General features: G+C 56.1%; 209 protein-coding genes, 1 tRNA gene, 3 pseudogenes and 2 riboswitches (1 of these 215 cut by a window edge). Of the genes and pseudogenes, 91 read left to right on the top strand and 122 right to left on the bottom strand.

Annotated elements, in window-relative coordinates:
- Both AC1Z3F_RS09665 and AC1Z3F_RS09670 read left to right on the top strand, forming a co-directional pair.
- Positions 1-124, top strand: the end of a protein-coding gene (locus tag AC1Z3F_RS09665) for a GNAT family N-acetyltransferase (RefSeq protein ID WP_131088901.1). It extends 533 nt beyond the left edge of the window; 124 of the gene's 657 nt are visible here — the last part of the coding sequence; its start codon lies off the left edge, out of view; its stop codon occupies positions 122-124.
- A gap of 100 nt (positions 125-224) precedes the next feature.
- Positions 225-2,555: a DEAD/DEAH box helicase gene (locus tag AC1Z3F_RS09670; protein WP_483565617.1), complete on the top strand. Its 2,331-nt coding sequence runs from the start codon at positions 225-227 to the stop codon at positions 2,553-2,555.
- Between the two features lie 27 nt (positions 2,556-2,582).
- On the opposite strand, the gene AC1Z3F_RS09675 is transcribed toward AC1Z3F_RS09670, so the two are convergent.
- From AC1Z3F_RS09675 to AC1Z3F_RS09705, 7 genes are all read right to left on the bottom strand, one after another.
- The gene (locus AC1Z3F_RS09675) at positions 2,583-2,963 is read right to left on the bottom strand and encodes an Rv3654c family TadE-like protein (RefSeq protein WP_131088903.1); all 381 of its coding nucleotides are present in this window, start codon (positions 2,961-2,963) and stop codon (positions 2,583-2,585) included.
- Entirely contained in the window at positions 2,960-3,307 is a 348-nt protein-coding gene (locus AC1Z3F_RS09680) for a TadE family type IV pilus minor pilin (RefSeq protein WP_131088904.1), read from the bottom strand. Before AC1Z3F_RS09680 ends, AC1Z3F_RS09675 begins: the two co-directional genes overlap by 4 nt.
- A 3-nt stretch (positions 3,308-3,310) precedes the next feature.
- Positions 3,311-3,493 (bottom strand): DUF4244 domain-containing protein, encoded by a 183-nt coding sequence (locus tag AC1Z3F_RS09685; protein WP_131088905.1) that lies wholly within the window; start codon positions 3,491-3,493, stop codon positions 3,311-3,313.
- Positions 3,494-3,634: 141 nt separating this feature from the next.
- A complete protein-coding gene (locus AC1Z3F_RS09690) occupies positions 3,635-4,171 on the bottom strand; it encodes a type II secretion system F family protein (RefSeq protein ID WP_483565618.1) in 537 nt (178 codons plus the stop codon).
- Complete coding sequence (locus AC1Z3F_RS09695) at positions 4,168-4,713, bottom strand: type II secretion system F family protein (RefSeq protein WP_483565619.1); 546 nt, start codon at positions 4,711-4,713, stop codon at positions 4,168-4,170. Before AC1Z3F_RS09695 ends, AC1Z3F_RS09690 begins: the two co-directional genes overlap by 4 nt.
- Positions 4,714-4,841: 128 nt before the next feature.
- Positions 4,842-6,092: a TadA family conjugal transfer-associated ATPase gene (locus tag AC1Z3F_RS09700; RefSeq protein ID WP_483565620.1), complete on the bottom strand. Its 1,251-nt coding sequence runs from the start codon at positions 6,090-6,092 to the stop codon at positions 4,842-4,844.
- A complete protein-coding gene (locus AC1Z3F_RS09705; RefSeq protein ID WP_483565621.1) occupies positions 6,089-7,210 on the bottom strand; it encodes a CpaE-like family protein in 1,122 nt (373 codons plus the stop codon). Before AC1Z3F_RS09705 ends, AC1Z3F_RS09700 begins: the two co-directional genes overlap by 4 nt.
- An 87-nt stretch (positions 7,211-7,297) precedes the next feature.
- Between AC1Z3F_RS09705 and AC1Z3F_RS09710 the strand changes: the two genes are divergently transcribed.
- A complete protein-coding gene (locus AC1Z3F_RS09710) occupies positions 7,298-8,947 on the top strand; it encodes a bifunctional 3'-5' exonuclease/DNA polymerase (RefSeq protein WP_483565622.1) in 1,650 nt (549 codons plus the stop codon).
- Between the two features lie 11 nt (positions 8,948-8,958).
- Here AC1Z3F_RS09710 and AC1Z3F_RS09715 read toward each other — a convergent pair whose 3' ends face one another.
- Together AC1Z3F_RS09715 and nth are read right to left on the bottom strand one after the other, a co-directional pair.
- Positions 8,959-9,636, bottom strand: coding sequence for an NUDIX hydrolase (locus AC1Z3F_RS09715; RefSeq protein ID WP_483565623.1), 678 nt, complete (start codon positions 9,634-9,636; stop codon positions 8,959-8,961).
- The gene (gene nth / locus AC1Z3F_RS09720; RefSeq protein WP_131088912.1) at positions 9,633-10,427 is read right to left on the bottom strand and encodes an endonuclease III; all 795 of its coding nucleotides are present in this window, start codon (positions 10,425-10,427) and stop codon (positions 9,633-9,635) included. Before nth ends, AC1Z3F_RS09715 begins: the two co-directional genes overlap by 4 nt.
- A gap of 175 nt (positions 10,428-10,602) precedes the next feature.
- Between nth and acs the strand changes: the two genes are divergently transcribed.
- Both acs and aroQ read left to right on the top strand, forming a co-directional pair.
- Positions 10,603-12,606: an acetate--CoA ligase gene (gene acs / locus AC1Z3F_RS09725; protein WP_483565624.1), complete on the top strand. Its 2,004-nt coding sequence runs from the start codon at positions 10,603-10,605 to the stop codon at positions 12,604-12,606.
- A 125-nt stretch (positions 12,607-12,731) separates the two neighbouring features.
- A complete protein-coding gene (aroQ, locus tag AC1Z3F_RS09730) occupies positions 12,732-13,184 on the top strand; it encodes a type II 3-dehydroquinate dehydratase (RefSeq protein ID WP_262199528.1) in 453 nt (150 codons plus the stop codon).
- Positions 13,185-13,190: 6 nt separating this feature from the next.
- Here the strand turns inward: aroQ and AC1Z3F_RS09735 are convergent, their stop codons facing one another.
- A complete protein-coding gene (locus AC1Z3F_RS09735) occupies positions 13,191-14,381 on the bottom strand; it encodes a MarP family serine protease (protein ID WP_262199527.1) in 1,191 nt (396 codons plus the stop codon).
- A 204-nt stretch (positions 14,382-14,585) separates the two neighbouring features.
- Here AC1Z3F_RS09735 and AC1Z3F_RS09740 point away from each other — a divergent pair, with 204 nt between their 5' ends.
- Positions 14,586-15,263, top strand: coding sequence for a Crp/Fnr family transcriptional regulator (locus AC1Z3F_RS09740; RefSeq protein ID WP_131088916.1), 678 nt, complete (start codon positions 14,586-14,588; stop codon positions 15,261-15,263).
- Positions 15,264-15,329: 66 nt separating this feature from the next.
- Here AC1Z3F_RS09740 and AC1Z3F_RS09745 read toward each other — a convergent pair whose 3' ends face one another.
- From AC1Z3F_RS09745 to sp36, 3 genes are all read right to left on the bottom strand, one after another.
- Positions 15,330-16,244, bottom strand: a complete 915-nt coding sequence (locus AC1Z3F_RS09745) for an NUDIX hydrolase (protein WP_444614649.1) — start codon at positions 16,242-16,244, stop codon at positions 15,330-15,332.
- A 61-nt stretch (positions 16,245-16,305) separates the two neighbouring features.
- On the bottom strand, positions 16,306-16,782 hold the full coding sequence (locus AC1Z3F_RS09750) for a RidA family protein (RefSeq protein ID WP_131088917.1): 477 nt from the start codon (positions 16,780-16,782) through the stop codon (positions 16,306-16,308).
- Between the two features lie 32 nt (positions 16,783-16,814).
- Positions 16,815-16,970 carry a Sp36 family protein gene (gene sp36 / locus AC1Z3F_RS09755; protein ID WP_165477294.1) on the bottom strand — a complete coding sequence of 52 codons (156 nt, stop codon included), beginning with the start codon at positions 16,968-16,970 and terminating at the stop codon, positions 16,815-16,817.
- A gap of 37 nt (positions 16,971-17,007) precedes the next feature.
- Here sp36 and AC1Z3F_RS09760 point away from each other — a divergent pair, with 37 nt between their 5' ends.
- From AC1Z3F_RS09760 to AC1Z3F_RS09775, 4 genes are all read left to right on the top strand, one after another.
- Positions 17,008-19,569, top strand: coding sequence for a transglycosylase domain-containing protein (locus tag AC1Z3F_RS09760; protein WP_483565625.1), 2,562 nt, complete (start codon positions 17,008-17,010; stop codon positions 19,567-19,569).
- A 133-nt stretch (positions 19,570-19,702) separates the two neighbouring features.
- A complete protein-coding gene (locus AC1Z3F_RS09765; protein WP_483565626.1) occupies positions 19,703-20,656 on the top strand; it encodes a metallophosphoesterase in 954 nt (317 codons plus the stop codon).
- A gap of 175 nt (positions 20,657-20,831) precedes the next feature.
- Positions 20,832-22,655: an ABC transporter ATP-binding protein gene (locus tag AC1Z3F_RS09770; RefSeq protein WP_483565627.1), complete on the top strand. Its 1,824-nt coding sequence runs from the start codon at positions 20,832-20,834 to the stop codon at positions 22,653-22,655.
- A complete protein-coding gene (locus AC1Z3F_RS09775; protein WP_131088920.1) occupies positions 22,652-24,460 on the top strand; it encodes an ABC transporter ATP-binding protein in 1,809 nt (602 codons plus the stop codon). The genes AC1Z3F_RS09770 and AC1Z3F_RS09775 overlap by 4 nt, the downstream gene beginning before the upstream one ends.
- An 84-nt stretch (positions 24,461-24,544) precedes the next feature.
- On the opposite strand, the gene AC1Z3F_RS09780 is transcribed toward AC1Z3F_RS09775, so the two are convergent.
- Together AC1Z3F_RS09780 and purD are read right to left on the bottom strand one after the other, a co-directional pair.
- Positions 24,545-25,450, bottom strand: a complete 906-nt coding sequence (locus AC1Z3F_RS09780; protein ID WP_131088921.1) for a phosphoribosylaminoimidazolesuccinocarboxamide synthase — start codon at positions 25,448-25,450, stop codon at positions 24,545-24,547.
- A gap of 14 nt (positions 25,451-25,464) precedes the next feature.
- Positions 25,465-26,751, bottom strand: a complete 1,287-nt coding sequence (gene purD, locus AC1Z3F_RS09785; protein ID WP_131088922.1) for a phosphoribosylamine--glycine ligase — start codon at positions 26,749-26,751, stop codon at positions 25,465-25,467.
- Positions 26,752-26,898: 147 nt separating this feature from the next.
- Here purD and AC1Z3F_RS09790 point away from each other — a divergent pair, with 147 nt between their 5' ends.
- The 5 genes from AC1Z3F_RS09790 (at position 26,899) to purM (ending at position 31,503) form a co-directional block, all read left to right on the top strand.
- Positions 26,899-27,861, top strand: coding sequence for an asparaginase (locus tag AC1Z3F_RS09790; protein ID WP_483565628.1), 963 nt, complete (start codon positions 26,899-26,901; stop codon positions 27,859-27,861).
- Between the two features lie 79 nt (positions 27,862-27,940).
- Positions 27,941-28,321, top strand: a complete 381-nt coding sequence (locus tag AC1Z3F_RS09795; protein WP_131088924.1) for a sterol carrier family protein — start codon at positions 27,941-27,943, stop codon at positions 28,319-28,321.
- Positions 28,322-28,325: 4 nt separating this feature from the next.
- On the top strand, positions 28,326-28,652 hold the full coding sequence (locus tag AC1Z3F_RS09800) for a hypothetical protein (RefSeq protein ID WP_131088925.1): 327 nt from the start codon (positions 28,326-28,328) through the stop codon (positions 28,650-28,652).
- A gap of 107 nt (positions 28,653-28,759) precedes the next feature.
- Positions 28,760-30,283, top strand: a complete 1,524-nt coding sequence (purF, locus tag AC1Z3F_RS09805) for an amidophosphoribosyltransferase (protein ID WP_131088926.1) — start codon at positions 28,760-28,762, stop codon at positions 30,281-30,283.
- Positions 30,284-30,363: 80 nt separating this feature from the next.
- The gene (gene purM, locus AC1Z3F_RS09810; RefSeq protein WP_131088927.1) at positions 30,364-31,503 is read left to right on the top strand and encodes a phosphoribosylformylglycinamidine cyclo-ligase; all 1,140 of its coding nucleotides are present in this window, start codon (positions 30,364-30,366) and stop codon (positions 31,501-31,503) included.
- An 81-nt stretch (positions 31,504-31,584) separates the two neighbouring features.
- Here the strand turns inward: purM and AC1Z3F_RS09815 are convergent, their stop codons facing one another.
- Both AC1Z3F_RS09815 and AC1Z3F_RS09820 read right to left on the bottom strand, forming a co-directional pair.
- Positions 31,585-32,475, bottom strand: a complete 891-nt coding sequence (locus tag AC1Z3F_RS09815; RefSeq protein ID WP_131089816.1) for a Sir2 family NAD-dependent protein deacetylase — start codon at positions 32,473-32,475, stop codon at positions 31,585-31,587.
- Between the two features lie 190 nt (positions 32,476-32,665).
- Positions 32,666-32,884: a DUF3073 domain-containing protein gene (locus AC1Z3F_RS09820; RefSeq protein WP_131088928.1), complete on the bottom strand. Its 219-nt coding sequence runs from the start codon at positions 32,882-32,884 to the stop codon at positions 32,666-32,668.
- A 224-nt stretch (positions 32,885-33,108) separates the two neighbouring features.
- Here AC1Z3F_RS09820 and AC1Z3F_RS09825 point away from each other — a divergent pair, with 224 nt between their 5' ends.
- Entirely contained in the window at positions 33,109-33,765 is a 657-nt protein-coding gene (locus AC1Z3F_RS09825; RefSeq protein WP_131088929.1) for a septum formation family protein, read from the top strand.
- An 88-nt stretch (positions 33,766-33,853) separates the two neighbouring features.
- Here AC1Z3F_RS09825 and clpB read toward each other — a convergent pair whose 3' ends face one another.
- A complete protein-coding gene (gene clpB, locus AC1Z3F_RS09830; protein WP_131088930.1) occupies positions 33,854-36,442 on the bottom strand; it encodes an ATP-dependent chaperone ClpB in 2,589 nt (862 codons plus the stop codon).
- Between the two features lie 114 nt (positions 36,443-36,556).
- Here clpB and AC1Z3F_RS09835 point away from each other — a divergent pair, with 114 nt between their 5' ends.
- The 3 genes from AC1Z3F_RS09835 (at position 36,557) to AC1Z3F_RS09845 (ending at position 38,996) form a co-directional block, all read left to right on the top strand.
- Positions 36,557-37,051: a DinB family protein gene (locus AC1Z3F_RS09835; RefSeq protein WP_483565629.1), complete on the top strand. Its 495-nt coding sequence runs from the start codon at positions 36,557-36,559 to the stop codon at positions 37,049-37,051.
- Between the two features lie 30 nt (positions 37,052-37,081).
- Positions 37,082-37,549 carry a GNAT family N-acetyltransferase gene (locus tag AC1Z3F_RS09840; protein ID WP_131088932.1) on the top strand — a complete coding sequence of 156 codons (468 nt, stop codon included), beginning with the start codon at positions 37,082-37,084 and terminating at the stop codon, positions 37,547-37,549.
- Positions 37,550-37,811: 262 nt separating this feature from the next.
- Positions 37,812-38,996 carry a TerC family protein gene (locus tag AC1Z3F_RS09845; protein WP_131088933.1) on the top strand — a complete coding sequence of 395 codons (1,185 nt, stop codon included), beginning with the start codon at positions 37,812-37,814 and terminating at the stop codon, positions 38,994-38,996.
- A 71-nt stretch (positions 38,997-39,067) separates the two neighbouring features.
- Here the strand turns inward: AC1Z3F_RS09845 and AC1Z3F_RS09850 are convergent, their stop codons facing one another.
- Positions 39,068-39,478: a YccF domain-containing protein gene (locus AC1Z3F_RS09850; protein WP_131088934.1), complete on the bottom strand. Its 411-nt coding sequence runs from the start codon at positions 39,476-39,478 to the stop codon at positions 39,068-39,070.
- A 125-nt stretch (positions 39,479-39,603) separates the two neighbouring features.
- Here AC1Z3F_RS09850 and trmB point away from each other — a divergent pair, with 125 nt between their 5' ends.
- Entirely contained in the window at positions 39,604-40,461 is an 858-nt protein-coding gene (trmB, locus tag AC1Z3F_RS09855; RefSeq protein ID WP_131088935.1) for a tRNA (guanosine(46)-N7)-methyltransferase TrmB, read from the top strand.
- Between the two features lie 51 nt (positions 40,462-40,512).
- Positions 40,513-41,139, top strand: a complete 627-nt coding sequence (locus AC1Z3F_RS09860) for a GNAT family N-acetyltransferase (protein WP_131088936.1) — start codon at positions 40,513-40,515, stop codon at positions 41,137-41,139.
- Here AC1Z3F_RS09860 and AC1Z3F_RS09865 read toward each other — a convergent pair.
- The 7 genes from AC1Z3F_RS09865 to AC1Z3F_RS09895 form a co-directional block, all read right to left on the bottom strand.
- Positions 41,136-41,564, bottom strand: a complete 429-nt coding sequence (locus AC1Z3F_RS09865; protein ID WP_131088937.1) for a heat shock protein transcriptional repressor HspR — start codon at positions 41,562-41,564, stop codon at positions 41,136-41,138. The two genes, AC1Z3F_RS09860 and AC1Z3F_RS09865, sit on opposite strands and share 4 nt — an antisense overlap.
- 119 nt (positions 41,565-41,683) lie before the next feature.
- Entirely contained in the window at positions 41,684-42,661 is a 978-nt protein-coding gene (locus tag AC1Z3F_RS09870; RefSeq protein ID WP_131088938.1) for a DnaJ C-terminal domain-containing protein, read from the bottom strand.
- 85 nt (positions 42,662-42,746) lie between these two features.
- Positions 42,747-43,328 (bottom strand): nucleotide exchange factor GrpE, encoded by a 582-nt coding sequence (locus AC1Z3F_RS09875; RefSeq protein ID WP_131088939.1) that lies wholly within the window; start codon positions 43,326-43,328, stop codon positions 42,747-42,749.
- Between the two features lie 13 nt (positions 43,329-43,341).
- The gene (gene dnaK, locus AC1Z3F_RS09880) at positions 43,342-45,195 is read right to left on the bottom strand and encodes a molecular chaperone DnaK (protein ID WP_131088940.1); all 1,854 of its coding nucleotides are present in this window, start codon (positions 45,193-45,195) and stop codon (positions 43,342-43,344) included.
- 556 nt (positions 45,196-45,751) lie between these two features.
- Complete coding sequence (pulA, locus tag AC1Z3F_RS09885; RefSeq protein WP_242632476.1) at positions 45,752-48,871, bottom strand: pullulanase-type alpha-1,6-glucosidase; 3,120 nt, start codon at positions 48,869-48,871, stop codon at positions 45,752-45,754.
- A 298-nt stretch (positions 48,872-49,169) separates the two neighbouring features.
- Complete coding sequence (locus tag AC1Z3F_RS09890; protein ID WP_131088942.1) at positions 49,170-50,705, bottom strand: DEAD/DEAH box helicase; 1,536 nt, start codon at positions 50,703-50,705, stop codon at positions 49,170-49,172.
- A 288-nt stretch (positions 50,706-50,993) separates the two neighbouring features.
- Positions 50,994-53,045: an MMPL family transporter gene (locus AC1Z3F_RS09895; RefSeq protein WP_483565630.1), complete on the bottom strand. Its 2,052-nt coding sequence runs from the start codon at positions 53,043-53,045 to the stop codon at positions 50,994-50,996.
- Positions 53,046-53,262: 217 nt separating this feature from the next.
- Here AC1Z3F_RS09895 and AC1Z3F_RS09900 point away from each other — a divergent pair, with 217 nt between their 5' ends.
- The 4 genes from AC1Z3F_RS09900 (at position 53,263) to AC1Z3F_RS09915 (ending at position 56,997) form a co-directional block, all read left to right on the top strand.
- Positions 53,263-53,775 (top strand): MarR family winged helix-turn-helix transcriptional regulator, encoded by a 513-nt coding sequence (locus AC1Z3F_RS09900; protein WP_022874311.1) that lies wholly within the window; start codon positions 53,263-53,265, stop codon positions 53,773-53,775.
- Positions 53,772-54,395, top strand: a complete 624-nt coding sequence (locus tag AC1Z3F_RS09905) for a LysE family transporter (protein ID WP_022874312.1) — start codon at positions 53,772-53,774, stop codon at positions 54,393-54,395. The genes AC1Z3F_RS09900 and AC1Z3F_RS09905 overlap by 4 nt, the downstream gene beginning before the upstream one ends.
- A 90-nt stretch (positions 54,396-54,485) precedes the next feature.
- Positions 54,486-54,995 carry a low molecular weight protein-tyrosine-phosphatase gene (locus AC1Z3F_RS09910; RefSeq protein WP_060702393.1) on the top strand — a complete coding sequence of 170 codons (510 nt, stop codon included), beginning with the start codon at positions 54,486-54,488 and terminating at the stop codon, positions 54,993-54,995.
- A complete protein-coding gene (locus tag AC1Z3F_RS09915) occupies positions 54,982-56,997 on the top strand; it encodes a chorismate-binding protein (RefSeq protein ID WP_131088944.1) in 2,016 nt (671 codons plus the stop codon). The genes AC1Z3F_RS09910 and AC1Z3F_RS09915 overlap by 14 nt, the downstream gene beginning before the upstream one ends.
- Here AC1Z3F_RS09915 and cls read toward each other — a convergent pair.
- Positions 56,984-58,456 carry a cardiolipin synthase gene (gene cls, locus AC1Z3F_RS09920; RefSeq protein ID WP_262199503.1) on the bottom strand — a complete coding sequence of 491 codons (1,473 nt, stop codon included), beginning with the start codon at positions 58,454-58,456 and terminating at the stop codon, positions 56,984-56,986. The genes AC1Z3F_RS09915 and cls overlap by 14 nt on opposite strands.
- Positions 58,457-58,648: 192 nt before the next feature.
- Between cls and AC1Z3F_RS09925 the strand changes: the two genes are divergently transcribed.
- Positions 58,649-59,524 (top strand): aminodeoxychorismate lyase, encoded by an 876-nt coding sequence (locus AC1Z3F_RS09925; RefSeq protein WP_483565631.1) that lies wholly within the window; start codon positions 58,649-58,651, stop codon positions 59,522-59,524.
- Here the strand turns inward: AC1Z3F_RS09925 and AC1Z3F_RS09930 are convergent.
- Together AC1Z3F_RS09930 and AC1Z3F_RS09935 are read right to left on the bottom strand one after the other, a co-directional pair.
- Positions 59,521-61,848 (bottom strand): ATP-binding cassette domain-containing protein, encoded by a 2,328-nt coding sequence (locus AC1Z3F_RS09930; RefSeq protein WP_131088946.1) that lies wholly within the window; start codon positions 61,846-61,848, stop codon positions 59,521-59,523. The genes AC1Z3F_RS09925 and AC1Z3F_RS09930 overlap by 4 nt on opposite strands.
- On the bottom strand, positions 61,845-62,465 hold the full coding sequence (locus AC1Z3F_RS09935) for an ECF transporter S component (protein WP_131088947.1): 621 nt from the start codon (positions 62,463-62,465) through the stop codon (positions 61,845-61,847). The genes AC1Z3F_RS09930 and AC1Z3F_RS09935 overlap by 4 nt, the downstream gene beginning before the upstream one ends.
- Positions 62,466-62,530: 65 nt before the next feature.
- Positions 62,531-62,655, bottom strand: a riboswitch (TPP riboswitch).
- A gap of 74 nt (positions 62,656-62,729) precedes the next feature.
- Between AC1Z3F_RS09935 and AC1Z3F_RS09940 the strand changes: the two genes are divergently transcribed.
- Entirely contained in the window at positions 62,730-62,981 is a 252-nt protein-coding gene (locus tag AC1Z3F_RS09940; RefSeq protein WP_131088948.1) for a DUF4235 domain-containing protein, read from the top strand.
- Positions 62,982-63,069: 88 nt separating this feature from the next.
- Here AC1Z3F_RS09940 and mnhG read toward each other — a convergent pair whose 3' ends face one another.
- Genes mnhG through AC1Z3F_RS09970 form a run of 6 tightly spaced genes read right to left on the bottom strand, consistent with a single transcriptional unit; the run spans position 63,070 to position 69,392 of the window.
- Positions 63,070-63,471 (bottom strand): monovalent cation/H(+) antiporter subunit G, encoded by a 402-nt coding sequence (mnhG, locus tag AC1Z3F_RS09945; RefSeq protein ID WP_131088949.1) that lies wholly within the window; start codon positions 63,469-63,471, stop codon positions 63,070-63,072.
- Entirely contained in the window at positions 63,471-63,737 is a 267-nt protein-coding gene (locus AC1Z3F_RS09950; RefSeq protein WP_131088950.1) for an MrpF/PhaF family protein, read from the bottom strand. Before AC1Z3F_RS09950 ends, mnhG begins: the two co-directional genes overlap by 1 nt.
- Positions 63,734-64,366: a Na+/H+ antiporter subunit E gene (locus AC1Z3F_RS09955; protein WP_131088951.1), complete on the bottom strand. Its 633-nt coding sequence runs from the start codon at positions 64,364-64,366 to the stop codon at positions 63,734-63,736. Before AC1Z3F_RS09955 ends, AC1Z3F_RS09950 begins: the two co-directional genes overlap by 4 nt.
- Positions 64,367-64,378: 12 nt before the next feature.
- Positions 64,379-65,980 (bottom strand): Na+/H+ antiporter subunit D, encoded by a 1,602-nt coding sequence (locus AC1Z3F_RS09960; RefSeq protein ID WP_131088952.1) that lies wholly within the window; start codon positions 65,978-65,980, stop codon positions 64,379-64,381.
- Positions 65,977-66,426, bottom strand: coding sequence for a Na(+)/H(+) antiporter subunit C (locus AC1Z3F_RS09965; RefSeq protein ID WP_131088953.1), 450 nt, complete (start codon positions 66,424-66,426; stop codon positions 65,977-65,979). Before AC1Z3F_RS09965 ends, AC1Z3F_RS09960 begins: the two co-directional genes overlap by 4 nt.
- Positions 66,423-69,392, bottom strand: a complete 2,970-nt coding sequence (locus AC1Z3F_RS09970; protein ID WP_131088954.1) for a Na+/H+ antiporter subunit A — start codon at positions 69,390-69,392, stop codon at positions 66,423-66,425. Before AC1Z3F_RS09970 ends, AC1Z3F_RS09965 begins: the two co-directional genes overlap by 4 nt.
- A 225-nt stretch (positions 69,393-69,617) precedes the next feature.
- Here AC1Z3F_RS09970 and AC1Z3F_RS09975 point away from each other — a divergent pair, with 225 nt between their 5' ends.
- Complete coding sequence (locus tag AC1Z3F_RS09975; RefSeq protein WP_131088955.1) at positions 69,618-70,940, top strand: MFS transporter; 1,323 nt, start codon at positions 69,618-69,620, stop codon at positions 70,938-70,940.
- A 62-nt stretch (positions 70,941-71,002) separates the two neighbouring features.
- On the opposite strand, the gene dcd is transcribed toward AC1Z3F_RS09975, so the two are convergent.
- The gene (dcd, locus tag AC1Z3F_RS09980; protein ID WP_131088956.1) at positions 71,003-71,584 is read right to left on the bottom strand and encodes a dCTP deaminase; all 582 of its coding nucleotides are present in this window, start codon (positions 71,582-71,584) and stop codon (positions 71,003-71,005) included.
- A 195-nt stretch (positions 71,585-71,779) separates the two neighbouring features.
- Here dcd and AC1Z3F_RS09985 point away from each other — a divergent pair, with 195 nt between their 5' ends.
- Positions 71,780-72,649 (top strand): M15 family metallopeptidase, encoded by an 870-nt coding sequence (locus tag AC1Z3F_RS09985; RefSeq protein WP_483565632.1) that lies wholly within the window; start codon positions 71,780-71,782, stop codon positions 72,647-72,649.
- 23 nt (positions 72,650-72,672) lie between these two features.
- On the opposite strand, the gene AC1Z3F_RS09990 is transcribed toward AC1Z3F_RS09985, so the two are convergent.
- Together AC1Z3F_RS09990 and AC1Z3F_RS09995 are read right to left on the bottom strand one after the other, a co-directional pair.
- A complete protein-coding gene (locus AC1Z3F_RS09990) occupies positions 72,673-73,014 on the bottom strand; it encodes a hypothetical protein (protein WP_131088958.1) in 342 nt (113 codons plus the stop codon).
- Positions 73,015-73,197: 183 nt separating this feature from the next.
- On the bottom strand, positions 73,198-74,904 hold the full coding sequence (locus AC1Z3F_RS09995; protein WP_131088959.1) for a fumarate hydratase: 1,707 nt from the start codon (positions 74,902-74,904) through the stop codon (positions 73,198-73,200).
- Positions 74,905-75,015: 111 nt separating this feature from the next.
- Between AC1Z3F_RS09995 and AC1Z3F_RS10000 the strand changes: the two genes are divergently transcribed.
- The 8 genes from AC1Z3F_RS10000 to AC1Z3F_RS10035 all read left to right on the top strand — a co-directional run bounded on the left by AC1Z3F_RS10000 (position 75,016) and on the right by AC1Z3F_RS10035 (position 81,729).
- Entirely contained in the window at positions 75,016-75,507 is a 492-nt protein-coding gene (locus AC1Z3F_RS10000; RefSeq protein WP_131088960.1) for an SseB family protein, read from the top strand.
- A 96-nt stretch (positions 75,508-75,603) separates the two neighbouring features.
- A tRNA-Gly gene (locus AC1Z3F_RS10005) sits at positions 75,604-75,674 on the top strand.
- Positions 75,675-75,744: 70 nt separating this feature from the next.
- Complete coding sequence (locus AC1Z3F_RS10010) at positions 75,745-76,674, top strand: AEC family transporter (RefSeq protein WP_483566953.1); 930 nt, start codon at positions 75,745-75,747, stop codon at positions 76,672-76,674.
- Positions 76,675-76,762: 88 nt separating this feature from the next.
- Positions 76,763-77,578 (top strand): amino acid ABC transporter substrate-binding protein, encoded by an 816-nt coding sequence (locus AC1Z3F_RS10015; RefSeq protein WP_131088961.1) that lies wholly within the window; start codon positions 76,763-76,765, stop codon positions 77,576-77,578.
- 82 nt (positions 77,579-77,660) lie between these two features.
- A complete protein-coding gene (locus AC1Z3F_RS10020) occupies positions 77,661-78,326 on the top strand; it encodes an amino acid ABC transporter permease (protein ID WP_131088962.1) in 666 nt (221 codons plus the stop codon).
- A complete protein-coding gene (locus AC1Z3F_RS10025; RefSeq protein ID WP_131088963.1) occupies positions 78,313-79,080 on the top strand; it encodes an amino acid ABC transporter ATP-binding protein in 768 nt (255 codons plus the stop codon). Before AC1Z3F_RS10020 ends, AC1Z3F_RS10025 begins: the two co-directional genes overlap by 14 nt.
- An 18-nt stretch (positions 79,081-79,098) precedes the next feature.
- Positions 79,099-80,643 (top strand): helicase HerA-like domain-containing protein, encoded by a 1,545-nt coding sequence (locus AC1Z3F_RS10030; protein WP_483565633.1) that lies wholly within the window; start codon positions 79,099-79,101, stop codon positions 80,641-80,643.
- A 63-nt stretch (positions 80,644-80,706) separates the two neighbouring features.
- A complete protein-coding gene (locus tag AC1Z3F_RS10035; RefSeq protein ID WP_131088965.1) occupies positions 80,707-81,729 on the top strand; it encodes a hypothetical protein in 1,023 nt (340 codons plus the stop codon).
- Between the two features lie 7 nt (positions 81,730-81,736).
- Here the strand turns inward: AC1Z3F_RS10035 and AC1Z3F_RS10040 are convergent, their stop codons facing one another.
- The 16 genes from AC1Z3F_RS10040 to AC1Z3F_RS10115 all read right to left on the bottom strand — a co-directional run bounded on the left by AC1Z3F_RS10040 (position 81,737) and on the right by AC1Z3F_RS10115 (position 98,894).
- Entirely contained in the window at positions 81,737-82,975 is a 1,239-nt protein-coding gene (locus tag AC1Z3F_RS10040) for an MFS transporter (RefSeq protein WP_483565634.1), read from the bottom strand.
- Between the two features lie 146 nt (positions 82,976-83,121).
- Positions 83,122-85,029, bottom strand: coding sequence for an NHL domain-containing thioredoxin family protein (locus AC1Z3F_RS10045; RefSeq protein WP_483565635.1), 1,908 nt, complete (start codon positions 85,027-85,029; stop codon positions 83,122-83,124).
- Between the two features lie 139 nt (positions 85,030-85,168).
- On the bottom strand, positions 85,169-85,939 hold the full coding sequence (locus AC1Z3F_RS10050) for a hypothetical protein (protein ID WP_444614054.1): 771 nt from the start codon (positions 85,937-85,939) through the stop codon (positions 85,169-85,171).
- Complete coding sequence (locus AC1Z3F_RS10055) at positions 85,932-87,986, bottom strand: bifunctional copper resistance protein CopD/cytochrome c oxidase assembly protein (RefSeq protein WP_483565636.1); 2,055 nt, start codon at positions 87,984-87,986, stop codon at positions 85,932-85,934. Before AC1Z3F_RS10055 ends, AC1Z3F_RS10050 begins: the two co-directional genes overlap by 8 nt.
- Positions 87,987-88,180: 194 nt before the next feature.
- A complete protein-coding gene (locus AC1Z3F_RS10060) occupies positions 88,181-88,780 on the bottom strand; it encodes a copper resistance CopC family protein (protein WP_131088969.1) in 600 nt (199 codons plus the stop codon).
- 43 nt (positions 88,781-88,823) lie between these two features.
- Entirely contained in the window at positions 88,824-89,453 is a 630-nt protein-coding gene (locus tag AC1Z3F_RS10065) for a hypothetical protein (RefSeq protein WP_483565637.1), read from the bottom strand.
- A 131-nt stretch (positions 89,454-89,584) separates the two neighbouring features.
- Positions 89,585-89,869 carry an HU family DNA-binding protein gene (locus AC1Z3F_RS10070; protein WP_028268375.1) on the bottom strand — a complete coding sequence of 95 codons (285 nt, stop codon included), beginning with the start codon at positions 89,867-89,869 and terminating at the stop codon, positions 89,585-89,587.
- A 272-nt stretch (positions 89,870-90,141) separates the two neighbouring features.
- Positions 90,142-90,426, bottom strand: coding sequence for an HU family DNA-binding protein (locus AC1Z3F_RS10075; RefSeq protein WP_061954273.1), 285 nt, complete (start codon positions 90,424-90,426; stop codon positions 90,142-90,144).
- A gap of 173 nt (positions 90,427-90,599) precedes the next feature.
- Positions 90,600-91,595, bottom strand: coding sequence for an SDR family NAD(P)-dependent oxidoreductase (locus tag AC1Z3F_RS10080; RefSeq protein ID WP_131088971.1), 996 nt, complete (start codon positions 91,593-91,595; stop codon positions 90,600-90,602).
- Positions 91,596-91,617: 22 nt separating this feature from the next.
- Positions 91,618-92,589, bottom strand: coding sequence for an ABC transporter substrate-binding protein (locus AC1Z3F_RS10085; RefSeq protein WP_483565638.1), 972 nt, complete (start codon positions 92,587-92,589; stop codon positions 91,618-91,620).
- Complete coding sequence (locus AC1Z3F_RS10090) at positions 92,586-93,914, bottom strand: LLM class flavin-dependent oxidoreductase (protein WP_131088973.1); 1,329 nt, start codon at positions 93,912-93,914, stop codon at positions 92,586-92,588. The genes AC1Z3F_RS10085 and AC1Z3F_RS10090 overlap by 4 nt, the downstream gene beginning before the upstream one ends.
- Entirely contained in the window at positions 93,911-94,942 is a 1,032-nt protein-coding gene (locus tag AC1Z3F_RS10095; protein ID WP_483565639.1) for an LLM class flavin-dependent oxidoreductase, read from the bottom strand. The genes AC1Z3F_RS10090 and AC1Z3F_RS10095 overlap by 4 nt, the downstream gene beginning before the upstream one ends.
- Complete coding sequence (locus tag AC1Z3F_RS10100) at positions 94,939-96,024, bottom strand: LLM class flavin-dependent oxidoreductase (protein ID WP_483565640.1); 1,086 nt, start codon at positions 96,022-96,024, stop codon at positions 94,939-94,941. Before AC1Z3F_RS10100 ends, AC1Z3F_RS10095 begins: the two co-directional genes overlap by 4 nt.
- Positions 96,024-96,989, bottom strand: coding sequence for an ABC transporter substrate-binding protein (locus AC1Z3F_RS10105; protein ID WP_483565641.1), 966 nt, complete (start codon positions 96,987-96,989; stop codon positions 96,024-96,026). Before AC1Z3F_RS10105 ends, AC1Z3F_RS10100 begins: the two co-directional genes overlap by 1 nt.
- Positions 96,990-97,014: 25 nt before the next feature.
- Entirely contained in the window at positions 97,015-97,821 is an 807-nt protein-coding gene (locus AC1Z3F_RS10110) for an amino acid ABC transporter ATP-binding protein (RefSeq protein WP_131088977.1), read from the bottom strand.
- Positions 97,818-98,894 carry an amino acid ABC transporter permease gene (locus AC1Z3F_RS10115; RefSeq protein WP_483565642.1) on the bottom strand — a complete coding sequence of 359 codons (1,077 nt, stop codon included), beginning with the start codon at positions 98,892-98,894 and terminating at the stop codon, positions 97,818-97,820. Before AC1Z3F_RS10115 ends, AC1Z3F_RS10110 begins: the two co-directional genes overlap by 4 nt.
- Before the next feature lie 290 nt (positions 98,895-99,184).
- Between AC1Z3F_RS10115 and AC1Z3F_RS10120 the strand changes: the two genes are divergently transcribed.
- Genes AC1Z3F_RS10120 through AC1Z3F_RS10130 form a run of 3 tightly spaced genes read left to right on the top strand, consistent with a single transcriptional unit; the run spans position 99,185 to position 102,234 of the window.
- On the top strand, positions 99,185-101,107 hold the full coding sequence (locus AC1Z3F_RS10120) for an FAD/NAD(P)-binding protein (RefSeq protein ID WP_131088979.1): 1,923 nt from the start codon (positions 99,185-99,187) through the stop codon (positions 101,105-101,107).
- 9 nt (positions 101,108-101,116) lie between these two features.
- Positions 101,117-101,644 (top strand): GNAT family N-acetyltransferase, encoded by a 528-nt coding sequence (locus tag AC1Z3F_RS10125; protein WP_131088980.1) that lies wholly within the window; start codon positions 101,117-101,119, stop codon positions 101,642-101,644.
- A complete protein-coding gene (locus AC1Z3F_RS10130) occupies positions 101,641-102,234 on the top strand; it encodes a DnaJ family domain-containing protein (protein WP_131088981.1) in 594 nt (197 codons plus the stop codon). The genes AC1Z3F_RS10125 and AC1Z3F_RS10130 overlap by 4 nt, the downstream gene beginning before the upstream one ends.
- 79 nt (positions 102,235-102,313) lie before the next feature.
- Here the strand turns inward: AC1Z3F_RS10130 and rpsN are convergent, their stop codons facing one another.
- From rpsN to AC1Z3F_RS10170, 8 genes are all read right to left on the bottom strand, one after another.
- A complete protein-coding gene (gene rpsN, locus AC1Z3F_RS10135; protein WP_131088982.1) occupies positions 102,314-102,619 on the bottom strand; it encodes a 30S ribosomal protein S14 in 306 nt (101 codons plus the stop codon).
- Between the two features lie 3 nt (positions 102,620-102,622).
- Positions 102,623-102,793 (bottom strand): 50S ribosomal protein L33, encoded by a 171-nt coding sequence (gene rpmG, locus AC1Z3F_RS10140; RefSeq protein WP_022874359.1) that lies wholly within the window; start codon positions 102,791-102,793, stop codon positions 102,623-102,625.
- 1 nt (position 102,794) lies between these two features.
- The gene (gene rpmB / locus AC1Z3F_RS10145; RefSeq protein WP_060702424.1) at positions 102,795-103,031 is read right to left on the bottom strand and encodes a 50S ribosomal protein L28; all 237 of its coding nucleotides are present in this window, start codon (positions 103,029-103,031) and stop codon (positions 102,795-102,797) included.
- Positions 103,032-103,363: 332 nt separating this feature from the next.
- Positions 103,364-103,864: a MarR family winged helix-turn-helix transcriptional regulator gene (locus AC1Z3F_RS10150; RefSeq protein WP_131088983.1), complete on the bottom strand. Its 501-nt coding sequence runs from the start codon at positions 103,862-103,864 to the stop codon at positions 103,364-103,366.
- Between the two features lie 150 nt (positions 103,865-104,014).
- Positions 104,015-104,812, bottom strand: a complete 798-nt coding sequence (locus AC1Z3F_RS10155; RefSeq protein WP_131088984.1) for an ABC transporter permease — start codon at positions 104,810-104,812, stop codon at positions 104,015-104,017.
- A gap of 1 nt (position 104,813) precedes the next feature.
- Complete coding sequence (locus AC1Z3F_RS10160) at positions 104,814-105,716, bottom strand: ABC transporter permease (protein ID WP_131088985.1); 903 nt, start codon at positions 105,714-105,716, stop codon at positions 104,814-104,816.
- Positions 105,713-106,846, bottom strand: a complete 1,134-nt coding sequence (locus tag AC1Z3F_RS10165) for an ABC transporter ATP-binding protein (protein ID WP_131088986.1) — start codon at positions 106,844-106,846, stop codon at positions 105,713-105,715. Before AC1Z3F_RS10165 ends, AC1Z3F_RS10160 begins: the two co-directional genes overlap by 4 nt.
- 60 nt (positions 106,847-106,906) lie before the next feature.
- Positions 106,907-108,133 (bottom strand): ABC transporter substrate-binding protein, encoded by a 1,227-nt coding sequence (locus AC1Z3F_RS10170; RefSeq protein ID WP_131088987.1) that lies wholly within the window; start codon positions 108,131-108,133, stop codon positions 106,907-106,909.
- A 217-nt stretch (positions 108,134-108,350) separates the two neighbouring features.
- Here AC1Z3F_RS10170 and AC1Z3F_RS10175 point away from each other — a divergent pair, with 217 nt between their 5' ends.
- The 3 genes from AC1Z3F_RS10175 (at position 108,351) to AC1Z3F_RS10185 (ending at position 111,421) form a co-directional block, all read left to right on the top strand.
- On the top strand, positions 108,351-108,818 hold the full coding sequence (locus AC1Z3F_RS10175; protein ID WP_131088988.1) for an Lrp/AsnC family transcriptional regulator: 468 nt from the start codon (positions 108,351-108,353) through the stop codon (positions 108,816-108,818).
- The gene (locus AC1Z3F_RS10180) at positions 108,815-110,194 is read left to right on the top strand and encodes an aspartate aminotransferase family protein (protein WP_483565643.1); all 1,380 of its coding nucleotides are present in this window, start codon (positions 108,815-108,817) and stop codon (positions 110,192-110,194) included. Before AC1Z3F_RS10175 ends, AC1Z3F_RS10180 begins: the two co-directional genes overlap by 4 nt.
- A gap of 168 nt (positions 110,195-110,362) precedes the next feature.
- Positions 110,363-111,421 (top strand): ImmA/IrrE family metallo-endopeptidase, encoded by a 1,059-nt coding sequence (locus AC1Z3F_RS10185; protein WP_483565644.1) that lies wholly within the window; start codon positions 110,363-110,365, stop codon positions 111,419-111,421.
- Positions 111,422-111,486: 65 nt separating this feature from the next.
- Here the strand turns inward: AC1Z3F_RS10185 and AC1Z3F_RS10190 are convergent, their stop codons facing one another.
- On the bottom strand, positions 111,487-113,175 hold the full coding sequence (locus AC1Z3F_RS10190) for an HNH endonuclease signature motif containing protein (RefSeq protein WP_483565645.1): 1,689 nt from the start codon (positions 113,173-113,175) through the stop codon (positions 111,487-111,489).
- A gap of 61 nt (positions 113,176-113,236) precedes the next feature.
- On the bottom strand, positions 113,237-114,763 hold the full coding sequence (locus tag AC1Z3F_RS10195) for a PucR family transcriptional regulator (protein WP_483565646.1): 1,527 nt from the start codon (positions 114,761-114,763) through the stop codon (positions 113,237-113,239).
- A gap of 82 nt (positions 114,764-114,845) precedes the next feature.
- Here AC1Z3F_RS10195 and AC1Z3F_RS10200 point away from each other — a divergent pair, with 82 nt between their 5' ends.
- From AC1Z3F_RS10200 to AC1Z3F_RS10215, 4 genes are all read left to right on the top strand, one after another.
- Positions 114,846-116,342, top strand: a complete 1,497-nt coding sequence (locus tag AC1Z3F_RS10200; protein ID WP_483565647.1) for a CoA-acylating methylmalonate-semialdehyde dehydrogenase — start codon at positions 114,846-114,848, stop codon at positions 116,340-116,342.
- A gap of 7 nt (positions 116,343-116,349) precedes the next feature.
- On the top strand, positions 116,350-117,723 hold the full coding sequence (locus AC1Z3F_RS10205; protein WP_262199458.1) for an aspartate aminotransferase family protein: 1,374 nt from the start codon (positions 116,350-116,352) through the stop codon (positions 117,721-117,723).
- A gap of 96 nt (positions 117,724-117,819) precedes the next feature.
- On the top strand, positions 117,820-118,287 hold the full coding sequence (locus AC1Z3F_RS10210; RefSeq protein WP_131088995.1) for a hypothetical protein: 468 nt from the start codon (positions 117,820-117,822) through the stop codon (positions 118,285-118,287).
- Between the two features lie 64 nt (positions 118,288-118,351).
- The gene (locus tag AC1Z3F_RS10215) at positions 118,352-118,828 is read left to right on the top strand and encodes an HtaA domain-containing protein (protein ID WP_131088996.1); all 477 of its coding nucleotides are present in this window, start codon (positions 118,352-118,354) and stop codon (positions 118,826-118,828) included.
- Positions 118,829-118,937: 109 nt separating this feature from the next.
- On the opposite strand, the gene AC1Z3F_RS10220 is transcribed toward AC1Z3F_RS10215, so the two are convergent.
- Positions 118,938-119,750: a shikimate 5-dehydrogenase gene (locus AC1Z3F_RS10220; protein WP_131088997.1), complete on the bottom strand. Its 813-nt coding sequence runs from the start codon at positions 119,748-119,750 to the stop codon at positions 118,938-118,940.
- Between the two features lie 140 nt (positions 119,751-119,890).
- Between AC1Z3F_RS10220 and arr the strand changes: the two are divergent.
- The 3 genes and pseudogenes from arr (at position 119,891) to AC1Z3F_RS10235 (ending at position 123,619) form a co-directional block, all read left to right on the top strand.
- Positions 119,891-120,301 (top strand): annotated as a pseudogene (arr, locus tag AC1Z3F_RS10225) (NAD(+)--rifampin ADP-ribosyltransferase).
- 310 nt (positions 120,302-120,611) lie between these two features.
- Positions 120,612-122,057 carry an NAD(P)/FAD-dependent oxidoreductase gene (locus AC1Z3F_RS10230; RefSeq protein WP_131088998.1) on the top strand — a complete coding sequence of 482 codons (1,446 nt, stop codon included), beginning with the start codon at positions 120,612-120,614 and terminating at the stop codon, positions 122,055-122,057.
- A 71-nt stretch (positions 122,058-122,128) separates the two neighbouring features.
- On the top strand, positions 122,129-123,619 hold the full coding sequence (locus AC1Z3F_RS10235) for a gamma-aminobutyraldehyde dehydrogenase (RefSeq protein ID WP_483565648.1): 1,491 nt from the start codon (positions 122,129-122,131) through the stop codon (positions 123,617-123,619).
- A gap of 7 nt (positions 123,620-123,626) precedes the next feature.
- Here the strand turns inward: AC1Z3F_RS10235 and AC1Z3F_RS10240 are convergent, their stop codons facing one another.
- The 3 genes from AC1Z3F_RS10240 to AC1Z3F_RS10250 form a co-directional block, all read right to left on the bottom strand.
- Positions 123,627-124,745, bottom strand: a complete 1,119-nt coding sequence (locus tag AC1Z3F_RS10240) for a CDP-glycerol glycerophosphotransferase family protein (RefSeq protein ID WP_131089000.1) — start codon at positions 124,743-124,745, stop codon at positions 123,627-123,629.
- Positions 124,746-124,765: 20 nt separating this feature from the next.
- Positions 124,766-125,743, bottom strand: coding sequence for a metal ABC transporter solute-binding protein, Zn/Mn family (locus AC1Z3F_RS10245; protein ID WP_131089001.1), 978 nt, complete (start codon positions 125,741-125,743; stop codon positions 124,766-124,768).
- 69 nt (positions 125,744-125,812) lie between these two features.
- Positions 125,813-127,063 (bottom strand): YibE/F family protein, encoded by a 1,251-nt coding sequence (locus AC1Z3F_RS10250; RefSeq protein ID WP_131089002.1) that lies wholly within the window; start codon positions 127,061-127,063, stop codon positions 125,813-125,815.
- Between the two features lie 135 nt (positions 127,064-127,198).
- Between AC1Z3F_RS10250 and AC1Z3F_RS10255 the strand changes: the two genes are divergently transcribed.
- On the top strand, positions 127,199-128,443 hold the full coding sequence (locus AC1Z3F_RS10255; protein WP_131089003.1) for a CPBP family intramembrane glutamic endopeptidase: 1,245 nt from the start codon (positions 127,199-127,201) through the stop codon (positions 128,441-128,443).
- A 117-nt stretch (positions 128,444-128,560) separates the two neighbouring features.
- Here AC1Z3F_RS10255 and AC1Z3F_RS10260 read toward each other — a convergent pair whose 3' ends face one another.
- From AC1Z3F_RS10260 to AC1Z3F_RS10300, 9 genes are all read right to left on the bottom strand, one after another.
- Positions 128,561-129,691 carry a baeRF2 domain-containing protein gene (locus AC1Z3F_RS10260; RefSeq protein WP_483565649.1) on the bottom strand — a complete coding sequence of 377 codons (1,131 nt, stop codon included), beginning with the start codon at positions 129,689-129,691 and terminating at the stop codon, positions 128,561-128,563.
- A 139-nt stretch (positions 129,692-129,830) separates the two neighbouring features.
- On the bottom strand, positions 129,831-130,940 hold the full coding sequence (locus tag AC1Z3F_RS10265; protein ID WP_131089004.1) for an NADH:flavin oxidoreductase/NADH oxidase: 1,110 nt from the start codon (positions 130,938-130,940) through the stop codon (positions 129,831-129,833).
- Between the two features lie 401 nt (positions 130,941-131,341).
- A complete protein-coding gene (locus tag AC1Z3F_RS10270; RefSeq protein WP_131089005.1) occupies positions 131,342-132,751 on the bottom strand; it encodes an L-serine ammonia-lyase in 1,410 nt (469 codons plus the stop codon).
- Between the two features lie 187 nt (positions 132,752-132,938).
- Positions 132,939-134,261 (bottom strand): serine hydroxymethyltransferase, encoded by a 1,323-nt coding sequence (gene glyA, locus AC1Z3F_RS10275; RefSeq protein ID WP_262199454.1) that lies wholly within the window; start codon positions 134,259-134,261, stop codon positions 132,939-132,941.
- Positions 134,261-134,641 carry a glycine cleavage system protein GcvH gene (gene gcvH, locus AC1Z3F_RS10280; protein WP_483565650.1) on the bottom strand — a complete coding sequence of 127 codons (381 nt, stop codon included), beginning with the start codon at positions 134,639-134,641 and terminating at the stop codon, positions 134,261-134,263. Before gcvH ends, glyA begins: the two co-directional genes overlap by 1 nt.
- Positions 134,642-134,701: 60 nt before the next feature.
- Complete coding sequence (gene gcvT / locus AC1Z3F_RS10285; protein ID WP_131089008.1) at positions 134,702-135,829, bottom strand: glycine cleavage system aminomethyltransferase GcvT; 1,128 nt, start codon at positions 135,827-135,829, stop codon at positions 134,702-134,704.
- A gap of 12 nt (positions 135,830-135,841) precedes the next feature.
- The gene (gcvP, locus tag AC1Z3F_RS10290) at positions 135,842-138,688 is read right to left on the bottom strand and encodes an aminomethyl-transferring glycine dehydrogenase (protein ID WP_483565651.1); all 2,847 of its coding nucleotides are present in this window, start codon (positions 138,686-138,688) and stop codon (positions 135,842-135,844) included.
- Positions 138,689-138,852: 164 nt separating this feature from the next.
- Positions 138,853-138,950, bottom strand: a riboswitch (glycine riboswitch).
- Between the two features lie 101 nt (positions 138,951-139,051).
- Positions 139,052-139,840: an SGNH/GDSL hydrolase family protein gene (locus AC1Z3F_RS10295; protein ID WP_315973786.1), complete on the bottom strand. Its 789-nt coding sequence runs from the start codon at positions 139,838-139,840 to the stop codon at positions 139,052-139,054.
- Positions 139,841-139,904: 64 nt separating this feature from the next.
- Positions 139,905-141,065: a serine hydrolase domain-containing protein gene (locus tag AC1Z3F_RS10300; protein WP_131089009.1), complete on the bottom strand. Its 1,161-nt coding sequence runs from the start codon at positions 141,063-141,065 to the stop codon at positions 139,905-139,907.
- A 263-nt stretch (positions 141,066-141,328) separates the two neighbouring features.
- On the opposite strand from AC1Z3F_RS10300, the gene AC1Z3F_RS10305 reads away from it, so the two are divergent.
- Positions 141,329-142,780 (top strand): APC family permease, encoded by a 1,452-nt coding sequence (locus AC1Z3F_RS10305; protein WP_131089010.1) that lies wholly within the window; start codon positions 141,329-141,331, stop codon positions 142,778-142,780.
- An 83-nt stretch (positions 142,781-142,863) separates the two neighbouring features.
- Here AC1Z3F_RS10305 and AC1Z3F_RS10310 read toward each other — a convergent pair whose 3' ends face one another.
- Together AC1Z3F_RS10310 and AC1Z3F_RS10315 are read right to left on the bottom strand one after the other, a co-directional pair.
- Positions 142,864-143,805: an RNase H family protein gene (locus tag AC1Z3F_RS10310; RefSeq protein WP_131089011.1), complete on the bottom strand. Its 942-nt coding sequence runs from the start codon at positions 143,803-143,805 to the stop codon at positions 142,864-142,866.
- A 191-nt stretch (positions 143,806-143,996) separates the two neighbouring features.
- A complete protein-coding gene (locus AC1Z3F_RS10315) occupies positions 143,997-145,106 on the bottom strand; it encodes a glutathione S-transferase C-terminal domain-containing protein (protein WP_483565652.1) in 1,110 nt (369 codons plus the stop codon).
- 228 nt (positions 145,107-145,334) lie between these two features.
- On the opposite strand from AC1Z3F_RS10315, the gene AC1Z3F_RS10320 reads away from it, so the two are divergent.
- Positions 145,335-145,820, top strand: coding sequence for a MarR family winged helix-turn-helix transcriptional regulator (locus AC1Z3F_RS10320; RefSeq protein WP_131089013.1), 486 nt, complete (start codon positions 145,335-145,337; stop codon positions 145,818-145,820).
- On the opposite strand, the gene AC1Z3F_RS10325 is transcribed toward AC1Z3F_RS10320, so the two are convergent.
- Entirely contained in the window at positions 145,817-147,661 is a 1,845-nt protein-coding gene (locus tag AC1Z3F_RS10325) for an ABC transporter ATP-binding protein (RefSeq protein ID WP_483565653.1), read from the bottom strand. The genes AC1Z3F_RS10320 and AC1Z3F_RS10325 overlap by 4 nt on opposite strands.
- A gap of 103 nt (positions 147,662-147,764) precedes the next feature.
- Between AC1Z3F_RS10325 and AC1Z3F_RS10330 the strand changes: the two genes are divergently transcribed.
- On the top strand, positions 147,765-148,238 hold the full coding sequence (locus AC1Z3F_RS10330; RefSeq protein ID WP_131089015.1) for a MarR family winged helix-turn-helix transcriptional regulator: 474 nt from the start codon (positions 147,765-147,767) through the stop codon (positions 148,236-148,238).
- A gap of 90 nt (positions 148,239-148,328) precedes the next feature.
- Here the strand turns inward: AC1Z3F_RS10330 and AC1Z3F_RS10335 are convergent, their stop codons facing one another.
- Genes AC1Z3F_RS10335 through AC1Z3F_RS10345 form a run of 3 tightly spaced genes read right to left on the bottom strand, consistent with a single transcriptional unit; the run spans position 148,329 to position 152,344 of the window.
- Complete coding sequence (locus tag AC1Z3F_RS10335; protein ID WP_483565654.1) at positions 148,329-150,233, bottom strand: SIP domain-containing protein; 1,905 nt, start codon at positions 150,231-150,233, stop codon at positions 148,329-148,331.
- A 3-nt stretch (positions 150,234-150,236) separates the two neighbouring features.
- Positions 150,237-151,298, bottom strand: coding sequence for a FecCD family ABC transporter permease (locus tag AC1Z3F_RS10340; RefSeq protein ID WP_262199445.1), 1,062 nt, complete (start codon positions 151,296-151,298; stop codon positions 150,237-150,239).
- Complete coding sequence (locus AC1Z3F_RS10345; RefSeq protein ID WP_483565655.1) at positions 151,295-152,344, bottom strand: FecCD family ABC transporter permease; 1,050 nt, start codon at positions 152,342-152,344, stop codon at positions 151,295-151,297. The genes AC1Z3F_RS10340 and AC1Z3F_RS10345 overlap by 4 nt, the downstream gene beginning before the upstream one ends.
- A 20-nt stretch (positions 152,345-152,364) precedes the next feature.
- On the opposite strand from AC1Z3F_RS10345, the gene AC1Z3F_RS10350 reads away from it, so the two are divergent.
- Positions 152,365-153,165: an MBL fold metallo-hydrolase gene (locus AC1Z3F_RS10350; protein ID WP_131089019.1), complete on the top strand. Its 801-nt coding sequence runs from the start codon at positions 152,365-152,367 to the stop codon at positions 153,163-153,165.
- A gap of 3 nt (positions 153,166-153,168) precedes the next feature.
- On the opposite strand, the gene AC1Z3F_RS10355 is transcribed toward AC1Z3F_RS10350, so the two are convergent.
- From AC1Z3F_RS10355 to AC1Z3F_RS10370, 4 genes are all read right to left on the bottom strand, one after another.
- The gene (locus tag AC1Z3F_RS10355) at positions 153,169-153,849 is read right to left on the bottom strand and encodes an ABC transporter substrate-binding protein (RefSeq protein WP_483565656.1); all 681 of its coding nucleotides are present in this window, start codon (positions 153,847-153,849) and stop codon (positions 153,169-153,171) included.
- Positions 153,755-154,228 (bottom strand): hypothetical protein, encoded by a 474-nt coding sequence (locus tag AC1Z3F_RS10360; RefSeq protein WP_483565657.1) that lies wholly within the window; start codon positions 154,226-154,228, stop codon positions 153,755-153,757. Before AC1Z3F_RS10360 ends, AC1Z3F_RS10355 begins: the two co-directional genes overlap by 95 nt.
- A gap of 192 nt (positions 154,229-154,420) precedes the next feature.
- Positions 154,421-155,746 carry an ABC transporter permease family protein gene (locus AC1Z3F_RS10365; protein ID WP_165477295.1) on the bottom strand — a complete coding sequence of 442 codons (1,326 nt, stop codon included), beginning with the start codon at positions 155,744-155,746 and terminating at the stop codon, positions 154,421-154,423.
- Positions 155,743-156,483, bottom strand: coding sequence for an ABC transporter ATP-binding protein (locus tag AC1Z3F_RS10370; protein ID WP_165477296.1), 741 nt, complete (start codon positions 156,481-156,483; stop codon positions 155,743-155,745). The genes AC1Z3F_RS10365 and AC1Z3F_RS10370 overlap by 4 nt, the downstream gene beginning before the upstream one ends.
- A gap of 129 nt (positions 156,484-156,612) precedes the next feature.
- Between AC1Z3F_RS10370 and AC1Z3F_RS10375 the strand changes: the two genes are divergently transcribed.
- On the top strand, positions 156,613-156,873 hold the full coding sequence (locus AC1Z3F_RS10375) for a thioredoxin (protein ID WP_131089022.1): 261 nt from the start codon (positions 156,613-156,615) through the stop codon (positions 156,871-156,873).
- Positions 156,874-156,946: 73 nt separating this feature from the next.
- Positions 156,947-157,582 carry a YqaJ viral recombinase family protein gene (locus tag AC1Z3F_RS10380; RefSeq protein WP_483565658.1) on the top strand — a complete coding sequence of 212 codons (636 nt, stop codon included), beginning with the start codon at positions 156,947-156,949 and terminating at the stop codon, positions 157,580-157,582.
- Positions 157,583-157,661: 79 nt separating this feature from the next.
- Here the strand turns inward: AC1Z3F_RS10380 and AC1Z3F_RS10385 are convergent, their stop codons facing one another.
- Positions 157,662-158,756 carry a mechanosensitive ion channel family protein gene (locus tag AC1Z3F_RS10385; protein ID WP_131089023.1) on the bottom strand — a complete coding sequence of 365 codons (1,095 nt, stop codon included), beginning with the start codon at positions 158,754-158,756 and terminating at the stop codon, positions 157,662-157,664.
- 228 nt (positions 158,757-158,984) lie between these two features.
- On the opposite strand from AC1Z3F_RS10385, the gene AC1Z3F_RS10390 reads away from it, so the two are divergent.
- Positions 158,985-159,983, top strand: coding sequence for a PhzF family phenazine biosynthesis protein (locus AC1Z3F_RS10390; protein ID WP_242632483.1), 999 nt, complete (start codon positions 158,985-158,987; stop codon positions 159,981-159,983).
- Positions 159,984-160,043: 60 nt separating this feature from the next.
- Complete coding sequence (locus tag AC1Z3F_RS10395; RefSeq protein WP_131089025.1) at positions 160,044-161,489, top strand: DHA2 family efflux MFS transporter permease subunit; 1,446 nt, start codon at positions 160,044-160,046, stop codon at positions 161,487-161,489.
- Positions 161,490-161,575: 86 nt separating this feature from the next.
- Here the strand turns inward: AC1Z3F_RS10395 and AC1Z3F_RS10400 are convergent, their stop codons facing one another.
- Positions 161,576-161,755, bottom strand: coding sequence for a CsbD family protein (locus AC1Z3F_RS10400; protein WP_131089026.1), 180 nt, complete (start codon positions 161,753-161,755; stop codon positions 161,576-161,578).
- 103 nt (positions 161,756-161,858) lie between these two features.
- Positions 161,859-162,290: a DoxX family membrane protein gene (locus tag AC1Z3F_RS10405; protein ID WP_131089027.1), complete on the bottom strand. Its 432-nt coding sequence runs from the start codon at positions 162,288-162,290 to the stop codon at positions 161,859-161,861.
- Between the two features lie 160 nt (positions 162,291-162,450).
- Here AC1Z3F_RS10405 and AC1Z3F_RS10410 point away from each other — a divergent pair, with 160 nt between their 5' ends.
- Both AC1Z3F_RS10410 and AC1Z3F_RS10415 read left to right on the top strand, forming a co-directional pair.
- Positions 162,451-163,137: a TetR/AcrR family transcriptional regulator gene (locus AC1Z3F_RS10410; RefSeq protein ID WP_131089028.1), complete on the top strand. Its 687-nt coding sequence runs from the start codon at positions 162,451-162,453 to the stop codon at positions 163,135-163,137.
- 102 nt (positions 163,138-163,239) lie between these two features.
- Positions 163,240-164,472: an acyl-CoA dehydrogenase family protein gene (locus AC1Z3F_RS10415; RefSeq protein WP_131089029.1), complete on the top strand. Its 1,233-nt coding sequence runs from the start codon at positions 163,240-163,242 to the stop codon at positions 164,470-164,472.
- A gap of 74 nt (positions 164,473-164,546) precedes the next feature.
- Here the strand turns inward: AC1Z3F_RS10415 and hrpB are convergent, their stop codons facing one another.
- Both hrpB and AC1Z3F_RS10425 read right to left on the bottom strand, forming a co-directional pair.
- The gene (gene hrpB, locus AC1Z3F_RS10420) at positions 164,547-167,114 is read right to left on the bottom strand and encodes an ATP-dependent helicase HrpB (RefSeq protein WP_131089030.1); all 2,568 of its coding nucleotides are present in this window, start codon (positions 167,112-167,114) and stop codon (positions 164,547-164,549) included.
- Complete coding sequence (locus AC1Z3F_RS10425) at positions 167,111-167,896, bottom strand: alpha/beta fold hydrolase (RefSeq protein WP_131089823.1); 786 nt, start codon at positions 167,894-167,896, stop codon at positions 167,111-167,113. Before AC1Z3F_RS10425 ends, hrpB begins: the two co-directional genes overlap by 4 nt.
- A 161-nt stretch (positions 167,897-168,057) precedes the next feature.
- Between AC1Z3F_RS10425 and AC1Z3F_RS10430 the strand changes: the two genes are divergently transcribed.
- From AC1Z3F_RS10430 to AC1Z3F_RS10440, 3 genes are all read left to right on the top strand, one after another.
- A complete protein-coding gene (locus AC1Z3F_RS10430; RefSeq protein ID WP_165477297.1) occupies positions 168,058-168,195 on the top strand; it encodes a hypothetical protein in 138 nt (45 codons plus the stop codon).
- 319 nt (positions 168,196-168,514) lie between these two features.
- Positions 168,515-169,576 (top strand): L-glyceraldehyde 3-phosphate reductase, encoded by a 1,062-nt coding sequence (gene mgrA, locus AC1Z3F_RS10435; protein ID WP_242632485.1) that lies wholly within the window; start codon positions 168,515-168,517, stop codon positions 169,574-169,576.
- A 270-nt stretch (positions 169,577-169,846) separates the two neighbouring features.
- Entirely contained in the window at positions 169,847-171,229 is a 1,383-nt protein-coding gene (locus AC1Z3F_RS10440) for an NAD-dependent succinate-semialdehyde dehydrogenase (protein ID WP_262199436.1), read from the top strand.
- Between the two features lie 371 nt (positions 171,230-171,600).
- Here AC1Z3F_RS10440 and AC1Z3F_RS10445 read toward each other — a convergent pair whose 3' ends face one another.
- The 7 genes and pseudogenes from AC1Z3F_RS10445 to AC1Z3F_RS10475 form a co-directional block, all read right to left on the bottom strand.
- Positions 171,601-171,786 carry an IS3 family transposase gene (locus AC1Z3F_RS10445; protein ID WP_131089032.1) on the bottom strand — a complete coding sequence of 62 codons (186 nt, stop codon included), beginning with the start codon at positions 171,784-171,786 and terminating at the stop codon, positions 171,601-171,603.
- Positions 171,761-172,151 (bottom strand): annotated as a pseudogene (locus AC1Z3F_RS10450) (integrase core domain-containing protein); the annotation flags it as partial. The pseudogene AC1Z3F_RS10450 and the gene AC1Z3F_RS10445, both read right to left, overlap by 26 nt.
- Positions 172,152-172,336: 185 nt before the next feature.
- On the bottom strand, positions 172,337-173,302 hold the full coding sequence (locus AC1Z3F_RS10455) for an ISAs1 family transposase (protein ID WP_483566954.1): 966 nt from the start codon (positions 173,300-173,302) through the stop codon (positions 172,337-172,339).
- A complete protein-coding gene (locus AC1Z3F_RS10460) occupies positions 173,190-173,504 on the bottom strand; it encodes a transposase family protein (protein ID WP_483565659.1) in 315 nt (104 codons plus the stop codon). Before AC1Z3F_RS10460 ends, AC1Z3F_RS10455 begins: the two co-directional genes overlap by 113 nt.
- A gap of 263 nt (positions 173,505-173,767) precedes the next feature.
- Positions 173,768-174,385, bottom strand: a complete 618-nt coding sequence (locus AC1Z3F_RS10465; protein WP_483565660.1) for an SH3 domain-containing protein — start codon at positions 174,383-174,385, stop codon at positions 173,768-173,770.
- Between the two features lie 200 nt (positions 174,386-174,585).
- On the bottom strand, positions 174,586-175,086 hold the full coding sequence (locus tag AC1Z3F_RS10470; RefSeq protein WP_131089036.1) for a ferritin: 501 nt from the start codon (positions 175,084-175,086) through the stop codon (positions 174,586-174,588).
- Between the two features lie 145 nt (positions 175,087-175,231).
- Complete coding sequence (locus AC1Z3F_RS10475; protein ID WP_483565661.1) at positions 175,232-177,652, bottom strand: Tex family protein; 2,421 nt, start codon at positions 177,650-177,652, stop codon at positions 175,232-175,234.
- A 93-nt stretch (positions 177,653-177,745) separates the two neighbouring features.
- Between AC1Z3F_RS10475 and AC1Z3F_RS10480 the strand changes: the two genes are divergently transcribed.
- Together AC1Z3F_RS10480 and AC1Z3F_RS10485 are read left to right on the top strand one after the other, a co-directional pair.
- Positions 177,746-178,102, top strand: coding sequence for a hypothetical protein (locus tag AC1Z3F_RS10480; protein ID WP_131089038.1), 357 nt, complete (start codon positions 177,746-177,748; stop codon positions 178,100-178,102).
- Between the two features lie 37 nt (positions 178,103-178,139).
- Positions 178,140-178,541 (top strand): RNA-binding S4 domain-containing protein, encoded by a 402-nt coding sequence (locus AC1Z3F_RS10485; RefSeq protein WP_131089039.1) that lies wholly within the window; start codon positions 178,140-178,142, stop codon positions 178,539-178,541.
- 21 nt (positions 178,542-178,562) lie between these two features.
- Here the strand turns inward: AC1Z3F_RS10485 and AC1Z3F_RS10490 are convergent, their stop codons facing one another.
- Complete coding sequence (locus AC1Z3F_RS10490) at positions 178,563-180,512, bottom strand: S9 family peptidase (RefSeq protein ID WP_483565662.1); 1,950 nt, start codon at positions 180,510-180,512, stop codon at positions 178,563-178,565.
- A 73-nt stretch (positions 180,513-180,585) separates the two neighbouring features.
- On the opposite strand from AC1Z3F_RS10490, the gene AC1Z3F_RS10495 reads away from it, so the two are divergent.
- Positions 180,586-181,125: a DUF1697 domain-containing protein gene (locus AC1Z3F_RS10495; protein WP_131089041.1), complete on the top strand. Its 540-nt coding sequence runs from the start codon at positions 180,586-180,588 to the stop codon at positions 181,123-181,125.
- A 62-nt stretch (positions 181,126-181,187) separates the two neighbouring features.
- On the top strand, positions 181,188-181,847 hold the full coding sequence (locus AC1Z3F_RS10500) for a trimeric intracellular cation channel family protein (protein ID WP_131089042.1): 660 nt from the start codon (positions 181,188-181,190) through the stop codon (positions 181,845-181,847).
- A gap of 31 nt (positions 181,848-181,878) precedes the next feature.
- Here AC1Z3F_RS10500 and AC1Z3F_RS10505 read toward each other — a convergent pair whose 3' ends face one another.
- The gene (locus AC1Z3F_RS10505) at positions 181,879-183,135 is read right to left on the bottom strand and encodes an MFS transporter (protein ID WP_444614127.1); all 1,257 of its coding nucleotides are present in this window, start codon (positions 183,133-183,135) and stop codon (positions 181,879-181,881) included.
- A 14-nt stretch (positions 183,136-183,149) separates the two neighbouring features.
- On the bottom strand, positions 183,150-183,707 hold the full coding sequence (locus tag AC1Z3F_RS10510) for a TetR/AcrR family transcriptional regulator (RefSeq protein ID WP_131089044.1): 558 nt from the start codon (positions 183,705-183,707) through the stop codon (positions 183,150-183,152).
- Between the two features lie 128 nt (positions 183,708-183,835).
- Here AC1Z3F_RS10510 and AC1Z3F_RS10515 point away from each other — a divergent pair, with 128 nt between their 5' ends.
- From AC1Z3F_RS10515 to AC1Z3F_RS10525, 3 genes are all read left to right on the top strand, one after another.
- A complete protein-coding gene (locus tag AC1Z3F_RS10515; RefSeq protein ID WP_483565663.1) occupies positions 183,836-185,353 on the top strand; it encodes an MFS transporter in 1,518 nt (505 codons plus the stop codon).
- A gap of 294 nt (positions 185,354-185,647) precedes the next feature.
- A complete protein-coding gene (locus AC1Z3F_RS10520) occupies positions 185,648-185,851 on the top strand; it encodes a cold-shock protein (RefSeq protein WP_013349999.1) in 204 nt (67 codons plus the stop codon).
- A gap of 127 nt (positions 185,852-185,978) precedes the next feature.
- On the top strand, positions 185,979-186,971 hold the full coding sequence (locus AC1Z3F_RS10525; protein ID WP_131089046.1) for an LLM class flavin-dependent oxidoreductase: 993 nt from the start codon (positions 185,979-185,981) through the stop codon (positions 186,969-186,971).
- 80 nt (positions 186,972-187,051) lie between these two features.
- On the opposite strand, the gene AC1Z3F_RS10530 is transcribed toward AC1Z3F_RS10525, so the two are convergent.
- Entirely contained in the window at positions 187,052-188,290 is a 1,239-nt protein-coding gene (locus tag AC1Z3F_RS10530; protein ID WP_483565664.1) for an MFS transporter, read from the bottom strand.
- 211 nt (positions 188,291-188,501) lie between these two features.
- On the opposite strand from AC1Z3F_RS10530, the gene AC1Z3F_RS10535 reads away from it, so the two are divergent.
- The 4 genes from AC1Z3F_RS10535 (at position 188,502) to AC1Z3F_RS10550 (ending at position 191,525) form a co-directional block, all read left to right on the top strand.
- Positions 188,502-189,008 (top strand): Lrp/AsnC family transcriptional regulator, encoded by a 507-nt coding sequence (locus AC1Z3F_RS10535; RefSeq protein WP_483565665.1) that lies wholly within the window; start codon positions 188,502-188,504, stop codon positions 189,006-189,008.
- Between the two features lie 147 nt (positions 189,009-189,155).
- A complete protein-coding gene (locus AC1Z3F_RS10540) occupies positions 189,156-189,419 on the top strand; it encodes a hypothetical protein (protein WP_131089048.1) in 264 nt (87 codons plus the stop codon).
- A 46-nt stretch (positions 189,420-189,465) separates the two neighbouring features.
- Positions 189,466-190,371, top strand: a complete 906-nt coding sequence (locus AC1Z3F_RS10545; protein ID WP_131089049.1) for a LysR family transcriptional regulator — start codon at positions 189,466-189,468, stop codon at positions 190,369-190,371.
- Positions 190,372-190,460: 89 nt separating this feature from the next.
- On the top strand, positions 190,461-191,525 hold the full coding sequence (locus AC1Z3F_RS10550; protein ID WP_262199425.1) for an enoyl-CoA hydratase/isomerase family protein: 1,065 nt from the start codon (positions 190,461-190,463) through the stop codon (positions 191,523-191,525).
- Here the strand turns inward: AC1Z3F_RS10550 and AC1Z3F_RS10555 are convergent.
- From AC1Z3F_RS10555 to AC1Z3F_RS10565, 3 genes are read right to left on the bottom strand one after another with little or no spacing between them, the layout of a single operon-like run.
- Positions 191,522-193,288 carry an FMN-binding glutamate synthase family protein gene (locus AC1Z3F_RS10555; protein ID WP_131089051.1) on the bottom strand — a complete coding sequence of 589 codons (1,767 nt, stop codon included), beginning with the start codon at positions 193,286-193,288 and terminating at the stop codon, positions 191,522-191,524. The genes AC1Z3F_RS10550 and AC1Z3F_RS10555 overlap by 4 nt on opposite strands.
- Positions 193,289-193,327: 39 nt before the next feature.
- Positions 193,328-195,088: an amino acid ABC transporter ATP-binding/permease protein gene (locus AC1Z3F_RS10560; RefSeq protein WP_483565666.1), complete on the bottom strand. Its 1,761-nt coding sequence runs from the start codon at positions 195,086-195,088 to the stop codon at positions 193,328-193,330.
- Positions 195,085-196,827 carry an ABC transporter ATP-binding protein/permease gene (locus AC1Z3F_RS10565; protein WP_483565667.1) on the bottom strand — a complete coding sequence of 581 codons (1,743 nt, stop codon included), beginning with the start codon at positions 196,825-196,827 and terminating at the stop codon, positions 195,085-195,087. The genes AC1Z3F_RS10560 and AC1Z3F_RS10565 overlap by 4 nt, the downstream gene beginning before the upstream one ends.
- Positions 196,828-196,915: 88 nt before the next feature.
- On the opposite strand from AC1Z3F_RS10565, the gene AC1Z3F_RS10570 reads away from it, so the two are divergent.
- Together AC1Z3F_RS10570 and AC1Z3F_RS10575 are read left to right on the top strand one after the other, a co-directional pair.
- Entirely contained in the window at positions 196,916-197,902 is a 987-nt protein-coding gene (locus AC1Z3F_RS10570; RefSeq protein ID WP_483565668.1) for an acyl-CoA thioesterase, read from the top strand.
- A complete protein-coding gene (locus AC1Z3F_RS10575; RefSeq protein WP_131089055.1) occupies positions 197,899-198,510 on the top strand; it encodes a phosphoribosylanthranilate isomerase in 612 nt (203 codons plus the stop codon). The genes AC1Z3F_RS10570 and AC1Z3F_RS10575 overlap by 4 nt, the downstream gene beginning before the upstream one ends.
- A gap of 3 nt (positions 198,511-198,513) precedes the next feature.
- Here the strand turns inward: AC1Z3F_RS10575 and AC1Z3F_RS10580 are convergent, their stop codons facing one another.
- Positions 198,514-199,065: an acyl-CoA thioesterase gene (locus tag AC1Z3F_RS10580; protein ID WP_131089056.1), complete on the bottom strand. Its 552-nt coding sequence runs from the start codon at positions 199,063-199,065 to the stop codon at positions 198,514-198,516.
- 137 nt (positions 199,066-199,202) lie between these two features.
- Here AC1Z3F_RS10580 and AC1Z3F_RS10585 point away from each other — a divergent pair, with 137 nt between their 5' ends.
- Positions 199,203-199,802 carry a hypothetical protein gene (locus AC1Z3F_RS10585; protein WP_131089057.1) on the top strand — a complete coding sequence of 200 codons (600 nt, stop codon included), beginning with the start codon at positions 199,203-199,205 and terminating at the stop codon, positions 199,800-199,802.
- A gap of 68 nt (positions 199,803-199,870) precedes the next feature.
- On the opposite strand, the gene AC1Z3F_RS10590 is transcribed toward AC1Z3F_RS10585, so the two are convergent.
- Positions 199,871-203,389 (bottom strand): bifunctional proline dehydrogenase/L-glutamate gamma-semialdehyde dehydrogenase, encoded by a 3,519-nt coding sequence (locus tag AC1Z3F_RS10590; protein WP_483565669.1) that lies wholly within the window; start codon positions 203,387-203,389, stop codon positions 199,871-199,873.
- 237 nt (positions 203,390-203,626) lie between these two features.
- Here AC1Z3F_RS10590 and AC1Z3F_RS10595 point away from each other — a divergent pair, with 237 nt between their 5' ends.
- From AC1Z3F_RS10595 to AC1Z3F_RS10605, 3 genes are all read left to right on the top strand, one after another.
- Entirely contained in the window at positions 203,627-204,589 is a 963-nt protein-coding gene (locus AC1Z3F_RS10595) for a LysR substrate-binding domain-containing protein (protein ID WP_483565670.1), read from the top strand.
- A gap of 134 nt (positions 204,590-204,723) precedes the next feature.
- Positions 204,724-206,229 (top strand): sodium/proline symporter PutP, encoded by a 1,506-nt coding sequence (gene putP, locus AC1Z3F_RS10600; protein ID WP_483565671.1) that lies wholly within the window; start codon positions 204,724-204,726, stop codon positions 206,227-206,229.
- A gap of 163 nt (positions 206,230-206,392) precedes the next feature.
- Positions 206,393-207,796, top strand: coding sequence for an NAD-dependent epimerase/dehydratase family protein (locus tag AC1Z3F_RS10605; RefSeq protein ID WP_483565672.1), 1,404 nt, complete (start codon positions 206,393-206,395; stop codon positions 207,794-207,796).
- A 140-nt stretch (positions 207,797-207,936) separates the two neighbouring features.
- Here AC1Z3F_RS10605 and AC1Z3F_RS10610 read toward each other — a convergent pair whose 3' ends face one another.
- Positions 207,937-208,386 carry an Lrp/AsnC family transcriptional regulator gene (locus AC1Z3F_RS10610; RefSeq protein WP_483565673.1) on the bottom strand — a complete coding sequence of 150 codons (450 nt, stop codon included), beginning with the start codon at positions 208,384-208,386 and terminating at the stop codon, positions 207,937-207,939.
- A 330-nt stretch (positions 208,387-208,716) separates the two neighbouring features.
- Positions 208,717-208,902: an AsnC family protein gene (locus AC1Z3F_RS10615; RefSeq protein ID WP_483565674.1), complete on the bottom strand. Its 186-nt coding sequence runs from the start codon at positions 208,900-208,902 to the stop codon at positions 208,717-208,719.
- Positions 208,903-209,143: 241 nt separating this feature from the next.
- On the opposite strand from AC1Z3F_RS10615, the pseudogene AC1Z3F_RS10620 reads away from it, so the two are divergent.
- From AC1Z3F_RS10620 to AC1Z3F_RS10630, 3 genes and pseudogenes are all read left to right on the top strand, one after another.
- Positions 209,144-209,891 (top strand): annotated as a pseudogene (locus tag AC1Z3F_RS10620) (DUF5058 family protein).
- A gap of 9 nt (positions 209,892-209,900) precedes the next feature.
- Positions 209,901-210,620: a hypothetical protein gene (locus AC1Z3F_RS10625; RefSeq protein ID WP_483565675.1), complete on the top strand. Its 720-nt coding sequence runs from the start codon at positions 209,901-209,903 to the stop codon at positions 210,618-210,620.
- Positions 210,621-210,632: 12 nt separating this feature from the next.
- Positions 210,633-211,841 (top strand): amidohydrolase, encoded by a 1,209-nt coding sequence (locus tag AC1Z3F_RS10630; protein WP_483565676.1) that lies wholly within the window; start codon positions 210,633-210,635, stop codon positions 211,839-211,841.
- Here AC1Z3F_RS10630 and AC1Z3F_RS10635 read toward each other — a convergent pair.
- The 5 genes from AC1Z3F_RS10635 to mmsB all read right to left on the bottom strand — a co-directional run bounded on the left by AC1Z3F_RS10635 (position 211,838) and on the right by mmsB (position 216,643).
- Positions 211,838-212,653: an HAD family hydrolase gene (locus tag AC1Z3F_RS10635; RefSeq protein ID WP_483565677.1), complete on the bottom strand. Its 816-nt coding sequence runs from the start codon at positions 212,651-212,653 to the stop codon at positions 211,838-211,840. The two genes, AC1Z3F_RS10630 and AC1Z3F_RS10635, sit on opposite strands and share 4 nt — an antisense overlap.
- 7 nt (positions 212,654-212,660) lie before the next feature.
- Complete coding sequence (gene ppgK, locus AC1Z3F_RS10640) at positions 212,661-213,470, bottom strand: polyphosphate--glucose phosphotransferase (RefSeq protein ID WP_131089065.1); 810 nt, start codon at positions 213,468-213,470, stop codon at positions 212,661-212,663.
- A 68-nt stretch (positions 213,471-213,538) separates the two neighbouring features.
- Entirely contained in the window at positions 213,539-214,603 is a 1,065-nt protein-coding gene (locus tag AC1Z3F_RS10645) for an ROK family transcriptional regulator (RefSeq protein WP_131089066.1), read from the bottom strand.
- A gap of 16 nt (positions 214,604-214,619) precedes the next feature.
- Positions 214,620-215,717: an alcohol dehydrogenase catalytic domain-containing protein gene (locus AC1Z3F_RS10650; RefSeq protein WP_483565678.1), complete on the bottom strand. Its 1,098-nt coding sequence runs from the start codon at positions 215,715-215,717 to the stop codon at positions 214,620-214,622.
- A 2-nt stretch (positions 215,718-215,719) separates the two neighbouring features.
- The gene (mmsB, locus tag AC1Z3F_RS10655; RefSeq protein WP_131089068.1) at positions 215,720-216,643 is read right to left on the bottom strand and encodes a 3-hydroxyisobutyrate dehydrogenase; all 924 of its coding nucleotides are present in this window, start codon (positions 216,641-216,643) and stop codon (positions 215,720-215,722) included.
- Between the two features lie 139 nt (positions 216,644-216,782).
- Between mmsB and AC1Z3F_RS10660 the strand changes: the two genes are divergently transcribed.
- Positions 216,783-217,706 (top strand): LysR family transcriptional regulator, encoded by a 924-nt coding sequence (locus AC1Z3F_RS10660; RefSeq protein WP_131089069.1) that lies wholly within the window; start codon positions 216,783-216,785, stop codon positions 217,704-217,706.
- Here AC1Z3F_RS10660 and AC1Z3F_RS10665 read toward each other — a convergent pair.
- Positions 217,672-218,220, bottom strand: coding sequence for a P-loop NTPase family protein (locus AC1Z3F_RS10665; RefSeq protein ID WP_483565679.1), 549 nt, complete (start codon positions 218,218-218,220; stop codon positions 217,672-217,674). The genes AC1Z3F_RS10660 and AC1Z3F_RS10665 overlap by 35 nt on opposite strands.
- A 152-nt stretch (positions 218,221-218,372) precedes the next feature.
- On the bottom strand, positions 218,373-219,752 hold the full coding sequence (locus AC1Z3F_RS10670) for an MFS transporter (protein ID WP_278184784.1): 1,380 nt from the start codon (positions 219,750-219,752) through the stop codon (positions 218,373-218,375).
- Between the two features lie 166 nt (positions 219,753-219,918).
- On the opposite strand from AC1Z3F_RS10670, the gene AC1Z3F_RS10675 reads away from it, so the two are divergent.
- A complete protein-coding gene (locus tag AC1Z3F_RS10675; protein WP_315973780.1) occupies positions 219,919-220,248 on the top strand; it encodes a CHY zinc finger protein in 330 nt (109 codons plus the stop codon).
- Here the strand turns inward: AC1Z3F_RS10675 and AC1Z3F_RS10680 are convergent.
- The 4 genes from AC1Z3F_RS10680 to AC1Z3F_RS10695 all read right to left on the bottom strand — a co-directional run bounded on the left by AC1Z3F_RS10680 (position 220,245) and on the right by AC1Z3F_RS10695 (position 224,064).
- A complete protein-coding gene (locus AC1Z3F_RS10680; protein WP_131089071.1) occupies positions 220,245-220,685 on the bottom strand; it encodes a universal stress protein in 441 nt (146 codons plus the stop codon). The genes AC1Z3F_RS10675 and AC1Z3F_RS10680 overlap by 4 nt on opposite strands.
- A 48-nt stretch (positions 220,686-220,733) precedes the next feature.
- On the bottom strand, positions 220,734-221,939 hold the full coding sequence (locus tag AC1Z3F_RS10685) for an NAD(P)/FAD-dependent oxidoreductase (RefSeq protein ID WP_483565680.1): 1,206 nt from the start codon (positions 221,937-221,939) through the stop codon (positions 220,734-220,736).
- A gap of 81 nt (positions 221,940-222,020) precedes the next feature.
- On the bottom strand, positions 222,021-223,430 hold the full coding sequence (gene lpdA, locus AC1Z3F_RS10690) for a dihydrolipoyl dehydrogenase (RefSeq protein WP_483565681.1): 1,410 nt from the start codon (positions 223,428-223,430) through the stop codon (positions 222,021-222,023).
- A complete protein-coding gene (locus tag AC1Z3F_RS10695) occupies positions 223,414-224,064 on the bottom strand; it encodes a TetR/AcrR family transcriptional regulator (RefSeq protein ID WP_483565682.1) in 651 nt (216 codons plus the stop codon). The genes lpdA and AC1Z3F_RS10695 overlap by 17 nt, the downstream gene beginning before the upstream one ends.
- 114 nt (positions 224,065-224,178) lie before the next feature.
- Between AC1Z3F_RS10695 and AC1Z3F_RS10700 the strand changes: the two genes are divergently transcribed.
- Genes AC1Z3F_RS10700 through AC1Z3F_RS10715 form a run of 4 tightly spaced genes read left to right on the top strand, consistent with a single transcriptional unit; the run spans position 224,179 to position 227,831 of the window.
- On the top strand, positions 224,179-225,048 hold the full coding sequence (locus AC1Z3F_RS10700) for an alpha/beta fold hydrolase (RefSeq protein WP_483565683.1): 870 nt from the start codon (positions 224,179-224,181) through the stop codon (positions 225,046-225,048).
- Between the two features lie 52 nt (positions 225,049-225,100).
- Positions 225,101-226,096, top strand: a complete 996-nt coding sequence (locus AC1Z3F_RS10705) for an NADP-dependent oxidoreductase (protein WP_483565684.1) — start codon at positions 225,101-225,103, stop codon at positions 226,094-226,096.
- Between the two features lie 46 nt (positions 226,097-226,142).
- Positions 226,143-226,997, top strand: coding sequence for an alpha/beta fold hydrolase (locus AC1Z3F_RS10710; RefSeq protein WP_483565685.1), 855 nt, complete (start codon positions 226,143-226,145; stop codon positions 226,995-226,997).
- 39 nt (positions 226,998-227,036) lie between these two features.
- Positions 227,037-227,831, top strand: coding sequence for a strictosidine synthase (locus tag AC1Z3F_RS10715; RefSeq protein ID WP_262199414.1), 795 nt, complete (start codon positions 227,037-227,039; stop codon positions 227,829-227,831).
- Positions 227,832-227,925: 94 nt separating this feature from the next.
- Here AC1Z3F_RS10715 and AC1Z3F_RS10720 read toward each other — a convergent pair whose 3' ends face one another.
- Complete coding sequence (locus AC1Z3F_RS10720) at positions 227,926-228,528, bottom strand: TetR/AcrR family transcriptional regulator (RefSeq protein ID WP_262199413.1); 603 nt, start codon at positions 228,526-228,528, stop codon at positions 227,926-227,928.
- 166 nt (positions 228,529-228,694) lie between these two features.
- Between AC1Z3F_RS10720 and AC1Z3F_RS10725 the strand changes: the two genes are divergently transcribed.
- Complete coding sequence (locus AC1Z3F_RS10725; RefSeq protein WP_262199412.1) at positions 228,695-229,771, top strand: alkene reductase; 1,077 nt, start codon at positions 228,695-228,697, stop codon at positions 229,769-229,771.
- Positions 229,772-229,800 lie beyond the last annotated feature (29 nt).

A 229,800-nucleotide genomic window follows, 5' to 3' on the forward strand; every position in this document is an offset into this window, starting at 1 on the left:
GGCCTCTTTGGCTCAGGAACACGACGTGGACGAAGGCCTGCTCATTGCTTCGGTTGACGGCCAGCAGCTTTACGCTTCACTGGGCTGGACTTCCCTAGGCAAAGTTGTCATGTTCAAAGCCTGAACTATCTAGTATTTTTCTTTCGCCGTATCCGACGCATCAAAGTGTTGGGTACGGCGATAGTCTTTAACTTCAGCAATTTTTGGTTCCGAAAGGCGTCCACGTGAAGTCAGTGCGTTCCCTGCTGGATCCGTATGACCGGACTAATGATCCGGATGCGGTTCTTCATCGTCGTTCAAGGCCAGCCAAAGATGAAGTGACCAGCGACTGGCCGCAATGGCTCAGCACTGAACTGATCGAAACTTTCCAAGGCTTAGGCATTCAAAAGCCGTGGTTGCACCAAGCGCAAGCTGCCAACCTCATCCATGAGGGGCAGCACACCATCGTGTCGACCGGCACCGCCTCGGGTAAGTCGATGGCCTACCTGATGCCAAGTTTGGACGTGCTGTTCAAGGCGCGAGACAGCGGATTTAATGATGCTGATTCTGCCGCTTCTATCCTCTACATTTGCCCTACCAAAGCCTTGGCGGCTGATCAGCTCTCCGCGGTTCAAGCTTTGGATGTTCCCGGTGTCCGCGCAGCTCCCTACGACGGCGATACTGATCAGGCCACCCGCGCTTGGGTTCGCCAGCATGCCAATTTTGTTTTCACCAATCCTGATATGTTGCACCGCGGGATCATGCCCAACCATCCAGCGTGGTCACGGTTCTTCAAGCGTCTGCGCTACATCGTGATCGATGAAGCCCATTCCTACCGCGGCGTCTTCGGAGCCCATGTAGCTAACCTGTTACGCCGTTTGCGTCGAATCTGTGAGCACTACGGAAGCACACCGGTGTTCATCGGTGCCTCGGCAACAAGCTCCGATCCAGAAGAATCTTTTGGGCGGCTCATCGGGGCACCCGCCAAGGCGGTAGTCCATGATTTTTCGTCCAGTGGCGAACTAGTCATCGGCTTGTGGGAACCTCCGTTGACCGAGCATAAGGGTGAAAACGGTGCCCCGGTTCGCAGAACTGCCATTGCTGAGAGCGCGTCAATCCTCACCGACTTGATGGCAGATCACGTACGCACCATCGTTTTCATCAAGTCTCGACGTGGCGCCGAAACCATAGCAACACTGACACGTAAACACCTTGAACGCTTCGCACCAGAGCTCTCGGTTCGTTTGGCTGCCTATCGTTCGGGCTATCTACCGACGGAACGTAGAGAAGTTGAGCGGCAGTTACGAAGTGGAGAGCTTCTGGGAGTCACCTCAACTTCGGCCTTGGAGCTCGGCATCGATATCGCAGGTCTTGATGCGGTCGTCGTTGCCGGATGGCCAGGTACCAGAGCATCGTTCTTCCAGCAGATTGGTCGAGCGGGCCGCTCGGGTCAAGATGCCTTGGCTATTTTTGTTGCCGCCGAAGATCCGTTGGATACCTATCTTGCTCATCATCCGGAAGCCATCTTTGATTTGGGTGTCGAAGCTGCAGTTTTTGATCCACACAATAAGTACGTACTGAGCGGACACTTGTGTGCTGCCGCCCAAGAATCCCCGTTGCGTCCCGAAGAGCTGGAACTTTTCGGCCCGAAGACTGAAGAACTTCTCGAATCTTTAGTTCAGCGAGGCTACTTGCGGCGCCGACCTGCCGGCTGGTTCTGGACCCACCCGCAGCATGCGGCCGCGATGTTCTCTATTCGCGCTGACGGTGGCGGGCCGGTGGACATTATTGATGCTGAAACTGGCGCACTTTTGGGAACCATGGATTCTCCTCAGACGCACTATCAGGCGCACCCCGGTGCCATCTATGTGCATCAAGGTGCCAGCTACCATGTGGAAGAACTCGATGAACAAAATCATGTTGTTGTCGTTAGCAGAGTAAACCCGGATTACTACACCACGGCGAGAGACCTCACTACGGTTGCCATCGATTCTGAAGAACGTAAAAGTAGCCATCGTGAGCTGAACATTTACTTTGGTGAAGTCACCGTGACCACCCAGGTCGTTTCATTCCAAAGAAAGTCCGTGGCATCTAATGAAGTTCTTTCAGAAGAACCTCTGGAGCTTGAAGCCCGTGATCTGAATACCAAGTCAATCTGGTTCACGTTGACCGAGCAACGACTGCTGCGCGCTGGTCTAACCGTGGATCAATTTCCCGGTGCACTTCACGCCGCAGAACACGCCATGATCGGTTTGTTGCCACTGGTGGCCACCAGTGATCGCTGGGATATTGGCGGAGTTTCTACTGCCCTGCATATGGACACCGGTGAACCGACTATCTTTGTTTATGATGCTCAGCCTGGCGGGGCAGGATTTGCCGAGCGCGGATTTGAACGGTTCACCGATTGGGTTCGAGCTACCAGAGAAGCTATTGATGCTTGCGAATGCCAATATGGTTGCCCGAGCTGCGTCCAATCCCCCAAGTGCGGCAATCGCAATAACCCTTTGGACAAGGCCGGAGCCATCTTGCTGCTCAGCGCCGTCTTGGACGATGTCGAGCCTCGACACCACCGCTAGTACCCGGCTCATGTCTCTCCCCTCTGCTTAGGGCTGATCCAGTGGTGGTGCTCCGGCGCGGGCCGTGGCTTTCGCCGCATAGATTTCGAAGCCCATAATTTGGGAAGCGATGGGGACTTTGGCAGTGACCATCACGGTTTGCCCGTCGGCTTCAACCAGGCACGATTCCAACTGGGCCTTGTTAGCGTTTGCCAGTTCTCCTGCAACGCCACAAGGATCTCCCGGGCGCAGTCCTCGCGCCGTATCGGCCCCGGCCAAGGCAGCTAGATCAGCGGCCGAGGCAGCAGTCATTGCCGCGTGGACGGCGGCTACCCAAGTCAGTAGCGCCCCAGTCAGGAGCAAGGCAATGATCACCAATGCCGTGGTCACTACAGCGCCGCTGCCTTGCTCATCTCGAATGTTTATCATTGGCTACTTCTTTCAACGGCAACACTTGCTTGGCCATGAATCTGCATGCTGCCAACGATGGGGATTTGCACCGATTTGCTGACCGTCACCTTCGACAATCCACCGCCACTAGATATGGTGAATCTGGCCTGATTTCCAGCCAACCTGACTCCGCTGGCTCTTGCTGTTGATCCATCTTCGCCGCGGGCCAATTCCCTAGCCATGGCCCCGGCTGCCTGTTGAACTTGAATTTGTTGGATCCCAAGGACTCCTAAACACAGCAAGAGCGAGAGCATCAACACAACCGCCGGAAGCAGCACCGCAAATTCTGCGGTGCTGCTTCCTGATTCATCGCTGAGTTTCATGGCCTACAGCGACAGGGCTTTGCTGATCAGACCCATCAGCATTCCACGTACATCGCCGCTGGATAGAATGCTGATCAGCAAGCCGGCGAATGCCACAGCGGCCAGGGTGACCATAGCAAACTCGGCGGTTGTGGAACCCTGCTCGTCCTTCAGCTGGTCCATGATTTCGCGGAACTGTCCGTTCATTGTTTTCACCTTTCTCAGTGTTAGTTGTTGGCGGCTTTGTCGCTGCCAACGGTGTATCTTCACTCTCAGCTAGTCGGTAAAGTTCTTGAGCTAGTTGCAAACGATCTGGGTATAACTCTTATGAACATCTCGTCAGGCAATCTAGAGGCTGGGAAACAGCGCGATGATCAGAGGCACAACGCCCAACGCAATGAAAGCGGGCAAGGCACAGGCACCCAGGGGCAGAACAAGTTTCGTCGCGAACTGTGCTCCGAGACGTGCCACCTTTTGCGAGTGTTCTCGACGTTGAAGGGCGGCAGTATTACGCAGCAGATTAGCTGCCGGAGCACCGGTCGTATGGGCGAAGAGCAGTGCTTTGCGCAGTGGCGCAAGCCATTGGGGTGCGGCTTCCCATGCCTTATCCCACGCGAGATTCATTTCCAGACACCGAGCGACGCTTCGCAAAACGGTGCACTGCTCTATATTGCTGCCAAGCAAGTCCAAGATCTCCGTAATAGGCATGCCTGCATCCAGCAGGCTGGCGCTCAAATCAAGGACTAATTCGATGGGCTGCTGGGCGTCACGACGCTTGGATGGCCCTTCTGTTGGTATCAATCGAGCAGACATTCGCGCAGTAATCCCGGTGCCGAGGCTAAGAAGTCCGGCGAGCGCTACGGATAACAAGATGAGTGTGTTCATGACAGTGCCTGCGCTGAGGTTGAGTGCAGGAGTCGTTGACACCAGAATCTATTCAAAACCCAGAGCCCTACGCCGACGGCTACGCTCAACTGGGCTGCCCATGAGGAAGTGATTGTTCCGATCACGTCGATGCCTACGAGTAACCCGAAGCCGAACCCAACCAAGGGAAGCCAAGTGAGTAACTTGGTGGTGGCTTTCGGTCCGGCCATCGCTGCATCAAAGGATTGCTGAGCTACCAACGCTGATTCCAGATCCTCGGCTAGCCGTTCAAGGACTTCGGCCAAACTAGCGCCGCTGCGTTCAGAAATTTTCAGGCACCAATGCAATCGTTGAACCGCCGGATGCCCACTTCGGCTGAGCGATACGGATTCGTTGCCGGGCTGCTTGTTCAACCGATGAGTTGCCTGCAAGCCCTTCAACGCTTGGGCAATATTGCCTGTGTTTTCTTCAACTTCAAGCAGGGCCTCCAACGCTGGATAGAAACCCACGCCGCTTCGAAGCAGTGCCGAGAGTTCTCGAATAACGCGCGCGTCTTCGCTCAAGGCCAGATTCTTTTGATGGGCCCCTTGGCTGCTTTTCTTCCATCTTCTCCAGAATTGAGCGGGCTGATGATGCTCACTTTGATGTGCGGGAATCCCTAGGGCCAGCGCCATGGCGCAACAGATAAGGATCAGCATGGCCGTTGCCCTACAGCCATGGACTGATTCAAGTCCGCGCAGATCTTGAACATGAGCTTAGCTCCGAACTTTTTCTCCAGCACCGCCCGAGCCTTTTCTGGCATGGGGTCGGTGCTGTGCAGATCAATCAGGGTGTGCATGAACATGCGTCCTGACTCATCGGTTTCTAGAGTTCCTAGTGCCACTGGTCCACGGCGTCCGTGCTCTCCTCGGCTGAGATGGATGATCAGGTCCAATGCACTGGACGCTTGAAGTGAGGTTGCCTGAACGCTCCACCCAGCCAGGGCTCCCAGTGCTGCCAAGCGGGCAGGAACCGACTCTGGATTATTTGCGTGCAGGGTGCCAGCGGCTCCTTGATGTCCGGTATTCATTGCTGCGAGGAAGTCTCTGATTTCTTCGCCGCGGCACTCCCCTACGATCAATCTGTCTGGACGCATTCGCAGTGCTTGGATGACCAGATCTTTGAGTTCTACCAGTCCGGCCGATTCCACGTTGGCTGCCCTAGTTTGTAGGGAGACTGCGTGGGGATGATTCACCTGCAGCTCTTGAGAGTCCTCAACTATGATTAGGCGTTGTTGTGCTCCTACCTCGGCCAGCATTGCCTGAAGCAAGGTGGTCTTTCCGCTACCTGTTCCTCCGGTGACCAAGAAGTTCATTTGTTGGGTGGCGATGGCACGCAAGAGCGGATCCCAGAAGCCCAGAGAATGTTGCAGCACTTCGGTCAGCCCCAGCTGTGTGCTGTGTTTTACACGGATTGAAATCAGCGGTCCCGCGGCAGCGATAGGTGGAAGCACTGCATGAACGCGATAGTTTTTCAGGCTCATGTCCATAAACGGACTGGCCGAATCTAGTCTCCGCCCAGCCAAGGTAGCTAAGTGAACTGCAAGCTCACGGACTTGTTCAGCTGAAGAGAAGCTAAAATCGGTGAGCTCTAAGCCTCGTGGGGAATCCGTCCATACCTGGCCTTGTCCGTCTACTAAAACGTCGGTGACATCCGGGATGCGCGCGAATGGTTCAAGAATCGACAGTCCGGCAACTTCGTGTTGCAGAATTTCCAAAGACTGCGCTGCACCTTGTGCACCCAAGGCTGCTCCCGAATCATGAACTGCACCGGCCAACGCGATGGCATCAAGTTGTCCACCGGAGAGCAGCGCCCTTTCGCGTACTGATTCAAGGATTTTTGCATCCAACACATGGCCGGTGGCCACCATGATGCCGTCTTTGCTGTGGCGTCCTGAACTCATGAGCGTTGCTCCTGAACTTGTGGGATCAAGCAAAAATCCGCTAGTCCTTGTCGCAAGGTGCGGGATTTGAAGCAATCAAGTAGTTCCCCGCGCCCAGTGGCTTTGATGATCCTGCTATTGAGGGGGAACGATCCGAGTATCTGCGCGTGATCTTCTGTAGATCTGCGCAAACGCGACTCACCGCACAGCACCGTTTCCCCCGTTTTGGGAATGGTGGTGTTGTTGGCAGCAAACACGTGGCGGTCTAGAAATTGGTTGATGATCTCTTGCTGAGGATGAACCGCCCGGCCGGTATCTAGCACCACAAAGTCGAACCCTTGGCGCGCTGCGGCGAGAAGTCTGATGAGTAGTTGTTCTTCCAATACTTCGTGTTCATTAGCCTGTGACCAGGTGAGTACCGAAGTCTCGCGTAGTTTTGGCAGCGTCTCTGCAAGCTGGTGGGCAGCGAGTGCTCCGCCGGACTTCACCAATTCTTCCCACCCAACCCCTACTGGCGCTCTGGTGGTAATACATGGCCACAGGCTTTGTGAATGTGGGTCTAAATCAATCAAAACGCTACGTAATCCGCTCAGTGTTCCAGCGTGAGCCAATAACATGGCCAGCGTGGTTGTTCCCAGTCCCCCAGCTGTGGCGGAAACAGCCAAGGTGTGGCCGTGACCGGCGCGCATGGCCCACAAGCCTAGATACTCTCCGAGCCATTGACCGGCCGAGGGCAACAGCGCAACGCGGGCTTTGGGAATGCGGCTTGCTAGCGCCCACAGATGGGATGCATCAGGTTCTAGCCCCACCAAAACATCAACCGGATAATTCTGGTGGCCGGCAACTATCGCCATATCACTACCCCAGAGCACCGGGCCCGCGATCCCCAGAGATAGCGATGCAGGTTCCGTACATTGAATGATGCGCACGGCCGCACCGACGGCGATGGCCGCACAGATCTCAATAATTTTCGGATCGTTGCTCACGATGGTGCACACCGGTTCGTTGCCCCTATTGATGTCAGGCAGCTGGCTGGGTTCAGGGGCAGGTGTTCCCACCGGGTTATCAAGCTGGGTGATCACAAAGCGATCAGTTCGTTGAGACTGGGGTCCCACTGTGGTGTCAGTTAGCCATTTCATGCTTCGAGCGTGGCATCAGGCAAAGAAGTACGTACAAGCCCCGGAGCCAACTGGGGATATCTGATGCTGGCACGGCACAATGGAGCTATGAGTGCCATCGCCTTTATTGCTTCCGATCCTGAAGGCTACGCCCTGATTGAAATCCGTGAGTCCGAAACCGGAGTCTCACTCAAGCCAACCACCGCGGTCACTCGTGAAGACTTTGTCAGCGTTATTGCTACTACCGAGGCCGAGCTTCAACCGCGCTGGGCCATGCTGCGCACCGATCCGTGGATGACACCTTTGGTGGCCGCCGGGGTGTATCTGGCTAAGGCGTACATCCTTTCCTTGGCGCAGCGCATCATGCACCGCACTCCCCTAGCTTCTGAAGTTATCCCCGATTTTGATCTTGAACGTCCGCCTTCTTCCTCCGACCGCTTTAATCAGGACGCGCTCTTTGCCGCTCCTTCCTCCGGTGAGTCTTTGGAAGATCTCATCGCGCTCTACACCCAGCAACGCCAAGCGATGCCAGCTGATCCTAGTGCCCGACGACGCCTTGAACTACTAGTTCACGCTGAGTCGGTGGGTGCGCTGATTGCCTGCGAGATGGAAGCAGCAGGGCTTTCATGGGATGAGTCCGAACACCGTGCACTATTGCGTGAACAGTTAGGCGAACGGGTCCCCGACTATTCGCGCCCGCCAAAGCTCGCGGCCAAGGCTCAGGAGTTGGCTTCTGCCCTGAACACCCCGGAGCTCAATCCTGACTCCCCGCAAGAACTCTTGCGCGCATTGCACAAGGCTGGATTTGCGGTGCGTTCGGTGCGGGCTTGGGAACTTGAGCAGATCAATCACCCGTTGATGAGCCAGGTTTTGGAATACAAAAGACTGGCTCGACTCGCCAGCAGCCATGGGGACGCGTGGCTGGATCAGTGGGTGAAAAACTCTCGCTTCCATCCACATTATGTTCTTGGCACTGTGGCTTCGGGGCGCTGGGCTGCTTCAGGTGGCGGAGCTTTGCAGCTTCCCCACGCTATCCGCCAGGTCGTTCGAACCACTGCGGGCCGGACCTTTGTGGTGGCTGATGGCCGGCAACTGGAACCACGTATTTTGGCGGCGATCTCCAACGATCAACAGTTGCAAAAGGCTGGGCAGCAAGATGACCTGTACCAATGGTTGCTTGATGCCAAGTTGGTCTCCACCCGCCAAGAAGCCAAATTGGGGATGCTCTCGGTCATTTATGGTGGCGGCGGCGGTGCTTCGGGCACCGTGGGTGCGGCGTTGACCCGCAGTTTTCCTACCGCCATGAAATTTGTTGAGCAGGCTGCCCAAGCCGGCGAACAGGGCCAAGGTGTGCGCAGCTTCTTGGGCCGTGGTTGCCCACCGGCCGATAATGCGTGGATGCGGGCGCAACGAGATACCGCTGATGAGGGTTCACAACGTGCAGCCGACGCAGCTGCTCGCTCCCGGGGCCGATTTACCCGAAACTTCGTAGTGCAAGCCACCGCGGCCGAATGGGCGCTGGTGTGGATGGGTCATGCCCGTCATCTGATCCACACCGCCGGCTGGGATTCAGTGTGCAAACAAGTATTTTTTGTTCACGATGAGATCGTTTTTGAATGCCCGATTGAAATGGCTGATCAGCTGCAGGAGTTGGTCCGGCACGCTGCGATGCTCGCAGGGCGTACCCTGTTCGGAGCTGCTTCACCATACTTCCCGGTCAGCGTGGCCATTAATGCCAACTACGGGGAAGCCAAATAAAGGTTGAGCCGCTAGTTCATTTGTAGTTCGCGCCGGGTATCCCAGTTTTTGGTCCAGCCCAGGTCTGTGAACAGTCGGTCCAAGACGATAGCGGTGAAGCCCCAGATGATCCGTTCACCAAACTGGAAGGCCGGTGAGCTGAATTTCTGTCCTCCGCGCTGAACCACGCCAGTCAGCCGATTTTTTGGATCCAGTAATTCGGCGACCGGTGCACGGAAAACACCAGCGCTCTCGCCAGGATCTACTGCGTGAACTTTGGACTCGGCATGCCACCAACCGATCACCGGCGTGACTAAGAAGTTTGAGACCGGCAGTTCGGTCTCTGCAAGGTTTCCCAACACTTCAATGCCGCTAGTATCTACCCCTGTCTCTTCCCACGCTTCGCGTAAAGCTGCATCAGTGGCGCCCGAATCTTCAGGATCAATGCCACCGCCTGGGAAGGCAATCTGTCCAGCATGTTTGCGTAAGGTGGTGGCCCGCTCAACAAAAAGCAGATCCAGATCCCTAGCGCTCGTGTTCTGCGCTAAAGAACCATCACCGGTGGCGCCAAAAAGAATTAGCACCGCTGCTTTGCGGGCAGGCCCGGCGCCAAGATCAAGTTCAATCCATTCCTTGGGCAGCTTCTGGGCCGCACCAACCTTGGCTTGAATCTTGGCAATAACCTGCTTCAGTTCACTACGTGCGCTCATGCGTCCAATCCATATCCTTGCTCCCGCAGCTGCCGGCGAGTGGCGCCTGCCTGCATCTTTGCCAGCAGGTCTTCGCGCCCCGGTGCGAGCTCATACTTAAGCAACTGTTTAGCCTTGGCGGGTATTTCCTCGCCGATTCCATACGAGGGGCACAAGGACGCCACCGGGCATACTCCGCAGGCGGGTTTGCGAGCGTGACAGATGCGCCGACCGTGGAAAACTACGCGGTGGCTGAGCATGGTCCAGTCCCGCTTTTCGAAGAGTGCTCCTACCGCTTGTTCCAGCTTGACTGGATCGGTTTCGTCACTCCACCCAAAGCGGTTGGCCAAACGACCAAAGTGGGTATCAACGGTAATTCCAGGCACGCCAAAGGCATTGCCTAGCACCACGTTGGCGGTCTTACGTCCGACTCCGGGAAGCTTGATGAGTTCTTCGAGCTTGGGTGGAACCTGTCCGCTGTGGCGCTCGACCAGTGCCGCGGAAAGCCCCAGTAAGGAATCGGTTTTTGCCCGGAAGAACCCGGTGGACCTAATCAGCGCTTCGATCTCGCTTCGCTCCGCTTGGCTCATTGCCAGCGCATCCGGGAAACGTGCAAAGAGCGCCGGGGTGATCGCGTTGACCCGCACGTCGGTGGTTTGCGCTGAGAGCACCGTCGCCACCAACAACTCGAAGGGGTTTTCAAAGTCGAGTTCCGGGACCGCATAGGGATAGGTCTGCGCCAGCACCCGATTAATTTTGCGCGCTCGACGCTTGAGCCCCAGTTCAGTTTCCAATTTTGGTTTTTTCGCCACGGATAGATCGTGTCATGTGCGGGCCGTGTTTTCACTGTGGGACACCGTGGTTAGTTGCTGTTCATCGCTGTGAGCTGACCGTTGAGCGCAGAAATCACACTCTTTCTCCCTGTTCGAGAACACAATTCTCCTCCAAAGCCTTATAAGGATGTAACTTTGATCACAGAGAATATTTATGTTTACACGGAAGGAAACGAAGCCCGTGAGCGATTCAAAAACCCTAGACAACCTGTCACACGAAGACCGTGCCTTTGCTCCGAGCAAAGAGTTCAGTGACCAAGCCGTAGCCACCTCGGCCAGCTATGAGGCGGCCAACGCTGACCGCCTGCAATATTGGGCTGATCAGGCGCGCAAGGTACTTACCTGGGACACCGATTTCACGCAGACCTTGGACTGGAGTGAAGCACCGGTTTCCAAGTGGTTTGTCGGGGGCAAGCTCAACGCGGCATACAACGCACTGGACCGTCACGTCGAAAACGGTCTGGGCGATCGTGTGGCCATCTACTTTGAAGGCGAACCGGGCGACACCCGCACCTACACCTACGCCCAGCTGACCGAAGAGGTCAAAAAGGCTGCCAACGCATTTGAATCCTTGGGTGTTGCCAAGGGTGACCGTGTTGCCGTGTACCTGCCGATGATCCCTGAAGCGGTCATCACCATGCTCGCCTGCGCACGCATCGGCGCAATCCACTCAGTGGTCTTCGGTGGATTCTCCGCCGACGCGCTACGCAGCCGCATCGATGACGCGGACGCAAAATTGGTTGTCACCGCCGACGGCACCTGGCGCCGTGGCAAGCCTTCCCCACTGAAGCCTGCCGTGGACGGTGCACTGACTGCTCCGGGCCACACCGTGCAGAACGTCTTGGTCGTTAAGCGCAACGGCGAACCAGTGGAGTTTGGCCCACTGGATAAGTGGTGGCACGAAGTTGTCGACGAGGCCTCCACCGAGCACGCCGCGGTGCCACACGATTCCGAGCACCCACTGTTTGTGCTTTACACCTCGGGCACCACCGGCAAGCCAAAGGGCATCGTGCACACCACGGGCGGATTCCTCACCCAGGGTGCGGTCACTCACCGCGATACCTTCGACCTGCATCCAGAAACTGACGTGTACTGGTGCACCGCGGACATTGGCTGGATCACCGGTCACTCCTATGTCACCTATGCGCCGCTGATCAATGGTGCCACCCAGCTGATGTATGAAGGCACCCCGGACACTCCGCACCAGGGTCGCTGGTGGGAACTGGTGGAAAAGTATGGGGTCTCCATTCTTTACACCGCGCCAACCGCTATCCGTACCTTCATGAAGTGGGGTCGTTCCATTCCCGATGGATTTGATCTGTCTTCGCTGCGGGTGCTGGGCTCGGTTGGTGAACCAATCAACCCAGAAGCTTGGATGTGGTACCGCGAGGTCATCGGCACCAACAACGGCAAAAACGGTGAACTCAAAGAAAACCCAACGCCGATCGTGGACACCTGGTGGCAGACCGAAACCGGCGCCCACATGATCGCTCCCCTGCCCGGCGTCACCAATACCAAGCCAGGTTCGGCTCAAGTAGCGGTGCCAGGTATCAGCATTGATGTAGTTGATGAAGCCGGTGAATCGGTCGGCGATGGCGAGGGTGGCTTCTTGGTCATCCGCGAACCGTGGCCATCGATGCTGCGTGGCATCTGGGGCGACATGGACCGCTACAAGGAGACCTACTGGTCCCGCTTCGAGAACATGTACTTTGCCGGCGACGGCGCTAAGAAGGATGAAGACGGTGACATCTGGTTGCTCGGCCGCGTGGATGACGTGATGAACGTGTCCGGACATCGCCTGTCCACCACCGAGATCGAGTCTTCCTTGGTTGCCCACCCATATGTGGCTGAGGCAGCTGTTGTTGGCGCTAAGGATGACACAACCGGTGAAGCTGTAGTTGCCTTTGTCATCTTGCAAACCGAGCCTGCTGAAGGTGAAGACGTTGTGGCTACCTTGCGCAACCACGTTGGTAAGGACATTGGACCGATCGCCAAGCCGAAGCACGTGTTGGTGGTTCCTGAACTACCTAAGACACGTTCAGGCAAGATCATGCGCCGTCTGCTCAAGGACGTGGCCGAAGGTCGTGAAGTTGGCGATGCAACAACTCTCTCGGATTCCACCGTCATGAGTCAGATCGCCCAGTCCATGGGTAAGTAATCCAGAAATATTTCGACGCCACCGCCGTGGAGAACAACAACATTGTTCTCCACGGCGGTGGCGTTTTCTCGTTCATCAATAAAGGTTGGGCAACGAATGCGTGAGGATGTAATAGATTTGAGTCCATGACTGACAACGCATCGCGCACCATCTTGCTACTCAACGGACCAAACCTGAACTTGCTCGGTACTCGCGAACCCAAGATTTACGGACACGACACCTTGGCTGACGTTGAACAGCTGGCCCGCGACACCGCGGCGGCCCACGGATATGAATTGCGCACCTTGCAGTCCAACCATGAGGGTGTACTCATCGATGCGATCCACGAAGCACGCAGCACTGCCGCCGGTATCGTCATGAATCCTGGCGCCTTCACCCACACCTCGGTAGCCATTGCCGACGCACTCAGCGGTGTGGAGCTTCCAACCATCGAGGTGCACATTTCCAACGTGCATCAGCGTGAGGCATTCCGCCACAACTCTTACATCTCACCGGTAGCAAGCTCGATCATTGTGGGAGCCGGCGTTAATGGTTACAAGCTGGCCGTTGAGCAACTGGTGCACCTCCTGAGCAAGTAAACAAGGCTAGTTGGCGATGCAGTCCCCGGTGCTCACTGAGGTTCGATTCGAGCCGCCAAGCTCCATCGCGTTTTCCATTTCGTCCAGACTCAGTGCGAAGCCGACCTGATCATCGCTGCGTGACTTAGCGAAGATCAGGCCAACGGCTTCGCCTTCTTCGTCTAGCAGAGGTCCGCCAGAATTACCCTGAGCTACTTGGGCGCTGAGCTGGTAGACAGAGATTCGTCCTGGATCTTCACCGTATATATTCGCGATAGACACGTTGGCTCGGGAAGCGATGACGGCACTGCGGATTTGCTGCGGACCACCGGCTGGGTAGCCGATGAAGGCTGCGGCGTCGCCGCGAGTGAGCTCATCAGGTGCCAAGTCGATGGCCGGGGTCTGTAAACCTTCGACATAAAGCAAAGCAATATCGGTCTCAGGATCAAAGTAAACGACGTTTCCGCGGTGAACTTCATTACGACCGGTTTCTACTGTTGCTGAGCCCAAGCCTGCGACCACGTGAGCATTTGTCATGACCATTTCTGGTGCCACGACAAACCCGGAGCCGGTTAGGTTCACACCACATTGAACTGCGGTGCCCGAGACTTTGGCAGCTGATTCGGAAGCGGCGCGCTGCAAGTCAGTGGCCTGCCAATTGTGGTCCACCGGCTGATCAACCTGCGGTGCAAACGGATCCAGGAAGGCCGGCAAGGTTTCAGCGATCACTTTAGAACGTGCGCTGGAAATTGCTGAGTTCACAAACTGCGGAGTCGCCGAGCGGATAGCGGTAATCATCCCTGACTTACCAATCTCCATGGATAACTGCGGAATGCCCATGCTGGAGGTGGAAAACGCCAGACCACCAATGATCGTGGCGCTAATGACCACGGAAAGCACACCGCCGGCAAAGCGATCAGCTGAACGCAAAAAATCGACATTCATCCAGTGCCGAATGCGTGTGGCGATAACCCTGCCTAGAGCTTGGCCAAGGATGATCAGCACCGCTGCGGTGGCGACCATCAGCCCAACACGCCACCACGGATTAGTGGCAAAGGTTGAAACCAAGGGGATGGCAAAGAACGCGGCAACACCTCCAAGAATGAGGCCCACCATGTCACCGACGGTTAGAAGAAAACCTCGGCGGAGTCCGATGATGAAAAAGATCAGTAAAACTGCACAGATGACTATGTCGAGCCAGCTGAAAATTCCGAGCACCAAGACTCCAATGCGTTCATTTACTTTGTATTAACCCAAGGTACCCTTAGAAGCTGATGGATTTCTGCGAGCATATCCGCGAGTTTTGACCTGATGAGCGTGACGTTCAACATTTTCTTGGTAAAACCACGTGTGGAAACTGTCACATTGTTACTGAATACGGCACAATGAAGTAAGCGCCTACTACTGTTGACAGGAGATTTAATGGATATCGAGGTACTGCGTCGCGCGCCACTGTTTGCGTCGCTTGGTGATGAAGTATTTACCGCGTTGACCGAAGAATTGACCGAGGTTGATCTGTCTCGCGGTGCATCGGTGTTCCGTGAAGGCGATCAAGGCGACCGTCTGTACTTCATCGTTTCGGGCAAGATTAAGCTGGGTCGCACCTCTTCGGATGGTCGCGAAAACCTGATTGCTGTTCTTGGCCCAGGCGAACTGTTTGGCGAAATGGCCCTATTCGATCCACACCCACGCAACGCTACGGCGACTGCTGTGTCGGAAACCCGACTTGCAGGTCTAAGCCACGAGAACATGCGCAAGGCGATCCTGAACTCCCCTGAGGTCTCGATCCAATTGCTGCAGGCTCTGGCTGCTCGCTTGCGTCGCACCAACGAGTCCCTAGCGGACCTAGTCTTCTCCGACGTTCCTGGCCGTGTTGCCAAGGCTCTGTTGGATTTGGCTGATCGCTTCGGACGCCCAGCAACTGACGGCATCCTGGTAGCTCACGAGCTAACCCAGGAAGAGCTCGCTCAGCTGGTTGGCGCATCGCGTGAAACCGTAAACAAGGCATTGGCTGAATTTGTACAGCGCGGCTGGCTCCGCCTAGAAGCACGCGCTGTCGTGATTCTAGACATCCAGCGTCTGCGTCAGCGTTCACGCTAAACGCACTTAGTACAAAGGCCGAATATCCGTCATGGATATTCGGCCTTTGTGTTTAACTCTAGTTCTTTAGTGACCGGCCAGAGCCTGCCAAGGTCGCGATGACTCAGCGCTCATTGAGCCGAGCACTTCCAGATAGTGGATTCCATCGCGCACCAGCAAGTCTGGGTGTTTTAGGTCCAGGGCCCTGGACCGCGAAAGGTAGGCCACAACTCCGTTGGCATCCGACATGGCCTCAAGGATCAGCTCCACTGCGGGGTAACTAATCTGCGAAAGATTGAGCCCTACGGTGTTGGGCTGGCCTACAAGGTCTCCCAACGCGGCGCTCTCGCGGCCGGCGAGAACTTGTTTGGCAACATTCCAGCGGGCCCATTTTCCTTTGCCACGAAGCAACGTCGGTTCTTGGCGAGTGGGAACGGTAGCCGCGAAGTACCAGGTATCAAATCTGCGCAGCGCAAAGTTTGGGCTGAGCCAGTGCGAGACCGGGCGCAACAAATCGGTGCGTAGTCCCAGTCCGCGACGGCGAAGAAATTCATCAAAGGATAAGTCCTGAACCGCAATGGCTTCCCGAGCGCTCATCCAGTCATCAGGGTCGGTCATCTCGACAATGGACTGTTCATCGGTGCCGGCTAGTAAGATGCCGGTCTCTTCGAACAGCTCACGGATGGCACAGACAATATAGGCCTGCACTAATTGCTGATCCAGCACGTCCATGCGCTTGGACCACTGAGAAAGACTTGGGCCGAACCATTGGTAGGTTGCTCGGTCACTGGCCTCGTGGCTACCGCCAGGAAAGGCTACGTTGCCCAACGGTGAGCCGCCTGGCCGATAGGTCAGGTAAGTTTCCACACCGTTCGCGCAATCGTGCACCAGCGCAACAGAGGATGCGCGGCGCGGACTTCGAGGTGTGCGAGAGCCGAAGGCAAACCAATTTTCGGCAGTAGGGATCTGGTGCGGAGGCACATCAAAGATTCGGCGCACCATGCCGCTGCGCGGGCCACAAGGAAAAGCCCTTGAAGTCCGCGCAGCTGGCGACTGAAATGAACTACTCAAATTCAGCGATGACCTCAACCTCGACTGGCGCATCCAGCGGCAGTACGGCGACACCAACGGCCGAACGTGAATGCAGGCCGGCATCTCCCAGGACCGCACCGAAGAATTCGGAGGCTCCGTTGATGACGCCAGGCTGTCCGGTGAACGAAGGATCTGACGACACGAAGCCGACAACCTTCACGATTCGTTTAATGCGATCTAGGTCACCGATCTCAGCCTTGATGGCAGCCAAAGCGTTCAGCGCAGCTACCTGCGCCTGGGCCTTCGCTTCTTCAGCTGAAACTTCCGCCCCAACCTTTCCAACAACTGAGAGTTCACCATTAATCAGTGGAAGCTGACCCGAGGTGTACACGTAGTTGCCGGTAGTTACTGCCGGCAGGTACGCGGCAACTGGTTTCGCTACGCCTGGCAGCGTGTGGCCGAGTTCAGCTAGGCGTGCTTCGACACGCGAAGAAGTGGCTTCTTGCATGGGCTTTGTCTCCTTTAGGAAGTGTTAATTTATTATTCTTTTTCGCGCTTCAGGTAGGCGACTGGCGAGGAGCCGTTGGGACCTGGAACAACAGTTACCAGCTCCCAGCCATCGTCTCCCCACTGGTCCAAAATCTGCTTCGTAGCGTGGATCAAGAGTGGCAAAGTAGCGTATTCCCATTTAGTCATACTGGATACGTTATCGCGTCCTTGTAAACTAATAGGTATGGCAGCCAAGAAGTCCCCCTTTTTTGATACCGCCACCACGTTAGGGAAAGTCGTTGCGTTCTTCGGAATCAGCGCCCTGTGTGGTGTGCTCGCAGCAGGTATGCTCGTACCCGTAGCAGCTATCGCGAAAACCGGTTTGACCACCGGTAACAGCGTCATCAGTGCACTTCCAAGCACCTTTGAGAAGCTCCCAATTTCGGAGCCTTCAAAGATCTTGGACGCGGACGGAAAGACCATTGCGTCCTTCTATCAGCAGAACCGCGAACCGGTGAAACTTGATGACATCTCCACACACATGCAGAAGGCAATCGTGTCGGTGGAAGATGAGCGCTTCTACGAGCACAAGGGTGTCGACCCTCGCGGTATCGCCCGCGCGGTGATCGGCAACCTTACCTCATCGTCCCGTTCCGGTGCTTCCACGCTCACCCAGCAGTATGTAAACAACCTGCTGGTGAACAATCAGGAGCTCACCGGCTCGGAAGAGTCGACCATTTCTGGTCAGAAGGATTACGCCGCGAAGATCCGCGAGCTGAAGTATGCGGTAGCTATTGAAAAGGAAATGTCTAAAGACGAAATCCTTGAAGGCTACCTGAACTTGGTGCTCTTCTCGGGTCGCGAGTACGGCATCCAGGCCGCAGCGCACCGTTTCTACTCGGTTGATGCCAAGGACCTAAACGTTCAGCAGTCAGCCATGCTTGCCGGCATGGTTCAGCTGCCCAACGTTTACAACCCAATCAACAACCCTGAGCGTTCGCTTGACCGCCGTAACAAGGTACTGGGCAACATGTACCGCACCGGCGTCATCACCGAAAAAGAGTACAACGAGGCTGTGAAGTCTGATCTCGAACTCAAGCCAAGTGTTTCCCCTTCGGGTTGCTCCTCGGCCAAGGACAACGCTTACTTCTGTGACTATGTCACCAACCTGATCTTGAGCGATGAAGCTTACGGTAAGACCAAGGAAGACCGTGAAGGTCTGCTCTACCGTGGTGGCTTGACCATCAAGACCACGCTGAACAGCAAGCTGAACGAAAAGGCTGCCAACGACGCTCGCGAGGCGATCGATCCGAACGCCAAGTCCAACAAGGACATTCACTCTTCAGTAGTTTCGGTCCAGCCTGGCACCGGCAACATTCTGACCATGGCTCAGAACACCGAGTACGGTCCAGAGAAGGAAGATACCGGCTCGAGCACGTACTACAACTTCGCAGTTGAGCGCTCCAAGGGTGGTGCCGGTGGTTTCCAGGGTGGTTCCACCATGAAGCCTTACACCACCTTGGGTTGGCTCACTGAGGGTAACCGCATGAACGACACCATCAATGCAAAGAAGCAGGTCTTCCAACCTGGCACGAAGTTCCGCGCTTCCTGCCTGCCTGGCAGCACCGCTACCGTGGGCACCAAGTGGGAGCCAAAGAACGCTTCAAAGGGCTTCTACCGCCCGATGAGCGTTGATACCGGCTTGTACTGGTCCATTAACACTGCGACCGTTCAGGAAGCCTACCGAACCGACTTGTGCACCATCGCTGACTACACCAAGCGCCTTGGCGTCTTGGATCAGGATGCTGATAATGGTCAGCCAGGTCCAATCAGCCCAGCTAACCCATCGTTCATCATTGGTTCAGCCAACATCACCCCACTGTCGCAGGCAGCAGCATTTGCTACCTTCGCCAACAAGGGCGAGTACTGCAAGCCACGCGCCATCACCGGCGTGACCGATTCAGCTGACAACGAGTACAAGGTCGCTGGCGAATCTTGCTCACAAGAGGTTGATCCAACCTATGTTGCCGATCTTGATAAGACTCTGAAGAAGATCGCTACCAAGCGTGTTTCTAAGGGTGTTGTCGAGGGACCAATCGCTGGTAAGACCGGTACTAACAACTACGCCACCTCGACCTGGTTTGTTGGTTTCACCACCGGCATCTCGACCGCTACGTGGGTAGGCCGTCTGGACGGCAAGGCTGCCACTGAGCAGAATTCGCTGCACGGCGCAATCATCAATGATAAGCAAGCACCTGAAATGGTTGACTCCTCCACCTACGCTGCACCGTTGTGGGTCGATTTCATGAAGGATGCAGTCCTTCAGTACGAGCGCAAGGGCTTTGGTAAGCCGGGCAAACGTCCAGCACCTGTAATCCCTTCCACTCCGGAAAGCGCAAAAACCGAAGGCGAGAAGCAGGACGCTGCTGCAGCGGCTGCCGCTGCTAGGGCTCGGGCTGCCGCCGAAGCACAGAAGCGAGCTGCTGCCCAGCAACGAGCAGAAGCTGAAGCTCGACAGCGTGCCGCTGATGCTAAGGAAGCTGCCGAGGATCGGGCCGAAGCTAAGAAGGATGCTGCAGCCAAGAAGAAGGCAGACGAGGCTAAGAAGAAAGCCGACGACGCCAAGAAGAAGGCTGAAGCTAAGAAGGACGCTGCCGAGGCTAAGGCAAAGGCTGAAGCTGCCAAGAAGAAGGCAGCCGCCGAAGCTAAGAAGAAGGCAGCAGCCGAAGCTAAGAAGAAGGCTGAAGAGGCAAGGAAGAAGGCGGCACAGTCGTCTAAACCTAAGCCGCCGAAGTCCACTGATTAGTCCGAATAATAGCTAGCTGCCAAGCAAAGGCCGCGTTCAACTTTGGTTGAACGCGGCCTTTCGGTTTAGATTGGCAATAGCGGACTTCATGAGAAGTAGCCCCCGGGCATGAAAGGACGATGGCAGAAAAGTCATGGTTGAACACAATACATTTGGCGCCACGCTGCGCCACGCAGCGGGTACAACAGCTTTGGCGGCCGGTGGAGCGTTGGCTCTCGGCACCGCCTTGATTGGCTACGGCATGCTGGAGACCCAGAAGTTTGGACTACGCCGTGAGACCCTGAATGTTCTGCCTAGAGGTGCTGCCGACATCAAGGTCCTGCACCTGTCCGACATTCACATGGTTCCGGGCCAAGAGACCAAAATTCAGTGGATCCGTGAACTCGCCGACCTGAAGCCAGACTTTGTGGTGAATACCGGCGATAACCTCAGCCACCGCAAGGGTGTTCCATCTTTGCTCAAGGCATTGGAACCGCTGATGGCGTTCCCGGGAGCCTTTGTTCCTGGCTCCAATTGCTACTACGCGCCCAAGCTGAAGAATCCTTTTAAATACTTCTCCAGCTCCGAGGGCTCCCCTAACCCGTCACCAAAGGACCAGCTGCCTTTTGAAGAAATGCACCGCGCATTTGGTGCAGCCGGTTGGAGCAACATGTCCAACCGCTCCCACTCGACGGTATTGAACGGACTGCGTCTGGATCTGACCGGGGTTGATGATCCGCACATCAACCGGGACCACTTCGCCGGATGGACCCGTGGCTCATCCACGAGCGACCAGGCTCCGCACGTGCGTATCGCACTGACTCACGCCCCATACCAGCGAGTCTTAGATCAGTTCACCGAAGCAAAGGCAGACGTTATTTTCGCTGGGCATACACACGGTGGCCAAGTCTGCATCCCTGGCTACGGCGCTTTGGTCTCAAACTGCGATCTGCCAACCTGGCGAGCTCGCGGCCTGAGCGACTGGGAGTACGCAGGCAACACGGTTCCGCTAAATGTCTCGGCCGGTTTGGGCACCTCACGCTTCGCCCCGATCCGCTTTGCTTGCCCACCTGAAGCAATTCTCGTGACGTTGAAGGCACGTAGCTAAACACTAAATATTGTTCTTGAGGTCCCGGTATTTTCGCCCTAGCTGGCGAAGTCCCGGGATCTCCTCATTTCCGATGTGAAGCGTTTCTTTCTCAAATTCAGAAATTGATTGAATTCTCCCAACCAGTGACTGTAAGCTGAAGCTCTGTCGAATTTCTGGATGAATACGGGGTACCGTGGCGCAAGCACAAAAGGTCGAGACCAAAGATCCAGTTCCGCTCTCGGCAACGTTGAAGAGATTGTACCCGTTTGTTAAGCCGATTCTTCCTCGGCTTTTCTGCGGATTCCTTTGTGCGCTCGGTGCCGGAATTGTTGCCCTAGCCATCCCTCAGGTGTTGGCGTGGCTGGTGAACTCTGTTTTTCACCGTGATGGTGCCACCTCCGAAGTCTGGATTTCCGTTGCCATCATTGCCGCCCTCGGATTTGTTGAAGCGCTACTGATTTTCCTGCGCCGCCAGTTTGTGCTCAATCCCGCCGCCGGGCTTGAAACCCAGATGCGCATTCGTTTCTACAAGCACCTTCAACGGCTGCCTGTTGCCTTCCACGAGCGCTGGGGCTCCGGCCAGCTACTCTCCCGCTCCATGTCGGATCTGTCGCTGTTGCGCCGTTGGCTGGCCTTCGGCGCAATGATGCTGGTCGTTGAGACCGTCACTGTGATCACCGGACTCATTCTGATGTTCACTCACTCGTGGATCTTGGGGTTGCTGTACTTGCTTGGCTCTATTCCCATTGCCATCAAGGCTTACCGCTTCCGCAATGAATACCGTGCGGCCAGCCGGCTCAGTCAGGACCAAGCCGGAGACCTTGCCACCGCCGTGGAAGAATCGGTGCACGGTATTCGTGTCATCAAGGCTTTTGGACGCGGTCCACACATCTACGAAGGATTTAATACTCAAGCCAAATCCCTCCAAGAAACCGAAATTGCCAAAGCTAAGACCTTGGCTAGTTTCTTGCTTACTGTGGTCGCGGTGCCAGAAACCATCTTGGGCATTGGCCTGTTCATTGGTATCGCTCAAGTCGCCAATGGAACGCTCAGTGTCGGCGCGCTGGTTGCCTACTTCGCCATCGCCGCAGTGATCGCTGGCCCGGTAGAAGGCATGGGAATGCTCTTGGGCATGACCTTGAGTACCAAGACTGCACTGGACCGGCATTTTGAGGTCATGGACTCGACCAATGACATTGTCTCTGTGGCCAACCCAACCGTCCCTGAAACGCGAGACGGAAGCGTGCAGCTACGTCACGTTCGTTTTGCCTACCCAGATGTAGCCGGAACACGCCGCCCGATCCTTGCCGACATTGATCTAGACATTCGTCCTGGCGAAACGATGGCCTTGGTGGGAATCACCGGTTCAGGCAAATCCACCTTATTGAACTTGATCCCCCGTCTGCACGATGCAACGGCCGGGGAAGTGCTCATCCATGGACAGAACGTCAAGGACTGGGAATTAGATCAGCTACGCACCGAAATTGCCGTGGCTTTTGAAGACACCACATTGTTCTCAAACACCATTCGAGAGAACGTCCTGCTCGGTGCCCCAGAACAACTAAACGAAGAACAACGCGAAGCACTGCTGAGCGAAGCACTAGACGTAGCCCAAGCGCACTTCACCTATGACCTGCCTGTCGGCGTAGATACTCTCATCGGTGAAGAGGGGCTTTCGCTCTCCGGCGGCCAGCGTCAGCGCATCGCGCTAGCACGTGCCATTGCGGCCCGTCCGAGCGTACTGGTCCTTGATGATCCGCTGTCCGCTTTGGATGTGAAGACAGAAGAACTGGTGACCGAGAAACTTCGAGAAGTTCTCGCCGGAACCACCACGCTCATCGTGGCTCACCGACCATCAACGGTGATGCTCGCAGACCGAGTGGCGTTGCTGCGCGATGGACGAATCGACGCGGTGGGCAGTCACACCCACCTGCTGAGCACCAATGAACACTACAGATTTGTCATTGCCAGTTTGGATGATGAAGAACAATCAGCAATTGAGGGAGCCTCCCGATGAGCCAGACACAAGGCGTCGCCAACGAGGACGCCATCAAACTCAACGCTGCTGATCGTAAGGTAGTACGCCAGCGGTCCTTCCGATTGCTCGGGGCACTGGCTTTGCCGCAGAAAAAGCTTTTTATCCTCACCGTAGTTTTGGTGTTGCTCTCCAATGCAGCACGCGTTCTGCTGCCGGTAATCATTGCCTTTGCTATCGACTGGACGCTACCTCAAGTACGTGAGGGCAACTGGTCAGCCTTGGGCCTTACCGGCGCCGGCTACATTATCTGCGCGATCCTCAGTGGCTTTTTGCTTTCTTGGTACATCAACTCTGCAGCAAAAATTTCGCAGGCTATGCTCTTGGATCTGCGACAGCAAGTGTTCCGTCATACCCAGCGCCTGAGCCTTGAGTTTCACGAGAACTACACCTCCGGTCGCATCATCTCCCGACAGACTTCAGACTTGGAAACTCTGCGAGAGCTGCTTGATCAGGGAGTCTCCGAGCTGGCTTCCTCCTGCGTCTTTGTTATCTTCACGCTGATTTCGATTTTCTTCCTCGACTGGCGCAGTGGATTAGTAGTCTGTGTTGCCGCGATTCCAGTGACCATCTTGTTCTTCTGGTACCAGCGCCGCTCTGAAGTTCTGTACCGCGAATCCCGCGTCGTTTCAGCCAAGGTGATTTCCACCTTTGTCGAAACGATGACCGGCATTCGCGCTGTGAAAGCTTTCCGCCGAGAACGGGCCAACGACGAGAACTACCAAGAAATTGCGGAAAAGTACCGGGATAATTCGGTCCGCTCCTTCAACCTGTTTGGTGTTTTGCAGCCCGGACTGGTGCTCATTGGCAACCTCACTGTGGCCGCTCTCTTAGCCTACGGTGGATTCCGAATCATCTCAGGGACCATGGCCGTCGGTGCCATGGTGGCGATCCTCTTGGCCTCAAAACGGCTCTTTCAGCCTGTAGAACAGATTGCGATGTTCTACTCGTCTCTGCAGTCAGCAACAGCGGCGTTGGAGAAGGTCTCGGGTCTGCTTGAAGAAGAACCAACGGTGCGTGAACCTGCGCAGCCTCAGTCCATCACCACAGTGGCCGGAGATCTTCAGTTCAAGGACGCGGTATTTGGTTATGGCAATGGACCGATCATCATGGACAAATTTGATCTGCACATCCCTGCCGGTCAAACGGTCGCTGTGGTGGGTCAGACCGGTGCAGGAAAATCGACGTTGGCCAAGCTCATCGCCCGCTTCTATGATCTTCGCTCCGGAACGTTGGCACTGGATTCGGTTCCGATCAATGAACTGTCCAACAAAGAGTTACGTCAGCACGTAGTGATGGTGACTCAGGAAGCGTTCCTCTTCTCGGGATCCGTTGCCGAGAACATTGCCCTGGGACGCCCTGGCGCGTCCCTTGAAGATATTGAGTCGGCGGCCCGCGCAGTTGGAGCTCACGAGTTCATCATGGATCTGCCCGAAGGTTATGACACCGACGTGAACAAACGCGGCGGCCGTGTCTCCGCTGGCCAGCGCCAGCTGATCTCCTTTGCACGAGCGTTCTTGGCAGATCCTGCAGTGTTGATACTTGATGAAGCCACCAGCTCCTTGGATATTCCTTCAGAGCGAGCTGTACAGCGCGGATTGCAGACGTTGCTGGGTAACCGTACGGCGCTGATCATTGCGCACCGGCTCTCCACTGTGCAGATCGCTGACCGGGTGTTGGTAGTTCACGATGGAAAGATCACCGAGGACGGTACACCACAGGAGCTCATTGCCAGTCAGGGACGTTTCGCCGCCTTACACAAGGCATGGAAAGACTCATTGGTCTAAGGTCCGCCGACCGACGAATAAACCCCTGCCGGCCCGGAATATCATTCCGGATCGACAGGGGTTTTATCGTGGAGTGCAACTAGCCTAGGCGCTGAACCTTAGGCCAGTTAGACGCTCATAGGCTTCAATGTACCGAGCGCGAGTCTTCTCAATAATCTCTTCTGGGAGCTGTGGTGGCTCCTGGTCAGAGTTCTTGTCCCAACCCGATGCGTCGCTGGTCAGCCAGTCGCGGACAAACTGCTTATCAAAGCTCGGCTGCGCCTGACCTGGCTGATAGGCCTCTGCGTCCCAGAAGCGTGATGAATCCGGGGTGAGCACCTCATCACCCAAAGTAACTTCACCGGTAGCTGCGTCAGCCCCAAACTCAACCTTGGTGTCAGCCAAGATGATGCCACGGCCACGGGCGATCTGTTCGGCCTGTTCGTACAACGCAACAGTCTTCTCACGCAGTGCCTCAGCCACGTCGTTGCCAACGCGCTCAACGGTCTGCTCGTAAGTGATGTTCTCGTCGTGCTCCCCCACCTCAGCTTTAGCCGATGGAGTGAACAGTGCAGGGGTCAAACGTGAACCGTCAACCAAGCCATCAGGCAATGGCAGGCTGCATACGGTCTTGGAGACCTTGTACTCAGCTAGCCCTGAACCGGTGAGGTAACCGCGAGCGATGCACTCGATCGGGTACATTTCCAGCTTCTTGCAGACCATGGCTCGTCCGGCCACAGCTTCTGGAACATCGGTGGAGATCACGTGGTTGGCGAAGTCGCTGAGCTGTTCAAACCACCAAAGGCTTAGCTGAGTCAGCACTTTGCCCTTGTCTGGGATCTCGCTGGAAAGTACAAAATCGTAGGCGCTGATGCGGTCCGAAGCAACGACCAGCACGCGGTCGGTGTCCTCGAAGCTCACACCGGCTGGCACGTACAAGTCGCGTACCTTGCCCGAGTAGAAATGGTCCCAACCTTCAAGGTCAAGAACTTCGGTCTTCAATCCTGCCATAACTGCCTAGTCCCTTACTTGCTTTGCTTCGCTACGACGATTTCGCCGCGTTCGGCCTTCAATGCAATGTCGGTGCGTGACTGGGCACCGTTCCAGCTGATCTGTGCAACGCCTGCGTAGGCAGCCTTGCGAGCAGCGCTCAGGTCATCGCCTAGACCAACCACTGCCAGCACACGTCCGCCAGCAACAATGACATTGCCTTGGGCATCCGCGGAGGTTCCGGCATGCATCACATGCACGTTTTCCAGTGCGTTGGCAGCGTCAAGGCCGGAAATTACCGCACCCTTCACCGGGGTGTCAGGGTAATTCTCTGCCGCGATAACTACGTCTACTGCGGTCTTGGACGACCAGTTCAACTGCTCATCATCATCAAGCTGACCCTTGGCGGCGGCCAACAAAATGCCACCAAGTGGAGTCTTGAGGCGTGCAAGCACCGCCTGAGTTTCAGGGTCACCAAAACGAGCATTAAATTCAATGACTCGAATACCACGCTTGGTCAGCGCCAAACCGCAGTAGAGCACACCGGTAAAGGCAGTGCCACGCTTTTCCATCTCACGCAGAGTTGGGTAAGCGACTCGGTCCATAACCTCGTTGACGAAGTTCTCTGGAAGCCACTCAAGTGGTGAGTAGGCACCCATGCCACCGGTATTTGGGCCTTCGTCATTATCGAAGATGCGCTTAAAATCTTGGGCTGGCGACAGTGGAACGGCATGCTTGCCATCGCAAATAACAAAAAGTGAAACTTCTGGGCCATCAAGGAATTCTTCAATGACTACAGTGCCGCCGGCTGCGAAGCAGGCTTCAGCGTGCTCAAGGGCCTCATCACGGTCAGAGGTGACAACAACACCCTTGCCTGCGGCTAGTCCATCATCCTTGACCACGTAAGGTGCGCCGAAGTCATCTAATGCGTTGGCGGCTTCCTCACGGTTGGTCGCCACATGAGCCATCGCGGTTGGAACTTCAGCCGCGGCCATCACGTTCTTGGCGAATGCTTTGGAAGCCTCCAGCTGGGCTGCGGCTTTGGTTGGGCCGAAGACCGGGATTCCCGCCTCAATGAGTGCGTCGGAAACGCCTGCTGCCAATGGCGCTTCGGGTCCAACAACGACCAGATCGCTAGCTAGCTCGCGGGCCAGCGCCAACACTGATGCTGGATCTTGTGCATCGATCTGATGGGTGGTGACGTCCTGTGCGATACCGGCATTACCGGGTGCACAATGAACTTCTTTGACGTAGGGGTCTGCACTGAGTGCTCGGACAATTGCATGCTCGCGGCCACCTGGGCCAATAACCAGTACCTTCACCCCGCCGAGTTTACCGGAGAAGTTGGGAGCTGATGCTGTCTATGACTTCCCCAGATCCTCTGAATTTGGACGCAGGATCACCCTGCTGCACGCCGTTGAGCATTGGTGCGCACAGTTCGCGAATAAACTGGGCAGATGGATGGATCAGTGGATATTTCCGATTGTGCGCAGCTGGTGCAGGTGCGACGTAATGGCGCGGTGGAATCTAGACACTACGGTGTAGCCGTGGTGCTCGGAGAAAACGGATCCTCATTGCTGGCTCTCGGTAACCCAGAGGCGCTGATCTTTCCGCGATCTGCACTCAAGCCCTTCCAAGCAATCGCTTCCTTGCGCTGCGGTGCACAACTAACTGAGGAACAGGTAGCTCTGACCTGCGCTAGCCACGTGGGCAGCTTTGCGCATCAGCAGCTTGCCTTACAGATTTTGGAATCAGCTGGACTGAGTACCGATGATTTGCAGTGCCCCGAAGCGTGGCCCGTAGATTCAGCGACTCGCACGCAGATGACCATTGAGCATCTGCCCAAGTCGCGCTTGACGTTCAACTGTTCGGGAAAACATGCAGGGTTCCTGAATGCAGCCAAGTCCCTAGGCGCTGACACCGACACGTACTTGGATCCGGCCCATCCTGTGCAGCAAACAGCTCACCGTGTCTTTGAAGAGTTCTGCGGCCCGGTGGCACGCACCGGCGTAGATGGCTGCGGCGCCCCAGCAGTGCAAATGTCCCTGCTCAGTCTGGCCCGCGGTTTCCATCACTTGCTCGCTACTTCAGATCCAGATGCTCAACGAGCCGTTACTGCCATGCTCCACCATCCCTGGGCGGTGAGGGGCGAAGGACAAGCAAATACCGAAGTCATCAAACACGCTGGTGTCATCGCTAAGTTAGGTGCCGAAGGAGTGCTGGCCATGACCGCTCCCAACGGGGTCACCGTGGCGATAAAAATGCTTGATGGCTCTTCGCGAGGAACCGATCTGTTGGCTCTGTCATTACTGCACAAGTTCTCGGCCATCGATGAAAATAGCTATCGCAAATTGCACCAGCAACTTCAGCCGCCGGCCACCACAGTTGGTGCCCAAGCAGCTGATCTACAGTTAGCTGGGACCGATTTTTAGTGATCAACTTCCACCCGGGACGACTCCCCCGGCAAATATGACAGTTTTACGTCATCGAAACAAAGAGATGAGATAGGTCATGGCAATCAAGCGTCGCGTTGATGAAACCGCTGGACGCTCGGCAGTGCGCGAGTGGGCTCAAACCGAGCCAGGACAAGCAAAAATATCCCGTCCTGTCCTCGCTATGGCGGTTCGCTACCTGCTGGAAGAATTAGCCTCTCGTGCCGAGGGAAATTCCGTTGAAGTACGCGTACCACCCTTCGGTGTGACTCAGTGCATAGCAGGGCCCAGGCACACCCGTGGAACACCGCCCAATGTAGTCGAAATGCCTGCTGAACTCTGGCTTTTGTTAGCTACCGGGCGAACGTATTGGAGTGAAGCACAGCAAACTGGCCAGTTGCACGCCTCTGGACTTAGGGCAGACTTGTCCGCGCACCTACCACTTATTGAGTACCCTTAAGGGTATGGAGCAACACCCCGCTACCCCGAGATCTGCAGAGCAAAGTGTCGAAGTGCAAATTCACTCGGCGCCCAAATTCTGGCCATTCATCTTGACCTTTGTCGTACTTGGTGCGCTAATCGGTCTGGTCACAGGTTTGCTCGGCGAACCTTCGCAGGAGTACACCCGCGCTTCAGCCTCCGGATTCTTCGCGATGTTCGGTGCTGGACTCGGTGCAGGTATCGGAGCATTGGTGTACGTGATCATTGATCGCTTCACGTCAAAAAAATCCACTAAGCATCTGGCAGTTCCTCTGGCCGAGGACACTGACTCCAGGGGACAACAAGGCTAGGCAGCTTTTCCCTTCCACTGAAGAGCGGGCGGCCGCGCACCTGGCCGCCACCAACCACACACAAACGGTCGGTGTCGACCAAACCAGAACATGAGAGAATAACTGACATGGCGCGTGGCGACGGATTCTTAAATCACGACCTGCTTCCAGGCGAGAAGGGGCCGCAGGACGAATGCGGCGTTTTCGGCGTTTGGGCTCCGGGCGAAGAGGTTGCAAAGCTGACCTATTACGGTCTGTATGCATTGCAACACCGCGGGCAGGAGTCAGCTGGCATTGCGACCAGCGACGGTGCACGCATCAATGTCTACAAGGACATGGGCCTGGTCTCGCAGGTATTCGACGAGAACACCTTGAACTCCATGAGCGGACAGCTGGCTGTTGGCCACTGCCGTTACTCCACCACCGGCGCCAGCCACTGGGCTAACGCCCAGCCAACTTTGGGTCCAACCCAGACCGGCACAGTTGCTTTGGCGCACAACGGTAACCTGACTAACTCCGCTGACTTGGCTGACATGGTTGTTGCCAAGCAGCAGGCAGATGGTGGCAAGGTCCGCGGCGAAATCGCTCAGGGCAATACCACCGACACCGCTTTGGTCACCGCTCTTTTGTCCGGGACCGAGGGACAGTCGCTGGAAGAAACCGCGCTGGAACTACTGCCTAAAATCGAAGGCGCCTTCTGCTTTGTCTTCATGAACGAAGACACCCTCTACGCAGCTCGCGATCCACACGGTGTACGCCCACTGGTATTGGGCCGATTGAACCGCGGTTGGGTTGTTGCCTCCGAGCAGCCAGCCTTGGCTACCGTAGGTGCCTCGTTCATCCGCGAAATCGAGCCAGGCGAAATGATCGCCATCGATGAGAATGGTGTTCGCTCCACCCGCTTTGCCGAGGCTACCCCCAAGGGTTGCGTTTTTGAGTACGTTTACCTCGCCCGCCCTGACGCTTCCATCGCTGGACGTTCGGTCTACGAGTCCCGCGTAGAAATGGGTCGCCAGCTGGCCCGCGAAAACAGCGCGGATGCAGATATCGTGATCCCAGTTCCGGAATCTGGTACCCCCGCAGCCATTGGTTACGCCGAAGAATCTGGCATTCCATTCACCCATGGTTTTGTGAAGAACGCCTACGTTGGCCGTACCTTCATTCAGCCTTCGCAGACCCTTCGCCAGCTGGGCATCAAGCTAAAGCTCAACGCCTTGGAAACCGTCTTGCGCGGTAAGCGCGTGGTGGTAGTGGATGACTCGATCGTTCGTGGCAACACCCAGCGTGCGGTAGTTCGTATGCTGCGTGAAGCTGGAGCTTCCGAGGTGCATGTGAAGATTTCTTCGCCTCCGGTGAAGTGGCCTTGCTTCTACGGCATCGATTTCGCCTCCCGCGCAGAACTGATTGCCAATGGTGCAGCAGTGGATCAGATCGCTACCTCCATTGGTGCTGACTCGCTGGCCTATATCTCTGAAGACGGCATGATCGAAGCCACCATGCAGCCACGCGAGCGTCTGTGCACCGCGTGCTTCACCGGTGACTACCCGATCGCGCTTCCGCAGGAAGAACGTCGGGGAAAGAATCTGCTTGAGCGTGCTAACCAGCCTGGTTGCGAGCCCGGCCCAGATTCCGAATTCGAAAACATCAGCTAAGTACCCGGGACCTCCCCACACATCTCGTTGCAAGCGGCACCGGAGAACCGGTGCTCACGACAGAAAAGGAAACCTCTGCCATGAGCGGCAATGATCAGCCAACTTCCATCACCTATGCCGGTGCCGGCGTTGACGTTGAGGCCGGTGACCGTGCCGTTGAGTTGATGAAGGGTGCGATCAAGGCTACCCACACCTCGGGTGTCGTCGGAGGCGTTGGCGGTTTCGCCGGGCTTTTTGATGTCTCCTTCTTGACCGGTTACAAAAAGCCTTACCTAGCTACCTCCACCGATGGTGTGGGCACCAAGGTGGCTATCGCCCAGAAGCTGGACATCCACGACACCATCGGCCAGGACCTGGTCGGCATGGTAGTTGACGACATCGTCGTCGTAGGTGCCAAGCCACTATTCATGACCGACTACATTGCCACCGGCAAGGTTGTCCCAGAGCGCATCGCGGACATCGTTCGCGGTATTGCCGAGGGTTGCAAGCTCGCTGGCACCGCATTGGTCGGCGGCGAAACCGCTGAGCACCCAGGCCTGCTGGCGGAAGACGAATACGATGTTGCCGGCGCTGCCACCGGTGTTATCGAAGCTGATCAGCTGCTCGGCCCAGAACGTGTTCTGGCCGGCGACGTTGTTATCGGCATGGCCTCTTCAGGTATTCACTCCAACGGTTACTCGCTGGTGCGTCGGGTTATTGCCCACGCTAAGTGGGAACTGGACCGCGAGGTTGCCGAGTTCGGTAAGACCCTGGGTGAAGAACTGCTTGTTCCAACCCGCATTTACACCACCGCCTGCTTGGATCTGATTGATGATCTGAACAACGGCGAGGACTTCGGTGTGCATGGCTTCAGCCACGTGACCGGTGGTGGCCTAGCTGCCAACCTCGCTCGTGTGTTGCCACAGGGCTTGATGGCTCGTGTGGATCGCTCCACCTGGGCTTTGCCAGCTGTCTTCTCCACCATCGCGACTCTGGGCAACGTGCCACAGCCAGATCTGGAGCGCACCCTGAACTTGGGCGTTGGCATGGTAGCCATCGTTGATCAGGCCGTGGCAGACCGTGCTGTACAGCTGCTGAACAAGTCAGGTATGGGCGCATGGGTTATGGGTCAGGTTGAAAACATTGATCCGTCGGCAGCTGACGCAGGCTTGGACTTCGTCCAAGGTGCTAAGGGTGTTGACGGTGGCGCAGTGCTGCTGACCGGAGCCTACGCCAAGTAGCCAGCACAGTTACCTACAACGAAGCGCCGCACTGATTGTCAGTGCGGCGCTTCGTTTATTTCGGCTTAGGTTCGGGCAGCCCTAGTCCAGTTGGCTCAGAGCCTGGTCCAAGGGGATCCGCCAACGCCAGGTAGCTTTTTGTTCTCCGCGCACATGGCCATTGGTGATCAGCGCTACGGGCAGTTCACGTTTGACGAAGTTCAGCAATACTTTGTAGCCGCTCATCACTGCCAGGGAGGACCCCAGCACAAGCAAGGAGCTGGATTCTTCTTCCAACGCGGTCATGAGTTCTTTGCGTTCAGCTGGGACGCTTTCCCCGAAGTAGACAACGTCTGGTTTGAGCGCATAGGAATCGCAATTCAGGCAACGAACCATCACAAACTGGTCGATGAGGTATTGCGGTAGCTCCACATCGCCATCGGGATTCACCGCGGCGGGATCAATTTCTACCGCTTCTATGTAACCCTTGTTGGCCGCTTCCAGTCGTACGTCGAAGTCCCTACGGTTCTCGCTAAATCCGCAGTTTAGACAACGCACAGTCGAGAGATCTCCATGCACCGGGATCACGCGTTGGGATCCCGCTTGCTGGTGCAGGCCATCCACGTTCTGGGTGATGATTCCGCTAATCTTGCCTTCACGTTCCCACTGCACCAAGCGCCGGTGAATCTGGTTTGGTTCAGCCTTATCCATGTGGCGCCAGCCTACGTAGCCGCGCGCCCAGTAGCGTTGGCGTGCTTCAGGACGGTAGCGGAATTCCTGATAAGTCATCGGACGGTGACGCTGTAGCGATCCGTTAGGGCCCCGGTAGTCTGGAATGCCCGAGTCAGTGGAAACCCCGGCACCGGTAACAACTAGCACGTTGCCCGCAGCGAGGATTTGTTTCACACCCTCAAGCGCTTCGGCTTCGGGTGTTGGTGGAGCTTGCTCCTCCACAATTCGCTGCATCGAGCGTATGGCAGAGTGGTGCGCCATCTGGATTGATAGCTCTTCTTTGCTACTCACGTTCCACCTCAAGCTTGTTAGACACGACAAAGGCCGCAGCGACTACTAGCTAATTTAGCTTAGTCCCTGCGGCTTGTCGTAAATGTACTGAAGAGCTGTACCACTTGGTGCTTTGGGTGTGGCACTGAGAGTCAAGAACTCCCGGTCTCAGATAAGGAGATTAATCCTCATCGTCGTCTCGTGAGTACTTCTTAGTCAGATCGTCGTAATCCGAATAATCTTCTTCATACGATGAATCATTACGCTCAATTTTTTGAGCATGATGATCGGACTGAACGCCCAACTCGCGTTCTAGTGCCGAAAGGTCAGTGGACGGAGAGTAGTACTTAATGTCTCGCGCCTGACGCTGTGCTTTAGCCTTTTGACGGCCGCGCCCCATGGCGTGACCCCCTCTTTTCAGTAGAGTCGGAAGGTGGTCCACCTTAAAAGATGAAGGCCCCCGAATATGTGATCAGTTCTTTCGTATTTAAAGGTTAACATGATTCACCGGCGAGCATTGAACGCAACACTCTCCGATACCGCTAGACTGTCAATTAGTCCAACGACTATGTATTGAGCTGATGAACGTTCGCAGGACCCGACAATGAAGGAGCCCAGCAGGTGGTGGAAAAGAATCTGCCGGAGCCGCAGGCGGCATTGCCCCCATTGCAGCCCGAAACTCAGAAGCCTAAGCGACGCGGTGGCCAATGGGCACTAATGATCATCGCCGTTTTGGCGCTGGCCGCTGCCGTGGTCTTTGTGGTGTTACGCATCATAGATCCCCCAGCTTCGCCCATTGCGAACAACGTGGAACGCAACGAATCCCCTGGGCTCGACGGGATCATTGCAACCGAAATGCCTCCAGCTCAGCTAGAACTCGGAGATTGCCTTCGCGAATTCGATTCTCCGTTGGACACGCAAACTGTCGTGACCTGCAATTCAGCGCACAACGCTCAGATGATCGGTTCCTTTGAAGTTTCCGGCACCGACTACCCTGGCGCCAACGAGCTACTGACCCAGTCAGAAGATATGTGCAAATCTGTCTCCATTGATCCCAGCGCTGGCTTGGACTCCACGTGGACTTATCACTTCTCCCGCCCTTCTGAAAGCACCTGGGGCCAGGGCGACCGGACGGTCTCTTGCTTCTTGAGCGTCTCCGAAGGCAACGTACGCACTTCGCTCTTGCCTGAAGAATCGACCGAGAATTCTGAAGACGAAAAGTCCACGGATGAATCTTCCGAGGATGAGGATTCGAAGGCCGAAGAGACCACCGAAAGCTAAGTAAATATTTCTTGCGCAATAGTCTTGAGCAAAAAGTGAGTAGGGGCATGAACAGAATGATTCTGTTCATGCCCCTACTTTTTTGTTATTAGCTCTTCTTCAACACCTTGAGCTGATCCGCCTCTTGGTCAAGAAGCACTTCAACGGTGTCACCATCTTGTACATTGCCAGCCAAGATTTCCTTAGCCAACCGGTCCCCGATTTCACGCTGAACCAAGCGACGCAAAGGACGCGCACCATAGGCAGGATCGTATCCGGTCAGGGCCAGCCATCCACTGGCAGCCTGATCAACCTCTAGGCTCAGACGACGTTCGGCAAGGCGCTGCGAAAGAAGCTCAATCTGCAGCTTCACAATGTTGCCCAACTCCTCCAGGCTCAGTGGATCAAACAGGATGACCTCATCCAAGCGGTTCAAGAACTCCGGCTTGAACGACGCATTGACGACGTTCATGACCGCGCTCTTTTTCTCCGCCTCTTCCATGCTTGGATCAACCAGGAACTGCGAACCAAGGTTGGAAGTGAGAATCAGGATGGTATTCCTGAAGTCCACTGTCCGGCCCTGCCCGTCAGTCAGCCGGCCATCGTCGAGCACCTGAAGCAGAATGTCGAATACCTCTGGATGCGCCTTCTCAACCTCATCAAGCAAGATCACCGAGTATGGGCGCCGACGCACTGCTTCGGTGAGCTGCCCGCCTTCTTCATACCCAACGTATCCCGGAGGGGCACCAACGAGGCGTGAGACTGCATGCTTCTCCGAGTACTCAGACATGTCGATTCGAACCATCGCACGCGGGTCATCAAAGAGGAAGTCTGCCAAGGACTTAGCCAGCTCAGTCTTACCAACACCGGTTGGCCCAAGGAACAGGAAGGATCCTGTAGGCCGGTTGGGATCGGCAATACCAGCACGAGTCCGGCGTACTGCATCCGAGACGGCGCTAACAGCTTGCTTCTGCCCCATCAACCGCTGGCCAAGGATCTGTTCCATATCCAGCAACTTCTGGCTTTCACCCTGAAGCATTCGACCCGCTGGAATTCCTGTCCACGCTGAAATGACTTCGGCGATGTCATCGGCAGTGACCTCGTCAGCGACCATGCTATCTTGGGTTGAGCGGTTCGCCTCGGCGAGCGCAGCAGCATCCAATTGCTTCTGGAGAGCTGGAATCTCTCCGTAGAGAAGACGTGAGGCCTTCTCCAAGTCACCTTCGCGCTGCGCCTTTTCTGCCTGGCCACGTAGCTCATCAAGTTTGACCTTGAGATCACCTACGCGGTTTAGTCCGGCCTTCTCCGACTCCCACTGAGAGTTCAGTGCGTCAAGAGTTTCCTTCTTGTCGGCCATGTCTTTGCGTAGTGCCTCCAAGCGCTCGATTGATGCTGGATCACTCTGGTCGGATAGGGCCAGTTCTTCCATGGTCAGTCGGTCCACTTCACGGCGCAGTTCATCGATTTCCTCTGGTGCTGAGTCAATCTCCATGCGCAGTCGGCTGGCTGCTTCGTCAACGAGGTCAATGGCCTTATCTGGAAGCTGACGCCCTGAGATGTACCGGTTGGATAGCGATGAGGCTGCCACGAGTGCGGAGTCAGCAATGGACACCTTGTGGTGCGCTTCGTAGCGTTCTTTGAGTCCGCGCAGGATGGCAATGGTGTCATCTACGCTCGGCTCTCCAACGTACACCTGAGCAAAGCGTCGTTCCAGGGCTGGGTCCTTCTCGATGTTCTCGCGGTACTCGTCCAAGGTGGTGGCACCGATCAGGCGCAGTTCACCACGGGCGAGCATTGGCTTGAGCATATTTCCGGCGTCCATGGCGCCTTCAGAAGCGCCAGCACCAACAACGGTATGGATCTCATCGATGAACGTCACGATCTGCCCGTCTGAAGATTTGATCTCTTCAAGAACAGACTTCAAGCGCTCTTCAAATTCACCACGGTACTTAGCACCGGCCACCATAGCACCCAGATCAAGGGAGATCAGGGTCTTGCCTCGCAGGGACTCGGGAACGTCTCCGGCAATCATGCGCTGAGCTAGCCCCTCAACCACTGCAGTCTTACCAACACCGGGCTCACCGATGAGCACAGGGTTGTTTTTGGTCCTGCGAGAAAGCACCTGGACAAGCCGACGAATTTCACGGTCACGGCCAATGACAGGATCTAGCTTGCCGGAGCGCGCCATAGCTGTCATGTCAGTGCCAAACTTTTCCAAAGATTGGAAAGTGGCTTCGGGGTTTGGATTATCAACCTTGCGGTCCCCACGAATGGTAGGCAAGGTTCCCACCAAGAGCTCGCGGGTAGCACCGAAGTCACGCATGGTTTCGCCGGCCTTGGTTTGATCCGAGGCCAGTGCGATGAGCAGGTGCTCGGTAGAAACGTAGGTGTCGCCCATTTCGGTCGCGGTTTCCTGGGCGTTGCTGACTACCTGCAAGAGCTGACGTGAGAACTGGGCCTGGGCCACTGAGCTACCCGAGCTTGATGGCAGCGCACTAATAGTGGCGCTAGCCTTCACTGACAGAGCATCAACATCAAGCCCAGCCGTTTTCAGCAGGGCAACAGCGACGGAGTCTCGCTGATCCAGAAGTGCCTTGAGCAAGTGCGCTGGTTCAATCTGCGCATTGCCTGCGGTGGAGGCATTCATACCGGAAGCTGAGAGAGCCTCCTGGCTCTTAGTGGTGAGTTTGGTGTCCACGCTCGTCCTTTCTCTCTTTGGGTGAACCCATAAACTTGAGTGTACTTAACTCAACTCTATTGTAGGTGACTTTATTCCAACCAGAAACACGTTGCAAGAGCCTTAGGATGAATCATGACCAATCCCGATACCCCCGAGGTGTACAGCTCGAATCACGACTCAATGATTCAGGTTTTCATTGATCAGCACCGGCAGATGCTGCACGACAGTTTGGAAACTCTCACGGAGTCTGAAGTACTTATGCAGCTAGTGAATTCCAAGACGACGTTACTTGGATTGCTCAAGCACGCCACCTTCGTTGAACGCGTTTGGTTCGGCGAAGCTGCCGCTGGGACCTCACGCAAGCAACTGGGAATCCCCGATAGCCCAGATGAGACCTTTGACCTCCTACCCACGGACAGCATTGAATCAGTGCAACGTGACTACACTCAGGCCATCGAACACTCTCGCAAAGTAGTACAGGGCACGAGTGGGGACGAGATCTTCCCAGGAAACCGACGAGGGCCACTACCGCTACGCTGGATTCAGCTCCACGTACTTCGTGAACTCGCTCAGCACTGCGGGCACGCAGATATCGTGCGTGAACAAATCATCGATGCACGCCAGTAGCACTCCCCAACCAACGGAAACGCAGCGAAGATGTCACTAACCCTCATCCCCATCCCCGCCCAAAAATTCTCATCATGGCTCAAGCGCAGTACCAGCGAATACGTCGCAGATCTCATCACTGCAGGTACAAGTCCGGCTAAAGCGCAGGACAATGCCGAACGAACCATGGCAGGATCATTTCCGGATTCCCTTCCCACCGATTCCAACGCGGTCTTCATTCTGGATCATGATGAATTTGGCGATGTCGGGTACCTCTGGATTGGTCGAGACACCTCCGAAGATCCAGCCTATTGGTGGCTGTGGGACATCATGGTGGATCCCGAATACCAAGGCAAAGGCTTTGGCCGGGAAGCTATGGAACTAGCGGAAGCCTACGCTCTCGCCCAAGGCGCAAAGACTCTTGGGCTAAGCGTCTTTGGGTTCAATCATGCTGCACGCGGCCTCTATGAATCCTTAGGATTCGAAACCACCAGCGTCAAGATGCGCAAAACGCTCTAGGATGGCCACATGATCCACGCTCACTCAGAACGCGCGAACACGAACCATGTATGTCACTAATCACATCTTCATCTGCACTGCGGGTCTTCCCAGCCACTGACAAAACACGTTAGGCTTGAAATACGTAAGGGAGTATTCATAAGCGTTTCACCCGTCAATACGTGGACCTTCATAGGTCTACCGGGTTTTACGGCCAGCTCTAAGCAGGCGAAGAGACTTACTCAAAATCGTCTAAACGCGCCTTACGAAAGTAGGACCTTCCATGGAAGTATCTGCCCTAATTTGGACCCTCACTGTGGTGCTCATTCTCGGCCTGTTGGCCTTCGATTATTTCTTCCACATACGCAAGGCCCACGTTCCGAACCTGCGAGAAGCAGCGATCTGGTCCAGCATTTATGTTGGCATTGCCCTGCTCTTCGGAGTCTTTGTACTGATCTTCGGCGGCATCGATATGGGCACCGAGTACTTCGCTGGTTACATCACCGAAAAAGCACTGTCGGTAGATAACCTCTTTGTATTCCTGATCATCATCGCTAGCTTCCGAGTCCCCCGTGAAGACCAGCAAAAAGTATTGCTCTTTGGCATCGTCTTTTCGCTGATTGCCCGCACCGGCTTCATCTTTGTTGGCGCAGCCCTGATCAACCAGTTCGCCTGGGTCTTCTATCTCTTTGGCTTGATCTTGCTGCTAACTGCAGGCAATTTGCTGAAGAAAGATGATGAATCTGATGAAGCCAATAACTTCATCATCCGTATCGCCAAGAAGCTGTTCCACACCACCGATAGCTACGACGGTGACAAACTTTTCACCAAGATTGACGGCAAAAAAGTACTGACCCCGATGCTCCTGGTCATGGTGGCCATCGGTGGAACCGACATTCTGTTCGCTCTGGATTCGATCCCGGCCATCTTCGGCCTAACCCAGAATGTCTACATCGTCTTTACCGCGACAGCATTCTCACTTATGGGACTGCGCCAGTTGTACTTCCTTCTTGACGGGTTGCTTGATCGACTGATCTACCTGTCCTACGGTCTCGCAGCGATCCTGGCCTTCATCGGCGTCAAGCTGATCCTGCACGCACTGCACGAAAACAATCTGTCATTCATCAACGACGGTGAACACGTTCAAGTCATCGAAATTAGTACCGGATTGTCCTTGACCGTAATCATTGGTGCCTTGCTCATTACCGTACTTGCATCCCTGTTCAGCAAGGCCGGGAAGGCTCAGACTGCTATTGGCAACCTAGGACGTCACGCCAGTAGCTACACAGATCTGACCTACACCTCGGATCCAAACGAACGTGAACGCATCTACCAGGCCTTGCTTGAAGAGGAAGCCTACGTGAAGTCGATGGCCAAGAAATACCGGGACAAGGCCAAAGACGTCGAGAAGATTCGCGAAGAAGTTGCCGAAGCGCATCAGCAACACGAACACTATCTAAATAGCTAGCTTCTGCTTGCGCCCAAAGAATTGGCCACCATCTCCAGTCGGAGGTGGTGGCCAAATCTTTGCAGGAGTGCCTAACGGCGGATGCCAGCGATGTAGTAATCGGAAGGCACGATGACCTTGCCCAGTGGCATCAAGGAGATGGGGATCATCTTCAGGTTCGCGATGCCCAGAGGAATACCAACGATGGAAACAAACATCGGGATCGCAGTAACGATGTGCCCAATAGCAATCCAGATACCCGCAACGAGTACCCAAATAATATTGCCCAAAGTGGAGAAGGCACCGACCGGACCGCGATCGATGGCAGTGCGGCCGAACGGCCACAACGCATACCCTGCGATCCGGAACGAAGCGATGCCAAAGGGAATGGTTACGATCAGTAAGCAGCAAATAATGCCGGCCAAGACGTAGCCCAGCGCAAGCCAAAGCCCGCCGAACACCAGCCAAATAATGTTGAGAATACCGCGCACTAAATCAGTCATAGGTATATCTTCTTCCCTAGCTGGCCGTTGCACTATGGGTGATCCCCCGGATTTTCCCCTAGGGTGTCCAATCCCCCACTTTCTGGCAAGCAACCGACCCCGTTGCTCCGCTAGGATTAATCATCATGAGCGAATCGAGCGATCAGCAGCGCCCTGCCGAAGGAACTGCCCCCAAGGACCCAAATCTCTTCCGCGCAGAACCAGTGTCGTTTGTGCGTCGTGGCAACCGTTTGCAAGGCCGTCGTGCCAGCGCATGGGAACGCAATGCCGAGCAGTACGTCATTGATCCGCCGCGCAAGATTGCCGACACCTCGGTTGCCGATGATTTTAAGCTAGACCCTGAGCAGGCCTTTGGCCGTAGCGCTCCACTCATCGTGGAGATCGGTACCGGCCTTGGAGAATGCATCGCTAATGCTGCCAAGGATGATCCTGAGCGTAACTACCTCGCAGTTGAGGTTTACCGTCCGGGACTTGCACAACTAATGCTGAAGGTTGAATCCTTCGAGATCAGCAACGTCCGCGCAGTTCAGGCCAACGCTCCGGAAGTTTTGGACGTGATGCTTGATGAGAATAGCGCCGATGAAATCTGGATCTTCTTCTCTGACCCTTGGCACAAGCCTCGCCACCACAAGCGCCGCTTGATCAAGCAGTCCTTCCTGGACAAGGTGTCGCGTGTGCTCAAGCCAGGTGGAACCCTGCGCTTGGCTACCGACTGGTCCAACTACGCGGAGCAAATGCGCGAAGTCTTGGAAGCCCATGCAGACTTTGAGAATCAGCATCCAGGCAACCTCGCGGGTGTTGAGAGCAACCTGACCAAGGTCCGCCGCGACGGCATGGAAGGCTTTGACCCTGAGCCAGAATTCCTTGATGAACAAGGTGGCTGGGCTCCGCGCTTTGAACGTCGCATCCTCACCAGCTTTGAAGGCAAAGCGCTGAAGGCTGGACGTCTCGTTTTCGATTTGGCTTACACCCGCGTCGGTTAATATCAACGACAAGAAGTGTTTGGTGGCCATGGAATCCATAGGATGGATTCCATGGCCACCTTTGCATCCGAAACCAATACGTACGCGCAGACTCCCACGATGGAATACGCCGGGGTACGCCTGGAACAGCTTTCCGTGGATCACGCCGACGACTTAGCCGAGGTGGTCACCGCCGGCGCGCTGGACAAGATTTGGTACACGTCCATTCCGTCAGCCCAACAGATGGTTGACGATATCAAGAATCGTTTGGCGCTACAGGATGCTGGGGTTATGGCGCCCTTTGCCATCATTGACGTCGCAACAGGTAAAGCGGTGGGTGCCACCACTTATCTAAACATTGACCAGCCAAATAGGCGCGTTGAAATCGGTGCAACCTACTTGTCGGTCGCTGCTCAGGGAAGCGGAATTAACCCGGCGGCAAAGTACTTGCTACTGCAGCGTGCCTTTGAAGAATTAGATTGTTACTCTGTAGCATTCTGCACCCACTGGCACAATGCTGCTTCTCGAGCCGCCATAACGCGCCTTGGTGCAAAGCAGGACGGTGTGCTGCGCAATCACAAATATGATCCAACAACTGGGACCTTGCGCGACACCGTGATTTTCTCGATATTGCCGCACGAATGGCCAGCGGTGCGCACCAATCTTCAGGCGCGTCTAGAACGCCACGGGCGACTCTAGCGGCCGATAGCCCGGCGGGTGGTAAACAACGTTACGGTCGGTTCACGACGTTCTGGGCGCATGCCACGAGCCAAGGAAACGACGTCACCCCCGGAAGTACCGGCGGCAAAGATGCGTGTTTGGCCACGGCGCACGGCGCTTAGTTCATTGCGCAGATCATTCACTTCAGTTTGCAGGTAGGCAACCTGATCTTGCAGATCCAGGATTCGCTTGATCCCCTCTAGGGAGACCCCGTCCTTGCTCAGTGTTTGAACTTGGCGCAGCAAGGAAACGTCACGCTGCGAATAGCGACGCTGCTTGCCGGACTGTCGACTGGGCGAGACTAAACCGATGCGGTCGTACTGGCGCAACGTCTGCGGATGCATATCTGCCAGTTGGGCGGCGACGGAAATGACGAATACAGGTCGCAGGTACTCACCGTTCACGTTGGTTCAACCACCTTTCATCCATGGCTTATTTGCTCCTAAGTCTCTAGTCACCGAGTCTATCTTTCCTGCCGTGCCACTTCGAGGGCACGGCAGGAAGGAAAGCGGACTTCCCTGTTTTAGAGCTTGGCCTTAGCGGCCAGGTCCTCTCGGGGATCTGCGTCCTGTGTTGCAGCAGCGAAGTCCTCGACTGCCTTCTTTGCAGCGTCCGACAGGTTCTGCGGAATCACTACATCCAAGATGATCAGCAGGTCACCAGTGGCCTTTGACGTCTTCACGCCGCGGCCCTTCAGCCGCAAGGTACGACCGGAGTTGGATCCTGCTGGTACCTTCATCGCCACGGTGTCGCCATCCAAGGTTGGCACATGGATCTTGGCGCCGAGTACCGCTTCGTCAAAAGTGACCGGCACGTGGACACGGATATTATTTTCTTCGCGCTTGAAGAAAGGGTGTTCCGCAACCTTGACCTTGACTAGCAGGTCACCGTTGCCGGCAGCTCCTGGCTGGCCCTTGCCGCGTACGCGAACGGACTGTCCGTCCTTGATGCCCGCGGGGATGCGCACATCGATGACTTCGCCGTTCTGCTCACGTAGCCCAATGGTCGTTCCCTTGATGGATCCGGAGAAGGAAATCGAGGTGTTCGCGGTGCGGTCCGCTCCCTTTCGTGGTGGTGCGCTTTGTCCGAAGCCACCGCCGCCACCACCAAATCCTCCCCCACCAAAGAGGTCGGAGAAGTCCGGCTGTCCGCCACGGGTTCGTGCCCCGCCTCCGCCACCAAAGAGGTTGGAGAAGATGTCGTCAAAGCCGGCTTGGCCACCACCCGGTGCGCCACCTGCGCCGCCAGCTGAGAAGCGTGCTCCGCCACCCATAGCGCGAATGGCGTCGTACTGCTCACGCTGTTCTTTATCGGCAAGCACCGAGTGCGCTTCGGAAATGTCTTTGAATTTCTGTTCAGCGGTCACGTCGCCCTGATTGGTATCAGGGTGGTACTTGCGTGCAAGTTTGCGGTACGCCTTTTTAATGTCCGCCTCATTGGCGTCCTTGGCGACGCCCAAAATGGCGTAGAAGTCTTTTTCGATCCAGTCCTGACTTGCCATCAGGGCCCCATCCTTTCAATGCCAATTCGAAACTGCCCACTGACGAAGTCTCGGCAGTGGGCAGTTTCAATTGTGTTATTCGTGGCTATTCGCCGGTTGCGACCAATACCTGCGCTGCGCGCAGGACGGTGGTTCCCTTGCGGTAACCGTTACGCAACACCTGACCCACATGGTCGGCTGGAATTTCCGGAACAGCCTGGCGAAGCAGTGCTTCGTGGATGTTCGGGTCGAATTCCACACCGGCCTCGTTGATGCGCTCCAGGCCATGCTGAACCAAAATGGTATCCAGCTTGTTGGCGATCGCCGCGAACGGTCCGTCGGTCAGATCCCCATGCGCCCGGGCTGCATCGATTTCATCGAGTACCGGAAGGATGGTGGTCAGCACCGACTGGACAGCGTTTTCGCGGGCCACGGCACGGTCACGTTCAACACGTCGACGGTAGTTGACGTATTCAGCCTGCAACCGAAGCAGGTCGTTGCGTAGCTCGGCCTCACCGGCGCTAGCAGCTTCCTGCGACTCGGCCGACTCGTCCACGCCAGCACCAGCCTCGTTCAGGATCGCCTCGGCCTGACCCAGGGCGTCAGCGGTTGGCTGCTCGCTTGCGGCCTCTGGCTGGTTCTCCGACTCAGCGTCGAAGTTTTCGTTCTGGTCTTTTGCCTCGGACATATTCCCCAACTCCCTACTTCTTGTCGGCTTCGTCTTCGTCGATTACCTCGGCGTCGACGATGTCTTCATCAGCGTTTGGAGCCTGCTCGCCTGCAGTTGCCTCAGCACCCTCAGCCGAAGCGTTGGCGTAGATAGCCTCGCCCAGCTTGGTCTGCGATGCCTGCAGCTTCTCGAACGCGGCCTTGACCTCGTCGTCGTTATCCTGCTTCTCAAGGGCAGCCTTCAGTGCGTCAACGTCGGCCTGGACCTCGGTCTTGACCTCTTCTGGCAGCTTGTCTTCGTTGTCCTTGATCAGCTTGTCTACCGAGTAGGCAGCCTGCTCAGCAGCGTTACGGGTCTCAGCTGCCTCGCGGCGAGCCTTGTCCTCTTCGGCGTGTGCTTCAGCTTCCTGAACCATGCGCTCGATGTCTTCCTTGGACAGTGAGGAACCACCGGTGATGGTCATCGACTGCTCGGTGCCGGTTCCCTTGTCCTTAGCGGATACGTGCACGATGCCGTTGGCGTCGATGTCGAAGGTGACCTCAACCTGTGGGATACCGCGTGGTGCTGGTGCGATACCGGTCAGCTCGAAGGTGCCCAGAGCCTTGTTGTCACGGGTGAACTCGCGCTCGCCCTGGAAGACCTGGATCGATACCGAAGGCTGGTTGTCTTCAGCGGTGGTAAAGGTTTCCGAACGCTTGGTTGGGATTGCGGTGTTGCGCTCGATCAGCTTGGTCATCACGCCGCCCTTGGTTTCAATACCCAGGGACAGTGGGGTGACGTCGATTAGCAGAACGTCCTTGCGCTCGCCCTTCAGTACGCCTGCCTGCAAAGCTGCACCAACGGCGACAACCTCATCAGGGTTTACGCCCTTGTTAGCTTCCTTGCCGGCCAGGTCCTTGACCAGTTCAGCAACGGCTGGCATACGGGTGGAACCACCAACGAGGATTACGTGGGCGATGTCCGAAACCTTAACGCCTGCTTCAGCGATAACGTCGTTGAATGGCTTACGGGTGCGCTCCAGCAGGTCCTTGGTGAGGTCCTGGAACTTAGCACGCGAAAGGTGCTCGTCCAGGTGCACTGGGCCTTCTGGGGTAACCGAAAGGTACTGCAGGGAGATGTTGGTGCTGGTAGCCGAGGAGAGTTCCTTCTTGGCCTGCTCAGCAGATTCCTTCAGACGCTGCAGGGCAATCTTGTCCTTGGACAAATCTGCACCCTTGGCCTTAGCCTGAGCCAGCAGCCAATCTACGATGCGCTGATCCCAGTCATCGCCACCCAAGCGGTTGTCACCAGCGGTGGAGCGAACCTGAATGGTGGAGAAGCCGTCGTCATCCTTGCCAACCTCAAGCAGGGAAACGTCGAAGGTACCGCCACCCAGGTCGAAGACCAAGATGAGTTCGTCTTCGTTGCCCTTTTCCAGGCCGTAAGCCAGTGCAGCTGCGGTTGGCTCGTTGACGATACGCAGTACGTTCATGCCAGCGATCTCGCCGGCTTCCTTGGTTGCCTGACGCTCAGCGTCGTTGAAGTAGGCAGGAACGGTGATCACTGCGTCGGTGACCTTTTCGCCCAAGTACGACTCAGCGTCGTTCTTCAGCTTCATCAAGGTACGAGCGGAAATTTCCTGCGCGGTGTACTTCTTGTCGTCTACGTCGATGGTCCAGTCGGTACCCATGTGACGCTTGACCGACGCGATGGTGCGGTCGATGTTGTTGACGGCCTGGCGCTTGGCGATGTCGCCAACCAGAACTTCGCCGCTCTTCGAGAAAGCAACGATTGACGGGGTAGTGCGGTTGCCTTCCGCGTTAGCGATAACGGTTGGCTCACCACCTTCGAGTACGGAAACTACGGAGTTGGTGGTTCCTAGGTCAATACCTACAGCACGCGACATAATGGCTCTCCTTTGCCTTGGTTGAAAGTACTAACGCTGAGGACGTTTATCCTCATTGAGCGTTCTGGACTCAAGTTTACTCAGCCGTTTTCGACTGTCAAATCAACTTGAGCCAACCTCACTCAACTTTGCGTTCTGCTCTGTTCAACGGGTGAGGTGAGCGAATAATTCCCCTACCGCAAAAAAATTTCTCTCCCAGCTACGCGGACGCCACTAACTGCCCTAGATGCGATGAATCAAAGACTTCTTCCTGAATCCCAAGTTGTCGTGATGGGCTACAGAATTATCCAGCTGGCTTGGGCAATCACAACGTTATGTGACTTTCATAGGCGCCCAGCACAGTTAGTCCGAGGACCAAATCCACCGCGGGTTGCATTCCCTTACTTCCGCTTCGTGGGATCAATTTCCTACTTTGTCTTTGGCAACGAACAACCCACCCTTGCCGAGGCGAGGGTGGGTTGTTCGCTATGAGCGTGGCCAGCTATGTAGTTATTTGAATTGAGCTTCGCAAGAGCTGAGCAAGCGATCGGCTGATCAAATAACTAACCCAAGACTTTTAGTCGCTTTCAGCTTCCACGAGCACCGCGGCGGTGCGCGCAGGAATCGAAAGTTCGCCACTCTCGCTCTTGAAGGAAGTCGACTTTACTCGCTGATCGCTTCCATCTTCCAGTGCAGAGGCAAGCGAATACTCGCGCCCAACGAGGTCCTTAAGGGTTTGTGTTTTCTCTTCAGGAGAAGCGTTAAAAACGACCAAGGCCCCATCATGCTTGCTGTCCGCATCTGCACCCACGGTATCGTCAATGCGCATCACGATAATTCCCGGATCCGCCTTTGGACCGCTGAGCGGGAAGCTAACCTTCTGCTCAATCAGCTCGGCAGTTCCTAACCTCAAGAGGCCAACTTCATTGCGGGTACGCAAGAGGTCAAGAGCTGCACCTTCAGCTTGGGACATCGCTTTGGCATCTGGCTTGAGCTCAGGATCTTCCAACAGCGGTGCCATCAGATCCCATTTCTCACCGTTATCAGCCTTGGGAGGTAGACCAGAACCGAACGTATTTTCCTGGCCGGAGAAGTCGATTCGGTTAAACCAGTCCCCCGAGTCATAGCTATTTCGGTCTAGAGATTTTGAGCGCAACAGTTCTGTTCCGGCATGCCAGAAAGGAACAGCCTGCGAATACATCACCGCAGCTTGGGACAACGTATTCATTCGCACACGATCCTCCATGGAAGTTTCGAGAGGCAGCTTGAGCACGGTGAGATCGTAGAGTGTCTCGTTGTCGTGCGCATCAACATAGTTGATTACTTCTCCAGGTTGCGAGGCATAACCAGCAGCAGATCCGCGGTAATCCAATTCGTCACCACGGTGCACCTTGCCATCGGCAGCGAGGAATTCGAATCCGGCAAGATTGCCAGCCAAGCCCAAACGCACCAGGTCCGTTTCATGGCTTAGATCTTTGAGCGCTTCTTCGGTACTTCCATTAACCTCGTTCCCGTTAGGGTCTGTGCCCAGTCCGGTACCGAAGCCCTGACGGAAGGTTGATGATGAATCCACCGGACTGCCACCGTGGACCGCGTCGCGCAGCCGGTCGTTAAAGGTACCGATGCCGGTACCGTTGAGTTGACCTTGGGTGGCTTGATAGAACCGGGCGTTGTTGGCTACTTCCCCAAAGTTCCAGCCCTCGCCGTAGAGGTAGATGGACTTTCCATCCACACCATCGCGTGTAGGTGAGAGTTCATCTAATGCACTGCGCGCAGCCTCCATGGTTTCGCGTGAATGATGCCCCATGAGGTCAAAGCGGAAACCGTCAACCTTGTAGTCCTTGGCCCACAGCACCAGTGAATCAACCATGAGCTTCTGTGCGGCCGCATGTTCCGTCGCTAGATTTTCACAACAGGTCGAGGTTTCTACGTTGCCGGCGGCGTCCAGTCGGTGATAGTATCCGGGCACGATTTTGTCGAACACACTCTTCTCTGCCTGACCAGAGGCCGCGGTGTGGTTAAAGACCTGGTCCAACACAACTTCCAGTCCCATGCTGTGCAGGGATCCAACCATGCCACGGAACTCTTCTACACGCTGCGCTCCTTCGGGATTAGTCGCGTAGGATCCCTCCGGTGCCATGAAGTGGAAAGGATCATATCCCCAGTTGAATCCATCTTCGCCTGCATGAGCGGTGACGCATTCTTGCTGTTCACTTGAGGCGGCAGGCAAGGACTGCAACTTGCAGTCAGTTTCAGTTCGCTGCTTTTCATCCTCTTGGATTGTCGCGATATCAAAACTTGGCAGCAGGTGCACAGTGGTCAAACCTGCGTCCGACAGTTCTTGAAGTTGCTTGCTTCCTGCACCGTTGGCACCAAAGGCTCCAAAACGACCCCGAAGATTTTCTGTCACCGATGAGTCGGAGACTGAGAAGTCACGGATTTGAAGCTCGTAGATGCTGCGGTCCACATCTTTCTGAACATCATTTGCTTCGGCTTTGCGCCACTGCTTGGGCTGATGCTTAGGATCTTCCAAGTTCACTGCCACGGACTGAGTGGAGTTCGTCGTTAAGGCAACCGAGTAAGGGTCGGTGACAATATTGGTCTCGATCTTGCCGGTCTCGGGAACAAAGACCCGTACTTCCCACCGGTATTTGGCTTCCGCCATCTGTGGCTTACCGTTGACGGTCCATGCTCCACTAGCTGCGTCGTAGCTGGCTTGATGCCGGGTTGTCTTCTCGTTTTGGTCGGTGATCAACAGCGTCGTTTCATGGGCAGTGGGTGCCCAAAGCCTGAAGGTTGGTCGTTTGCCGGTGAAGCTCACGCCAAGTTCTACTTTTTGAAGTGCCGTCGCATAGAGATCATCAATGGCACCGGAGGTTTGCAGTGCGGTGAATGCGGTGAGCTTCTTGGCTCCGTCTTGAACATCCCAACGCGCCAAGGCCAATTGTGAGCGCAAGACGGCTGCAGTAACTTCCCGCGACATGTTCACGCGCAGTGCGCGGTAGTCGGCTAGGTGTGGGAATTTCTTGCGCTGCGCTTCGGTGAGCCCGCTGATAACTCCTTTGAGTTCAATCGGTTTCGCTCCGGAAATTTCCTCCCCGTCCAACCTCAGCTTGGCATCTTTCGAAGCGTAGAGAGCATAGCTTTCCCCGCTACCTAAGTCTCGCGGGATGGCAATCGTATCGGCAGAGATCCACTGCGCTTTGGATTGCCCAACCCCGGCAATCGTCGCACTAGTGCCATCAACCTGCACTAGATGAGTTGTTGAATCGTAGCTGAAGGTTACCGAGTCGCCCGACTTGACCGAAAGACTGTAGTTTCCGCCTCCAAGGGCTCCGCCCAACCCATAGTTCTCATCCCAACCACCATTGTGTGCCACCTTGAACTCGTAGGTTCCAGTGGGGATCTTGTCGGTGGCGAACTCGTACGTTCCGTCCCCGTCAGCATCAGTCATCGCTGTTGCTGCACAGCTTGCTTCCCATTCGGTACCGCAACCCAGTTCATCTTGAAAACTGCCAACCAAGGTGACTGTGGGTCCGTTAGCCGAAGCGGCCACCAGAGCCAACGGTGAGACCGGCGCCAGCACCAGTACCGGAGTGGCAGTCAAAGCAGTCAGCCAGCGGCGCCATGTGCGCTTTGGGTACTGCGGGGGTGAATGATGTTGGCGCGCAGAGAAAGTAGCGCTAGTGCTGTTCACGAAATGCTCCATTGAATTCGACAGTGCTGATGGCGCGCCACAACAAGTGGCAGGCCAGTGATTCAGACCACACTACTTAGCAGTATTCACAGAGTGCAAGCGTTTTCAACATTTACATCAATAAGGAGGTCAACTGGCAATCTTTATGGAAGTTTTCCATCTTTTTCCATAGAAAACGCTTGCAGTAGAACCTCAAGACGAGGGACATCGCCCATCTTGATTGCCACTTTTTGAGCGCTTAAAACACGAAGCCCTGGACAGCTTTTGCTGTCCAGGGCTTCGTGATGACTATTTAGTTTTAGCGACCGCTAGTGGTCGGGCTCGAAGCGCGACGTGGTCCGCGTGAACGGCCACCGGTCGGTGCTGAAGCGTTGCGACCACCAGCACGCGATCCGCGTGAAGCGTTCGATGGACGCTCTGTGTTTGCACCGCGAGCTGAACGTGCTGGACGATCAGCGTTGCCACCACGTGCTTCGCGTGCTGGACGCTCAGACTGGCTCGATGCGCCGTCACGATCCGAGCGACGACGTTCGCCACCGCGGGACTGACCTTCGCCACCGCGAACATTGCGTCCGCCACCGCGGCCACCACGAGCGTTCGAAGATTCGCCAGCTGGCTTCTTCTTAGCTGGGTTACGGGTCTGCTGTGCTGGAGCAACGTAGGCAACGTGCTCAGCAACTTCGCCAACAACCTTGGCAACAACTGGCGAGTTCAGGTTGACCTTTTCGAAAGGTACCTTCAGGCCAGCCTGCTTCAGCAACGAAGCAACGTCGCCCTGCTGATCAGGGGTGCAAATGGTAACTACGGTTCCATCCGAACCTGCACGGGCGGTACGGCCCGAGCGGTGGGTGTAAGCCTTGTGCTCTGCTGGTGGATCAACGTGAACAACCAGTTCCACACCATCAACGTGGACGCCACGGGCGGCAACGTCGGTAGCTACAAGAACCTTAGCTTCGCCGGAAGCAAAGGCTGCCAGGTTGCGGTCACGGGCATTCTGCGAGAGGTTGCCGTGCAGGTCCACCGCTGGAACGCCAGCCTTGGAGAGTGCAAGAGCCATCTTCTTTGCGTGGTGCTTGGTGCGCATGAACATGATGCGGCGTGCGGTGCCCTGAGCCAGAATACGGATCAGTTCTTTCTTGTCATCGTTGCCGATAACAAAAACGTGGTGCTCCATGGTGTTCACAGCAGCCTGAGGCGCATCCACCGAGTGAATGGTTGGGTTGCTCAGGTAACGCTTGACGACCTTGTCCACGCCGTTGTCCAAAGTAGCAGAGAACAGCATGTGCTGGATGCCGGTTGGCATACGGTCCATGATGCGGCGAACTACAGGCAAGAAGCCCATATCTGCCATGTGGTCAGCTTCGTCCAGTACGGAGATTTCAAGCTGGGAAAGGTCAACGATCTTCTGCTTGATCAGGTCATCAAGACGACCTGGGCAAGCGATGACAATGTCAACGCCCTCATTCATGGCCTTTTCCTGACGGCTCTGAGCCACGCCGCCGTAGATGACGGTGGTGCGCAGGCCGCTAGCCTTCGCCAGGGGATCGACAGTCTTCGCGATCTGGGTTGCCAATTCACGGGTTGGCGCCATGATCAATGCGCGGGGGAAGCGGGCCTTGCGGCGCTGGGGACGCTGTGCCAAGCGAGCGACCAGTGGCAACGAGAAAGCCAAGGTCTTGCCGGAACCGGTCTGTCCGCGGCCAAGAACATCTCCGCCAGCCAATGTGGATGGCAAGGTGGCTTCCTGAATCGGGAAGGGGGTTTCGATTCCGCTCTCGGAAAGGACTTTGGCAAGGTTTCCGGGCACGCCCAGGGCGCTAAAAGTTACGGACATATTCAAGCTTTCTCTCTGATTCGCACGCCACGAGCCGTGGCGCTGGGTCTCGCCGAGCCAGGAGGAAGTCCGCACCGCGCAGGGCCATCGTTCTGGCCTGCAACCACCGGTGAATCCGCACGGAATCATTCCGGGGAATCAGCTGGAGGGGAAATCTAAACTGTCGACGCATGCATCCGGTCAAATCCGGAGGTGCACAAGTATCCACTCTACAGTGCTTGAACCTGATTGGCCTGTGACCATCCCCGCCTTGCCCTTGATATGCCGGAGACTTTCACCACGTTCCCGCTACTTGCTGGCGCCAATTTTGCGTGCCAATTTGGAGGGCCACCAGACCTTTGGCCCAATCTCCTCCACCAGTGCTGGCACTAGCAGGCTGCGGACAATAAAAGTGTCAAGAAGCACGCCGAAGGCAACAATGAACCCCAGTTGTCCCAGGAACATGATGGGTACAACCCCTAGTGCGGCGAAGGTTGCTGCAAGGACAACACCTGCAGATGTGATCACGCCGCCGGTGACCTGCAGCCCGCGGCGCATGCCTTCATAGGTGCCGATCTTCAAGGACTCCTCGCGCACTCTAGTCATGAGGAAAATGTTGTAATCCACGCCCAGCGCTACCAGGAATACAAAGCCGAACAACGGCACCGAAGGATCCGCGCCAACATAGTTGAAGACATTATTGAAGACCAACGCGCTAACACCCATGGCCGTTCCATAGGAGAGCACCGTGGTGATCATCAAGAGCAATGGCGCGAGCACCGAGCGCAAGAGCAGCATCAGAATCACAAAGATCGCGCCCAGAGTCGTGGGGATGATCTTGTAGAGGTCCGCCTGCGCCGTTGCATTGGTATCGAGCTGCGTGGCGGTGGTGCCGCCAACCAGCGCTTGCGAATTGACCTGGTGCACTGCATCGCGCAGCGCAACGATAGTTTGCTTGGCCTCATCGGAGTCGGCGGCATCGGCCAGGGTCACAGAAATGAGGTTCCGCCCCTGGACCTCATACGGCTCAATTCCGCGCTCGGCAAGTGCAGGGCCGCCATTTTCGGCCTGCAGGTACGCTGAGTCAACGCCCGTCACATCAAGAGCCTTGTCCAGGGTTGCCTGGGCATCTGCTTGATCAACAATCACCGTTGCCGGGGAGCCAGTTCCTCCCGGGAAATGCTCGCCCAGCGCTACCTGGCCATCCCGGGCTTCGGAACCGCCAACCACCAGTTCGCTTTGAGGCACTCCGTGGGCCTTGAGCCCGGTGACACCCAGCACTCCCGCGGCCAAGACGACAACAGTGATCATCCAAATCGGCCGTGGATGCCGGGCGACAAATCCAGCGATCCTGCCCCACAGGCCCGCCGGGATCCCCGGGTCTTGGGGAGCGCTTTGAGGCTTGGGAGCAAATGGCCAGTAGGCGGCCCTGCCCAAGAGCCCCAGTACTGCTGGCAAGAAGGTCAGTGCGGCAATAATCGAGAAGATGATGCCCGAAGCGCCGATGGGCCCCAGAGCCTTGTTGGAGTTCAAATCCGAGAAGAGCAGGCATAGCAGGCCCACGGTGACGGTGCCACCCGACGCGACAATCGGCTCCAGCGAGCTCTTGAACGCCGTGGACACTGCCTGCCACTTGTCAGCGCCGGAGACCAAGGCTTCCTTGTGCCGTGCGACAAAGAGCAACGAGTAATCCGTGGCCGCGCCAATCACCAGAATGGAAAGGATGCCTTGGGCCTGGCCATCCAACCGGATCCAGCCTTCCGAGGCCATGAAATAGACGCTCAGAATCGCGGCGCAGAGGGCAACCATCGAGGTCATCAGCACCGTGATGGGCAGCAACAACGAGCGATAGACCAGCAGCAGGATAACCAGCACCGCTGCCAGTGCCACGCCCAGCAGCACACCGTCGATGCCGCCGAAGGCCTCAGCCAAGTCCGCGCTGAACCCTGCCGGTCCCGTCACGTAGGCAGTGGTGCCTTCGGGCTTTTCCGCGGCGATCAGGGAGCGCAGTTCCTCGACGCCTTCTTTGGCTTCGGTCTCGCCGGAGATTGGTACGAGCAGTTCAGCAGCTTGCCCGTCCTTGGAAATAAACGGTCCAACCACATCCCCTTCGAGGTATGTGAAGCCGGCAAGCTTTTCGGCGAGCGCAGTGACGGCAGAAGCCTCGAGTTCCCCCGTGCCGGTTAGGACCACGACGGCGGGGATCGCTTCAGAAGTTTGGAATTTGTTCTGCCATTCAAGGGCCCGGGTGGCTTCTGCGCTGGCCGGAAGGAAAGAGGTCTGGTCATTGGTCTGGACTTCGGAAAGCTTCCCGAAAGTGGGTCCGCCAAGTCCAGCCACGCCGAGCCATAGCAGAATCAAGACAGCGTAGATTCCAGCTCTTATACCTATGCTTTTTCTTTTTCTGGTAGTGGACGAGCCGTTTGCTAGCTGGGTTTGTTGTGGCACTTTCGCGTTTCCTCATTCATAGTCGCGCTCTGCGCATCGATCCTCGATGTGAATCCAACATTACCCTAGATAGTTCCACCATCGAACTATTTTTTCTGGACACGGGCCAAAACGGTTTAGGATTGCGGCTATGACTGCAAGCGACTACCAGCAGCTGGTGGTGCTCCTACAGGAATTCAGCCAGGCAACCGACCGCTATGTTGAATCCACGGGAGCGCAATTCGGCACCCACCGAACGGACATGAACGCCCTGTCCATCATCATGAAGTACCAGCAACGCGGAGCACTGCCGTCCCCCAAGGACCTGAGCCATGAACTGCAATTGAGTTCCCCCGCCACCACTGCGATGCTGGACCGCCTCGCACGCCTGGGCATGATTGAACGGTTGCGCTCCGACCAGGATCGACGAGTCATCCGGATCTCTCCAACCGACAAGGCCCGGCTCAAGGGACGCCAAATGTTCATGCCGCTGGGCATGAAAATGATGGAAGTCATCGGCACCTACAACGACCAAGAACTCCAGATCGTTACCCGCTTCATGAACGATGCCATCGCCGGGGTCGACGCTGCCCGTCAAGAAGCCGTAACGCAAAGTCCCGCGAATCCCTCGAACCCGCCAGCGGGCACTAGCATTAACCGGTGACTCTTTCACTGTGGTTTTCCCTGCTCAGCGCCTGCATCATCATCAGCTTCACTCCCGGTGCTGGCGCCATCAACACCATGAACAATTCGATGCGCCAAGGCTGGCGTGCCTCCATCTGGGGCATCCTCGGACAGCAAATCGCCTTGCTCATCCATGTAGTGATTGTCGCCGCCGGCGTTGGAATCCTGGTAGCCAATAGCCCAGCGCTCTTTGCCATCATCCGATATGCCGGAGCGGCCTACCTGGTGTATCTGGGAATCCGAATGCTGCTGTCCAAACCGGAAGTGGCCTCCGATGGAACCACCTCGGGGCGGCAGCTGACCCGACGCGTGATGCTCAACCGCGGGATCCTGGTCAACTTGCTCAATCCCAAGGCCATCGTGTTCTTCTTGGCTTTCACCCCGCAATTCATCAACGCAGATCAACCGCTGCTGGGTCAATACGCGTTGTACATCGGAACGGTCATCGCCGTGGACATCCTGGTGATGTACTTCTTCTTTGCCGGAACCGCACGCACTTTCCAGCGCTTCACCGCCACCTACCGCGGCGCAAAGATGCTGAACATCCTCTTCGGGGTCCTGTTCATCCTTGTCGCTCTTCTGCTGCTGTTCCTGCACTAGCGGCATCAACCCTGAAACGTTACCGATTTATGCCCGACTTTCGGGCGCGTAGCTATCGCACCAGAGCGCTTGTGCCCATAGACTGATGCCATGTTCCGGATAATGATCGTGTGCACGGGGAATATCTGCCGTTCGCCTATGGCCGAGTACATGCTCAAAGACGCCTTGGTTAATGCCGATGTCAACGAAGTTCAAGTGCTCTCGCGGGCCATCACCGACGGCGAAGTCGGCAACCCCATCGACGAGCGCGCCGCCAGCATCCTGCACAGCCATGGACTGGACGCCTCAGAACATGTCGCTGCCCAAATCGACGCCGATGAATTGGCCGATATGGACCTCGTCCTGGCCATGGACACCGACCACTTCGAAGAACTGGTACCAGAGTTGGCGGAGCTCGACCCGTCGCAACGACCTCAGCTGCGCATGTTCCGCTCCTTTGATCCGCAGGCCGCCAGCTCGCCGCATGACCGCCAGGGCGTTTACGACCCCTGGTATGGCGATGCCGGCGACTTCCGTGAAACCTGGAAACTTATTTCTGCTTCCCTGCCAGCCCTTGTAGATTACGTGCGGAGTAATATCGCTTCTCGTGGAAACCGCTAGACCAACTTTCATTGCCATTGATGGACGCTCCGGTTCAGGCAAAAGCACCTTCGCATCATCACTAGCGCAGCACCTTTCAGAGTTCTCTTCTGTAAATATCCTGCGCCTTGAAGACCTCTACCATGGGTGGCACGGCCTCGCCGATGCCCGGCGGATGTACAACGACCTACTACCCGCCTTAGCCGCAGGAGAAACAGTCACCTACTCCACCTGGGATTGGGCAAACGATCGCCTTGGAGAGCACCACGAGTTCACGGCCGCCGACATTCTCATCATTGAAGGCGTCGGAGCACTCAACGACCAAGCCCGCGAAATCATAAACTTCGGCATCTGGCTTGCAGCACCGGAAGATTTTCGCCGCGAACGCGCTTTAGCCCGGGACGGTCAAACCTACCGCCCGTACTGGTCTACGTGGGCAGAGCAAGAATCTGTTTATCTTCAGACTCACTCACCTGCTGATCATGCGCTGCTGTTCATTGATACTTCCGAAGTTGCTGATCCGCTCAACTCGCTTTTGGGCGCCAGCCATTTCTTGCCCGAAGCGATCAAGGAACTTTTTGGCGGTACGGCTCAGGGCTCCAACCTGCCTACATTGCGCCAAAGTTATCAGGCACCAGTTGATGTGGCTGCACTTTTTGAACAGCTCACAGCCCAGTTACCCCACGCTGCTCTTTTGGAATCCACCAGCCAGCACCTTGATGATCCGCTGGGGCGCAACCGCTATTCCATCCTCGCTTTTGCAACCAGTGCTCAACCGCCAATCCTCGGGGCCAACGAATCAGGAGCCTACATCACCGTGGGCGGGGCGCGCCTTCAACTCGGTCAAAATTTCTTTGACTCACTAGGCTCCCTCTGGCCCTCAAAAAACCAGTTGCACACCGACTACCCACTGCCACTATGGGTGGGCTACCTCGGCTATGAGCTCAAGCGCGAAGTCGCAGCCTCAAATATCAGCGCAGAAATCTCTCCGGGACAAACGCGTCCCGACGCGCAATTTTTCGCTCCGGACACCATCATGGTCATTGATCATCTGAGCTCCCAGATGCATTTACACAGTGCCAGCAAACCTTCCGCGCAGCTGTCCATCCTTCTTGGCAATCCACCGCAAGATCGCCGGAGCAAAACACTACCGATACCTGAATTTGTATGTGCTGACACCGCAGCCGGTTACCAAACCAAAATCCTCGCTGCGCAACACGAAATCTATGAGGGCAACACTTACGAAGTCTGCCTGACCACCGAGTTGACCGCCGTTGCCCAAGACTTTGATCCGTTCGAAGCCTATTGCAGGATGCGCCTTAGCAGCCCGGCGCCCTTTGCTCACTACTTGAAGTTAGCTGACCTTGAAGTCGCAAGTATCTCTCCAGAACGTTTTTTGGCTCTGTCTAACGATGGGCAGCTACGTGCTGAACCCATCAAGGGCACACGACCACGCGGCGTCACCGAAGTCTCAGACCTGGCACTCAAACATGATCTAGCAACGCATCCAAAAGACCGCGCAGAAAACATCATGATTGTTGATCTTCTGCGCAATGATCTCTCACATTACGCAGTGCCCGGATCCGTCAAGGTGACACGGTTGTGCTCTGTGGAAAGCTACGCAACGGTGCATCAAATGGTCTCCACCATCGACGCCACCCTGAGTCAGCCAGAACTGGCGGCTGGGGCCTTGCGCGAAGCCTTCCCACCGGGATCAATGACCGGTGCCCCAAAGCTGTCCACGATGAACATCCTTGATGAGCTCGAAGAGCACCGTGCCCGCGGCCTGTACTCCGGGGCGGTGGGCTATTTCGGAGCCGACGGTGCTGCCGACTTCTCCGTAGTTATCCGCACACTGGTTTGTGACCGTTTGCCTGATGCGTCGTGGCGATTATCTTTGGGGCTGGGCGGAGCAATTACCGCAGACTCAGTTCCACAAGAAGAGTGGGAAGAGGTCATCACCAAATCCCGTGGTGTCCTTCAAGCCCTCGGCGCCAGCTTCCCGCAGCCTACTGCAACGTAGCGGTGAGGCGGGCTACGTTGTCTATCCAGCGCTGCATTCGTGGACGACGGCGCCACTGCCCCAAAGTGATTTCCGTAGAAATCTCGCGGTAGTGATTCTGTACTTCGTTGACCGCGTTGACCATCTCCTTGCCCAAGAGCATCACGGAAATTTCCATGTTCAGGCTGAAGGAACGCATATCCATATTTGAGGATCCGACGACCGCCACTTCGTCATCAACAGTGAAGCACTTGGTGTGCAGAACCATCGGCGCTGGGTAGCAGTGAATACGTACACCAGCTTCGAGAAGTTGCTGGTAGTAGGACTGCTGCGCGTGGTGAACCAGGAACTGGTCGCCTTCTTCACAGACAAAAAGTTCAACTTCTACCCCGCGCTGGGCTGCAGTAGTAATTGCGTAGAGCATGGAATCATCTGGCACAAAGTACGGGCTGGTGATTTCCAAGCGCTCGGAGGCCGAGTAGATCAGCGTATTAAACAGGCGTAGGTTATTTTCCTTGCCGAAGCCCGGACCGCTTGGAAGTAGCTGCGCCAAGGTTGACCCGGGACGTTCTTCGTAGGCCAACGGGTGCCTGGCCTCGTTCATGTCCATCAGGACTTCTTGGTCGTTTTCTTCCTGCCACCAGTCAATAGCAAAGGTCACGTCCAAGCTGCGAACCAAAGGACCTTCAACGCGCAGCATCATTTCGACCCACTCGCGTCCGACCTTATGCGAAGACTTACGCTTGTAACCCGGTTCAATCAGGTTCTGGCTCCCGGTGAAACCGACCTCGCCATCAATGACCAAAATCTTGCGGTGGTTACGCAAGTCTGGGCGGCGCCAGCGCCGACCAATCAAGTCAATGGGAAGCATGGGACGCCAGTTGATCCCTGACTTTTTTAGACGCTTTTTCAACTCGCCATAGCCCTTAACTCGCAAGGTACCTAGGTGGTCAAAGAGCAGGCGCACGTGCACACCACGTTGTGCCGCGCGTTCTAGTGCTTCAAGGACTGGGCCAACATATTCTTCGTCGTCGCCCATGATGTAGAACTGAATGTGGATGTAGCGTGTTGCTTTGTCGATTTCATGACGCATCGACTCCATCGAGTAACGGTAGTCAGAAATAACCTCAACACTGTTGCCACCTTCTAGGGGCATAGCACCTAAGTTACGGTTCAGGCTGACCGCAGATTCAACCCACTCTTCTTGGGAGTGAAATTCTTCAGGCAACTCCATGTGCTTGGTGGCGTCAATGATTTGCTCGTGGGCACGCTTCTGCTTTTCTAACCGACTACGCGAGAGCCGCGGGTTAGCAAAAAGCCAGTAGGCCAAAAGTCCAACCACCGGAAGGAAGAAGATTCCCAAGAGCCAAGCCATCGCCGTGGTGGGGCGTCGGTTGCCCGGAACGATACCGATCATGAAGTAACGGACCACCAATTCGATGGCTACAAGGATGCTCCACAGCACGCTACCGATCTGCATAAGTACTTCATTACTCGGTAACACTGCTGGTACACCCCTTCGTTACGCACGATGATCGTCGCGATTTCCGGCTCTGATCTGCGTAATACAGCTCAAATTCCTCCGCTTAGCTTATCTAAGATTCACTAAGAAGTCTGAACATCCGTGAGCTCAAAGGTCACACATGGGCTATGGGTTCGATAATCTGTAGGTATGAGTTCTCTAGTATTCTTGGATCCGGCCTATCCGGCAGGCTACTTGGCCGATATTTCCGCACCACAACTTCCAGTCACCGTGCAGGGAGTCACCCGTGGAGACGGCATCTTCGAATCGATGCTCTACACCAACCAAGCGGTTCGCAAATTTGAAGCGCACCTTGCTCGTCTGGCCAGCTCGGCTGAACTATCAGACCTGATCATTCCCGATGCACGCACCTGGTATGCCGCAGTTGATACGGCCGTGGCTGACTTTGACGCCACCGGCGGCGCAGAGGAAGCTGTGGTCAAACTGATCGCAGCTCGTGGTGAGCATGATGAAGATCCAGCAATCTGTTGGGTGACTGTCACTCCTGCCCCGACCCTAGGCAAAGAGCAGCGCGAATCAGGAGTCGACGTACTCTTGCTTGATCGTGGCTACGATTCCAAGCTTGCCGAACGTGCACCATGGTTGATGATGGGCGCGAAGACCCTGTCCTACTCGATCAACATGGCAGCCCTACGTTATGCACGCAAGCACGGCGCCCATGATGTTATTTTCACTTCGGCCGACGGTATCGTGCTGGAAGCTCCCACCTCAACGGTGTTGGTTGCCCAGCGCGATGGTGAGACCAAGCGTCTGCTGACCCCCATGCTAGAAACGGGTATCCTGCCGGGCACCACACAGAGTGCAATCTTTGATGCGGCTGCTCAAGACGGTTGGGAACTGGGTTACGGCCCGTTGCGTCCAGAAGATCTCTACCAGGCTGATGGTGTCTGGTTGGTTTCCTCGATCCGTCTGCTCACTCCGGTGCGCACCTTGGATGCCAAGCCATTGCGTCTAGACGCTGAGCTCCATGAAGAACTCAGCGCCCTCAGCGACGCAATTCGCTAACTCCACACAAGGTTGTAGGTGCCGGCCCACAGGGCCGCACCTACAGCTGCAGCACCCAGGACGATGCCGGCGATAAGTACCGCGGCGTCGGTCCGGGTGAAGGTGGCCGTGCGGATCCAGGTCCGTTTGGCCGTACCAAAGCCTTTAGCTTCCATGGTGGTTGCCAAACGACCGGCACGGCGAATGGCCTGAACCAGCAAGGCCAGGCTCTGACCAAGTTTCGCGCCAATCCGCTCAGCGAGGGTGCCGAAGTTTCCGACACCACGAGCCCGACGGGCCAAGGTCAACGTCGTAAATTCCTCAATCATCAGTCCCAGCAATCGCATTCCGGCTAATGCGCCGAGCACAAAACGATGCGGGACCTTAAGCTGTTGAGACAGTGCCCCGCCCAGATCACTCGGGTTGGTGGTGGCCAACAACAAGATGCATGGAATCGCCAAGGCGAAGGCCCGCAGCCCGGTGGCAATACCGCCCTGCAGCGAACCCTCGGTAATACTGAACAGTCCAAGCTGCGCATAGACTGCGCCACTATCTTGGCCAACCAGTGCAATACCCCACGCAGCAAAAAGCCCTGCCAGTAGCAGCGGCCACGCCCGTTTGAGGAACTTCAGCGGACTGAGACCGGCCAGTGGGAACAACACAACGCTGGCAACAACGATCACCAAAGCCGAGACTGCATCCAATGTACTGATCAAAGGCAACGTTGCGGTAGCCACGGCGCCCAGCTTGGCTAACGGGTTGATCTTAGCTAGCCAGCTATCGCCCACCGGAGCATCCAGTACCGGTCCCTTAGGCTTGGCCACGTCGCCGCTTGGCAGTGCAGCTAGATGAATCTGCTCAGCCTGCAAGACGCTGGCCAAATGTTCATCGTGAGTCACCGCAATGATCGCGGTGTCCTGCTCCAACTGAGCAACCAGCAGCTGCGCTAATTCACGCCACGTATTGGCATCCTGTCCGAAGGTTGGTTCATCAAGGATCAACACGTCTGGAGAAGCGGCTAACACGGTGCCTACGGATAGCCGACGTTTCTCTCCTCCGGAGAGCGTGAATGGGTTTGCGTCAGCAAGATGTTCCAGACCCAAGCGCACCAGCAGTGACTGCACTAACTGCTCAACTTGTTCCGGCTCGTATTTCAGTTCTCGCCCGCCAATGGCTTTGGCTCTTAACGGAGCAAAAGCTAGTTCTTCACGGACGGTTTGCGCCACAAATTGGTGCTCAGGTTCTTGGAACACTGAACCGATCCGACCAATCAGCGCACCAGCTTTCCAGCTAAACGGTGAGCTGCCAAGACCATTGGCTAGCTGCTCGCTTGCATCAAGCTGTCCTGCGACAGGAGCGAGCAAGCCACCAACGGTGAGTGCCAAGGTGGATTTACCTGCACCGTTTTCACCACGGATGACCGTTGCGGTGCCTGCGCGGACTTGTAGGGTAACCGGGCGGGTGCGCGGTGCTTGCTCAGCTCGGGCGCACACCAAGTCTTTGGCCTCCAGCAAGGTTCCTCCCGGCTGGAGTGTCACTTGTTGGATTTGTGGCAGGTAGCCGGGAACCCACAGACCGGCCGAAGCGAGTTCAGCGCGAAGCTGCTGATCCTCCATGAGCTGTTGCGGGCTCAGATCATGGGCTACTCCGCCACCTGGCTCAAGGACGATGATGCGGTCCATGTGCTGGGCCCAGACTTCCAACCGGTGTTCAACTACCAGCACGGTGGCCCCGCTGAGCTGTGCCGCATTAAGCACGGCATCGCGCAAGGGACCGATCCCCTCTGGGTCCACGTTGGCGGTCGGCTCATCAAGGAGCATCAATCCTGGCTGCATGGCCAAGATCCCGGCCAGAGCCAGTCGCTGTTTCTGTCCTCCGGATAGTTCTTGGGTCCGGTGGTCAAAGGAGAGCATGCCTAGACCTACAGCGTCCAATACTTCTGGGATGCGCTCACGGATCACCTCGGGATCTACAGCAAGATTCTCCGCACCGAAGGCGACATCATCAGCTACCCGGCTCTGCACCACTTGGGTCTCCGGGTCTTGCTGCATCAGCCCAACCGGGCGTTGGCGAGCAAAGGCATCTGCCCCGTCAATGAGTAGCTCCCCACGCATTTGCTGCGACTCGTCGACTTCCAACAACCCCGCCAGAGCATGTAGCAAGGTCGACTTTCCCGCACCGGAAGGACCAACAAGAAGTACTTTCTGGCCGGCCTGAATATTAAGGTCTAAATCGGAAACGGCGGGAGTTGTTCTTTCGGCATGCTGCCAGCTAAAACCACGCGCAGAAATCTCGGCGCCCCGCCGAGTTTGAGCGTCAGCGCCACGGTTAGCCAGCGAACTCATTTGGCGGCCAGTTTCCCGGACTCGAGGTGAGCACGGCGGCTAGCCAGTGCGCTCAGTGCACCGGTCTTAGCCAATCCACGGGTGGCCAGCCAAGACAGCAGACCAGCGATAATCAGTCCAGAGACGCCGGTGATCAGCACGTGCAAGATCTTTAGTGATGAGGTGTATTCCACGTAGTACGCCAGGATGTAGGCTTCGGAAATACCGGCGAAGATGCCGGTGAAAAAACCTGCAATGAGCGCAACGCTCAGGTTCCACTTGCGGTAGCGGAAGATGGCAAAGACCAATTCAGCACCAAGGCCCTGGACCAGCCCGGAAACGATGACGCTCAGACCGTAGTGAGATCCCAGCAATGCCTCGATAATGGCTGCCAGTAATTCGCAGAACACTGCTGCACCTGGTTTGCGGATGATCAGGGCACCGAGTACCGCTGGGAAGAGCCATACGCCAGTCAGCAGTGCAGCGGCAGGTGGGAAGGCAACAAAAGCTAGCGAGAACAGCGGCATGCCTGCGCTCCAAGCCCAGAAGATCACTCCTGAGGCTACGGCGATTACTGAGGCTACGACGATGTCGACAACGCGCCAGCTGGTTCGCTGTTTTGCTGCTACTTGGTTCATGGGTGGTCCTCCTATATTTAGGAGGGGAGATGTACGGACTGATGGCATAGTGCTACACCCGTCCGCATCCGAGATGCTCGACTTCCTTCGCCGGTACTAGCCGGAGCAGGTTCGAGGGTCTGCGATCTATCGCACTCTCAGCGTCTTGGCGACTTCTTTTTTGAAGTCTGACGCTCCCCTGTCGGAAAAATTACTGCTCCCCCACCTTACCGCAGGTATGCTGGGCAGAGGAAAGATAAGTTACGACGTTGAAGCGAGGGCAATATGAACACAGTACAGAAACTTGCCACCACCGGAATTTCGATTGGCGCCGGTTTGCTCGGCAGCAAGCTAGTTGATCAGCTGTGGAAGGGCGTCACCGGAAATAAGGCTCCCCGCAAGGGTAGCGAAGAAGCTGCTGAGGCTTCATTCCGTCAGGCGCTCGGATTCGCGATCTTCTCATCGATTGTCGCAGCGACCATCCAGGTCTTGGCAGACCGTGGCACCAACAAGGTTGTCGCACGGTTCAGCAAGTAGCTAATGCTCAAGGAACGGCCCACCAATGGTGGGCCGTTCCTTTTTGTTTTGTTCAGTTTTACACTGCTCAGTTTTTCACTGCTCAGTTTTACTTTGAGTCCTTCGACTCTTCGCTGGAGACTTCAACAGACGCGGTGGCCGGTGCGTCAGATACCGTGTCCACTACTTGCCTCAGTTCATCGGCGTAGAGAGATTGTTTGGCAGCGTGCTTGGTTCGGTAACCAGCGCGCCCAATCATATGTGCGGATACGGGAGCGGTCAGTAGCTGCATCCCCCAAGCCAGGAACAATACTGGAACCACACTCCAGCTACGCAAGTGAATTGCTAGCGCGGTGAAGATCAGCAGAAAGCCAAGTACTTGCGGTTTGGTGGCGGCGTGCATCCGAGTGAGCATGTCGGGGAATGAAAGCAGACCGATACCGGCAATCAGCGACATGAGGCAGCCGGTGATCAGTAGGACGGCGACAAGAATATCGAGGAACAATTCCATTAGGCGTTCCTCTGATCCGAGACGTACCGCGACACCGTAACCGAGCCAATGAAGCCCAAGGTGCACGCAACAACGACAAACAACAGGTAGTCGGTGTGGCGGTTGAAGACCATTTCCAAGCACAACGCCACGGAAATGATCAGCAGCATCACGTCCAAGGCTAAGACTCGGTCAAGAATCGAGGGGCCCTTGGCAACGCGGATCAAGCACGCAACGGTGGCTAGACCCAGCATGATGCCGCAAATCCACATCACGATTGTCATCATTTTTTGCCTCCTACTCGACCAAGAATTGGACCGCATTCGTGCTTGATTGCTTCAAATTCATCGTGGCTACCCATCGCCATGATCACTCGACGTTCAATGTCGCGCACCGCTTCGCGGGCCCGTTCCATGTCGGATCTCGATTCGATGTTGATGTAGTGCAAGTACAGCGTTGATGAGCGCCGGTCAACGTCGATAACAAATGATCCAGGAATCAGCGTCAGTACATGTCCCACCGCGGTGACAATCAAATCCGAGTCGGTACGCAACTCCACGGCGATCACTCCACTGCGGGTTTTCTTTCCCCGGAAGATCGCCAGTCGTGCCACTTGGAAACTTGCCACAAATACTTGACCGATGAACCAGATAAACAGTTCAAAGCAGTACCAGACGTTCACACGGCCCGAAAGGACCACCGGCGGTAGCGGGAAGAGCGTGACAATTATCAGCGCAACGATGACACCGAAGATCAGATTCGCCGGCGAGAAGTCTTGCCAGAGGGCTGCCCAGACAAAGATCAGCAACGCCAGCAGCGGCCATTCCTGTTTGAGTGTTGCCCGGTGACGGACACCAGAAGTATCAAGCGCATCATGGATACGCTGATCTCTGTGCTTCAGGTTTTTAGTCGACATCGTCCCCTCTAATCACAATGGCAAGATCGCACTGATATATGGTTCGCGAGCAATGAGCTCAGCTGCGACCCGTTCACAGAACTCGAAGATTGGTCCAGCAAATACGGTCAACGCAATGCCGGCTACAACGAGTGACGCGGTGGAATAGCGCATTCCCCACGGCAAAGAATCGGCTTCAAGCTCCTTGGCCAGTTTCAGACCCAATGCCGGATTTTGCGCTCCACCAGCAGCAGTCTCAATAGCTACTGAGGCGGCCTGTTCCACTAGTTCTTGGTTTGGAACTTCAGCATCGGTAGCGCGTCGCCAGAACACACGGGCCCAAACACGGATGATGGCCAGCAGCGTCAGCAAGCTAGTGAGCAGACCAGCGCCAACAACAATCCAGGTCAATGGGTCAGCATCCTGTACTGCGGCGTGCAGCAATCCGAACTTCCCCAGGAATCCGGAGAACGGTGGGATGCCGCCCAAGTTGATCGCGGGGATAAAGAAGAGCAGCGACAGCGCCGGGGAAAGTTTGGCTAGCGAGCCGAGCTTGGTGACATTCGAGCTACCTGCACGACGTTCAATCAGGCCGGCCACCATGAACAACGAGGTCTGCACAATAATGTGGTGACCTACGTAGTAGATGGTTGCCGCGATGGCTAGTGGGGTGCCGATAGCAACACCAAAGATCAGGTAACCGATGTGGCTGGTCAGCGTGAAGGACAGCATACGTTTGATGTCCGTCTGGGCCAATGCACCAAGAATACCGACCACCATGGTCAGCGCTGCGGCCACCATCAGTCCGGCGCGTACTTCGCCTCCGGGGAACAGTAAGGTTTCGGTACGCACGATGGCATACACGCCCACCTTGGTCAGCAACCCTGCGAACACGGCGGTCACCGGTGCCGGAGCGGTTGGGTAGGAGTCGGGAAGCCACAAGGACAGCGGGAACACCGCGGCCTTGATGCCGAAGGCAATCAACAGCAATACATGCAAGATCAGCTGCGGGCCTTGATCCAACTGTGGCAGCTTCACCGCGAGGTCCGCCATATTCACCGTTCCGGTGGCGGCGTAGATCATGGCGATGGCCATCAAGAAGACCACCGAGGAAACCACCGAAACCACCACGTAAGTAGTACCGGCGCGAATGCGTTCAGCTGTGGCACCCAAGGTGAGCAGCACGTAGCTGGCGGTGAGCAGGATTTCGAATCCGACATAGAGGTTGAAGAGGTCCGCTGCCAGGAAGGCGTTAGACACACCGGCCAGTAGAATCAGGTAGGCCGGGTGGAATACCGAGACTGGTCCGGGTTCATCCCCGTCGGCTAGACCCTGACTGGTAGCGAAGAACAACACTGCCAGTGACACCAAGGTGGAAATCAGCAACATAAAGGAGCTGAAGCCATCAACCATCAGTGCGATGCCGAAGGGTGACTCCCAGCCACCGATGTGGATGGCATAACTTTCCCCGCCCCAGACGGCTGCCACCATGCCTGCTTCCAAAAGCAAGGTCAGGCACAGGATGCCGATGGTGATCAGTCGTTGGGTGCGCACCTGGCGGCGGGCCAGGAACGCGGCACCGGCGCCAATGATCGGAAGGACTACGGCCAGGGGTGCTAGATCTAGAAAATTCACTCTTCCCCCTCACGTACTGGTCGGCCTTCTTCGTCAACGAATTCGGTCGTATCCTCTGCCACCGGCGAGTCTTCCTCTTCGTCGTAGGCGGTCTTCTGCGACACCTTAATATCTTCGGTGTCATCGGCCAGCTCATCGGCACTGGTCAGCGTCCACGACCGATAGATCATGGCGAGCAAGAATGCTGTCACCGCGAAGGTGATGACGATTGCCGTCAAGATTAATGCTTGCGGCAGTGGGTCTGAATATTCTTCGGCTGCAATTTCGGGTTTGAACAGCGGGGCAATGCCTCGCCGGCCACCGGTGGTCAGGATCAGCAGGTTGATGCCGTTGCCCAAAAGCATGATGCCTAACAACACACGGGTCAGGGTTCGTTCAAGTACTAGGTAGAAACCGCAGGCAAGCAGCACACCGGTAATCACGAGAAAGGTGATGTTCACGCTCATCGGCCAACTCCTGTCTGTGAGGCTTGTACAAAGTCATGGCGGTCCACCGGGCTACGTCCTTCGGAGAGTGAATCAATTTCGCTACCCAGTGAACGCAGCACGTCCTGTACCAGTCCCAAAACCACCAGATACACGCCGATATCGAAGATCGTAGAAGTAACAAACTTCTGATCTCCAAAGAACCAGAACTCCACGGCATACATGGTGAAAATTTCGTCGCCCAGCAACAGCGGAACAATTCCGGCCAGTCCAGCTAGTGCAATACCGCCACCGATAAGCAAGCCTGGGGCAATCCTGAGTGACTCAGAGAGTTCAATGCGACCGCCGGCTAGGTAACGGATGGTCAAGGCAAGGCCTGCGATCAGACCGCCGGCAAAACCGCCACCGGGAGTGTTATGTCCGGTGAGCAGCGTGTAGACCGAGAGGATCAGCACCGAGTGGAACATCAGCCGGGTGACCACTTCAAAAATAATTGACCGGCGTTCGGCCACGAGGGTACTTCCGGCCATCAGCCAGTCTTGATTGCCGCTGGTGGCAAAGCGTCGGGCGATGCGCAGTTCCACATCTTTGGATTCCTTATTGCCCATGGCTTCGGAACCCGAATCGATGCTGCCCGGTTCCACCTCGTGTGCACGAACCCGTGAGCCGAAGCTACGGCCGGCGAAGATCAATGAAGCGACGCCGGTTGCAGCCGCCGCGAGGACGGTGATTTCTCCGAAAGTATCCCAGACACGCATGTCAACCAGGGCGACGTTGACAATATTTTTTCCGTAACCCTCGTGGTAAGCCAGCTCTGGCCATTCAAGTGAAATTCGGGTTTGGTCACGGGCGCCCATCATGGCGATGGCAATGTAGATCACCATGACGGCCAAGGCGATTGCCAGCAGTGCGCGTCCCCATTTGATCTTGGCAACTCCACCCCACAGTCGCTTTGGCAAGGCACGCAGAGCCAAAACGAAGGAGACCAAAATGATGGTTTCTACCAACAGTTGGGTCAGCGCCAAGTCGGGTGCCCCCTGCAAGGCAAAGATCGCGACCATGCCGTAGCCGGTGACCGAAACCATCAGCACTGCCATGAAACGCTTTGGCGCAATCACGGACACCACGGCGCCTGCAATAATCAGCGCACCGATGAGCAGCTGGGCAGGGTGGTCAGCAATAACCCAGAGATCGGGCCAAGGAGTCGAGACTGTCAGGGCAATCCCCAGCGGAACTACTAAGACGACGCCAAGAATCACGCCGAGGTAGAAGGACAACGAACCACGTTGGGTGCGACCGGTAATCCAAATGGCAACCATGTCCAGCCCGTTGAGTGACATGCGGTAGATATCTTCGGCGGAGATGATCATGCGCCTCGGAGCAGCACCGGTATCTGTTCGGCGGCGAATCCAGTAGAAGGCAAGACCCAGGCTGATGGAAATTGCGCTGAGTCCCAAGGCTGGGTTCAGTCCAGCAAATGCCAACAGGTGCATTTTGCCTGGTCCACCCTGCGCTGCTGACCAGTGGATCATCAAAGGCTCAACCAGCTGTGGGTACAGGCCAAGGGCCAGCGTCATGGCTGAGAGCAGGAGCAATGGTGCGAGGAAGATCAGTGTTGGGGCCTTGCAGGTCAGGTACGGCACCGAATGCTTTTTCACCCCGAACGCGCCGAAGAAGAAGCGAAGAGAATAACCCATGGTCAAACCAGCGCCGAGCACCAAGCCGATCAAAGCAACGATGCCCCAGCCGTGTTCTAAGTGCAGCGCGGATTCGTAAATTGCTTCCTTGGCCACAAAGCCAAAGGTCAACGGCACGCCCGCCATGGATGCTGCAGCGATTCCGGCGGTAACACTCAGAATCGGCATGGCCCGGCGCAGTCCGCTGAGCTTTCGAATATCACGAGTACCGGTGTTGTGGTCAATGATGCCCACGCTGAGGAACAAGGTCGCTTTGAATAGGCCGTGGGCCAAGGTCATTGCCAGTGCGGCGAAGGCGGCTTCCGGTGTTCCAAAACCGAAAATGGCAATGATGAAGCCCAGCTGCGAGACCGTACCAAAAGCAAGAATCAGTTTAAGGTCATGCTGTTTAAGCGCACGGAAGCCACCAATGAGCATGGTCAGCACACCGATGCCCACGGTCATTGGTACCCAGAGGTTTGTTTCGGAGAATCCCGGGGCCAAGCGCGCGATCAAATAAACGCCGGCTTTAACCATGGCGGCGGCGTGCAAGTAGGCGGACACCGGTGTTGGTGCGGCCATGGCGCCGGGCAGCCAGAAGTGGAAAGGAACCAATGCGGATTTGGAGATGGCACCAACAATGATCAAGGCTATGGCTACGTCCGTGTAGGCACCAAGTGAAACGAGGCGATCTGCGGAAGCCAAGATCTCGGAGAGCTGGTAGCTGCCAGCTTCGGAGCCGATCATCAAGATACCGGCCAGCATGATCAAACCACCCAAGGTGGTGACGATCAGTGCAGTCATTGCCGAACGGCGGGCTGAGATCAAGGCTTGGTTGAAGCCGATGAGCAGATAGGAAAGAACGCTGGTGATTTCCCAGAAGATAAACATGATGATGACGTCGTCGGCCGTGACCAAGCCGGTCATCGCTCCGGCGAAGGCAACCATCTTCGCAGCGAATCCACCAATTTGTGGGTCATCGTTTTTGAAGTAGCGTGCACAGTAGAACAACACCAGTGCGCCCACGCCAAGAATCAGCAGCAGGATGGTGGCGGATAAGGAGTCCATCCGGAAGTTCAACCCGATGTTGAGTCCGGAGATCCACTCAATTTTCAGTGAAGGCGGCGCATTAGGTGCACCGTTGGCCAGAGAGTTATCTGCGGCAAGTACAACAGGTAGCTGAGTCAGCAACCAAATAAATCCCACTGCAGGGACAGCGGCCACCACATAGAAGGCGTTTCGTTTAAGTACCCGGAACAAGAGCGGGCACAAAAGGGCGGTCACAAACAGCGCAGTGAGAATTACTAGCACTTGTCTCCTCTGTCGACTGTTGGTTGGGCAGAGTGCATTGACCACAAAAATAGTCCGCAGTAGTAATTTTATCAGCCGGTTTCCGCGAGCCTTCGCGCAATCTGTCTTTAGAGGAATATTTTCGCCAGTTTCCGCGATCAGCTGATTTTGAGCTTTTGCACAGGATTATCAAGATTTCGATTTTTGGTTCACTCGCTGTTCCGTTCTTGCGGGTACGATTCGAGCATGTCAATCATTCGACCAGATTCGCCCCCAGCCAGTGATAAGTGGCTGAACAAGTACACCTGGGCTTGGGCTAGCTGGGACTGGGGTCAGGCAGCGATCAACGCGGTGATGATCACCTTCGTTTTTACCGTCTACTTGACCAGTGAGCTCTTCGGCGACAAGGACCATGCTTCGCTGGTGTTGTCTCAAGCGCTGACGGTCGGCGGTTTGGCCATCGCATTGCTGGTGCCAGTCACCGGAATGCGCGCCGATGCGGCAGGACGACGAAAACTGTGGATTGTGGTCAATACGCTGATCCTTGTTGTTATCTGCGCGGCCTGTTTCTTTGTCTATCCAGACCCCAAGTTTCTTTGGTTAGGCGCCATCCTGATTGCACTGATGTCAGTGGTCAGCGAGTTTGCCGGAGTGAACTACAACGCCGTACTCAACCAGATTTCAACCAAGGCCACCGTCGGCAAGGTCTCCGGATTCGGTTGGGGCATGGGCTATGTTGGTGGCATTCTTGCTCTAGCTCTGGTGCTTTTCGGATTTGTGGACCCTATAGTTCAGTGGCCAGGTGCCAGTACCGACGGATCACTGAATCTTCGATTGATCGCCATCTTCTCTGCCGCTTGGTGCCTCGTGTTTGCGCTGCCACTGTTTTTCATCATTCCCGAGGCACCGGCAGCCACTTCAGCGAAGATCCCACTGAAGGATTCTTACAAGGTCTTGTTAACAACGATCAAGAACTTGTGGAGCAGTGACCGCAACTTACTGTTCTTCCTTTGCTCCTCAGCCGTCTTCCGTGACGGTCTCGCCGCCATCTTCACCTTCGGTGGCGTCATCGCGGCGGGCACCTTTGGCTTCAGCACCTCAGAAGTAATCATCTTCGCCATTGTTGGCAACCTCGTTGCCGCGGCCGGTGCGGTGTTGGGCGGTCGACTCGATGACGTGCTCGGGCCAAAGATGGTCATCTGCGGTTCCCTCATCGGGTTGCTCATCGCCGGTGCAGGAGTATTCCTCTCCCCCAGCGCCAGCGGCTTCTGGATCTTCGGATTGCTGCTGTGCTTGTTTGTGGGTCCTGCTCAGGCGGCCTCACGTTCTTACCTGGCAAGGCTAATTCCAGCAGGCCGCGAAGGAGAACTCTTTGGCCTCTACGCCACGACGGGTCGGGCGGTTTCCTTCTTAGCCCCGGCACTGTTTGGCCTGTCTATTGCCATAGCTACTCCCCTAGTAGCTGCCGGCGGCGCCCAGCGCTATGGCATCTTGGGAATTCTAGTGGTGCTTGCCCTGGGCCTGCTGCTTCTGTTGCCTATCCGTGCACCGCGCAAGGTCAAGGATTAATCAGCCGTGGAATGATCCACCAAACACAATGAGGATCGGCTCAAGGGCGATCCTCATTGTGTTTAGCTTTCGATGTTTGTGCGGTGGAAGTTCAGGTGGCTGCGTGATGCCGTTGGTCCGCGCTGTCCCTGGTAACGGTTTCCGTAGGGTCCGGAACCGTAAGGGTGCTCGGTGGCGGAGGTCAGCTTGAAGAAGCAGAGCTGGCCAATCTTTGAACCTGGCCAGAGCTTGATCGGCAGGGTAGCCATGTTGGAGAGTTCCAGCGTCACGTGTCCGGAGAAGCCCGGATCAATGAAGCCTGCAGTGGAGTGGGTGAGCAGTCCAAGGCGGCCCAGTGAGCTCTTGCCTTCAAGACGTGCCGCAATTGAGTGTCCGAGGGTCACCACTTCATAGGTGGAGCCAAGCACAAACTCACCGGGGTGCAAGATAAACGGCTCGTCCGGGGCAACCTCGACCAGGCGGGTCAGTTCATCTTGTTCCGTTGAAGGATCAATATGCGCGTACTTGTGGTTGTCGAATAACCGGAAGAACCGGTCAATTCGAACGTCCACGGATGCGGGCTGGACCATGTTCGAGTCAAAGGGCTCAAGGCCAATCTCACCGGACGCTATTTCTCTGCGAATGTCACCATCTGAATACAACACGTGAACAAACTTATCGCGTGAAGTGCCATTGGATGAACTCTGCGGGCAAATAAGTACATTTTTCAGTCGTCTAAGTCGTCTCTGCTTCACTAATGAGGTGATGTACTTCCCCTCGCCTAGAGAAGAAATCGGGCTATCGTTGTAGAGGGGACTTGTTTTCCCACTCATCGCTTCATCTCAAAGGGTTCCTTCATCATGCGTCTCGCCTCTGCAGTGACAAGCACCGTGCTTGCCTCGACTCTGCTGTTCTCAGCAATTCCTGCTGCCCAGGCCGCGCCCGATAAGGATCTGCCCGCGATCGAAAGCTCGCAGCTTACGGACGCATCAAGCATGCTCGCGTTGATCAATCCCACCACCAAGCTTTCACCGGAGAACTACACACCCTCAAAGCTCGTGAATGTTGCCGGGACTGGAATGCAGTTGAGATCCGAAGCGGCTAAGGCCGTGGAGCAACTCATTACGGATGCTCGCGCGGCCGGCCATTCCATCCATCTGCTGAGTGCCTACCGATCCTATGAACGGCAAGCAGCGCTATTTAATCAGTACCAAACCAAATATGGGACCGCTTATGCCGAGCGTATTTCGGCACGTCCTGGCACCAGCGAACACCAGCTCGGGTTGGCGGCGGACCTTGGTTACACCAACAGCCAGGCTGAACTAAAAAGTGCCTTCGGGCAAACTCCTGCAGGTATCTGGATTGCCAAACATGCGGTGGAGTACGGGCTGATCATCCGGTACCCGGATGGCAAGGAAGAGATCACCGGCTACAAGTACGAGCCATGGCATGTTCGCTACATCGGTAAGGAGCACGCCAAGGCATTGGCACAATCAGGGGCTGAAACCTTTGAAGAGTACTTCACGATGCTTGGCGAGGCATCAGCGTCCAAGAAGGTCAAAGCAACCGCGGTTGCCGAAGATGAAGAGCAAGACAGCTCAGCACCTACCGACACTGACTCTTCAGAAGAATCAAAGAAGTCCGGTTACGGCGTGATGAAAGACGATGACCTTCTCGTTTTGCGTTTCCTACCGCCGTACCGCGATTGGGGTTTTGGCTTCAGCGAATAGTCGCTGCGCCTGAAAATTCTCGGCTAGAAGAAGCTCGCTACGCCCAAAAAGAGCAGTGACGGGACCAACGAAGCGACCAACGCTATGGCCCAATGCAAGATTTTTCCGCTGTTCTTCTGACATGCTCCGGTGCGTTTCCTTCGCGAAATCAGGTTCACATTGGAAAAGATCCAGATGATGGTTCCGATGGCCAACGGTGGGCCAAGCATCGTTTGAAGCGGGAAAATCGAGCTCTCTTGCAGAAGGTCGCGAACTGAACGACCCCAAGAACTGATCGGGTTACCAACCACCACTACGCACAGCATCCAGTAGTAAATAATTCCGGGGATACCAAGGAGCAGATTCACGACTGTTAGTCGTCTCAAAGCTTTCCCCTTCATCCCGATGATGTGCCTCGGGGTCTGCGAGGCTTCATGAATTCTACCGAATTCACGCTCACGCCTAGTGCTCTTTGCCTAGAATTGCGCCTGTGCATCGCCTAGGAGTTGCAAAAAGACCGCCAACAGATCATTTTCTGTTGACGGTCTCTTTGACTGGTGCTGCGAAAACTACTTAGCGCGTACCGGGATTCCGGTGAAGGTTGGCTTCAAGGTCTCGGCAAAGAAATCTTCGCCCTTGTCGTCAACGACGATGAACGCTGGGAATTCCTCAACGTCGATCTTCCAGATTGCTTCCATGCCGAGCTCCTCGTATTCGAGAATTTCGACCTTCTTGATGCAATCCTGCGCCAAACGTGCTGCTGGTCCACCAATGGATCCAAGGTAGAAACCACCGTGGTTGTTGCACGCATCGGTGACCTGCTTGGAACGGTTGCCCTTTGCCAGCATGACCATCGAGCCGCCGGCTGCTTGGAACTGATCCACGTAGGAGTCCATGCGCCCTGCGGTGGTCGGGCCGAAGGAGCCCGAAGCCATGCCTTCTGGAGTCTTGGCAGGACCTGCGTAGTAGACCGGGTGGTCCTTGAGGTACTGCGGCATTTCTTCGCCAGCGTCCAGACGTTCCTTGATCTTGGCGTGCGCGATATCGCGAGCAACCACCAACGGACCGGTCAGCGATAGACGAGTCTTGACCGGGTACTTGGTCAGTTCAGCCAGGATCTCAGCCATTGGCTTGTTCAGGTCAATCTTTACCACCGAGTTGCCACCGGTGCCCGAGACGCCATCGGTCTCATCGTCGTGAGCGGCAATCGCTGGGTGGTTCTCATCTGGCATGAAGCGGGCTGGATCGGTTTCCAGCTGCTCAACAAAGAGACCTTCTTCGGTAACCTTGGCCAGCATCTGGCGGTCAGCCGAGCAAGATACTGCGATGGCTACCGGCATGGAGGCACCATGGCGTGGCAAGCGAACGATGCGCACGTCGTGGCAGAAGTACTTGCCGCCGAACTGGGCACCGATGCCGAAGTGACGGGTCAGCTCTAGGACCTTTTCTTCCAGCTCGGTATCGCGGAACCCGCGACCGGTCATCGCGCCTTCCGTTGGCAGGGAATCCAAGTACTTGGCCGAACCGTACTTAGCGGTCTTCAGCGCCATCTCGGCCGAAGTTCCACCGATAACAATGGACAGGTGGTACGGAGGGCAAGCCGCGGTGCCCAGCGAACGCAGCTTCTCATCGAGGAACTTCAACATGGAGTTCTCGTTGAGGATGGCCTTGGTCTCCTGGTACAGGAAGGACTTGTTAGCAGATCCACCGCCCTTGGCCATGAACAAGAACTTGTAGCTGGTGTCAGCCCCGTCCTTGGTATTGGCGTACAGGTCGATCTGTGCTGGCAGGTTGTTGCCAGTGGACTTCTCTTCCCAAGTGGTCAGCGGGGCCAGCTGCGAGTAACGCAGGTTCAGTCGGGTGTAGGCGTTGTAAATGCCACGCGAGAGCGAGATTTCATCCTGCTCTTCGGTGAGCACACGCTGGCCGCGCTTACCCATAACGATTGCGGTACCGGTGTCCTGGCACATCGGCAGGATGCCGCCGGCAGCAATGTTGGCGTTCTTCAGCAAATCCAGTGCAACGAACTTATCGTTCGGGCTAGCTTCCTCATCGTCGAGGATGTTTCGCAGCTGCTGCAGGTGGGCTGGGCGAAGGTAGTGCGAGATGTCGTGCAGTGCGGTTTCAGCCAACTGCTCTAGTGCCTCGGGGGCGACCTTCAGGAATTTCTTCCCATCCGGACCGGCGACGACCTCGACGCCTTCGGAGGAAATCTTGCGGTATGGGGTTGTATCTTCGCCAATTGGCAGAAGATCCTCATAACGGAATTCAGGCATGCTCTGTCCTTGATTCAATCGTGGATGCTCATCTGCCATTTTATGCCTCTTGCCCCAAATTCCCGCATTCGCCGTTTGCACCGCAGGCTTTATCGCGACATGCTGTAGTACATGAGCACCGAGAACACCCCAGCTGCGCACGACGGGCAGGATCCAGCACAGGCCCCGCACGCGATCATCGAAACACCAATGGACCAGCACCGGGCCAAGCCTAAAACGCACTTCGAAATGATGTTGCAGGCTGGCCTGAACAAGCCTGAACTCTCCGGTTCAGTCATTGCTGCCTTTATGCGTGCCGAGGTGTACTTCCTCTCCCGTGAAGAGGTCACCGAAGAGAACAAAAACGCTCAGCCAATGCTGCTGACCAACCCCACCGGTGAAGCCGTGGTGGCTCTCTTTACTTCTTTGGAACGTATTCCATCTACCTACATCGACCAGGCACCGTTTGGTGTGAAGGTTCAGGGCGCCACCGTGGTGCGCGCACTGGATAACACTGGCTTTGTGGTCAACCCAGGCGATGAACTGAGCTTTGAAGTTCCAGCAGATGGCGTGGCCATTTTGCAGCAGCAGATGCTGAATCAAAAAAGCGAAGATCAAGCGTAATTTTTCCCACGGTTAATCGTGCGATGTAACGTCCCGTCGAATTCGTGAGATATGCTGATTGATGCCCGAGCCGTCATTAGGCCGCTCGGTGCACCTGCGGGCGTAGCTCAATGGTAGAGCGCTAGCTTCCCAAGCTCGATACGCGGGTTCGATTCCCGTCGCCCGCTCGCACTCACGTCGGGGTACCACCAGGTGCCCCGACGTTTTAGTTTCATTTGGCCAAAACCAAGGAGCATGATGACCGGAGTCCTCGAAGGCTTCTCCATCATTTGGGTGGTCATTGCCGTAGGTTACCTCGTAGGACGCACCGGAGTACTTGGAGATCAAGGACGCCACGTGCTTAGTCGCGTGACCTTCTTTGTCGCTAGCCCCGCCCTGCTATTCAGCACGTTGGCTGAATCAGATCCTGGTTCGGTCCTTGGCCCGCTGTTGTGGATCGCTGCAATCTCTGCCGCGCTCACCGCGCTGGCCTACCACGGTGTTACCGCACGGTGGCTAAAGCGTTCGTCTTCGGAGCGAATCATCACCGCGATGTCAGCGTCCACTGTGAACTCAGCAAATCTCGGTCTACCCATCGCTTTGTACGTTCTTGGTGATGCTTCCTACGCTGCTCCGATCATCTTGTTCCAATTGGCGCTGTACCAGCCAATCAACTTGGCCATGCTTGATGCCAGCACCTCGCGTCACCGCACCACCCCGCTGGCGTTGCTGCTAACAACGGTGAAGAACCCGATGATCATTGGTTCCATGCTTGGACTGGTGGTGGCGCTGACCGGTTTCAACGTTCCCTCGATTGTCCTTGAACCGATCGATTTGATCGCTGGCGCTTCGATTCCCTCAATGCTCATGGCCTTTGGCATTTCCCTTGTTGGGTCCAAGCCACTAGAGAAGAAGTCCGGGCGACGCGCCAATGTACTGATCGCCTCCGCTGCCAAACTGATTCTGCACCCGGCTTTGGCCTGGGTCTTGGCCTATTTCGCATTTGGGCTTCGTGGAGAACTGCTGGTGGCATCGGTAATCATGGCTGGTTTGCCTACCGCACAAAACGTATTTGTTAGCGCCTCACGTTATGACCAAGGTGTCATCGTGGCCAAAGATACCGTGCTCATCACTACTATCTGCGCCATACCACTAATGATGCTATTGGCCGTAGCGCTGGGAATTTAGTGTAACTTTTGACCTTCGGAATAAGCGGATGTCTCTAGACTGTTGTTAGGACTAGAGCATTACCCATCAATTCTTGAACGAGGTCATCATGAAGCGCACCATACCCCTGCTGGCAACTGCCGCAATTCTTGCCCTATCCCTAAGCGCCTGCGGCTCTTCCGGCGGCTCGGGCGATTCCTCCGCTTCGGCCTCGACCGAGGGCGGTTCCGCGTTGCAGAAGGTCAAGGATGCTGGCGTATTGACCGTGGGCACCGAGGGCACCTACCGTCCGTTCTCCTTCCACGAAGGCAATGACCTGACCGGTTACGACGTTGAAGTGATCAAGGCCGTCGGTGAAAAGATGGGTGTAGAGGTCAAGTTCCAGGAAACCCAGTGGGACGCGATCTTCGCTGGCTTGGATGCCGGACGCTTCGACGCTATCGCCAACCAGGTGGCCATCAACCCTGAACGCGAGAAGAAGTACCTGTTCTCGAAGCCGTACACCGTCTCTGAAGGCGTGGTTGTGACCAAGAGCGATAACACCGACATCACCTCCTTCGATTCGCTCAAGGGCAAGAAGACCGCGCAGTCGCTGACCAGCAGCTTCTATGAAGCAGCCAAGGCCGCCGGTGCCACCATCGAGCCGGTTGAAGGATGGGCCCAGTCGGTCACCCTGCTCAAGCAGGGCCGAGTGGATGCCACGGTCAATGACAAGCTGACCTTCCTGGATGCCCAGAAGACCAACCCGGATGACAGCATCAAGATCGCTGCCGAATCCGAGGACAAGAGCGAATCCGCAGTCACCTTGCGCAAGGGCTCCGAAGACCTGCAGGAAGCCATCGATGACGCGCTGGACGAGCTGCGCACCGATGGCGAACTCGCCTCGATCTCCAAGAAGTACTTCGGCGAAGACGTCAGCAAATAACCGCACCATCCCAAGTGAAACAGTAGACTGGCTCCACACGTATACGTCGTGGGGCCAGTCTCATTTGTCTCGAAGGTAGCTCATGGATTCGAATTGGCAGTTATTTATCGATTCGCTCTGGCCCTTGGCCAAGGGCGCAATCACCGCAAGCATTCCGCTGGCACTGATTAGCTTTGCCCTAGGCTTAGTTATCGCTTTACTCATGGCGCTGATGCGGATCAGCAAGAACCCGGCGCTCTCGGGCATCGCCCGGGTCTACATCTCGATCGTCCGCGGCACTCCCCTGCTGGTGCAGTTGTTCGTCATCTTCTATGGCATGCCCACCCTGGGCATCACCATTGACCCGTGGCCCAGCGCGATCATCGCCTTCAGCCTGAATATCGGGGCCTACGCCGCGGAAATCATCCGTGCCGCGATCCTCTCGGTTCCGACTGGCCAGTGGGAAGCCGGATACACGCTTGGCATGTCTCGCACGCGCAGCCTATTCCGGCTGATCCTGCCCCAGGCCACCCGCGTGGCCATCCCTCCATTGTCCAACTCCTTCATCTCGCTAGTGAAGGACACCTCGTTGGCTTCGACCATTCTGGTCACCGAAATGTTCCGCAAGGCCCAGGAAATCACGGCCTCGACCTACGAGTTCATGGTCCTGTACTGCGAGGCGGCCGCGATCTACTGGGTCATCTGCCTGGCGTTGTCCGCACTACAGAACTCTGTTGAAGGAAGGCTGGAAAAGTATGTCACCAAGTAACTCAACCTTGCTCAGCGTCACCGGCCTGCACAAGGCTTTCGGCGAGAACCAGGTGCTCAAGGGCATCGACTTCTCCGTGCACTCCGGCGAAGTGGTGGCCCTGATCGGCCCTTCGGGGTCCGGCAAGACCACCGCGCTGCGTTGCCTGAACGGACTGGAAATCGCCGATGCAGGAACCGTCGGATTCAACGGTGGACCGCAGGTGGACTTCGATCCCAAGACCAAGCCCAAGTCGGCTCAGATCCTGCGCGATCGTTCGGCGATGGTCTTCCAGGGCCACCACCTCTTCCCGCATCTGACAGTGCTGCAAAACGTCACCATCGGACCCCTCGAAGTCCAAAAACGCGCCCGAGCTCAGGTATTGGCCGAGGCCCACAAGTTGCTGGATCGTGTAGGGCTCGGAGCCAAGGCCGACGCGTACCCAAATTCTCTGTCTGGCGGTCAGCAGCAACGCGTAGGCATTGTCCGCGCGCTAATGCAGCAGCCTGATCTGTTGCTCTTTGATGAGCCAACCAGCGCCCTGGACCCAGAACTCGTCGGCGAGGTTCTCAGCGTCATCAAGGAACTAGCCCAAGAGGGCTGGTCGATGGTTCTGGTCACCCACGAGCTGGCCTTCGCCCGCGACGTGGCCGACACCGTGGTCTTTATGGATGGCGGAGTGGTTGTTGAAACCGGGCCGGCGGCTCAGGTTTTGTCTGCTCCGACAAATCCCAGAACACAAGCCTTCGTTCAACGTCTTTTGCACCCGTTCTAGAAAGCATAAGGTAAAGGTATGACCCAGGACACAAATGCATTGTTGACCAGCCTTATCGAAGGCTATAACTTCTCTTCGGAAGGTCTTGAACTCGGTGTAGCCCTCATTGATGGCAAGGTCGAGCCCACCGCTCCCATCAGGTTGCCGCTGAAAATGCTCAACCGCCACGGACTGGTCGCAGGTGCTACCGGTACCGGTAAGACCGTGACCTTGCAGCTGATGGCTGAGCAGTTGAGCAAAGCTGGTGTGCCGGTATTCCTCGCAGACATCAAGGGTGACCTCAGCGGTTTGGCACAGGAAGCTGTAGCTTCCGAAAAGCTCACTGCCCGCTTGGCCGAACAGGGCAAAGAATTTGCTCCCCGTGCCAACCCGGTTGAGTTCCTATCCCTCGGCGAAGGAACCCACGGAACTCCGGTTCGCGCTAGCGTTGATGCTTTTGGTCCAATCTTGTTTGCTCGTGTTTTGGAGTTGAACGAGACTCAGGAAGAATGCTTGCAGCTGATCTTCCACTACGCCGATACGAACAAACTCCCACTTGATGACCTGAACGATGTGAAGTCGGTGATTAGCTTCCTAGTCAGTGATGAGGGAGCATCAGCGTTGGAGCAACTCGGCGGCGTGTCAAAAGCCACCGCTGCAGTCATCCTTCGCGGCATCACCATCATGCAGTCGCAGGGCCTAGACCAATTCTTTGGCCAGCCAGAATTTGATACCTCAGACTTCTTGCAGGTACGCGAAAACGGTGGCGTCATCAACGTTCTGGAATTGCCCAGCGTCAATCAGCAGCCAATGCTGTTCTCCACCTTCTTGATGTGGCTTCTTGCTGACCTCTTTGAGGACTTGCCTGAAGCCGGTGACTTGGACAAGCCAAAGCTGGTGTTCTTCCTTGATGAAGCTCACCTGTTGTTCAAGGATGCAACCAAGTCCTTCACCGACGCCATCATCAATACTGTTCGGTTGATTCGTTCCAAGGGTGTAGGACTGTTCTTCATTACCCAGTCCCCTACCGACTTGCCTGATGAGGTGCTCGGCCAGCTCGGTAACCGAATCCAGCATGCGGTACGTGTATTCACCGCCAAGGACCAGAGCGCACTGAAGAAGATCATCCAGACCTTCCCGGTCAACGGAGTGGATCTGCAAGAAGCGTTGACTCAAGCCGGTGTGGGTGAAGCGGTCATTACCGTTCTTGATGAAAAGGGCGCTCCGACCCCAGTCGCGTGGACCAAGATGTCCTCGCCAGGATCAAATATTGGCCCAGCCTCCCCTGAGGTACTGGATTCGAATCTCAAGGCCTCACCGCTGGCTGCACGTTATGCCACCGCGGTAGACCGTGAGTCCGCTCGTGAAATGCTTGAGGCCAAGGCGCAGCCTGCGCCGGCGCCAGAAGCTGCACCAGAACAGCCGGCACCAGCACCGCAGCAGGAATCAGCACCACGCCAGCAGCGCCAGCCAAAGGCAGAACCAAACCCGATGCGAGACATGGCCGTAGATGCCGCAACCATGATTGGTCGCGAGCTTCTGCGAGGAATGTTCGGCAACCGTAAGCGCCGCCGCCTTTGGTAATACCCGACGCTAAAAATCGGCCAGTTACAGTTTGGAGCTCAATACCAGATAGCCTAGCTACTGATGAAGACTCCTAACTCCACGCCGATCACCGCCACCGCCTTGGCCCTTCGATGGACCCTAGCCGCGGTGGCGGTGCTCGTTTTGGCTGTTGCCGGCGTGATTATTGCTAATCGCACCCTGTTCTCCCCCTCGCATGATGTCAAAGAACTTCAGCAGGACCTCGCCAATGGCGAGGGTGCTAAAGCTCTGGGCCTGATGCAGGCCACCGTGCCAAAGGGTGACGCGGTAGCTCTGAACGGTGAAGTGCTCAAGCGTACCCAAAAGGGCGTAACAGACTTCTCCACTGATAAGGCACAGCCAGTGAAGGGCAACAAAGAACTGCGCACCGTGACCGCGCACTACAAGGTTGATGGTGTTGATAAGCAGTCCACCTACACCTTGCGCCACATCGGTAAGTCATGGCTCTTCTTTGATAATTGGGCCTTTGAACCTTCAACCCTTCCTAGCGTGAAGATCAAGGCCAATACCGTCAACGAGGTCACGGTCAACGAACAGAAGATCCCATTGGACGCCGGTGTTAGCACCCTGCCGGTCTTCTACCCTTCCGTTCTTGACGCCAGCTTCAGCACCAAGAATTTTGCTGCCGACACCCGTGGTGTGGTGGTCACTGCGCCTGCTGAAGATCCAGTGGAGATCGCGCTAAAGACCGAGCCAACTGATGCTTTCATCTCGGCCATCAATTCCAAGGTCAAGAAGTACCTCGATGATTGCACCAGCCAGCAAGTGCTCATGCCTTCCGGGTGCCCCTTCTCGTACAACACTTCGGCACGAGTTGATTCCTCAACGATCAATTGGGATATCACCAAGTACCCGACCATCAAGGTCAGCTACTACAACGGTTCCTGGGTTCTTTCGCCACTGAAGACCTCCGCAGCATTAACTCTGACCGAGCAAGATCTGCGCACTGGCTCTAAGGAAAAGAAGACCGTCAACGACACGTATTCCTTTACCGCGAAGCTGACCACCAGCACCACCGAGGTCTCCGTGGTTCCAGTAGCCGGCGGTCAACAAGTCGCTCAGTAGCCCCAGGCTACCTGCCCAGCATTTCGCGGAATTGGCTACGTAGTGGCACCGCATTGGTCTTGAATTTCTGCCACGTAAACAGCGCTAGCAAGCTTGCGCCCAGTGACAGGACCGCTCCGATGGACACCGCAATCTGAGTTCCAAAAAGCTCAGCAAGCCAGCCCACCAACGGCGAACCAATCGGTGTGCCACCTTGGACCACCATCAAGTACAGAGCTAGGACGCGGGCGCGGTATTGGGATGGCACCGACATTTGCACCATCGTGTTGCAACTGTTCAGGAAGGTTAATGCTCCGAGCCCAACCGGGACCAGCATCAGGGCAAACAGAAGATAGTTTGGCATCCACGCGCTTGCTAGTGCGGCCAGTGAGAAGAATACTCCGCCGCCAATGAGGTAGCGCCAGCGAGGTGCTGAACGCCGAGCAGCTAGCAGCGCACCACCAAAGGTGCCCACCGCCATGATGCTGCCAAGGATGCCGTACTCCCCTGCGCCAACTCCGTAGACTTCGGTAGCCATCAGCGCGTTGGTCAGCTGGAAGTTCAGCCCAAAGGTTCCGATGATGAACGCGAGGAAGAAGATCAGCAGCAGATCCTTACGGCTTTTGACGTAACTGAATCCTTCTCGCACTTGCCCTTTGCCCCGTGCCACCGGAGTGGATGGGTGCAGCGCGTCTTTGCGCATAAAGACCAGTGAGGTGATCACCGCGATGAATGACGCACCGTTGAGCAGGAAGGCAGGTCCGGTGCCTACTAGCGCGATCACCGCTCCTGCAATGCCCGGACCGGCCAGGCGGGCCAGGTTGAAGTTGGCACTGTTCAGCGCGACGGCATTAGCCAGGTGGCTTCCGGGCACCACTTCAGAAACAAAGGCTTGGCGTGCCGGAGCATCAAAAGATGCGCCTATGCCCAATAAGCCTGCCAAGACGTAGACCTGCCAGAGCTGGGCGGAGTCGGTGACAACCAGTAGACCCAGGATCAGGGCACATAAACCCATAAAGCTTTGCGTCACCATGAGCACATGACGCTTATTAAAACGATCAGCAATCAAACCCGCGTAAGGGGCCAGGACAAGGACGGGAAGAAACTGCAGGCCGGTAGTGATGCCGGTAGCTACCGCATCGTGGTCGGTCAGTTCTGTCAGCACCAGCCAGTCCTGGGCCACCCGCTGCATCCACGTACCGATGTTGGAAACTAGAGCCCCAATAATCCACAATCGATAGTTGGGTATTTCTAGAGCCCTGAACATCTTCGTCGCCATAAACTTCTACCGGATCTCTCCGGCGCCTCCCGAACCTCAGTCTAATGCGACACAGCGAGGAATGCTGAGGTTTCCTCTGCATTCCTCGCTGTGAGGTTTGAAGCTATGTTTACCAACGCTGTGTCGGTGTGTGGTTAGTTCACTCCACGAAGATCCAACAGCAATTCGTCATCGCCTTCTGGATCCAAGAGAACCGGGATTCCCCAGTCCTGCTGGTAAAGGTGGCAGGCTGCGTGATCTGGGATCTCGCCACCTGGCTCACCATCACAGGCCGCAGCGCGAGCGGTAATGTGCAGAACGCCGTCAGCAACTTCTGGGTTCAGCTGCAACGTGCGGGTCAAGCCCACCGAGGTTCCGCCACCGTCCAGCAACAATTCTGCTGGGCTTGAAGAAATCTTCAACTGAGTTGGATCTCCCCAACGGTCATCCAGCTTCTGCCCCTTCGGAGCAGCAAAGCGAATAACAATATCGTGCTTGCCGGCCTGCACCTTGGTCTTCGGACGCTGGGTCTGGCTGGCGCCCTCATCAACAACCAAAGCTTCAGCAGGAATCGGCACACGCACCAGCTGGTGGGAATTGGTTTCAACAACCAGCAAAACTGGATCGCCCTCAACCGAGGAATCAACCAACACATCGGCTGGTTCCTTCAGCCCCTTGGCCAAGGTAGAAACGGTCTTGGTGGCCGGATCAAAGCGGCGCACCGCACCGTTGTATGAGTCAGCGATCGCAATGGAGCGATCAGGCAGCACGGCCACACCCAGTGGGTGCTGCAAGCGTGCCTGTTCAGCCTCGCCGTCGCGGAAACCGAAGTCGAACAACCCGGTGCCAACAGCAGTATTAACGCTCTTAACTTCCCCGTTCTCAACTTCAATCCAACGCAGGGCGCTGGTCTCCGAGTCAGCGATCCACACGTTTTCGCCCTCAAGGGCTAGGCCTGAAGACTGGGCGAACCAGGCTTCATCGGCTTTGCCATCCTTTAGGCCTTCCAGCCCGGTTCCAGCGAAGATGGACACCGCATTGGTTTCTGGGTCAAAGGCAAAAATCTGGTGCGTTCCGGCCATCGCGATGATGATCTGGCCCGATGGGTGGAAGAGCACGTCCCATGGGGAAGACAACGAAATGTTCAACGCGTCGGTGCCCAGCTGTACCGCCTGGGTTTCCTGACGTGCATTTTCCGAATCCAACAGACGCTGCACACCATTGCCAGCCAAGGTACCTACAACGCCGGTGCTCAGGTTCACCGAACGCAAACGGTGGTTCACGGTATCGGCTACAACCACGTCGTAACCGACCTTGGCAGCCAGCTCTTCTGGCAGTGCGGTCAGACCCTGCAGTTCGTTGAACTGTGCGGTGTTCGCATCGCCATCGGCGTAGCCTCGAACACCGGAGCCGATGGTGCGCACCACGGTAGACAAATCATCGGCCAGCTCAACCAAACGGTGGTGGCCCGAATCGCCGATCAGGAAGTTTCCGTTGGCCAAGGCGATGGCCTTGCCTGGGAAGCGCAGGTCGCCTTCCACAGCTTCTGGTGCCACGTAGGGGCCGTTGCCACGGTGCAAGGTGCCCTTGGCTTCGTGCTCGGTGATCAGTTCTTCAACCAGCGAACCCAGACCCTGCGCGTGACCTTCACCGGAAAGGTGCGCCACAATGTAGCCCTCTGGATCCAGTACAACCAAGGTTGGCCAAGCGCGTGCGCCGTAAGCCTGCCAGGTGGTTAGCTCCGGATCATCAAGGATCGGGTGATGGATTTCATAACGCTCTACGGCCGCAGCCAAGGCATTCGGGTCAGCCTCGTGCTCAAACTTAGGCGAGTGCACACCGACGGTCACCAGTACGTCAGAGTACTTCTCCTCCAGCGGGCGAAGCTCGTCAAGTACGTGCAGGCAGTTGATGCAGCAGAAGCTCCAGAAGTCCAAGAGCACGATCTTGCCGCGCAATGCTTCAAGGTCCAGCTGTTTACCACCGGTATTCAGCCAGTTGCGGCCTACCAGTTCACTGGCGCGCACCTTGTAATTGGCGCGGACGGATTCTGTAGCGCTCATGGTCATCCTTTCGCAAATGCCGCGGCTCGGCAGTTAGAACTTTATTATCAGCCACGGCTCGGTGCTGTACTAAACGGTGTTAAGGAACATTGAGGTGCAACCGGTGCCAGCCCGGTTCTATTCCTCTGGCTCTGCCCGACTATGGAAGTTGGGACAGGGCAGCATCCATGACGCTGGTTGCCACCTTGTTGAACTTTTCGTCGGACAACGAGTTACTGGCAACGAAGGAAACCATCGCCACATACTCTTTGCTCTTTTTTATCAGGACCAGCGAATTTTGGGCGTATTCCCCGTCGCGGCTGTAGTACAGCGCAGAATCCACCGAGTCCACCTTGGGATCGGAGAACTTAAGGGTCTCGGTGTACTCGTTGGTGTTCAGCTTGACGCTCTTGCATTCAGAAAGAATGCTCTTCACGTTTTTGGTGTGCTGGTCAACCGACGCGTTCCCGTCCTTGCCCAACTTAGCTACTTCGACCGAGCCGGTAATGGACTGGGATTCGTTGGTGAAGTCAGTGCGTGCCGCTTGGGTGCCCAACTGCACCGGCGACCAGTTCAAATCGTTGATCGGAGCCGAGCATTGAGCTGGCAAGACCACGATGCCCTTGAGCGTATCGGTCGGTGGGGTGGCCAGAGATTCAAGATCTTTGCCCTTGATTTTAGCGCTGCTTGGGAAGCCCAATTGTGAGGCGATCACCGAGCCAGCTGCTGTGGCCATCTCAGGGGTAGTCGGATCTTCCTCGGAGCTCGATGCTGAGGCGCTGGGGCTAGCACTGGGTGAGGCCGTGCTTTCAGCGGCAATCTTATGCGTCTGGTCCTGTGGCATCTGGCTCTGTTCCGAGGAACAGGCGCCCAAGGACAAAGCGGTGCACAACACCAGCGGGATGCTCAATGTCTTGATGGTCTTAGGCATTGGGATTCCTTCGATCGGCCTGATTAAATTTGGCGAACATCGCGTTGTAGGCTTCCAGCTCGGCATCGTTGTCGCGTTCTGCCTGTCGGTCATAACGTTTGGTGTCTTTTTTGTCCTGTTTGAGCCAAGACAAAACCACAAAGATGGCCAAGACCAAGGTGGGTACCTCGCCGATGGCCCACATGGCCCCGGCGCCCACCACTTGGTCTTCCAGAGCGCTGCCGCCCCAGGTGCGTCCCATATTGCCAAAGTAGTCGGGCGCCAACAGGTTTTCGGTGCTCATCAAGGCCACACCGAAGAAGGCGTGGAAGGCGACGGTAGCCAGTAAAACTACCAGGCGCATTGGGTATGGGTAACGCTTAGGCACCGGATCCGCATCCACCAGACTCAGCGCAAAGAGGTATCCGGTGAGCAGGAAGTGCAAGTTCATCAGCTCATGGCCGGCGTGGTAGCGCATGGCCGGTTCCAGGATCGGGGTGAAGTAGAAGATCACGATGGACCCGGCGAAGTTTACCGCAGCAAAAATTGGGTGGGTGATTACCTTCGAATAACGAGAGTGAACCAGGAACAGGATCCATTCGCGTGCTCCACGGGTGCCGTCAACGCGGGCAGGCAAAACCTGCAGCAGCAGGGTAATAGGCGTACCGAGTACCAAGAAGATGGGCACGATCATGGTCAGCGACATGTGATCAACCATGTGCGTGGAGAACTGGATTTTGCCGTAGACGGCCACCGCACCGCTGGTGACGTAGAACAGTGCGAACAGGCCAACAACCCAAGTGATCAGGCGCGGCACGCTGGGCTTGTCGCCACGACGAGCCAACGTGATGAAGGCATAGAGGTAGGCCGCTAGCCCAAAGAGGCATACCGCTACCCAGATCCAGTCCATGCGCCAGGTGGTGAGCCAGCTGGCGGTATCTGGGGCTGGTGGCAGATCGTAGCCGGTGAGCAGACGGGCCGGGGTGGTTTTTGCCGGGGCATCGTCGCTGGTTGGCGGTGCGGTTCGAGCCAGCACCGTGGCTACCGACATGACCGAGGCCATCAGGATGACTTCAACTAGAACTACCTGCCATGCAGCACGCAGCGCGGTGTACTTACCGGCCAAAAGCTGCGGAATGACCTTGCGGCGGTGAACCAGTCCGAGTGCGCCCAGGGCCAAGGTAATCAGAAGTTTGACGATGACTAGCGCGCCATAAGGTGTGGCCCACTGTCCCCAGTTGGTGATGCGGATGATCGCCGAGGCCAGACCCGAACCGATCATCAGGAAGACAACAATGGCTGCCAACCCGGAATAGCGTTGCAGGACAACTCCAGCCAGTACCTGGCCACGCTTGCGTCCCGGTGCTTGGCCTTCCAGCGTTGGAGCTAGTAGTGCCAAGACAATAATTCCGCCGAACCACAGCACGACGGCCAACAGGTGTAGGCCGATGGAGTTCACAGCAGCAAAGTGGTCATCGCCGCCGGCAGCGTGGCCGATAAAGGCCATCGGCAGGATGCCTGCGAAGGAGAAGAGCGCGGTGGCACCAACTCCGGTTTTGGAACGTACCGCCAAGGCGAGCGAGCTCACCACTGCGGCAATCACTACCATCCAGGCCCAGGCCCGGCCGGTGGTGATGGAAAGAATATAGTCCAGAATTGCGGCTGAATATTGCCCATCCAGGCTCATCGGAAGGCCGGCCAGATCCCAGAAGGTCAGCACCATGACGGTAGCTGCAGAAAGGGTCCACACCACTGCAGAACCGGCGGCAATATTCATAGCGCGAGTAAAGGCTGGATGATCCGCGCCTTGCTCATCGCGTGTGGTTTTGATGCTTCGAGGCACAATGGCGGCAGCAAAGACTAACGCGGCTATGGCCACTGACATGGATGAATGATGGATCGCTCGCGCGATCGGCAGGCTCCAGCGCACAAACGCTCCAGGATCGGCCAATTCGGCCGGACGGGCGATGCCGGTGAACAACACCGCAACCAGGAAAACTACCGCTGAAGCGAGCAGCCCGGGCAGGATGAAGCGGGTGACTGAAACCGTGCGCTTTGCTGTATCCATATCCTTCTAATCATCTCATTTTTGCTCGACGGTCACAGACCAGATCCGCCGGAACTACACCGCTACGGCGCATCTCACACCCACAGTGCGCGCGTGTAAATCTCGTGCGCGAGGTGCTAATCAACGGCTTCTAAACCAGAGACCGGCAGGCCAAGGTGGATCTTTGGCCTGCCGGTCTACGAGGTGTGCGCTTACTACTTGTTGTTGCGCATGAACTTGGCCAGAACGGCAATGGCGCCACCAAGGATCACAACGCCAATAACTACCCAGATGACCGGGCTGACATTGCTGCCTGCGGCCTGAAGTGGGTTGTCATTCTCCTGCTGCGCGTCGCTAGGCTGGTCAGCCTGCGCAGATTCACTTGGAGCACTGATCATCGAGGGAGTTGGCTTAGCTGATGCGTTGACGGTGAAATCCAGCTTGCTCTCTACTGGATGTCCGTCCGAAGAAACGACGCGGTATTCCAGCTCGTATTCGCCGTTTTCCAACGATTTCGCCGGGGTGACAGTTACGGTCTTGCCCTTGGTTTCAGCCTTCGCTTCGACAGCTTTGCCATCATTGCTCAGCTCAACCACGGTGGAGTTCACACCTGACATGGTCTGCAGTTCACCGGAGAATTCCAGGGTGAGCTCCTCGGGAACCTGCTTCAACGTTGCCCCAGCTTTGGGATTTGAACTCACCAGTTCGTCGTGAGCAGAGGCGGCGGTCACCGAGGTAAATACTGCAAGGATCGCCAACGCCACTACGGCTGCGAGGCGGGTCAAATTCATTGTGGGTAGGGTTTTGCTCTTCATTGTTTTCCTTCCAAGCCCCTGGTGGGGTAATTCGTTCTATGTCTTAGGCAGCAAGAACGAAGGAAGGTGGCCCGCGGCGTTCGGGCAATCGCCCCAGTTGCGCCAACTTGGGTTGAAAACGCAAAGGGAAGTATGCCGGCAGTGCGCGAGCTTCAGGAACTTGCACACGGACAAGCGAAAGGATTTTTCGGGCAGTCGACAAAGTGAGGCATGAGGCCAGAGCCCCGAGCAAACGCTCGCCGCAGTGAAGCACGATAATGCTGACTACTGCAGCCATGACGTGTGCATAAAGCATTGATTCACTATGTGCGTTGGCATAGTGGGAGCTGATGTTGTGCGCCAGTTCGATGCTGCGCCCGGTGTGCTGGATGTGTTCCATGCCAGCAACACCAGTACTGTCATGGCTCATCACCAACAGGCTCAGATGGAACAGTCCTTGACTGGCAAGCACCACTAAGCTGGTAGCCCAAACGGAGAATTTTTTGCCCACTAGCGTCATGGCGATCACCGCAGAAATGCAGCTGATCAGGCCCATGGCTACCAACGACATTTGTGTTGGAGCGCTATGCGCGTGAGCTGCAAAAGCCGTCCAAGTGCACACGCTTGCCGCCAACCAGCCGCGCATAACGCGGGTTGCGGGTTTGTGTGGCACGGTTTGCAGCCTGTTCTCCATGATCGGTGTTGAGCACGCCTGATTCTACGCGAAGTAGAAGATCCGCTCAAACGCTGTCAAAAAGAAGACCCGACCTGCCTGACGGAAAATCTCCGGCAACAAATCGGGTCTTACTCAAGCTTTAGAGAAGCTTACTTCTTGGCAACAGCTGCCTTCAGCTTCGAACCAGCGGTCAGCTTGACCGAGTGGCCTGCTGGGATCTGGATTGCTTCACCGGTCTGTGGGTTACGGCCGGTACGAGCTGCACGATCGGTGCGCTCTACAGCCAACCAACCTGGGATGGTTACCTTTTCGCCCTGGGAAATCTGGTCGACGAAAACTTCGAAGACAGCATCCAGAACACCGTTAACGGCAACCTGGGAGTTTTCGGTCTTCGCTGCAACTGCAGCAACAAGTTCGCTACGGTTCATAGCCAATGTATGGTCCTCCTGGACTAGTGATCCAAAACCCGATTTCGGACTTCGAATGCCGCGCGGTCGCACGGGCTTATCAGTGAGAACATATCAAACGTTGAGGCCCGAAATGGCCGAAAACAGCCGAAATACCGGGATTTTTTCATCTTCTTACAGAATTCTTTGGCTAACGGCACCATTTTTGGGTTCAACGCCCACTTCTGGTACGCCAGTTAAGAACACAAGGCCCATCCCCCGGCATCGGAGAGTGGGCCTTGCTTAAGCTTTAGAGAGGCTTACTTCTTGGCAACAGCTGCCTTCAGCTTCGAACCAGCGGTCAGCTTGACCGAGTGGCCAGCTGGGATCTGGATTGCTTCACCGGTCTGTGGGTTACGGCCGGTACGAGCTGCACGGTCAGTGCGCTCCACTGCCAACCAACCTGGGATGGTTACCTTTTCGCCCTTGGAAATCTGGTCGACGAAAACTTCGAAGACAGCATCCAGAACACCGTTAACGGCAACCTGGGAGTTTTCGGTCTTCGCTGCAACAGCAGCAACAAGTTCGCTACGGTTCATAGCCAATGTATTGTCCTCCTGGACTAGTGCCTCAAAACCCGGGTCCGGGTTTTGAATGCCGCACGGTCGCGCGGACTTATCAGTGTTGAACTTACCAGTTGTTGGCGACAAAATGGCATCATCACGCGGATTTTGCCGATTTCATCTAGAGAATCGAGGTGTGAAAGTTCACCTGAGCCCTATAGCGCGAAGGGATCTACTCCCTCATTCGCTTGTATCAATATCTCCCATGCCGCATCTTGAAGCACCTTGCTCCGAGTGACATTTGCCGGTCTGGCTAGCGTAATTCGGCCTTTGGAGGTCCATTGCGGGCCGAAGAAGACGCCGGGGGCACAGCGCTCCAACCCTTCGGTTAGCGCTGCCTCGACAATGGCCACCGAACCTTCATGTTTGCCCTGCGCGAAACTGCCCTGTAATCGACCCGTTAGGCGCTTTGCAAAGTCAGGTTCGTTGATTTCCTCAATCACCGGAGTGAGCCCAGAGACCGAATAACCCGGGTGCACGGCTACCGAACGAGACGGCCACTGCAGCTGACGTAATCGATGATCCAAACCAATTCCCATGCTTTGCAGTACAGCCTTGGACTGAACGTAGGCACGGTACGGGTTGTAGTCGTGCGCCAGCTTCAGATTTTTTGGATCGGTGCGCATCAGCAAAGTGGACATTGATCCAAGGGTGATCAGCCGTAGCTGTCCTTCCTTGAATTTCTCAGCCAATTCCCCGACGAGTCGGGCGTGTCCAATCACATTGGTGGTCATGGTTTGCTCATAACCCAAGGCTCCGGCTTCTCGGGTACTCGGGGTGTGGATCATTCCCGCGTTGGCCACTAGGATGTCCAGCTGACGCCCTCGAAGCTCGGCGGCCAGCGCCATCGCAGACAGGGTTGAAGCAGCGTCAAACTGCATAAATTCAACACTGGCCTCTGGCACTCGACGGCGGATGGCGGCCATGGCCTTTTCGGCACGTGACTGGTTACGACAGGCCAGAATCACATGCGCTCCCGCTGCAGCCAAACCCAAGGACGCAAAGAATCCTAAGCCTGCGTTGGCGCCGGTAACCACTGCTGTTTTACCGACGCCTAACGACTTCCAGCGCTCATAGTTGGCACGAATACTGGCCTGGGGCACGGACTGCCCCAACTGTTCTAGGGAACCCAAACGCACTGCACGATTCATGCTCCCCACGCTACTACAACCGTTAGCCTGCCAGACCTGGTGGGTTCAACCGAGAATCGGTAATTCCTTCCTCGCTCAAACCCCACTTATCCAAGATCTGTTTGTAGGCGCCAGATTTAATCAGCCCATCAATGGCCACTTCTGCAGCTTCCGCCAGTCCGCTACCCTTCTTAGTGGTCACCGCGACCTGCGCGGTATCCGGCCACCCACCGGGGAAGGAACCAATCTGCTTAACTTCTCCGGCAGTCGCCTGTTTGTAGGCACCGGATGCGTACGGTCCAAAGCTTGCATCAGCACGCCCAGAAAGTAGCGCCAAGGTTGAAGCCGAATCATCGTCGTAGTACTGGAAATCCACTGGTTTCAGACCCTTGGCCTGATTAGCTTTGTCCCACTCAACCAAGATCTTTTCCTGGTTGGTTCCCGAGCCGACGATAATCTTCAAACCAGCCACATCTTCGGCTTTTTTGATTGGCCCAATGTCCGAATCCTTATCGGCGTAGAATCCGAGCAGGTCCTCGCGGTAGGTCGCAAAATCAAACTTCTTTTTGCGCTCTTCGGTCACCGTCACGTTACTGATCGCGGCCTCGTACTTGGCGGACTCAATACCCAACGGCCAGTCCGCCCATGACACTGGAACTAGTTCTAGTTCCAAGCCGAGAGCATCGGCGAGCGCCGCTGCGAGGTCAGCATCATTGCCGATCGGTGTGGTGTTATCGGTGGCGTAAAAACTCAGTGGTGCTGAACTTGGTGCGGTCACGATAGTGAGTTTTCCGTCGGCCGAGATCTTTTCTGGAACCACCTTTTGAGCTTTTTTATTTACCGCGACGTCCGGACGCTCTTGCTGCGGGCTCGATAGCGCCGTGTCAGCAGCATTGGTCGGTGCCTGAGATTCGGTGTTCTCCTTGGCCTCGGATGGATCGGCGCACGCACTGAGGGACACCAAACCGATCAGCGCAAGGGTGGTGAAGGCGTAACGGGATTTGTGGAGCTTCATGATACTTCCTGCACTGTCTTGAGTCGCTGGATGGCCCGCTGCTCATGGGTTTCGTCGATGGTTAGTCCGAGGTTTTCTCGCAGAGTGTCCGCATAGGCCTGTGGGTAGACTCCGCGTTCCTGAAGCCGAGGGACCAGGTGGTTGACGATGTCATCAAGCCCGGTAGGAATCAGCCACGGGGTGATGTTGAAGCCATCAACCGCACCAAGTTCTGCGTACTGAGCCAAACGGTCCGCGATCTGATCATAGGAACCGGTGAAGGTGTGGTCCGCACGGTGTGAACGGGAACGGACAAACTCGATAATGTTCTGCCCCTTCTCCTTGGCTTCGGCACGCCATGCGGCAGCCAGCTCTAGAGACTTAGCACCTTGGAAGCCACTACCTCGGGTCACTGAGCTCTGCTCGACTACTGGATCAAATTCGGGCAGTGGCCCGTAAGGATCGACGTTCTCCAGTCGAGTACCCCAGAACTGTTCAAGGTAGGCCAACGCCTGGTGTGGGCCAATCTGGTGTTCGCGGACCCAGTGGTACTTTTCTTCGGCTGCTGCGGCAGTTTCTGCCACGATGAACTCAGCTCCGGGCATGATCTTCACCGAGTTCTCGGCACGTCCCACCTTGGCTGCACGAGCGTTGATGTCCTTGCGGAATTCCAGTGCGTCTTCCAGTCCAACGTGGGCGGAGAAAATGACGTCGGTCTGGCGGGCAGCAAAGTCGCGTCCCTCGGCTGAGTCGCCGGCTTGGAAGAGCACAGGCCGATGTTGTGCGCTGGCCGGAACGGTGCCGGTGTAGTCAACGTTGTAGTGATTGCCGCGGTGGTGAACTGTGGAATCGTCCCATATCTGACGTACGGTACGCACAAAGTCCTCTGCATGAGAGTAACGCTCGTGGTGCTCTAGGTAGCCGCCTCGGCGGAAGTTTGCGCCGGTCCAGGCGTTGTGGGTGGTGACAATGTTCCAGGCAGCGCGACCCTCGGAAATCAGGTCCAAGGAGGAGAGCCGACGGGCCAAATCTGCTGGGTCGTTGTAGGTGGTGTTCTGGGTGGCTACCAAACCAATGTTGCTAGTTACCGCGGCCAGGGCTGCGAGCATGGTCTGTGCATCGGGGCGACCGGCCACATCCAGTTCATGAATGCCACCTAGGTGTTCACGCAGGCGCAGTCCCTCACCGAGGAAGAAGGCACTGAATAAGCCACGCTCTGCGGTCTGTGCAATCTGACGGAAGGAAGCAAAGTCAATCTGGGATCCCGCCTTTTCGCTGCGCCATACGGTCGAAGAGTTCACGCCTTGGAAAAAGACGCCGAATCGTAGTTGGTTCTGGGTGCTCATGATGCCTCCTGGAAGCGGTTTTTGGCCACCGGCAGTGCGAAGGTTTCGCGCAGGGTGTCACCGATGGGTGCCAGCAAGTTGCTGTGCTTCAGTTTTGGTAGTACTTCGTCAAGCAGTACGCTTGCGTCGATCCTCAGATCTCCCGGATGCAGGTGGACAAGATGTCGGCGTTGATCTTCCGGGTTGGCGGTAGCTTCCGCGAACTTTTTAAGGAAGCTAATGAGCTCATCAACACTGCCGATAAATTCGGCGCGAGGGGTTCGCTGCACGGATTGTTCGGCCGCCCGGCGGGCCCCGGTATCCCCTGCGGTGTCCAGATAAACGTCTAGTTCGATGGCTACCGCGCCCTTGCTGCTGGCGGTCTGTGCTTTGGCGAGTAGCTCATCAAGGTTGGCTGCGTTCACCTTCACCACGTCGGCACCGTTCAGTCGGCAGTGTTGCAGACCGTCGGGCGTAAATAGCGGGGCCGGAGCAATAATCGGCAACTGTCCCTGAGGTGGGCGTGGGGTGATAGCCGGGCCCTTGACCGAGAAGTTTTTCCCCTCAACATCCGCGTAGTGCAACTTGGTGGCATCTAGGTAGCGTCCGGTTGCCTCATCACGAATGACCGCGTCGTCTTCCCAGCTGTCCCAGAGTCGACGGTGGGTGGTGACCACGTCGGCAGCTTCGGTACTTAGCTGGTCCTCGGGCAATATGCTGCGACCTACTGCGTCGGCCTGTACCGAATCGTTCTGCGTTTCTAAGATCCATCCGGCCCGGCCGTGGGAAATGATATCTAGGCTGGCCAGCTGGGTCGCAGTGTGAAAGGGCTCGGTAAAGAGGGCATCAATCACCGGAAGCACCGCGATGCGCTGGGTTTTCGCGGCAACAAAACTGGCGCGTTGCACCGAGTCGAGCAGGCCATCACTGGAGAAGCTCACGCCGTGGAATCCAGCAGATTCAGCGCGTAACGCTGCGAGGGCCGAATCGTTCGGATCGTTACCGGCGCCATCAAGATTGAGCGCCAGCAGCAGGGAGTACTCACTCATACTGCATACTCCTTTTCTAAGGTGTTGTTGTACTGTGGATCTGTTTCGGTCCACAAGGTGGTCTCGGTTTTCACCAGCGGAATCACTTCCTTTGCGAAGCGTTCCAACGTTTCAATTTGTGCCGCATAGGGCGCGGTGGTTGGCAGCGAAATGGACTGCAGGTCGTGACCGAAGCTCTGGTGATAATCCAAGATCTTCTCGGCGACAAATTCGGGACTACCCACCAAGAGGGGTCCTTCGGCCACCGCGTGCTCAATGCTGCGGTACGGGGTGTTGTTCCCCGGTACATCGCGCCGGTTAGTCAGTGCTTCGTACACCGGCCCAAATTCCTTGATGGCCGCCTTGGTGCTATCGGCCAGGTACACGCCTCCCGCCCCGCTGCCCGAACCTATATACCGTGCCGCCGGATCGTGGCCTGCCTGCTCATAGGCCAGCTTGTAGTGATCGATGAGCACCTTGTAATTTTCTTTGGTCTGGATCGCATTGGCCGAGAAGAGTGGGTCACCATGTTTGGCGGCCAGTTCTGCCGAACGAAGCGAGGTGGCCGAACCATGCCAGATCCGCAGTCGTGACTGGAACGGGCGTGGGCTGGTGGTGACCTGTTCTAATTCGCTGCGGAACCGTCCGGTGAAGTTCACTGGCTCATCGGCAAAGAGGGCTTTGAGCAGCTCGTAGTTCTCTTCGAGCAAGTCCCATTGATCCTCAACCTTCCTGCCAAAGAGCGGGAAGTGCGCCACTTCGTTGCCCTTACCAATTCCCAGCTCCAGGCGCCCATGACTTAACTGATCCACGGTGGCAAAATCTTCGGCTACGCGCACCGGATCAAGGATGGAAAGCACCACTACACCGGTGTGCAGCCGAATCTTCTTGGTCCGTGCGGCAATAGCCCCAAGGACAACGGCCGGTGAGGAGGAAATGAACGCCCCTGCGTGGCGCTCGCCTACCGAGAAGGAATCAAATCCAAGTTCCTCGGCCCGTACCGCGGACTGCACTACCTGTTCAAAGCGTTGCGCGGTATCAACCTGCAGGCCGGTGATCGGGTCAGACTGGTGCGGAATAATGTCTAGTACTTGAAAACGCATTATTTGCCCTTGTAGTTCGCCGCGTTGATGGTTTCTGATTCCGGCAGAGCCTCTTCACTCAACGACCAGCGATCTAGCACCTTGGCGTAGGTGCCTTCCTTGATGGTTTCGTTCAGTGCCGCGGTGATCTGTTCGGAGAGGCGATTGCCGGCCTTGGTTGTTGCGGCAACCAGCGTCTCATTAGGCCATCCGGCGTTGATCTTGCCAACCACCTTCAGATCATCACGTTGGTTTTCGCGGTACACGGTGGAAGAATAAGGCGCGATGTTCAAATCGATGCGTCCCGAGGATAGAGCCAAGATGGTGTCGGCTTCACTGGAGTAGTACTGCAGTTCTGCTGGTGCCTTGCCCTTGTCCTCTAGCTCTTTGTTCCATGCCAGCAGGATCTTTTCCTGGTTAGTCCCGGAACCCACGGCGATCTTCTTGCCCGTAATGTCGTCGGCTGATTTCACGGTGATATCGCTGTCGGCGCGAGCTTCAAAGCCCATAAACGCTGCACGGTAGGTGGAGAAGTCGAACTTCTTCACTCGATCCGCGTTCACCCCAACATTGGAGAAGACTGCTTCAAAGTCGCCCGATTCGGTTTTCAGCGGCCAGTTCTCCCAACTGGTCACCTGCAAGTCCAGTTCTAGTCCCAGCTTGTCGGCGACCAACTGGGCCAGGTCCACTTCGGTGCCGATCACGGTCTTTTCATCGGTGGCGTGGAAGGAGAGTGGTACCGAGCCGGCGGTGGTGGCCACGGTGAGCTTGCCGTCCTTTTTGATCTTTTCTGGGACCGCGTCGGCCAGCTTTTGATCTTTGGTGGAGCGGATGCGGTCTTGCTCTGGTGAGGTGTTGTAGGTTGTGCTGCTCTTGGCTTCAGCGCCCGAGGATGCTGCCGGGGCGGCGGCGCCTGGGTCAGCGCAACCGGCGAGGGTGAGCAGGCCGATCGCAGAGAGGGCAGAAACTGCTGCGTACTTTTTCATGGTGCGAGTCCTTAGTGACAAAGCTTTAGATGTTAAAAGCCGGTTCGATGACTTTGGAGAGGAAGGATTTGGTGCGCTCGTGCTGTGGGTTGGCCAGTAGTTCTCTCGGGGTCCCCTGCTCCACGATTCGTCCGCCATCCATAAACACAATTCGGTCGGCGACATCGCGGGCAAACCCGATCTCGTGGGTGACGATGATCAGCGTCGTACCTGACTTGGCTAAGTCCTTGATCACTTCGAGCACCTCGGTGACCAACTCAGGGTCCAGCGCACTGGTCGGCTCGTCAAAAAGCACCACCTTGGGATCCAGGGCCAGGGCCCTCGCGATGGCCACACGCTGCTGTTGACCGCCGGAGAGCTGGCGAGGATAGGCATCAGCCTTATCCGCCAATCCCACGCGGGCTAGTAATTCTTTGGCCCGCGCCTGGGCTTTGGCCTTGGGAACCTTGCGAGCGTGGATGGGCGCTTCAACAATGTTTTGTAGGGCGGTCAGGTGCCCGAAGAGGTTGAAATTCTGGAACACCATGCCCACCTCGGTGCGCTGCGCCAAGATTTCTGCTTCGCCTCGTTCATGGAGTTTGCCGTTGCGCACCTTATAGCCGATCAATTCGCCATCGAGGCTGATGGTGCCTCGGTCCACCTTTTCCAGGTGGTTGATGGTGCGCAGCAAGGTGGATTTTCCTGAGCCCGATGGCCCAATAATGACCAAGACTTCACCCTGGGCAACATCAAGATCGATCTCGTGCAGAACTTGGGTTGTACCGTAGCTCTTGTCTACCGAACGCACCGCTACTTCTCCGCGGGTGCTAACTTCTGTGGTTGCCAGGCTCATAGCTGTCCTTTCGAGGAATTGATCGAGGTGCCGGTGGCGGCGTGGGTTGTGAAGAAACCACGCAGTTTTTGTAACGGGGTTGGTGGCAAGGTGCGCAGTGCACCGCGGGAATAGTGACGTTCAATGTAGTACTGGGCCACGCTGAGCACCGAAGTGATCACGATGTACCAAATGGTGGCCACCAGCAGCATCGGCAACACTTGCTGCGTGCGGTTGTAAATGACCTGCACGGTGTAGAACAGTTCCGAATAAGCCAGCACGTAGACGATCGAGGTGCCCTTGACCAGGCCGATGATTTCGTTGAAGGCGGTCGGCAAGATCGCTCGCATGGCCTGCGGGAGCACGATCCGGGTGGAGCGGCGCCAGCGAGGAATACCCAATGCGGTGGCCGCTTCGATCTGGCCCTGGTCCACCGAGAGAATGCCACCGCGAATGATTTCCGCACTGTAGGCCGCCTGGTTCAGGGTCAGCCCCAGCACCGCGGCAGCAAACTGGCTGATCAGGCTCGTGGTCTGGAATTCGGCGAAGGTAATTGAGGTGAACGGGACCCCCAGCCGGATGGTTTCATACAGGTAGCCGAGGTTGTACCAAAGCAATAGCTGCACCAATAGCGGGGTGGATCGGAAGATCCAGGAGAAGGTCCACGACACCGAGCTAAATAATGGCGAGCGTGATAACCGCATCAGCGCCAGCACAAAGCCGAGCGCAAAGCCCAGGCTGCCGGAAATCAACGTGAGCTTCAGAGTCTGCCCGAGTCCGCGAAGAATGGATTCGGCGGTGAACCATTGCGCCACCACACCCCATTCCCACCGTGGGTTAGTAATCAACGAGTACAGGATCGCTGCGGCGATTCCGGCAACAACCACGGTGCCGACCCAGCGCCACGGATGGACCGCGGCAACCACCTTGTAGTCAGCAATAGCACTATCGGTAGTGTCGCTCGGCGTTACTACCGGCTGCACTGTCTCCGACTCGGTGTTCTGCACGGTGTTCTGAACTTTGTCCAGCGCAGTCTCCGGCGTTGTGTCCTGCACGGGATCTGGGTTGGTGACCCGGGTACTTGTCGGTGGCATCGTTTGCTCCTTGTATGGCTTTGTTTCTCTTGAGGAACACGCTAGAGCCGTGGGGACGACCACCGCATCTGGCTAGTTCACGCTCGTTCACTCAAAGACACCATGTGTCGAAATGACGAAAAGTGACGGCCAAAACCGGGCGTTTTATAACGACGTGTTGCTGCTGCATCTCGGTCCGTGAACTTTGCGTCCTTGCAAGTCACACCCGCTAGCGTCGGACAAAGCAAGGCTCCTAATCTGGCGCTAACTACAGATTCCGCACCTACCGGCCGGCGGCGCAAAGGAGAAAAATGTCCGAGCAGCACATCGTTTTTATCGGCGGCGGCCCACGCACCGCGATGATTCTCGAGCGCATCAGTGCCAACCGTGAGTTGTTGGACAACACCGCCCTGCACCTACATGTCGTTGACCCCTTCCCGGTGGGTGCCGGACGCATCTGGCGCGAAGATCAAAGCCCGCTGCTTAAACTCAATTCGCGCGCCGCGGATGTCACGATGTTTACCGACGCGTCGGTGCAGTGCCTGGGCCCAGCCAAGGACGGCCCTGCCTTAGATCAGTGGGTGCAGCTTATTCGCGACGGGCAGCTTCACGATGTGCCTTCCTTATTGCTCACCGATCCGCTGCTGCGAGCCGAGGTTGCTCGCCTGGGTCCTGCCGATTTTCCGACCCGGCGTTTGCAGTCCTGCTACCTACGCTGGTTTTTCGCCCGCGCGCAGGCCTCATTTGCCAGCCCGGACGTCATCAAAATCCATCAGGATACGGCCGTGGATCTGCTCTCCGAGTCCAGCACCCATCGAGTGCTCCTTGCCTCAGGTCGTGAAATCGTCGCCGATCAGGTTGTCCTCGTTCAGGGTCACCTAGACGCGCGGTTGGAATCCGATGCCCGATCCCTAGAATTTGCCGCCCACGCCGACACCGCCGATCATTTGGGCTACATCCCGCCCGGCTACACCAACGACATCAACTTTCAGACACTGTCGGCCGGGACCGAGGTCTTGGTTTCTGGCATGGGGCTGGCCTTCACCGACCTATTTGTGCTGCTTTTTGAGGGCCGCGGGGGCAAGTTTGTTGCCGGCGAGAACGGAAGTTTGCGCTATCTGCCCAGCGGCCAGGAACCGAAACTTCTGGCCGGTTCGCGGCGCGGGGTTCCGTATCACAGCAAAATTCGCAGCACCACCACTGCGCCGCTGAGCACCGGTTACTTCACCGAAGAAGCCGTCAATGAATTACACGCGCAGCACGGCGAACTGGACTTTTTTGCCCATGTTTGGCCATTGATCGCCAAGGAAGCAGCCTTCTTTTACTACCGCGAAATTTTTGCCACGCCCCACTCATTCGCACCAAGTATCTGGAGCGAATTCCATGCCCGCTTCGATGCCATCTCTTGGTATTCGCCCGAACGCACAAGCCTCGTGGCCCAATTTGTCGCCCCAGAATTCCGGCTGGAATTTGAGGACCTAGAATTCCCGCTGCCCATCCCCCGGCCATTGCCCGCCCAAGGCCAAGCTCAAGAGCTCAACCAGCTGGTGCGCGAACATATCAAAGAGGATTTGCGGGTGCGCGATTCGGCCGATCATCCACAGTTCCAGGCACTATTTTTTGGTCTGCTCAAATCCTTTGTCACCCTGCCCGTCGTCGACGCCCTACTCAGTGACACCGGTCGAATTCAGCTAGCAGGATGGTGGCAAGGCTTCTTCAGCTTTGTCGATTCTGGCCCACCGGCGCACCGTCTGCGCGAGCTACTCGCCCTACACGAGGCAGGATTTATCAGCTTCTTGGGTCCAGAAACCTCATTCGGTTTTGACGCCAATCGCCAGCTTTTTTGCGCCCAAACCCTCGCCGGCGAAGTGCACGCGCCGTGGTTCATCGAAGCACGGCTACCATCGACCCACATTTCAACCAGCACCGATCCCCTGCTGGTCTCGTTGTACCACCAGGGATTGATCACCGAAGAACCCGGAGGTTCAGGAAAAATGCACATCACTTCACTGCGCCAAGTCATCGGTCGTGGCGGGAGCATCCACCGTTGGCTCTTTGCCACCGGTGCTACCGCCGGTCGATTCCAAGGCGGGGCGTTCTCCCGGCCGAACTCCAATTCCGCGCCCTTTGCTGATAGTGACGCACTGGCCCGCGAACTGCTCTCCGCACCGGCGGCCATGAACCAGTGGGAATTAGCCGGCGCCATCGCCCAAACCCATCGGACCCTAGGCTAGAAGATCAAGATGACCACGCAACAGCAATCACCCAACCTCACCGCCCATGCCGTTTTGATTGGCGATCCTCGCCTAACCCCGCTCTTTGCCGGGCTCACCGTGGAATACACCCAGCGCTACGGGGATCGCAACGGTGCGGTAGCCGCCGAACTTGAGCGCTTCCCCGCCCACGAATTCACGGCCCCACTGGGACGATTTGTCATTCTAGAGGAGGACGGACAGACCGTTGCCGGTGGGGCGCTGCGTCATTATGACCAGCACACCGCCGAGCTCAAACGCATCTGGACCCACGAAGACCACCGACGTCGTGGCCTGGCGCGTAGGGTTCTGCAGGAACTTGAGTTGGCCGCGATCGATCTGGGTTATACACAGCTCTACCTCACCACCGGTCCGCGTCAACCCGAAGCGCTTAAGCTGTACCTGAACGCAGGCTACCAGCCCCACTTTGATCTTGATGCCGACCCGTTAACCATCGGGCACCTGCCTTTCACCAAGGCGTTGCCCCACGCTCAAGCTAATGCCACGATAGGAGTATGAACCAACCGGAGAATTCGGATGCTGCGCTGAACGCCGCACGCTACGCCATGGGCAAGGCCAGCGATCAAACGCCTCTGCCGGTAGATGAGTATGCCCAGGCCACCGGCATGGCGCCGGTTCAAAAGCCCAAAACCCCGCTGCAGCTACACGCTGAAGATGAAGCGTGGGAGGTTGCCAATTCCGTGCTCGATGAGGCCTTTGCCCGTGGCGAGTTTGAGAACCTTGCCCTATCGGGGCAGAAGATCGACCACCTGACCAATAATAATGATCCAGACTGGTGGATGAAGTCGATGATGCGCCGCGAACAGATCACCGGTCTGGGCCCACCGGCGTTAACCTTGCGGGTTGAGGACGAACACTTGGAGCAGACGCTGGATCGTTTACCCACGCCGGCGGCAGTACGCGCGCACGTCGAGGACTTCAACGCCCGGATTATCGATGCTCGTCGCCAGCTACTTGGCGGTCCGCCGGTGATTACACCGCTGCGTGAGGTGGATGCCGAGGTCTTTGCTTGGCAAAGTCGCCGCGCGGTTGCCCAGCCAAAGCCAGCGATCATCCCCAAGCGCCGTTGGTGGCAACGCAAAAGCTAGTGCTTAAAGACGAACTTAACGGCAAAAGCCGCCCTCCCAAAGGAGAGCGGCTTTTGCTAAGTCAAATGACTTGCAGGTCTTACCAGGAAGACTTGGTGATGCCCGGAAGCTCACCACGGTGTGCCATGTCGCGGAAGCGAACACGGGAGATACCGAACTTCTGGAAGGTACCGCGTGGACGACCGTCGATCGCGTCGCGGTTACGAACGCGGATCGGGGAAGCGTCGCGTGGCAGCTTCTGCAGGCCTACGCGGGCTGCTTCACGAGCCTCGTCAGTTGCGTTTGGATCTACAAGAGTCTTCTTCAGCTCGAGGCGCTTCTCAGCGTAACGCTCGACAATGACCTTGCGCTGTTCGTTCTTTGCGATCTTGGACTTCTTGGCCATGTCTTAGCGCTCCTCTCGGAATTCGACGTGCTTGCGGACTACTGGATCGTACTTCTTCAGAACCATACGGTCTGGGTCGTTACGACGGTTCTTACGGGTTACGTAAGTGAAACCGGTACCAGCGGTGGACTTCAGCTTGATGATCGGACGTACGTCCTTATCCTTCTTTGCCATCTTAGAGCTTCACACCCTTCGCAATCAGGTCGCCAACAACAGCGTCGATTCCACGAGCATCGATGAGCTTGATGCCCTTGACCGAAAGGGTCAGGGTCACCTTGCGACGCAACGAAGGCACGTAGTAGGTCTTCTTCTGGATATTCGGATCGAAACGACGCTTGTTGCGGCGATGCGAGTGGGAGATGCTATGTCCGAAGGCCGGAGTAGTACCGGTTACCTGGCAAACAGCTGCCATGATCACTCCTCAGTTAGTTAGTAGTAAAATTCGGCGGTACTCGCGCACAGTGCCCATAAGTAAATATCGGCACCGCTTTTGTGCGTTATGAGTCCCGCCAACCAGTGAAACACCGTTAATACTGCACACTAGGAAGGTAACCAGGCTGGGTGAGAACCAACCGAAGAGCCTTAAAGTATGTATGTCGGTGAACTTCGTAACCGGTCGAGCAATGTCCCCGTACTCAGGTGGTCACGATATTCGGTATTACGGGCAACGCGCAGTTGCCATCCCACCGTGCGGCGGCACAACAACACACGCGATTAACGCCTGATTAGCTTATCGAGAATTCCTCAGTGTTCCAAATCGGTCGCGCCCGGCTTTAAGATCCAGTGATCTTGCTGAAGCGAGGCAGTAATCTTCCGCGTAATCCGCGCCAGACTCTTAACGTCCTTGTCATCAAGGGGATCGAACAAAAGTGCACGAACCGAAGCGACGTGATGAGGCGCCATTCGCACCACCGCTTCCCATCCAGCCTTCGTTAATGAGGCGATTTTCACACGTGCATCGTCCGGAGATTGCACTCGAAGCAGCCAGCCGCGCTGTTCCAGCTTCTTAACCACGTGCGAAAGCCGGGATAACGAGGCGCTGGTATGCGAAGCCAGTTGGGTCATCGAAAGCTGATGGTTATCCGCCTCGGAGAGCATGGCCAGCATGTGATAGTCGAAGAGCGTAATGCCTTCAAGCCCCTGCAGATCGGAGTCCAGCGCGGACGGGAGCAGGGTCATGACGGATTGAAGTCCGAGCCATGCGTCGCGTTCGGACTGGGTCAGCCAAACAGGCTTCTCGCTCATCGGTGGTCCAATCGTTCAGGCCCTGCCAGTGCAGGAAGTGCGGTAGTCAACGGGTAAGAGAATACATTGTCAAGCTAGGCAACCGCCTAAACCTGAGCTTTTCTGAGGAAAACCAAAGGCTTGCACCGTGCGGTGCAAGCCTCTGGATAATCACGAATTTTCTAGCTGCCGCTTCTTGCGATAGCTGATCACTTGGCCTGTGACCACTACTAATAGGGCAACGATGAACATTGCCGAACCGATAACATTCGCTTGGGCGGGAATGCCACGGGTGGCCGAAACATAGATGAACTTCGGGAAAGTCTGGAACGCGCCCGAGTTGAAGTTCGTAATGATGAAGTCATCGAAGCTCATCGCGAAGGACAACAACGCCGCGGCGATAATGCCGGGAAGCAACAGCGGGAAGGTCACCTTCCAGAAGGCCGCGGCCGGTGACGCGTAAAGATCGGCTGCCGCCTCTTCCAATCGTGAATCCAGCGAGGAGACGCGAGCCCTAACCGTCACGATCACAAAGGACATGCAGAAGACCACGTGGGCGATCACGATGGTGCCGTAACCCAGCTCCCACCCCAGATTCAAAAACTGTGCCAGCAGCGACGCACCGAGCACCACTTCCGGGGTGGCCAGCGGCAAAATAATGAGCACGTCGGTCAGCTTGCGGAAGCGGAATTTGTACCGCACCAAACCGATCGCGATCCCGGTGCCCAATACCGTAGCGATCACCGTGGCCACCGTGCCGATCTGCAAGGAGTGCACCAACGACTGGCATACCGCTGGAGCCCCACACGGGTTCATCCAGTTATCCAGGGTGAAGCGCTGCCATTGCAGGTTGGCTCGGCCACCGTCATTAAAGGAGAAGACAAAGATGTAGGCGATCGGCACCAGCAGGTAAATAAAAGCCGCACCGCCGATCACCGGAATCAGCCAGCGTCCAATTTTCTGCTTCACGCTACATCAACTCCTCGGTGCCAAAGCGGCGGATATAGATCGTGACCAGAATGAGGATCGAAACCATCAGCACAAAACTCAGCGCCGCAGCGCCCGGGTAGTCGATGATTTTGAAGAACCGTGAGTCAATAACCTGGCCGATCATCGTGGTATCTCGGTTATTGCCCAGCAACGCCGAGTTCACGTAGTCGCCAGCGGCCGGAATGAAGGTCAGCAAGGTGCCAGCAAAAACACCCGGCGCGCTCATCGGCAGCGTGATCTTGGCAAAGGAGGTGATCGGGCTGGCGTACAGATCCCCGGAGGCCTCCAACAACCGGGTATCAAGCCGGCCGAGGTTCGCATAGATCGGCAACACCATAAAGGGCAGGAAGTTGTAGGTCAGGCCGGCCACCACCGCAAAGGGAGTGGCCGTCAGGTGTCCGTCCGCGGGTAGGATCGCGATGAATTTCAGCGTCTGCGCCACAAATCCTTCATCGGCCAGGATCTGCTTCCAGGCCTGGGTGCGCAGGATAAAGCTGGAGAAAAACGGGGCGATCAACAGGACCAGCAAGATGCCTTGCAACAGGGTTTTTTCGCGCAACCGTACGGCCACCAGGTAAGCCATCGGGAAGCCGATCAGCAATGCCAGCACGGTGGAGATCAGCGCAAACCAGAAGGAACGCAAGAGCTCTGGCCAGTAGGCCGAAAGCACCGTCGCGTAATTGCTGAACTGCAGGCCCGGCACAAATTCGCCGACCTCCGCGCCGGGTGGTTTGGAGTACAGGCTCATCGCCAGCAGGATCACCACGGGCAGAGCGAAGAACAAAGCCAGGACCAACAACCCGGGAGTGATCAGAAAAATGCCAGTGCGGTTTTTGCGTTTTTCTGCCCGTAGCTCGTCCTTGCTACGCAGATCGACGCTCATGACTCGACCCCTGCGTCCACACGTTCATCCCCGGCCAGCCCGAAGGAGTGCTCAGCTTCCCACCCAAGGAACACCGTGTCACCTTCTGCCGCCGGTTGCTGGCCACGGTTCTGCGTGAAGGTGCCGATCAGGCCGATTTGCGCGACGTCCACGAGGTATTCCGTGGTGGTGCCGGTGAAGGAAACATCCACGACAGTACCGGTGAGCTGATTCTGCCCATCAACTGGGTTTCGGTCGATGGTGATCTTTTCTGGGCGGACACCGACCACCACGTCTCCCTCGGTTTGCACCGCGCGCTCAGCTGGAAGCAAGATGGTGCGCCCGACAACTTCCACGCTGAGCATGCCATCCGTCACTGCGCTGACCGTGCCGCGCATCAAGTTGGATTTGCCCAAGAAGTTGGCCACAAAAGCGGTGCGTGGCAATTCGTACAGTTCGCGCGGCGGACCCATTTGTTCGATCCGCCCGCCGTTCATCACCGCGACCACGTCGGCCATGGTCATGGCCTCTTCCTGGTCGTGGGTGACGTGGATGAAGGTCAGCCCCACCTCGGTCTGGATCTTCTTCAGTTCCAGCTGCATTTGCCGGCGCAATTTCATATCCAGCGCGCCGAGCGGCTCATCAAGTAACAACACCTGCGGGCGATTAACCAGCGCCCTGGCTAGGGCCACGCGCTGTTGCTGACCTCCGGAGAGTTGCGCAGGTTTGCGGTTGGCCAGGTGCGCGAGCTCAACAAGCTCCAGACCCGTCCGCGCCTTGTCAATCGCCTGTTTGTCCTTTTTGCGCTTGAGCCCAAAGGCCACATTTTCCAGCACCGACAAGTGCGGGAACAACGCATAGGACTGGAAAACGGTATTAACTTCGCGGCGGTGGCTGGGCAGTGCGGTGACGTCCTGCCCGCCGATCAAAATGCTGCCTTCGCTCGGAGCTTCGAGTCCTGCGATCATTCTCAAGGTGGTGGATTTGCCGCAGCCCGAGGGCCCCAGCAAGGCAAAAAATGTTCCCGCTGGAACCAGTAGGTCCAGGTTTTCCACCGCGCTGAAGCTGGCGAAGCGTTTGCTAATGCCCGAAAGTTCGAGGTCAGCACCCGAAGTTACGGGGCTCTGTGTATGTTGAGCCAAAGTGGTCATACCCCTATCACGTCCTTATGCTGCCCGCGGTTCTGCCCGTGCGATCTTTGATTGTGCATCTTAGGCGCCGATCGCGTTCTGGAATTGAGTTGCCAGCGTTGATTCCTCGTCTGGCTCCAGCGAGCGGAAGACATGTGCTTTGGCCAGGTCCTGATCGGTAGGGAAAATCAGCGGGTTGTTCACCAGCTCCGGATCGATCTTCTCCATCTCTTCTTTGGCGCCGACCACCGGGCAAATGTAGTTCACATAGGCGGCGACCTCGGCGGCCACGGCCGGATCGTAGTAGAAATCCATCAGCTTCTCCGCATTGGTCTTGTGCGGCGAGGCCACCGGAACCATCAGGTTGTCACTCCACAGGGTGCCGCCGGCTTCAGGCAGGATGAACTCCCACTGGTCGTCGTTCTCAAAATTCATTTGCACCACGTCACCGGACCACACAATGCCTGCGATCGCGTCCCCGGAGATGAAGTCCTGCTTATAGGAGTTGCCCTTGACCTGGCGAATCTGGCCGTTGTCGATATTCTTGCGCAGCACGTCGGTGGCCGCACCAAACTCAGATTCGCCCCATTTTCCGGCCACATCCACACCGTTTTGCAACATCAATAGCCCCATGGTGTCGCGCATTTCATCCAGCACGGTGACCCGGCCCTTCAGCGCTGGATCCCAGAGGTCATCCAGGGACTTCAGACCCTTGGGGAAAGCCTTCTTATTCCAGGCGATGCCCGCGTAACCGGTCTGCCAGGTCAGCGAATGTTTGCGCCCTGGATCAAAATCGACGTTCTGCAAGCTTGGCAGCAGGTTCGCTGCGTTCGGGATGTTATCCAGGTTCAGTTCCTGGGCGTACCCCTGACGAATCAACCGCCCAGCCATCCAGTCGGTGAGCGTCACGATGTCTTGGCCGATGTCCTGGCCGGCCTTAAGCTGCCCCTGCACCTTGCCGTAGTACGAATCGTTGCCGTCGATGTCCTCTGCGTAGTTGACCTTGATGCCGGTCTTCTTGGTGAACGCGTCGAGGGTCGGGTAGGTCTTCTTTTTGTCGTCGTAGTCTAGGTACAGGGTCCAGTTGGCCCAGTTCACACTCTGATCGGACTCGGAAAGATCGGTCACCACCGCCTCGGTCTTGGTGTCCTTGGAGCCGCCGGTGCCACAGGCAGCCAGCAGGCCGGTCAGCCCTAACGCGCCTGCGGTGGACAGCACGGACCGGCGAGAAAAGCTGCGTTGACCCATGGCTTGGACCAGTGCTCGAACTTGAGGATCTTGCGGTAGTCGTCGTTGCGAGTGCGACATGGCATCCGTCCTTTTGCATCGTGAAAATGAGATCGGTCACATAGGAAACTGATGTCGTTCATCCTGTCAGCTATACAAAAGTCAAACAAGAGCTAAACAAAAGATTCCTCAGGTATTTAACGAACCGGAAACGAGAAACTTACAAAATAACCCCTTTCGCAACTGAATCAGTGGCTGTAGGGTCGGTTCAAAGCCCCCAAGACCCAAGGAGGTCGATATGACGTTACCCTCGCACTCAGCACAGGTCATCGACGAAATTTCCAAGGAGATCATCGAACAGCTGCAGGAAGACGGGCGTCGTTCCTATGCCGCCATCGGCAAAGCAGTGGGCCTGAGCGAAGCAGCGGTACGCCAACGCGTGCAGAAGCTGGTCGAGAGTCGCGTTATGCAAATCGTCGCAGTCACCAACCCATTGGAACTGGGCTTCACCCGCCAGGCAATGATCAGCATTGTCGCCAATCAAGACATCAACGGCACCGCCGATCGCATCGCCGAACTGCCAGAAGTCGACTATTGCCTGGTGACCACCGGAACCGCCGACATTCTCGCCGAGGTCATCTGCTCTAACGACGAAGACCTCTTGCGCGTGATTGGCACCATCCGCGGGATCGACGGCGTGCTCAGCACCAATACCTTCACGTACCTTTCACTGAAAAAACAGGAATACAACTGGGGAACACGATGAACACACCACGCGGTACCGATCGCCAGCAAGCAGCTCGCGATCACCTTTGGATGCACATGGCCCGGCACTCTTCCATCGCACAGGGTGGCCACGTTCCGATCATTTCGCGCGGGCACGGGCACAAGATTTACGACGACGCCGGCCGTGAGTACTTTGACGGGCTCTCCGGACTGTTTGTGGTTAACGCGGGTCACGGCCGAGCCGAACTGGCCGAAGCGATGGCCAAGCAGGCAGAAAAGCTGGCCTTCATGCCACTGTGGTCCTACGCCCATGAACCAGCGATTGACCTGTCTGAACGTCTTGCCAGTTACGCCCCGGGAGACCTCAACCGCGTGTTCTTCACCACCGGCGGTGGCGAAGCGGTGGAATCGGCCTTCAAATTAGCCAAGCAGCACTTCAAAATGAAGGGCAAGCCTGGCAAGACCAAGGTCATCTCCCGCGCTTTGGCCTATCACGGCACCCCGCAAGGCGCCCTGGCCATCACCTCGCTGCCGGATATGAAAACTCCCTTTGAACCGCTGGTTCCGGGCACCTTCCGGGTGCCAAATACCAACTTCTACCGGGCGCCAGAAATGTTCGCCGACAATGAGAAGGACTTTGGACTCTGGGCCGCGGAGCGTATTCGCGAAGCCATCGAATTTGAAGGCCCGGACACCGTCGCGGCCGTCTTTTTGGAGCCAGTGCAGAATTCCGGCGGCTGCTTCCCGCCGCCACCTGGCTACTTTGATCGGGTGCGCGAAATCTGCGACGAGCACGACGTGCTGCTGGTCTCCGATGAAACCATCTGCGCGTTCGGACGCATCGGCTCGATGTTCGCCTGCAATGACTTCGGCTTTGTCCCCGACATCATCACCTCGGCAAAGGCCCTGACCAGTGGTTATGTACCGCTTGGTGTGATGGTTGTGTCGGACAAGCTCTTTGAACCGTTCACCAAGGGAGACACCACCTTTTACCACGGCTATACCTTCGGTGGGCACCCGGTCGCCGCTGCCGTCGCGATGGCCAATTTGGACATCTTCGAACGCGAGGGGCTGAACGAGAACGTCAAAAACAACGCCGACAAATTCAAATCGACCCTAGATAAGCTGCGCGACCTGGACATTGTGGGCGACGTGCGCGGGGCCGGCTACTTCTATGGGATCGAGCTAGTCAAGGACAAGGCAACAAAGCAGACCTTCAACGACGAAGAGTCCGAGCGACTGCTACGCGGCTACCTCTCCCCTGCTTTGTGGGAGGCGGGTCTTTACTGCCGAGCCGATGACCGCGGAGACCCGGTGATCCAGCTGGCGCCACCGATCACCATCGGACAACCCGAGTTCGACCAGATTGAATCGATCTTGCGCACCGTGCTGAAAGAAGCGGTCAACAAGATCTAACCCATTTGGCCCGCAGGATCTGCCTGCGGGCCATAAATCTGCAAGTCAGCGTCATATGAAGCGGCGGTTCTTCACGGTTTGTCGCTCAATTGGTGCTTTGTGTCATAGGCCACTAGTCTGAGGTCATTGGACGATCAAGATCGCCTTTTGGAAGATGGCAGGAACCTCATGACACTGGAACCGACCCGAATCAGGCTCGCACGTGAACGTGTGGCACTGAGCAGGTCAGCGCTGGCCGCGTCACTGGGCGTGGGCGAGCGGGAACTGGCCCAGGCCCCCGAAAAATTGAGTACTGCGTTGGCGCAGACGCTAGGTTGTGCCGAGCAATTTTTCCGCCTTCCCGCCACCTCCGGGATCGACGCTGAACGGATCTTCTTCCGCAGTCCGCGACGTACCAGCAACGCGCAGAAGCTCGCCGCAGCGGCCGCCGGGCGCACCGGTGTGGAGCTATACCGACTGATCACCCAAACTTTCCATTTGCCACAGACCGAAGTGCCGGAACTGACCGGCTACAACCCGGCTGACGCGGCAGCACAATTGCGTTTGGACTGGGATCTTGGCTGCGGGGCGTTACCCGACGTACTGCACCTGCTTGAATCTCACGGGGTGAGGGTGCTCAGTTTGCCCGCCGAGCTCGACGCGGTGAAAACCTTCAGCTTCTGGGAAGAGGGCCAAGCGTTCATCTTCCTGGCCTCGGGCACTAGTGCGGGGCAACGCTTTGCGTTGGCCCATGAGCTGGGGCACCTGGTACTGCACTCGTCGCTGAGCCGAAATGCCGATCACATCGCCTACGCTGAGTTGGAGGCCGATCAATTCGCCGCGCACCTGCTCATGCCGGCGTTGTCCTTGCAGATTCGGGTCTCGAACCTTTTGCAGATTCCTCAATTGCTCACGCTTGAAAAACATTTTGGGGTGCCGGCCACGGTGATTCTGGCTCATGCTCGAGCGTGTGGGGTGCTGGGCGAAAGCGCCTACACCTGGCTATGCCAAGAGATGCTGCTTGAGCCGGTGCGCAACAGCGCTCCGGAAACCTCGCGGGTCTTCTCGCTGGTCTTCCCTTCACTACAGTTTGACCACCGGGCCAGTACCGCGCGAATCGCCCAGGAATTGGGCCTGACCGAACAGCATATTCACGAACTGACTTTTGGGCAGGCTTTTGTTTTACTCACCGGCGAAAATCAGCAGGATCCTGGGGAGAGTATCCGCGGGCATTTGCACGCGCTGTAGCTGAGGGCGAGCCGGCTATAGGGGGGATTCGAGGCTTGTTTCAGGGGCGGCTTCGGGGCCAGGCTTCAGGGGTCGACGATTTCTACTTGGAGCTCGCCGGCACGCCATAATTCCGTCATCCGATCGGCGAGCTGGTCGGCCTTGATGGCCTCGTCGGGCGTCATGAAATACGTGTTGACCCGCAATTTTTGTTCCGGATCCAAGGCCTCGGGCAGTAGTACCATCGGTCGACAGCCCGGGATTTTCACCGCGTGGAACAAGCCGCAATGACGTTCGACGTGATGGACCGGACAGCCCAGGGCGGCCGAATTGATATCCGTGGCGCCACCTTTTTCCCAGGCGTCAAGATGGTCGAGCTCGCATCGTTCAACGGGCATGGAGCAGCCCGGGTAAGAGCATCCTCGATAGGCAGCGCGTAGAGCTCTGCTCTGGGCTTTGGAGAACAGGCGTTGGCTGCGGCCAAGGTCTAGTGGTAGCGATTTGCCGTTGAGGATGACCGGGTAGATTCCCGCCGAACACATTATCGCGCGCACTTCGCCGGGGGCGAGGGTAAATCCCGAAGAGCTGACTGCATATTTTTCGGCTCCTGCCATCATTTTTTCGTAATCCAAAATGACGCTGACTTGACCTGTTGCCAAACCTTTTCGGGTGCCGGTGTCTTGTGCGGTTCGAGATGAATGATCGGCCATCAACAACGCCATCACTCCGATCAGGCGCCTTCGCTCCGGCTTCAAGTCTTCCCACGCTGGCTGCGGGTCGGTCTGTGGAGCAGGTGGAGCTGGTGGGTCGGCGGGCGCGTCGGCCGGATCAGGCGGATCGGGCGGCGGGTCGGTGGAGGAAGAGTCCTGCCGGGCCCAGTCGGGTTTGGTCGATTCGTCATCCCAGCCGGAGCCTTGCTCGCCGGTGAATTCAGCCTCGGTCTCTTGCAAGGCGTCGCGGTTGCCGGCCAGCGTGGACGGGTTGGCCAGGGCCGCAAAGAAAGCCTCAATCACCGCCGACTGTGAGGGCAGGACGCGCAGGATGTACTCAACTAGGCCTTTGCGCAGGCCTCGGCGGTAGAGCCCGACCTCCTCAAGCAGTGCCTTGAGCGGTCGCTTGCCGGCTTTGACCTGTGCAACGAGCTCGCCAATGTGCTTGCGGGCTGACTTGGGTTCGCCGTCAATCATCTGCAGGGCTTGGGATTCGAGCTGCTCTTTTTGGGCCTCGCCCGCCGCGCCGTCATCCAGGTCTTTGCGGACCGAATGCAGCTTGGTCGCGGTGGCCAACACCAGGCGAGGATCAACTTCCGGGTTGGCGAATTGCTGCGAGAGCTTGGGCAGCCAGGGCGGAAGCGGTGCGCCGGACTCGTCGATGCCGCCGATGAGGCAGTCGGCCTGAACCAGCCGATCGTTCACCGTGCTGCGCGGGATGTCCAGCCAGTCATGCATCATGGCGCGGGCGGAGCGGTAGTGCGTGCGCCCCATGGTGGTGTGCCCTTCGGCGGCGATCAGCTGCTCCATGCTCGGTTCGGCGCCGAGATCGGCGATGATTTGCAGGGAAGTTTGGTCGAGTTTGTGGGCGCCGGAAGTGCGTAGTGCGTGGGCGGCGTGCAGCTGGGCGCGCGACTGGACGGAGGCATGGTTTTCGGTGGCCAACACGAAGTAGGCAGCGTGCCCGGCCGGAAGTTCGGAGGTTGAAAGCACAGCAGTAGCGGACGCGTAAAGCTTGTTGGCCGTGGCCAGATCTTGTAGCGCTTGGGCGGTTGCTGTGCTCATGTTTGTCAGTGTGCGCCGGGGCGCAAGCGCGCGCAGAAACCGCGGGGCGGGATGTGGAGAACTAGCCGTGCAGGCGGTGCCAGAGCAATGCAACTTGCAAGCTGGCTCGGGATTCGGCGGAGTGCAGCCCCACCCCTAGTTTGGCTTCGAGCTTGGCTAAGCGCGTGTAGAGCGTGGGGCGCGAGAGATAGCCGGCCTTAGCTAGGGCGGACTTGTTGCCGCCGTGCGCGAGGTAGAGTTCGAGCAGGTCAAGTGCGGGTTCATCGAGCGGGTCCAGCAACCCGGCCAGTTCGGCGTGGGCAAAGGCGCGCATCCGCGAGTCGTTGCCCATGGCAGATAAAACCCCGCGCAGGCGCAGGTCGGCAAAGCGGTAATAGGGGCGGGCGCGCGTGGGTAGGTGCGGCACAATTTCGCTCACCGCTCGCGCCTGTTCCAGCCCGGTGATGGCGGTGCGCAGGTTGCCTTCGGAACCCACCCCGATGGCCAGCGGGGAACTGTGTTCTTCGGCCAAGCGGCGGGTGAATCCTTGCAGGGTGGAGTCCAGTAATTCGCGGGCGCGCAACGGCAGGATCAGCCCTAAGTACCCGGGTTTAAGCAGACCCGCGAGGAAGCCCAGGTGCAGGGTGTCGGCGAGCTGATCGAGCACTTCAAGCAGGGCACGGTCAGCCAGCTGAGTTTGGGTGGCCGTGGCTGCCGCGCTGCTGGAAATGACCACCGGCACGTAGTAGGCGGTGGCGGTCAGGCCCAAGGCTTGGGTCCGGCTGGCCAGCTCCTTGTCGCTGTAGTTATGTCCGGCGATCAGCTCGTGCAAGGTGGCGGTGCGGGTTTGGTAGAGCAGTTCGCGTTCATCGCGCCCGGACAGGCGGGTAATGGTCAGCGCCTGCCCGGCACGCTCAAGGACCATGGCCGCACGTTCATCGTCCGCTAATTCGGTGGGGACGATCAGCCGGCCCCAGCGTCGGCGGGCCGCCCCCACCGGAGTTTGCAACCAGTTTTCCGCCCCCGTGCTGCGCCCGGTGTGCTCCAGGAAGCCGACAAATTTGGAGCGGTTGATCCAGTCATCAAGTTGCGCGCCGGCGTGCGCCAAGACCCGGTGGCGGACATCTTCTAGGACCACCGGCGCGTCCAGTAGCGCGGCGGTGCGGGTGACAATTTGCGCTTCGTCCGCCTCTTTGAGTGAGAGCTCGGTGTAGATTTCGTGCACGGTGCGAGAAAATTGCACGGCTTCAAGCTGTTGGGCGACCAAGAGTTGGTGGATGACCTCGGTGATGGCCACAAAGCGGGTTTGGCGGCGCAGTACGATCACCGGTAAGCCTAGATCTGCGACGGAAAAATTGCTGCCGCTGGTGTTTTCGATGATGACCCCGGATGCGCCGGCGGTGCGCAGGGCGGTGATAAATTCGCGGACGTCGCTCACGTTGCGCAGGGTGGTGAGCATCAGCTCTCCGCCGAGCAGTAGTGCGATGTTTTCGCTGGATTCGGTAACGTGCACCCAGCGCAGTTCGGCGTCCAGGCCGTCAGCGCAGAGCACTTCGGGTTCGGCGCCTTGCACGATGGGCAGGGACAGCACCTCATTAACCGTCAGCATTTTTACACTCCGTCATCGATCGAGCTTAAATCATGACATAGTGCCGGTGTTCTGACTCACTTTTCTCGACCATGATGAAGCCATGACACCTACCGAAAACCTGCAGCACTGGATTAATAACGCCGCCACGTCGACTCAAGATCGCACCGGCAAGATCTACAACCCGGCCACCGGTGAAGTGGCCCGCACCGTGCAGCTGGCCTCCAAGGCCACCACCGAGCTGGCCATCTCTGCCGCCGCCGCGGCGTTCCCTAAGTGGCGCGACACCTCGCTGGCACGGCGCACCGCCATCATGTTCAACTTCCGCCAGTTGCTGACCGAGCGCAAGGGCGAGCTGGCCGCGATCATCACCGCCGAGCACGGCAAGGTGCTGGACGACGCCCTCGGTGAAGTGGCCCGCGGCCTGGAAGTGGTGGAGCTGTGCTGCAACGCGCCGTATCTGCTGAAGGGTGAATACTCGCAAAACGCTTCCACCGGGGTGGACGTGCACTCGCTGCGCCAGCCGGTCGGCGTGGCAGCGATCATCTCGCCGTTTAACTTCCCGGCCATGGTGCCGCTGTGGTTCTTCCCGGTCGCGATCGCCGCAGGTAATACCGTGGTGCTTAAACCATCGGAGAAGGATCCTTCGGCCGCCATCTGGCTTGCCCAACTTTTTGCCGAGGCCGGCGGCCCGGAAGGCGTGTTCAACGTGGTGCATGGAGATAAGGAATCGGTGGATACTCTCTTGACCGACCCACGGGTCAGCTCGGTGTCCTTTGTGGGTTCCACCCCGATCGCCCAATACGTGTACGCCACAGGTACCGCGCACAATAAGCGCGTCCAGGCCTTTGGCGGGGCGAAAAACCACATGCTGGTTTTGCCCGATGCTGATCTTGACCTAGCGGCCGACATGGCGGTGAATGCCGGATTTGGGGCCGCCGGCGAGCGCTGCATGGCGATCTCCGTGGTGGTGGCCATCGATTCGATCGCCGATGAGCTGGTGGCCAAGATCGCCGAGCGCGCCAAGACGCTGCGCGTGGGTGATGGAACCCGCGGCTGCGATATGGGCCCGCTGATCACCGGTGAGCACAAGGCCAAGGTGGCCGGCTACATCGATGCCGGAATCGAGGCGGGAGCGGACCTGGTGGTTGATGGTCGCACCGGCACCGTGGATGCCGAGGGTGAAGGCTTCTTCCTGCACCCGACGCTGTTCGATAAGGTCGGCACCAACATGTCCATCTACACGGACGAGATCTTCGGCCCGGTGCTTTCGGTGGTGCGCGTCCAGTCCTTCAACGAGGGCATCGAACTGATCAACGCCTCGCCATACGGCAATGGCACCGCGATTTTCACCAATGACGGCGGGGCGGCCCGCCGCTTTGAAAACGAGATCCAGGTGGGCATGGTGGGGGTCAACGTACCGATCCCCGTGCCGGTGGGCTACCACTCCTTCGGCGGCTGGAAGGCCTCACTCTTTGGGGATCAGCATGCCTACGGCCCCGAAGGTTTTAAATTCTTTACCCGCAATAAGGTGGTTACCAAACGTTGGCTAGATCCTAGCCACGGTGGCATCAACCTCGGCTTCCCGCAGAACGACTAGGAGCATCATGAGCGAGCAAGTAGCAGCCAACGCAGAAATCAGCGACGCGCAGATCGCAGCCGGGCAGCGTGCCTATGAACTGGATCGTGAGCATGTCTTCCACTCCTGGCAGGCGCAGGGACCATTTACCCCGATGACCATCCTAAAAACCGAGGCGTCCTATGTCTGGGATGGGGACGGCACCAAGCTGATCGACCTGTCCAGTCAGCTGGTGAATACCAATATCGGCCATCAGCATCCCAAAGTCATCGCTGCCATCCAAGAGCAGGCCGCCAAGATCGCCACGATCGCGCCTCAGCACGTCAACGATGCGCGCTCCGAGGCGGCCCGGCTGGTCGCCAAACACACCCCAGGGGAACTGAACAAGATCTTCTTCACCAATGGTGGGGCCGACGCAGTAGAGCATGCGGTGCGTATGGCGCGGGTGCATACCGGCAAGCAGAAGGTGCTTTCGGCTTATCGTTCCTATCATGGTGGCACGCAGCTGGCGGTGAATCTGACCGGAGATCCTCGGCGCTTCGCCTCGGATCAGGGCAGTGACGGGGTAGTGCACTTTTTCCCGGCCTACCCTTACCGTTCCTACTTCAACTCCACCACCTTAGAAGAGGAAACGCAGCGCGCGCTCAAGCATTTGGAGGACACCATCCTGCTGGAGGGCCCGGGCACCATTGCGGCGATCATTCTTGAATCCATTCCTGGAACCGCGGGTATTTACCTGCCACCTCCCGGTTACCTGCAAGGGGTTCGTGAACTGACTAAGAAGCACGGCATCGTCTACATCGCAGATGAGGTGATGGCAGGCTTTGGTCGCAGCGGAAAGTGGTTCGCCGTGGATCATTTTGATGTGGTGCCGGATCTGCTCACCTTCGCCAAGGGAGTGAACTCTGGCTACGTTCCGCTCGGTGGAGTGGCGATCAGCCCTGAGATCTTTGAGACATTCCGCGAGCGCCCTTACCCGGGCGGGCTAACCTATTCGGGCCATCCCCTGGCCTGCGCCGCAGCGGTCGCGACCATCACTGCGATGGAAGATGAGCGCATGGTTGAAAATGCGCAGCGCTTGGGAGAGGAAATCATCGGGCCACGCCTGGCACAGTTCGCCAAAGATCACCCGTCGGTTGGTGAAGTGCGTGGCACCGGAGTGTTCTGGGCGATCGAACTGGTAAAGAATCGGGAGACTCGTGAACCGCTGGCCGCCTATGGTGGCAGTAGCCCCGAGATGAACCAGGTGATAACGGCAGCGAAGAACGCCGGTTTACTACCGTTTGCTAACTTCAACCGGTTGCATGTGGTGCCGGCGATGAACATCGAAGATGAGGTGCTGATTGTTGCGTTGGATCGTCTGGAGCAAGCACTGATCGTCGCTGATAGTTTTGTCGAATAACCTCTTGCGCTTTTGGGAGGACAATGAGGAATCCACAACTCGGGAAAGGTGATCTGATCTAGTGACGTGGAACTACTACAGGGCTAGGGTAAATACATGGGAGAGTTCCTCAAGGTAGATTTTGCCACGCCAATGCTGTTTCTAGTTGTCGCGGTGATCTTGTTCGTAATTTGTATACCTGTGCTGATCCATGGGCTGGTGCGCCGAAAGAAGTTCGCTACGCTTCGCGACGGTGAACAGACCTATGCACGCCGTGCGTCGATCCGTACTGAATTACTGACCTCAGCCTTGGCCGCTTTGTTAGTGGTGGTTTGCCTCGGTGCTGGATTCAGCGGATACGCTCGCGCCCTGGATCATCTGCAGGCCAACATTGAGCAAGAGTTCTCCCCCACCAAATTAGAGATCCACCATTGGACCGGATCTTCGGCGGTAGCCACCCTCACTCTGCCGGACGGGACTACTTTTGACCCTGCGACGATCGCCGTGGAAGATGACTATCGTCCGGTAATAAATGAAGCACCGCGTAATGATCGGCTGGCAGCGAACCCAGAGCCAACGAGCTAACCCAGATATGAAATACTGATCAACAGAGCATTTAGTGTCAGTAATCTGTGGAAGGAAGACAACAATGATGGGAAATGGTGCGCCAACAGGCGATCCGTTCCAGCCACATTTGGAATGGGGTCTGAAGGCCTCGTTCGTCGGTTATATTTCTTCCTTGGCTGATGGACGCATTGAAGCTAGCAATGGTGTGTGGCAGGCCGGCAATTCATTGGTCTTCCCTGCTTCGCTTTCAGAAGAAGCTCCCGATAATGAGGTGTGGTTTAACGGCCAAGTTTCGTTCTCCGGCCACGGCGGAATGATGAAGCTAGATCTGATTGAGCCTCGCGTGGAAAACCAAGACGACGCAATCAAGCTGACCATCGATACAGCAACTGAGCGTGTGGCTATTGCTGAATTGACTGAGACTTCGGTTTCCCGTGCATTCGGTTTGGTCAAGACTCGCTTCTCTGCAGTTCTTACTGAAGACGGTTCAAAACTCTTCAACGGCCAATACCCAGCTGGCCAAGCGCTTGAAGACCTTGAGGTTGTACTGCGCGGCTAGCTTGGCGCCCTGACTGTTCGTCAACGCGTATATAGCAAGGCAAGAAGAAGTGCCAGCACTGAATTTTCAGTGCTGGCACTTCTTCTTTATGAGACAGTCAGATTGATGCTTACAGGCGAGAGAACTCTGAAGCTCGCGCTACCTGATCATCGGTCAGCGAGTGGCCGGTGTACTTTTCGAACTGTGCTGCGGCCTGGAGTGCAATGACCTCTGCACCAGTAATTACCGGCTTGCCAGCCTTTTGGGCGGCAAGGATCAGTGGTGTCTGGCTCGGGAATGCGACAACATCAAATACGGCTTCGGCAACGTTGATGTGCTCATCGGTGAAGGACTGGGTATCGGCCTGTGCGCCGTCCATGCCCAACGGGGTGACGTTGACGAGAATCTGATGTCCTGGGGCAGGGTCTGCCGCAACGAACTTGTAGCCATACTTCTCAGCCAATTCGGCGCCGGCTTTTTCATTGCGTGCCAGCACGGTGACATCTTCAAAGCCTGCATCGCGGAACGCCGCAACGACGGCCTTAGCCATTCCACCGGAACCGCGGACCAATACGCTGTGGATCTTGTCCAGCTCGTGGCGTGCGATCAACGTTGCGATCGCTTCAAAGTCAGTGTTGGAAGCAACCAAGTGACCATTGGTATTCACGATTGTATTGACCGAATCGATCGCTGCGGCAGACGGTTCAATTTCGTCGACAAGTTTCATCACGTCCTCTTTGAAAGGCATGGAAACGGAGCAGCCACGGATACCCAACGCACGGACACCAGCAATCGCGCCAGCAAGATCATCGGTGGAGAAGGCTTTGTAGATGAAGTTCAGTTCAAGTTCTTCATACAGGTAGTTGTGGAACCGGGTTCCAAGGTTGGATGGTCGACCCGAAAGCGAGATGCATAGGGACATGTCTTTGTTCAAAATTGGCACGTGGAAATCTCCAAAGCTTGTTCGTGGTTCACCACCAAATATACGTGTTTAAGAGCTGATTACCGGCCAAATGCTCGCCGGGCCGAGGCATGGTGAGTGGCTCTTTCCCTGCGTCATCTCATTAGCTAAGCTCTGGTTCTATGAGCAAGGATCTTGAATCGGGACCGTTCTTTCACGGCACCAAAGCAGAGTTGGTACCAGGCGATTAGCCGTCTGCGGGATACCCGTCGAATTACCGGCCAGAAGTCATCATGAACCACGTCTACTTCACCGCGCTGTCTGACGGTGCGGGGCTAGCAGCCGAAATCGCGTCCATAGATGGCGCCCCTCATGTTTACGAGGTTGAACCGACAGGCGAATTTGAGGATGACCCCAATGTCACCGACAAGAAATTCCCGGGTAATCCGACTCGTTCCTACCGCAGTACTCACCCGCTAAAAGTGATCCGCGAAGTGCATGACTTCACCCGGCTCTCCCCCGCGGAACTTCAAGCCTGGCGCGAAAGAATCGCTGCAATAGCGCAAAGCCCCAAGGGCGAAATCATCAACTAATTACGATTCGCATTGGACTTCAAGCGCGGGCTCGTCCGCCCGTTCTATCCGCACATTGTCATATTCAGTGGCAAGCTGCATCGCTTGGTCCATGACTCTTGACAAGGGTTTGTCCGCAGGATTAGATGAGTAATGAATCACATTCAATTTTGCGGACTTCTTTTCCGAGAAGAGGGATAAGCCTTGATCGCCGACTGGCTCTCAACTGGCATCCTGTCTGCCCAACAAACCGCAAAACCTCAAGGCCCTATGGTCGTTCCGCTGACTTACTAGCTCCCAAAAATGAAGCTACTAATCAAGGAATGAACTAATGCGCACACAGAACCCCATTACCTTTGATCGCCACGAAGAAGCCGCTTCTGCAGAGCACATCGCCGCTTCCCTGACCTCAGCCAAACACACCAGTTACTGGCTAGATAATGCCCGACGTCCTGAACCAACACCGGCACTGCACGGATTCATCACCACTGACCTCTTAATTGTCGGAGGCGGATATACCGGTTTGTGGACTGCGTTGCAGGCCAAAGAGCAAGACCCAAACCGTCATGTTGTTCTTATCGAGGGCCAACGCATTGGTTGGGCGGCTTCTGGTCGCAACGGCGGGTTCTGTGAGGCTTCGTTAGTTCACGGCGAAGCAAATGGGGAGAATCATCTGCCCAAAGAAAATGCCTTGCTCAGTGAACTCGGCGCCCAGAACCTCGATGATTTTGAGGCCACTGTTCAGCGTTACGCCATGGACGTTGATTTTGTTCGGCAGGGCTCCCTGAGCGTAGCCACCGAGGCTCATCAGATTGCTTGGGCTGCGGAGGAAGCTGAAGCACCTGGTGTGGATTATCTTGACAAACACCAGGTCAAGAACGTTATCAACTCACCAGATTTCTTGGCGGGGGCGTTAGACCATCAGTCCACCGCTCTGGTGCATCCGGCCAAATTGGCATGGGAGCTTGCCCGAGTATGCCGCGAGCTGGGCGTTGAACTCTACGAAAATACGCAGGCAACTGAACTGGTAGAAATGAACGAGCAGATCAAGGTGCTAACCACCGACGGGCAAATCTTGGCAGACCGTGTAGCACTGGCTACGAATGTTTTCCCTTCATTGATCAAGCGCCACAGAGCCCGAATCGTCCCTGTCTACGACTACGCCCTGATGACTGAACCACTCACCGATGCGCAGCGAGAAGCCATCGGTTGGGAACAGATGGTCGGTTTGGCCGACATGAACAACCGCTTCCACTATTCACGGCCAACCATCGACGCCGACGGGAATTTCCGTATCCTCTACGGCGGCTACGACGCCGTGTATCACTTTGGAGGAAAGGTTCGTTCAAGCTATGACAGCAACCCGGAGACCTTCGAAAAACTAGCTGCTCACTTCTTTGGCAGTTTCCCTGCGTTGAACGGGCTGAAGTTCTCGCATGCTTGGGGCGGCGCCATCGACACCTGCTCACGTTTCTTCTCGTTCTTTGATCTCACACACGGAGGCAAAGTAGCCTACTGCGCCGGCTTCACCGGGCTAGGAGTCGGAGCCACGCGTTTCGGAGCGAAGGTCATGCTGGACTTGCTCGCCGGGGAAAAGACTGAGCTGACCGAGCTGGAGTTAGTGCGCACCAAACCCATCCCGTTCCCACCGGAACCGGCGGCATGGCTGGGCGTGAAACTCATGACCGACCACCTAATTAAAGCGGATCGCAATCAGGGACAACGCTCTGCATTCTTGCGCCTCATGGACAAGATTGGCATGGGATTCGATTCCTAATGACGGAATTTTTCCGTCACTAGACCACCGCACTTTTCATTGATCTCAGTACCCTCCGCAGGAGAATCATCATGGATTACTACACCCCATCATTAGGACATCAGTTCATAAACGGCAAGCAGGTGCGCGGACTGGGACCGGTTCTTCCACGCGTCTCCCCTGCCACCGGGGATAAATTGCTTGACGTTGATACGGCAACTGTTGCTCAGGTTGACCAAGCTGTGCAGGCAGCTGCTGAGGCTTTTAAGTCATGGTCTGCGCTGACGCCGGGTCAACGCTCGGACCATCTTTTGGCTTTTGCTCGAGAGCTTCAATCGCATGAACACGAGCTAGCTGAAGTAGAAACAGCTCAGACTGGCAAGAGCATTCGAATGTCTACCGAGTTTGATGTTCCCGGATCCATCGACAACGTGAACTTCTTCGCCGGTGCGGCGAGGAATCTTCAAGGTTTAGCAGCCGGAGATTATGCAGGAAACACCACGTCAATGATCCGTCGAGAGGCCATTGGCGTGATCGGATCCATTAGCCCCTGGAACTATCCATTACAAATGGCTGCATGGAAGGTGCTTCCGGCCATCGCGGCAGGTAACACCATCGTGCTCAAGCCCAGTGAGCTCACACCTGGCACGTCGATGCTCTTCGCCAAAGCAGCGACTGATGCAGGTCTGCCTGATGGCGTGATCAACGTGGTGGTTGGTGAGGGTCCAAGCGTCGGTTCTACGCTGGTCCGCCACCCATTGGTGAAGATGACTTCCTTCACCGGCTCCACCGCGGTGGGCCTAAAAATCATGTCCATGGCCGCTGAGCTCGCAAATCGAGTGCACCTTGAGCTCGGTGGCAAAGCACCATTTGTTGTGTTTGATGACGCAGACATTGAAGCCGCAGCGCACGGAGCGGTAGCTGGCTCCACGATCAATTCCGGTCAGGACTGTACAGCTGCCACACGTGCTTACGTGCATTCTTCAGTGTTTGAAAAGTTCACCGCACGGGTGGCCCAACTCATGGATGCCATGGTGGTTGGTGATCCCACGGACATAGACACTGACATGGGTTCTTTGATCAGCGAAGCGCACTTGGAAAAGGTGTCTGCGATGGTTGTGCGAGCCGAAGAATCCGGTGCAAAGGTTCTGGCCGGCGGGCGCCGCGAGGAACGTCCAGGCTTCTATTACCGTCCAACACTGATCGTTGGGGCGACTCAGGATTCTGAAATAGTCCAGCAAGAGGTCTTCGGTCCGGTGCTCGTTGCCTTGCCATTCGAGTCTGATGACGAAGCAATTGAACTGGCCAATGACACCCCGTATGGCTTGGCCGCCAGCGCCTGGACCAAAAATGTTGACCGCGCGATGCGGGCCAGCGCCCAGATCCAGGCTGGATGTGTTTGGATCAACGAACACATCCTGATCGTTTCGGATATGCCCCACGGTGGTTACAAAGCCTCAGGGATGGGCAAAGATATGAGCCAGTATTCCTTTGACGAATACACAAACGTCAAACACGTGATGTTCTCACGTGATCCTGCGGCCCATCGCGCATGGCAGGATACTGTTTTTAAGCAGCGCTAGTCGGAGACTAGAGGCTAGCTAACAGCTGGTTCAGCTTCTGCGTTGCCATTCCAGGTTCGGTGGTAGCGAAGAAGTACTGGGCCAGCTGTTTTTGCTGTCCGGCCACGCCTGTTGCGGCCAATCGCGCCACCCGGTCAGCCAAACCATTGGCGTTGCCCAGCCGTTGCTCTAGTGGCAGGCCGTCACCGAGTTTGCTTGGACGGTCGGAGGCCAGCAGCAACGGGATGTTCAGTGCCACCGCGTCGTAGGCCATGGCAGACGTGTCACAGATGGCAACGTCGGCCCACACCAGAGACTGCGAGGCATCGCTGACTGGATCCAGGGTTGAACTGAAATTGGCTTTGAGCGCGGTGACTGCCTTTGCAGCCTCGGCAGACTTGTCACCGGTTTTTGGGTGCGGTCGGAAGCGCACCTCAAAGCGGTCGTCCGTAACCAGCTGAGCGAGAATTCGTTCACCGAGTTTTGCTAGAGAGGAGTAGGCCATCGCTTCTGAATCGCCCTCCCACGTTGGCGCATAGAGCACCCGGATCTTCTGTGAAGGCCCTTCCTGCTCCAAGGCATCAAGCTGAGGCCGACCAATCTGGATCAGATGTGATGGATCAAAACGTGCAATGTTCTCGGTGATGCGCTCGACTGCGGCCGGACCGGCGACACAGGCGAAGTCATAGGCTTTGAGCTGATTGGAGACCATCGAGGCCTTTTCACTCTCACCATGGTTTAGGTGGATATGCGCCGGGCCGTTAACACGCAGCATTGTGAAGTTGCGCTGCGCGTTGTTCACGTAGCTGATCGACTTGGTTCCCCAGCCTCGAAGCTTTGATTCGATCTGTTCCATTGAGCGGGTGAAGAGCAACGGTACGGTGGTCTCGCTCAGTGCGCGTTTGGCGCTCAGAGAATCCATGAGCACCAAACCGACGCTCAGGCCGTCTTCGACCAAACGCTCAAAGGTCCCCAGCCAGGCACCTAGTTGGTAGAACTGGCCCGGTCCCTCAGCGAAGAAGAGGACGTGATCGGCTTGTTGTATTTCCCGATTTCCTTGGGCTATTTCAGCGCGTACAGATCGCTCTGCGAGCAGAGACTTTGCCTTACCTGCCGCTTGAGAAATTTGAGAAGAAATCAATGCCATATAAGTAGTCTACGTATGACCTAGCCGTTGATCGCGGAAGACAAGTTCGAAATGTTGGAATTCATCCACTCAAGATAACTGGAATCATTCAGGATGGTCTCTGCGAAGTCGACGACAGGAACCTTACCACTTTCCGCGTCCTTCTGGAGTACCTTGGTTTCGTTGCCTTCAGTTTGGACGTTGTATGCCAAGGCATCAACCTGAGCACCGTCCAGCTGGTCTTGCGCCTTCTTCAGGGTCATCGGCGCGATGCCCTCGCCTTCTTCAATGGCTTCACTCAAACCATCGGGCGTGGCGTTGACCATTCCGGCATCTTCCAAAAGATGGAAGGGAACCGGTTCAGTCATAATGAACGTCTTGCCGGTCAGCTTCGCGTCGCCGAGCTGGGTCTGAAGCTTTTTGATTCCTTCTTTAAAGGTCTGCGCATTTTTCGTGTACTCCTGCGCGTTAGCTTCATCAGCTTCACCGAAATCATCGGCCAGCTCGTCAGCTAGTGCGCTCATCGAGTCCAGGTCGTACCAGATGTGCTCGTTGTATGCGGCATGCTCATGGGATTCTTCACCCTCATGCTCCGCATGCTCTTCTTCGCTTTCGCCTTCATGCTCTTTGGCAATAGGTGAGCTGTCCACGGCGTGAATCAGCTGAACTCCGCCAGCTTGTTCGCTCGGTAGGGACTGAACCAACGAATCCATAAACTGGTCGTACCCGCCGCCATTGGCTACAACAATCGAAGCTTCAGACACGGTGAGCTTGTCACGGGTGGTGGGCTCGTAAGAGTGAGGATCCTGCGCGCCGGAGGTAATAAGCTCGCTGACTTTGACCTTGTCGCCACCAATAGCGCGAGCGATCTGCCCGTACACATTGGTCGTTGCCACGACGTTCAGTGAAGAGGTACCAGCATTCGATGCTTCACTGCTGGTATTGCTGCATCCAGTCAGGATCAGTCCTGCGACTGGCAATGCGGCAGCGGCTGCAAGCAAAGAGCGATACTTCTTCATTCAAGATCTCCATCTAAACAAGGTTGCTATTGAGAACAATTCTACATTACTTTTGAGAACCGTTCGCACCTAGGCGTCGGTTTGAGTAGCAAATAGTGCTCTCTTGCCGTGCGCTCCGCCGGTGCCAGTAGCTTTTACCACCATCACCGCGACGGCAGTAGTCACTGGAATTGCCAGTACTAATCCAATAGAACCAATAAGGATGCGAATTACTTCCTCAGCCATCTCCCCCGAGGTCAGTGTCACACCAAAACCTTGGTTGCTCAGGGCTGCAATGGCCAGAATCGGCAGTGCGGCGCCTGCGTAGGCGAAAGCAATGGTGTAAACGGTCGAGGCAATATGGTCTCGACCAATACGCATTCCACGGAAGAATAATTCTTTGGCACTCGCCCTAGGAGAGGTTTCGGCCAGTTCCCATACGGTAGCGGACTGCGTAATAGTGACATCGTTGAGCACGCCCATGCCGCCAACCAAAACACCACAGATCAATAGACCCGGCAACGAGATCTGCGGAGCCACGGTAGATAGCGTGATTGCCGATTCACCGTTGGCCCCCGTCAGGGCTGCCGCGTCGGTCAGCCATAACACCATGCCGGCCGTAACGCCGAGGCCGAAGAGAGTTCCCAATAGGGCCGTTGAGGTTTTGGCATTCAGTCCGTGAGCAAAATAGAGCGCGACAAACATGATGGCCGTGGCACCGGTCAAACCAACTAATACCGGATTTCCGCCTTCGATAAGCGCCGGAACCATAAAGAAGATCATGAAGGCAATGCCACCGATCAGACCGATAACCGCTCTGGCTCCGCGCCATCCAGCGACCAGCACGACAACCACTCCATAGGCAATCGCCAAGAGAGCCATCGGCAAGGTGCGAACGAAATCGACAAAGACGTACGGGCTTCCGCTGGTCGTATCAACCTTGGACAGGTCAAGATAGCGCAGGTTATCCCCCGGACGCGCATCCCGGGATTGCAACATCTCGGCCGGGATCTCCAGCTGAATTTCGGCGCCACCAGAATCTGGCATGACGTAGGTGACGTTGCAATCTAGAACCTTGCCACCGACGTCTTCCAAGCCTTTGGAAGAGGGGCATTGCTCTGTTCCACTACGCATGACGGTACCGGTGGCCATCGTGGCGCCACCTGCGGTATCCATGTTGCCGTCCAGTGCAAACTTGTCGTAATTTCCTTGTGGCCACAGAATGAGGACCATCACCAGGGCGAGCGCACCTATGGGCGCAAGTAGTGCCCACAAGATAATCGAGGCACGGCGGCGTCGCTTAGGATCTTGCAATATCGGTTCGTCATGATGGTGGCCCACGCGGCGTCGCTCCAAGTCAGTTAATGCGAATCATTCGCTACAAGTGTATGGGTATTGTGCCGAACACCTAAGGATGACAAATAAATCCTCCGCAAGGTTCATGCCGTCAACGCAGATCAGGGAGAGAATTGAGCTATGAGCTCGCCCTTGCCACCTCCCGCCACTATGCCTATGACTAGTGGGGAACAAAGTTATCCATTCCACCGTTTGATGCGCCGTAGCCACAACTACCGCTGGTGGAGGCCTATAGCCTTTGCGGGAACGGGTACTGGATTCTATGTAGCCCTACTCATCATGGTGATGTTGGTGGTATTTGTTGCCATGCTGGTCAACCCCGCAACATGGGCCACAGATGCTGGCGCCGGCACTAGCGACGAAACGTTATTCGCTGATGCGCAGCTCGATATGACGTCACCGTTAGATTTTTCTATGACGATGGTTTCATTGATCGTCATGATTCCGGCCGTGTATTTGGCCTATCTCTTGCTTGGTTCTAAACCTGTCGGTCAACTGTTTTCCGTAGCTGGAAAAATGCGCTGGCGCTGGTTCGGTCTGGCACTGGGCACGAGCGCCATCTTGTTCGCCGTTTATTTCGCCTTGAGCTTTGGCTTTTCTGGCCTAAGCACCGAGGACTCCGGACAACTAGCCCCGTATGACGTGCCGGCCGATCCGCTCTTCTTTGCCATCTTGGTCCTTCTACTTACTCCGCTTCAATGTGCTGCCGAGGAACTGGTATTCCGTGGAGCGCTGATGCAGGTTGTGGGCAGTTGGCTCAAACATCCGCTGTTTGCGATTCTTTTGCCTGTACCGCTGTTTACCTTCGGGCACCTTTACGATGTCTACGGATTATTGGACGTTGCCGCTTTTGCTGTGGCAGCTGGTTATCTCACCTGGCGAACCGGTGGGCTGGAAGCGGCGATGGCTATGCACATCATCAACAACACGTTCTTGTTCATGCTTGGTGCGCTGGGCCAAATTGATCTGAATGAGGAGTCCTCGGATGGAACATCACTAATCATCTCGGTGCTCTTCATGGCCGTGCTCACCGCGGTACTAACCAAGCTGGCCGACAAGAAAGACATTCAACGCACTGCTGGAGCACTTCCACCTCCACCCCAACTTCCGGTACTTCAGCCATGGTCAGCTCCTCAGCAAATGCCGTACCCTAACCAGGCCTACTGGGCTCCGCCGGTTGAACCTTGGCAACATAACGCTCAGCAGAACCATCCGCAGGGCAACTATCCACCGCCACCACCGCCTATGCTCCACGATCCAAATCAGCTGGGCCCTGGTTCTCAGCCTCCTAGCGGCTCACCTCAGGTTGGCCCAACACCGGGCGAACCGACGCACAACGATCCGCAGCAACACGACCAGGACTAATTAACTGTCGGTGTAGGTAACGATTCGGTGGGCTAGAAAGTGTCGAACACTAAAATTGGGTTCTTGCCACGAAGATCATCTTCGTAGCAAGAACCCAATTGTTGTTTTGGTGACTGTTTAGGATTTTGCCCAACGCAGCAGGGCGGCGATTCCGGCACCATCAGGGATTAGCGAATCAGGAACGTAACGGATTGTCGCATCCGTTAGTGCCGTGGCACGCAACAGCACTTCCGGTGCAGGCCATTCACCAGCAACCAACTCGGCGTGGTCATCGCCTTCCTGGTGAGCAATCCACGGTTCAGCACTTAGTGCCCGTAGGGTGTGCTCGTCCTGATACTGTCCGACCAGCACGGTATCTGCCTGAGCCGATTGCAGAGCCGTGACAACCTCATCAAGTCCAACTGCTAACAAGGCTCGTCCATTGCCGGACTGCGCGGAGACCTTGGCCTCCAGATCCGCAAGATCCTTGGACTTCACGTCATCAATCAGTTTGGAGATCTGGGCATCTACTTGTTTGGAGTCGGCGCCACCGGTTCGGGTATGCGAATCAATGACTTCAACATAGTCACGTAGGGCAACCGGTAGCTGAGCGATAACGGCTTCGCGCGCCTTGATGTCACCAGAAGCCACGATCAATCGCACGTAGTTCTCGGCAAACATGTTTCTGATCAGCTCAGCGACTTCGTCAGCATTGCGGCGAACCATTTCGTCGGCTGCGGACTGCGCCTTGGGTTGGTCATATTCGCCGGGCACTTTTCGGGCGTGATGGATTTCTTCAGGCAGTCCGACGATACCTTGGCTAGCAATGCGCTCCGGAGAGGCAGTGTTATACAGATGAACCTCGCCGCCATCTTTTCCGACCTCAGCGACGAGGTAAGAGAAAGACCCCCCGCGGGCACGGGCGATGGCTGTGAAATTCGGGAACGGTCCTACGTCAACTGAAGGAGAGGAGACCTTGAGACCCGGAATGATTTCGTTAAGAACTACTTCGCCATCATGAACTGCGACGAACCGTGCAACTGGTGCACGTAGCCCACTTGCTGGTTCCAATACGCCAATGAGCGCTTGTACATCTTGAGGCTGAGCCTGCTGGGACTTAAGCAGTTTTGCGACCTCGTCTGGAAGTCGATCAGCGGCTTCCTGTGCTCCAGTTGTCCCCAACGAAGCATCAACGAGAGCTGTGCTCCAAGAACCATTCCTTCGATAGAGCGAAGCGTCGATTCCATTAGAATCCGCGCGTAGTGCCATGCTGACTCCCTTCCGCACGCGACTCCTGGCCGCGTTGCGACTAGATCCGTGGGACTAACCTAACATCACTATTCAACGGCTGGAAGAGGTAACCAGAAACTAACTGAGGATTCGGAAGAATTCAGCATGGCAACGCCTTTTACCAGCGGCCGCGCCAGTACTGAGGTGGGTGAGATTTCTGCGCACCTAGCTGCTGAGCGGCATGGTTTGGCCACTGCGGATTGCCTAAGGCGGCTCGGGCGATGCTAACCCCGTCAGCCTGACCGGTCACCACAATATGTTCTGCTTGAGTCGGATCAGTGATGACACCAACGGCCGTCACAAACGCGTCCTCTGGCAATGCTTGTTTCACCGCTTGAGCCAGCGGCACCTGGTATCCGGGACCCGTAGGACCGGCGAAAGCACCGATACCTGCGCTGGACAGATCGAAGGCCCGCACGCCAAGGTCATACATTTGCTTGGCAAGCTTCACGGTATCGGCGATGCGCCAGCCCTCTTCAACCCAGTCTTCACCCGAGAAGCGAATGCCTAGGGCCTTATCCGCTGGCCATACGGCGGTGATGGCTTCAACAACTTCTCGTAGGTAACGGGTACGGTTTTCGTAACTTCCGCCGTACTCATCGGTACGCTCATTGGATAGTGGCGAGAGGAACTGGTGGATCAGGTAACCGTGGGCCGCGTGAATCTGAATCAGGTCGAATCCGGCCTCGTCAGCACGTTGTGCTGCGTCTGCCCAATCTTGGACTGAGGCTGCGATTTGTTCGGTGCTCATGGCGGTTGCCGGCTTCAGCCCAAATACGTCCGAGGATGAGGAACTGAAAGTTTCCCAGCCACCGTCTTCGTCACTGATGCTGCCGAGCTTTCCGGCATCTTCCAGTTCCTTTAACCATCCATAGGTCGAAGCTTTAGCGCCAGCGTGCGCAAGCTGAACGCCTACGGCTGCGCCATGGGAACGAACGTATTGCGTAATGGGCTTCCAGGCTTCAACCTGCTCCTCATTCCACAGCCCGGCATCACGGTCAGAGATGCGCCCTTCAGCTGCCACTGCGGTAGCTTCGGAAATCACCAACGAGAAACCGCCGTGTGCCATCGAGCCAAGGTGAGCTAGTTGCCACGTGGTTGGAACACCGTCACGCTTATCGATTGCATACTGACACATGGGCGGCAGAACAACACGGTTGCGTAGCTGCAGACCGTTTCCACTCTTGGTTGGGATGGTCACTGGTGAGAATAGTTTGCTTTGAGGCATACATAGTGAGACGTTGTGAAAGGCCGTTTTATTCCGTGGGCGATTCTTTCGCGGTGCCCCAGTGTCGGGAGCAGGAGTATGCCTTGGACCTGCCTGCCTCTTCGCTCAGACGCTGCATTCCAATGGCTTGGACTTCGTATCAATCCCACGCTTCCACCCTCGACAAATAGTGGAAAAGTCTACTTATTTCTCGTCCGCACTGGCACCGAACAGAGAATCGACAAGAATTCATAATACCTACTCAAAGTGCTAATGACGAAATAGACGTATGGCATCTAGGGGATAAATCATTCAGTATCTGACAAGCGATAGAAATCAGGACTAAGACAGTGAATCCGTGCATTAAAGTGCTTCGGGAGGCCGGATTACCCGACCTCCCGAAACCAAAAATCAGCTAGTGATTAGCATTCAACCACGTTAACGGCCAAGCCGCCCATGGCCGTCTCCTTGTACTTATCACTCATGTCCTTGCCCGTTTCACGCATCGTGATGATCACTTCATCAAGGGTGACGTGGTGCTCACCGTCGCCCATCAGCGCCATCTTCGCTGCGTTAACAGCCTTGGACGCGGCAATCGCATTGCGTTCAATACAAGGGATCTGCACCAAACCACCAATTGGGTCACACGTCAGTCCAAGATTGTGCTCCATCGCAATTTCAGCAGCGTTTTCCACCTGCTTTGGAGTACCACCCAAAATTTCGGCAAGGCCAGCTGCCGCCATCGACGACGCCGAACCAACCTCACCCTGACAACCAACCTCTGCACCAGAGATCGAAGCCTGTTCCTTATAAAGCACACCAACAGCACCAGCGGTCAGCAAGAAGTTCACAACTGCATCGTTCTTCTCTTCATCGTTCCAGTACTTAGCGCCCGGAGCGTAGTGAGTGGCATAGAAGAGCACCGCCGGAATGATGCCAGCAGCACCATTAGTCGGCGCCGTAACAACACGACCGCCGGAAGCATTTTCCTCATTAACCGCCAAGGCCACAAGGTTGATCCATTCCTGCCAATACACAGGATCACGGTCCTTGTCTTCCTTACGCAAACGCTCATGCCATTCTGGTGCACGACGACGAACTTTGAGCCCACCGGGCAGCACGCCGGTACGCTCCAAGGCAGAGTCCTTGCACTCTTCCATCACCGCGTAAATGTGGATCAGGCCCGAACGAATTTCTTCACGGCTGCGGTAGGTCAGCTCATTGGCCATCATGATTTCGGCAATGGACTTGCCGGTGTCCTTCACATGTTCCAACAACTGTGCCGCGGTGGTGAATGGATAAGGCTGTTTCTGCAGCTTTTCCTCAAGGTTCTTTTCGATGCGCTCTTCGGAACCTTCGCGCACGATGAAACCACCACCAACGGAGAAGAAGGTTTCATTGACCAGCTCGTTACCCTGGGCATCGAGGGCCACAAACTTCACACCATTGGTGTGGCGAGGCAAAACGGTCAGCGGGTGCTGAACCATGTCCCCCACCGTGTACTTCAAATCTTTGCGCTGATCTAGCTGAGCAGCTAGCTGCAAAATGCCAGTTTCTTCCATCTGCGCCAGTCGCTCATCAACTTGGGCAGGAAGCACCTTTTCAGGCTCAAAACCTTCAAGTCCCAACATGATGGCGGTGAATGTTCCGTGCCCACGACCGGTAGCGGCCAGTGACCCATAGACATCAACCCGGATAGTCTCCAGGGCTGCTATCTTCTCTTCACGGATTACTTGGGCAATGAATGCGTGTGCCGCACGCATTGGCCCCACGGTGTGGCTGGAGGACGGTCCAATACCAACCGAGAAAAGATCGAATACGCTTACCGCCATGGCGGGTCACATCCTTAGAACTTGGGCATTCCGATAGCTAACTGCCGGAAAGATGAAGGGGTGCGCAAGAGGTCATCCTTGCAACGGGACATCCACACAGTTATGGGTGGACAAATGTGGAGGAAAAACTGCGGGCCCGAAAAGCGAATGTTTCCGCCTTCCGGGCCCTCATCAATAGCTGATGATGTTACTCGGAAACCTTAGCAAGCTCCGGATACAGCGGGTGAGACTCGGCCAGCTTCAGAACTCGGTCCTTCAGCTCTGGCAAAACTGCAGTATTACCATCGGCACCGGCGATCAGTGTCTGCGCGATGATCTCCGCGACCTCAGCAAATGCAGCTTCCGAGAAGCCACGGGTTGCCAGTGCTGGAGTACCAATGCGCAAGCCCGAAGTGGTCATTGGCGGACGTGGATCAAATGGAACCGCGTTGCGGTTAACCGTGATCTCCACCTGTGCCAAAAGATCTTCTGCCTGCTGTCCGTCAAGCTCCGAGTTACGAAGGTCAACGAGCACCAGATGCACATCGGTGCCACCGGTCAAAACGCTGATGCCCTTGGCAGCAACATCTTCCTGGGTCAGACGCTCAGCAAGAATGCGCGAACCAGCCAAGGTACGCTGCTGGCGTTCCTTGAACTCTTCGGAAGCTGCAATCTTGAAAGCTACAGCCTTACCAGCGATGACGTGCTCCAGTGGACCACCCTGCTGGCCTGGGAAGACTGCAGAGTTAATCTTCTTGGCAATATCCGCGTCGTTGGACAGAATGATGCCACCACGAGGACCGGCAAGGGTCTTGTGGGTGGTGGAGGTAACCACGTGGGCGTAAGGCACAGGCGATGGGTGCAGACCAGCTGCAACCAGACCTGCAAAGTGAGCCATATCCACGAACAGGTAAGCGCCGACCTTGTCAGCGATTTCGCGGAAGCGCTTGAAGTCCAGCTGACGTGGGTAAGCGGACCAACCAGCAACGATCATCTTTGGCTGGTTCTCCACGGCAAGGCGCTCAACTTCGTCCATGTCCACCAGGTTGGTCTCTTCATTTACACCGTAAGGAACGATGTTGAATAGACGACCGGAGAAGTTGATCTTCATGCCGTGGGTCAGGTGACCACCATGCGCCAGGTTCAAACCCAGTACGGTGTCGCCTGGGCGAACCAGTGCGTGGTAAACCGAAGCGTTAGCCTGAGCACCGGAGTGTGGCTGAACGTTGGCGTACTCGGCACCAAAAAGAGCCTTGAGGCGATCGATGGCCAGCGTCTCAATGACGTCAACCTCTTCGCAACCACCGTAGTAGCGGCGTCCCGGGTAACCTTCGGCGTACTTGTTGGTTAGCACCGAACCCTGAGCCTGCATAACAGCCTGGGCGGTGTGGTTCTCCGAAGCGATCATTTCCAGGCCACGCTGCTGGCGAGCTAGCTCGGCGTCGATGCGCTGTGCTACCTCAGGATCCAGAGTTGCTAGGGACTGGGTCAGCGATGCGGGTGCCAGAGATTCAAAATTCTGGTTGCTCATTACTGGACATCTCCACCGTTCGCGCTTGCGTAGTCTGCTGCCGAAAGTAGCGGACCTTCTTCGGCGACCTCTACGGTGAACAGCCAGCCGGCACCATATGGGTCTTCGTTCAAGATTCCCGGGTTTTCTACAGCCTCGTCGTTGATCGCAACTACGGTGCCGGTAACAGGCGAGAACAGGTCGGAAACCGACTTGGTGGACTCAACTTCACCACAGGTTTCACCTGCGCTGACCGAATCGCCAACCTCTGGCAGGTCTACGTAGACAACGTCGCCCAGGGCGTCAGCAGCGATCTGGGTGATGCCGACCTTGGCTGGGGACGATGCATCGATCCACTCATGTTCTGCCGAGTAGCGTAATGACGAAAGAACTTTACTCACGGTATTTCCTCTCCCAAGGGAATAAGCGGGCGTATGGCTAGGCCCTACTGATGTTTAACGTTACTTGGCTCGCGTGTAGAACGGCAGTTCGACGACGACAAATGGCAAAGTCTTACCTCGCAGATCGACCTCTAGCTCGGTGCCAACTTCACTGTATTGCGCATCCACATACCCCAGGGCTACCGGGTAGCCGAGGGTCGGAGATGGCTGTCCTGAGGTGATTTCACCAACAGTAGCGCCGTCCTTAACGATGGCGTAGCCACCGCGTCCGGCGCGCTTGCCCAGACCCTTCAGACCGACCAGCTTGCGTGCTGGAGTCTGCTCTCGCAGGGCTTCAAGAGCCTTTCGGCCCACAAAGTCTTCTTCCTTCTTGAAGGAGACTACAGGGCCAAATCCCGCATCAAATGGGGTGCGTTCTAGGCTTAGCTCGTTGCCGTACAACGGCATGCCAGCTTCCAGACGCAGCGAGTCACGTGCGGCAAGGCCACACGGAACCAACTCGTGATCCGCACCAATTGTGACAATTTTTTCCCACAGCTCGGCCGCTTGATCATTGTTGATGATCAATTCGAAGCCATCCTCGCCGGTGTATCCTGTGCGCGCAACCAGAACGTCAAGACCGCCGAGCACCAGATAAACCGCTGCGTAATATTTCAACTCTGTGACGGAGTCAACGGTGCTTTGGTCAGCTGCCAGCTTGGAGACGATGTCCTGCGCGTTCGGTCCCTGCACTGCAATCAGCGACTGACGCTCCGAAGCGTTATCGACCTGGACATCAAATTTAGCTGCACGCTCTGCAAGGGCTGCGGCTACCACCACAGCGTTGCCAGCGTTAGGAACCACAAGGAATTTTTCTTCTTCAAGGCGGTACACGATCAAGTCATCAATGATCTTGCCGTCATCATTGAGGATCAGCGAGTACTTGGCCTTGCCCACCTTCATGATGCCAAAGTTGCCTGCCAGCGCGGTGTTCAGCGCGGTGACCGCTTCCGGTCCAGCCAGGTACACCTCGCCCATATGGGACAGGTCAAAAAGCCCAGCAGTGGAACGAACAGCCTTGTGCTCGGCCAATTCTGAACCGTACTTCAGTGGCATATCCCAGCCGCCGAAGTCAGTGAAGTTTGCGCCCAGCTCTTTGTGCTGTTCATAGAGGGCGGTGCGTTTTAGTTCGTGGGTAGTCTCAGTCATCGTGAAATCCTCTTAGTCTTCAAAGGCTTCAGGAGCCGGGCAGGAGCAGATCAGGTTACGGTCGCCGGAAGCACCATCAATACGGCCAACAGCCGGGAAGTACTTGTCGAACTTCAGACGCGATACCGGGAACGCAGCCTGCTCTACCGAGTACTTGCGGTCCCAGTTGCTGTTGACCACGGCGGTAACGGTGTGTGGAGCGTGGCGCAGTGGCGACTGTTCAATGGTGTAAACGCCCGAGAGCACTTCTTCCATTTCCTGACGGATGGTGATCATCGCTTCGATGAAGCGCTCAATCTCGCCCAAGTCCTCAGACTCGGTTGGTTCCACCATCAGGGTGCCTGCTACTGGGAAGGACAAGGTTGGTGCGTGGAAGCCGAAGTCGATCAGGCGCTTGGCCACATCTTCTGCGGTCACCCCAGTCTTGGCGGTCAATTCGCGCAGGTCAAGGATGCACTCGTGGGCAACCAATTCCTTGTTACCGGTAAACAGTACTGGGAAGTGCTCGTTCAGACGCTTGGCAATGTAGTTGGCGTTCAAAATTGCATGCTTGGTAGCTTCGGTCAGACCGTCGCCGCCCATCATCGCAATGTAAGCCCAAGAGATTGGCAGTACGCCGGCCGAACCGAAAGCGGTAGCAACCACTGGCACACCGTCACGTTCGGTGTAGGTGCCCGAAGCGTCGCCTGGCAGGAATGGCAAGAGGTGCTCGCCTACGCCGATTGGGCCAACGCCTGGGCCGCCACCACCGTGAGGGATGCAGAAGGTCTTGTGCAGGTTAAGGTGCGAAACGTCGCCACCGAAGGAACCTGGCTGTGCCAGACCAACCAGTGCGTTCATGTTGGCACCGTCGATGTATACCTGGCCGCCGGCGGCGTGGATCTTGTCGCACACTTCGCGTACGTCAGCGTCGTACACACCGTGAGTGGATGGGTAGGTGATCATGATCGCAGCCAACACGTCCTTGTTGGCTTCGATCTTGGCATCCAGGTCATTGGAATCGATGGTGCCATCGGCAGCAGTCTTTACAACGACAACCTTCATGCCAGCCAGTACCGCGGAAGCCGCGTTGGTGCCGTGAGCCGAGGCTGGGATCAGGCAGACATTTCGCTGACCCTCGCCGCGTGATGCGTGGTAGTCCGAGATGGCTAGCAGGCCCGCGTATTCACCCTGGGAACCAGCGTTTGGCTGGATGGAGACGCCAGCGTAACCGGTGATCGCGGTCAGTCGACCTTCAAGGTCGGTGATCAGTTCACGCCAACCTTCGGTCTGCTCTGCCGGCGCGTAAGGGTGGATGGAAGCGAACTCTGGCCAGGTGATGGATTCCATTTCGGCAGCCGAGTTCAGCTTCATGGTGCACGAGCCCAATGGGATCATGGTGCGGTCCAGTGCCAGGTCGCGGTCCGAGAGACGACGCAGGTAACGCATCATCTGGGTCTCGGAAGAGATGGTGTTGAAGATCGGGTGGGTCAGGTAGTCGCTGGTGCGAACCTGCGACTCTGGGATCTCAAAGCCTTCTGGAGCCGAAAGCTCTACGCCGAAGACCTCAAGAAGGGATTTGACGATGCTTGAGGTGGTGGCCTCATCGGTGGAGATACCAACCTGGGTGTCGTTGACCTTGCGCAGGTTGATGCCCGCGGTGATCGCCTTGGAGATGATTTCCTCGGCGTTCTTCACGTTCACCACAACGGTGTCGAAGAAGGTATCGGATGCGAGGGTGAAGCCGCCTGCTACCAGCGAGGTGGCAATCACGCGAGCGTGGTTGTTGGCGCGGGTTGCGATCTGCTTCAAACCGGCTGGACCGTGGTACACCGCGTACATCGAGGCACAAATGGCCAACAATGCCTGAGCGGTACAGATGTTGGAGGTCGCCTTCTCGCGGCGGATGTGCTGCTCGCGAGTCTGCAGTGCCAGACGGTAGGCAGGAACGCCAGCGTCATCAACCGAGACACCAACCAAGCGCCCTGGCATCGAGCGGGTCAGACCATCGGCAACGGCCATGTAGGCCGCGTGTGGACCACCGAAGAACAGTGGAACACCAAAACGCTGGGTGTTGCCCACAGCGATATCGGCGCCTTGTTCACCCGGAGGGGTGATCATGGTCAAAGCCAAAAGGTCAGCAATGACGGTGACCATTGCGCCGGCGTCCTTGGCGGCTGCGATGATGCTTGCGTGTTCTGCGATGGAGCCGTTGTTACCTGGCTGCTGCAATACGATGCCGGAGATGTCGCCTTCTGGCAGGCCTGCGGAGAGGTCAGCAACTTCAACTTCGAAGCCCAGTGCGTCGGCACGGCCCTGCACAACCTTGATGGTCTGCGGGAAGATGTTGGAGTCCAGGACGGTCTTGCCCTTGGCCTTCTTCTTGTTAGCACGGCGCATCATCAGCACGGCTTCTGCGGCGGCCGAAGATTCGTCCAGCAAAGAAGCGTTGGCGATTGGCAGACCGGTCAGATCCATCACCATGGTCTGGAAGTTCAGTAGGGCTTCGAGGCGGCCCTGGGAGATTTCTGGCTGGTACGGGGTGTAAGCGGTGTACCAGGCTGGGTTTTCGACAATGTTGCGTCGAATCACCGCTGGGGTGAGGGTGTCGTAGAAGCCCTGACCAATCATCTGGGTCTTCATGACGTTTTTGGAGGCTACCGCACGCAGGTGGGCCAGCGCTTCGGTTTCACTTAGTGCTGCTGGAATATCCAGTGCGGCACCTTGTCGGATATCTGCGGGAACTGCGGTATCAATCAGTGATTCTAGGCTGTCGTAGCCAAGAGTCTGAAGCATGGTGGCGACGTCAGAAGGACGCGGGCCGATGTGGCGAGTAACGAATTCACTGTTCGTAGAAGCCGAAGTCTGCGTGATGGTCATGGTGCTGGAGTCTCCACGGGATCTGTCTTGGCGCATGCCAAAGGAAGGACGCTTTGCCTCCCCATCCCTGTTGCACTACCTGAGAGTTTTACGTGTTCGGCCAACAAAGCCGAGCACTTGCACCTTCGGTGAACCGGATCTGGCCGGCTACTTTCCAGAGTTGCCTCGTGATGGCGGTACGGGGGCCTGAGAGTTTCCTGGGGAGGAATTGCTCCTACGGCGCCCGTCCATGGTGTGAACGGGACTCTCCCGCCATCCGTCTATGGCGTGTGCTGCTGATCTTAGATCTGCAGCACACAACCATGTTACCTGCCTCGCGCTTTAGGTCAAAGAGTCGCGCTGCGTTGAACTGTCACAAAAGTTTTACTTCGTGACCGCCGTGAGTTGAACGTACTGCGGATACCTTGCTGACAAGGAATCACCCGAGGATGTGCCCGAGAGCCTGCGCCTAACCCAAGGAACCAAATGTTCGGTAGCCCAACCCAATTCTTGCTTCAGCTTTTCGCCGCGAGAGTTCACCGCGTGATCCGGCAGAACCGGAGCCTGAAGTTTATCTGCCCAGTTTTCGTCGGTGACCTGGTGTCGTCCAAGAACGTCAAGAACCCTCGCGGCCATCAGTGCATGTCCCAGCTCGTTCATGTGCAGGCGATCTACAGACCAATAACGCAAGTCTGAGAATTCGCGCCAACGCCAGTAGTCCGCAATGACCGCGCCGTACTTATCGGCAATCTCGCGAATTTTCTCGTTATAGATCGCAGTACGCGGACGGGTCTTGGAGAACAAGGGAGATTCGACAGTGTCAAAACCGGTGAAGAGTACAACGGTGCTTCCGGCCTCGGTGAAGCGTCGGACCATCCCTTCATAACCACGCATCAGCGCATCAAGATCTGCTCTGGGGCGCAAGATGTCGTTTCCGCCGGCGTAGATGCTCACCAGATCTGGCTTCATGGACAGGCCTTGGTCCAGTTGCTGGTTGATGACCTGACCGATTTTCTTTCCGCGTACCGCGAGGTTGGCGTATTCCCAGTCGCCCTGCGCGCTGAGCACTTCAGCGACTCGGTCGGCCCATCCGCGCACCTGGTTAGGTCGATTCGAATCTACGTCGCCGACGCCTTCGGTGAACGAATCACCCAATGCCAAATACTTCTTCACTTCAATCTCACTTTTGTATCTGCTAAATTTTTCTGTTCACTGCCAAGGTTCAGTTTGCCAAGGTTCAGTTTGATTTAGCCTTGGCGTTCTTGGCGAGGATCAGCTGGCGCGCCAGCTGACTGAGCTTGACCCCGGTAGATGTGTCTTTGGGTCCTTCGTTGCGTGAGGGAATGAAGCCAAAGCCGAGCTGGTAGGCAGGGTCGGCAAAGGCCAAAGATGAGTTAGCTCCGTCGTGACCGTAGGCGAAGATGGAGCCGTAATTATTGCGGGCGGTAGCCTTCATGAATCCCAAGGCAAAAGCCTGCAACAAACCGTTGCTTCGATCCAGTCCGTAAACCAGTTCGGTGGAGACCTGTGACCAGGTGTCCGCGCTGAGGAATCCTTGCATCGCGCCGAGGGATGGAACGGCGCCGAAGGATGCGGCATAGATTCCGGCCAGGCCTTGAGCGTTGGCTACCGCACCCATGGACGCCGGACCGATCTGACGTACCTGGGCTGAGTTGGCCAGCTCATGCCAGTTGTAAACCGGACCGTCTGCCAAGGCGAATCCGGAGGCGGAGTTTACCGCCAGGCCAGCTGGCGAGAAGGGATCAAAAAATTCGCTTGGCGCTTCAACGCCAGCTAAGACATCTCGGTAGCGTGATTCCAGCGACGGGTCTTGTCCGATATAAACGTCTGCCGACAGAGGTTTACGGATGCGCTCTTCAAAAACATCTTTAAGCTCTTTGCCGGCGACGCGGCGAACCAGTTCTTCCATCAGTACGCCCATGGTGATGGCGTGATATCCAACGATGTTCTGACCCAGCGGCCAGATGCTTGGCATGGACGCCAGAACCTTGGCATATTCAGCCGAGTTCAGTAGGACTTCACTTGGTACACCGCCGGGAACACCAAGAACGCCAGCCTGGTGACTGAGCACCTCGCCAACGGTGAGCTTATTCTTTCCACCGGCGCCAAATTCTGGCCAGTAGGTGGTCATTGGGGCAGCTGGATCAATCAGGCCATCTTGGACGAGTAAGGCGATGACCAGTGCGCCCATGCCTTTGGTACACGAGAAGACACAGGTCAGTGCATCCGCCGCTAAATGCTCACCGACGCTGTGGCTGAGCACGAGTTCACCCCGGTGATAAACAGCGAGCTGTGCCGAGTAGTTTTCTTCTTCAGCAGCTCGTGCTTCCAGAGCTTGAGCCAAAGGTGCGAAATCTTCGCTAATCACCGAGTCCATCTACGTCCTTAAAGTGCTTGTCGCTTTTCAACTAACCCTAGTCGGATCCAGCGCAATTCTCACTTGGCTCGCCAACATGCTACTAAGATCCCATCCGTATGTCAGGTCACAGCTAGAGGGGCGTAGTACCGCTTATCGTCATTTTGCAACCTTTGGACTCGTGATACTGTGAGCCAACTCAGAAGACGGTTTGCCGACTATGGGTGCAACAACTAAATTTGTCATGCTTGCCACCTACTACTGAAGGAGATGATCTCGATCGCATGACTGTGAATAGTGACACGCCAGTACCCCAGGGCCAGGATACAGAACTCAAGCGGGTGATCGGCCCCAAGCTGCTGCTATTCCTCATCATGGGCGATATCATCGGCGCAGGCATTTTTGCCATCACCGGTAAGGTTGCTGGCCAAGTGGGTGGCGCGGCCTGGTTGCCGTTCCTCGTTGCTTTTGCCATCGCAACTTTGACCGCTTTTAGCTACCTCGAACTGGTCACCAAGTACCCACACGCCGCTGGCGCGGCTCTGTACGTGCACAAAGCTTTTGGCATCCATTTTGTCACTTTCATCGTGGCTTTCACCGTGGCCTGTTCAGGCATTACTAGTGCCGCGACCTCAGCAACCTTGGTTGGTCAGAACCTTCTGATCGGTTTTGGCCAGTTCATTGATGGTGTCCCCACCACGCCACAAGCGGGCATGTGGGCTGCCATTGCCATCATCGTGATCCTTGCGCTGATCAACTTGCGAGGTGTGGGTGAGAGCGTCAGGTTCAACCTCGTCTTGACCATTATTTCGCTGGCCATCATGGCAGTGATCATCGGCATCGGCTTCTCTGTTATTGCGTCCGGTCAGGGTGATATCAGCCGTCTTGTAGTCTTCGAGACCCCGTCGGACCGCAGTCTTTTTGCCGCGGTAACCATGGGTACCGCCATCGCCTTCTTCGCCATGGTTGGTTTTGAAGACTCGGTGAACTTGGTGGAAGAAACCAAGAACCCAAACAAGGTATTCCCGAAGATCATGTTTATTGGTCTGGGTTTGTGTGCAGTGATCTACATGCTCGTGGCAGTTACCGTGATCATGGTGATCCCTACCGGCGACTTGCTGAACCCGAAGAATCCAGATGCCGGTATCTTGCTGGACGTGGTGCGCCTGGGCGCCCCGAACATTCCGGTGGACGCTATCTTCCCGTTCTTGACCGTTTTTGCCGTGGTCAACACCGCGCTGATGAACATGCTGATGGCAAGCCGATTGCTCTACGGCATGGCCCGTCAAGGCGTGCTCCCGCAGTTCTTGGGCAAGGTGCACTCCACCCGCCGCTCCCCTTGGGTAGCCATCTTGTTCAGCACCGCGCTGGCCATTGCTTTGGTGGCTTACGTCAACTTGGATAGCGAGAACGGCATTGTTGGCTCGCTGGGTGGAACCACAGCACTGCTGTTGCTCTGCGTCTTCGCCGTAGTTAATGTTTCATTGCTGGTCTTGCGCCGCGAAAAGGCACCGGAAGATGCCTTCCGTACCCCGACCGTCATCCCGATTCTCGGCGTAGCCTTCTGCCTGTTCCTCGCCGGCCCGTGGGCCCGTTCGCGCGAGGACTGGGTGCAGTACGAAATTGCCGGCCTATTGCTGGTTATTGGCGTACTGCTCTGGGCAGTGACCTGGCTGGTCAACCGCATCAATTACAAAAAGGGCATTATCGAAACCCGCCCCGGGCACTACGAATAAATAGCATCGGGTACAGCTGTGGTCCACCGAGAATTTTTCTCGGTGGACCACAGTTCTTTAAGCCTCTAATCTCGCACTGGCCGCTATGCGGACTGCTCGATAGTTTCCTGACGGAAGCGAAGCTTCCAGCCCTGTTCGCCTAGTTGCCACCAGGAGGAGACCACCAAAACTTCAGAGTCGCTTGGCTTCATTCGGTAGGCCAGCAACACCATTTCTTCACTGATCTGTCGGGTGGCCAGAACCTGCATCTGCCCCGTGGTGGGCAGGGAGGATCCGGAACTCAACAGGGTGCCGATGGTTGCTACATCCAGTAGCCCACCGTGGCGGGTCACCTCTTGGTAGCTGGGGTGCAAGAAGTCGGCGATCTCAGTAAAGCTGGTGCGGATTTGTGGGTCGAGGAATCCTTGCTCCAGCTCATAAACCGTCGCGGCAAAGTCCCCGGATGTTGACACTAGCGCAGATACCTGTGCGGGTTGTTCGGCTTCGTGAGCTGGCTCAACTGGCTCTGCCGGCGCGGACGTAGTGGAAGCACTTGCCGCGGCTGGCGCTTGTGCGCTTCCCACGATGTAACCGGGGCCAGCGTCAGGGGAAGTTCCCCTTTGATGAGCGGTGGCCGCTGCGCGAGCACGTTCGTCGGCAGCCTCGTTCAGGTCATGCCCGGCATGACCCTTGACCCATTCAAAGGTGTACTTGCGGCCGACAATGGCCGAATCAAGTTCTTTGAGGATGTCTTGGTTCAACACCTGTTTGCCATCGGCTTTTTTCCAGCCGCGCTTCTTCCAGCCCGGCATCCATTTGCTGATGCAATTGATGGCGTACTGCGAATCACAGAGGATCTTTAGCTCTTCATCAGGCAGGTGTGCGGTGGCCCGGAAGAGTTCAAGGACTGCTTGCAGCTCCCCCATATTGTTTGTTCCGTGGTCCCAACCACCGGCCGCCCAATTATTGTCATCCACGTACCAGGCCCAACCGGCCGGCCCTGGGTTACCTAGGGCGGATCCATCTGCAGCTGCAATGATCGTCATGCTTTAATCCTGCCACGCCTGATGCCTGCCTCTGACCTACCTATCGGGCCATGTCGCTGACGGTTCGACTCAAAACTAAAACTGAAGAAAAGCTCAAGAAATGGAAAACCCCTGAGCTGGCAGGTTTTGACGATTTCAAAACGTCACCCGAACCCAGGGGTTAAGACCACTTAGCCTAAGCGTTCTACTAGCTATGCCGAGTACAACGGGTTGTGGCCGGCTTGCACGCGCTCTTCGGCTCGAACTTCACCCGGTGCGGTGCCGTTGAGGAACGGACCGTTATCGGCCAACTGATCACGACCCGAGAGTTCTAACCAGTTTTCTAGCACTGGACCCTTCGGGATGATCTGGGTTGGGTTAATGTCTTCATGCACCACGTAGTAGTGAGCCTTGATCTGTTCAAAGTCGATGGTGTCACCAAAACCAGGGGTCTGGAACAGATCACGGGCATAACCCCAAAGGTTAGGCATCTCGACCAGCTTGTTGCGGTTGGTCTTGAAATGACCGTGATACACCGGATCAAAACGCACCAAGGTAGTAAACAGACGTACGTCCGCTTCGGTGATGTAGTCCCCCATCAAGAAACGACGGGTAGCAAGTCGCTCTTCCAGGAAATCCAACGTATCAAAAAGACGATCGTAAGCGTCGCTGTAGGATTTCTGATCCCCAGCAAATCCTGCGCGATATACGCCGTTGTTCACTTCGGTGAAGATCCGCTTGATCAGCGGAAGCATTTCATCTAGCTGATCTTCCGGCACCAAATTTGGTGCACCCTCGCGATGGAATTCTTTCCACTGGGTGGATAGGTCCCAGGTGATTTGTGGGTACTCATTGGTGACAACGGCACCGGATGGGATATCCACGATGGCCGGAACGGTGATGCCACGAGGGTAGTCAGCAAAGCGCTTGAAGTAGTTTTCTTGGATTCGTTCGGTGCCTAGAACTGGATCTTTCCCGTCTGGATCTAGATCAAAAGTCCAGCTGCGGGCGTCGTGGGTTGGCCCGGGAAGCCCAACGGACAAGGCATCTTCTAGGCCAAGCAGTCGGCGAACAATGAGGGTGCGGTTGGCCCAAGGGCAAGCACGAGCTGCCACCAAGCGGTAGCGCCCTGCTTCTACTGGCCACAGCTGGGCACCTTCAGAAACACCGGCCAACGGATGACCGATCTTGCTGTCGTTATGCTCATTGCTGTAATTTTCTGGCGCAGTATCAGCGACAATCCGGTCTTGGATGTAGTTGGTATCACGGGTGAATTCTCCGCCGGTGACATAGGCACCCTTCGTTGAATATTCTTCGCTCATCGTTTCCCTCCAAAGTCCTTCATGCTCTACACATTCAGTGTGCTTCCACATCGACCCTAGAACAACGGCTGCCCGTTGAACATGATGATGTGAATCAATATTTCGGCAGGTAGCTGGCCATCAGTTAATTGACGTGTCAGCCTATGTTGCCAAAACCAACCTTACACGAGATGATTGATGCGTCAACAAAATTTTATTGGGCTAACGATACAAGGGTGAAAGAAAATCATGAAGAGCGACGAGACCCGCTGGCTCACCGATAGCGAGCAGGAACTCTGGCGCACGATACGCGAGTTCCTCTGGCAATTCCCCAGCGCAATGGACCGTCAGTTACTCCGCGATGCACAAATGCAGTCCGGGGAATATTCGGTTTTGGCGGTACTTTCAGAGACTCCGGAACCAAGTTTACGTCCCGCTGACGTTGCTCAAGGACTTCGCTGGGACCGCTCCCGACTTTCACACCTGCTTCGTCGTATGGAAGCCAAGGGCTTGATCAGCCGTTGCTCGGATGAAACCGATCGCCGCGGTCACCAAATTGCGCTCACCGAATTGGGTCAACAAACCATCCAAAGTGCAGCGCCGACCCACGTCACCTTTGTGCGCGAAACGCTCTTTGATTCCCTTGATCCTGCAGAACGCAAAGCACTGGAATCCGCGTTGCCAAAGATCCTGGACTCACTGGAAAAGCAAGGGCTCAGAGACTCCTCCTGCTAGTTCCTTTGCGCGGCTAGCTCGCTGTTTTGAACTAATCGCGCAAAGCGACCACCAAGGGCCACCAGCTCGTCGAAGGTTCCTGCCTCAGCAATCTGGCCATCTTCGAGCACCACAATTTTATCCGCACGCATCACAGTGCTTAGCCGGTGTGCAATGAGCAGAGTAGTACGCCCAACTGCAAGCTCATCCAGCGCCTGCTGCACCAACGCTTCGGTGACTGTATCCAGTGCGCTAGTTGCCTCATCCAGCACCAGAACCTTTGGCTTGCGCAGCATGGTTCGAGCGATGGCCAGACGTTGCTGTTCTCCACCGGAGAACCGATGGCCACGCTGACCTACCTCGGTATCTATGCCCTGAGGCAACCCGCGGATGAGCTCTGCAATCTGCGCAGCTTCGAGCGCCTGCCACAGTTGAGCTTCGCTTGCTTCCGGTGCAGCCCAGAGCAAGTTAGCCCTGACAGTATCGTGCAACAAGTAGCTCTCCTGAGCCACCACAGAGACCACATTCGCGATGCCTTCTGGCGCATAGTCTTTGAGGTCAACTCCGTCGAGCAGCACCTGTCCCGAAGTTGGGTCCAGCAATCGTGGAAGCAATGAGCCTAGAGTGGACTTACCGGAACCAGTAGAGCCGACCACTGCGGTCATCGTGCCGGCTTCAAGTGTCAGATTTAGTTGATCCAAGGTCGCCCGATTAGCTTGCGGGTAGCGGAAGCTCACGTTGCGAAGCTCTACGTACCCATGAACATTTTCTGGTTCCACCGGCTTTGGATTCTTCGGCACCGGTAATTCTTGCTCAGTATCAAGGTACTCAAAAACCCTGCTGAACAAGGCCATGGCCGAAACCCACTGAACCGATAGTTGCATCAAGCCCATGACTGGACGGAAGATCCCAGCTTGTAGCCCAGTGAAGGCAACCAGGGTACCGATACTCATTCCTTCGCCTGTCACCGGCAATCCGGCAGCCAGATAGAGGGCAGCTGGAATAGCCGCAAAAATGATGCTCATGGTGGCCATGCGCCAGCGTCCGGCTAGGGCGCTTTTCATTTCAAGGTCAATGAGCTTATGGCTGGAATCCGCGAAGACCGCAGCGTCCGCACTACCAGTGCCCATGATCTTGGACAGGCGTACTCCTGAGATGCTCAGCCGCTCTTCAATCAGCGAGGTCAGGTTAGACATCTCGCGCTGTCGCTTACCGGTGACCGCGCGCCGCAACTTTGCGGTCTGTTTGGCCAGCAAAATTGCCGGAGGGAAGACAATCAAAGAAATCAGACTGAGCTTCCAAGAGATAGCAACCATGGCTACTGCTGTTGCCACCACGGTGGTCAGGTTTGAAGCGATACTGGTTGCCGAATTGGTAATGACCGACTGCATCTGCCCGACATCATTGATCAATCGAGATTGGACGTCCCCTGAACGGGAGTTGGTGAAAAATCCGAGCGACTGTTTCTGTAAGTGGGTAAAGAGACCGGTACGCAGTCGGTGCATAACGCGCTGCCCCATCAAGGTGGCGCGCCACGTTTGCAGCACTTCCAGCACCGCGGTAGCTAGCGCAATGAGCACCAGTCCCCCGGCGCCGAACATCAGAAGCCGAACATTGCTATTGGGAATGGCGTCATCAATCAGCTCGCGGACAATGAAGGGTTGAGCGAGGCCAATGATGGACGAGGCTACGATCAGTAGGACCACGACGATGACAGAGCCCAGGTGCGGTCTAAAAAGTTCGGCCACACGCTTGAGTGAGACCGGATGCTCGGCTAGCCATTGTTTATCTTGGGCCGAATTTTTCATGCGGCCACCACCGGTAGGCGCGGCCGGTGCTCCGTGCGTTGCTCCTGAACTCATAGATCCTCCCTCATCACTCTTTTCACACAAAGAATAGCAGAGGTAACCTCACTATGTGGTTTCATCTTGAATTTGTTCTGAAGAACACACTATTCTTGAAAGCATGCAGAACGAAGAGTCCAAGGATGACTTGGCAGATCTCTTTCTCCGGGCCTCGCGCGTTATCCGCGGGCGCTGGCGAGAAAACCTCATCCCCTTAGGGATCACCCCACATCAATCGCGAGTGTTGAGCCTGCTCAGCCATGCCGAAAACCAGGGGATGCGCAACTCGCACTTAGCAGAGCGACTACATATCGCCGCGCGCTCCACCACCGAGGTTGTCGACCAGCTTGAAGCTAAAGAGCTGGTGATCCGCACCCCGGATCCTGCAGACCGACGTGCCACACTCATCGCACTGAGCCCCAGTGGCAAGGCTCAAATAGGTGAGCTGACTCGGCTTAGACGCGAGAGCATGGACGGGTACTTTGAAAAGCTTCCGGGCGATGATCGCAGGGAGCTCACCCGCCTGCTGGAGATCCTAAACAGGGAAAATCCTCGCCCACGGCGTTCCGATTGCAAGCCTGCGAGCAGCAACTAGTTCTCAAAACCAAAAAGCGGCGGCCCTGAAAACCATTTAATGATTTTCAGGGCCGCCGCTTTGGAATAGTCCAAGGACTAAAATTCAGTTCTAGTTTTCGGTCTTCCCACGACGCCAGTAGCCCATGAAGGCCACCTGCTTGCGATCTAGACCCGCTTCACGCACCAAGTAACGGCGCATTTCCTTCACGGTCGCTGCCTCACCGGCAACCCACGCGTAGAACGGGGCGTTGTTGGCTTGGCCGGTCTCCCAAAGAATTTCGGAATCAATGTCAATGTCTTCAGGCTCGGCGTTGGTATCAACAACACCGGCTGCCGGGATTGCCACGACCTGACGCAAGGCCGATCGTAGTAGCTCCCCGTGCTCACTATTTCCGCGGGTAAGCCACTGTACGGACACCCCAGAACGAGTCGAAGCACCCAGAATGTCGGTGGTCTCTGGCACCTCGATCAGGGCATGTCCGGTGACATGAGAAGGTAATGACTCAAGGATCGCACAAATTGCCGGAGCGGCCGTTTCATCCCCGGCCAGCACAATGCGGCCGGCATCGCCTGGACGGAATTCGATGCCGCCGTAGCTGGAATCATTGAGGAACTTATTAGGGCCAAGGACCAACAGTTGGTCACCCACCTGGGCGCGATCACCAAACTCGGTGGCTGGACCGCCGTGTAGCTTTCCATCCACCATGTGTCCGTGCATCACAAAATCAATATCTAGCTCTGCAGTGAGCCCAGCGTTATCTCGGTGACCGGCTTCGCGGAAGGCACGAACGGTGTAGGTGCGCATGTGGCCGCGGGTGTCCGGATCAATGGATAACCAGCGCTTGTACCAACCGACTTGATCCGCTGGACTGGTCATCGCGTTCGGGCGCATCGAGGCAATTTCGTCGGTCAGCGCGGTACCGCCAGCTGGTGGCAGCAACAACTTGATCCGCATATCCAATGGGTGACTGTTGGTCCCAAAGTAATCCAGGTCGTTGCCGCTGAAAGTCAGACGGCGGAAGGAAGGTGAGAGTTCTTGACGTTTGATCAAGGTGGTCTCAAAAGCCAACGTTGGAACGTGCTCGTAGGCCGGGCGAACGCTCTGTTCAGATTCGCCGGTCGTCTCATCTTGTTCTGCTTCAGCTGGCTGCGTACCGGTAGAAGGCTCAAGTGCTTTGGGCTCACTGCGGAAAATACCCTTGGAGGCCAGCACCTGCTCGGTGCGCAATACCCGGTGACGTCCGATAGGTAGAACCAGTGGAGTGCCACCCACCGGGTCAGGGATAACTCGGCTTGGCATCCCAAAAACATCTTTAACTGTCTTTTCGGTCACCACTTCATTCGGGTGCCCGGCAGCGTAGATCTTTCCGTGACGCAGGGCCACCAGATAATCGGCGTAGCGCGCTGCCAGGTTCAAGTCGTGCAACACAATGACCACGGTGATGCCGCGACTACGATTCAACTCGCTGACCACATCAAGCACCTCAAGCTGGTGCGCCACGTCCAAGAAGGTGGTGGGCTCATCAAGTAACAACAGGTCAGTTTCCTGGGCCAGCGCCATGGCGATCCAGACACGCTGACGCTGCCCACCAGAGAGCTCGTCGACTGCACGGTCGGCAAGCTCGGTGGTGCCGGTCATTTCCATTGCGTGGTTCACTGCCGCTTCATCTTCAGCGGAGAAGCGCTTGAATAAGCCCTGGTGTGGGTAACGTCCACGGCTGATCAGCTCGCGGGCGGTGATTCCATCCGGCGCGGTTGGTGACTGTGGCAGCAGACCCAAAATCTTTGCGACTTCCTTGGCCGGCTTGGAATGAATATCCGCCCCGTCCAACAGCACCTGCCCACCGGTGGGCTTAAGCAGTCGTGATAGGGCGCGCAAGAGGGTGGACTTGCCGCAACCGTTTGCGCCGACCACAATGCTCACCTGCCCGGTGGGGATGTCCAAGGACAGTTCGTCGACAATGGTGACCTTGTCATAGGCCAAGGTCAGATCGCTAGCCTGCAAAGTGGCCATGGGTTAGCCCCCGTTTCCGGTTGAGTTGGCGCGCACCAAAATCCAAATCAGGAACGGTGCGCCGAATGCGCCGGTAATTACCCCTACCGGCAGTACAAGATCTGCGAACAAATTTGCTGCAAAAAAATTGGCGATAATCACCAGGGTTGCGCCGGTCAATCCGGCAAGGGGAATGTTGATTGGCCCACGCGAAAGGGCCGCGCTAATCGGACCGGCAAGGAACGCCACAAAGGCCAGTGGCCCGGTCACTGCAATGGGCATCGCCCCCATAGCGACGGCCACAAACACCAGCAGCGTGCGAGCCTGGCTGACATTGACGCCCAGTGCCGCTGCCGAATCCTCGCCCAGTTCCAGCATTTTGAGCTGACGCAGCACAAAGGGAAGGAAGACTCCCCCAATAATTCCTAGGCTGATCAAGAGCACCAGGGCGCTATGCCAGTTGCTCGAAGACAGTGAACCGGAGAGCCAATGCATCACGTCGCTCGCGGTATTCACCTGAGCTTGGGTCAGAAGATATTGGATCAGTGCCTGCAGCATGGATCCGATGGCTAGCCCAGCCAAAATCAATCGTGGCCCGGTGCGTTTACCCGACGCTGAAAGCCAATAAATCAGCGCGGCGACAATCAGTCCACCGGCTAAGGCGAAGACGTTCAGTTTCCAGTCGGTATAACCCAGGGTGATCATCGCGAACACCGCGGCGGCCGAGGCACCGTAGCCCACGCCGATCACATCGGGGCTGGCCAGTGGGTTGCCCAGCCAACGCTGGAAGAGTGCGCCGGAGATACCAAGACCCGCACCAGCCAAGGCGCCAACAGCTACTCGTGGCAGCCTATCGGACATGATAATAAAGCTCGTTCCGGGGACCTTTTGGCCGCTAAGCACCTGTAGAACTTCGGTGGCAGGTAGGCGGTCGCGGCCCCAAAACAGGTAAGCCACGATGGAAAGAATGATGGCGGCCGACATCCAGATGGTGGTTCGAAGCACCCGGTTTTTAGTCCTTTGCGGCCGGCTCTGTTCCGCTTTGTTTTGCTTCACCGTCTCTTGCGTCATTTCGTTGGTGCTCATAGGCTCACCGACTTCATGCCGCTGCGCATCATCAGGATAAAGAGGGGTCCGCCGATCATTGCGCACATGACGCCAACTTGGATTTCACTCGGTGGCGCGATCACTCGTCCCACGGTATCAGCCACCAATAAGAGGATCGGCCCGGCCAGCAAGGACCCAGGCATTAACCACCGGTAATCCGAGCCCACCAGTAAGCGCACGGCGTGCGGGATCATCAAGCCAACAAAGGCGATGGGCCCGGCCACCGCCGTGGCGGTACCGGCCAGGATGACCACACCGATCGAGCCCAGCAGGCGTGCTCGTCCTAAGTTGAAGCCTAGCGCGGTGGCAGTGTCATCTCCCATGGAGACGGCGTTGGACACCCGCGCGGTAGACAAAACAATTAATGCTCCAACGGCCACAACCGGCGCCGCACCAAGGAACGTGTCTAGTGGAGTGCTGGACAGGGATCCGATCTGCCACATGCGGAATCGATCTAGGGTGGAATCCGAGATCATCAGAATCGCGTTGGTGACGGCCCCTACGCCCACGGCCAGGGCCGCGCCGCCTAGGGCCAGCTTGATGGGGGTGGCACCTTCACGCCCCACATTGGCCACCACGTACACCAAGGTCATCACCAGCGCCGCACCAATAAAGGCGGCAATCATGATCCCGGTCAGCGAGCTAACACCCAAAAAAGCGATGGCAACCACCACGCTCATCGCGGATCCTGCGTTCAGTCCCAGAATTCCGGTATCGGCCAACGGGTTGCGAGTTAGACCCTGCAGTCCTGCACCGGCCATGCCCAAGGCGGCCCCGACCACGATGGCCCCGATGGTCCGTGCAAAGCGCGAAGCGACCACGCCTTGATCTCCGTTGGTGGCATCAAAATGCCACAGCGCATCACTGAGCGCGGACAGCGAAACGGCGCGTGCGCCAAAGAGCAACGACGCGCAAATGGCAACTACCAACAACACTCCGAGGATGATAAATGCCCCGATTTTGCGTGGCAGACGCGGACCGGCAGCTTCGTGCTCTGGGCGCGTCACACTTTCAGTCGAGGTCATAGGTTCCTACACTCATTGCTATGGATCATCTTTCCGCTCCCACCCTGATTGCTCCGGGTATCGCTTTGTTGCAGGCCGATAACCCTTCGGAAATGACGTTGGATGGGACTAACTCCTATTTGCTCTTCGACCCGAAAATTTCTGCGTTGAGCCCCGGTACCCCGGTGGTGTTGATTGATCCAGGACCCGAGCTTCCCGCTCATTTGGAATCGCTGGCCCAATTTGAAATTCAGTTGGTGCTGATCACGCACCGCCATGGCGACCACACCGACGGTATCAACTACCTGCATCGGCTGTGCCAGGCACCGGTTCGCGCCCAGTTGAACGAATACTGCCGGGATGCGGCAGCGTTGGAAGACCACGAAGTCATTAGCTGCGCGGGCATCAACGTTCAGGTTCATTTCACTCCGGGCCACACCTCGGACTCGGTGTGCTTTACGCTCAACGGTGTCAGCCCGCACCTGTTCACCGGCGACACCGTATTGGGTCGCGGGACCACTATTTTGGATCATCCGGACGGAACGCTGGAAGATTACCTTGCTTCCTTGGATCGGCTGCTGCGCCTTGATGACATGCCCCTGCATCCAGCGCACGGCGAGCAACACACTGCCTCGCATCAGTTGTTGCGTGCCTACCTTGCGCATCGTGAGTCCCGATTGGATCAAGTTCGTGGGGCCCTGATTAAACTCGGCAAGGCCGGGGCGGACGTTGACCCAGCTCAATTGCTGGACGTTGTCTACCCCGACCTGGATCCGCGCCTGGTTGGCGCGGCTAGCCGATCCTTGGAAGCGCAGTTGCACTATCTAGCGTCGAATCGCTAGCAGTTACTTTGCTTTGGCTGCGTTTTCGGCAGCCTTTACGATTTTTGGAACCACGGTGTCCAAGGACCATTCCAGGGACAGCGGCGAAGCTGCCGAGATAGCTAGGGTTGCTTCATCGGTGCCTGGCAGTGCCACCGCGTCACTCTTCACCGCAGGGATCTGACCGTACAGCGGCTGCGACTTCACGATGTCTTTAGTGGTGTTACCGGCGATCGCTGAGGAGAAGACGATATCTGAATCCCACTCGTTGACTTTTTCAGGGGAAACGGTGAAGAAGAACGTATCCTTGGCGGCGTTGTTCTGCACGTAGTCAGCCTGCTTCATGCCCAATGCCGTCAAGAAGCGTGGACGGGTGTCGCCTTCGGAGTACACGTACGCGGTATCCGGGGCGGACAAGTCAGCTGCGATGAAGGTTGTATCCTTCAGGACTGGGTTGTCCTCGCCGACCTTAGCCAAGTCGCCTTCAACCTTCTTGATCAAAGTTTGTGCTTGATCTTCCTTACCGAGCATCTGTCCGGCGGCTTCGGTGACTTCCTGCCAGCCGGAGGTGTAGTTCGGCTTGATTGGACCGACTACCGGTGCAATCTCTTTAAGCTTTTCGTACTGTTCCTTCTTCAGTCCCGAGTAAGGAGCGAAGATGACATTCTGGCTTGCTCTTGGCGATGGCGGTGTAGTCAGGGTCATCACCGGTGGTGAACTGTGCTGGAGCCTTCTCGGAACCGATGGAGGCGTCAAGCTTGGCCAGCGCCTCGTCCTTCCACTGCGTGGAATTGTTCTTGTTCTGGCCGTAAGTGTCGGCATCCATGCCTACTGGAACGGTGTCCAAAGCCAACAACGTGTCAGCGTTGACCCATGAGATGGTAGCTACGCGCTCTGGCGCCTTATCAATCTTGGTCTCACCATAAATGTTCTTGATGGTGACCGGGGCGAAATCTTCGCCAGCTTTGGCTGATGAATCAGCCGAAGAATCTGCGGAAGTGCCCGAGGAACCGCAAGCGGTCAGGCTCAGAGCGAGGATTGCGGTGGACGCGGCGAAGATTCCGGCGCGACGTGAAATTTTCATGGGTCGGTGATTCCAGACTATGCGAGGTTCTGTGAAACATTACTGCCAAGATAGGTAAGGGTTACCTATCCGAGCCGTATGCCACGATACGCGGTAATCGGATCAATACGCAACACGAAGCGTACCTAATCACCGCCCATGAAGTGATGCTAACCATTTACTGAATCAGAGAATGGACCCTGATCACTGTCTTTATCTTCCAGCCGTTAGCAACTTTTTCGGATCCGCGACCAATATTGATGCCCTAACCAAAAGCAAACCAAGTAACACGGCGACAATAACGGTAAGCACCGTCAGTGGGCTGAGGATGACTGCCATCCCAGCCAACGGCAGGACCAGAACGGTCGAAGCGATCGCAAAACCGATCGACGCAGTCAGCGCCGGGATCATCAATGAATTAGTGCGCGCCGAATTCATGGTGGAGTACGGCATCCCTAGGCGGTGTAGTCCTGAGTACAGTGGCGCCCGGTCCAAGGTACTTGCGCTCTGGCTAATAGCGGAGGACGTAGCCACGCAAATGAAGGTTATTGCCAAGGTCACCAGAACGCCGGTGAGAATATCGCCGGGTAAATAGTCATACCAGGAGTGATCTATTACATCTGTTGCTGACTGTTGCATCAGGGCTGCGCCACTGCCTCCCACCACAGCAACAAATGAGGCCATCGCGACGCCGGAAACCTGTCGCCAAGACTCGGCGGGACTTTCCAAGATCATTCGTGCGGCCAGGAGCTGTTGTGGAGTTTTAGCCGTCTTGAGCTTGCGCTTGCCCACCTTAGAAACAAGGTAGGGGCCAACTAAGTTCAGCACGAGTAGTCCGAAACCAAAGCCAGCAAGAATCACCACGATGATTACGGCAATACTTTCAGTCACTTTCCCCAAATTGAGGAAGACCAAACACAACACAATGATGCTGCCTACCGAAATCAAAGCGCGGACCCAGCTTGGCACCGGCACCGTTCTGCGAGTAGCCACAGACAAGGGCGAGATAACTAACTTGCGTAGACCCGCAGCTGCGCTGATGGCGGAGAGAAGAACGACAGCGAATACTGCTATCGCAACAATCCAAGCCGGCAGATAAATGGCCTTGCCAATGGGTGCTCCTTGGAACCGAATCAATGACGCCAACGGAGCACAAGCCAAGTACAGCACCACACCGGCGAGCGCACCGGCACATGCCGTGGCAGCCGCTTGAATCACGGTCACCGCACTAATCTGTGCTCCGGTTCCACCGAGTAACCTCAGCGAAGATAGCGCCCGGTCATTAGCTCGTGCAGATAGTCTGGCAGCGGCTGACCCAAGTACTAGAAGCGGCACCACAAGGAGCACTACCGCTATTCCCGCCAATGGAAGATATGCTCCTTGAGCTTCGGCTTCAAAGCTGGTGAAGGAATACGCTCCACCAAGTACGATCAGCAGAATCGTGCTGACCATGGCGTAAGCACTGACGGTGAGAACTTGAGGTGCTAGACGAGCCTTGGCTGGGCGCCCCAGCAGCCAGGCTAGATGCAATAGGTTCATCGGGTTTGACCCACAAAAGTGCTGCTGCCCTGGCGGCTGTCACTGATCAGGTTCCCGTCGCTGAGTTTTACAACGCGGTCACAACGCTCAGCTACCGACGGGTCATGGGTCACCATGACCAATGACTTTCCCGCACCCACGGTGCAAGCGAGCAACACGTCTAGTACTTCGGCACCGGTAGTTGAGTCCAAAGCGCCGGTAGGTTCGTCGGCAAAAACAACCATGGCACCAGTGACCTGCGCACGGGCAATCGCTACTCTCTGCATCTGTCCGCCAGAGAGCTGGCCTATTCGACGTTGCTCCATTCCAGCAAGACCTAACGCAGCCAAGACTTGGCCTGCCTGCATCATCGCAGTTTGACGCGAGGTTCCGTTGATCATCAAAGCCATTGCCACGTTCTCTTCGGCAGTAAGCTCTGGGATTAGCAGTCCTGCTTGGAAAACGAATCCGAAGGACTGGCGGCGCAGTTTGGTTCGAGCTTTGTCATTGAGCTGTTGCAGATCTACTCGTGCTTGTCCGGGAAGGTCCAAGATTAGGCTTCCCGTATCTGGCAGTTCAATGCCTGCCAGCGCGTGAAGCAAAGTTGATTTGCCGGATCCTGACGGACCCATAATTGCCAGTGATTCTCCGAGGGAGATTTTCAGATTTACGCCATTGAGCGCGGTGGTGGAGCCGAAACTACGGCGTAGGTCCTGTGCATTGAGTACGGGTGGATGATCTATGGAATTTTCAAGCATGATTCAATGTTTTCAATATTGGTCTGCTTGCACATCGGTGCACGGGCCGAAGTAGCTGCGAGCAGGGTTCATCCCGCAGTAGGAGCGATTCTGACTTGAACCAGTCCTACAGGAGTTCTAGAGCAACTAATGAAATTGGAACTGTACACACAGCCCTTTTGCGCACCCTGCGTTCGTACTCGCCAGACTGTAGCTAGAGCCCAAGAACTACTTCCTGATTTAGAAGTAGAAGAAGTCAATGTGGTGGAGCAAGTTCAACGCGGCGAGGACCTGGGAGTCACCAGCACGCCAATGATTCGCTTGATGCAGGGCGACACGGAAAAATTCCGCGCCAGTAATACTCCTACTTTGCCTCAGCTTTTGACTGCTATCGCCCGTGCCAGCGACTAGTCTCACCTAGTTCAGTAGCTGCAGATGCACGGTTCTTCTGGGTTTATGGGGAAGAATAGATCAGGTGATAACTGTGCCCGGCGTTGAACATGAATGTTTCCAACGCGTCCTCGCTGATTCAACTAATCGTATTGAATGGCTGCGGGCACGAGCGCAGGGCATCACCGCCACCGACGTGGCCAAACTTTCCACTGAGAAGTCCATCAAGAATGCCGCGTGGGACAAGCTCTACGGCAACGGTTTTTCCGGTAATCCCTACACCGATCACGGTCGCAAGCGCGAGCCAGTCATCGCCGCCTGGGTGCAAGAAAATTTCAACATTTTCCCTTCGTCCCAGCTTTTTCATTCCCAAGCTTCACGACTTCATTTAGCCACCCCCGACGGGCTGGGATTTGATGCTGACGGTGCTCCGGTCTTAGCTGAAATCAAGACCACCAATAAGCCACTGAAAAGAATCCCCAAGAACTACCTGCGCCAGATTCTGTGGCAACAGCATGTCATTGGGGCAGAACGTACGCTGTTTGTTTGGGAAGAACATCAGGATTTTATTCCGTTGCGTGATGTGCCCGAGTACCTCTGGGTGGAACGCGATGATGAACTGATTCAGGACCTCATCGACAAGGCCGAGTCTTTGATTTCCGCCCTGCGCGAGGCCACCGCCAGACAGCAACGTTACGACGACTATGGCCCGGCAGCTCTTCGCCTCTAAATCACACTGAACGCAATTGACCCCCAACACCTAATGTGGTGTTGGGGGTCAATTGCTTAATTACGCTCTTACTTCAGGATCAGACGGTGTTGCCGGGAACCATCCGAGGATCGGGTAGGCACTCCGGGTAGCTTTCTAGTAGCTCGCCCAAAAGCTTTTCGCGGATCATATTGCGCAGACTCCACAGGTCTCCGGCATTTCGTGAGGAGAGGTAGATGGTCACGGTCTGTAGACCATTCTGAACATCCGTCACCAGAAGCTCATTTTCTCGGCCATCCCACCAGTCCGACGCTTCAAGTAGCTCGGTGGTGCGCTCGCGCAGGTAGGCCACCGGCGCATTAAGTTTCAGTTGCAACGCGACGTTGCCAGAAATTTCAGTGCTGCGACGTGACCAGTTCTCAAACGGTGTGGTGGTGAAATACGTGGAGGGCAGAATCATTCGGCGACCGTCCAACAGTAGGACCACCACATAGGACAGGGTGATTTCTTCAACCGAGCCACGCTCCCCCTCAACCACCACGGTGTCATCCACTCGGATTGAATCGGTGAAGGCAACTTGCAGCCCGGCAAACACATTGGCCAGCGTTGATTGCACAGCCAAACCGACAACTACCGAGGCCAGACCAGCTGAGGCCAAAAGTCCTGCGCCCAGGGCCCTGACTTGCTCGATGGTCAACAGCACGGCGGCTACTGCGAGGATGCACAATACGGCGATGAGCACGCGGCGCATCAACCCCACCTGAGTTTGCACCTTGGCCAAACGACGCCCAGGACCAAACTTTGATTCGAACCGCAGCATCATGCCTGATTCGACAACGCGCACCAGCTTGATGATGAACCACGTCAGGAAGATTACCAGGATGATCAGGATGACAAACTGCCACGGGTTGTACCAAGAACGGTCCCGGTAGAAGAGGGCAAAGGCCGACTTGGCGATGATTGAGGTGACCAATCCAAAGAAGGGAAGTCGGGTAGCGCGAACATCGGCTTCTTCTACACCGATGCGTTTGAGCATGCGCCGCGCAACGGTACTAAAGGCGAAGGCTAAGAGCGCGGCAACGACTGCACCGGCCAGAACGACAGCCCAGAATTGCATGGACTCAGGAAGAAAGCTTGAAACTTTTATAACTTCCTCGACCGTATCGTCTATAGGTTCAACGGGGGTAGGTGACATGTTTTAAGGATGGCACAAGGCACTAGAAAAATGCTGTGCAGAAACTTGTTGAATCCTTGTCTAGGCCGTTATTTTTCAGCGGTTTTGCTCACAGTACCCGTTGTGGATTTGGTGCTGGCGGTGCCGGATACCGCATGAGGACTAAGCATGGATCTCTTGATTACGTTTTGCTAGGCCCTGCGCGTAACACCCGATCAACCTGAGGATTAATGTGCCACCATGCTAAGTATGAGCCGAACATTTGCTTATCAGCAGGTTGATGTCTTCGCGCCCACTGCTTTTAATGGCAATGGGCTAGGAGTCGTATTCGACGCTGATCAACTCACTGATGACCAGATGCAACATTTCGCCCAGTGGCTGAACCTTGCCGAAACGGTATTTTTTGTTGAGCCCACTTCCGAAGAGGCCGACTACGCAATCCGTATTTTCACTCCGAGTACCGAGCTGCCCTTCGCCGGGCATCCCACCTTGGGTGCGGCGCATGCTTGGTTAGAGTCAGGCGGAGTCCCCGGCCCGGGCGGAAATCTCATTCAACAGTGCGAAGCAGGATTGGTTCCGGTCCGCGTAGAACGCGAAAGCACCGACAGCCATTCACGTCGCCTGGCCTTCTTAGCTCCTCCACTGACTCGTTCAGGCCCTTTGGAACCTGATGTCCTGCAATGGGCCATTAGTGGCCTGGGCCTTCACGAGGACGACGTGGTTGACCACCAGTGGCTGGTCAACGGTCCACATCCTGCGGGTCTCGTTCTGCGCGATGCAGATATCGTTCTGGGGATTGAACCAGACTACGAAGCCCTGCAAGGGCTTGAAGTTGGAGTCATCGGACCTTATACGGCGTCCAGTGTTTCTCACGGCGTCTGGCAGCCACGTGGTTCAGTACTCCCCCGGGTTTCTGGAACCCGAGAAGAACTTCGCCCCCTAGATTTCTCCGACCTTGAACGTTCCGAAGAACGCTTTGGCTCGGTAGTTCTGCAACCGCCTGCCGACTTCGAGGTACGCGCCTTTGTCTCGGGAGAAGCGGTGCCAGAAGATCCAGCCACCGGTTCACTGAACGCGGCCTTCGGCATTTGGCTGACTCAGTCCGGTTACGCTCCGCAGCGATACACCGTACGCCAGGGAACCCGAGTTGGTCGTGGCGCGATCTTGCATATCGAAGCCACCGAAAAAGGTGTGTGGGTCAGTGGCGATGTGGAGACTCGCATTTCAGGTGATGTGAGTTTCGACTGATTCGCCCTCATAGGCTAACTATTGATTCCTTTGTCGGCAATCAGGCACTAACCTTGACCAGTGCCTGAAACTGCGAACCCTAATACTGACTTTGATAAGAAAGCCGCGTGGCGTGCCCTCTGGGCATTAGTCATCGGCTTCTTCATGATCCTGTTGGACACCACGATTGTCTCCACAGCGATGCCTTCCATCATGACTTCTTTGGATGCTGACATATCCAGCATCTTGTGGGTCAACAGCGCCTACCTGCTCACCTTTGCAGTGCCGCTACTGGTCACTGGACGCCTTGGCGACCGCTTTGGACCACGCAATATCTACCTCATCGGTATGGTCATCTTCTCCTTGGCTTCACTGTGGTGTGGCCTGTCTGATTCGCTGGGCTCATTGGTTGCAGCCCGCGCGGTTCAGGGCTTGGGTGCCGCGATGATCTCGCCCCAGGCGATGACCATGATTACCCGTCTGTTCCCTTACCAGCACCGCGGTGCTGCCATGGGACTGTGGGGCGCCGTAGCAGGTATTGCCTCGCTGATCGGCCCTATCGCCGGCGGCCTATTAGTTGACTCCGTGGGCTGGGAATGGATCTTCTTCATCAACCTGCCTATTGCTGTAGTCAGCTTGGTCATGGTCTTCAAGTTTGTTCCGCGTTTGGCCCCGCAGGCCCACTCCTTTGACTGGCTGGGTGTTGCGCTCTCGGCAGTGGCGATGTTCTGCCTAGTCTTTGGTATTCAGGAAGGCCAGTCCTCGAACTGGGAGCCATTCATTGGCCCAATTTCCTCATGGCACCTAATCATTGCTGGCATCCTACTGATGGCCGTTTTTGTGTGGTGGCAGAACAAGACCAAATCTGAGCCACTGGTTCCGCTGCGTCTATTCAAGGTCCGCAACTTTTCGCTGGCCAACGTTGCCATCGCAGCCATGGGCGTCACTATCGCCACCATGAGCTTGCCAATGGTCTTCTTCTTGCAGAACGTTCGTGGACTGACTCCTACCGAGTCTGCGCTGATGATTTCACCTATGGCCGTGGTTGGTATTTTCATCGCCCCACGCTTGGGCAAGATGGTCAACAAGCTCAGCCCACGCAAACTCGCAGTTCCGGGCTTCATACTCTTTGGTGGCGCCACGGTGGTTTATGCGTTCATGATGCACGCCGCGATTCCGCTGTGGACGTTGCTGATTCCTTCGGCCGTTCAGGGTGTCGGCTCTGCAATGATTTGGCCGTCGCTCTCCTTGGCTGCCACCCGCGACCTCACTCCACGCGATGCTGGAGCTGGCTCCGGTATCTACAACACCACCCGTCAGATCGGTTCGGTGCTGGGTTCAGCATTGATCGCGGTGATGATGGATTCTCGTGTCCAGGCACAGATCGAAAAGGCCGGATCTAAAGATCCAGCAACGCTGATGGAAGCAACATCGGTTGGTCTGGGTCAGGCACTGTTGCTACCCGGATTTGTCGCTGTCGCCGCCGTGATCGTGGCAGCATTCCTCAGCCCTGGCAAGAAAGCCTAGCTTCAAGGCCTGCTGCCCGTAGGCACGAAAAACGCCCTTGCGATTAACGATCAATCGTCATTCGCAAGGGCGTTTCTCTGTGCTAATTAGACCTTGTCCGAAGGGCCGTCGGTGTTGTCACCCTTGAACTCATCGACCTTTTCGCCAATTTTCTCTTGAGCATCAGCAGCAAAGTCTTTGATGTTCTCGGTGGCTTCACCGGCGAACTCTTTTGCGCTCTCGACTGCTTCGCCCAGCTTCTTCTTTGCATCATCTAAGAAACCCATTGGTTCTCCTCTTAGCTTGTGTTCCAAATCTAACCACTAACAACGCCAGCCTTCAGGCTCAACTTACCGCTGGTGAACTTTGAGAGTCAGCAACGGCGCAATGCTATTTGTCTTTCTTGACCTTCTTGGCGCCCTTACGAGCAAAGATCAATGCAGCTGCGATACCTGCAAGCCAGAAGTCCTTGGCCAACGCGGTGCCGTCTGCAGTTGGACGTACGCCATCAGATTCGGTCATACCTGGGGTACGTAGGTAGGAGGAGAGTAGAACTGCAGAGAATGCACCCAGTCCTAGACCCGCCAAACGTGATGGCACCAGTGGCAGCAACAGTGCGCTACCCAGTGAGATTTCCGAGATGGAAACAACCTTGCCAAAGACACTTGGTTCTAGTTCGGCTAGCTGAGGCACACCGTTGGAGGCCATCTGCTGCAGACCGGCTGCGCTAGCTTCATCAATGCGCAGCTTGTTGATGCCGCTGTTGAGAATGAATGCGCCACTGACCAATCGTAGTGCGGCGTTTGCGATCGAGATTCCCATGGGCCCTCACTTCTCTTTCCGTTGTGAACAAAAAGCGTTCCATAAAAGAACGCGTTACTGTTCAGCGTAGTCATGGCGGGTGTGGTTCACAATCATTTCGACGGCGCGCTTGTCTGTTCTCAGGATTCTGTAAACAAGTTTCGTGCTAAATTCGTAAATCATGATCGCTTCTTCCGCTGTACCTCCGGCCGCACTTGATTTGCTAATTTCACAAGGCTTTGACGCCACAAGTGTTGATGAGCTGGCAACCGCCGCAGGGATCTCACGTTCTACTTTCTTCCGCCGTTTTGGCTCCAAAGAGAACATGGTATTTGCCGACCAAGAAATGATCATCACCCACGTTCAGACAACTCTGGCTGCCTCATCCGTGGACGCAATTTCGACCCTTGTTGATGCGGCCCATGTAGTTTTTGATCAGTACACGGTTAATCCAGAAGGAGCTCAGCTGCGCCATAAGCTGCTGTCCTCTGTTTCCTCGTTGCGTGAACGAGAGCTGGTTTCTACCCATCGCTACGAACGCGCTTTTTACGACTTCCTCTCCCGACGCGGGTTGACCAACACCGCCTCGGAAAAGGCTCTGTGCTTGGGCGTCAGCGCAGGGCTGGTAGCAATTCACAATGATCACCTGCGCGGCTGGATCAAGGACCCCACCAGTACCGACCGAGGCAAACTGGCACATGATGTCCGGTTGTTCCTAGGGCGCTTTGCCGACTTATTGGGTTCTGAAGGTAGCGAATCGGTCACAGCTTCGCCGGCCCCCACCGTTGTTGTATCAGTGTTGGATCCAGGCGCCGACGAGCAGTCCATCTTGCAAGCGGTCTCGGCAGCGCTCAAAGAACGAGGCTAACAAAGCTCCCGCGTTTTGAAACCTAGTTTCTTGACATGACACCGAGTTCCACTAGGCTTGAGGTGATACCTTTTCCCTCTAGCCAATTTTGGAGCGCCTGAGATGACAGAGCAGTCAACCGGTATGGAATTTCCCACCGGAGTTGTTGAGCCTGATTACGATTTGTGGGCAGATGACGTCAACATTGACCCCACCGGAGTCTTCGCTGATGTGGATGCCGCTGACAACGCTTGGCGCGCTAAGGCACGTAAATTCATCTTGGATGAAGTCAAGGCAGACATTCATGAATACTGGGACAAGGCAGAGTACCCGCTGCACCTGATCAAGAAGCTAGGCGAACTGGATCTGCTTCGTGACGGCTTGAACTTAGACTCCCACGAAAAAATGAGTCCGCTGGCGGCCGGTTTGGTCAACATGGAAATGGCCCGCGGCGATGGGTCGGTGGCCACCATTGTTGGTGTCCAGGGTGGACTTGCGGTGCGCTCAGTGCTGTACTGCGGTAGCCCAGAACAAATTCAGAAGTATGGTTTGCCAATGCTCGCCGGCGAGCTACCCGGCGCATTTGCGCTGACCGAACCGACCCACGGTTCTGACTCGGTGTCGCTAGAAACCCGAGCAACCAAGGTTGAGGGCGGCTACCGGATCAGCGGTGAAAAGAAATGGATCGGCAACGGCTCGATTGGTGGCGTCTCCATCGTGTGGGCACGCGATGATGAAGGTAAGGTCCGCGGTTTTGTTGTCCGTCAGGATGCCGAAGGCTACAGCGCGACGACCATTGCTAATAAGCTCTCCCTGCGTGCCATCTGGCAGGCACACATTCGCATGGAAAACGTCTTTGTTCCCGACGAAGATGTCTTGCCGGAAGCAACAAGCTTCAAGGATACCTCACGAGTACTGTTCGCTACTCGTCTGGGCGTTGCCTGGTCCGCGGTGGGACATGCCACTGCCTGCTATGAGTCGGCAGTGAACTACGCCAAGCAGCGCGTGCAGTTTGGCCGCCCGCTTGCCGCAAGCCAGATTGTGCAGGAGCGTTTGGCTCGCATGCAGTCCGAGCTGGCGTCCATTCAGGTGTTGGTCATGCAGGCAACTAAGCGAGAAACCACTGGCGAGCTCACCGGCCCGCAGGCCTCTTTGGCCAAGTACACCGCTACCCGTACCGCTCGTGCCATCGCTTCTAACGCTCGCGACTTGCTCGGCGGCAACGGTATTCTGACCAGCAACCGCGTAGCGCGACACTTTGCCGATATTGAAGCAATCCATACCTATGAAGGCACTGAAACCGTTCAGGCCTTGATTATGGGACGCGATATCACTGGCATTTCAGCTTTCGCCTAAGACTAAAGCACACACGTAGTCAGTACGTTGGAGACCAGTTCACATTGAACTGGTCTCCAACGTTTTGTCCATCGCTACTGACGATTTAATCTATTTTTTGTCTTGGCCGTAGCCACATGCTCCCACGGATTCTCCGGCCATGGATGCTTCGGATAACGCCCACGCATCTCGGAACGAACCTGCGCGTAAGGACCGTTAAAGAAGCTCACGAGGTCTTCCGTCACTGCCAGCGGAAAACCGCCCGGCGAGAGTAGATGGAACTGTACCGGGAGCTTGTCCCTAACTAAACGCGGGGATTTATCCAGTCCAAAGCACTCTTGCAATTTCACCGCGACCACCGCCGGGCCACTGTCCCCTACCGGTGGATAGGTAACAACAATCTTTGATCCTGATGGAACTTCTAGACGTTGCGGTACTAAGGAATCAAAGTCGTGAGCGTGCTCCCAGGGCAGCAAGTTGCGCAGTGCAGAGTACAGATCAACCTTGGCCACGTTCTTTCCGTTGGCTACCTGACGCAGAACAGGTTGCAACCAGTTCTGTGCATCATTACTTAGCGATTGATTATCCACGGCAACAAAGGGTTCGCCGAGCAAACGGTAGGCCACAGCCATTCGCCGACGCAGAGCATCAAAGTTTTCATGTTCACCGAAGAAGGCCATCCCTTGGTCTTGAATTGCTGACTCAACAGCTTTCATACCGAGCTCTTCAGTGGCTTTGATCGGATGGGAAGCTAACTCGATGGCGCCAAAGTTTTCTATCTTTCGTGCGCTAATCTTCCCATCGATAAATTCGGCAGTTTCAACGCTCTTGTGTAGCTGCGGAAGAAGCTCCATGGCTGTCTGCAGCTCAATACCGACGGCACGTCGGATCATTGCTTTAGACCCAGCACGGGCAACCTCGACTACAGCCACGTACTCTTCATGGGCCAACGGGCTATTTCTCGGCAACGTGGCACGAGTGCCTGATGCCAATAGATATTCATCGTGGCTGACCTTACGCGCCACCCATTGTGGGTAGGCCAAAGCGCTGACACCGGCCAGCGCATCGCGCTCTGTGCCAGCCAGTTGCTGCTTAGCTAAGGAAGCGCCGGTGTGCTGTTCTAGCAGTCGTTCAAGTCGCTCGGCTTCTTGCTTCCAGGCACGGTTCCCAGGATGCGAACTGCGCCGTACTGCCGATTCCAACTCGTGTAGATCCGCGCTGGCGATTCGCTCAGAGCTCGCCAAGAGAGCCACAGCTTCAGAAGCTGCTCGGGACCCGTAGATTTGTGCACCGTCGAGCAGTGCGCGAGCAGTTCGTGGGTCCGTGGGAATCTTGGCCATCTGCTCACCTTGGGCGGTGATGTACCCAGAATCATCCACGGCACCAAGGCTCTTGAGCACCTGCTCGTCACTAGCCATGGTGGATGCTGGTGGCGCTTCCCAAAGGTCTAGTCCCTCACCTCGCGGTGTTCCCCAGACGGCCATTGCCAGCCCCGCTGATACCAGATCACCAGTTCGAATTTCCGGGGTGGAGAATTCTGCGGCCGCAGCAAATGACTTTGGATCCAAGGTTCGCACAACACGTCCAGGGCCAAGTCGTCCAGCCCGGCCAGCACGCTGCGTTGCGGCGGCACGGCTGGCCACCACGGTCACGAGCCCTGACATTCCTCTGGCGTTATCCCGGCGCGGTTCGCGGGCATAACCCGCATCAATCACAAGATGAACTCTAGGGACGGTCAACGAGGATTCAGCAATGGACGTGGCGACGATAATTCGTGGTGCACTGCCCGACTCTGGAACATTGAGTATCGAGTCCTGTTGCGCCGAGGATATTTGCGAGTGCAGGGCCAGGGCGGTGACGCCACTGGCCGAAATTTGAGCGCAGACACGTTCTACTTCGCGCACGCCGGGAAGGAAAACCAAGGTGTCAACCGGTTCATCACTGTCTGCATTCATGGCGGCGGAGTGCTGAAGGCTCACGCTGGCCACATGTCGAAGGTATTCGTCCTTGAGCCCAAACTCATTGGTTCGAGCCGATGAAAAGCTATCAAAGCTTTCGGCGACCTCATACTGTGCGGTGCGCGCGCTGAGCACCGGAGCCGCAGCCTCACGGGTTAGAAACTGTGCAAGTTCTTGGGCATGCAAGGTGGCGCTCATCAGAATCAGTGAGAGGTCATCACGCAATTGACTGACTTGATTCACCATCGCCAAAAGAAGGTCGGTATCAATCGAGCGTTCGTGGACTTCATCGATAATGACCGCGCTGACGCCGGCCAGATCTGGATCCGCCAGCAACCTGCGCAGCATCAAGCCGGCGGTCACAAATTCAACGCGGGTGTTGGCCGAACTTTTTCGTTCTCCACGTACGGCAAAGCCCACCCGCTCACCCAGAGCGGTTCCGTCCAACTGCGCTAAGCGTCGAGCCGCTGCACGAGCTGCCACACGGCGAGGCTGGGTGACGATTATCTTTCCGTTCAACCCTGCCTGATCTAGTGCATTGGCTACCGTTGGCGGAACAATGGTGGTTTTACCAGAGCCCGGCGGTGCTTGAATGACTAGTGGTCCAGAAGGATTGTTTGCTAGGGCATCAAACAGCTCATTGCGGCTCGGGCCAAAGGCCAGACCCGTTGAGATCCGTTCAAGATCAAAGCCACCATCGCTCATACGCTTCGTCCGGACCAGAAGGATCGAATGGCAGAGATGATCGGGTCAATCGGGAACAAGGTTCCGCCATGGGTGCGCCCGGGCAGGGCCACCATGCGCGCATTGGGCAACGTGCGGGCCATGATTTTGTTTTGGTCAAAGCGGGGTTGATCCCGAGTGCCAATCAGCAACAGCGTGGGAATCCTAATTTTGGCCAGTTCGCTCAGCTCAACATTTTGTACTGTTTCGGCTGCTTCATAATATGCAGCGAGGGCCAGCGGATCATTGGATCTAAACGCCAGCCTTGTGGCAGGATCCAGCTTGCCGTTGGTTTCTTGGCCAGTAACAAATCCTTCGATATCTCCGCGACGCAGGGTTTCAAGGTATCCGGGGAAGAAGAGTTTGCCGATCTCCCCTTCGGTAATTTCGAAAGTGCCACCAAGCATGATCAATGAGATAACTTGTTCAGGGTGGGTCATGGCCAGGTGCATTCCGGTACGCGCACCAAATGAATAGCCAACAACATGTACTCGATCAACGTTGAGATGTTGAAGTACTGCTTGGATGTCGCTGATGACCTTGTCCATCGTGTAATCAGCAACGTCATGAGACTTGGAAGATTTCCCATGTCCACGCAGGTCCATGCGGATAGTTCGATGATCTTCGCCCAGAGCTTTGGTGTACCCCAGTCCCCGCCAGATAGAGCGAGACAAAGCAGAGCCATGTAAGAAGAGAATTGGCTCTCCGCCTGCACCATCATCATCAAAGAAGATATCTGAACCGTCGACAGGATTATTGATCATTGGCATGTCTTTGATTAAATCCCTTCGAAGCGAGGATGGCGAAATCCGAGTTCCGTACAAGCTATCGACAATGCCGTGCATTAGGTGAAGACTGACAGTACGTGAACAGGCCAAGGCCACCGATCACGGCAGACCATCCAAGTAGAAAAAGGGGGAATACTATGAGCGAGAAACTAACCGACGAGCAACAGCTCGCAGCTGACGAAGAAAAGAAACGTCATGACGAGCACGATGAAGCGCTTGTCGAAGAATGGGAAGACGAATCCTTCCCGGCTTCTGACCCACCTTCAAATTACTAATCACTATGCATCTTGCAGTGAGCACACACTTAGCACTCAGCTTGTTTCAAGACTCGGCTCCTAGTGTGGTGATTACCTTCTTAAGGTGCGAGTGACTTAGAAGAACCGATCCACACAGGCGTTACCTCCTTGGCCTGCTGGATCGGTTCTTCTATTTAAGCTGCGCCTACCTGGGCTCGTCTGCCCACCAGCATGCGCGTTACGCATTTAGCAGATTTACCGGCAGGTATCGTGCGACTCAGGTCGCTTGCCATATTCTGAAATGGAAGACCCTCCGTCATCCACCCCGTCAGCATCGACGCTGGCAGAAAGGTGTCTCGTGGAATACGAGCGAATCCCGGCCGTCAACGAATTGCACCGCCCTTACACAGCTGCAGCCGACAGGTATGAGCATTTCGGTTACCGCCGTGTGGGTGAGTCCGGTTTACGCCTTCCACCATTGTCGTTAGGGCTGTGGTGGAATTTCGGTGATAACCGTCCTTTTGATTCCCAGCGCGAAATTCTCCGTCATGCCTTTGACCACGGAATCAACCACTTTGATCTAGCCAATAACTATGGGCCTCCAGCTGGCTCGGCAGAAGAGAACTTCGGGCGCATGATGCGCAAGGACTTCAAGGCCTACCGCAACGAACTACTGATCTCATCCAAGGCTGGCTACAACATGTGGCCAGGTCCTTACGGTACTTTCGGTTCGCGTAAGTATCTGCTCGCGTCGTGCGAGGCCTCCTTGGAGAAGATGGGTTTGGACTACGTTGACATCTTCTACTCGCACCGTTTTGATCCAGACACTCCCATAGAGGAAACCATCGGCGCTCTGGATACCTTGGTCCGCCAGGGCAAGGCCACCTATGTCGGCATTTCCTCATACTCTGCAGAACGTACCGCTGAAGCCAAGGCAATTGCCGATGACTTGGGCACGCCACTCGTCATCCACCAGCCTTCATACAACATTCTCAATCCTTGGGTTGAGCATGGCCTGCTGCAGACTTTGCAGAAGGAGAATATGGGTGCGATTGCGTTCACTCCGTTGGCACAAGGTCTGCTGACCGATAAGTATCTGTCCACCACCGATGTTGAGCGTCAAGGTGGCCGGCGTTCTTTGGAAAGCCAGCTCACCGAAGAAAACCTCACCAAGGTGCGTCGCTTGAACGAGATTGCACAGCAGCGCGAGCAGTCACTAGCACAGATGTCTCTGGCTTGGTTGTTGCGCGATGGCGCTGCAACGTCGGTGCTCATTGGCGCTTCTTCAACTAAGCAGCTCGATGAGAACTTGGGTGCTCTGAAGAATCTGGAGTTCACGCAAGCTGAACTTTCCAGCATCGCAGAGATCGCTCAGGGTGATGCGGGCATCGACTGGTGGCGTGCCTCAGCTATCAGCTAGTACCCCTCTCGCCGCTGACCAAGAGGATCAGTCTGCGGCCGCGGTTTCCTAGGTTCCCTGGGCAGACCACGGCCCTTTCTTGGTGGTCAATAAGCACGTTATTTCCCACCGTTCAAAATTTGCTTCTTCATAGTGGCTCAAACACGAATCTGAGGATAAGCTCAGAGTAGACGCGGAATGAAGTGAATTACATTCATTTATCGAGTGAAGTCCGATAGCGTCAAGTTACAGGCTTACGCTGACCAATCTGCATTAACGAGAGGAGCATTGATGAGCGCCACAACTTATAAGGTTTTGAACCCTGCTACCGGCGAGGTTGTCGAAGAATTCGCTTCAGCAACCGACGAGCAAGTTGAGCAGGCACTAGCTGCCGCCCAGTCTGCCTACGAGGCATGGCAGGACGTAGACATCAACGAACGCGCAAAGATTGTTTCCAAAGTCGGAGCACTCTTCACCGAACGTGCGGATGAACTTGGCAAGATCATGACCACGGAAATGGGTAAGCCCGTTTCTGAAGCAGTAGGCGAAGCGCAGTACTGCCAGGAAATCTTTGAATACTTCGCAAGCGAGGGCCCTACCTTAGCTGCGGATCAGGAAATCAAGTCCTTCTCCGGTGGCAAGGCTGTCGTGCAGAAGCGCCCAGTTGGTCCATTGCTTGGCATCATGCCTTGGAACTTCCCGCTGTACCAGGTTGCTCGCTTCGCAGCACCTAACTTGATGCTGGGCAATACCATCATCTTGAAGCACGCTGAGTCTTGCCCACGTTCGGCCTTGGCTATTCAGGAAATCATGGATGAAGCTGGCGTCCCAGCAGGCGCTTACAACAACGTCTTCGCTACCCATGACCAGATTTCCACCATCATCGCTGATACCCGCATCCAGGGTGTTTCCTTGACTGGTTCCGAACGCGCTGGCGCCATCATTGGTGAGCAGGCTGGCCGCAATCTGAAGAAGGCTGTACTGGAGTTAGGTGGCTCGGATCCATTCGTCGTTCTCGACTCGGATGATGTTCCGGCAATCGTTGATACCGCGTGGGGCTACCGCATCGATAACACCGGTCAGGCATGTAACTCGAACAAGCGAATGATTGTCATGGAAGACATCTATGACGAGTTCGTATCAGAGCTGACCAAGCGTGCCGATGGCTTGAAGCCGGGTGACCCAATGGAAGAAGCAGAAGGAACCTTCGCACCACTTTCTTCCCGCAAGGCAGCAGAGTCCCTGCACGAGCAGGTTCAGGATGCAGTATCCAAGGGTGCAACCCTGCACGCCGGTGGCGTATTGCACGATGGCCCTTCGGCTTACTACTCCCCTGCTGTGCTGACCGGCATCACCAAGGACATGCGCGCCTACTACGAAGAGCTGTTCGGCCCTGTAGCAGTGGTCTACAAGGTGACCAGCGATGAAGAAGCTGCAGACTTGGCTAACGACACCATCTACGGTCTTGGCGGTTCGGTGCACTCCACCGACGTGGAGCGTGCCTCGAAGGTAGCCCAGAAGCTGCAGACCGGCATGACCAACGTCAACACTCCAAGTGCCGAGGGTGCAGAAATGCCTTTCGGTGGTGTGAAGCGCTCGGGTTTCGGCCGTGAGCTTGGACCACTGGGTATGGATGAATTCGTGAACAAGCGACTGTTCTACATCGGCGAATAACCACACTGGTAAAGGCAGGTATCCGAGTATTGCTCAGATACCTGCCTTTACTCTTGTCGATAGCTGCAACGAGACTCTACTCGCCACGACTTGCACCAGCACTAATCCATCTCAAAGTCCTAAACTGTCACTTTTGGACGAGACCTATTCCATGATTTCGGCTGCTGGTCTTTGAATACGGCGACTCACCACCATGGCCGGCGGGTATGCACTCGAATTCCGCCCCGGAGGTACTGACTCGACCCTGACAGGCTTAGTCAGTATCAGTTCGACTACCCGGACTAATTGTACGGATTTGCATACCCCCGGAAGACTGCCTTGCGCAGTGAACTGGGTCCCGAAAGTTGGACTAGCTAAATAATAGTCCCTGCTCAGGCTACAAGGTTATGGCGCCGATTCGTGTTGCACCAATCGATGTACGCTTCAATTTCCACTTTGGGCTCTCCAAGATCCCTAAAGTGCTCTCCATGGAACATCTCCGACTTGAGACTGGTTGGGTCCCTTTGAGCGGTCCAGCATCTATGCGATAGCTCACTGATTCTCTCTAACCCATTCATCCCATAACCGGGACGGCGTCATTCCATCCAAGGAACCATGGGGGACGTTCCTGATTGTAAATGTCCTTCCATTCATCGGCCGCATACTTTGCCTCCACCACGGTATCCGTGATTTCCCCAGAGAGCTGTTCACGCCGGAACTGCGCATTAAACGACTCAATAAAACCGTTCTGCCAGGGCGAACCTGGATCGATAAACGCAGTGCGCACCCCAACATTGTTGCACCAATCCACCAGCACGCCGGCAGTGAATTCAGGCCCGTTATCGCACCGCACGAACGTCGGTTGGATTCCGTTTTCGGCAATGATGCCCTCCAAAACATCCACCACGTCCGTAGCCTTGAAAGACCGGCGGTCAATGATTGAGCTGTCAGGGTCAAGGGCTTAACCACTTTTGATGATGAACCGGGCACGGGAACCACGCCGCTGCGAAGTTCGGTGTGCCAACCGCTGCTGCGAGTGCAGCCAAGCAGATCGAATGAGCTCTGAATATCGTTCAATCCCGTTAGACGTACGAATAACAATGCCAGGCGCCCAGGGCGTCTGCAAAGTCAGTGACTGGTGTCCAAACCGATCAGCGACAACACTCGGTCAGGATGATTGCGTAGCTTCCGCGTAGCCTTCGCCAAATTACTGTGCCCGAGATTCTTAAGTAACGTAATCGCGATATTCCTCAACGTTGCCATCGCGTGCGGAGCATTCCCGGTCCTGACTTGAGATTTATCCTCCAGCCAAGTCACGTCCCGCCTCCAATGCAGGCCGTTCTCAATACCCCAATGCTTTTGAACCCGTTCGCCCAACTCTCGGGGACTTGCAAGATGTGTCGGCAACGACGTCAATGCATGCACCGTCTCAAGATGCCACTTCGTTGAGTTTAACGACCGTGATTTACGGGTGATCTGCATTGCTTGGGTCGCATGCGGGAAACTAGTCCCGGTGGTCACAGTGACGCTTTTGACTGTGCGAATGGTCCGACGCCCATTCTTCGTCTGAATAGTACGATTACCTTCCGGCATAGCGTCCCATGGGAGTTGCTCAAGCTCAGCCAAAAGCTTGGCTTGGTTGCCTTTGACAGTAAAAATATAGTGCGCTTCACGCCCATGCAGATACCTAGCATGTCCCTTTTGCGTATGTAGGGCATCGGCTGTCACGACGGTACCTTTAAGGTCCGTCACGTGATCTAACAAGGTTGTGAACTGGGTAATCTCGTTGGTTTTGACTCCCACAGAAACTTGGCTGAGCACCGCGTGGGAGTCTTGGTCAATGGCTGATAACAGATGCACGCGTGGGTGGTTTCCGTTCTTCGCTCCGCGGACCTCTTTGCCATCGATAGCGATCGCTCTGATTCTTGTGTTGTGGCGTGTTCGGTGACGTAAGTTTTGGGCCCAATCAGCAAGGAGCAGCTCAAAAGTTCGGGTATCCAGGAGCTGAAGTACCCTGGCGATCGTTGTAGCGTGGGGTGCTCCGATGCCGTATCTGGCCAGCTGTTGTGGGGGCTGTGTCTTGAGCCCATTCAGCGATCTCAACCAGGCTTTTCGCTCCTGCGATGACCGCGCAGATGACGATGACTAAGATATGGGCTAGCGGATGGCGGATGCCGCGTTTGGCGCGGGGATCTGGGAGTGCCGCTAAGCTGCGAAGGAATGTTTTGGGTTGAATGATGTCGGGGTGGCGTCCTTCAAATTGGTCAATGAAGGCATGCAAATGAGACGATGGCACGTAGGAACTCCTGTGCTGACATGTGGGCTTGAACATTCACATGTTTAACAGGGGTTCCTGCCTATTTAAAGCCAGATCAAATTTGTCTCAGATTTTAAGACGATTTGACCGGTTCAGGACTCTGCAGACGCCCTGGAGCAGGACTACTTTTGATGCACCGAAAACAACGCCTAACTAGTAGCTCCCGGCATGCAGCTCCATGGGCCCCAAGCCTCAAACACGGCAAGTGGATCTTGTATTCAGCTATTCTGCCGATGACTGGCCTAGTAAACGGTCCGCAATTGGCTAGCGGGAACCCACATCTCTTCGCCGTCGCGGTCGATCTGACGCCAGGCGCCCTGTCGCGCAACAATAATTACCGCGGTATCTGCCGGGAGAATGCGTACCAGCGAATGGTGGTCGCCCGGACCGCGTCGTGCGTTGAGTCGAATCGTGGTCAGCGCTCGCTGATTTGGTACGGCGATCAGACCGCCACGCGCTGGACGTGCCGGGATCTCCTGCAGGTACATACTCGGTACCCAACCGAGAAGTTTTCCTGCCTGAACCTGGGACCAGAGGCCCTGCTGGAGCATCGAACGAACCTTGTTGCCCTGATCTATGACCTTTAGTACGGGATATCCCGTGCCGCTGCCCTTGCGCAGGTTCAGTGTCGCCGTGGTTACGTGGGTCGCTTCAATCAGCGAGTAACGGGAGAGCACCGGTTCGGCGTAGTCATCCTCGTCTTCGTTCTCGGCCACAACTGGCTGATCAAAGACTGTCGGGATTGGCTCCAAATAGATATTGGGCAGCCAGCCGTAAATTCCGTTAACAAACACATGGGCCCAAGATCCTTGAACTTCAATCAAGGCGAGCTCGGTGAGCTCGGCAAGGTTGCTCTGCACAACATAGTGCCGTCCGGCACCCTTGCGCAGTTTCAGCGAGGCAGTAGTCCGATGGGTTAACGTTACTGACGACGTCAAAGCCGACTTATGCGGTAAGCCCAATGGGTTCACAACCACCTCAAATAAAAACTTAGGGAAGCAACCGAAGGTTGCTTCCCTAAGTTTATTCCATTTTCAGAAGATGCGTACTTCCTACACGATTAGTCATCGGATGGACGAGAGCCGAGCTCAGCATCCAGACGCAAAAGACCACTACCGTCGTTGCCAATTAGCTTCACGCGATCCAGAATTTCAGAAACGGTTGCCTCTTCTTCAATCTGCTCATCGATGAACCAGTGCAGCAGTGGAAGGGAGTCAATGTCTCCCTCGGTCTGAGCCAGACGGTAAAGCTCACGAATTGCTTCGGAGACCTTCTGCTCATGAGCCAACGATGCTGCAAAAGCATCAGCAACGCTCTTGATGTTCAGCTCTGGTGCTGGCTGCTCGCCAATCTTCGGGTGAGCCGAGCGGTCAGTCATGTGAGTGATGAACTTTTCTGCGTGCACAACTTCCTCGCCAGCCTGGGCGCGGAACCAACCAGCGATACCTGGAAGGCTCTTAACGTCCATTTCAACTGCCAGCTGACGGTAAACCGTGGCTGCGGTTAGTTCGAGAGTTACCTGAGTGCTGAAGGCTTCTGCCAGTTTTCCTGTAAGTTCCATGTCTTTAGACTAGGACGATTTCCCCTACTTGTCACTGAAGTTTGCACTCACTTAGTCCAACCCGAATTAGGGAATCATCCCACGTTGCGAGCAAGTTATCGTAGCCGATGCTAACCAAGGTTAGGTAAACCGAACAGCACCTAAACTACCGGCTAAGTCCAGCTCTGCGCAGCGCCTCTGCCATAGCAGTGTTGCCCGAAGCAGCCGGCTGCCGTTCTTGCGCCCCAGCCTTACGGTTCTGCTGTCCACCACGCTGATTTTCACCGCGCGCAGAAGGAGGAGGAGCACTGGTCGTTTTGCGCTGGCGCGAAGCACCGTTGTTGTTTGGTTCTCCAGCTACAGGTAGCTCATCATCCAGACGCAGGGTGAGAGATATACGTTTACGGACACTGTCGACTTCCAAAACCTTGACCTTAACGATCTGTCCGGAGCTAACTACCTCACGCGGATCAGAGATGAACTTAGAGCTCATTGCGGACACGTGAATCAAACCGTCCTGGTGGACGCCTAAATCAACAAACGCTCCGAAGGCAGCAACGTTGGAAACCGTTCCTTCAAGAATCATGCCCGGCTTAACATCTTTGAGGCTCTCAACGCCTTCCTTGAGGGAAGCGGTCACAAATTCGCCACGCGGGTCACGAGCCGGACGACGCAATTCAGAAATAACGTCGCGGATCGTTGGCTCACCGAATTGTTCAGTGACAAAGTCCTGAACGCTAAGCTCTTCTAGTCGACGCCCTTGAGCTTCGGCCGCCTGCTGTAGTTTCTTGGCCAAGTCATATGCTTCGGGGTGGACCGACGAAGCATCTAGCTGTTCCTTGCCTCCGGTGATGCGAAGGAATCCCGCGCACTGCTCAAAGGCCTTGGCACCTAGGCGAGGAACCTTGAGCAGAGCCTTGCGTGAGGCGAATGGACCATTAGCGTTTCGGTGATCAACAATGTTCCGGCTGAGCAGTGGGCCCACACCAGCCACACGAGAGAGTAATGCTGGGGATGCAGTATTAACGTCTACGCCGACCGCGTTCACACAGTCTTCAACGACGGCATCCAGGGCACGATCTAGCTTGGAAGCAGTAACGTCATGCTGGTACTGACCAACGCCGATGGACTTTGGATCGATCTTGACCAGCTCAGCCAATGGGTCCTGCAGGCGGCGAGCAATGGACACGGCTCCACGTAGGGACACATCCATATCGGGTAGTTCTTGGCTTGCCAGTTCTGAGGCGGAGTAGACCGACGCACCGGCCTCGGAGACGATCACCTTACTGATCTTCGAATCGCCCAAGGCCTTGATGACCTCAGCCGCCAAACGGTCTGTTTCGCGCCCAGCGGTTCCGTTGCCCACGGCGATGAGGCTCGTTCCATGCTTCTTGGCTAGCTGAACCAAAGTTGCTAGGGACGCGTCCCACTTCTTCACCGGAGCATGAGGATAGATCGTGGCAGTTTCAATACACTGACCGGTCAGATCCACTACCGCGACCTTCACGCCGGTACGGAGTCCAGGATCCAAGCCAAGCACTGCCTTATTTCCCGCCGGAGCAGCAAGCAAAACGTCGCGGAGATTGGAGGCGAAAATCTTCACTGATTCATCTTCTGCTGCGTCAAAGAGTCGCGAGCGAAGATCAGACTCAAAGCGGGTTAACAGGCGCGCTTTCCAGGCCACGCGGACGGTCTGGGAGATCCAGGACGCAGCTGGCGCACCGGTAGGAACATTGAGACCCAGCGACGCGGTGATCGCATTTTCGTATCCTTGGCGTGCCTGGGCTACCGCCTCTTCATCGTGTGGATCAGCTTCAGCCAGCTGCAGGTTCAAAACGCCTTCACGTTCGCCACGCAGGAGCGCCAAAACCCGGTGTGAAGGCAGCCGGTCCAGATTAGCAACGTAGTCCAGATAATCGGAGTACTTGCCCTGGCCTTCGGTGCTGGCAGTGGGTGAAACGCTGGCAGAAATCTTGCCAGTCTTCCACAAGCGTTCGCGTAGTTCACCGGCCAGTGCCACGTCTTGAGATACCCGCTCGGTGACGATGGAACGTGCACCGGAAAGTACGTCGGCTTCGGCGGCAAATCCGGCCTCGGCATTGAGATACTTTGTTGCCGCTTGCTGCGGGTCAGTTGAAGGAGTGGAAAGCAATAGGTCTGCCAGCGGCTCCAACCCTGCCTCACGAGCGATCTGAGCTTTGGTGCGGCGCTTGGATTTGAAGGGAAGGTAAATGTCTTCCAACTCAGCCTTGGTGGCCGCTGCTGCAATGGCGGCCGAAAGCTCATCGGTGAGCTTGTCTGCTTCGGCGATCGCTTCGCGCACCACAACTCGTCGGTCTTCAAGTTCGCGCAGGTACCGCAGGCGCTCTTCAAGTAAACGTAACTGGCTATCGCTGAGTGTTCCGGTGACTTCTTTTCGGTAACGAGCGATAAATGGAACGGTTGATCCCGAATCAAGTAGCTCTACCGCTGCCTTGACCTGCCACGTGGCAACCGTGGATTCAGTGGACAGTTCCTTGGCCAGCTGAGCGATGATTCGCTGTTGCACACCGTGGTCACTTACTGTGTTCTTCTGCTCGCTACTCACCGATCCATTGTGTCTTAACGGCTCTAAAGTTCAGATGATCGACTCGGTTAGCATTCAGCTGAAATTCATTATCGGTCGCTAGAATTTAGTTCCATGGGGAAAGTGAAATTTCGTAAGGTGGCATCGGTATTTGCCATAACATCAGTAGCACTGCTTAGTGCCGGATGTTCTGTAGTTGAAGACACCGCATCTCGTGCGTCAGACCAACTCACCGACGCTGCTAGCAAAGAACTCGTACGTCAGGCGTGCGCTCCGATTCAAGACGGCACCATCAATTCCAGTGAGCTTCGTGTGCTCTCCTCCATCGTGGGGTCTGTAGAGGGCGGCGGCCTTCCGGAGGATATGGTCAACGTTCTCAACGAGTTGGCTGATTCCGGGGATAAGGCCCCGGCAGCTCTCCAGGATCGGTTAAAAACCTCCTGTGACAACGCCACCGCCCAGAGCAACTAACAAATCAGTTCCCACGCCAGTGATCTAGAATTTTGTCATGGTTGAAATTCCCACCAGTGGCAAAGTACGACTCGACGCTTGGTTGTGGTCTGTTCGGGTTTACAAGACTCGCTCCGCGGCAACTACTGCCTGCCGTGCTGGGCATGTGCGTTTAAACGGAGATCCGGTTAAGGCATCACAAAATGTGGTCTCCGGAGATCGGGTTCGTGTGCGCAAAGACGGTTTTGACCGAGACCTTGAAGTCACCGGCTTGCTCTCCAAACGAGTTTCAGCTCCGGTAGCCACCAAGTGCTATATCGATCATTCTCCACCGCGTGAACGGATGGTGGTCCCGCAAGTTCCTTTGCGCGAGCGTGGTGCCGGGCGTCCCACCAAGAAGGACCGCCGCGAGATGGATCGCTTGCGTGCTTCCTGGCAGGAACCCGGCTCCGAGCAGTAGCTCTCTTATGACTCTTTAGATCTAGGACAGCTCGATGACTGGCACGTCTGTCTCAAAGTTGAAGATTTGTGAGTAGAACGCCAACGACGATTCCAAAGCCCGCACAATATTCTCCGACTTCCTGAATCCATGCTGTTCACCTTCAAAGAGAATGTAGGCGTGCTTGATACCGCGGGCGGCGAGCGCATCAGCAACAACCTGCGATTGGGCAGGTGGCACGACCTTGTCCTCGTTACCTTGCAACAGCAGTACCGGGCAAGAAATCTTTGATACGTGATTGATCGGGGCACGCTTCTCATACAGGTCGGCGGCTTCTGGGTAAGGGCCAACCAAGGAGAACATGTACTGGGATTCAAAATCGTGAGTATCATGCACCAGACCTACAAGGTCTGAGACGCCGTACCGGCTGATCCCTGCGGTAAATACGTCAGCGAAGGTCAGTGCACAAAGAACGGTCCAACCGCCGGCGCTACCGCCTTCAATGCCGATCCGCGCCGGGTCAGCAATTGATTGTCTTACCAGTGCGTTGATCACCGCAACGGTGTCGGCAACATCAACAACTCCCCACGAGCCGCGCAATCTATTGCGGTATTCGCGACCGTAACCGGTTGAGCCACCGTAGTTCACATCAATAACACCGATGCCGCGCGAGGTGTAATAGGCCACCGCTGCACTCAGTGTTGCCGTCGCCTGACTGGTTGGTCCGCCGTGAACGAAGGTGACAAATGGTGGCAGCTCGTCCTCTACGCCGGCATAGCCTGCTTGGGTTGGGCGGTAGAGCAGCGCGTGTACCGATTGGCCTGCCAGGTTTTTGCATTCAAATTCTTCAACCTCTGGCAGCATGGCTGGGTCAGGCAAGCTCTGAATAGAACGAGTGATCTCGCGGTGTTCCAAAGTTTCGATATTGATCAAGGTGATCTGCTCACCGTGAGTCATCGATGAGGTGCCGGCCAACAGCCAGTCGTCTTTGAGTGCCAAAGGACGGATCCCGGTGAAGGGAAGGGAAATGTCGTCCAGTCCCCCGGTCACCGAATGCACTCGTGCCAAGGATTTGGTTCCAGTTCCGTATGAGCAGAGCAAGCTATGTGGGTTTTCCACCAGGTACCAGCTGGTACCTACCTGCCATAGTGGTCCTGCAAATTCTGCAGGACGGTCAACTAGTCGAGTGGTGCGTGAAGACCCATCCTGATAAACGTAGGGATTCCACCAGCCGCTGGCATCAGAGATGAACGCAATGCGGTCATCATCAAGCCATTCAGGTTGCATCACTGAGACATCTTCGCCACCGGCAATGATGTTGCTATTAAGCACTCCTGCTTCAGTCATCTCGGCAAGGTGCAAGTTGGTGGAGTCCCACGGCATATTTGGGTGTTCCCAACTGATCCACGTCAGCTTCTCACCATTAGGGCTTAAGCGCGGAGCCGCTACAAAGCGGGCCGGAGCGCTCAGAATTCGTATGTTGGAAAGGTCTTGGGCAGCACTGCCGTCCAAGGGAATGGCCACGATGTGTCGTACAGGTTCTGCCCGCAGGTCTTCCATGATGGCCAAGACGCTACCTTCGGGCCCACGCTTAAACTCTGCAAAACGTAGCGCCGGGTCAGCATCAACCATGCTTTCTGGGGTAAGTGGAGTCGGTTCGCCTTCGCCAATAGTTAAGGAATAAACACGCTGGTCGCTGAAGTTAGCAAAGATTATTTGTGCGGCGCCCTGTTCGATGAGCGTCCAGCTCGCTCCACCGTATTCGTGGACTCGTGAGCGAACGTTGAACGGGGCATCAACCAGCTGTTTGCCAGCTTGGCCGTTGCTGTCGTAATCGACCAGGGTGATGCGGCCACCTTCAGCGGGGCGTCCTTCTTGGACAATAATCCGCTCGCCGTAGAAGCAGGCGCCGCCCAATGGCTTGGTCCCTGCAGCAACGTCTTGTGCTGTGATTGATGAGGGCCAGGATCCGAAAGGCAAGTGCATAGGCATATTCTTGATCCTAGCGATCTTTGGGATACAGAACGACCCCTAAGAAGATTCATGTTCAAGAGCTTGGAAAACAATGAGTAAATTTGCCGTATTTCTTCGCGGAGTGAACGTTGGTGGCGTAAAGGTCCTTATGAAGGACTTGTCGCAGTTACTGCTATCCGCCGGCTTCACCGAGGTCAAGACCTTGCTGGCCAGCGGTAACGTGGTGCTTTCATCAGAAGAGTCTGACCCGCAGATCATTCAAGCTACTTGCAATGAACTTCTGGCAACGCACTACCAACGCGAGATCCCCACGTTGGTTTATACCGCCGAAGAAATCAAAGAATTATCCGGACCTTTTGGGATGCCTCTGCCTGATCCAGTGGCAGAGCATCACTGTTATCTCACGCTGTGCCAGAGCGAAGATGATGCCCTAGCTATGGGCGAGGCCATCAAGACGTTAGATGACTCCAGAGAATTATTGATCATCGGCCGGGCCATCTGCTGGATCGTTTCTAAGGGAACCAGCACCACTGACCCAGTAGCGAAGCTGATCCAGGCCCAAGCCAAGCGAAGAATCATCACGACAAGAAACCACAACACACTGGTGAAAATCGCCAAGATTGTTGGCTAAGGCTCAGACAGGCAATAATTGGGCATTGACCACACTTCGCCGACTCCGCTAAGGGCTCTGGAATGTATATTCTGATCGAACTCGTCGGCATCTTCTTCTTCGCCGTTGCAGGATCTTTAATGGCTGCCCGGCGCGGATTTGATCTCTTAGGTTCTGCCTTCCTCGGTGGAGTCTGCGGTTTGGGCGGCGGAGTGGTCAGAGATTTGATCCTTAACGAGTCCCCTGCGACCTTCCAGCATCCGATCTACTTTGTGCCACCAGCCTTGGCCGCGTTGTGCGTTTATGCCTTCACACCGGCGGTAAAGAAATTGCACCGACTCATTCAGCTTTTTGACGCTGCAGGGCTGGGCCTATTCTGTGTCACCGGCACCCTCAAAGCGTTGGAACATCACTTCAATCCGGTAACTGCCGTGCTGCTAGGCATTATTACCAGTGTGGGCGGCGGATTGCTGCGTGATGTCATTTCTAATGTGACCCCGGATCTGTTCAACCCCCGCGATATTTATGCGATGGCTGCCATGGTGGGTTCAGCTCTCACAGCTGTAGCCTGGCACGCTGGATTGATGAACGCTGCGGTCGGAGCAGGTATCGCTGCGCTGGCCTTTATCATCCGTGTTGCGTCGTTGCGTTTCGGTTGGTCGGTGCCTTTGGCCGCCGGACACTGGCACCGTCCGAACCCCAGCGCACCGGGGTCAGACGGTCCGCAGCGTCACTACTTCTAGGTTCGCACTGATTCTAGGTTCGCGCTGAACCCTAGTCGATGCGTTCGAGCTTGCCCATTTCTTCAGTCGTGGGCGCATCGTCTTCAATGGTCCGTGATGGGTTGATGATCACTGCACCGATGAGCATCACGATGAGGCAACCGCCGAGCATCGAGAACGCAGCACCCCAAGAGTCCGTAGCTTTCTGCACGACACCAAAGAGCATTGGAACCACTGCTGCGCCCGCATAGCCCAGCCCCTGGGCAAAGCCGGAAAGCACACCCGAACCGTAGGTGGTTCGCGAACGCAAGTTCATCATCAGCAGGGCGACAGCAAAGGTGCCCTGACCCAGCCCGGCAGCGCAGATCCACAGCACGGTGTTATGGGTTGGTGAGAGGAAAATACCTAGGTGCCCAACGATCCAGCAGGCGGTGAAAATCAGTACTGCGACAATCGGGTTTTTTAGTCTTGGAACCCATAGCGGAACCAGCAGGCTCATCGGCAGGCCAAGGATGGCAAAGAGTGCCAGCATGTTGCCCGCGGTGAGTTCATCAAGTCCACGGTCTTGCAGATACGGTGGCAGCCAAGTGAAGTACACATAAGTTTGGGCTGAGTTACCTGCCAGGAAGATCGCCAGACCCCAAGCGACTTTGGACTTCCAGGGGTTGATCTTGATAACCGGATGAGGCACGCCATTGGCACCGACCAGATGCTCCGAGCGCTTAACCCCGCGGTCAGCAATGAGCTGAAGGATCCAAGGGATCAATACGATGCCCGAAAGTGCCGCCCAAGCTCCGATGGAGACTTGCCAGTTGCTCACATTGGCCAGTGGGACCGAGAACTGTGGTGCCATCCAGGTACCCACGGCAATCATGGTGACGTAGCCGCTGGTGACCATCCCGATGCGTTCTGGGAAATATTTCTTAACCAGTGGCGGCAGGACTACGTTTCCCATTCCATATCCGGCCAAGGCCACGATGGATAGGGCGAGGAATGAGTAGACCTCGGGCATAAAAACTCGTGCCAGCTGTCCAAGTACGGCACAGGCGAGCGAGATGATCAAGGTCTTCTCAAGCCCAAAAGTCTTGATCAGTCGCGGAGTGAGCAGGCCGAAAACTGCAAAGACCACCGGGGCAAGCATTGCCAGCAGACCGGTGGTGAGTTCGGTAAATTCAATGTCCGTCTTGATCCTGGCTAACAGGGGCGGGACAGAAACTACCGCCGCACGAAGCGACAGGGCGAGCATAAGGATGCCTACAAGCGCCCCGATCCGTCCGCGTAAAGACGTGGAGTCGCTGTCTTTCGCCATTGAAGTCTTCCTGCTTAGTGTTGGTTGAGATTCCCCAACTTTTTGATTGATGAGACTAACTCTAGTAAGCGATCGAGCTCACCAGCAAAATTACGTTGGTACCAATTGCTTGGAAGTGAAAGAGAAGCGTAGAGTCCCTCACCGGTGAGCATCACCAAATGGGCGAGATCTTTGCTGCCCACATCTTCGAGAATAGCCCCGTACCATCGCTCGTTGGTGCTTTCGATTTTGTCTGTGGCGCTCTTGACTCCAGCCTGCGCCAGCCGGTGGAGGGCCACAAGGTGGCGGTCCAGTTCCGTGTCTACTTCGGCGCTGGTGCGGATGAAGTAGGCAGCGCCGCCTTCTGCTGAGTTGCTCATAAGTTCAACGTCATGGGCAATGTGTACTTCAGCGGCTTCGATAACCGCTTCAGCTAGCGCTTCTTTCGACGCGAAGTGATAGAGCAGTCCCCCTTTGGATACGCCGGCGCGTGCTGCGGTGGCGTCCAGCGTTGCTGCGCGTTCTCCTTCTTCGCATAACAGCGATATGTAGGATTCCAGCACTTTGTTGCGAGCAGCAGGTGGGCGGGCCATGGCTCTCCGTTTCGTTGGGGCGGTGATCAATTCAACCTTATCGTCAATTGTAACTGTACCGTCTAGACGGTACAGTTACCATTTGTGGGCAAACCACACATTTCTACTAACTCCCAAAGGTGAAAGTTATGAGCTCAAACATCTCCGAACGCGCTTCTGCATTAAGCAAGCCGCGTCGTTGGGCGGCGTTGTCTGTTCTAATTTTCCCGGTACTGCTGATTTCCGTGGACAACACCGTCTTGTCCTTTGCCGTACCGGCGATGACCGAAGCTCTGTCCCCCACCGGCAATCAGCTGCTGTGGATCATTGACATCTACGCCCTGGTTTTGGCCGGGCTCCTCGTCCCCATGGGTTCACTCGGAGATCGCATCGGGCGACGCCGCCTGCTGTTGATCGGCGCCACCGGTTTTGCCATTGTTTCAGCCGTGGCAGCCTTCGCCACCGACGCCAGCCAGCTCATTGCAGCTCGTGCCCTGCTGGGCATTTTTGGCGCCATGCTGATGCCAGCCACGCTGTCGCTGATCCGCACCATCTTCCCGGACGCCACCGAACGACGTACCGCTATTGCTGTCTGGGCAGCTGCCTTCTCGGGAGGTGCGGTACTGGGACCAATCGTTGGCGGGCTACTGCTAGAACACTTCTGGTGGGGCTCGGTCTTCCTGATGGCAGTTCCCATGTTGTTGCCGCTACTGATCGGCGGGTTGGTCTTAGTTCCCGAATCCAAGGACCCCAATCCTGGACGGGTTGATCCGCTGTCGATTGTGCTGATCATCCTCACCCTGTTGCCCTTTACCTATGCCATCAAGACTTTCGCCACCGCACCGTGGTTTGTTCTAGTAGCGAGTGTCGGGTTGGCTGTTCTCAGCGGTATCACCTTTGTGCGCCGGCAGCTGGCCAGTGAATCCCCCATGCTTGACATGCGATTGTTCAAGAATGCACCCTTCTCCGGAGCGCTCATGGTCAACCTCATCGGGGTCTTCTCGCTGGTTGGTTTTATCTACTTCGTCTCCCAGCATTTGCAGCTCATCACCGGATTCAGCCCCATCCAAGCTGGTTTATGGATGACCCCCGGACTGGTTTTGACCATGCTCTTCGGGTTGGCAGCAGTGGCCCTGTCGCGTCGTTTTGGTTCGCCAAACATTATGGCGCTGGGTTTGATCTTCTCCGCGGCGGCCTACCTGATGGTGATGCTGGCCGGAGATCACTTAAGCGCACCGGTGCTGATGGTTGCCTTCGCGGTATTGGGTACTGGAATCGGCATGACCGAGACCTTGTCCAATGACATGACACTGGCGGCGGTTCCCGCTTCCAAGGCTGGTGCTGCTTCGGCCATTTCCGAGACGGCCTATGAAGTCGGTTCGGTGTTGGGCGTCGCGGTCTTGGGCTCCATCTTAAACTCGGTCTACTCCACACGGTTGCTGGTCCCAGGATCGTTAAGCCAGGAGCAGGCACAGCTGGCCGGCGAAACTCTGGGAGGTGCGCATCAGGTGGCGGCATCCTTGAACGCAAGTGATGCTCAAGCGCTGCTGGCTTCGGCGGCGCAGGCCTTCGATCACGGTGTATTACTTACTTCGACAATCGCTGCCACACTGTCTTTGGTAGCTGCAGTCCTTGTATTTCGCGTCATCAAACCGGCAATTAAGTGAACTGAACGCACCACTTGACCAAATTTTTGATTAATTGGTTCAAAGTTATTCAATTGTTGACGGCTAGCACGTAGGCTAGGCAGTGTAGTTCCAAAGTAATTCGCGAAGTACCCGTTAGAAGTATGTGAATGTCGAACCACCTCGGTTGACGCGAGCCCCCTTCTAGACGTGCAGTGAATGACTTGGCTGCTTCGTAAGATCTGTTCTTCCACCAGGGAGTGAGGCCTTACGTAGATTACAACCAAGATCGCCAATAGAACCGGCGAGAAACGTCTGAAAGGACCAAATAGAAACATGGCAACCGGAATCGTAAAGTGGTTCAACGCTGAAAAGGGCTTCGGCTTCATCGCACCAGACAGCGGAGATCCAGATGTCTTCGCTCACTTCAGCGCCATCCAGACCCAGGGTTTCCGTACCCTGGACGAAGGCCAGAAGGTCGAGTTCGAAGTTGTTGAGGGTCCAAAGGGTCTGCAGGCTGCAGATATCCGCGCTCTCTAAAGAAGGTCTTTGGCTCTAACGCCTGACTTTTCAAAAGAAGGTCATCCGCATTGCGGGTGACCTTCTTTTTGTTATGAGCGTTGCAGATCACTGGAATACTTCGGCGCACTGACCGGTTGTACTAAATGTGAAGCTATCTATTTTGGATCTTGCCCCGGTTGCTCCCGGTCAAACTATTTCCGACTCTTTTAAGTCCTCTGTCCGCCTAGCCCAGACCGCAGAACGTCATGGTTATGAGCGTGTTTGGTACGCCGAGCACCACAACATGCCGACCATCGCCTCCAGCGCGACTTCTCTGCTGATCAGCCACGTAGCCCACCACACCGAGACCATTCGATTGGGCTCGGGCGGGGTCATGCTGCCAAACCACTCACCATTGGTGATCGCTGAGCAGTTTGGTACCTTGGCCACCATCTATGGGGACCGCATCGACCTTGGTCTAGGCCGCGCCCCGGGCACTGATATGACCACCCTTCGCGCCCTTCGTCGCGACCCATCAGCCGCCGATACTTTCCCACACGATGTGCTTGAGCTTCAGGCCTACCTCGCCGGTGAGTCACGGGTTCCTACCGTTGCCGCCACCCCAGGCGCTGGCACCAACGTGCCACTGTACATTTTGGGTTCGTCGCTGTTTGGCGCAAAGCTCGCCGCCCAGCTTGGCTTGCCATACTCCTTCGCCTCGCACTTCGCACCGGCCGCTTTGCATGAAGCCATCCGCGTGTACCGAGACGAGTTCCAGCCTTCGGCGCAGCTGTCCGAACCATACGTGATTGCTGGTGTTGGTGTACTCGCGGCAGAAACTTCCGAAAAGGCCCACGAGTTGCTCAACGTGGCCAAGCGTCACCGTGTGGCTGCATTCCTGGGTCGCAACGCCAAGAAGGAATTCACCGAAGCCGAGATCGACATGCTGATGGACACCCCACAGGCAGAGCAGATCTTGGACATGATGCGCTACACCGCAGTAGGTACCGGCGAGCAGGTTGCTGATTACCTTCAGCACTTCGCTACCGCAGCTCAGGCCGATGAACTGATCACCATTCACTACCCCACTGAAGAGCGGGAACGTTTGGAATCGGTCATGATCACCGCCAAGGCTTCCGAATTGGTCGCCGCGCAGTAATAGCAGTAATGCCTAGACGCACTTCGCCCCCGAGTTCTGTTGAACTCGGGGGCGAAGTATTTACGCTTTAGTTCTGAAATCTAAGCTTTGGTGCGCTGTCCAATGATGGCCCAGAGACCAAGAACTGCAGCAAGAACAGAGCAGCAGATCGCAAAGACCAGAATGCTAATTTCCTGGCCAAATACACCAACGGCCCATCCCAGTGCGATCACTGGAACTGCACTGCCGAGGTACGTCACCAGGTAGATGGTGGACACGGTTTGCGCGTGCTGACGGTCGCTGACCGAGTCAACTGCCTTAGCAAAAGCGGTGCGGAAGCTCATGCCTTGGCCCAGACCCACCATGCCCAGAGCCAGCAGGGCAAGGACCAATAGGTGGTGTTCGGCGGCGAAGGCCAGCAGAACGGTAGATACTGCCATGAGTCCCAAACCGACGGGAAGAAGTTTTGCCCCTCCACGCACTACTACCTGGGATAGTGCGGAGACTCCCAGAGGCAGCCCGGCAATCAGGCCAATGATCCACTTTGATTCCAGCCCAAAGACCTGAGCGAAGTAGCCCGGCGCCAAGGAGAGCACAAAGCCGAAGATGGCGAAGCTCAAGAAACCTACCAGTGCGGCCAGCCAGAACTGGGAACGTGCAGTACTTGGAATGCCCAGACGGCGAGGGGCTAGTGCCTTGCCGCGCTTGCCTCGTTCGGCCATGGCAATGGCTGGACGTGCTTGCAAGGTACCCAACGGAACCATGATCAACAGCAACAAAATGGCTTGGATCAAGAACACGGTAGTTCGCCCACCGGGAAGGTTTGCCAGCAATCCGCCCAAGACCGGTCCGAAAGCAACTCCACCCGAGGATGCCAAGAGCGTGAAGCGTGAGGCCCATTCAGGCTTGGAAGGCAAAAGCTCACGCAGAGCTGCCGCGCTGGCACCGGTAGCTAGCGCGACGCCAGTTCCTTGGAGTCCTCGCCCGAGGCAAAGCTCAACCAGATTAGAGGCCGAAGCAAAGACGAGCGTGCCAATGAGCGAGACCAGTACGGCGATGACCAGGGCAGCTCGACGTCCAATGTGATCGGACCAGTGTCCAACGGTGGATAGGAAAAGCATCAGCGAGCAGACATAGCTGGCGAACGCGATGGTAGTTCCCATCGCGCCCAAATGTAGTTCGGCCTGAAGCGCTGGGTACAACGGCGTAGCTAGGTTGGCGCCCACCAACAAGAGGAAGCTCACTGCCACCGTGATGACCAGACGTGTGGTCAAGCCCGGGTTCCAGGAAAGCGTCCGGTGCTGCATGGGCTGCATGCGCAGTTCACTGATGACGGACACGTTCACTCCCGGTAGCAAAATAGATCAGGTCTTGGGATCAGGAACAGTCCTGAAAAAGTTTTAACCGGTGGGGCTACTCGCTTCCCCACCGGTGAGTTGAGCGTTCTGCTTGAGTTTGTCTACTGCAACAGATCGTTCACTCACTAATATCCACCCTTTCAAAGCAGGTCGACAGAATTCTTGCTAGGATTTGAGCAGTTTGGTCAAAATAATGCCCCGCAACAACCCCTGGAGTGAGCATATAGTGCGCTTAGACGAAGTAGACCTCAAGGTGCTGCTGTCCTTAATCAAGGACCCGCGTATCCAAATTTCGGAACTTGCTGATGAGGTAGGCATCGCCCGCAATACCGCTCAGTCACGTTTGCGCCGATTGCAGCGTTCAGAAATTCTTCGAGATGGCGGTCGCGATATTGACCTCGGTAAGTTGGGCTACGACGTGCTGGCCTTTGTCACCTTGGAGGTGAGCCACCGTGACCTTGATACGGTCATCACCGCTCTGCGTCAGATCCCGAATGTTTTAGAAATCCATGAGACCTCCGGGCGCGGAGATGTGTGGGTTCGACTCATTGCCACCGACACTCACCAGCTGCAGTCTGCGCTGCGCCAGATCTTGCGCATCAAGGGAGTCACCCGTTCGGAAACCACGTTCGCTTTGCACACTCATCTGGCCTACCGCTCCTCCCCTTTGCTGGAACACTACACCGAACATGATCACTAATAAATGCTCTAGTTCCCACCACCTAAAAGAAATTTAAAACAAGTCTTTAGTTTCCAGATGCGTGGTCCTAGGCTGGTGCTACGAGAAGTCACGAGGAGTATCCCCGGCTTCGAAGGTGGATCCCTCGTATCACCGAAGGAGCGCGCGATGAGCAGGGAATTCGAACCAACAGAATTTGGCACGGAATACGGCAACGATATCTACGAGCCTGATGACGGACGTGACTCTCAGGCCTATGAAGGTTCCAGCGACATGCCAGAGACCATGCGCAATCATGATCCGCTAGCCCAGCGTCAGTACCTCTACGACGATGATCTAGAAACCGAAGATGATCTGGACAACGAATTCTCCAACGACGGTTCCGACGATGATGAAGAAGACGAATCCTTTGAACCTGAGGATGACGACTGACACGGCGGCTAAGCAAAACTTGGGCTAAAGGCCATAGACTTTAGAAGTGATTAATCCAGTTCATCTGCGCACGCTACTCGAAGTAGTGGCGCATCGTTCCTTTGCCACGGCCGCAACCCGCCTAGGCTACACGGCCAGTGCTGTATCTCAGCAGATGACAGCGCTGGAGCGGAGCACCGGCACAACCTTGTTTGTCCGAGGCGCCCGCTCTATCACTCCTACGCCTGGGGCCATGCGCATGGTTCGCCACGCTAAGCGTGTGCTGACAGACCTTGACGCGCTCATGGCCGATGTCGCCACGATCTCCACCGAGGCCACCGACCTTGAAGAGATCAAGCTAGGCATCTTCCCTTCCTTGGCCACTTACGCGTTGCCACAAATCCTGACAGCACGTGACTGGTCCTCGCTAGGAATCAACTTGCGCTTGTGGATCGGTGAACCGCAACAGACCGTTGCCGGTCTAGGCACCGGTGGAGACCTCGACCTCGCGCTGATCTTCCAGGTGGGTCCCGGCGGACTATCGTGGCCTGCATCCCTGGAACGCACATGGCTAGGTGACGACCAATTCCGTGTGGTCATTCCCGCCTCATGGCCTATCGCCGAAGACTCTCAGCTCACCGTTGACCAGTTGGCCGAATGGCCGTGGATCTTCCACCACCCTGGAACCTCGGACGCTACCCTGATCTCCCGGCTGTTCTCTTCGTACAACATCCACCCGCAGGTGGCTGCCTACTGCGATGACTTTAATGCCTCGCTGAGCTTGGTGTCTTCAGGCCTGGGTGCCGCGTTAGTTCCTGACCTTGCCATGGCCAACGCCCCGGAAGGTATTCGTATCGTGGATGCTCCGGAGATCCGTTTGGCACGTTCCATCTTTGCGCTGAAACCAGAGAACTCTAAAAAGCCAAAGGTGGCGCTGGTCTTAGACCGACTAGCCCAGATCTTGGCCCAGTAAAACCCGCGCAGTAAGACCAAGCGCAGTAGAACCTGGCCCTGACCGTTTGGCACCGCACGTGCCTAAGAATTTATCAAGAGAGTCTTTTGATGACTAGCGCTCACAACCAAACCAACAACGGATCTACGGTTCTCTCACATGTTTATGGACCCATTGGGCACATAGAGCTCAACCGCCCCGCTAAGCTCAACGCTCTAACTCTTCAGATGCTCACTGAGCTGACGAGAGTACTGAAAGTATGGGCCGAGGATCCATCGATCCAACTGGTTCTTTTGACGGGGTGCGGCGAGCGGGGTTTCTGTGCTGGCGGGGACATTGCAGATTTCCATCAAGCGATCACTACCGGAAAACATCAGGACTTCATCAACCTGCTGTCTTTGGAGTTTGATCTCGACTATCTTATTTCCACCTATCCCAAGCCACTGATCACCTTGGCTCACGGCATCACGATGGGTGGCGGCGTGGGCTTGGCATCTCATGCGCCGATCCGGCTTGTCACGGCAAGCGCAAAATTGGGGATGCCCGAAGCCAAAATCGGCTACACCCCTGATGTGGGTGGAAGTCATTTGCTGGCCAACTCTCCAGGACACCTAGGGGAATACTTCGCCATGAGCGCTACCTCATTCGCCGGCGCGGATGCAGTCTTCATGGGGTTTGCTGACGTTGTAGTGACCGACTCCTTTGCCGAGAACATCTTGGATGAGCTTGATGAATTCCTCGGACTTTCCGCAGCAGAAATCATCTCAGCTATCGAGGTACTTCATGGGGCGCCCGAGTCTCACGGAGTTGAACAAATCCAAGGCTGGGTTGATCACGCGTTCAGCGCCGATACCCCGCAAGAAGTTATTAGTCGTTTGGAGCAGATGGTGCACCCGGCGGCGGATCAAGCCGCACAGTTGCTGAAAGCTAATTCGCCCTCCAGCATTTGTGCAGCGTTCCATTCGGTGCGAGAGGCCCGCGTTGAACAAGATCTGCGCTCCGCATTAGACCGCGAATTACGCTTGGCACGGTTCTTGATGTATCGGCCTGATCTGGCTGAAGGTATCCGTGCTCAGGTGATAGACAAGGACCGCAACCCGCACTGGTCTCCTACGCTGGTAGGCGAAGTTGACCAGGACGAATTACGGTCCTTGGTGCGTGATTCTCAGCTTTAGCTGTCGACTCCGGGTCGGCCTTCGGGTCGGGTGACGTCCGAATGCACCGGACGAACCTTCGCTGATTCCCTAGGTTCAATACGCGGTGCGCTCACCGCATCATGAGGCTCTCGCACGACGCTGGCTTCAATGCCCACGCCCATTGGTTCTTCGTAATGCAATGGTGCGTGCTCGCCGAAGTGATCTGAGTCCGCTTCCTCCCAGTCTTCCTTCCAAGACCCGGGGGCTTCGTCAAGCAGTTCGCCTGGACGAAGCCAGTGGAACAGCGAAGCATAGGACCTGGTTGACTGTAGGTTGACCCGGCGACGTAGCATTCGGGTATTTAGTTGTGTCGGGCTGGTGAGCCCCATTGATGCCATGATCTGTGCAGATTCAGTAACTGTCAGGTGATGGTAGTTGTAGACGCGGTGCCCTTTATCTTCTACGTCTAAGGCTCGCATCAACCGCTTGTTCTGCGTAGCCACACCCACCGGGCAGTGATTGGTGTGGCATTGCTGAGCTTGGATACAACCGGTGGCCATCATCATTGAACGCGCGGAGAAGGTGAAATCGGCACCTTGAATCAGGCGTTTGATGATGTCAGATCCGTTGGCAATTTTGCCCGCGGCCGCCAATCGGACTTCATCACGTAGTCCCGCACCAACCAACGTATTGTGCACCAGCATCAGCCCCTCGGTGAGCGGTGCGCCAACGTGGTCTTCATACTCAAGCGGAGCTGCACCCGTGCCACCTTCAGCACCGTCCACGGTGATGAAGTCAACCAGGATGCCGGTATCTAGCATGCCCTTACACAGCGCCATGATGTCGGTACGCGAACCAACGCAGAACTTCACTCCGATTGGCTTGCCGCCGCTAAGCTCACGCAGTTTACCGACAAAATGCATTAGTTCTCGTGGAGTCGAGAACTCGGCATGGCTAGCTGGGGAAATGCAATCCACACCCATCGGAACATCACGGGCTTCCGCAATCTCTGCGGTGACCTTTGCTGCCGGAAGCACACCGCCCAATCCGGGCTTGGCACCCTGCGAGAGCTTGATGGTGATGCCCTTGACCTTCTCGTGGTTAGCCTTCTTGGCGAAGGTTTCCGGGTTGAACCGTCCCTCGGGGGTACGGCAGCCAAAGTAACCTGACCCGATCTCCCAGAACAGATCTGCCCCGTACTCCAGGTGGTACTTAGTCAGCCCGCCTTCTCCGGTTTCATGGACAAACTCCCCCATTTCAGCACCCTTGTTCATGGCTAAAACAGCATTAGCTGACAAAGCGCCGAAACTCATCGAGGAGATATTCATCAACGAAATCTCATAGGGCTGAGTACATTGGCTGGAACCAACTTTGACTCTGAACTGACTGGTGGGAGGAGCAACTGGCGCCGCCGAATGAAGCAGGTACTCGTGGCCCAATTCGTTCACATTGCGTTCAGTACCGAAGGCCTTGTGGCTGTCGGCTCCTTTGGCACGCGCATAAATCAGGGAGCGAGTATCACGGTCAAAAGGTTTGCCATCGGTATTGCGCTCGATGAAGTACTGCTGAATTTCTGGGCGGATGAATTCAAAGAGGTAACGCGCGTGCCCCACAATGGGGAAGTTGCGCAAGATCGCATGCTTTTTCTGCACAAGGTCCCGAACTCCAAGCAAGACCAGAAGCCCGGTTAGCGCCACCAAGATCCACCAGACCCATCCTCCAGAGGTACTGGCCAGGATTGCGGTGATCACAAAACCGGTCGCGAGCACACCTAAGAACAGGAGAACCACTATTCGCATCATGGTGCGAGCCTAATAGTTTAGGACGTGATTGTCAGGCATCTACGCAGGGAGGATTCGATCCGCCTCACGAATGGCCATTTGTGCAAACAGCGAGTCTTTCTGCCCCAGCAACAGCCCGGCGTTTCCGCTTTCAGCGACTGCACCATTTTCCAACACCAAGATCTGCTGCGCATGGCCCACAGTTGCCAGTCGGTGGCTTATCATGATGACACTCATTGAGTGCTGACGCCGGCGTTCGATTGCCTGCAACACGAGTTCTTCACTGGCAGTGTCCAATGCACTGGTGGACTCATCAAGAATCAACACCGCAGGTTCACGGACCAGTGCCCGAGCTAATGCCAACCGTTGACGCTGTCCTCCAGAGAGTCTTGAGGACCGATCCCCTAAGCGCGTGTTGAGCCCGGATTTCTGTTGTTGTAGCCAAGTGCTCAGGCCCAACTCTTCGAGTACTTCTTCCAACTTTTCATCACTGATGCCTTCGTGACCCAACAGCAGGTTTTCACGCAATGTTCCGCGAACCATCACTGCCTCCTGGGAGACCAACATGATCTTTTCCCGCAGTTCGCTCAGCGCAGCTTCGGTGATGTCTACACCGCCAAAGGTGATAGACCCGGTGAAGTTCACCGCTCTAACCACAGCGGAAGCAATCGATGATTTCCCTGATCCGCTCTCGCCAACCAGAGCCACCATGCCCCCGGGATTCAGTTCGAGATTTAGCCCGCTGACCACTTGCTGGGACCCGTAGCTGATTGCCACATCGTTGATCTTTAGGGCGCCAGCTTCAGGGAGTTCTTTTGGCTTGGCCACTTCGGCCACTTCGGGCTTTTGGGTGGCTGTGGCATGCAGCCGACGAGCGCTAGCCAGCGAATCCTGGAGTCCAAGCACAAACCCATCAACGGTTCGTACCGCTTCATAGGAAGGCACAGCGGCGCAGCCCAAGATCACCAGAGCACCCAACTGATGTTGGCCGCCCAGGACAATGAACAGGGCCAGCAGACTTCCCCAGATGGTCAGCTGGGTGAGTGTCGCGCGTAGCGCTGTGATGGTGCCGGTGCGTAGGCTGGCAGCCCCTGATTGGCTGGTGCTCTCACGCAGTTTTCTCAGTGTCTCGTTGCCGCCGCGGAAGCTGTGCAGGATTTCTATGCCCCACATCGCTTCATTCATCAGCTGGTTTTGCGCTCCTCTTGCAGAAGCCGTAGTTGCCGAATTGGCCCGTAGTGTGCGCACCCCAATGAGTGGAATGATCAGGCCTATCAGCGTGTAAGCACAAAGTAGGATCAACGCGGGAAGTTCGCCGAAGTAAATCCACGTTGCCCAAGTAGCCAGTGCACTGATCACTACCGCGGCTACCGCTGGCGGTAGCGTGTGCGCGAAGAACACTTCAACCTTGTCGATGTCACTGGTGGCTCGGGCCAATAAGCGTCCGGAATTTTTAGTGGCCGCGTTGTAGGGAGCTTGGCGTTCAAAGGCTGCGTACATCCGCCGCCGTAGACGCGCTAGCGACAGGAACGCTACGCGGTGTCCCACATATTGTTCCAGGTAGCGCAGCACGCCCTTAGCAAGGCCCAGAACCACGATGGATCCTGCCAGCAACCACCAGTTCAAAGAATTGAGCACTTCAATACTGTTCAGGCCCAGCACCTTGCTCAACCCAATGCCGGCAACAACGTAAATGCTCAACGAAGCCAGACGCGTCAGGCACGAGAAAACACTGGCTAACGCCAACGGTGGTACCAGATCCTTAGTGGTACCGATGAGCCAGAAGACTGTGGAGACAGTGCGCTTCTTTTCTTGACTCATGCTTTCCCCTCCCCCAAGGCACGTAGACCTGAAGCCTGTAGCTGCGCGGTGCGCTGCGACAGATCGTTTAATGCGCCTTTGAGATAACCGTCTTGATTCACCAGTTGTTCGCGCGGCCCGGACTGTATAACTCGTCCTTGATCCATGACCACGACGTAGTCAAAATCGGCTAATAGTCCAAGACGATGGGTGACGGTGATGATCGTTGTTGATGAGCCAAGCTCTCTCAGGCTTTGGCCAATATCTGCTTCGCTGTGCACGTCCAAGGCACTGGTGGGTTCATCAAGTAAGAGCACTGGGCGCTGTGCTAACAGGGCACGAGCCAAGGCAAGCCGTTGCGCTTGGCCACCGGAGAGCCGGGCCCCACCTTCACCCAGTGGTTGGTCAAGTCCCAGGGGTTGATCTGCCAGCCATGAGTCCATCCGGACTTGGCTGATCACCGCCCTGAGTTGTTCATCGGTGGCGTTAGGTGCACCTAGTCGCAGGTTCGCAGCTAGGCTCACGCCGAATAGTGTGGCTTGCTGTTCAACCACCGCGGTATTCGCCTTAAGAGTGGCAGGACCCATGGCTTGGCGGCCGTCATGAATGATCCCGGCCGAGGATTGCAGCTGTCCTTGCAACACCCGAATCAGGGTGCTCTTGCCGCTTCCGGAGGGACCCACAATAGCTGTTCGGGATCCGACGGGGAATTGGAGATTAATCTTGTTCAGTGCCAGATCGGCGTTGTTGTAACTCGCGCAGAGATCTTCGATAAACAATCCGTTCTGCGACAGATTGACGGTCAGTGGGTTGGCCATCGAAGGGTGCATCGGAGTGTCTTGAATTTCGGCTAGCTTTTTCTCTGCTGCCCGCCCGGTCATCCCGATGTAGAAGAAACTACCTACGTAGTTCACCGGAGCAAGCATCAAATAGCTGAGAATGATCAGTGCGAATCCCAAACCTGGACTCATGGCCCCTGAACTCGTTCGCCACCAAGCTAGAGCTGCGGAGCTTGCCAAGAGCAACACCGCAAAGCTGGAATCAATGACCAAGAGGATGAGCTGGTTGCGGGCCAAAAGTTTCATGACCTGCTGGCGCACCCGTTCGGTTGCCGACCCAATGGTTTCGCCCATCCAGCTACTGCCACCGTTGAGCTTGAGCATATTTAGTGAGCGAAGTGCATCCAAGAAGGTGGCCGACAAGATTCCTTGAGCCCTGCGGTACTCACCGGCGGATCCGCCAAAGCGCTTCTGGAATCCCAAGACGATGACCGGCACCAAAGCGGTGGGGATCAAAAGCAAAATGGCACTGAGCGGGTCAATAAACAGTGCAATGAACACAAGGATTAAGACGGGAGTGGCCACCGCGGCACTGGCTGGGCCAAGGAAGCTTGAACGGAATTTCACCGAGCGTTCCACCAAATCCATGGCCGAGTGCACCAGCTCTCCCTCGCCGGCCCGTCGAACGGCCAGCGGACCGATGGACAGGTAATGCTTGAGCAGCTTGGAACGATGATAGGCGGTGAGCTGTTGGCTATCGTGCGCAATAACCACAGGGACCAAGAACGTTGATAGTGCCAGGGCAAGTAATTCACCGGCAACCCCGATGTACCAACGTGTGTCTGGGGATTCGCCTCGATAGAACAGGTCAAATCCCTGTCCCAGTAAGATCACCAATCCGGCGGTAGCTGCGGCAGCGAAGATACGCAGAGCCACGACCATTACCGTTGTTGCTGAGAGAATTCCAAAAAGCCTACGCACATCACTATCCTAGGACAGATTCAGGGGCGGATTGCAGGGGCTTTGTCACACATTGCCGCTCAGAGCGCTTGTGAGAGAAACTTGGTGCATGAGCACTTCGGAGCTAAAACAGCGCCCCCATTCCGTTACCCTGCGTTTTCTTGCCGCCCCTACTGACGTTGATGTCAACGGGATGGTTCCAGCGGGCACCGTACTTGAGTGGGTTGACAAGGCCGCTTACGCTGCCGCTGTAGGTTGGTCCACTAGCTATTGCGTCACCGCCTACGTTGGCAATATCCACTTTGCTGATCCGATTCACTCCGGTGATCTTGTAGAAGTAACAGCCTCAGTGGTCTACACCGGAACCAGCTCCATGCACATTCAGACTGAAGTTTCCTTCAGAGATCCACGCGAACTGCGCCCCGTGGCATCGAGTAACTGTCTGGTGATTTTTGTTGCTGTGGATGAATCAGGCAAACCAACCGCGGTGCCTAGTTTCAGCCCGGGCACGGTACGTGAAATAGAACTGCGCGACGACGCGCTGGCACGCATTGAGATCCGTGAACAGATCGTTGCGTCGATGAAAGATCAGCAATACACGGATGCTGGCACCGCCGAACGCGTTACCCTTCGGTTCATGGCAGCACCAACAGACGTGAACTGGGGCGGTAAAGTCCACGGTGGCATCGTGATGAAGTGGATCGATGAGGCTGCCCAGCTTTGCGCTGCCCGTTACTGCCAGCAGGATACTGTTGCTGTTTTCTCCGGTGGCGTGCGTTTTTATCAGCCACTGTTTATTGGACATTTGGTTGAGGTAGAAGCTCGCTTGGTATACACCGGCAGCAAGGGTATGCACGTCGCTGTCCATGTGCGCTCCGGTGACCCGAAATCACGCGAAATGAATCTAACCACTTACTGCCTGACAGTGATGGTCACCCGCGACGAGACGGGAACTGCCGTTCCGGTCAAGCCTTGGGTTCCGGTCAGTGAAGAGGACCGGCGCTTGTGGAAGCACGCTCGTGAGTTGGTGGCCATTCGAGCTAACGCACCTGGCGGTTACACACCAGTGCACCTGGTAGGATCGAGCGCCTCATGAACAATGTAAAACCGTTGGTCAAGGTCTGCGGGCTTTCCACTGCCGAAGATGTTCAGGTAACCATAAGCCACGGCGCAGATGCGATTGGTTTTGTGCTGACTTCTAGCGTTCGGGAAATTGCTCCGCAAGACGCCGCAACTCTTGTTGCACTGGTTCCGAAAGACATTGCCACCGTTGCGGTCTTCCGTTCAGAAGATATCCCTACCGTGGTTCAAAGGGCGAGACAAGCACAGGTGGGCTGGGTTCAGCTTCATGGCCAGCGCACCAAAGAGGACGTGGCTCAGGCCCAGGCTGCTGGGTTTAAGGTCATCCGTGCCGTACGTCGTGATGCCACTGCGGAAGAATTCACTGATTGGGGCGAAGAGCTTTTGCTCATCGATGCCTCCGTGCCAGGCAGTGGTGAAAGTTGGGATTACGCTGCTGTGCGTGAATTGGCTGCTGGACGCAAATGGTTAGTAGCCGGCGGGCTAAGCCCTGCCAATGTTGCCCCGGCGTTGAGAATCTCCGGGGCCACCGGAGCAGATGTTTCTTCTGGTGTTGAATCATCACGCGGCGTCAAAGACCCGTTCCTGATTGCTCAGTTCCTTGACGCCGCGAAAGCTGAATAGTTTCTAGCCCACCCAGTTATGTGGTGCCGGTTTGCGCGAGCCGGGCAGTGCTCCTTGTTCGCGCCACTGGTGCAACCATTCTGGAACTACACGGTCTTCAGGAACATCCAAGCCTACGGCGGCGAGGATTTGCTCGTTGGATACTGCACCCTTGCTTGAGGTCATGCGGGTGGCAATGTAACCGCGGGCGTAGATTTCTCCGTCAACGACAATGCGCTGTTCGAAGTAGATGCACTTGTCATCTAGCCCCAGCAGTTTGGTCTCCTGCGAGAATTTGGTTCCCAAGCGCACAGACTTACGGAAGGTAATGGTTTCGGTCTGAACCACTGGCGTCCATTTGTTCTTGCGCATGATGTCCCAGACCCCGGAGCGGAACATCAGATCAAAACGACCCAAATCAAAGATCGAGAAGTACATTCCGTTATTGATATGCCCAGCAAAGTCGATGTCGGTCAGTGTGGCTCGCATTTGCACGGAGCTGGTATCAAACATGGTGAGCTTGCTGGACTTTTTGCTGTTAACAAAGAGCATAAGAATTCTGAAGATCATGTGCATACCATCACATTACCGCTCAGTAACTTTTCTGCCTAGTCCGCTGTTCTCTGAAATTTCCCTTGGGTACGCTGCACACCCAGCCGCCAGCCATGACGCAGAACAGCGCTTGCACAGCGAGCATTATTAGACTTGACCAAGTGAGCGAAGAAAAACCACTGATTCAACTGCCAGCCCGACTTATTGGAGTCTGGCTCGCCTTGATTGTCGGCATTGCCGGATCCACCTTATTGGCCACAGCGCACTATGTCACTGGCGGAAGCTTGCTGATCATTGTGGCGCTTTGGGTCATCCGTGTTCTGGCCATATCTAGCTTCTGGCTACTGCCTGGTCGCAAGGACACCAAGATCTTCGCCATGGCACTGGTTCTGCTCTCACAGATCTTGGATATCTTGCTGAAGTTACCCGTCTTGGACACTGTCGAATACGGTGACTGGTTCCTGGTTTCCGCGCTTGATCTCACCGGCCAGTTCAGTGGCTACTTCACCGTGTGGGGCTTACTGCTACCAGTGCTCGCCCTGGCCGGTTGGTTTACTTTGCGCTCACGCCAGCTTGCTGGATGGATCATCGGTCTTTTCTCGGCCGTTGGCCTAGGATTCCTCGCGCAGGCAACGGTGACCTCGGATCACGGATCCCTTACTACCTTTGTCTTGGTGAGCATGGCCCGCTATGTAGTACCAGCGGTGCTTGCTGCATTGGCCGATTTCTACATGGCCAAGTACAAGCCCCTCAAGAAATAACGTCCACATAAGACTACGGACGGCATCTGCCTTGGGCAGGTGCCGTCCGTAGTTCTTGTTATGAGCGCTTAGACCAAACCGTCACTGAGGTGGTTTGGCGTACCAAAACGGTGGGCGGTAATAGATACTGCCTGCTCGTGCAGGAATGGCAGTAGCTCTACTCGCCCGGCACCGGTCACTGGCGAAGCGTAGATGGCGACATCTGGCTTGCCGTCGGTTGCCTCGGCAACCGCCTTGATCGATCCACCAATCAAACGGATCCGAGCTGCCGAATCCGGACCGGTCTTCGCCGCAAGCTTGGCAGCCCGAGCAGCAAACTGGTCGCTGGTTTCACGCACCACGGTCACCGAGTGTTCAGCCAGCAAGCCACGAACCTGCGTTGAAAGCTGCGCATCCACCGAGAGGTATACGCGGGAGCCTGCGGTGACGCCGGCAGCAACAACGCGCAAAGCCTCAGCCAAACCATGGCCACTGGTTTCTTGCTCAAAGCGCACGGTGACATCCACCGAGCAGTAGCGGAAAACGTTGCGCTCAGCCTGCAGACCGGAACGGTCCTTGGCCTTGTTGAACTCAGCGTTCCACCAGTACTTGTCACTGCCCAAAGCAGCGGTCAGCCACTGCAGCTGTGACTCATCCAGCTCGGCCGCTGCGAGTAGTCGCTCATCAAAGCGAGACAAAGCAGCGGTGTCCTTCACCGGAGCATCCTTGAAGCTACCCATACCGATCAGGTAATTAGGGCCGCCGGCCTTGGTGCCTGCACCAATAGCGGACTTCTTCCAACCACCAAATGGCTGACGCTGAACGATAGCACCGGTGATGCCACGGTTGACATAGATATTGCCTGCTTGGATGTTATCCATCCAGTAAGCCATCTCGCCACGGTCCAAGGAATGCAGTCCCGAGGTCAGTCCGTAGTCCACCTCGTTGACGATTTCCACTGCCTCTTCCAGAGTCGCCGCGGTCATCACACCAAGAATTGGGCCGAAGTATTCGGTCTTGTGGTATTCGCTGCCACGTTGCACACCGTAGCGCACACCGGGAGAGTAGAGCTTGCCGGAGTCATCCAACTGCTTTGGCTCAACTGCCCAGCGCTCACCGTCTCCCAAGGTGGTCAAACCGCGCTTGAGCTTCTCGCCGGGTTCATCGATCAACGGGCCCATCTGCGATTCAGGGTTCCACGGGTAGCCAACCTTCAGCGACTTGACCGCATCGATCAGCTGGTTGTTAAACCGACGTGAGTCAGCAACCGATCCAACCAGAACTACCAGCGAGGCCGCTGAGCACTTCTGTCCGGCGTGACCAAAAGCCGACTGCACTACATCGCGGGCAGCTAGATCAAGGTCTGCATTTGGGGTAACAATAATGGCATTCTTACCCGAGGTCTCAGCCAACAGTGGCAGGTCCTTGCGGAAAGAACGGAAGAGTTCTGCGGTTTCGTAACCACCGGTGAGGATCAAACGATCTACTCGCTCATCGGAAACCAACTGCTGACCCAACGAACGATCACCCACGAAGACAAGCTGCAGTACATCCTTTGGCACGCCAGCGTCCCACAGGCACTGCACCATAACCGAACCAACACGAGCTGCCTGAGTCGCTGGCTTGATGATCACTGCCGAGCCGGAAGCCAACGCCGAAAGGGTTGAACCTGCAGGAATGGCCATCGGGAAGTTCCATGGTGGAGTCACCACGGTCAGCTTGGATGGTACGTATTCTGCGCCGTCCACTGAGTCCAGTTCGCGGCCAAGCTGCGAGTAGTAGTGGGCAAAGTCGATGGCCTCAGAGATTTCAACGTCACCTTGGTCAATGGTCTTGCCGCACTCGGAGCCAAGAACTTCCAGCAAGGTGGCGCGACGCTCTTCAAAGAGCAGTCCACCGCGGTGCAGGATATCGGCACGCTTTGCTGATCCCAGCGCCTGCCAAGCCTGCGAAGCATCAACACCCATGGCGATGGCTTCATCCAATTCGCCGGCGGCGTTGATGGTGTTCGCCTTGACCAAGTCTTTGCCCAGCGAGGAGTCACGCATCTTGGAGAGAATTTCGCGGCCCCAGGTTCGGTTTTGCAAAAGATCCGGGTCGGTATCCGGGGTGTTGAAGAATTCGGTGGTTCCATCGGCAAAACCAGCAACGCGCTGCGCCAAGGCTGGATCTTCAATGTTTCGGTCCTGTACGCGGTGTGGTGCAGGAACCACATCGGTCAGTGCGTCCAAGGAAGCTAAGAAACGGTTCTTTTCACGTTCAAAAAGCTGTTCATTCTTTGAGAGTTCAAAGACCGCAGACATGAAGTTTTCTTGGCTTGCGCCTTCTTCAAGGCGGCGAATCAGGTAAGCGATTGCAACGTCAAATTCCTGTGGGTGCACTACCGGGGTGTACAGCAGCAGGGAGCCGACTTCTTTACGCACCGCTTCGGCCTGGCCGGTGGCCATGCCAAGGAGCATTTCAAATTCAATGCCGTCCGTGACATTGCGGGACTTGGCCAGTAGCCAAGCTAGGGCAACATCAAAGAGGTTGTGTCCGGCAACGCCGATACGTACGTTCTTCACGTGCTCTGGGCGCAAGGCGTATTCCAGAACGGACTTGTAGCTGGTGTCCGAGTCTTGCTTGCTGTGCCAGGTAGCCAGTGGCCAGCCGTGGATGTCAGCTTCCATGGTTTCCATCGGCAGGTTAGCGCCCTTGACCACGCGCACCTTGATTGGCGCTCCGCCGTCGGCTACACGTGCTGCGGAAAATTCCTGCAGCTGAATCATTGCCGAGAGGGCATCTGGCAAGTAGGCCTGCAAGACGATACCGGCCGGCAAATCTTTAAACTCTGGCTTCGAGAGAATCTTGGTGAAGACCGCAATGGTCAGCTCAAGATCCTTGTACTCTTCCATGTCCAGGTTGATGAATTTTTTCTTAGGGTTGCTGATCGCATGTGCGTACAGCGGGCTGAGCTTTTCAACAATGTGCTCCACCGCTTCATCAAAGGCCCAGTGGTTGTGCGGGGCGACAGTGGAAGAAACCTTGATGGAGACGTAGTCCACGTCATCGCGTTCAAGCAGGGTGGTGGTTCCTTCAAGACGGCGGGCGGCTTCGCCCTCGCCCAAGATGGCCTCGCCCAGCAGGTTCACGTTCAGGTTCACCCCGTCACGCTTGATCTTCTTGATTGCTCCGCCCAGTTTGGCTTCGGACGCGTCAATGATCAGGTGTCCCACCATTTCGCGCAAAACCTTGCGCGCGATAGGAACAACGATTTGAGGCACTACCGGCGCCATGGCTCCACCGAGACCCACGGCCTTGCGCATGTACCAAGGTAGGAAGCTTGGAACCTTTGGTGCCAGCTTCTTCAGGTTGGCTGCGGCAACGTTGAGATCTTCAGGGCGAATAACGCCGTCAACAAATCCCACGGTGAAGTCCAGGCCGTTGGGATCTTTGAGCACACCTGCCAGTCGGGCAGCCGCTGCGTCCACCGGATAGTCGGCTGCTTCGGTGAGCCAACGGCGCACCAAGGCAATAACTTCATCGGCAAGATCTGCCGGTGAGGTGAGCGGATTGCCATCAACATCTACTGCTGCTAGCACGGTGTGCTGGGTGGAGAGAGAAGACACTTATTGGTCCCTTCGATGCAAATTATTTCAGTCTTGGTTCGGCACCGAACGCGTAAGTCGTTATGGCTTTTTTGGCGGGTAGCGATTGCTGTGTTCCCGAACAAATTAGCTGTGTGCAATTTCGAGTATGAACCTAAGTTGCGTTAAGCAAAAGTGAACAAAACCGAAGATATTTGTTCGGGTTTGCTAATGTATCTTTACGCATCTTTTGAAACGCGACCGAACGGCGGAAAACCCGTGCTTGAACTGCGACGATTACGACTGTTGCGCGAGCTAAGCATCCGCGGAACCATTGCCGAAGTAGCCGATTCGCTGAGCTACTCTCCTTCCTCGGTTTCGCAGCAGCTTAGTCAGTTGGAAGCCGAGGCCGGAGTGCAACTGCTTCGACGCACCGGCCGCACCCTGAAGCTCACCGCCCAGGCGCAGCTTTTGGTGGCCCACACCGAAACTTTGCTTGAAGCCATGGAACAGGCCGAAGCAGATTTGGCTGGCACCATGTCCTCAGTTGCTGGCACCGTACGACTGGCCGTTTTCCAAACCGCCATGCTCGCACTCATGCCACCGGTGCTGCGCGAACTGCGCCAAAAATATCCTCAGCTGCGGGTTGAAATGAGCCAGCAAGAACCGGCTGACGCGCTGGAAGAAACCAGCAGTCGAAGCTTTGACCTGGTGGTCGCTGAGCAATATTCAGGACACTCGGCCCCACACTATTCCAACCTTGACCGCAGGGTATTGACTCATGACCCGATTCGTTTGGCCCTGCCAGTCTTAGGCTCGGTTGGCAATGAAGACTTTGATCGAGTCACTTTGTTGGAACATGCGGCCAGCTTGCCGTGGGTGGTTGAACCCGATGGCGCCGCCAGCCGCCATTGGGCATTGCAGGCTTGCCGACTGGCAGGTTTTGAACCGGATCTGCGGTACGAAACCGCCGACCTGCAGGCGCACGTGGAACTGGTTCAAACTGGAAATGCTGTTGCCATGTTGCCGGATTTAGTGTTGCGTTCCAACCAGCACACCCTGCGTACCGTGGATCTCCCCGGCGCCCCAGCCCGCACCATTTTCACCGCCATGCGGCATTCATCCACCAAATCCCCGGGCATTCAGGCCGTGCGCAATATGCTCCATGCACAACCGGGAATGAGTGACGCAAACAACTCTGTAATTTTGGCTACGCCCAAAGATTTCGATACGGTCGAATAGAAGTATCGACCATCACAACTGTTATGACACTTGCGGGAAACCAGACCTTTCGTGTCATAGTGGTGACGCGCACCACTTGAATCCGCGTCCCGAACACAATCTACGTTTCGGGACAGCAACGGTAATGAGGAATAATGTCCGACCAGACTTTCCAGATGATTGCGATCGCAATTTATATGGCCGCCATGCTTGGCATCGGCTATATCGCGTATCGCCGAACCAACAACATTGACGACTACATGCTCGCTGACCGTGGCCTGAAGCCATGGGTAGCAGCCCTTTCCGCCGGCGCCTCCGACATGTCCGGCTGGCTGCTGATGGGTCTTCCCGGAGCCATCTACCTCGGCGGCCTGCACGAAGCATGGATTGCCATCGGCCTGCTGATCGGTGCATGGCTGAACTGGAAGTATGTCGCTCCGCGACTACGTTCCTACACCGCGATCTCCGAGAACGCCATCACCATTCCGAGCTTCTTTGAGAAGCGCCTGAAGGATAATGCGCACCTGCTGCGCATCGGCTCCGCCGTGATCATCCTGGTGTTCTTCACCTTCTATGTTTCTTCGGGCATGGTGGCCGCTGGCAAGTTCTTCGAGGCTTCCTTCGGCTGGCCATACCTCACCGGCATGTTCGTCGTTGCCGTCATTACCCTGCTCTACACCCTCTTCGGCGGCTTCCTCGGCGCATCGCTGACCGACATGGTCCAGGGCGTCTTGATGTTCGCCGCGCTGATCGCGGTTCCAATCGTTGCAGTGATCAATATGGGCAGCATCGGGAATATCGGTTCCAAGATCACCGAGATGAATCCCGATGCGTTCAACCTGTTCTCGTCCTTCAACGACAACAGCGCGATCCTCGCGGCCGTAGCCATCTTCTCCACCGCAGCGTGGGGCCTTGGCTACTTCGGCCAGCCGCACATCATCGTGCGCTTCATGGCATTGCGAACCCCTGCCGAGGCCAAGACCGCTCGCCGCATCGGCATTGGCTGGATGTTCCTGACCACTCTGGGCGCTGTGCTCACCGCGTTCATCGGTGTCGCGCACTTCGCAGATAATCCACTGGATGAGTCGACCAGCGAAACCGTCTTCCTGCTGCTGAGCCAGACGTTCTTCCACCCGCTGATTGCCGGACTGGTACTGGCCGCAGTGCTGGCAGCGATCATGTCCACCATGTCCTCGCAGCTGATCGTTTGCTCCTCGGCACTGGTGGAAGACCTCTACAACATCACCGGCCGAAAGGCCTCGCCGAAGGCACTGGTAAACCTCGGCCGAGCAGGCGTTCTGCTCATTGCCGTCGTGGCAGCGGTGCTGGCATTGAACCCGAACTCCTCCATCCTGGATCTCGTATCCTTCGCATGGGCAGGCTTCGGCGCGGCCTTCGGCCCGATCGTCTTGCTGGCCTTGTACTGGCGCAAGCTCACTGCCGTTGGCGGTTTCGCCGGCATGGTTTCCGGTGCAGTCGTGGTCTTCATCTGGGGCAACATCAAGCCGCTCTCCTCGGCCATGTACGAAATCGTTCCAGGTTTCATCGTTGCCTTGGTGGTTGCTTGGCTCGTCTCGCGAGCCACCTACCGTCCGAACCCAACCATCGACGCAGAATTCAGCGAGATGGAAAAGGAAGTCGGCGCAAAGGTCACTGCCTAAGCACTAGTTGATCTAGCTCCCCCTATCCTCGTTACCTTCACGGTTTGAGGATACGGGGAGCTTTTTCATGCCCTTCACACACCGATGTCGCACGTAGAAAACATAGCCGCGCCCAGTAGCCTTGAGCTATGCCCGATGTACCGAGCTGGAAGGAACAAGCACGATGAGCACCCAGAATAAATATACCCACTGGCAGCGCACCGAAACCCAGTTCCTGGCCGCCGACCCCAACGCCGTCTATTCGATTGTTGGCAACCTGTCGCAGACCGGCCAATGGATGAAGAGCTTCGACGGATTTGTGGTTCATGACGACCAGCGCGGCGTCGGAACCAAAGTAGATCTTCTACCTCCTGGCAAGATCTTTGGCCCGTTACACCGGAATACTGCGCCCACCGGCACGATCACTCGACGCAATCACCAGACCCGCATGGTTGAGTTCACGCAGCCGCAGCCCGGTGGCTCCATGAGCCTACGCTGGCAGGTTGATGAGCATGAGGGCGGCGCCCTGTTGCACTTCACCGTGAACCTCTCCGGCCCCGGTACTACCGCGTTTAAATTCACCGTGGCCAATGCCTTATGCAAAGACTTCGCGGTAGCTGCAGCACGACTGTATAAGATCACCGCTCCGACAGCTCACCGCAAGAAAGACGCCCAAGTGGTTATTGCAGGCGGCCGAGGCTTCCTGGGTAGAAACCTCGCGGCTGATCTGATTTGCCGTGGCATCTCGGTAGCTGTGCTCACCCGCAAAACCGCAGAAAATTTCCCCGCAGAGCAATATACCTGGGACGGCGTCCATCAAGGTCCATGGACCCGAGTGCTTCATAGTGAGCATCCGGTGCATCTGATCAACCTTGCTGGTGAGCGAGTGGACAAGCGCAATACTCCGGCAAATATCGCAGCGCTGACTGACTCGCGTGTGACCACCACCCAGACGTTGGCGCATGCCGCAGCTTCCGCACCCCAACTAGCTACCTGGATTCAGTCCAGCACCACCGCAATCTTCGGGGATGCCGGCGAAGCGGATCTCACCGAGTCCAGTCCGCTACCAACGGACCGCCGCGCGCTGCCGGAGATGACCGGTGTCGCCTCTGCCTGGGAACAGGCCTTTGACGAAGCTGGCGTAAATGCAGCACAGCGTTATGTACTGCGCACCTCGTTGGTGATGCACCCCGATGCACCGCTGCTTGGCCCACTGAATATGTTGGTGAATACCGGTCTTGGCGGACGCATGGGCGACGGACAACAGTGGTTCAGCTGGATTGGCTTGCAGGACTGGCTTCGGGTCATTCGGTGCATGCTTGGATTTGAAACCCCGCAGATCCCTGCCGGACTGGTACATGCCGCCAGTCCTACGCCGCTGCGTAATGCTGAGGTGATGGCGGCGCTACGCTCCGTCGCTGGCTTGCCAGGAATTCCTACCGGCTCGGTACTGCCAAAGATTGGTGCCGCGGTCATGGGCTCCAACGCACGCGTTGCATTGACCGGACGCAAGGTCACCAGCGAAGTTCTTGCCCACGCAGGCTTTGAATTCCAAGAGACAGATTTTGCGTCCACCGTCTCCGGATAAAGCCTTGCCATGATCTGAAATTTTTTCACTTCCGTTGGCCCCGCACCTTCAGCTCTCACCTAGTCACAGGTGAACGCTGGAGTGGCGGGGCTCATTCATTAGATTTTGACCTTTGTAGTGCCGTATTTGACGCTACGCTCTTACCTATAACGTAATTCTTCGACCATTCGTCCACCACGCTTGCGCGCTCCGAGCACCATTGAAGTGCGCAGCTGGACCATCTCGCCCCAGTCGGTGGCGGCAATGAATTCGTAAAGATCCCGCTGACTAGCAACAGTGACCTCTACCAGCAGCTGAGCGTCTCCAGCCACTGCCACTACATAGCGGACCTGTGGCAACGTTTTGAGCATATTCCCGACCGCGTCCACGCTGGCTGGTGAAACTTGAATCCGCAATAGTGCTTCGACTTGGAACCCCATCAGCGCAGGATCAACCAACGTGCGAATACTGATATGTTCTCCTCGTAGCAGGGCGTCCACTCGGCGCGAAACCGAAGTTTCGCTCATCCTCACCTGCCGAGAAATGCTGTCGATACTTGCCCGGCCACTGTTGCGCAGGACCTCAACAATCAAGCGATCAATATCGGTCATGCCATCGGCAGGATTCCACGTGGTGAGTTCCCCACCTGCGCTGGGAGTGAGCGCGGCTTCCTGAGCATCGCTGAGCGATCCTGCCCTCTACGCTCGAACAGTCTTGAAGTATTTCAGAATCGGATAAATCTGAATGCTGCTCAGTCCGGGTGTTGCCGGCAATTGCAAGGTCAGAATGTCTTCAAGCCCACCGTCATAATGTAGTTCGCTAACCACGTCACTCTCGCCGGTAACCATGTAAGTGAATGAAGTATCTGAGCGCTGCGAGATGGCTTCACTGGCTACAGGTATAGTTCCAGGCGCGCACTTGAGTGAAGCAATGACCGCGGCCTAACGATGAGCGATGGCTGCAACTTTGACCTTGCCTTCATCTAACAATGCTGAACCATAGCGGGCGACCGTTCTTTCCGGTTCACCAATGACTTTGGCAATCTTTCGCCATGTTGCTCTGCCATCTACCTGAAGCGGAACGACGATACGTCGTTCCACTTCACCCAATACTTGAATATCAGCCATAGATTCAAATTTCAGGCCAAACTCCCCAATAAGCAATCACTTTGGCGCCTAGATACCATTTTGTTTCAACTGAAATGGCGCGATTTCCTCCATTTTCAGGTGAGAACTGCGCATCAAACTGGGTGTTTAGACAAGAATCTGGCTAAACCTTTCAGATCTTGTCAGCTGTACTGTGATAGCGGATCGTTGAGACCCACAGAGACGTGCCTCATATCAATGGTTCGCAGGGCAAGGAGCGCTAATGAAAGCGCAACAGATTATGGCGGCAGGTGATCCGGGTTCCACAGACATCTGGGCACTTGCCAACTCCCCAGTACTTCGGCTCAGCGCACTAGGTGTCTTTGCAGTCATCTTTGTACAGTGCGTGCTCTACAAAAGGGCCGTAAAAAAGGCAGCACCGCATGTGGACATGCCCTTGGCGGAAGTCAAGGAATCCTTCCGTGCTGGCGCTGTTGCGTCCATCGGCCCATCCCTCGCCGTGGTGCTAGTAGCCATCGCATTGTTGGCGCTTTTCGGCACCCCAACCGTTTTGGTACGCATCGGGTTGATCGGATCGGCCGCTGCAGAAACCGGCTCAGCCAGCATTTCGGCCAGCACCATGGGAGCTGCCCTCGGCGGTGAGACTTACACCCAGCAGGTCTTCGGTGTGGCCTTTATGGCCATGAGCCTTTCCGGTGCAATATGGATGATCTGCACCTTGATCATGACTCCACTGCTCAAAAAAGGTGGAAATAATCTAGCCAAACGTAACCCTGCGGTGATGGCTCTGGTGCCTACCGCAGCTCTGCTCGGGGCTTTCAGCGCGTTGACCATCGCCGAACTGCCAAAAGTCCAACGTCCACATGATTCTGGTCTTCATCTCCGCGGCCATGATGGGCTTGTGCCTCTATCTGGCCAAGACGCTTCAGCTCAAATGGCTGAAGGAATGGGCGTTGGGTATTTCCATCGTCGTCTCGATTATTGCCGCCTATTTCTTGCATACCGTTTAAGGAATCATCATGACTGCGACACCACAACTTTCCAGCGCTGATGCCTCGATCGAGCGCTTTGAAAAGCAAACCAGCCGCTATGGTCGAAACACCATGATCATTGGACTGGTGCTATCACTGATTGGTCCGATTTACATTGCGTTCTTCAGCGGACTGGAGATCACCGGGTCCATGGTCTGGGTGGCGTTCCTCGCCGTGGCCGGAACCTTTGGAGTGCTCTGGATTGTCGAGCCACTGACGTACTTCCCGATTCTTGGATCTGCTGCCATGTACCAGGCGTTCATGATCGGCAACATCTCCAATAAGCTACTGCCAGCGGCCATCGTTGCTCAGTCCACCATTGGTGCCAAGCCTGGCACCAAACGCGGGGACTTGGCTGCGGTGATGGCTATCTGTGGTGCGGCAACGGTGCACCTGACCAGCTTGCTGCTTCTGGTAGGTCTGCTGGGAACGTGGCTGGTTTCGCTGATTCCCGCAGAGATCACCGACGCGGCCCGACTGTACATTCTGCCGTCACTGATGGGGGCGGTATTGGTCCAGAGCATTGTGGCGATGAAGTCGTTGCGACCCACCGTGATTGCCATCGTATTAGCGCTGCTGATGACCTTTGTGTTTGTCCCTCTAGCCCCATCCTTGGCGATGTTCGCTACCGCCATCGTGGTTATCTGCTCCACCGCCTTTTCCTGGGTATTGCGCGACCGCAAGAAAACCTACACTTCAGAAAGCTAAGAGGTACTCCCCGTGCAAACCACACTTCAGCTCACCGAGATCGATACCAACAAACTACACCAGGACTACCTGCACCTGCACCAGAGTCCGGAACTGTCGATGCAGGAGCACAATACCGCCAGCTTCATCGAATCACAGCTCACCGATATGGGCATCGAAAACTTCCGGTGCGGGGGCACCGGTGTGGTGGGCATCCTGCGAAATGGTCGGGGACCAGTGGTGGCTTTCCGGGCCGATAGTGATGGATTGCCCATCCAGGAGGACACCAAGGTCGACTATGCTTCGACCGCACGCGGCACGCTTTCCGACGGCACCGAGGTACCGGTGATGCATGGCTGCGGGCACGACACCCATAGGGCCAGTGCGCTGGCTACGGCACGAATCTTGGTCCGCAGTTCCACTTCGTGGCAGGGCACCGTCATCTTCATTTTCCAGCCGGGTGAGGAAACCAGCGCCGGAGCTAGCGCCATGGTGGCCGACGGATTATGGGAGAAGGTTCCACTTCCGCAGGTGGTGCTGGGCCAGCATGTTTTCCCCTTTGCCACCGGCACGATCTCGGTGACCCCTGAATCTGCCATGGCGATGGCCGACTCCTTGGAGGTGACCCTCTACGGCAAACAAGCCCACGGATCCCAGCCGCAGGATTCTATTGATCCGATAGTGCTGGGCGCCAACATCATTACCCGATTGCAGACCATCACCTCACGCGAGCTCAACCCATTGGATTCTGCCGTGGTGACTTGTGGTTCCTTCCACGCTGGGCTGAAGGAAAATATCATTCCAGATTCCGCGGTGTTCACCTTAAATATCCGCACGCTTACCGACCCGGTACGTGCCAAGGTGCTTGCCGCTGTCACTCGCATCATCAATGCAGAAGCTGAGGTATCCGATGCGCCACAAACGAAGATCACCGAGTTGTATACTTTCCCTCGTCTTTACAACGATCCGCAGCACACCGAACAGCTGGTACCGGCATTTGGTGAAGAGTTCGGAGAAGATCAGATCCGCTTGGCTCCCCCAGCGATGGGATCCGAAGACTTTGGCGCACTGGCCGATGCCATCGGCGTGCCCAATGTCTTTTGGATGTTTGGCGGCGCTGACCCACAAGATACTTCACCTGCGGTCAACCATTCGCCGTTCTTCCTGCCGGAATACCGTGGAGCTCTGGATACCGGAGTTCGTGCTGCGGTGGCAGGATTAATGCACTACTTGGGGCGCTAGAGGGCTGTGCGCCCGTCAAGGTAGGCGCGCAAGACCTGCAGCACACCGTGTTCGGTATTGGCTGGGGCCGTGAAGTTCGCGGCCGCGGCAACGTCGGGGTGGGCGTTGGCCATGGCGAAGGAGTAGGTGGCTGCCTTGATCATTTCCAGATCATTAGGGTAATCACCAAACACGACAGTTTCGTCGTCGTTGATGCCTAGTTCCTTTTGCAGCGCACCAAGAGCTAGTCCCTTGTGTACACCGTGGTTCATGGCGTCAACCCAGTGGCTTCCAGAGATGACAACCTGCAGCGGAACATCAAGCACATCAGCCATTTCTTGGACCTTGCTGGTGCCAACGTTCACTGCCATCTTGATGATTTCATCATCAACGTCATTGAGGTTTTTAACGACCTCAACTGCACGGTAGTACGGTGCGACTGCCTGCATGAATTCTTCGTCATTGCGTTCAACATAGGCAGTACGTCGTCCGCACAACACCAATCCAGCATCCAGCGCTTCTTGTGCTCGGACCGCATCAATGACCGCATCCACAGATGCCGAATCGATGATGTTGGAGTAGATTTCTTTGTCGCCATCCATCACCACGGTGCCGTTTTCGGCAATGATGGCGATTTCGCCGAGCTGCGCGAACTGCTCGCGCAGGGTGGCGAACTGCCGGCCTGAGGCGGGCACAAACTTGATGCCGCGAGCCTGAAGCTGGTCAATCACGCCCCAAGCGTCATCCGGGATTTGACCGTCTCCGTCCAAAAAGGTGCCGTCCATGTCAACGGCAACGAGCTTAATTTGGGCGTTCGGGTCAATGGTATGCATTAGTTCCTTAGTTGTTTGGATGCATGGCGCGCTGCGCTGCGCCCAACACTCCGGCGGCGTTGTTGAATTGCGCAGGCACAACTTTTGCGCGCAACTCCAGCTTAGGCAAGAAGTGCTCGTGGTCCTCGGAGATTGCGCCGCCAATGACAATCAAGTCAGGGCTGCACAAGAATTCAACGTGCGACAGGTAGCGCTGCAGTCGCTGAATGTACTGCTCCCAGCTCAGGTCCTCTTCGCGCATAACGCGTGCGGCTGCCTTGCTTTCAGCATCAAATCCGTCGATTTCTAGGTGGCCAAATTCCACGTTAGGGAAGAGCACACCATCACGGAAGAATGCTGAACCGATTCCGGTGCCCAGGGTCAGCAACAAGGTGCTGCCCTTGAGTGGAATGCCGTCCTTGGAACCTGCGCCAGCAAAGACTTCAGCTACGCCTGCGGCATCTGCATCGTTGAGCACGTGGACTTCGCGGCCCAAGACTTTGCCGAGCATGGTGGTGGCGTCAAGGCCGATCCATGCCTTGTCGATGTTTGCTGCCGAGTGCACTACACCGTCAATGACGATGCCTGGCACGGTGACTCCCACGGGAATGCCGGCAAGATCCTCGCCGGTGACCTTCTGCAAATCGATGATGATCTGCGCCATAACTTCGGCCACAGCATCTGGGTGAGCACCCTCTGGGGTGGTCGCCTTATTCACGGTACTTTCGACAAGTTTTCCGTCGGTACCGACCAAGGCGTACTTGATCGAAGATCCGCCCATGTCAAGGCCGATGGCAGCGTACTGCGACTTACTTGCCGATGCGTCAGATGATGCCATCAGGATTCTCCCCAGCGGTGCAAAGAAATTTTAAGGACTCTTTACGATATATTGGTTCCGCCGTTTGGTCAACGTTCGCGGTAGTTTTCCCAAAGTTTATCTAATGCGACTTCGCGCGCACCAGCAATGGCTCCATGTGCGGCAGCCTGGGCTCCGAGTGCAGAAGAATGAACATGCACTGGAACCAGCAATCGATCATTAACCTCGTCAGCCAGTGCTTGGCACAATTCTTCGGTGACCGCAGGCCCACTAACGACCAGCTGTTGCGGGTCAACAAAACCGACCAAATTCGCCACCACCTGGCTCAGTGGCCTCAGGAAAGGTTTCCACGTGCGCTGATCTGCCAGCTTCTCCCAGAGCACGCGGGTCTGGAACATGCCAGCTTCACCCAATACTTCGCGTAGGTTCTTTTCACCGAGCAGCTGGTTCTCCAGTTCGCCGGCAGTACCGTGACGTCCGCGATGAAGCTTTCCGTCAATGACCAATCCAGCACCAAGACCGGCACCGATGTAGAGCATCATTAGTGAGCCGTCGCTGTTCTCGGCTTCGGCTACCGCCATCCAGTTCACGTCATTGTCCAAAACCACTGGCGTCTTCTGATCAAAGAGTCCAGCCAAGTTGGCGCCTGAGGCAGGGAAAATCTCGGTGGGAACTACGCGTTCTGAATCCTCACGGAGCACCGGAGCTGCCTGACTGACTGCAGCAGCAAGCAACGGCGAGCGCAACTGCTTGTGTACCCGGGTGATCTCCGTGGCCGCCATCTTTTCGACTTCTTCGGCGCTACTGTGCGGGGTCAAAGCGTAGAGCCGATCCACCAAAATGTTGCCCGCCAGATCGGTGGCGCGAACCTGCAAGGATTCGGCTTGCAGGCACAATGCGAGCAGGTGACCAAACTCGGCGCGTAGCGCGTAGCGTTCTGGGGTACGTCCGCGCTTCGTTTCAGAGGGACGGTCAATGGCCAGGGCCAAACCGTTCTCCTGCAATCGTGAGATCGCTTGAGAAGCAGTGGGTTTGGAGATGCCAAGGTCGGCAGAAATCTGGGTGCGCGTCGCCGGTGCGGTGCACAGGTAATCAAACACCCGGATGTCGGTCAGAGTTGCCAGTGCTCGTGGACCGGCGGTCGAATCAGTCACCCCTCAATCCTACTGGTCAAGGCAGCAGTACTTGGCGAACTGAACGCCCCTGAGCCAATTCATCTAACGCCTCATTGATCTGCGCCATCGGCCGGGTACGCACCAACTTCTCGATTGGCAGTTTTCCTGCGCGCCATAAGCCTTCGTAGCAGGGAATGTCGTTGGCTGGAAGGGCTGAGCCCATGTAGCTGCCGATGATGGTTCTTGCCCCAGCCGTCAGCGACAGTGGTTCAATGCTGCTCATCGCCCCTGGTGCAGGAAGCCCCACGGTCACCAGCGTCCCGCCAACAGCGGTAGCGGCCAGCGCGGTTTCAAAAGCTCGTGGGTGTCCCGCAGCTTCAATCACGATGCTGGCGCTACGCCCGGAAAGGTCCTGCGGTGTACAGGCTTCGTCAGCACCTAGTTCCAAGGCTGTGGTCAATTTGTCTTCATTGGCATCTATCGCCAGAATCTTGCCTGTGGTGCGTTGACCTACTGCCACCACTAAAGCGGCCATGCCTACTCCGCCGAGCCCAACGATCGCAACATCTTCTGCACCCGTAGCTTTGGCTGCATTGCGCAGGGCCCCGCCACCTGTGAGTACCGCGCAGCCAAGTACGGCAGCTACTTCAGCGGGAATATCAGCTCCTACCGGCACCACGCTGCGTGCATCCATCACGGCATAAGTAGCAAAGGCAGAGACACCCAGATGGTGGTGCACCCCCTGGCCATCCATCTGCAGCCGGCGAGTGCCAGTGAGCAACGTTCCTGCGGTATTGGCTTCGGTACCGGCAGTGCAGGGTAGCTTTCCTCCGGTGGCGCAGGCTTGGCACTTCTCGCAGCGTGGCAGGAACACCGAAATGACTTGCTGGCCCACTGCCAGCTGCACCCCGGCACCGACCTGTTCCACAATGCCCGCCGATTCATGTCCAAGCACCATAGGTAGAGGCCGTGGCCGGTTGCCATCAATCACCGATAGATCAGAATGGCATAACCCCGCGGCGTTGATGCGCACCAGCACTTCGCCAGGACCAGGTTCATCAAGCTGCACTTCACGCAATGAAAGCGGTTGGTGTTCGGCGTAGGGTTGCTGATTCTCTCGTTGTTCAAGAACGGCGGCCTGGATCAAGCGCACCCTTAGCCTGCCTGCTCTGGGTTCCACCCGCGGACCGCACCGTCAGGCAAGAGGTTTTTGACGATCAACGAGCAGTCCTTATCCCCCAGCCCTTGGGCAATTAGCTCATCAAATTGTTCCCGGGCTAGTGTCGCCGCCGGCAAGCTCACCCCGGTGCTTTCCCCGGCATCTAAGGCAAGGCCGATATCTTTGCGCGCTAGATCCGCACGGAAGGTGGCCTCAAAATTATTGTTGGCCGCGGCAGTGTCGATAATGTCCGGGACCGGGTACCAGGTTTGTTGCGCCCAGGATTTGCCCGACGAGACCGAAGCGATCTCCCAGAACACCTTGGGTTCCAGTCCGAGCTTTTCGGCCAGCTGAGAGCCTTCGGCGCTAGCCATCAGATCAATAAAGAGCATCATGTTGTTGCAGATCTTGGCGGCAATGCCCATAGTGGCCGTACCTGCGATGATGGTCCGCCCACTCATCGGGGCAATATAGTTGGTTGCCCGCTCCATGAGTTCTTGCGCACCGCCAAGCATGAAGGCCAGGGTTCCTGCAGCTGCCCCGGAAATGCCACCAGAGACTGGGGCATCAACAAAGTTCAAACCACGTTGGGTAGAACCTTCATGGATATAGCGTGAAGTTTCGATGTCCACGGTAGAGGAATCAATGAGCAACATGTCCTTGGTGGAGTTGGCCCAGATTCCTGCCTCACCTTCATACACCGAGCGCACGTGCTGCCCCTTGGGCAGCATAGTGAAGACTACTTCGGCACCATCAATGGCTTCGAGGACCGAACTGGTGATCTGTACCCCGCCTTGGGCCGCGGTATTGCAGGCATCCTCGTTGAGATCAAAGCCCAGCACCTGATGACCTGCTGCAACGAGGTTGGCGGTCATCGGTCCGCCCATATTGCCTAGACCAATCCATGCGTACGTGCTCATCGAATATCCCCTCACCATTGAGTTTTGTCTTCTCAAGCCAGAGTAGGTTGCTCTGCTAGGGGCACTCAATGTTTGGGAGCAATCTAATTGCGCATGGGCAGTGTGCGCTGGCGCACACTGCCCATGGCAGACTGGTTCTATGGACCGTCAGATCGATTACCGCCACCTCGAATCCCTCATTGCTTTGCTCACCGTGGCACGCTTGGGTCGCTACACCGCAGCGGCAGCTGTACTCGGGGTGAACCACTCGACAATCTCCCGGCGCATCGACGCCCTGCAAAAGGCCATGGGCGGCCACCTGCTGACACAGACACCCAACGGTTGGGAACTAACGGACCTCGGACGCCATGCCATGGCCAGTGCCGAGGCCATCGAGCAGGCGGTAGCAGCGATCAGCACCGAGGACGATTCCCCAGCGCTCGCCGGTCACGTGCGCTTGGCAGCGCCTGATGCGTTCAGCGCTCATCTTGCTGCCCCTGCTTTGGCTAAGTTGCAGGCCCGTCATCCGCAGTTGGTTTTTGAAATTGTTTCGGAAACCACGCGTGCGCGGCAGACTCGCACCGGCATGGATTTGGAAATAGTCATTGGACAGCCCAACGTCCGTAAAGCGGCTTCCACAAAACTCATGGACTATGAATTGCGACTATACGCTACCGCCGAATATCTAGAAGTCCATGGAACTCCGCAACAACTTTCAGAGCTGGCTAGGCATAGCCTGAACTACTACATCGACACCGCTCTGACCGTGGACAAGCTCGACGAGGCGACCAGTCATCTACCGCCTATGCGGCGAGCAATTTCCTCGACCAGCATTGCCGTGCAGTACGCAGCAACAATGAATCATGCTGGTCTCGGATTACTCCCCGTTTTCTTATCTAAGCATTACCCGAATCTGATTCCGGTGCTGCACGATCAGTTCAGTTATCTCTCGGAATATTGGCTTGTCGGCCGCGAGGAAGCTCTGCGCAGCAAGGCCGTGCAGGCGACCGTTCGAGCGCTGAATGATGCAGCAGCCAATGGGGATTGGTTTATTCTTCCGTTCCCTGAGCAGGCTCCCAACTAAGCACCGCTTCACACAGCTCTGGCACGCTGCGCGAACTATCAAGGCGCAGTACAGGGCAATTCAACGTATCCAACCACGCTTCATGTTTAGCCCGGTTTCGACCGTGAAATTGTGGATCGTCGTAACTTTGGGACCAGTGCATAAATTCGTCAAAGGCAGCACTGTCGATATCCTCCCCCTCACGACGGATCAATTCGCGTTGCCTGGTCCGGCTGAGGCGCACCGCAGGGTCCAAGGACAAAAAGACCACGGCATCACATTGTCGTAAGACCAAATCTGCCCACCCATTAACCGAGCCTGATAAGACCCAGGCGGCGCGTGGCACAAACATGCTAAGCATCAGAACCACCCGATCTTTGACGGGCCGTGCTTGAACGTAGGGCGGATCGCTGGGGAGCCAGAAGTAGTCATCCGAATCAGCATGAGGCACCGACCAAGCAGTGGCCACGGCCCTACCTAGCGTCGTTGTTCCTGATCCGCTGGCGCCCACAATATACAGTCGGCACGGTTGCATCTTTTTCTCCTTGGACGTGTTTTTCCCAGACGAAAAGTCTACGCCCGCGCCCCGGAAAGCTCCGCTGGGTTCTCCGCACCTACGCAATAGAAAAACAGAAGGTGGCCAGCTCTGTGATGAACTGACCACCTTCTTGGCTATCGAAGAAGCTGTTACTTCTGCATCTTCAAATGCTTTGCTACTTCAACCTCACCATCAGTAGCCAAACGGTCCGCTTCGTCAATGGCACTCAAGTCAGTTCCCTTGGTTTCACGCATGAAGAAGACTGCGACCAAGGTGACCAGTGCTGCGAAGACAATGTAACCAGCCACCGGAACCCAAGATCCGTAGACCTTCAGTAGCCAGGTAGCGATGATCGGTGCCATGGAACCGGCCACGATCGAGGTGACCTGGTAGCCCAAGGAAACACCTGAGTAGCGCATGCGGGTTGGGAACATTTCAGCCATGATGGCTGGCTGGCCAGCATACATCAGTGCGTGTATCGCAAGTCCCAGCACGATAGCGGCAAGGATGATGCCAAGGTTGGCAGTGTTGAACATTGGGAATGCCACTACACCCCAGACCATCATGAGGATAACGCCAGTGGCATAAACCGGACGGCGCCCGCGGGTATCGGTGAAGCGTCCAACCAGCGGAACCAAGATTGCGTGAATGACGTGGGCAATGAGCATCAGGCCCAAGATGGTTGAGGTCACCATCTTCAACTGAGTGGCCATGTAGGTGATCGAGAAGGTCACCACCATGTAGTACATGATGTTCTCACCAAATCGCAGTCCCATTGCGGTGAAGACGCCGCGTGGGTAGCGCTTGAATACTTCTCCGACACCATAGCCGACGGCAGCATTCTGCTCCAGCTCAGCTTTTGCTTCTTGGAAAATTGGTGCGTCCGAAACACGAGTACGAATGTAGTAGCCAACAATGACGATAATTACTGAAAGCCAGAAACCGATACGCCAACCCCAGGCCAAGAAAGCTTCGTCGCTCAAGGTGGAAGACAGAACCAACAGCACCACGGTTGCCAGCAGGTTTCCGACTGGAACAGCAGCTTGTGGCCAGGAGGCCCAGAATCCACGTTCCTTACTCGGAGCATGTTCGGCTACTAGCAGCACCGCGCCGCCCCACTCGCCACCCACAGCAAATCCCTGAAGGAAGCGCAAGGCGACCAGCATGATTGGTGCTGCGTAGCCAACTGAATGGAAGGTCGGCAGGCAGCCCATCAAGAAGGTCGTTGCACCGACCAAGACGATGGCCACCTGTAGTAGGTGCTTGCGGCCGTACTTGTCGCCAAAGTGTCCAAAGACAATGCCACCGATTGGCCTAGCGATGAATCCCACCGCGTAGGTGAGGAAGGCTTTGATGATGTTGTCGAGGTCATTGCCGTTGTCTGGAAAGAAGATCTTGTTGAATACCAAAGTGGCGGCGGTGGCATAGAGGAAGAATTCATACCACTCGACCACAGTTCCTGCCATGGAAGCCGCTACTACCCTGCGCAATCCCTTGCGTTCAGATTTTGTTGACGTTTCACTGGCCACGATTTATTTCCTAACGCCCTTGCCAGTCACCCCATCGGAACCAGCTTCACCAAGAGTATGACCGGATCACATCGTCAAAGATAGTCGCAACGGTGCATAGTAGGAAACAGATTGTGCACATTCGGCGTGCTTTTTTGCACAGGCCATCAAGTTCTTAGGAGGTCCCGTGGCGATAAACGTGAATTTGCGTGGTGTGCAGATGGATGAACAAACCAGATGCGCTCACTATCATCAGCTCAACGACGTGATTGCGCTCAAGCACGTCTGCTGCGATACCTATTACCCGTGCCACCTCTGCCACGCCGAATTGGCTGATCATCCGGCCCAACTTTGGCCGGCAGATAAGTTTGATCAACCCGCAGTTCTCTGCGGAGTTTGCCGCTGCGAACTAAGCATTGATGAATACCGTGCTTCATCTTCATGCCCGCACTGCCAAGCGCTATTCAACCCCGGCTGCAAACTCCACGAAAATCTGTATTTTGAATTGTCGTCCTAGAAATCTTCGGCAGCTTCAGGCTGTCGAGGAATAACCAATACGGGGCGCAGCTGTTTGTGCGCCAAGGTGACGGCAATGGAGCCGTCAATGATTTCAGTCATTCTGTTGCGCAAGCCAGCTCTTCGAGTACCGACAACAATCATTTGAGCATCAAGTTGCTCGGCTACTGCGCTGAGCACCTTTGCTGGGTCGCCAGCAACTGTGTAGGTTTCGAATTCGACACCAGTAATCACCGAGGAAATCTCCCACGCTAGTTCCTCTGAGACTTTGCCCGCCGAGGTTAACAGGTCTCCGGCGGCCAACTTTTGCGTCATGATCCGTCCAGAGTCTGCATAAACGCACACCAGACGTGCATGCAATTCTCTCGCCAGCTTTCCAGCGGCCGCCAACACGGCTGCATTCATTCCAGGTTCCACACCCAAAACCATCGTGCCCATCAGCTGTTCCTGCTTTCTAACGAACCGGTATTTACCAAAAATCCCGAACTAAAGTTGCGTCAAATCAATCTGCACATCGGCCAAACGTTCCGCGTCGATGTTCCGCCCCACCAGCGTCCGCAACGTATCGTTGACGTCCCAAATATTCACGTTGGCCGCAGCAGTCACCGTCTGGCCGTGCTGCCAGAATATAATGAATTCTCCAGATTCAGTATCTCCACGGATCACCGTTGTGTCATCCGGTGAACTGTGGCCAACATATTCCATACCCAGATCAAACTGGTCTGTAAAGAAGTACGGCAACCAGTCAGAGGACTCATCAGCGCCGGTGAGCGTTGCGGCGGCCAGCTTCCCTTGGCGTATTGCGTTATCCCAGTGTTCTACGCGCAGGTGGCGATCGAGATGTGTGTTAAAAGCTTGGGCAATATCTCCCACTGCGAGAATCTGTCGATTACTACTTCGTAGGCTCTGGTCAACAACTACGCCACCGTCCACGTCCAACCCCGCAGTTTCAGCCAGTTCCAGATTCGGAACCGCACCCATCGCTAGGATTACAACGTCAGCACGGGAGGATCCAGCATCCGAATACACTTGCAGATGCCCGTCCGCTCGTTCGATGCCCTGTACCCGTGCTGTACGCACATCGACACCGTGACGTTGATGTAGCTCCAAGAGATAGTTTCCGAAGCGCTCGCCAAAAACCTTACTCAGCGGAACGTCGGTAGGCGAATACACGGTGACCCGCGCTCCGCTCTGACGCGCCGAGGCAGCGACCTCCATACCAATCCAGCCAGAGCCGACCACGGCTACTTGCGTTCCTTCAGTGATGTCCTCACGCAGAGACTTTGCGTCATTCAGCGTCCGCAACACGTGCACACCAGGCAAGTCATAGCCGGCAATCGGAGCCTCTTTCCCGAGGCTCGCCCGCGATCCGGTGGCTAGAACCAGATGGTCATAGCTCACCGAATCGCCATCCGCTAGCAGTACTCGTTGCTGTTCCGCTTCAATGCTGATCCCGGCCACACCCAGGCGCAGAGTAACCTCATGTTCCGAGTACCAAGTGGAGTCATGAACGATGAAGTCCGCTGGCTCTTCCTTGCCTTGCAAGAAGCCTTTAGATAACGGCGGACGTTCATAAGGCAAGTCGGTTTCATCACTGATCAAAGTCAGCTTCCCGGAATAACCACGCTCACGTAATTCGCTCACGACGCTTGCAGCGGCTAAACCCCCGCCAAGGACAACGATCGATTCCATGCTGCACCCGATTCCTCGACAACCATGTACCTCGATACTCACACCCGGACGCTGTGCTTGGCAAGGACTTAATCGACTCACTCAGAGATTGATCATGTGTCCAGTAAGCCCGTGCAAACTTTCCTGCAAAGCTTCTCCCAACGTCGGGTGAACGTGCACGTTGCGGGCAAGTTCGGTCGCGGTCAGATCCCACTTTTGAGCGAGCGTGAGTTCTGGCAACAGCTCAGCCACATCGGCACCGATCAGGTGTGCGCCGAGCAGCTCACCATACTGGGCATCGGCAATGATTTTCACGAATCCTCCGGGTTCACCCAGGCCGTGCGCTTTTGCGTTGGCGGTAAATGGGAACTTAGCAATTTTCAGCTCGTGGCCCTCATCTCGCGCTTGCTGTTCAGTTAGCCCGAAGGAGGCAACCTGCGGCTGCGAGAAGGTCGCACGTGGCATCATCCGGTAGTCTCCCAGCGTCTGGGTTTCTGCGCCGGCGATGGTTTCCGCTGCCACGACGCCCTGAGCCTCAGCCACGTGGGCCAGCTGCAGCTTTGCGGTCACATCTCCAATCGCGTACAGGTGTGGCACATTGGTGCGCATGTAGTCGTCGATACCGATGGCACCGCGATCGGTCAATGTGATGCCCGTATTTTCCAGCCCATAGCCATCGGTGCGTGGAGCAAAGCCCACGGACATTAGCACCTTGTCCACAACGATGCTCTTGGGTTCGTCACCCTTCGGTGTATAGGTCACGGTCACTAAGGATCCATCATCTTCGACGGTATTCACCGAGGCCGAGGTGAGCAGGGTGATACCCAACTTCTTATACTGTTTGGCGATCTCTTTGGAAACTTCTGGATCTTCATTGGGTAGAGCCCGGTCAAGGTATTCAATAATCGTGACCTCGACTCCATAGTTGGCAAGGACATAGGCGAATTCCATCCCAATGGCTCCGGCACCGACGATCACCATGGAGTTTGGCAGTTCTCGGGAAAGGATCTGGGACTCGAAGGTCACCACGTTCTTACTTAATTCCACCCCTGGCAGCAGTTTCACAGTGGAGCCCGTTGCAATGATGGCGTTGTCAAAAGTGACGGTTTGGCTTCCGCCCTCGGAGAGCTGAACCTGAAGGGTGTGAGCGTCGCTGAAGCTACCCAGTCCGTTGATCTCGGTGATGCCGTTTTTCTTCATGAGGAAGTGCACACCTTTAACTCTTCCCTCGGCTACGGTGCGACTGCGGTCAAAAGCGACCGAGAAATCAAAGTCCACCTCTCCGCGGATGCCGAACTGTTCAGCTTGATGAGTGAAGGTGTGAGCAAGTTCAGCGTTGCGCAGCAGGGCCTTGGAAGGAACACAGCCCACATTAAGGCACACCCCACCCCAGTACTGCTTTTCAATGACGCCCACCGATTTGCCCAGTTGCGCGGCACGGATAGCGGCGACATAACCACCGGGGCCTGCGCCGAGAACTACAACGTCAAAGTGATTAGTGCTGGTGTTCATGGAAGTTCTCCTTTAGATACAGATTTGTTTCTCTTGGCAAGATTGCTGCGATCTGCTGTTCAACGTTGGCGCGGATGACAGGCAATGAGTCATCTAGGTACATGGTGGCCGTTGCAGTGACATGGACTATCGAGGTGATCACACGAGCGAGTATCGCTGCGTCAAGGTCAGCGTACTCCGAGAGCACCTTTCGCATTCCTTGTTCCCAACGCTGGGCATGGGCCAGTCCCTCGGCTCGATGAGGTTCTGCGGGGTCGCCAAAAACTAGCTCATGCATGTAGGTGCGACCATTTTCTGGATGCTCTCGAATACAGGTCAGCACCGGGTCTATCAGAGCCATGAGGTCTCGAACGGGGTGAGGCTCCGGCCCCTTAGTCAAGGTGTCGGCAGCCAGCCCTTCTTCGATTGCGGTGGCGAATTTTTGGTTCTGCACCATAATCAAAAGCTCCGCTTTGGTTCCCGCGTAGAGGTACAGGGTTCCGATAGCGATATCTGCTTTGTCAGCAACCTGTTGCGTTGTGACACTGTTGATTCCCTCTTTAGCGAGCAGGTAGCTGGCTGCGGACAAAATTCGCTTAAGTTTTTCTTCTTTAGCCCGTTCCCTGCGACCACGGGGAGCATTGACTGACTTCATATTTCCTCCCTTGACAAAAACATCTGAGCTTGCTCATAATTGAGTATACTCGGAAGCATGGAGATGAAAACCTTTCATCCTCACAGCGAACAAGGCAGGAAGCACACAGCGCAAATGACAAAGCAACCTAACGAAGATCACGGTGCCACAGCATCGCTTGTTGCTGCGGAAAATCGCACGGTGGATGCCGCCGGGGCACAATTCATCTACCGCGAACTTGGTAATGCTCAGGATGAGAGCTTGCCCCTGGTCGGGCTGACCCATTTGGGCGCGAACCTCGATAGCTGGGATCCAGAACTCATCGACCCCATCGCCGCCACGCGACGAGTCATCCTGATTGGCTACCGCGGCGTGGGTGCTTCTACCGGAACACCGCAAGATAATTTCGAGGCCATGGCTCAAGATGCGATAGCGACCATCCGAGCATTAGGCCTAGCTCAACTTGATCTATTTGGGCTCTCCATGGGCGGGATGGTGGCACTGGAAGTCCTACGCCAAGCACCCGAATTAGTGAACCGCGTAGTCTTCGCCGGGACCGGACCGCAGAGCGGTCCTGGACTGACGCAAATGACCAAGACTTTCATCCGCGGTGTCCTACGTGGGGCAATCACTTTGGCCAACCCCACCTCCGTCTTGTTTTTCACAAAAACTGACAACGGCAAGCAAGCCGCCAAAGGGTATCAGGCTCGGCTAATGCTCCGGTCCACCGGTCGTGACAAGCCGGTAGCGCCAAACGTATTAGTGGCCCAGCTACGCGCAGTCAAGCGTTGGGACCAAGCAACGCCCGTGACCTTGGGGTTCGCTGGCCCCGTACTAGATTTGCACGGCGATTCTGACGCAATGGTCTTTCCAGAAAACACCGAAGCGCTCAAGCGGGTACTCCCCCAAACGCAGGTGCAGATCTACCCGGACGCCGGGCATGGTGTTGTCTCCCAACACCGTGCATCAATTTCACAAACCATCACTAAATTCTTGAGTCGTTGACCGAGCGACGTTTCGACAAATATCCATACATCAGCCAAGAGGAGCACATAACATGCGAGCATTCGCTATCGATAAATACAAAGGTACGCTCAGCGAGACCAACGTTCCCGAGCCAACCCTCGGCGAGCACGACGTACTGGTGAAGGTACTGGCAGCTGGCGTGAACCAGCTGGACGAAAAGATTCGTGAAGGCGAATTCAAAACCATCCTTCCCTACGAGACTCCTCTGGTCCTTGGCCACGACGTTGCCGGTACTGTCATCAGCGTCGGCTCCCAGGTCCGCGGATTCAAAGTCGGGGACACGGTCTACGCTCGCCCCCGCGATTTCCGCATTGGCACCTTTGCCGAACGCGTCGCCATCGATGAGGCCGACGTTGCTTTGGCTCCAACCACCATCACTATCGCAGAGGCCGCTTCGTTGCCGTTGGTTGCGCTCACTGCATGGCAGGCCCTAGTAGTCCGCGCAAATATTCAGCCGGGACAGAAGGTGCTGATCCATGCTGGCGCCGGTGGCGTTGGCTCAATCACGATCCAGCTCGCCAAGCACCTCGGTGCGTATGTGGCCACTACTGCGTCTGCCAAGAATGCCGACTTTGTCCGCGAGCTGGGAGCCGATGAAGTTATTGACTACCGCAACCAGGACTTCGAAAAGGAACTCTCCGGATACGATCTAGTGCTCGATTCACTCGGCGGCGAAAACCTGGAGAAATCACTGCGTATCCTGCGTCCCGGCGGCAAGGCCATCGGCATCTCAGGACCACCAGATCCTGCCTTCGCAGCTAAGGCGGGTCTGAACGTAGTGTTCCGTTTGGCCGTCACCGCGTTGAGCGCCAAAATCCGCAAGCAGGCCAAGAAACTTGGGGTCAGCTACGAGTTCTTGTTCATGGATGCCAGCGGCGAACAGCTGCGCGAAATCGCCAAGCTCATCGACAATGATGTGCTCAATCCGGTAGTTGGCAAGACCTTTGAATTTGATCAGGCACCTCAAGCTTTGGAAGCTCTAGCCAAGGGTGGCGCCCGAGGCAAAGTTGTTATCCTCGGCGCCTAGTTCTCATACCATTTAGCATTCCCCAAGCTCAGGAGGAGCAGAAATCATGTCCACAAATGAACCAGTCATCACTTCCTACGCGCAAGCACCGGCAAAAACCATCAGTGCCGGTGGCGTCAATTTTGCCTACCGCGAGTTGGGCCCAAAGGGCGGCATCCCGGTTGTCTTTTTTGTCCACTTGGCAGCAACCTTGGATAACTGGGACCCACGCATTGTTGATGCCATCGCAAAAAACCGCCACGTTATCACCTTTGATCAGCGCGGCGTAGGCGCATCTTCTGGCACAGTTCCCGTCACCTTGGAGGCAGCCGCTGACGATGCGTACAACTTCATTACCGCACTGGGCTACGACAAGATCGATATCTTCTCGTTCTCTATGGGTGGCTTCATCGCTCAGGACCTAGTGGTCAAGCACCCAGATCTGGTGCGGAAATTGGTGCTCACCGGCACCGGACCACGTGGCGGCCGGAACATCGACAAGGTGGTTGCGGTGACCTACTGGGACATCTTCCGCGCCACCATCACCCGCTCAGATCCTAAAGAATTCTTGTTCTTCGAACGCAACAAGGAAGGCAAAAAAGCTGGCAAGGCTTTTGTGGAGCGTTTGAAGGAGCGCACCGTTGACCGCGACAAGGACATCGCATTTAAAGCGCTGCAAACCCAGCTCAAGGCCATCGTGAAGTTTGGCCGTTCGGCACCTTCAGATCTGTCAAAGATCACCATCCCAACTTTGATCGCCAATGGCGATCATGACCGGATGGTTCCATCGATCCTTTCGGTAGACCTACACCAGCGCATCGCCGGATCCGAACTGATCATTTACCCGAACTCCGGTCACGGTGGCGTCTTCCATTACTGGGAGAAGTTCGCGCCGGTCGCCGCCGAGTTCCTGTCCGAGTAGTCCCGTTTTCTTCGCAAGAATCAATTGGAAGGCCTGAACATGAGTGAGAAAGCAAAACCAGAGGTCGCTAAGCACTTCACTTCATCGATCTTGCTGTGGATGTGCAAGGACCAGCCACGCCAAACCGGCATGGACTATTGGAAAGGCCCCCATTCGGGGATTATCGCCAATACTCCGGGCTTGAGTGAATATCGGCAGATTCATCTGGCAGAAGCTAATCCTGGACGGTGGCCAGCCCGCCCGTCCTTGGAGACGCTCATTCCCGAGGATCGGAAGATTGACGGCATCGCCGAAGTAACCTTTGAAAATGCTCTGTCCCCTTTGGCTGGGCGCGAGCAAACTGCATTGGCCTTTGCAGACGAGGTTAATGTCTTCCGCCGCACCTTGCTCTACGCCGGACCTCCGAGTTCGTCCCGGTGGTACGACGTGGCTCCTGGGTCCCATCCGGGATCTCGCGCAGTGCTGTACCTACGCCGCGGCAAGGACACCGGCACGGTGGCCTTCCATAAGTTCGTGAAGAAAACTTTGGTACCAGCTCTAGTAGAGACCGGGGTGCTTACTGAACTTCGCACCCAGGTATTTCTGCCTTGGAGTCAGAAGCTGTGGGATACCCCAAATGTGGCGCACGATAATCCTGAGGACCAGCATTTACATGCTTCGGTGATTCTTGGCTTTGTTGACGACGAGGCGCGTGAGAAATTTTTCGCTGGAGGTCAGGCTGCCAATCTTTCGGAGCTAATTGCGCCTTTTACCTCGGCAGTTCACGCCTACGATGTGGAAACGACCCTGCGCTACGTAAAGGGTGGCGAGATTCTCGCAGCACCCGAATCCTAGCCGCCCGGCAAATTGTTAAGGCCTGCGCCAATCGGTCAGTCCAACCCACTGACCGAATAGCGCAGGCCTTAGTGCACTGCTTGATTGCCTCGGCTTAGCTTGGCAGTATCGAGGAAATTTGGGTGCGAAGTCGCCCCATGATTTCCGAGTTGCTGGACTGGGCATTGACCGTCGCAGACAATTCCAAGAACATGATCGCTGAGATCACCGAAGCAAAACTCTTTGCCTGATCCTGCGGCATATGGGAGCGCTCGACTAGAAGGTCCGCCGTGGCCGCTTGAGTCTGCTCAACGATAGCTAAGGCTTCAGCGTGGTGAGGTTCTTCCGGATCTCCAAAAACCATCTCACGCAGGTAGGTACGGCCATTTTCTACCTGGACGCGGTTACATTCAACGATTGGTTCAATAAAGGCCAGAATTCCATCCAGCGCAGTGGAGGTCTTATTCGCTGCCGACAATCCGCGTTCCAGAGACTGCGCATAGTGCAGATTTTGCACCAGCAGTAGCAGTTCGCCTTTGTTCTTGGCATACAGGAATAGTGTACCAGTGCCGATATCGGCAGCGTCGGCAATTTGTTGTGTGGTCACTTCGTCTACGCCGTACTTGGCGAAGAGCTTACTGGCGGCCGCGGTGATGCGTTCAAGCTTTTCCTGCTTGTTCCGCTCACGCCGCCCTAGGGGCTGGGACGCCACTGACATTTTTTTATCCTCCGGGAATAAACTATGACTACACTCAGTTTTGATTATAGTCACCGTTTGCTGGGGTTGGAAATTTACACCTTCCATTCTTCCACGATGGCGTGAGGCAACAAGGCCTCAACCCTAGGACAGTGCCCACAATTAGTAGATAAGGAAACCGCTCGTTATGACTTCCCCGTCCCTTTGGCAGCCGTTCACTCTCGGCCGGATCGAACTCCCCCACCGCCTTGCTTTGGCGCCGATGACCCGCAACCGCTCAAATGCAGACGGCACCCCGGGCGAGCATGTCGCACAGTACTACGCACAGCGCGCATCCCTCGGCTTGGTTATCACCGAAGGAACCCAGCCATCGGCTGACGGCCAGGGCTACTTCAACACCCCAGGCATCTACACCGAAGAGCACATCGCAGGCTGGCGCAAGGTCGCTGATGAGGTTCATGCTGAAGGTGGGCACCTGTTCATTCAGCTCATGCACGCTGGCCGCTCGGCTCACCCGGATAACACCCCACATCATCGTCAGCCGGTAGCGCCGTCAGCGATCTCCGCCGAGCAAGAGATCTTCACCCTTGAGGGTAAAAAGCAGACTCCCGTGCCACGCGAACTGAGCCGCGAAGATATCCAAGAAGTCATTGGCGAATTCCGTCACGCAGCTGCTTCGGCCATCGCGGCTGGAGCTGACGGTGTAGAAATCCACGCCGCTAACGGATACCTGTTGCACCAGTTCCTGGCCCCAAATGCCAACGAACGCACCGACGAATACGGTGGCTCGGTAGAAAATCGTTCACGCTTTGTCGTTGAGGTCACTCAGGCGGTTGCCGAAGAAATTGGAGCGGATCGCACCGGCATCCGCATCTCGCCTGCTTTCCCACTCGGAGGCCTGTTCGAGGGCGAGCCAGCAGATGTCCATGCCCAGTACCAACACTTGGTCGGCGAATTGGCCAAACTGAATCTGGTCTACCTGCACGTTCATCACCTGGGCGATGACGCACTACTGCGCTCCCTGCGCCAGTCGTGGCCAACGGCCGTGCTGGTAGTGCGCTATGGCCGCGAACGCGAAACTATCGGTGCGGACATCGAGGCAGGATTGGCAGACATCGAACCGCTGGGACGCATTGCCCTAGCTAACCCAGATGTTGTTGAACGCCTACGTACCGACGCACCGGTTAATGATTTGGACCCAGCCACACTCTATGTCGGTGGAGCAAAGGGCTACATCGACTACCCAACCCTGGCTCACGCCTAAAACCAACAGAAACAAATTCACGAAAGAAA

The sequence above is a fragment of the Glutamicibacter sp. MOO4 genome, assembly GCF_056934395.1.

Excerpts from the sequence above, each read along its gene's own strand:
- AC1Z3F_RS09675 (WP_131088903.1), bottom strand. The coding sequence starts at position 2,963 with ATGATAAACATTCGAGATGAGCAAGGCAGCGGCGCTGTAGTGACCACG.
- AC1Z3F_RS09680 (WP_131088904.1), bottom strand. The coding sequence starts at position 3,307 with ATGAAACTCAGCGATGAATCAGGAAGCAGCACCGCAGAATTTGCGGTG.
- AC1Z3F_RS09685 (WP_131088905.1), bottom strand. The coding sequence starts at position 3,493 with ATGAACGGACAGTTCCGCGAAATCATGGACCAGCTGAAGGACGAGCAG.
- AC1Z3F_RS09690 (WP_483565618.1), bottom strand. The coding sequence starts at position 4,171 with ATGAACACACTCATCTTGTTATCCGTAGCGCTCGCCGGACTTCTTAGC.
- AC1Z3F_RS09700 (WP_483565620.1), bottom strand. The coding sequence starts at position 6,092 with ATGAGTTCAGGACGCCACAGCAAAGACGGCATCATGGTGGCCACCGGC.
- AC1Z3F_RS09705 (WP_483565621.1), bottom strand. The coding sequence starts at position 7,210 with ATGAAATGGCTAACTGACACCACAGTGGGACCCCAGTCTCAACGAACT.
- AC1Z3F_RS09710 (WP_483565622.1), top strand. The coding sequence starts at position 7,298 with ATGAGTGCCATCGCCTTTATTGCTTCCGATCCTGAAGGCTACGCCCTG.
- AC1Z3F_RS09715 (WP_483565623.1), bottom strand. The coding sequence starts at position 9,636 with ATGAGCGCACGTAGTGAACTGAAGCAGGTTATTGCCAAGATTCAAGCC.
- acs (WP_483565624.1), top strand. The coding sequence starts at position 10,603 with ATGTTTACACGGAAGGAAACGAAGCCCGTGAGCGATTCAAAAACCCTA.
- aroQ (WP_262199528.1), top strand. The coding sequence starts at position 12,732 with ATGACTGACAACGCATCGCGCACCATCTTGCTACTCAACGGACCAAAC.
- AC1Z3F_RS09740 (WP_131088916.1), top strand. The coding sequence starts at position 14,586 with ATGGATATCGAGGTACTGCGTCGCGCGCCACTGTTTGCGTCGCTTGGT.
- AC1Z3F_RS09745 (WP_444614649.1), bottom strand. The coding sequence starts at position 16,244 with ATGGTGCGCCGAATCTTTGATGTGCCTCCGCACCAGATCCCTACTGCC.
- AC1Z3F_RS09750 (WP_131088917.1), bottom strand. The coding sequence starts at position 16,782 with ATGCAAGAAGCCACTTCTTCGCGTGTCGAAGCACGCCTAGCTGAACTC.
- sp36 (WP_165477294.1), bottom strand. The coding sequence starts at position 16,970 with ATGACTAAATGGGAATACGCTACTTTGCCACTCTTGATCCACGCTACG.
- AC1Z3F_RS09760 (WP_483565625.1), top strand. The coding sequence starts at position 17,008 with ATGGCAGCCAAGAAGTCCCCCTTTTTTGATACCGCCACCACGTTAGGG.
- AC1Z3F_RS09765 (WP_483565626.1), top strand. The coding sequence starts at position 19,703 with ATGGTTGAACACAATACATTTGGCGCCACGCTGCGCCACGCAGCGGGT.
- AC1Z3F_RS09775 (WP_131088920.1), top strand. The coding sequence starts at position 22,652 with ATGAGCCAGACACAAGGCGTCGCCAACGAGGACGCCATCAAACTCAAC.
- AC1Z3F_RS09780 (WP_131088921.1), bottom strand. The coding sequence starts at position 25,450 with ATGGCAGGATTGAAGACCGAAGTTCTTGACCTTGAAGGTTGGGACCAT.
- AC1Z3F_RS09795 (WP_131088924.1), top strand. The coding sequence starts at position 27,941 with ATGGCAATCAAGCGTCGCGTTGATGAAACCGCTGGACGCTCGGCAGTG.
- AC1Z3F_RS09800 (WP_131088925.1), top strand. The coding sequence starts at position 28,326 with ATGGAGCAACACCCCGCTACCCCGAGATCTGCAGAGCAAAGTGTCGAA.
- purF (WP_131088926.1), top strand. The coding sequence starts at position 28,760 with ATGGCGCGTGGCGACGGATTCTTAAATCACGACCTGCTTCCAGGCGAG.
- purM (WP_131088927.1), top strand. The coding sequence starts at position 30,364 with ATGAGCGGCAATGATCAGCCAACTTCCATCACCTATGCCGGTGCCGGC.
- AC1Z3F_RS09815 (WP_131089816.1), bottom strand. The coding sequence starts at position 32,475 with ATGGCGCACCACTCTGCCATACGCTCGATGCAGCGAATTGTGGAGGAG.
- AC1Z3F_RS09820 (WP_131088928.1), bottom strand. The coding sequence starts at position 32,884 with ATGGGGCGCGGCCGTCAAAAGGCTAAAGCACAGCGTCAGGCGCGAGAC.
- AC1Z3F_RS09835 (WP_483565629.1), top strand. The coding sequence starts at position 36,557 with ATGACCAATCCCGATACCCCCGAGGTGTACAGCTCGAATCACGACTCA.
- AC1Z3F_RS09840 (WP_131088932.1), top strand. The coding sequence starts at position 37,082 with ATGTCACTAACCCTCATCCCCATCCCCGCCCAAAAATTCTCATCATGG.
- AC1Z3F_RS09845 (WP_131088933.1), top strand. The coding sequence starts at position 37,812 with ATGGAAGTATCTGCCCTAATTTGGACCCTCACTGTGGTGCTCATTCTC.
- AC1Z3F_RS09850 (WP_131088934.1), bottom strand. The coding sequence starts at position 39,478 with ATGACTGATTTAGTGCGCGGTATTCTCAACATTATTTGGCTGGTGTTC.
- trmB (WP_131088935.1), top strand. The coding sequence starts at position 39,604 with ATGAGCGAATCGAGCGATCAGCAGCGCCCTGCCGAAGGAACTGCCCCC.
- AC1Z3F_RS09860 (WP_131088936.1), top strand. The coding sequence starts at position 40,513 with ATGGCCACCTTTGCATCCGAAACCAATACGTACGCGCAGACTCCCACG.
- AC1Z3F_RS09870 (WP_131088938.1), bottom strand. The coding sequence starts at position 42,661 with ATGGCAAGTCAGGACTGGATCGAAAAAGACTTCTACGCCATTTTGGGC.
- AC1Z3F_RS09875 (WP_131088939.1), bottom strand. The coding sequence starts at position 43,328 with ATGTCCGAGGCAAAAGACCAGAACGAAAACTTCGACGCTGAGTCGGAG.
- dnaK (WP_131088940.1), bottom strand. The coding sequence starts at position 45,195 with ATGTCGCGTGCTGTAGGTATTGACCTAGGAACCACCAACTCCGTAGTT.
- AC1Z3F_RS09890 (WP_131088942.1), bottom strand. The coding sequence starts at position 50,705 with ATGTCCGTAACTTTTAGCGCCCTGGGCGTGCCCGGAAACCTTGCCAAA.
- AC1Z3F_RS09900 (WP_022874311.1), top strand. The coding sequence starts at position 53,263 with ATGACTGCAAGCGACTACCAGCAGCTGGTGGTGCTCCTACAGGAATTC.
- AC1Z3F_RS09910 (WP_060702393.1), top strand. The coding sequence starts at position 54,486 with ATGTTCCGGATAATGATCGTGTGCACGGGGAATATCTGCCGTTCGCCT.
- cls (WP_262199503.1), bottom strand. The coding sequence starts at position 58,456 with ATGCAGATCGGTAGCGTGCTGTGGAGCATCCTTGTAGCCATCGAATTG.
- AC1Z3F_RS09925 (WP_483565631.1), top strand. The coding sequence starts at position 58,649 with ATGAGTTCTCTAGTATTCTTGGATCCGGCCTATCCGGCAGGCTACTTG.
- AC1Z3F_RS09930 (WP_131088946.1), bottom strand. The coding sequence starts at position 61,848 with ATGAGTTCGCTGGCTAACCGTGGCGCTGACGCTCAAACTCGGCGGGGC.
- AC1Z3F_RS09935 (WP_131088947.1), bottom strand. The coding sequence starts at position 62,465 with ATGAACCAAGTAGCAGCAAAACAGCGAACCAGCTGGCGCGTTGTCGAC.
- AC1Z3F_RS09940 (WP_131088948.1), top strand. The coding sequence starts at position 62,730 with ATGAACACAGTACAGAAACTTGCCACCACCGGAATTTCGATTGGCGCC.
- mnhG (WP_131088949.1), bottom strand. The coding sequence starts at position 63,471 with ATGGAATTGTTCCTCGATATTCTTGTCGCCGTCCTACTGATCACCGGC.
- AC1Z3F_RS09950 (WP_131088950.1), bottom strand. The coding sequence starts at position 63,737 with ATGATGACAATCGTGATGTGGATTTGCGGCATCATGCTGGGTCTAGCC.
- AC1Z3F_RS09955 (WP_131088951.1), bottom strand. The coding sequence starts at position 64,366 with ATGTCGACTAAAAACCTGAAGCACAGAGATCAGCGTATCCATGATGCG.
- AC1Z3F_RS09965 (WP_131088953.1), bottom strand. The coding sequence starts at position 66,426 with ATGAGCGTGAACATCACCTTTCTCGTGATTACCGGTGTGCTGCTTGCC.
- AC1Z3F_RS09975 (WP_131088955.1), top strand. The coding sequence starts at position 69,618 with ATGTCAATCATTCGACCAGATTCGCCCCCAGCCAGTGATAAGTGGCTG.
- AC1Z3F_RS09985 (WP_483565632.1), top strand. The coding sequence starts at position 71,780 with ATGCGTCTCGCCTCTGCAGTGACAAGCACCGTGCTTGCCTCGACTCTG.
- AC1Z3F_RS09995 (WP_131088959.1), bottom strand. The coding sequence starts at position 74,904 with ATGCCTGAATTCCGTTATGAGGATCTTCTGCCAATTGGCGAAGATACA.
- AC1Z3F_RS10000 (WP_131088960.1), top strand. The coding sequence starts at position 75,016 with ATGAGCACCGAGAACACCCCAGCTGCGCACGACGGGCAGGATCCAGCA.
- AC1Z3F_RS10010 (WP_483566953.1), top strand. The coding sequence starts at position 75,745 with ATGACCGGAGTCCTCGAAGGCTTCTCCATCATTTGGGTGGTCATTGCC.
- AC1Z3F_RS10015 (WP_131088961.1), top strand. The coding sequence starts at position 76,763 with ATGAAGCGCACCATACCCCTGCTGGCAACTGCCGCAATTCTTGCCCTA.
- AC1Z3F_RS10020 (WP_131088962.1), top strand. The coding sequence starts at position 77,661 with ATGGATTCGAATTGGCAGTTATTTATCGATTCGCTCTGGCCCTTGGCC.
- AC1Z3F_RS10025 (WP_131088963.1), top strand. The coding sequence starts at position 78,313 with ATGTCACCAAGTAACTCAACCTTGCTCAGCGTCACCGGCCTGCACAAG.
- AC1Z3F_RS10030 (WP_483565633.1), top strand. The coding sequence starts at position 79,099 with ATGACCCAGGACACAAATGCATTGTTGACCAGCCTTATCGAAGGCTAT.
- AC1Z3F_RS10035 (WP_131088965.1), top strand. The coding sequence starts at position 80,707 with ATGAAGACTCCTAACTCCACGCCGATCACCGCCACCGCCTTGGCCCTT.
- AC1Z3F_RS10040 (WP_483565634.1), bottom strand. The coding sequence starts at position 82,975 with ATGTTCAGGGCTCTAGAAATACCCAACTATCGATTGTGGATTATTGGG.
- AC1Z3F_RS10045 (WP_483565635.1), bottom strand. The coding sequence starts at position 85,029 with ATGAGCGCTACAGAATCCGTCCGCGCCAATTACAAGGTGCGCGCCAGT.
- AC1Z3F_RS10050 (WP_444614054.1), bottom strand. The coding sequence starts at position 85,939 with ATGCCTAAGACCATCAAGACATTGAGCATCCCGCTGGTGTTGTGCACC.
- AC1Z3F_RS10055 (WP_483565636.1), bottom strand. The coding sequence starts at position 87,986 with ATGGATACAGCAAAGCGCACGGTTTCAGTCACCCGCTTCATCCTGCCC.
- AC1Z3F_RS10060 (WP_131088969.1), bottom strand. The coding sequence starts at position 88,780 with ATGAAGAGCAAAACCCTACCCACAATGAATTTGACCCGCCTCGCAGCC.
- AC1Z3F_RS10065 (WP_483565637.1), bottom strand. The coding sequence starts at position 89,453 with ATGGAGAACAGGCTGCAAACCGTGCCACACAAACCCGCAACCCGCGTT.
- AC1Z3F_RS10080 (WP_131088971.1), bottom strand. The coding sequence starts at position 91,595 with ATGAATCGTGCAGTGCGTTTGGGTTCCCTAGAACAGTTGGGGCAGTCC.
- AC1Z3F_RS10085 (WP_483565638.1), bottom strand. The coding sequence starts at position 92,589 with ATGAAGCTCCACAAATCCCGTTACGCCTTCACCACCCTTGCGCTGATC.
- AC1Z3F_RS10090 (WP_131088973.1), bottom strand. The coding sequence starts at position 93,914 with ATGAGCACCCAGAACCAACTACGATTCGGCGTCTTTTTCCAAGGCGTG.
- AC1Z3F_RS10095 (WP_483565639.1), bottom strand. The coding sequence starts at position 94,942 with ATGAGTGAGTACTCCCTGCTGCTGGCGCTCAATCTTGATGGCGCCGGT.
- AC1Z3F_RS10100 (WP_483565640.1), bottom strand. The coding sequence starts at position 96,024 with ATGCGTTTTCAAGTACTAGACATTATTCCGCACCAGTCTGACCCGATC.
- AC1Z3F_RS10105 (WP_483565641.1), bottom strand. The coding sequence starts at position 96,989 with ATGAAAAAGTACGCAGCAGTTTCTGCCCTCTCTGCGATCGGCCTGCTC.
- AC1Z3F_RS10110 (WP_131088977.1), bottom strand. The coding sequence starts at position 97,821 with ATGAGCCTGGCAACCACAGAAGTTAGCACCCGCGGAGAAGTAGCGGTG.
- AC1Z3F_RS10115 (WP_483565642.1), bottom strand. The coding sequence starts at position 98,894 with ATGCCACCGACAAGTACCCGGGTCACCAACCCAGATCCCGTGCAGGAC.
- AC1Z3F_RS10120 (WP_131088979.1), top strand. The coding sequence starts at position 99,185 with ATGTCCGAGCAGCACATCGTTTTTATCGGCGGCGGCCCACGCACCGCG.
- AC1Z3F_RS10125 (WP_131088980.1), top strand. The coding sequence starts at position 101,117 with ATGACCACGCAACAGCAATCACCCAACCTCACCGCCCATGCCGTTTTG.
- AC1Z3F_RS10130 (WP_131088981.1), top strand. The coding sequence starts at position 101,641 with ATGAACCAACCGGAGAATTCGGATGCTGCGCTGAACGCCGCACGCTAC.
- rpsN (WP_131088982.1), bottom strand. The coding sequence starts at position 102,619 with ATGGCCAAGAAGTCCAAGATCGCAAAGAACGAACAGCGCAAGGTCATT.
- rpmG (WP_022874359.1), bottom strand. The coding sequence starts at position 102,793 with ATGGCAAAGAAGGATAAGGACGTACGTCCGATCATCAAGCTGAAGTCC.
- rpmB (WP_060702424.1), bottom strand. The coding sequence starts at position 103,031 with ATGGCAGCTGTTTGCCAGGTAACCGGTACTACTCCGGCCTTCGGACAT.
- AC1Z3F_RS10150 (WP_131088983.1), bottom strand. The coding sequence starts at position 103,864 with ATGAGCGAGAAGCCTGTTTGGCTGACCCAGTCCGAACGCGACGCATGG.
- AC1Z3F_RS10160 (WP_131088985.1), bottom strand. The coding sequence starts at position 105,716 with ATGAGCGTCGATCTGCGTAGCAAGGACGAGCTACGGGCAGAAAAACGC.
- AC1Z3F_RS10165 (WP_131088986.1), bottom strand. The coding sequence starts at position 106,846 with ATGACCACTTTGGCTCAACATACACAGAGCCCCGTAACTTCGGGTGCT.
- AC1Z3F_RS10170 (WP_131088987.1), bottom strand. The coding sequence starts at position 108,133 with ATGTCGCACTCGCAACGACGACTACCGCAAGATCCTCAAGTTCGAGCA.
- AC1Z3F_RS10175 (WP_131088988.1), top strand. The coding sequence starts at position 108,351 with ATGACGTTACCCTCGCACTCAGCACAGGTCATCGACGAAATTTCCAAG.
- AC1Z3F_RS10180 (WP_483565643.1), top strand. The coding sequence starts at position 108,815 with ATGAACACACCACGCGGTACCGATCGCCAGCAAGCAGCTCGCGATCAC.
- AC1Z3F_RS10185 (WP_483565644.1), top strand. The coding sequence starts at position 110,363 with ATGACACTGGAACCGACCCGAATCAGGCTCGCACGTGAACGTGTGGCA.
- AC1Z3F_RS10190 (WP_483565645.1), bottom strand. The coding sequence starts at position 113,175 with ATGAGCACAGCAACCGCCCAAGCGCTACAAGATCTGGCCACGGCCAAC.
- AC1Z3F_RS10195 (WP_483565646.1), bottom strand. The coding sequence starts at position 114,763 with ATGCTGACGGTTAATGAGGTGCTGTCCCTGCCCATCGTGCAAGGCGCC.
- AC1Z3F_RS10200 (WP_483565647.1), top strand. The coding sequence starts at position 114,846 with ATGACACCTACCGAAAACCTGCAGCACTGGATTAATAACGCCGCCACG.
- AC1Z3F_RS10205 (WP_262199458.1), top strand. The coding sequence starts at position 116,350 with ATGAGCGAGCAAGTAGCAGCCAACGCAGAAATCAGCGACGCGCAGATC.
- AC1Z3F_RS10210 (WP_131088995.1), top strand. The coding sequence starts at position 117,820 with ATGGGAGAGTTCCTCAAGGTAGATTTTGCCACGCCAATGCTGTTTCTA.
- AC1Z3F_RS10215 (WP_131088996.1), top strand. The coding sequence starts at position 118,352 with ATGATGGGAAATGGTGCGCCAACAGGCGATCCGTTCCAGCCACATTTG.
- AC1Z3F_RS10230 (WP_131088998.1), top strand. The coding sequence starts at position 120,612 with ATGCGCACACAGAACCCCATTACCTTTGATCGCCACGAAGAAGCCGCT.
- AC1Z3F_RS10235 (WP_483565648.1), top strand. The coding sequence starts at position 122,129 with ATGGATTACTACACCCCATCATTAGGACATCAGTTCATAAACGGCAAG.
- AC1Z3F_RS10240 (WP_131089000.1), bottom strand. The coding sequence starts at position 124,745 with ATGGCATTGATTTCTTCTCAAATTTCTCAAGCGGCAGGTAAGGCAAAG.
- AC1Z3F_RS10245 (WP_131089001.1), bottom strand. The coding sequence starts at position 125,743 with ATGAAGAAGTATCGCTCTTTGCTTGCAGCCGCTGCCGCATTGCCAGTC.
- AC1Z3F_RS10255 (WP_131089003.1), top strand. The coding sequence starts at position 127,199 with ATGAGCTCGCCCTTGCCACCTCCCGCCACTATGCCTATGACTAGTGGG.
- AC1Z3F_RS10260 (WP_483565649.1), bottom strand. The coding sequence starts at position 129,691 with ATGGCACTACGCGCGGATTCTAATGGAATCGACGCTTCGCTCTATCGA.
- AC1Z3F_RS10265 (WP_131089004.1), bottom strand. The coding sequence starts at position 130,940 with ATGCCTCAAAGCAAACTATTCTCACCAGTGACCATCCCAACCAAGAGT.
- AC1Z3F_RS10270 (WP_131089005.1), bottom strand. The coding sequence starts at position 132,751 with ATGGCGGTAAGCGTATTCGATCTTTTCTCGGTTGGTATTGGACCGTCC.
- glyA (WP_262199454.1), bottom strand. The coding sequence starts at position 134,261 with ATGAGCAACCAGAATTTTGAATCTCTGGCACCCGCATCGCTGACCCAG.
- gcvT (WP_131089008.1), bottom strand. The coding sequence starts at position 135,829 with ATGACTGAGACTACCCACGAACTAAAACGCACCGCCCTCTATGAACAG.
- gcvP (WP_483565651.1), bottom strand. The coding sequence starts at position 138,688 with ATGACCATCACGCAGACTTCGGCTTCTACGAACAGTGAATTCGTTACT.
- AC1Z3F_RS10300 (WP_131089009.1), bottom strand. The coding sequence starts at position 141,065 with ATGGACTCGGTGATTAGCGAAGATTTCGCACCTTTGGCTCAAGCTCTG.
- AC1Z3F_RS10305 (WP_131089010.1), top strand. The coding sequence starts at position 141,329 with ATGACTGTGAATAGTGACACGCCAGTACCCCAGGGCCAGGATACAGAA.
- AC1Z3F_RS10310 (WP_131089011.1), bottom strand. The coding sequence starts at position 143,805 with ATGACGATCATTGCAGCTGCAGATGGATCCGCCCTAGGTAACCCAGGG.
- AC1Z3F_RS10315 (WP_483565652.1), bottom strand. The coding sequence starts at position 145,106 with ATGAGCGAAGAATATTCAACGAAGGGTGCCTATGTCACCGGCGGAGAA.
- AC1Z3F_RS10320 (WP_131089013.1), top strand. The coding sequence starts at position 145,335 with ATGAAGAGCGACGAGACCCGCTGGCTCACCGATAGCGAGCAGGAACTC.
- AC1Z3F_RS10325 (WP_483565653.1), bottom strand. The coding sequence starts at position 147,661 with ATGAGTTCAGGAGCAACGCACGGAGCACCGGCCGCGCCTACCGGTGGT.
- AC1Z3F_RS10330 (WP_131089015.1), top strand. The coding sequence starts at position 147,765 with ATGCAGAACGAAGAGTCCAAGGATGACTTGGCAGATCTCTTTCTCCGG.
- AC1Z3F_RS10335 (WP_483565654.1), bottom strand. The coding sequence starts at position 150,233 with ATGGCCACTTTGCAGGCTAGCGATCTGACCTTGGCCTATGACAAGGTC.
- AC1Z3F_RS10340 (WP_262199445.1), bottom strand. The coding sequence starts at position 151,298 with ATGAGCACCAACGAAATGACGCAAGAGACGGTGAAGCAAAACAAAGCG.
- AC1Z3F_RS10345 (WP_483565655.1), bottom strand. The coding sequence starts at position 152,344 with ATGACCTCGACTGAAAGTGTGACGCGCCCAGAGCACGAAGCTGCCGGT.
- AC1Z3F_RS10350 (WP_131089019.1), top strand. The coding sequence starts at position 152,365 with ATGGATCATCTTTCCGCTCCCACCCTGATTGCTCCGGGTATCGCTTTG.
- AC1Z3F_RS10355 (WP_483565656.1), bottom strand. The coding sequence starts at position 153,849 with ATGACCCTGACTACACCGCCATCGCCAAGAGCAAGCCAGAATGTCATC.
- AC1Z3F_RS10360 (WP_483565657.1), bottom strand. The coding sequence starts at position 154,228 with ATGAAAATTTCACGTCGCGCCGGAATCTTCGCCGCGTCCACCGCAATC.
- AC1Z3F_RS10365 (WP_165477295.1), bottom strand. The coding sequence starts at position 155,746 with ATGAACCTATTGCATCTAGCCTGGCTGCTGGGGCGCCCAGCCAAGGCT.
- AC1Z3F_RS10370 (WP_165477296.1), bottom strand. The coding sequence starts at position 156,483 with ATGCTTGAAAATTCCATAGATCATCCACCCGTACTCAATGCACAGGAC.
- AC1Z3F_RS10375 (WP_131089022.1), top strand. The coding sequence starts at position 156,613 with ATGAAATTGGAACTGTACACACAGCCCTTTTGCGCACCCTGCGTTCGT.
- AC1Z3F_RS10385 (WP_131089023.1), bottom strand. The coding sequence starts at position 158,756 with ATGTCACCTACCCCCGTTGAACCTATAGACGATACGGTCGAGGAAGTT.
- AC1Z3F_RS10390 (WP_242632483.1), top strand. The coding sequence starts at position 158,985 with ATGAGCCGAACATTTGCTTATCAGCAGGTTGATGTCTTCGCGCCCACT.
- AC1Z3F_RS10400 (WP_131089026.1), bottom strand. The coding sequence starts at position 161,755 with ATGGGTTTCTTAGATGATGCAAAGAAGAAGCTGGGCGAAGCAGTCGAG.
- AC1Z3F_RS10405 (WP_131089027.1), bottom strand. The coding sequence starts at position 162,290 with ATGGGAATCTCGATCGCAAACGCCGCACTACGATTGGTCAGTGGCGCA.
- AC1Z3F_RS10410 (WP_131089028.1), top strand. The coding sequence starts at position 162,451 with ATGATCGCTTCTTCCGCTGTACCTCCGGCCGCACTTGATTTGCTAATT.
- AC1Z3F_RS10415 (WP_131089029.1), top strand. The coding sequence starts at position 163,240 with ATGACAGAGCAGTCAACCGGTATGGAATTTCCCACCGGAGTTGTTGAG.
- hrpB (WP_131089030.1), bottom strand. The coding sequence starts at position 167,114 with ATGAGCGATGGTGGCTTTGATCTTGAACGGATCTCAACGGGTCTGGCC.
- AC1Z3F_RS10425 (WP_131089823.1), bottom strand. The coding sequence starts at position 167,896 with ATGATCAATAATCCTGTCGACGGTTCAGATATCTTCTTTGATGATGAT.
- AC1Z3F_RS10430 (WP_165477297.1), top strand. The coding sequence starts at position 168,058 with ATGAGCGAGAAACTAACCGACGAGCAACAGCTCGCAGCTGACGAAGAA.
- AC1Z3F_RS10440 (WP_262199436.1), top strand. The coding sequence starts at position 169,847 with ATGAGCGCCACAACTTATAAGGTTTTGAACCCTGCTACCGGCGAGGTT.
- AC1Z3F_RS10445 (WP_131089032.1), bottom strand. The coding sequence starts at position 171,786 with ATGAATGGGTTAGAGAGAATCAGTGAGCTATCGCATAGATGCTGGACC.
- AC1Z3F_RS10470 (WP_131089036.1), bottom strand. The coding sequence starts at position 175,086 with ATGGAACTTACAGGAAAACTGGCAGAAGCCTTCAGCACTCAGGTAACT.
- AC1Z3F_RS10480 (WP_131089038.1), top strand. The coding sequence starts at position 177,746 with ATGGGGAAAGTGAAATTTCGTAAGGTGGCATCGGTATTTGCCATAACA.
- AC1Z3F_RS10485 (WP_131089039.1), top strand. The coding sequence starts at position 178,140 with ATGGTTGAAATTCCCACCAGTGGCAAAGTACGACTCGACGCTTGGTTG.
- AC1Z3F_RS10490 (WP_483565662.1), bottom strand. The coding sequence starts at position 180,512 with ATGCCTATGCACTTGCCTTTCGGATCCTGGCCCTCATCAATCACAGCA.
- AC1Z3F_RS10495 (WP_131089041.1), top strand. The coding sequence starts at position 180,586 with ATGAGTAAATTTGCCGTATTTCTTCGCGGAGTGAACGTTGGTGGCGTA.
- AC1Z3F_RS10500 (WP_131089042.1), top strand. The coding sequence starts at position 181,188 with ATGTATATTCTGATCGAACTCGTCGGCATCTTCTTCTTCGCCGTTGCA.
- AC1Z3F_RS10505 (WP_444614127.1), bottom strand. The coding sequence starts at position 183,135 with ATGGCGAAAGACAGCGACTCCACGTCTTTACGCGGACGGATCGGGGCG.
- AC1Z3F_RS10510 (WP_131089044.1), bottom strand. The coding sequence starts at position 183,707 with ATGGCCCGCCCACCTGCTGCTCGCAACAAAGTGCTGGAATCCTACATA.
- AC1Z3F_RS10515 (WP_483565663.1), top strand. The coding sequence starts at position 183,836 with ATGAGCTCAAACATCTCCGAACGCGCTTCTGCATTAAGCAAGCCGCGT.
- AC1Z3F_RS10520 (WP_013349999.1), top strand. The coding sequence starts at position 185,648 with ATGGCAACCGGAATCGTAAAGTGGTTCAACGCTGAAAAGGGCTTCGGC.
- AC1Z3F_RS10535 (WP_483565665.1), top strand. The coding sequence starts at position 188,502 with ATGCCCCGCAACAACCCCTGGAGTGAGCATATAGTGCGCTTAGACGAA.
- AC1Z3F_RS10540 (WP_131089048.1), top strand. The coding sequence starts at position 189,156 with ATGAGCAGGGAATTCGAACCAACAGAATTTGGCACGGAATACGGCAAC.
- AC1Z3F_RS10550 (WP_262199425.1), top strand. The coding sequence starts at position 190,461 with ATGACTAGCGCTCACAACCAAACCAACAACGGATCTACGGTTCTCTCA.
- AC1Z3F_RS10555 (WP_131089051.1), bottom strand. The coding sequence starts at position 193,288 with ATGATGCGAATAGTGGTTCTCCTGTTCTTAGGTGTGCTCGCGACCGGT.
- AC1Z3F_RS10560 (WP_483565666.1), bottom strand. The coding sequence starts at position 195,088 with ATGAGTCAAGAAAAGAAGCGCACTGTCTCCACAGTCTTCTGGCTCATC.
- AC1Z3F_RS10570 (WP_483565668.1), top strand. The coding sequence starts at position 196,916 with ATGAGCACTTCGGAGCTAAAACAGCGCCCCCATTCCGTTACCCTGCGT.
- AC1Z3F_RS10575 (WP_131089055.1), top strand. The coding sequence starts at position 197,899 with ATGAACAATGTAAAACCGTTGGTCAAGGTCTGCGGGCTTTCCACTGCC.
- AC1Z3F_RS10580 (WP_131089056.1), bottom strand. The coding sequence starts at position 199,065 with ATGCACATGATCTTCAGAATTCTTATGCTCTTTGTTAACAGCAAAAAG.
- putP (WP_483565671.1), top strand. The coding sequence starts at position 204,724 with ATGTCCGACCAGACTTTCCAGATGATTGCGATCGCAATTTATATGGCC.
- AC1Z3F_RS10605 (WP_483565672.1), top strand. The coding sequence starts at position 206,393 with ATGAGCACCCAGAATAAATATACCCACTGGCAGCGCACCGAAACCCAG.
- AC1Z3F_RS10610 (WP_483565673.1), bottom strand. The coding sequence starts at position 208,386 with ATGACCGATATTGATCGCTTGATTGTTGAGGTCCTGCGCAACAGTGGC.
- AC1Z3F_RS10615 (WP_483565674.1), bottom strand. The coding sequence starts at position 208,902 with ATGGCTGATATTCAAGTATTGGGTGAAGTGGAACGACGTATCGTCGTT.
- AC1Z3F_RS10625 (WP_483565675.1), top strand. The coding sequence starts at position 209,901 with ATGACTGCGACACCACAACTTTCCAGCGCTGATGCCTCGATCGAGCGC.
- AC1Z3F_RS10635 (WP_483565677.1), bottom strand. The coding sequence starts at position 212,653 with ATGCATACCATTGACCCGAACGCCCAAATTAAGCTCGTTGCCGTTGAC.
- ppgK (WP_131089065.1), bottom strand. The coding sequence starts at position 213,470 with ATGGCATCATCTGACGCATCGGCAAGTAAGTCGCAGTACGCTGCCATC.
- mmsB (WP_131089068.1), bottom strand. The coding sequence starts at position 216,643 with ATGAGCACGTACGCATGGATTGGTCTAGGCAATATGGGCGGACCGATG.
- AC1Z3F_RS10660 (WP_131089069.1), top strand. The coding sequence starts at position 216,783 with ATGGACCGTCAGATCGATTACCGCCACCTCGAATCCCTCATTGCTTTG.
- AC1Z3F_RS10665 (WP_483565679.1), bottom strand. The coding sequence starts at position 218,220 with ATGCAACCGTGCCGACTGTATATTGTGGGCGCCAGCGGATCAGGAACA.
- AC1Z3F_RS10680 (WP_131089071.1), bottom strand. The coding sequence starts at position 220,685 with ATGGGCACGATGGTTTTGGGTGTGGAACCTGGAATGAATGCAGCCGTG.
- AC1Z3F_RS10685 (WP_483565680.1), bottom strand. The coding sequence starts at position 221,939 with ATGGAATCGATCGTTGTCCTTGGCGGGGGTTTAGCCGCTGCAAGCGTC.
- lpdA (WP_483565681.1), bottom strand. The coding sequence starts at position 223,430 with ATGAACACCAGCACTAATCACTTTGACGTTGTAGTTCTCGGCGCAGGC.
- AC1Z3F_RS10695 (WP_483565682.1), bottom strand. The coding sequence starts at position 224,064 with ATGAAGTCAGTCAATGCTCCCCGTGGTCGCAGGGAACGGGCTAAAGAA.
- AC1Z3F_RS10700 (WP_483565683.1), top strand. The coding sequence starts at position 224,179 with ATGACAAAGCAACCTAACGAAGATCACGGTGCCACAGCATCGCTTGTT.
- AC1Z3F_RS10705 (WP_483565684.1), top strand. The coding sequence starts at position 225,101 with ATGCGAGCATTCGCTATCGATAAATACAAAGGTACGCTCAGCGAGACC.
- AC1Z3F_RS10710 (WP_483565685.1), top strand. The coding sequence starts at position 226,143 with ATGTCCACAAATGAACCAGTCATCACTTCCTACGCGCAAGCACCGGCA.
- AC1Z3F_RS10715 (WP_262199414.1), top strand. The coding sequence starts at position 227,037 with ATGAGTGAGAAAGCAAAACCAGAGGTCGCTAAGCACTTCACTTCATCG.
- AC1Z3F_RS10720 (WP_262199413.1), bottom strand. The coding sequence starts at position 228,528 with ATGTCAGTGGCGTCCCAGCCCCTAGGGCGGCGTGAGCGGAACAAGCAG.
- AC1Z3F_RS10725 (WP_262199412.1), top strand. The coding sequence starts at position 228,695 with ATGACTTCCCCGTCCCTTTGGCAGCCGTTCACTCTCGGCCGGATCGAA.